Source organism: Streptomyces zaehneri, assembly GCF_032248645.1.
GTDB classification, from domain to species: Bacteria; Actinomycetota; Actinomycetes; order Streptomycetales; family Streptomycetaceae; genus Streptomyces; species Streptomyces coriariae.
In genome coordinates, this window is record NZ_JASTTJ010000010.1 from 1 (window position 1) to 230,686 (window position 230,686).

General features: G+C 71.5%; 205 protein-coding genes, 7 tRNA genes and 4 pseudogenes (1 of these 216 cut by a window edge). 160 read left to right on the forward strand and 56 right to left on the reverse strand.

Features of this window, described 5'->3' with window-relative positions:
- From QQM72_RS18075 to QQM72_RS18085, 3 genes are all read left to right on the forward strand, one after another.
- On the forward strand, positions 1-1,319 hold a 1,319-nt coding region (locus tag QQM72_RS18075; RefSeq protein WP_314221915.1), incomplete at its 5' end, for a vitamin B12 dependent-methionine synthase activation domain-containing protein.
- A gap of 112 nt (positions 1,320-1,431) precedes the next feature.
- Complete coding sequence (locus QQM72_RS18080; RefSeq protein ID WP_314221916.1) at positions 1,432-2,130, forward strand: HAD family hydrolase; 699 nt, start codon at positions 1,432-1,434, stop codon at positions 2,128-2,130.
- Between the two features lie 478 nt (positions 2,131-2,608).
- Positions 2,609-4,216 carry an ABC transporter substrate-binding protein gene (locus tag QQM72_RS18085; protein WP_314221917.1) on the forward strand — a complete coding sequence of 536 codons (1,608 nt, stop codon included), beginning with the start codon at positions 2,609-2,611 and terminating at the stop codon, positions 4,214-4,216.
- Between the two features lie 193 nt (positions 4,217-4,409).
- Here QQM72_RS18085 and QQM72_RS18090 read toward each other — a convergent pair whose 3' ends face one another.
- A complete protein-coding gene (locus tag QQM72_RS18090) occupies positions 4,410-5,081 on the reverse strand; it encodes a response regulator (protein WP_020128315.1) in 672 nt (223 codons plus the stop codon).
- Between the two features lie 14 nt (positions 5,082-5,095).
- On the reverse strand, positions 5,096-6,127 hold the full coding sequence (locus tag QQM72_RS18095; RefSeq protein ID WP_399077663.1) for a PD-(D/E)XK nuclease family protein: 1,032 nt from the start codon (positions 6,125-6,127) through the stop codon (positions 5,096-5,098).
- A gap of 190 nt (positions 6,128-6,317) precedes the next feature.
- Between QQM72_RS18095 and QQM72_RS18100 the strand changes: the two genes are divergently transcribed.
- The 3 genes from QQM72_RS18100 (at position 6,318) to QQM72_RS18110 (ending at position 9,909) form a co-directional block, all read left to right on the forward strand.
- Entirely contained in the window at positions 6,318-8,180 is a 1,863-nt protein-coding gene (locus QQM72_RS18100) for a site-2 protease family protein (protein ID WP_449657433.1), read from the forward strand.
- Positions 8,181-8,232: 52 nt separating this feature from the next.
- Positions 8,233-9,135: a tRNA (adenine-N1)-methyltransferase gene (locus QQM72_RS18105; protein ID WP_046261810.1), complete on the forward strand. Its 903-nt coding sequence runs from the start codon at positions 8,233-8,235 to the stop codon at positions 9,133-9,135.
- A 195-nt stretch (positions 9,136-9,330) separates the two neighbouring features.
- Complete coding sequence (locus tag QQM72_RS18110; RefSeq protein WP_314221919.1) at positions 9,331-9,909, forward strand: hypothetical protein; 579 nt, start codon at positions 9,331-9,333, stop codon at positions 9,907-9,909.
- Positions 9,910-9,965: 56 nt separating this feature from the next.
- On the opposite strand, the gene QQM72_RS18115 is transcribed toward QQM72_RS18110, so the two are convergent.
- Positions 9,966-10,271 (reverse strand): ferredoxin, encoded by a 306-nt coding sequence (locus QQM72_RS18115; protein ID WP_020128320.1) that lies wholly within the window; start codon positions 10,269-10,271, stop codon positions 9,966-9,968.
- Positions 10,272-10,514: 243 nt separating this feature from the next.
- On the opposite strand from QQM72_RS18115, the gene arc reads away from it, so the two are divergent.
- From arc to prcA, 6 genes are all read left to right on the forward strand, one after another.
- Positions 10,515-12,281, forward strand: coding sequence for a proteasome ATPase (gene arc, locus QQM72_RS18120; protein WP_020665692.1), 1,767 nt, complete (start codon positions 10,515-10,517; stop codon positions 12,279-12,281).
- Positions 12,282-12,514: 233 nt separating this feature from the next.
- Entirely contained in the window at positions 12,515-14,026 is a 1,512-nt protein-coding gene (gene dop, locus QQM72_RS18125) for a depupylase/deamidase Dop (RefSeq protein ID WP_399077667.1), read from the forward strand.
- Positions 14,027-14,214: 188 nt separating this feature from the next.
- Positions 14,215-14,433, forward strand: coding sequence for a ubiquitin-like protein Pup (locus QQM72_RS18130; protein WP_020128324.1), 219 nt, complete (start codon positions 14,215-14,217; stop codon positions 14,431-14,433).
- A gap of 47 nt (positions 14,434-14,480) precedes the next feature.
- Positions 14,481-15,059: an endonuclease VII domain-containing protein gene (locus tag QQM72_RS18135; RefSeq protein ID WP_314222124.1), complete on the forward strand. Its 579-nt coding sequence runs from the start codon at positions 14,481-14,483 to the stop codon at positions 15,057-15,059.
- Positions 15,011-15,856, forward strand: coding sequence for a proteasome subunit beta (gene prcB / locus QQM72_RS18140; protein WP_314221920.1), 846 nt, complete (start codon positions 15,011-15,013; stop codon positions 15,854-15,856). Before QQM72_RS18135 ends, prcB begins: the two co-directional genes overlap by 49 nt.
- 62 nt (positions 15,857-15,918) lie before the next feature.
- Positions 15,919-16,656, forward strand: a complete 738-nt coding sequence (gene prcA / locus QQM72_RS18145; protein ID WP_054239395.1) for a proteasome subunit alpha — start codon at positions 15,919-15,921, stop codon at positions 16,654-16,656.
- A gap of 62 nt (positions 16,657-16,718) precedes the next feature.
- On the opposite strand, the gene QQM72_RS18150 is transcribed toward prcA, so the two are convergent.
- Positions 16,719-17,735: a LacI family DNA-binding transcriptional regulator gene (locus tag QQM72_RS18150; protein WP_314221921.1), complete on the reverse strand. Its 1,017-nt coding sequence runs from the start codon at positions 17,733-17,735 to the stop codon at positions 16,719-16,721.
- Between the two features lie 120 nt (positions 17,736-17,855).
- Between QQM72_RS18150 and QQM72_RS18155 the strand changes: the two genes are divergently transcribed.
- From QQM72_RS18155 to QQM72_RS18210, 12 genes are all read left to right on the forward strand, one after another.
- Complete coding sequence (locus QQM72_RS18155) at positions 17,856-19,115, forward strand: MFS transporter (RefSeq protein WP_314221922.1); 1,260 nt, start codon at positions 17,856-17,858, stop codon at positions 19,113-19,115.
- A 9-nt stretch (positions 19,116-19,124) separates the two neighbouring features.
- The gene (gene pafA / locus QQM72_RS18160; RefSeq protein ID WP_057607036.1) at positions 19,125-20,486 is read left to right on the forward strand and encodes a Pup--protein ligase; all 1,362 of its coding nucleotides are present in this window, start codon (positions 19,125-19,127) and stop codon (positions 20,484-20,486) included.
- Between the two features lie 136 nt (positions 20,487-20,622).
- Positions 20,623-21,618: an FKBP-type peptidyl-prolyl cis-trans isomerase gene (locus QQM72_RS18165; protein WP_314221923.1), complete on the forward strand. Its 996-nt coding sequence runs from the start codon at positions 20,623-20,625 to the stop codon at positions 21,616-21,618.
- Positions 21,619-21,680: 62 nt separating this feature from the next.
- Entirely contained in the window at positions 21,681-22,052 is a 372-nt protein-coding gene (locus QQM72_RS18170) for an FKBP-type peptidyl-prolyl cis-trans isomerase (RefSeq protein WP_020128331.1), read from the forward strand.
- 130 nt (positions 22,053-22,182) lie between these two features.
- On the forward strand, positions 22,183-23,160 hold the full coding sequence (locus tag QQM72_RS18175; protein WP_314221924.1) for a helix-turn-helix transcriptional regulator: 978 nt from the start codon (positions 22,183-22,185) through the stop codon (positions 23,158-23,160).
- An 18-nt stretch (positions 23,161-23,178) separates the two neighbouring features.
- Positions 23,179-24,258, forward strand: a complete 1,080-nt coding sequence (locus tag QQM72_RS18180; protein WP_314221925.1) for a helix-turn-helix transcriptional regulator — start codon at positions 23,179-23,181, stop codon at positions 24,256-24,258.
- Positions 24,255-24,545 carry a hypothetical protein gene (locus QQM72_RS18185; RefSeq protein ID WP_314221926.1) on the forward strand — a complete coding sequence of 97 codons (291 nt, stop codon included), beginning with the start codon at positions 24,255-24,257 and terminating at the stop codon, positions 24,543-24,545. The genes QQM72_RS18180 and QQM72_RS18185 overlap by 4 nt, the downstream gene beginning before the upstream one ends.
- A gap of 20 nt (positions 24,546-24,565) precedes the next feature.
- Positions 24,566-24,760, forward strand: coding sequence for a hypothetical protein (locus QQM72_RS18190; protein WP_314221927.1), 195 nt, complete (start codon positions 24,566-24,568; stop codon positions 24,758-24,760).
- Between the two features lie 283 nt (positions 24,761-25,043).
- A complete protein-coding gene (tatA, locus tag QQM72_RS18195) occupies positions 25,044-25,331 on the forward strand; it encodes a Sec-independent protein translocase subunit TatA (RefSeq protein WP_314221928.1) in 288 nt (95 codons plus the stop codon).
- A gap of 47 nt (positions 25,332-25,378) precedes the next feature.
- On the forward strand, positions 25,379-26,338 hold the full coding sequence (gene tatC / locus QQM72_RS18200) for a twin-arginine translocase subunit TatC (protein WP_314221929.1): 960 nt from the start codon (positions 25,379-25,381) through the stop codon (positions 26,336-26,338).
- A gap of 31 nt (positions 26,339-26,369) precedes the next feature.
- A complete protein-coding gene (locus QQM72_RS18205; protein WP_314221930.1) occupies positions 26,370-27,260 on the forward strand; it encodes a diacylglycerol kinase in 891 nt (296 codons plus the stop codon).
- Between the two features lie 63 nt (positions 27,261-27,323).
- A complete protein-coding gene (locus tag QQM72_RS18210) occupies positions 27,324-30,182 on the forward strand; it encodes a DEAD/DEAH box helicase (RefSeq protein ID WP_314221931.1) in 2,859 nt (952 codons plus the stop codon).
- 93 nt (positions 30,183-30,275) lie between these two features.
- On the opposite strand, the gene atzF is transcribed toward QQM72_RS18210, so the two are convergent.
- Genes atzF through QQM72_RS18230 form a run of 4 tightly spaced genes read right to left on the reverse strand, consistent with a single transcriptional unit; the run spans position 30,276 to position 36,914 of the window.
- Positions 30,276-31,937 carry an allophanate hydrolase gene (gene atzF / locus QQM72_RS18215; RefSeq protein WP_314221932.1) on the reverse strand — a complete coding sequence of 554 codons (1,662 nt, stop codon included), beginning with the start codon at positions 31,935-31,937 and terminating at the stop codon, positions 30,276-30,278.
- Between the two features lie 35 nt (positions 31,938-31,972).
- Complete coding sequence (locus tag QQM72_RS18220) at positions 31,973-35,485, reverse strand: 5-oxoprolinase/urea amidolyase family protein (RefSeq protein WP_314221933.1); 3,513 nt, start codon at positions 35,483-35,485, stop codon at positions 31,973-31,975.
- Positions 35,482-36,090: an urea amidolyase associated protein UAAP2 gene (locus tag QQM72_RS18225; protein WP_314221934.1), complete on the reverse strand. Its 609-nt coding sequence runs from the start codon at positions 36,088-36,090 to the stop codon at positions 35,482-35,484. The genes QQM72_RS18220 and QQM72_RS18225 overlap by 4 nt, the downstream gene beginning before the upstream one ends.
- Positions 36,087-36,914 carry an urea amidolyase associated protein UAAP1 gene (locus QQM72_RS18230; protein WP_314221935.1) on the reverse strand — a complete coding sequence of 276 codons (828 nt, stop codon included), beginning with the start codon at positions 36,912-36,914 and terminating at the stop codon, positions 36,087-36,089. Before QQM72_RS18230 ends, QQM72_RS18225 begins: the two co-directional genes overlap by 4 nt.
- Positions 36,915-37,084: 170 nt before the next feature.
- On the opposite strand from QQM72_RS18230, the gene QQM72_RS18235 reads away from it, so the two are divergent.
- The 6 genes from QQM72_RS18235 (at position 37,085) to QQM72_RS18260 (ending at position 42,637) form a co-directional block, all read left to right on the forward strand.
- The gene (locus QQM72_RS18235) at positions 37,085-37,711 is read left to right on the forward strand and encodes a TetR/AcrR family transcriptional regulator (RefSeq protein ID WP_314221936.1); all 627 of its coding nucleotides are present in this window, start codon (positions 37,085-37,087) and stop codon (positions 37,709-37,711) included.
- Positions 37,712-37,990: 279 nt separating this feature from the next.
- Positions 37,991-39,619: a sensor histidine kinase gene (locus tag QQM72_RS18240; protein ID WP_314221937.1), complete on the forward strand. Its 1,629-nt coding sequence runs from the start codon at positions 37,991-37,993 to the stop codon at positions 39,617-39,619.
- Complete coding sequence (locus tag QQM72_RS18245) at positions 39,616-40,023, forward strand: roadblock/LC7 domain-containing protein (RefSeq protein ID WP_314221938.1); 408 nt, start codon at positions 39,616-39,618, stop codon at positions 40,021-40,023. The genes QQM72_RS18240 and QQM72_RS18245 overlap by 4 nt, the downstream gene beginning before the upstream one ends.
- Complete coding sequence (locus tag QQM72_RS18250; RefSeq protein ID WP_314221939.1) at positions 40,020-40,457, forward strand: DUF742 domain-containing protein; 438 nt, start codon at positions 40,020-40,022, stop codon at positions 40,455-40,457. Before QQM72_RS18245 ends, QQM72_RS18250 begins: the two co-directional genes overlap by 4 nt.
- Positions 40,438-41,058 carry a GTP-binding protein gene (locus QQM72_RS18255; RefSeq protein WP_314221940.1) on the forward strand — a complete coding sequence of 207 codons (621 nt, stop codon included), beginning with the start codon at positions 40,438-40,440 and terminating at the stop codon, positions 41,056-41,058. The genes QQM72_RS18250 and QQM72_RS18255 overlap by 20 nt, the downstream gene beginning before the upstream one ends.
- A 58-nt stretch (positions 41,059-41,116) precedes the next feature.
- Positions 41,117-42,637, forward strand: a complete 1,521-nt coding sequence (locus tag QQM72_RS18260; RefSeq protein WP_314221941.1) for a cytochrome P450 — start codon at positions 41,117-41,119, stop codon at positions 42,635-42,637.
- Here the strand turns inward: QQM72_RS18260 and QQM72_RS18265 are convergent.
- Positions 42,631-43,602: an RluA family pseudouridine synthase gene (locus QQM72_RS18265; RefSeq protein ID WP_314221942.1), complete on the reverse strand. Its 972-nt coding sequence runs from the start codon at positions 43,600-43,602 to the stop codon at positions 42,631-42,633. The two genes, QQM72_RS18260 and QQM72_RS18265, sit on opposite strands and share 7 nt — an antisense overlap.
- Positions 43,603-43,917: 315 nt before the next feature.
- Complete coding sequence (locus QQM72_RS18270; protein ID WP_314221943.1) at positions 43,918-45,474, reverse strand: amino acid permease; 1,557 nt, start codon at positions 45,472-45,474, stop codon at positions 43,918-43,920.
- 162 nt (positions 45,475-45,636) lie between these two features.
- Between QQM72_RS18270 and QQM72_RS18275 the strand changes: the two are divergent.
- Positions 45,637-45,795 (forward strand): annotated as a pseudogene (locus QQM72_RS18275) (ABC transporter permease); the annotation flags it as partial.
- A gap of 74 nt (positions 45,796-45,869) precedes the next feature.
- Here QQM72_RS18275 and QQM72_RS18280 read toward each other — a convergent pair.
- Positions 45,870-46,715: a siderophore-interacting protein gene (locus QQM72_RS18280; protein WP_314221944.1), complete on the reverse strand. Its 846-nt coding sequence runs from the start codon at positions 46,713-46,715 to the stop codon at positions 45,870-45,872.
- Between the two features lie 161 nt (positions 46,716-46,876).
- On the reverse strand, positions 46,877-47,815 hold the full coding sequence (locus QQM72_RS18285) for a 5'-3' exonuclease (RefSeq protein WP_314222125.1): 939 nt from the start codon (positions 47,813-47,815) through the stop codon (positions 46,877-46,879).
- 207 nt (positions 47,816-48,022) lie between these two features.
- Here QQM72_RS18285 and QQM72_RS18290 point away from each other — a divergent pair, with 207 nt between their 5' ends.
- The 4 genes and pseudogenes from QQM72_RS18290 to QQM72_RS18305 all read left to right on the forward strand — a co-directional run bounded on the left by QQM72_RS18290 (position 48,023) and on the right by QQM72_RS18305 (position 52,700).
- The gene (locus tag QQM72_RS18290; protein WP_314221945.1) at positions 48,023-49,108 is read left to right on the forward strand and encodes a quaternary amine ABC transporter ATP-binding protein; all 1,086 of its coding nucleotides are present in this window, start codon (positions 48,023-48,025) and stop codon (positions 49,106-49,108) included.
- Positions 49,101-50,915, forward strand: coding sequence for an ABC transporter permease/substrate binding protein (locus QQM72_RS18295; protein WP_314221946.1), 1,815 nt, complete (start codon positions 49,101-49,103; stop codon positions 50,913-50,915). The genes QQM72_RS18290 and QQM72_RS18295 overlap by 8 nt, the downstream gene beginning before the upstream one ends.
- A gap of 474 nt (positions 50,916-51,389) precedes the next feature.
- Positions 51,390-51,980 carry a helix-turn-helix domain-containing protein gene (locus QQM72_RS18300; protein ID WP_020128360.1) on the forward strand — a complete coding sequence of 197 codons (591 nt, stop codon included), beginning with the start codon at positions 51,390-51,392 and terminating at the stop codon, positions 51,978-51,980.
- Positions 51,980-52,700, forward strand: a pseudogene (locus tag QQM72_RS18305) (helical backbone metal receptor). Before QQM72_RS18300 ends, QQM72_RS18305 begins: the two are co-directional and overlap by 1 nt.
- On the opposite strand, the gene QQM72_RS18310 reads toward QQM72_RS18305, so the two are convergent.
- Positions 52,612-53,778, reverse strand: coding sequence for a TDT family transporter (locus tag QQM72_RS18310; protein ID WP_314221947.1), 1,167 nt, complete (start codon positions 53,776-53,778; stop codon positions 52,612-52,614). The pseudogene QQM72_RS18305 and the gene QQM72_RS18310 overlap by 89 nt on opposite strands.
- Positions 53,779-53,848: 70 nt before the next feature.
- Here QQM72_RS18310 and QQM72_RS18315 point away from each other — a divergent pair, with 70 nt between their 5' ends.
- The gene (locus tag QQM72_RS18315) at positions 53,849-54,778 is read left to right on the forward strand and encodes a LysR family transcriptional regulator (protein WP_314221948.1); all 930 of its coding nucleotides are present in this window, start codon (positions 53,849-53,851) and stop codon (positions 54,776-54,778) included.
- Between the two features lie 306 nt (positions 54,779-55,084).
- On the opposite strand, the gene QQM72_RS18320 is transcribed toward QQM72_RS18315, so the two are convergent.
- Complete coding sequence (locus tag QQM72_RS18320) at positions 55,085-55,792, reverse strand: gamma-glutamyl-gamma-aminobutyrate hydrolase family protein (RefSeq protein ID WP_314221949.1); 708 nt, start codon at positions 55,790-55,792, stop codon at positions 55,085-55,087.
- 64 nt (positions 55,793-55,856) lie between these two features.
- Positions 55,857-56,591 carry a FadR/GntR family transcriptional regulator gene (locus QQM72_RS18325; protein WP_314221950.1) on the reverse strand — a complete coding sequence of 245 codons (735 nt, stop codon included), beginning with the start codon at positions 56,589-56,591 and terminating at the stop codon, positions 55,857-55,859.
- Positions 56,592-56,696: 105 nt separating this feature from the next.
- On the opposite strand from QQM72_RS18325, the gene QQM72_RS18330 reads away from it, so the two are divergent.
- From QQM72_RS18330 to QQM72_RS18340, 3 genes are all read left to right on the forward strand, one after another.
- The gene (locus tag QQM72_RS18330) at positions 56,697-58,061 is read left to right on the forward strand and encodes a glutamine synthetase family protein (protein WP_314221951.1); all 1,365 of its coding nucleotides are present in this window, start codon (positions 56,697-56,699) and stop codon (positions 58,059-58,061) included.
- A 143-nt stretch (positions 58,062-58,204) separates the two neighbouring features.
- Positions 58,205-59,560, forward strand: coding sequence for an aldehyde dehydrogenase family protein (locus QQM72_RS18335; RefSeq protein WP_314222126.1), 1,356 nt, complete (start codon positions 58,205-58,207; stop codon positions 59,558-59,560).
- Positions 59,557-60,348 (forward strand): 3-oxoacyl-ACP reductase, encoded by a 792-nt coding sequence (locus tag QQM72_RS18340; RefSeq protein ID WP_314221952.1) that lies wholly within the window; start codon positions 59,557-59,559, stop codon positions 60,346-60,348. Before QQM72_RS18335 ends, QQM72_RS18340 begins: the two co-directional genes overlap by 4 nt.
- Positions 60,349-60,369: 21 nt before the next feature.
- Here QQM72_RS18340 and QQM72_RS18345 read toward each other — a convergent pair whose 3' ends face one another.
- Positions 60,370-61,572, reverse strand: coding sequence for an amino acid deaminase/aldolase (locus QQM72_RS18345; RefSeq protein ID WP_314221953.1), 1,203 nt, complete (start codon positions 61,570-61,572; stop codon positions 60,370-60,372).
- A gap of 280 nt (positions 61,573-61,852) precedes the next feature.
- On the opposite strand from QQM72_RS18345, the gene QQM72_RS18350 reads away from it, so the two are divergent.
- Both QQM72_RS18350 and mycP read left to right on the forward strand, forming a co-directional pair.
- Entirely contained in the window at positions 61,853-64,036 is a 2,184-nt protein-coding gene (locus QQM72_RS18350; protein WP_314221954.1) for a hypothetical protein, read from the forward strand.
- Positions 64,033-65,241 carry a type VII secretion-associated serine protease mycosin gene (gene mycP, locus QQM72_RS18355; RefSeq protein ID WP_314221955.1) on the forward strand — a complete coding sequence of 403 codons (1,209 nt, stop codon included), beginning with the start codon at positions 64,033-64,035 and terminating at the stop codon, positions 65,239-65,241. The genes QQM72_RS18350 and mycP overlap by 4 nt, the downstream gene beginning before the upstream one ends.
- Positions 65,242-65,254: 13 nt before the next feature.
- Here mycP and QQM72_RS18360 read toward each other — a convergent pair whose 3' ends face one another.
- Positions 65,255-66,256 carry a serine hydrolase gene (locus QQM72_RS18360; RefSeq protein ID WP_314221956.1) on the reverse strand — a complete coding sequence of 334 codons (1,002 nt, stop codon included), beginning with the start codon at positions 66,254-66,256 and terminating at the stop codon, positions 65,255-65,257.
- 151 nt (positions 66,257-66,407) lie between these two features.
- Between QQM72_RS18360 and QQM72_RS18365 the strand changes: the two genes are divergently transcribed.
- Positions 66,408-67,139, forward strand: coding sequence for an SseB family protein (locus tag QQM72_RS18365; protein ID WP_314221957.1), 732 nt, complete (start codon positions 66,408-66,410; stop codon positions 67,137-67,139).
- 45 nt (positions 67,140-67,184) lie between these two features.
- Here the strand turns inward: QQM72_RS18365 and QQM72_RS18370 are convergent, their stop codons facing one another.
- A complete protein-coding gene (locus tag QQM72_RS18370) occupies positions 67,185-67,562 on the reverse strand; it encodes a DUF1844 domain-containing protein (protein WP_314221958.1) in 378 nt (125 codons plus the stop codon).
- Between the two features lie 394 nt (positions 67,563-67,956).
- Here QQM72_RS18370 and infC point away from each other — a divergent pair, with 394 nt between their 5' ends.
- The 9 genes from infC to QQM72_RS18415 all read left to right on the forward strand — a co-directional run bounded on the left by infC (position 67,957) and on the right by QQM72_RS18415 (position 78,143).
- Positions 67,957-68,655: a translation initiation factor IF-3 gene (gene infC / locus QQM72_RS18375; protein ID WP_314222127.1), complete on the forward strand. Its 699-nt coding sequence runs from the start codon at positions 67,957-67,959 to the stop codon at positions 68,653-68,655.
- A 107-nt stretch (positions 68,656-68,762) separates the two neighbouring features.
- Positions 68,763-68,957, forward strand: a complete 195-nt coding sequence (gene rpmI / locus QQM72_RS18380; RefSeq protein ID WP_006607578.1) for a 50S ribosomal protein L35 — start codon at positions 68,763-68,765, stop codon at positions 68,955-68,957.
- A gap of 97 nt (positions 68,958-69,054) precedes the next feature.
- Entirely contained in the window at positions 69,055-69,438 is a 384-nt protein-coding gene (rplT, locus tag QQM72_RS18385) for a 50S ribosomal protein L20 (protein WP_020132316.1), read from the forward strand.
- A 181-nt stretch (positions 69,439-69,619) separates the two neighbouring features.
- Positions 69,620-70,480: a TrmH family RNA methyltransferase gene (locus QQM72_RS18390; RefSeq protein WP_314221959.1), complete on the forward strand. Its 861-nt coding sequence runs from the start codon at positions 69,620-69,622 to the stop codon at positions 70,478-70,480.
- 53 nt (positions 70,481-70,533) lie between these two features.
- Positions 70,534-71,673, forward strand: coding sequence for a sensor histidine kinase (locus tag QQM72_RS18395; RefSeq protein ID WP_314221960.1), 1,140 nt, complete (start codon positions 70,534-70,536; stop codon positions 71,671-71,673).
- A 151-nt stretch (positions 71,674-71,824) separates the two neighbouring features.
- The gene (gene pheS, locus QQM72_RS18400) at positions 71,825-72,946 is read left to right on the forward strand and encodes a phenylalanine--tRNA ligase subunit alpha (RefSeq protein ID WP_314221961.1); all 1,122 of its coding nucleotides are present in this window, start codon (positions 71,825-71,827) and stop codon (positions 72,944-72,946) included.
- Positions 72,946-75,468: a phenylalanine--tRNA ligase subunit beta gene (gene pheT / locus QQM72_RS18405; RefSeq protein ID WP_314221962.1), complete on the forward strand. Its 2,523-nt coding sequence runs from the start codon at positions 72,946-72,948 to the stop codon at positions 75,466-75,468. The genes pheS and pheT overlap by 1 nt, the downstream gene beginning before the upstream one ends.
- A 632-nt stretch (positions 75,469-76,100) precedes the next feature.
- Entirely contained in the window at positions 76,101-77,441 is a 1,341-nt protein-coding gene (locus QQM72_RS18410) for a transcriptional regulator (RefSeq protein WP_314221963.1), read from the forward strand.
- Between the two features lie 165 nt (positions 77,442-77,606).
- Positions 77,607-78,143, forward strand: coding sequence for an NUDIX hydrolase (locus tag QQM72_RS18415; protein WP_314221964.1), 537 nt, complete (start codon positions 77,607-77,609; stop codon positions 78,141-78,143).
- 93 nt (positions 78,144-78,236) lie between these two features.
- On the opposite strand, the gene QQM72_RS18420 is transcribed toward QQM72_RS18415, so the two are convergent.
- Both QQM72_RS18420 and QQM72_RS18425 read right to left on the reverse strand, forming a co-directional pair.
- A complete protein-coding gene (locus QQM72_RS18420; RefSeq protein ID WP_314221965.1) occupies positions 78,237-78,494 on the reverse strand; it encodes a hypothetical protein in 258 nt (85 codons plus the stop codon).
- A 182-nt stretch (positions 78,495-78,676) separates the two neighbouring features.
- Positions 78,677-79,549 carry a 3-hydroxybutyryl-CoA dehydrogenase gene (locus QQM72_RS18425; RefSeq protein WP_267020825.1) on the reverse strand — a complete coding sequence of 291 codons (873 nt, stop codon included), beginning with the start codon at positions 79,547-79,549 and terminating at the stop codon, positions 78,677-78,679.
- Positions 79,550-79,731: 182 nt separating this feature from the next.
- Here QQM72_RS18425 and QQM72_RS18430 point away from each other — a divergent pair, with 182 nt between their 5' ends.
- Positions 79,732-80,952, forward strand: a complete 1,221-nt coding sequence (locus QQM72_RS18430; RefSeq protein ID WP_314221966.1) for a glycoside hydrolase family 10 protein — start codon at positions 79,732-79,734, stop codon at positions 80,950-80,952.
- A 1-nt stretch (position 80,953) separates the two neighbouring features.
- Here the strand turns inward: QQM72_RS18430 and QQM72_RS18435 are convergent, their stop codons facing one another.
- Together QQM72_RS18435 and QQM72_RS18440 are read right to left on the reverse strand one after the other, a co-directional pair.
- Complete coding sequence (locus QQM72_RS18435; RefSeq protein ID WP_020132326.1) at positions 80,954-81,154, reverse strand: DUF1918 domain-containing protein; 201 nt, start codon at positions 81,152-81,154, stop codon at positions 80,954-80,956.
- Between the two features lie 43 nt (positions 81,155-81,197).
- Entirely contained in the window at positions 81,198-82,208 is a 1,011-nt protein-coding gene (locus QQM72_RS18440; RefSeq protein WP_314221967.1) for a DMT family transporter, read from the reverse strand.
- Here QQM72_RS18440 and QQM72_RS18445 point away from each other — a divergent pair.
- The 3 genes from QQM72_RS18445 (at position 82,207) to QQM72_RS18455 (ending at position 85,003) form a co-directional block, all read left to right on the forward strand.
- Positions 82,207-83,664 carry an aminotransferase-like domain-containing protein gene (locus QQM72_RS18445; protein WP_314221968.1) on the forward strand — a complete coding sequence of 486 codons (1,458 nt, stop codon included), beginning with the start codon at positions 82,207-82,209 and terminating at the stop codon, positions 83,662-83,664. The two genes, QQM72_RS18440 and QQM72_RS18445, sit on opposite strands and share 2 nt — an antisense overlap.
- 36 nt (positions 83,665-83,700) lie before the next feature.
- On the forward strand, positions 83,701-84,153 hold the full coding sequence (locus QQM72_RS18450; RefSeq protein ID WP_314222128.1) for a GNAT family N-acetyltransferase: 453 nt from the start codon (positions 83,701-83,703) through the stop codon (positions 84,151-84,153).
- Between the two features lie 256 nt (positions 84,154-84,409).
- Positions 84,410-85,003, forward strand: a complete 594-nt coding sequence (locus tag QQM72_RS18455; protein WP_142269435.1) for a histidine phosphatase family protein — start codon at positions 84,410-84,412, stop codon at positions 85,001-85,003.
- On the opposite strand, the gene QQM72_RS18460 is transcribed toward QQM72_RS18455, so the two are convergent.
- Positions 84,985-85,428 (reverse strand): DUF6314 family protein, encoded by a 444-nt coding sequence (locus QQM72_RS18460; protein ID WP_314221969.1) that lies wholly within the window; start codon positions 85,426-85,428, stop codon positions 84,985-84,987. The genes QQM72_RS18455 and QQM72_RS18460 overlap by 19 nt on opposite strands.
- A gap of 136 nt (positions 85,429-85,564) precedes the next feature.
- Between QQM72_RS18460 and QQM72_RS18465 the strand changes: the two genes are divergently transcribed.
- Positions 85,565-88,054 carry an alpha-L-arabinofuranosidase C-terminal domain-containing protein gene (locus QQM72_RS18465; protein WP_314221970.1) on the forward strand — a complete coding sequence of 830 codons (2,490 nt, stop codon included), beginning with the start codon at positions 85,565-85,567 and terminating at the stop codon, positions 88,052-88,054.
- A 57-nt stretch (positions 88,055-88,111) separates the two neighbouring features.
- On the opposite strand, the gene QQM72_RS18470 is transcribed toward QQM72_RS18465, so the two are convergent.
- A complete protein-coding gene (locus QQM72_RS18470; protein WP_314222129.1) occupies positions 88,112-88,786 on the reverse strand; it encodes a hypothetical protein in 675 nt (224 codons plus the stop codon).
- 126 nt (positions 88,787-88,912) lie between these two features.
- On the opposite strand from QQM72_RS18470, the gene argC reads away from it, so the two are divergent.
- From argC to QQM72_RS18495, 5 genes are read left to right on the forward strand one after another with little or no spacing between them, the layout of a single operon-like run.
- Positions 88,913-89,941 carry an N-acetyl-gamma-glutamyl-phosphate reductase gene (gene argC, locus QQM72_RS18475; RefSeq protein ID WP_314221971.1) on the forward strand — a complete coding sequence of 343 codons (1,029 nt, stop codon included), beginning with the start codon at positions 88,913-88,915 and terminating at the stop codon, positions 89,939-89,941.
- Positions 89,938-91,089, forward strand: a complete 1,152-nt coding sequence (gene argJ, locus QQM72_RS18480; protein ID WP_314221972.1) for a bifunctional glutamate N-acetyltransferase/amino-acid acetyltransferase ArgJ — start codon at positions 89,938-89,940, stop codon at positions 91,087-91,089. The genes argC and argJ overlap by 4 nt, the downstream gene beginning before the upstream one ends.
- On the forward strand, positions 91,086-92,045 hold the full coding sequence (gene argB / locus QQM72_RS18485) for an acetylglutamate kinase (RefSeq protein ID WP_314221973.1): 960 nt from the start codon (positions 91,086-91,088) through the stop codon (positions 92,043-92,045). Before argJ ends, argB begins: the two co-directional genes overlap by 4 nt.
- Complete coding sequence (locus tag QQM72_RS18490) at positions 92,042-93,229, forward strand: acetylornithine transaminase (RefSeq protein ID WP_314221974.1); 1,188 nt, start codon at positions 92,042-92,044, stop codon at positions 93,227-93,229. The genes argB and QQM72_RS18490 overlap by 4 nt, the downstream gene beginning before the upstream one ends.
- Positions 93,230-93,259: 30 nt before the next feature.
- The gene (locus QQM72_RS18495) at positions 93,260-93,805 is read left to right on the forward strand and encodes an arginine repressor (protein WP_314221975.1); all 546 of its coding nucleotides are present in this window, start codon (positions 93,260-93,262) and stop codon (positions 93,803-93,805) included.
- A gap of 426 nt (positions 93,806-94,231) precedes the next feature.
- Here QQM72_RS18495 and QQM72_RS18500 read toward each other — a convergent pair whose 3' ends face one another.
- The 6 genes from QQM72_RS18500 to QQM72_RS18525 form a co-directional block, all read right to left on the reverse strand.
- Positions 94,232-95,032, reverse strand: coding sequence for an FAD:protein FMN transferase (locus QQM72_RS18500; RefSeq protein WP_314221976.1), 801 nt, complete (start codon positions 95,030-95,032; stop codon positions 94,232-94,234).
- Positions 95,025-96,110, reverse strand: a complete 1,086-nt coding sequence (locus QQM72_RS18505; protein WP_314221977.1) for an FMN-binding protein — start codon at positions 96,108-96,110, stop codon at positions 95,025-95,027. Before QQM72_RS18505 ends, QQM72_RS18500 begins: the two co-directional genes overlap by 8 nt.
- A gap of 56 nt (positions 96,111-96,166) precedes the next feature.
- Positions 96,167-97,549 (reverse strand): ferredoxin reductase family protein, encoded by a 1,383-nt coding sequence (locus tag QQM72_RS18510; RefSeq protein ID WP_314221978.1) that lies wholly within the window; start codon positions 97,547-97,549, stop codon positions 96,167-96,169.
- Positions 97,550-97,665: 116 nt separating this feature from the next.
- Positions 97,666-98,373: a L,D-transpeptidase family protein gene (locus tag QQM72_RS18515; protein ID WP_314221979.1), complete on the reverse strand. Its 708-nt coding sequence runs from the start codon at positions 98,371-98,373 to the stop codon at positions 97,666-97,668.
- Between the two features lie 108 nt (positions 98,374-98,481).
- Positions 98,482-99,063, reverse strand: coding sequence for a pyridoxamine 5'-phosphate oxidase family protein (locus QQM72_RS18520; protein WP_314221980.1), 582 nt, complete (start codon positions 99,061-99,063; stop codon positions 98,482-98,484).
- Positions 99,064-99,187: 124 nt separating this feature from the next.
- Positions 99,188-100,069 carry a hypothetical protein gene (locus QQM72_RS18525; RefSeq protein WP_314221981.1) on the reverse strand — a complete coding sequence of 294 codons (882 nt, stop codon included), beginning with the start codon at positions 100,067-100,069 and terminating at the stop codon, positions 99,188-99,190.
- A 211-nt stretch (positions 100,070-100,280) separates the two neighbouring features.
- Between QQM72_RS18525 and argH the strand changes: the two genes are divergently transcribed.
- The 4 genes and pseudogenes from argH (at position 100,281) to QQM72_RS18545 (ending at position 105,152) form a co-directional block, all read left to right on the forward strand.
- Positions 100,281-101,714 (forward strand): argininosuccinate lyase, encoded by a 1,434-nt coding sequence (argH, locus tag QQM72_RS18530; RefSeq protein ID WP_314221982.1) that lies wholly within the window; start codon positions 100,281-100,283, stop codon positions 101,712-101,714.
- Positions 101,715-101,879: 165 nt separating this feature from the next.
- A complete protein-coding gene (locus QQM72_RS18535; RefSeq protein ID WP_314221983.1) occupies positions 101,880-102,851 on the forward strand; it encodes an aldo/keto reductase in 972 nt (323 codons plus the stop codon).
- Positions 102,852-102,975: 124 nt separating this feature from the next.
- A pseudogene (locus QQM72_RS18540) lies at positions 102,976-103,512 on the forward strand (TetR/AcrR family transcriptional regulator); the annotation flags it as partial.
- A gap of 116 nt (positions 103,513-103,628) precedes the next feature.
- The gene (locus QQM72_RS18545; protein WP_314221984.1) at positions 103,629-105,152 is read left to right on the forward strand and encodes an MFS transporter; all 1,524 of its coding nucleotides are present in this window, start codon (positions 103,629-103,631) and stop codon (positions 105,150-105,152) included.
- Between the two features lie 252 nt (positions 105,153-105,404).
- On the opposite strand, the gene QQM72_RS18550 is transcribed toward QQM72_RS18545, so the two are convergent.
- Entirely contained in the window at positions 105,405-106,076 is a 672-nt protein-coding gene (locus QQM72_RS18550; RefSeq protein WP_054239454.1) for a lysophospholipid acyltransferase family protein, read from the reverse strand.
- A 311-nt stretch (positions 106,077-106,387) separates the two neighbouring features.
- On the opposite strand from QQM72_RS18550, the gene QQM72_RS18555 reads away from it, so the two are divergent.
- From QQM72_RS18555 to QQM72_RS18565, 3 genes are all read left to right on the forward strand, one after another.
- Positions 106,388-107,569 (forward strand): glycerophosphodiester phosphodiesterase, encoded by a 1,182-nt coding sequence (locus QQM72_RS18555; protein WP_314221985.1) that lies wholly within the window; start codon positions 106,388-106,390, stop codon positions 107,567-107,569.
- 67 nt (positions 107,570-107,636) lie between these two features.
- Positions 107,637-108,143, forward strand: a complete 507-nt coding sequence (locus QQM72_RS18560; protein WP_314221986.1) for an RNA polymerase sigma factor — start codon at positions 107,637-107,639, stop codon at positions 108,141-108,143.
- Positions 108,144-108,188: 45 nt separating this feature from the next.
- Positions 108,189-108,686, forward strand: coding sequence for a GNAT family N-acetyltransferase (locus QQM72_RS18565; RefSeq protein ID WP_314221987.1), 498 nt, complete (start codon positions 108,189-108,191; stop codon positions 108,684-108,686).
- On the opposite strand, the gene QQM72_RS18570 is transcribed toward QQM72_RS18565, so the two are convergent.
- On the reverse strand, positions 108,676-109,101 hold the full coding sequence (locus QQM72_RS18570) for a hypothetical protein (RefSeq protein ID WP_314221988.1): 426 nt from the start codon (positions 109,099-109,101) through the stop codon (positions 108,676-108,678). The genes QQM72_RS18565 and QQM72_RS18570 overlap by 11 nt on opposite strands.
- 1 nt (position 109,102) lies before the next feature.
- Complete coding sequence (locus tag QQM72_RS18575) at positions 109,103-109,462, reverse strand: hypothetical protein (protein ID WP_314221989.1); 360 nt, start codon at positions 109,460-109,462, stop codon at positions 109,103-109,105.
- A 617-nt stretch (positions 109,463-110,079) separates the two neighbouring features.
- Between QQM72_RS18575 and QQM72_RS18580 the strand changes: the two genes are divergently transcribed.
- The 8 genes from QQM72_RS18580 to QQM72_RS18615 all read left to right on the forward strand — a co-directional run bounded on the left by QQM72_RS18580 (position 110,080) and on the right by QQM72_RS18615 (position 121,979).
- On the forward strand, positions 110,080-111,141 hold the full coding sequence (locus QQM72_RS18580) for a methionine ABC transporter ATP-binding protein (protein WP_314221990.1): 1,062 nt from the start codon (positions 110,080-110,082) through the stop codon (positions 111,139-111,141).
- Positions 111,138-111,872 carry a methionine ABC transporter permease gene (locus QQM72_RS18585; protein WP_314221991.1) on the forward strand — a complete coding sequence of 245 codons (735 nt, stop codon included), beginning with the start codon at positions 111,138-111,140 and terminating at the stop codon, positions 111,870-111,872. The genes QQM72_RS18580 and QQM72_RS18585 overlap by 4 nt, the downstream gene beginning before the upstream one ends.
- 76 nt (positions 111,873-111,948) lie before the next feature.
- Positions 111,949-112,776, forward strand: coding sequence for a MetQ/NlpA family ABC transporter substrate-binding protein (locus QQM72_RS18590; protein WP_314221992.1), 828 nt, complete (start codon positions 111,949-111,951; stop codon positions 112,774-112,776).
- Positions 112,777-112,945: 169 nt separating this feature from the next.
- A complete protein-coding gene (locus QQM72_RS18595) occupies positions 112,946-113,584 on the forward strand; it encodes a GNAT family N-acetyltransferase (protein ID WP_314221993.1) in 639 nt (212 codons plus the stop codon).
- Positions 113,585-113,680: 96 nt separating this feature from the next.
- Complete coding sequence (cbiE, locus tag QQM72_RS18600; protein WP_314221994.1) at positions 113,681-114,904, forward strand: precorrin-6y C5,15-methyltransferase (decarboxylating) subunit CbiE; 1,224 nt, start codon at positions 113,681-113,683, stop codon at positions 114,902-114,904.
- 470 nt (positions 114,905-115,374) lie between these two features.
- A complete protein-coding gene (cobT, locus tag QQM72_RS18605) occupies positions 115,375-119,658 on the forward strand; it encodes a nicotinate-nucleotide--dimethylbenzimidazole phosphoribosyltransferase (protein ID WP_314221995.1) in 4,284 nt (1,427 codons plus the stop codon).
- Positions 119,659-119,806: 148 nt separating this feature from the next.
- Positions 119,807-121,039, forward strand: a complete 1,233-nt coding sequence (cobA, locus tag QQM72_RS18610) for a uroporphyrinogen-III C-methyltransferase (RefSeq protein WP_314221996.1) — start codon at positions 119,807-119,809, stop codon at positions 121,037-121,039.
- A 64-nt stretch (positions 121,040-121,103) separates the two neighbouring features.
- Complete coding sequence (locus QQM72_RS18615) at positions 121,104-121,979, forward strand: TrmH family RNA methyltransferase (protein WP_314221997.1); 876 nt, start codon at positions 121,104-121,106, stop codon at positions 121,977-121,979.
- A gap of 72 nt (positions 121,980-122,051) precedes the next feature.
- Here QQM72_RS18615 and QQM72_RS18620 read toward each other — a convergent pair whose 3' ends face one another.
- Positions 122,052-122,393 (reverse strand): hypothetical protein, encoded by a 342-nt coding sequence (locus tag QQM72_RS18620; protein ID WP_314221998.1) that lies wholly within the window; start codon positions 122,391-122,393, stop codon positions 122,052-122,054.
- A 371-nt stretch (positions 122,394-122,764) separates the two neighbouring features.
- Here QQM72_RS18620 and QQM72_RS18625 point away from each other — a divergent pair, with 371 nt between their 5' ends.
- The 3 genes from QQM72_RS18625 to QQM72_RS18635 all read left to right on the forward strand — a co-directional run bounded on the left by QQM72_RS18625 (position 122,765) and on the right by QQM72_RS18635 (position 124,608).
- The gene (locus QQM72_RS18625; protein WP_314221999.1) at positions 122,765-123,205 is read left to right on the forward strand and encodes an ATP-binding protein; all 441 of its coding nucleotides are present in this window, start codon (positions 122,765-122,767) and stop codon (positions 123,203-123,205) included.
- Between the two features lie 87 nt (positions 123,206-123,292).
- The gene (gene sigK / locus QQM72_RS18630) at positions 123,293-123,859 is read left to right on the forward strand and encodes an ECF RNA polymerase sigma factor SigK (protein WP_314222000.1); all 567 of its coding nucleotides are present in this window, start codon (positions 123,293-123,295) and stop codon (positions 123,857-123,859) included.
- Positions 123,856-124,608, forward strand: coding sequence for an anti-sigma factor (locus QQM72_RS18635; RefSeq protein ID WP_314222001.1), 753 nt, complete (start codon positions 123,856-123,858; stop codon positions 124,606-124,608). The genes sigK and QQM72_RS18635 overlap by 4 nt, the downstream gene beginning before the upstream one ends.
- A 46-nt stretch (positions 124,609-124,654) precedes the next feature.
- Here QQM72_RS18635 and QQM72_RS18640 read toward each other — a convergent pair whose 3' ends face one another.
- Positions 124,655-126,016 carry a serine/threonine-protein kinase gene (locus QQM72_RS18640; RefSeq protein ID WP_314222131.1) on the reverse strand — a complete coding sequence of 454 codons (1,362 nt, stop codon included), beginning with the start codon at positions 126,014-126,016 and terminating at the stop codon, positions 124,655-124,657.
- 613 nt (positions 126,017-126,629) lie between these two features.
- On the opposite strand from QQM72_RS18640, the gene QQM72_RS18645 reads away from it, so the two are divergent.
- The 3 genes from QQM72_RS18645 to QQM72_RS18655 all read left to right on the forward strand — a co-directional run bounded on the left by QQM72_RS18645 (position 126,630) and on the right by QQM72_RS18655 (position 128,423).
- Positions 126,630-126,824, forward strand: coding sequence for a hypothetical protein (locus tag QQM72_RS18645; protein WP_054239472.1), 195 nt, complete (start codon positions 126,630-126,632; stop codon positions 126,822-126,824).
- A 282-nt stretch (positions 126,825-127,106) separates the two neighbouring features.
- Entirely contained in the window at positions 127,107-128,042 is a 936-nt protein-coding gene (locus QQM72_RS18650; RefSeq protein WP_314222002.1) for a phosphotransferase family protein, read from the forward strand.
- An 81-nt stretch (positions 128,043-128,123) separates the two neighbouring features.
- Complete coding sequence (locus tag QQM72_RS18655; protein ID WP_037735185.1) at positions 128,124-128,423, forward strand: TFIIB-type zinc ribbon-containing protein; 300 nt, start codon at positions 128,124-128,126, stop codon at positions 128,421-128,423.
- 56 nt (positions 128,424-128,479) lie between these two features.
- Here QQM72_RS18655 and QQM72_RS18660 read toward each other — a convergent pair.
- From QQM72_RS18660 to QQM72_RS18680, 5 genes are all read right to left on the reverse strand, one after another.
- Positions 128,480-128,551: transfer RNA gene (locus tag QQM72_RS18660), tRNA-Val, on the reverse strand.
- Positions 128,552-128,585: 34 nt separating this feature from the next.
- Positions 128,586-128,657, reverse strand: a tRNA-Val gene (locus tag QQM72_RS18665).
- A gap of 26 nt (positions 128,658-128,683) precedes the next feature.
- Positions 128,684-128,755 (reverse strand) — tRNA-Val (locus QQM72_RS18670).
- Position 128,756: 1 nt separating this feature from the next.
- A tRNA-Cys gene (locus tag QQM72_RS18675) sits at positions 128,757-128,830 on the reverse strand.
- A 38-nt stretch (positions 128,831-128,868) separates the two neighbouring features.
- Positions 128,869-128,941: transfer RNA gene (locus tag QQM72_RS18680), tRNA-Gly, on the reverse strand.
- Between the two features lie 189 nt (positions 128,942-129,130).
- Between QQM72_RS18680 and QQM72_RS18685 the strand changes: the two genes are divergently transcribed.
- The 3 genes from QQM72_RS18685 (at position 129,131) to QQM72_RS18695 (ending at position 131,919) form a co-directional block, all read left to right on the forward strand.
- Positions 129,131-130,183 carry a chorismate-binding protein gene (locus QQM72_RS18685; RefSeq protein ID WP_314222003.1) on the forward strand — a complete coding sequence of 351 codons (1,053 nt, stop codon included), beginning with the start codon at positions 129,131-129,133 and terminating at the stop codon, positions 130,181-130,183.
- Complete coding sequence (locus QQM72_RS18690; protein WP_314222004.1) at positions 130,180-131,001, forward strand: aminotransferase class IV; 822 nt, start codon at positions 130,180-130,182, stop codon at positions 130,999-131,001. The genes QQM72_RS18685 and QQM72_RS18690 overlap by 4 nt, the downstream gene beginning before the upstream one ends.
- A gap of 93 nt (positions 131,002-131,094) precedes the next feature.
- Positions 131,095-131,919, forward strand: coding sequence for a GNAT family N-acetyltransferase (locus QQM72_RS18695; RefSeq protein WP_314222005.1), 825 nt, complete (start codon positions 131,095-131,097; stop codon positions 131,917-131,919).
- Between the two features lie 22 nt (positions 131,920-131,941).
- Here QQM72_RS18695 and QQM72_RS18700 read toward each other — a convergent pair whose 3' ends face one another.
- Positions 131,942-132,490 (reverse strand): DsbA family protein, encoded by a 549-nt coding sequence (locus QQM72_RS18700; protein WP_314222006.1) that lies wholly within the window; start codon positions 132,488-132,490, stop codon positions 131,942-131,944.
- Positions 132,491-132,770: 280 nt separating this feature from the next.
- On the opposite strand from QQM72_RS18700, the gene QQM72_RS18705 reads away from it, so the two are divergent.
- Together QQM72_RS18705 and QQM72_RS18710 are read left to right on the forward strand one after the other, a co-directional pair.
- On the forward strand, positions 132,771-133,217 hold the full coding sequence (locus QQM72_RS18705) for a hypothetical protein (RefSeq protein ID WP_314222007.1): 447 nt from the start codon (positions 132,771-132,773) through the stop codon (positions 133,215-133,217).
- A 181-nt stretch (positions 133,218-133,398) separates the two neighbouring features.
- Positions 133,399-133,551, forward strand: a complete 153-nt coding sequence (locus tag QQM72_RS18710) for a hypothetical protein (RefSeq protein WP_020128804.1) — start codon at positions 133,399-133,401, stop codon at positions 133,549-133,551.
- 200 nt (positions 133,552-133,751) lie between these two features.
- On the opposite strand, the gene QQM72_RS18715 is transcribed toward QQM72_RS18710, so the two are convergent.
- Together QQM72_RS18715 and QQM72_RS18720 are read right to left on the reverse strand one after the other, a co-directional pair.
- Positions 133,752-134,312 carry a CGNR zinc finger domain-containing protein gene (locus QQM72_RS18715; protein ID WP_267020867.1) on the reverse strand — a complete coding sequence of 187 codons (561 nt, stop codon included), beginning with the start codon at positions 134,310-134,312 and terminating at the stop codon, positions 133,752-133,754.
- Positions 134,313-134,586: 274 nt separating this feature from the next.
- Positions 134,587-135,000 carry an SsgA family sporulation/cell division regulator gene (locus QQM72_RS18720; RefSeq protein WP_004002642.1) on the reverse strand — a complete coding sequence of 138 codons (414 nt, stop codon included), beginning with the start codon at positions 134,998-135,000 and terminating at the stop codon, positions 134,587-134,589.
- Positions 135,001-135,191: 191 nt separating this feature from the next.
- Between QQM72_RS18720 and QQM72_RS18725 the strand changes: the two genes are divergently transcribed.
- From QQM72_RS18725 to QQM72_RS18755, 7 genes are all read left to right on the forward strand, one after another.
- Complete coding sequence (locus QQM72_RS18725; RefSeq protein ID WP_314222008.1) at positions 135,192-135,653, forward strand: TIGR02611 family protein; 462 nt, start codon at positions 135,192-135,194, stop codon at positions 135,651-135,653.
- Positions 135,654-135,731: 78 nt separating this feature from the next.
- Positions 135,732-135,803, forward strand: a tRNA-Val gene (locus QQM72_RS18730).
- A 988-nt stretch (positions 135,804-136,791) separates the two neighbouring features.
- Positions 136,792-138,081: an ABC transporter substrate-binding protein gene (locus QQM72_RS18735; protein ID WP_314222009.1), complete on the forward strand. Its 1,290-nt coding sequence runs from the start codon at positions 136,792-136,794 to the stop codon at positions 138,079-138,081.
- Between the two features lie 14 nt (positions 138,082-138,095).
- Positions 138,096-139,052, forward strand: a complete 957-nt coding sequence (locus QQM72_RS18740; protein WP_314222010.1) for a carbohydrate ABC transporter permease — start codon at positions 138,096-138,098, stop codon at positions 139,050-139,052.
- Complete coding sequence (locus QQM72_RS18745; RefSeq protein ID WP_314222011.1) at positions 139,049-139,924, forward strand: carbohydrate ABC transporter permease; 876 nt, start codon at positions 139,049-139,051, stop codon at positions 139,922-139,924. The genes QQM72_RS18740 and QQM72_RS18745 overlap by 4 nt, the downstream gene beginning before the upstream one ends.
- Before the next feature lie 10 nt (positions 139,925-139,934).
- Positions 139,935-140,534 carry a hypothetical protein gene (locus QQM72_RS18750; RefSeq protein ID WP_314222012.1) on the forward strand — a complete coding sequence of 200 codons (600 nt, stop codon included), beginning with the start codon at positions 139,935-139,937 and terminating at the stop codon, positions 140,532-140,534.
- Between the two features lie 102 nt (positions 140,535-140,636).
- A complete protein-coding gene (locus QQM72_RS18755) occupies positions 140,637-143,372 on the forward strand; it encodes an exo-rhamnogalacturonan lyase family protein (RefSeq protein WP_314222013.1) in 2,736 nt (911 codons plus the stop codon).
- 7 nt (positions 143,373-143,379) lie between these two features.
- Here QQM72_RS18755 and QQM72_RS18760 read toward each other — a convergent pair whose 3' ends face one another.
- The gene (locus QQM72_RS18760; RefSeq protein ID WP_314222014.1) at positions 143,380-145,815 is read right to left on the reverse strand and encodes an SCO7613 C-terminal domain-containing membrane protein; all 2,436 of its coding nucleotides are present in this window, start codon (positions 145,813-145,815) and stop codon (positions 143,380-143,382) included.
- Between the two features lie 66 nt (positions 145,816-145,881).
- Between QQM72_RS18760 and QQM72_RS18765 the strand changes: the two genes are divergently transcribed.
- Positions 145,882-146,328: an SRPBCC family protein gene (locus QQM72_RS18765; protein ID WP_314222015.1), complete on the forward strand. Its 447-nt coding sequence runs from the start codon at positions 145,882-145,884 to the stop codon at positions 146,326-146,328.
- Between the two features lie 39 nt (positions 146,329-146,367).
- Positions 146,368-146,439, forward strand: a tRNA-Val gene (locus tag QQM72_RS18770).
- Positions 146,440-146,495: 56 nt separating this feature from the next.
- On the opposite strand, the gene QQM72_RS18775 is transcribed toward QQM72_RS18770, so the two are convergent.
- Complete coding sequence (locus tag QQM72_RS18775; protein WP_314222016.1) at positions 146,496-147,221, reverse strand: 3'-5' exonuclease; 726 nt, start codon at positions 147,219-147,221, stop codon at positions 146,496-146,498.
- Positions 147,222-147,389: 168 nt separating this feature from the next.
- Here QQM72_RS18775 and QQM72_RS18780 point away from each other — a divergent pair, with 168 nt between their 5' ends.
- The 3 genes from QQM72_RS18780 (at position 147,390) to thrS (ending at position 151,255) form a co-directional block, all read left to right on the forward strand.
- The gene (locus QQM72_RS18780) at positions 147,390-147,956 is read left to right on the forward strand and encodes a DUF4365 domain-containing protein (RefSeq protein ID WP_057606934.1); all 567 of its coding nucleotides are present in this window, start codon (positions 147,390-147,392) and stop codon (positions 147,954-147,956) included.
- Positions 147,953-149,188: a hypothetical protein gene (locus tag QQM72_RS18785; protein ID WP_314222017.1), complete on the forward strand. Its 1,236-nt coding sequence runs from the start codon at positions 147,953-147,955 to the stop codon at positions 149,186-149,188. Before QQM72_RS18780 ends, QQM72_RS18785 begins: the two co-directional genes overlap by 4 nt.
- A 90-nt stretch (positions 149,189-149,278) precedes the next feature.
- Positions 149,279-151,255: a threonine--tRNA ligase gene (thrS, locus tag QQM72_RS18790; RefSeq protein WP_314222018.1), complete on the forward strand. Its 1,977-nt coding sequence runs from the start codon at positions 149,279-149,281 to the stop codon at positions 151,253-151,255.
- 27 nt (positions 151,256-151,282) lie between these two features.
- Here the strand turns inward: thrS and QQM72_RS18795 are convergent, their stop codons facing one another.
- Positions 151,283-151,945: a potassium channel family protein gene (locus QQM72_RS18795; RefSeq protein ID WP_314222019.1), complete on the reverse strand. Its 663-nt coding sequence runs from the start codon at positions 151,943-151,945 to the stop codon at positions 151,283-151,285.
- Positions 151,946-152,012: 67 nt separating this feature from the next.
- On the opposite strand from QQM72_RS18795, the gene QQM72_RS18800 reads away from it, so the two are divergent.
- Positions 152,013-152,576, forward strand: coding sequence for an HIT family protein (locus QQM72_RS18800; protein ID WP_078615651.1), 564 nt, complete (start codon positions 152,013-152,015; stop codon positions 152,574-152,576).
- A 174-nt stretch (positions 152,577-152,750) separates the two neighbouring features.
- On the opposite strand, the gene QQM72_RS18805 is transcribed toward QQM72_RS18800, so the two are convergent.
- Together QQM72_RS18805 and QQM72_RS18810 are read right to left on the reverse strand one after the other, a co-directional pair.
- Positions 152,751-154,412, reverse strand: a complete 1,662-nt coding sequence (locus QQM72_RS18805; protein ID WP_314222020.1) for a hypothetical protein — start codon at positions 154,410-154,412, stop codon at positions 152,751-152,753.
- A 199-nt stretch (positions 154,413-154,611) separates the two neighbouring features.
- Positions 154,612-156,807, reverse strand: coding sequence for an elongation factor G-like protein EF-G2 (locus tag QQM72_RS18810; RefSeq protein WP_314222021.1), 2,196 nt, complete (start codon positions 156,805-156,807; stop codon positions 154,612-154,614).
- A 219-nt stretch (positions 156,808-157,026) separates the two neighbouring features.
- Here QQM72_RS18810 and pgsA point away from each other — a divergent pair, with 219 nt between their 5' ends.
- The 15 genes from pgsA to QQM72_RS18885 all read left to right on the forward strand — a co-directional run bounded on the left by pgsA (position 157,027) and on the right by QQM72_RS18885 (position 172,426).
- Positions 157,027-157,788, forward strand: coding sequence for a phosphatidylinositol phosphate synthase (pgsA, locus tag QQM72_RS18815; protein ID WP_314222132.1), 762 nt, complete (start codon positions 157,027-157,029; stop codon positions 157,786-157,788).
- The gene (locus QQM72_RS18820) at positions 157,785-158,702 is read left to right on the forward strand and encodes a phosphatidylinositol mannoside acyltransferase (protein WP_314222022.1); all 918 of its coding nucleotides are present in this window, start codon (positions 157,785-157,787) and stop codon (positions 158,700-158,702) included. Before pgsA ends, QQM72_RS18820 begins: the two co-directional genes overlap by 4 nt.
- Complete coding sequence (locus QQM72_RS18825) at positions 158,699-159,868, forward strand: glycosyltransferase family 4 protein (protein WP_314222023.1); 1,170 nt, start codon at positions 158,699-158,701, stop codon at positions 159,866-159,868. The genes QQM72_RS18820 and QQM72_RS18825 overlap by 4 nt, the downstream gene beginning before the upstream one ends.
- A 34-nt stretch (positions 159,869-159,902) precedes the next feature.
- The gene (locus QQM72_RS18830) at positions 159,903-160,454 is read left to right on the forward strand and encodes a LemA family protein (RefSeq protein ID WP_314222024.1); all 552 of its coding nucleotides are present in this window, start codon (positions 159,903-159,905) and stop codon (positions 160,452-160,454) included.
- A gap of 265 nt (positions 160,455-160,719) precedes the next feature.
- Positions 160,720-161,631, forward strand: a complete 912-nt coding sequence (gene pdxS / locus QQM72_RS18835; RefSeq protein WP_171396135.1) for a pyridoxal 5'-phosphate synthase lyase subunit PdxS — start codon at positions 160,720-160,722, stop codon at positions 161,629-161,631.
- An 8-nt stretch (positions 161,632-161,639) separates the two neighbouring features.
- Positions 161,640-162,251, forward strand: coding sequence for a pyridoxal 5'-phosphate synthase glutaminase subunit PdxT (gene pdxT, locus QQM72_RS18840; RefSeq protein ID WP_314222026.1), 612 nt, complete (start codon positions 161,640-161,642; stop codon positions 162,249-162,251).
- Between the two features lie 74 nt (positions 162,252-162,325).
- Positions 162,326-163,078, forward strand: coding sequence for a YebC/PmpR family DNA-binding transcriptional regulator (locus tag QQM72_RS18845; protein ID WP_028806682.1), 753 nt, complete (start codon positions 162,326-162,328; stop codon positions 163,076-163,078).
- A gap of 159 nt (positions 163,079-163,237) precedes the next feature.
- A complete protein-coding gene (gene ruvC, locus QQM72_RS18850; RefSeq protein WP_314222027.1) occupies positions 163,238-163,786 on the forward strand; it encodes a crossover junction endodeoxyribonuclease RuvC in 549 nt (182 codons plus the stop codon).
- Entirely contained in the window at positions 163,783-164,388 is a 606-nt protein-coding gene (gene ruvA / locus QQM72_RS18855) for a Holliday junction branch migration protein RuvA (RefSeq protein WP_314222028.1), read from the forward strand. Before ruvC ends, ruvA begins: the two co-directional genes overlap by 4 nt.
- 9 nt (positions 164,389-164,397) lie before the next feature.
- Positions 164,398-165,456, forward strand: coding sequence for a Holliday junction branch migration DNA helicase RuvB (gene ruvB / locus QQM72_RS18860; RefSeq protein WP_314222029.1), 1,059 nt, complete (start codon positions 164,398-164,400; stop codon positions 165,454-165,456).
- 175 nt (positions 165,457-165,631) lie between these two features.
- Positions 165,632-166,147, forward strand: coding sequence for a preprotein translocase subunit YajC (yajC, locus tag QQM72_RS18865; RefSeq protein ID WP_314222030.1), 516 nt, complete (start codon positions 165,632-165,634; stop codon positions 166,145-166,147).
- Between the two features lie 134 nt (positions 166,148-166,281).
- A complete protein-coding gene (secD, locus tag QQM72_RS18870; protein ID WP_314222031.1) occupies positions 166,282-168,060 on the forward strand; it encodes a protein translocase subunit SecD in 1,779 nt (592 codons plus the stop codon).
- A gap of 3 nt (positions 168,061-168,063) precedes the next feature.
- Positions 168,064-169,176: a protein translocase subunit SecF gene (gene secF / locus QQM72_RS18875; protein ID WP_314222032.1), complete on the forward strand. Its 1,113-nt coding sequence runs from the start codon at positions 168,064-168,066 to the stop codon at positions 169,174-169,176.
- Positions 169,173-169,721, forward strand: a complete 549-nt coding sequence (locus tag QQM72_RS18880) for an adenine phosphoribosyltransferase (protein WP_314222033.1) — start codon at positions 169,173-169,175, stop codon at positions 169,719-169,721. Before secF ends, QQM72_RS18880 begins: the two co-directional genes overlap by 4 nt.
- A gap of 182 nt (positions 169,722-169,903) precedes the next feature.
- Complete coding sequence (locus QQM72_RS18885; RefSeq protein WP_020128837.1) at positions 169,904-172,426, forward strand: RelA/SpoT family protein; 2,523 nt, start codon at positions 169,904-169,906, stop codon at positions 172,424-172,426.
- 80 nt (positions 172,427-172,506) lie between these two features.
- Here QQM72_RS18885 and QQM72_RS18890 read toward each other — a convergent pair whose 3' ends face one another.
- On the reverse strand, positions 172,507-173,736 hold the full coding sequence (locus QQM72_RS18890; protein WP_020128838.1) for a DUF349 domain-containing protein: 1,230 nt from the start codon (positions 173,734-173,736) through the stop codon (positions 172,507-172,509).
- Positions 173,737-173,893: 157 nt separating this feature from the next.
- Complete coding sequence (locus tag QQM72_RS18895; protein ID WP_314222034.1) at positions 173,894-174,709, reverse strand: peptidylprolyl isomerase; 816 nt, start codon at positions 174,707-174,709, stop codon at positions 173,894-173,896.
- 180 nt (positions 174,710-174,889) lie between these two features.
- On the opposite strand from QQM72_RS18895, the gene QQM72_RS18900 reads away from it, so the two are divergent.
- The 18 genes from QQM72_RS18900 (at position 174,890) to nusB (ending at position 193,284) form a co-directional block, all read left to right on the forward strand.
- Positions 174,890-175,606, forward strand: coding sequence for an MBL fold metallo-hydrolase (locus QQM72_RS18900; RefSeq protein WP_314222035.1), 717 nt, complete (start codon positions 174,890-174,892; stop codon positions 175,604-175,606).
- 13 nt (positions 175,607-175,619) lie between these two features.
- Positions 175,620-176,882 carry a histidine--tRNA ligase gene (hisS, locus tag QQM72_RS18905; protein ID WP_314222036.1) on the forward strand — a complete coding sequence of 421 codons (1,263 nt, stop codon included), beginning with the start codon at positions 175,620-175,622 and terminating at the stop codon, positions 176,880-176,882.
- A 279-nt stretch (positions 176,883-177,161) separates the two neighbouring features.
- Positions 177,162-177,821, forward strand: coding sequence for a vitamin K epoxide reductase family protein (locus QQM72_RS18910; RefSeq protein ID WP_314222037.1), 660 nt, complete (start codon positions 177,162-177,164; stop codon positions 177,819-177,821).
- A gap of 81 nt (positions 177,822-177,902) precedes the next feature.
- Complete coding sequence (locus QQM72_RS18915) at positions 177,903-179,258, forward strand: replication-associated recombination protein A (RefSeq protein ID WP_314222038.1); 1,356 nt, start codon at positions 177,903-177,905, stop codon at positions 179,256-179,258.
- Between the two features lie 302 nt (positions 179,259-179,560).
- Positions 179,561-180,175, forward strand: coding sequence for a 30S ribosomal protein S4 (rpsD, locus tag QQM72_RS18920; protein WP_020128844.1), 615 nt, complete (start codon positions 179,561-179,563; stop codon positions 180,173-180,175).
- 183 nt (positions 180,176-180,358) lie between these two features.
- Positions 180,359-180,799, forward strand: coding sequence for a DUF948 domain-containing protein (locus QQM72_RS18925; RefSeq protein WP_028806686.1), 441 nt, complete (start codon positions 180,359-180,361; stop codon positions 180,797-180,799).
- Positions 180,800-180,807: 8 nt separating this feature from the next.
- A complete protein-coding gene (locus tag QQM72_RS18930; RefSeq protein ID WP_020128846.1) occupies positions 180,808-181,164 on the forward strand; it encodes a hypothetical protein in 357 nt (118 codons plus the stop codon).
- Positions 181,164-183,836: an alanine--tRNA ligase gene (gene alaS / locus QQM72_RS18935; RefSeq protein ID WP_314222039.1), complete on the forward strand. Its 2,673-nt coding sequence runs from the start codon at positions 181,164-181,166 to the stop codon at positions 183,834-183,836. The genes QQM72_RS18930 and alaS overlap by 1 nt, the downstream gene beginning before the upstream one ends.
- An 8-nt stretch (positions 183,837-183,844) precedes the next feature.
- Positions 183,845-184,309 carry a Holliday junction resolvase RuvX gene (gene ruvX / locus QQM72_RS18940; RefSeq protein ID WP_314222133.1) on the forward strand — a complete coding sequence of 155 codons (465 nt, stop codon included), beginning with the start codon at positions 183,845-183,847 and terminating at the stop codon, positions 184,307-184,309.
- 123 nt (positions 184,310-184,432) lie between these two features.
- The gene (gene mltG, locus QQM72_RS18945; RefSeq protein ID WP_314222040.1) at positions 184,433-186,211 is read left to right on the forward strand and encodes an endolytic transglycosylase MltG; all 1,779 of its coding nucleotides are present in this window, start codon (positions 184,433-184,435) and stop codon (positions 186,209-186,211) included.
- Complete coding sequence (locus QQM72_RS18950; RefSeq protein ID WP_314222041.1) at positions 186,192-187,049, forward strand: shikimate dehydrogenase; 858 nt, start codon at positions 186,192-186,194, stop codon at positions 187,047-187,049. The genes mltG and QQM72_RS18950 overlap by 20 nt, the downstream gene beginning before the upstream one ends.
- Before the next feature lie 175 nt (positions 187,050-187,224).
- Positions 187,225-188,409 (forward strand): chorismate synthase, encoded by a 1,185-nt coding sequence (gene aroC, locus QQM72_RS18955; protein WP_314222042.1) that lies wholly within the window; start codon positions 187,225-187,227, stop codon positions 188,407-188,409.
- Positions 188,406-188,921: a shikimate kinase gene (locus QQM72_RS18960; RefSeq protein ID WP_314222043.1), complete on the forward strand. Its 516-nt coding sequence runs from the start codon at positions 188,406-188,408 to the stop codon at positions 188,919-188,921. Before aroC ends, QQM72_RS18960 begins: the two co-directional genes overlap by 4 nt.
- Positions 188,918-190,027 (forward strand): 3-dehydroquinate synthase, encoded by a 1,110-nt coding sequence (gene aroB, locus QQM72_RS18965; RefSeq protein WP_314222044.1) that lies wholly within the window; start codon positions 188,918-188,920, stop codon positions 190,025-190,027. Before QQM72_RS18960 ends, aroB begins: the two co-directional genes overlap by 4 nt.
- Positions 190,028-190,215: 188 nt before the next feature.
- On the forward strand, positions 190,216-191,037 hold the full coding sequence (locus QQM72_RS18970) for a Pro-rich N-terminal domain-containing protein (RefSeq protein ID WP_314222045.1): 822 nt from the start codon (positions 190,216-190,218) through the stop codon (positions 191,035-191,037).
- Between the two features lie 91 nt (positions 191,038-191,128).
- Positions 191,129-192,235 (forward strand): aminopeptidase P family protein, encoded by a 1,107-nt coding sequence (locus QQM72_RS18975; protein ID WP_314222046.1) that lies wholly within the window; start codon positions 191,129-191,131, stop codon positions 192,233-192,235.
- A gap of 51 nt (positions 192,236-192,286) precedes the next feature.
- The gene (gene efp, locus QQM72_RS18980; protein WP_020128856.1) at positions 192,287-192,853 is read left to right on the forward strand and encodes an elongation factor P; all 567 of its coding nucleotides are present in this window, start codon (positions 192,287-192,289) and stop codon (positions 192,851-192,853) included.
- A gap of 2 nt (positions 192,854-192,855) precedes the next feature.
- Positions 192,856-193,284, forward strand: coding sequence for a transcription antitermination factor NusB (gene nusB / locus QQM72_RS18985; RefSeq protein ID WP_020128857.1), 429 nt, complete (start codon positions 192,856-192,858; stop codon positions 193,282-193,284).
- 234 nt (positions 193,285-193,518) lie between these two features.
- Here the strand turns inward: nusB and bldD are convergent, their stop codons facing one another.
- Positions 193,519-194,019: a transcriptional regulator BldD gene (gene bldD, locus QQM72_RS18990; protein ID WP_020128858.1), complete on the reverse strand. Its 501-nt coding sequence runs from the start codon at positions 194,017-194,019 to the stop codon at positions 193,519-193,521.
- A 240-nt stretch (positions 194,020-194,259) separates the two neighbouring features.
- Between bldD and pyrR the strand changes: the two genes are divergently transcribed.
- From pyrR to QQM72_RS19060, 14 genes are all read left to right on the forward strand, one after another.
- Entirely contained in the window at positions 194,260-194,844 is a 585-nt protein-coding gene (pyrR, locus tag QQM72_RS18995) for a bifunctional pyr operon transcriptional regulator/uracil phosphoribosyltransferase PyrR (RefSeq protein WP_314222047.1), read from the forward strand.
- Positions 194,845-194,940: 96 nt separating this feature from the next.
- Entirely contained in the window at positions 194,941-195,921 is a 981-nt protein-coding gene (locus QQM72_RS19000) for an aspartate carbamoyltransferase catalytic subunit (RefSeq protein ID WP_020128860.1), read from the forward strand.
- Positions 195,922-195,926: 5 nt separating this feature from the next.
- Positions 195,927-197,213 (forward strand): dihydroorotase, encoded by a 1,287-nt coding sequence (locus QQM72_RS19005; protein WP_314222048.1) that lies wholly within the window; start codon positions 195,927-195,929, stop codon positions 197,211-197,213.
- Positions 197,210-197,791 carry a PH-like domain-containing protein gene (locus QQM72_RS19010; RefSeq protein ID WP_314222049.1) on the forward strand — a complete coding sequence of 194 codons (582 nt, stop codon included), beginning with the start codon at positions 197,210-197,212 and terminating at the stop codon, positions 197,789-197,791. Before QQM72_RS19005 ends, QQM72_RS19010 begins: the two co-directional genes overlap by 4 nt.
- Complete coding sequence (carA, locus tag QQM72_RS19015) at positions 197,788-198,930, forward strand: glutamine-hydrolyzing carbamoyl-phosphate synthase small subunit (RefSeq protein WP_314222050.1); 1,143 nt, start codon at positions 197,788-197,790, stop codon at positions 198,928-198,930. The genes QQM72_RS19010 and carA overlap by 4 nt, the downstream gene beginning before the upstream one ends.
- A complete protein-coding gene (carB, locus tag QQM72_RS19020) occupies positions 198,923-202,231 on the forward strand; it encodes a carbamoyl-phosphate synthase large subunit (RefSeq protein ID WP_314222051.1) in 3,309 nt (1,102 codons plus the stop codon). Before carA ends, carB begins: the two co-directional genes overlap by 8 nt.
- A 78-nt stretch (positions 202,232-202,309) precedes the next feature.
- Complete coding sequence (locus QQM72_RS19025) at positions 202,310-203,416, forward strand: quinone-dependent dihydroorotate dehydrogenase (protein WP_314222052.1); 1,107 nt, start codon at positions 202,310-202,312, stop codon at positions 203,414-203,416.
- Positions 203,413-204,255: an orotidine-5'-phosphate decarboxylase gene (gene pyrF, locus QQM72_RS19030; RefSeq protein WP_314222053.1), complete on the forward strand. Its 843-nt coding sequence runs from the start codon at positions 203,413-203,415 to the stop codon at positions 204,253-204,255. The genes QQM72_RS19025 and pyrF overlap by 4 nt, the downstream gene beginning before the upstream one ends.
- 279 nt (positions 204,256-204,534) lie before the next feature.
- Complete coding sequence (locus QQM72_RS19035; RefSeq protein WP_003977346.1) at positions 204,535-204,858, forward strand: integration host factor; 324 nt, start codon at positions 204,535-204,537, stop codon at positions 204,856-204,858.
- 60 nt (positions 204,859-204,918) lie between these two features.
- The gene (gmk, locus tag QQM72_RS19040) at positions 204,919-205,512 is read left to right on the forward strand and encodes a guanylate kinase (RefSeq protein ID WP_314222054.1); all 594 of its coding nucleotides are present in this window, start codon (positions 204,919-204,921) and stop codon (positions 205,510-205,512) included.
- Between the two features lie 52 nt (positions 205,513-205,564).
- Positions 205,565-205,837 (forward strand): DNA-directed RNA polymerase subunit omega, encoded by a 273-nt coding sequence (gene rpoZ / locus QQM72_RS19045; protein WP_003988945.1) that lies wholly within the window; start codon positions 205,565-205,567, stop codon positions 205,835-205,837.
- 122 nt (positions 205,838-205,959) lie between these two features.
- Entirely contained in the window at positions 205,960-207,162 is a 1,203-nt protein-coding gene (gene coaBC / locus QQM72_RS19050) for a bifunctional phosphopantothenoylcysteine decarboxylase/phosphopantothenate--cysteine ligase CoaBC (RefSeq protein ID WP_314222055.1), read from the forward strand.
- 240 nt (positions 207,163-207,402) lie between these two features.
- Positions 207,403-208,611 (forward strand): methionine adenosyltransferase, encoded by a 1,209-nt coding sequence (metK, locus tag QQM72_RS19055; RefSeq protein ID WP_020128869.1) that lies wholly within the window; start codon positions 207,403-207,405, stop codon positions 208,609-208,611.
- A 223-nt stretch (positions 208,612-208,834) separates the two neighbouring features.
- Positions 208,835-210,994 (forward strand): primosomal protein N', encoded by a 2,160-nt coding sequence (locus QQM72_RS19060; RefSeq protein WP_314222056.1) that lies wholly within the window; start codon positions 208,835-208,837, stop codon positions 210,992-210,994.
- Positions 210,995-211,157: 163 nt separating this feature from the next.
- Here QQM72_RS19060 and QQM72_RS19065 read toward each other — a convergent pair whose 3' ends face one another.
- Positions 211,158-211,775 carry a hypothetical protein gene (locus tag QQM72_RS19065; protein ID WP_314222057.1) on the reverse strand — a complete coding sequence of 206 codons (618 nt, stop codon included), beginning with the start codon at positions 211,773-211,775 and terminating at the stop codon, positions 211,158-211,160.
- A 223-nt stretch (positions 211,776-211,998) separates the two neighbouring features.
- Between QQM72_RS19065 and fmt the strand changes: the two genes are divergently transcribed.
- On the forward strand, positions 211,999-212,931 hold the full coding sequence (fmt, locus tag QQM72_RS19070) for a methionyl-tRNA formyltransferase (protein WP_314222058.1): 933 nt from the start codon (positions 211,999-212,001) through the stop codon (positions 212,929-212,931).
- Positions 212,932-213,088: 157 nt separating this feature from the next.
- Positions 213,089-214,516, forward strand: a complete 1,428-nt coding sequence (locus tag QQM72_RS19075) for an RsmB/NOP family class I SAM-dependent RNA methyltransferase (RefSeq protein ID WP_314222059.1) — start codon at positions 213,089-213,091, stop codon at positions 214,514-214,516.
- Between the two features lie 86 nt (positions 214,517-214,602).
- Here QQM72_RS19075 and argG read toward each other — a convergent pair whose 3' ends face one another.
- Entirely contained in the window at positions 214,603-216,057 is a 1,455-nt protein-coding gene (gene argG / locus QQM72_RS19080) for an argininosuccinate synthase (RefSeq protein WP_314222060.1), read from the reverse strand.
- A gap of 42 nt (positions 216,058-216,099) precedes the next feature.
- Positions 216,100-218,244 (reverse strand): MMPL family transporter, encoded by a 2,145-nt coding sequence (locus QQM72_RS19085; RefSeq protein ID WP_314222061.1) that lies wholly within the window; start codon positions 218,242-218,244, stop codon positions 216,100-216,102.
- A 161-nt stretch (positions 218,245-218,405) separates the two neighbouring features.
- Between QQM72_RS19085 and rpe the strand changes: the two genes are divergently transcribed.
- From rpe to QQM72_RS19120, 7 genes are all read left to right on the forward strand, one after another.
- Positions 218,406-219,092, forward strand: coding sequence for a ribulose-phosphate 3-epimerase (gene rpe, locus QQM72_RS19090; RefSeq protein ID WP_314222062.1), 687 nt, complete (start codon positions 218,406-218,408; stop codon positions 219,090-219,092).
- A 90-nt stretch (positions 219,093-219,182) separates the two neighbouring features.
- The gene (locus QQM72_RS19095; protein ID WP_028806692.1) at positions 219,183-220,226 is read left to right on the forward strand and encodes a sugar-binding transcriptional regulator; all 1,044 of its coding nucleotides are present in this window, start codon (positions 219,183-219,185) and stop codon (positions 220,224-220,226) included.
- A gap of 85 nt (positions 220,227-220,311) precedes the next feature.
- Positions 220,312-220,731 carry a ribonuclease domain-containing protein gene (locus QQM72_RS19100; protein ID WP_314222063.1) on the forward strand — a complete coding sequence of 140 codons (420 nt, stop codon included), beginning with the start codon at positions 220,312-220,314 and terminating at the stop codon, positions 220,729-220,731.
- Positions 220,728-221,033: a barstar family protein gene (locus tag QQM72_RS19105; protein WP_314222064.1), complete on the forward strand. Its 306-nt coding sequence runs from the start codon at positions 220,728-220,730 to the stop codon at positions 221,031-221,033. The genes QQM72_RS19100 and QQM72_RS19105 overlap by 4 nt, the downstream gene beginning before the upstream one ends.
- A gap of 132 nt (positions 221,034-221,165) precedes the next feature.
- Positions 221,166-222,605 carry a GuaB1 family IMP dehydrogenase-related protein gene (locus QQM72_RS19110; RefSeq protein ID WP_314222065.1) on the forward strand — a complete coding sequence of 480 codons (1,440 nt, stop codon included), beginning with the start codon at positions 221,166-221,168 and terminating at the stop codon, positions 222,603-222,605.
- Between the two features lie 348 nt (positions 222,606-222,953).
- A complete protein-coding gene (locus QQM72_RS19115) occupies positions 222,954-224,429 on the forward strand; it encodes an amino acid permease (RefSeq protein ID WP_314222066.1) in 1,476 nt (491 codons plus the stop codon).
- Positions 224,430-224,439: 10 nt separating this feature from the next.
- Positions 224,440-224,892: an Lrp/AsnC family transcriptional regulator gene (locus QQM72_RS19120; RefSeq protein WP_020128883.1), complete on the forward strand. Its 453-nt coding sequence runs from the start codon at positions 224,440-224,442 to the stop codon at positions 224,890-224,892.
- A 24-nt stretch (positions 224,893-224,916) separates the two neighbouring features.
- Here the strand turns inward: QQM72_RS19120 and QQM72_RS19125 are convergent.
- Positions 224,917-225,117: pseudogene (locus QQM72_RS19125) on the reverse strand (UTRA domain-containing protein); the annotation flags it as partial.
- A gap of 5 nt (positions 225,118-225,122) precedes the next feature.
- Between QQM72_RS19125 and QQM72_RS19130 the strand changes: the two are divergent.
- From QQM72_RS19130 to QQM72_RS19150, 4 genes are all read left to right on the forward strand, one after another.
- Positions 225,123-226,067, forward strand: a complete 945-nt coding sequence (locus QQM72_RS19130) for an ATP-binding cassette domain-containing protein (RefSeq protein WP_399077773.1) — start codon at positions 225,123-225,125, stop codon at positions 226,065-226,067.
- Positions 226,068-226,168: 101 nt separating this feature from the next.
- Positions 226,169-227,272 carry an MFS transporter gene (locus tag QQM72_RS19140; RefSeq protein ID WP_314222067.1) on the forward strand — a complete coding sequence of 368 codons (1,104 nt, stop codon included), beginning with the start codon at positions 226,169-226,171 and terminating at the stop codon, positions 227,270-227,272.
- A gap of 201 nt (positions 227,273-227,473) precedes the next feature.
- Positions 227,474-228,262, forward strand: coding sequence for a carbon-nitrogen hydrolase family protein (locus tag QQM72_RS19145; RefSeq protein ID WP_314222068.1), 789 nt, complete (start codon positions 227,474-227,476; stop codon positions 228,260-228,262).
- A 73-nt stretch (positions 228,263-228,335) separates the two neighbouring features.
- Positions 228,336-230,048 (forward strand): flavin monoamine oxidase family protein, encoded by a 1,713-nt coding sequence (locus QQM72_RS19150; RefSeq protein WP_314222069.1) that lies wholly within the window; start codon positions 228,336-228,338, stop codon positions 230,046-230,048.
- Positions 230,049-230,097: 49 nt separating this feature from the next.
- Here the strand turns inward: QQM72_RS19150 and QQM72_RS19155 are convergent, their stop codons facing one another.
- A protein-coding gene (locus tag QQM72_RS19155; RefSeq protein WP_314222070.1) for a DUF5995 family protein crosses the window boundary here: on the reverse strand, positions 230,098-230,686 show its 3' portion. It continues 140 nt past the right edge of the window; only the last 589 of its 729 coding nucleotides appear in the window; the start codon falls outside the window, past its right edge; the stop codon is at positions 230,098-230,100.

The following is a 230,686-nucleotide window of genomic DNA, read 5'->3' on the forward strand; positions in this document are numbered from 1 at the left end:
GCAAGGGCACCATCGTGCTGGCCACGGTGCGCGGCGACGTCCACGACATCGGCAAGAACCTCGTCGACATCATCCTGTCCAACAACGGCTACAACGTCGTCAACCTCGGTATCAAGCAGCCGGTCTCCGCGATCCTGGAGGCCGCCGAGGAGCACCGGGCCGACGTCATCGGCATGTCGGGTCTGCTGGTCAAGTCCACGGTGATCATGAAGGAGAACCTGGAGGAGCTGAACCAGCGCAAGATGGCCGCCGACTACCCGGTCATCCTCGGCGGCGCGGCCCTGACCAGGGCCTACGTCGAACAGGACCTGCACGAGATCTACCAGGGCGAGGTCCGCTACGCCCGCGACGCCTTCGAGGGCCTGCGCCTGATGGACGCCCTCATCGGCGTGAAGCGGGGTGTGCCCGGAGCGCAGCTGCCGGAGCTGAAGCAGCGCCGGGTCCGCCCGAGCGCCGCCGCCGTCGAGACCGAGGAACGCCCGGAGGAGGGTCACGTCCGCTCCGACGTCGCCACCGACAACCCCGTCCCGAAGCCGCCGTTCGAGGGCACCCGCGTCATCAAGGGCATCCAGCTCAAGGAGTACGCCTCCTGGCTCGACGAGGGCGCCCTGTTCAAGGGCCAGTGGGGCCTGAAGCAGGCCCGTACCGGCGACGGACCGAGCTACGAGGAGCTCGTCGAGACCGAGGGCCGGCCCCGGCTGCGCGGCCTGCTGGACCGCCTGCAGACCGACAACCTCCTCGAGGCGGCCGTCGTCTACGGCTACTTCCCCTGTGTGTCCAAGGACGACGACCTGATCGTGCTGGACGAACAGGGCAACGAACGCACCCGCTTCACCTTCCCGCGCCAGCGCCGCGGCCGCCGTCTGTGCCTGGCCGACTTCTTCCGTCCGGAGGAGTCGGGGGAGACGGACGTCGTCGGCTTCCAGGTCGTCACCGTCGGCTCCCGCATCGGCGAGGAGACCGCGAGGCTGTTCGAGTCGAACTCCTACCGCGACTACCTCGAACTGCACGGCCTGTCCGTACAGCTGGCCGAAGCCCTCGCCGAGTACTGGCACGCACGCGTGCGCTCCGAACTCGGCTTCGCCGGCGAGGACCCGGCGGACGTCGAGGACATGTTCGCCCTGAAGTACCGCGGCGCCCGCTTCTCCCTCGGTTACGGCGCCTGCCCCGACCTGGAGGACCGCGCCAAGATCGCCGAGCTGCTCCAGCCCGAGCGGATCGGCGTCCATCTGTCGGAGGAGTTCCAGCTCCACCCCGAACAGTCCACGGACGCCATCGTCATCCACCACCCCGAGGCGAAGTACTTCAACGCACGGTGACACGAGCGTGCCACTGAGCACACTGATCGGATAAGTCGTACACTGGTCGGTCCACCGAAGGCCGGTTCCCCCAGCGGGAACCGGCCTGCTCGTCCCTCAAGGAGGTATGTGGATGACCAGTACGGTTCCCGCGCCAGTAACCCGTACGGCCGAGGGCTCCGCCCTGCAGGCCGTGCTGCTCGACATGGACGGCACCCTGGTGGACACCGAGGGCTTCTGGTGGGACGTCGAGGTCGAGATCTTCGCCGGCCTGGGCCACACCCTCGACGACTCCTGGCGCCATGTCGTGGTCGGCGGCCCGATGAGCCGCAGTGCCGGGTTCCTGATCGAGGCGACCGGGGCCGACATCGACCTCGGCGCGCTCACCGTCCTGCTCAACGAGGGGTTCGAGGAGCGCATCACCCGCGCCCTGCCCATGATGCCGGGCGCCGCCCGGCTCCTTGCCGAGCTGGCCGAGCACGAGGTGCCCACGGCCCTCGTCTCCGCCTCCCACCGGCGCATCATCGACCGCGTCCTCACCTCGCTCGGCGCCGACAACTTCCGCCTGAGCGTGGCCGGCGACGAGGTCCCGCGGACCAAGCCGTACCCCGACCCCTACCTGTTCGCGGCCGCCGGACTGGCCGTGGACCCCACCAGATGCGCCGTCATCGAGGACACCGCGACCGGGGTCGCCTCGGCCGAGGCGGCGGGCTGCCACGTGGTCGCGGTGCCCTCCGTGGCGCCGATCGCGCCGTCCCGCAGGCGCACCGTCGTCCCCTCGCTGGAACAGGTCGACCTGGCATTTCTGCGGGACCTGATGCCGCTCCGATGATCGGCACCGCGATCATCGGAGATCGGCCGATGACGGAAATGCGATAGACGTTCACCCAGCGTGCACCGCCGATAACGAGGAATTCGGCGGGTGTGCGCGCGGTGGAATTCCGATCTTCGGCAACGCTTCGGCGGCGGCCGAATTCCACCCCGTCCGAACCCCGTACGGCGTGTGACGTTCCCCACCCGTCCGGGGGTCGACAGTTGACTCTCCGTGTGCATTACGCCCTGTCGGGGAGGGCTCGGGCGCGCCCTTGTGTCCCGATTGGTGAGCGGCTGTACGAATCATTCCACTGATCATTGTTCAGTGCGTCCGCAGCCGGTTTCACAGCGTGATGGAGTTTCAACTCCGGTGGCCGCGAACCGTCGTGCTGGTGCGGACTAATCTCATCGCGAGAACCTCGCCCTAACCCCGTGATCCGCCGCGCCACCCCTGCATGCCGGGTACACGGACTCGACAGCTCTGGAGAAACTCGAGCATGAACCGCAAGACTTTGGTGCTGCCGGCCGTGGTAAGTCTGCTCGCGCCCGTACTCGCCGCCTGCGGCGGGTCCGACAGCGGAAGCGGCAGTGGGGACGCCATCGTCATGGGCACCACCGACCGGTTCACCGTCACCAAGGACGCCCCGGCGCCGCTCGACCCGGCGTACTCCTACGACGTCGGCACCTGGAACATCCTGCGCCAGACCGTGCAGACCCTGATGATCCAGCCCAAGGGCGAGGGCGAACCCGTCCCGGAGGCGGCGCAGAGCTGCGGCTTCACCGACACCGGCAACGAGCGCTACGCCTGCAAGCTGCGCAGCGGCCTCAAGTTCGCGAACGGCGACGCGGTCACCGCGGACGACGTCAAGTTCTCCATCGAGCGCGCCCGCACCATCAAGGCCGACTCCGGCGTGTTCGCCCTGCTGTCGACGATCGACACCATCGAGACGCAGGGTGACAACGAAGTCATCTTCCACCTCAAGACCGCAGACGCCACCTTCCCCTTCAAGTTGTCGACTCCGGTCGCCGGCATCGTCAACCCCGACGACTACGAGAAGGACAAGCTGCGCGACGGCTTCTCGATCGACGGGTCCGGCCCCTACACCCTCAAGGCCGAGACCGACGGCGACGAGATGAAGAAGGCCGTGTTCACCAAGAACCCCAACTACAAGGGGACGCTGAGTGTGAACAACGACCAGGTCGACATGGTCTCCTACGAGGACGCCGACGCCATGGGCACCGCCCTCGAAAAGGGCGACATCGACCTGATGACCCGCACCATGTCGCCGGAACAGATCCAGAAGCTCTCCGAGGCCTCCGCGACCGGGGACATCAGCCTCGTCGAACTGAACGGCCTCGAGATCCGCTACCTGGCCTTCGACACCACCGACCCGGCGGTCAAGTCCAAGGCCGTGCGCCAGGCGATGGCCCAGGTCATCAACCGCAGCGCGCTCGTCTCCGAGGTGTACGGCTCCCAGGCCGAGCCCCTCTACTCGCTGGTCCCGGCCACGCTCACCGCCCACTCCAACTCGTTCTTCAACACCTACGGCGACCCGAGCGTCGCCAAGGCCAAGGCCATGTTGGAAGACTCGGACATCACCACCCCGGTGAAGCTGACGCTGAACTACACGACCGACCACTACGGCCCGGCCACCAAGCAGGAGTTCGAGGTGCTCCAGAAGCAGCTCAACGACAGCGGCCTGTTCGACGTCAGCATCAAGGGCACCGCCTGGGACGCGTTCGTCCCGGCGGAGCGCAAGGGCGAGTACGCGGTCTACGGCATGGGCTGGTTCCCCGACTTCCCCGACGCCGACAACTTCGTCGCCCCGTTCCTCGACAAGGACAACTTCCTCAAGTCCCCGTACTCCAACGCGGACATCATCGACAAACTGATCCCGGCCTCCCGCCGCGAGGCCGACCGCCTCAGCGCCGCCAAGAACCTGACCGAGATCCAGGACATCGTCGCCAGGGACGTCCCGGTCCTGCCGCTGTGGCAGGGCAAGCAGTACGTCGCCGCGAACAACGACGTCACCGGCACGGCCTACGTGCTGAACTCCTCCGCGACCCTTCAGCTGTGGGAGCTCGGCCACGGTGTGAGCAACTGACCACCCCCTCCGGGGCCCGGGACGTCTACGGCCCGCAGAACCGCCTGGACGCCTCCACGGTGTTCCGCCTCCGGGAACTCGGCAAGAGCTGACGACCCGACAGATACAAGCAGGAAGGCGCCCCCCGGCCGGGGGGCGCCTTCCTGTTCGTCCGGGTCGTTCAGTTGTCTCCGGTCTTCCCGTTCTTCCGGTGCTACTGCGCGCCGGGACGCACCAGACCGCTCTCGTACGCGTACACCGCGGCCTGCACCCGGTCGCGCAAGCCCAGTTTGTTCAGCACGTGACCCACGTGCGTCTTCACGGTGGTCTCGCTGACGAAGAGGTCGGCGGCGATCTCGGCGTTCGACAGCCCGCGCGCCACCAGCTTCAGCACCTCCACCTCCCGGTCGGTGAGCGTGTGCAGCGTGTCCGGCACCGGCTCGTCCCCGGAGGGCAGATGCGTGGCGTACTTGTCGAGCAGCCGACGCGTGATGCTCGGCGCCAGCATGGCCTCGCCCGAGGCCACCACCCGGATCGCCTGCACCAGTTCGTTGGCGGGCGCGTCCTTCAGCAGGAACCCGCTCGCCCCGGCCCGCAGCGCCTCCACCACGTACTCGTCGAGGTCGAAGGTGGTCAGCACCAGCACCTTCGCCGGCCCGTCCCGCCCCGGCCCGGTGATCTGCCGGGTCGCCTCCACCCCGTCCATCCGCGGCATGCGGATGTCCATCAGCACCACATCGGGCTGCAACGCCCGCACCTGGTCGAGAGCCTGGAGGCCGTCTCCGGCCTCGCCGACGACCGCGAGATCCTGCTCGGCCTCCAGGATCATCCGGAAGCCGGTACGCAGCAGCGGCTGGTCATCGACCAGTAGGACGCGGATGGCCACCTATGTCTCCTTCTTTAGCCCGGCCCCATTCTGCCCTGCGCCCCGCCCTCGGACTCCGCCGCCCTCACCGGCAGCGTCACGGGAAGCGGATACGGCGGGGGAGTGCCGCCGAACTCCGGGCAGTGCGCCTGGTGGTCGCACCAGCCGCACAGCTTGGTCGGCCGCGGCCGCCACTCACCCGTCTGTGTCGCCAGCCGGATGGCTTCCCACAGCGCGAGCAACTTGCGCTCCACCCGCTCCAGATCGGCCAGGACCGGGTCGTACGTCAGCACGTCACCACTGCCCAGGTACACGAGTTGAAGCCGCCGGGGGACGACGTTCTTCAGCCGCCACACGACCAGGGCGTAGAACTTCATCTGGAACAGCGCGCCCTCGGCGTACTCCGGCCGGGGCGCCTTGCCGGTCTTGTAGTCGACGATCCGCACCTCGCCGGTGGGCGCGACATCGACCCGGTCGATGATCCCGCGCAGCCGCAGCCCCGAGTCCAGCTCCGCCTCGACGAACAGCTCCCGCTCGGCGGGCTCCAGCCGCGTCGGATCCTCCAGCGTGAACCAGCGCTCGACCAGCCGCTCCGCCTCCACCAGCCAGCCGGCCAGCCGCTCGCCCTCCGGATCGTCGGCGAAGAGCTCCACGACCTCCGGCCGGGTCTCCCGCAGCCGGTCCCACTGGCCCGGGATCAGCGACTTGGCCCGCGGCGCGGTCCGCTCGGCCGCCGGCGCGTCGAACAACCGCTCGAGGACCGCGTGCACCAGGGTGCCCTTCGTGGCCGCCGGGCTGGGCTTCTCCGGCAGCCGGTCGATCACCCGGAACCGGTACAGCAGCGGACACTGCATGAAGTCACCGGCCCGCGAGGGCGAGAGCGAGGCAGGCGCTATGGCGGCGACGGCCGTCGCCACCGCCTCCGGCACGACCGTCTCCTGGCGGACCGCCTCCTGGACGATCGCTCCGGGGACGACCGCCTCCGGGTCGCTCCCCTCCGTGTGCGCCGGACCCTCCACGACACCGCCGTCGCCCACCCGGGCGACGCCCTCGCTGCTGCTCTCCATGACCCCAGACCTTACGGCCCAGCACTGACAGTCACCCAGCCCGCGCACCCGGCTCGTCCCCGAAGACCGGCGACGACCGGGGAAACGCGGGGGGTGCCGGGGCGGAACACGTCACGACCGCCGCATACCATCGGTCCGAGACCCTCCCGCCCGGTACGAGCGGGAGACGCTTCGACGAGGGGACACCGTGGTGGAAAGCGGCGGGACCGGGCGGCCGCGGCCGGACAGCGAACAGTCGGCCGAGCACCCCGCGACACCTGCGTCCCCGGCCACCGACCTCGCGCGGACCCCTGACCCCGGCACCCCCGAGGCGGAACCCGCGCCGACCACGTCCGAGGCACCGGAGCCGAGCGAAACCACGCCCGCCGAAGCCGCAGCCGACGGCCGGGACGCCCCCCAGGGGCGACCGGCACCCGGCGACGACCCCCGCACGGCCGGTGCGAACGGGGACAGCAAGACCGAGACCAAGACCGAGATCGGGACCGGAACCGGAACCGGGGCCGGAACCGGGGGCGGAGCCGGGACTGGGACCGCGACCGGAACTGAGTCAGGGACCGAGGCCGGAACTGGAGCCGACTCAGGGGCCGAGACCGGAGCCGAGACCGGAGCCGAGACTGAGACCAGGGCCGAGATCGGAACCGAGACTGGGGCCAGGACCGAGGCCAGGCCCGAGACCGGGGCCGGGACCGAGACCGGGGCCGGGACCGAGACCGGGGCCGGGACCGAGACCGGGGCCGGGACCGAGACCGGGGCCGGGACCGGGGCCGGGACCGAGACCGGGGCCGGGACCGAGGCCGGGGCCAGGACCGAGGCCGGGCAGCCGGCGCCTCTCGCCCCCGCCCCCGCCCCCGCCCCCGTTCCGATCCTCACCAAAGGCCCGCCGCCGCAGCGTCCCCCGGAGCAGCCGCGCGGCGGCCTCCTCATGGGCCGCCCCTTCGGCGTCCCCGTCTACGTAGCGCCCAGCTGGTTCCTCGTCGCCGCCCTCATCACCTGGGTCTTCGGCAATCAGCTCGACCGCGTACTGCCCGAACTGGGCGCCCTCCGCTACCTCGTCTCCCTCTTCTTCGCGGTCGCCTTCTACGCCTCCGTGCTCATCCACGAACTCGCCCACACCGTCGCGGCCCTCCGCTTCAAGCTCCCGGTCCGCCGCATCCAGCTCCAGTTCTTCGGCGGCGTCTCCGAGATCGAGAAGGAGGCCGAGACCCCAGGCCGGGAGTTCTGGCTCGCGTTCGTCGGCCCGCTGCTCTCCCTGGTCCTCGCCGGCGTCTTCTACCTCGCCATGCAGCCCGTGGAGCCCGGCACCGTCCCGGGTGTGCTGCTGGCCGGGCTGATGATCTCCAACCTCATCGTGGCGATCTTCAATCTGCTGCCCGGCCTTCCGCTCGACGGCGGCCGCATGCTCCGCGCCGTCGTCTGGAAGCTCACCGGCAAGCCCATGAACGGCACCATCGCCGCCGCCTGGGTCGGCCGCGCCCTCGCCGTCTCCGTCCTCATCGGCCTTCCCCTGCTCACCCAGTCCGGCGCTCTCGGCTCGAGTGCCGAGGACAGCGTCGGCATGGACACCGTCACGGACGCCCTCCTCGCGGCCATCCTCGCCGCGATCATCTGGACCGGCGCCGGGAACAGCCTGCGCATGGCCCGCCTGCGCGAACACCTCCCCGAGCTGCGCGCCCGCACCCTCACCCGGCGGGCCGTCCCCGTCGAGACCCACACCCCCCTCTCCGAAGCCCTGCGCCGCGCCAACGACGCCGGCGCCCGCGCCCTCGTCGTCGTCGACGCCCACGGCGAACCCCTCTCCCTCGTCCGGGAGGCCGCCATCGTCGGGGTGCCCGAACACCGCCGCCCCTGGGTCGCCGTCAGCGGCCTCGCCCAGGACCTCACCGACGGCATGCGCGTCTCCGCCGAGCTGGCCGGCGAGGACCTCCTCGACGTCCTGCGCGCGACCCCCGCCACCGAGTACCTCGTGGTCGAGGAGACCGGCGAGATCTTCGGCGTCCTGTCCGCCGCCGACGTCGAGCGAGCCTTCGTCAAGGCCATGGCCAGACCGTCCTAGCCGGGCCGTCCCCGTGGTCGGCGGCCCCGGCAAACCCCGGTAGGCTGTTCACATGTCCGAACCGACCGGTGCCGCCCGCAGGCGCGGGCCCTTCAAGGTCGGGGACCAGGTTCAGCTGACCGACCCCAAGGGCCGCCACTACACGTTCACGCTCGAGGCCGGGAAGAACTTCCACACCCACAAGGGTTCCTTCCCGCACGACGAACTGATCGGTGCTCCCGAGGGCAGCGTTGTCCGCACCACCGGGAACGTCGCCTACCTCGCGCTGCGCCCCCTGCTCCCCGACTACGTCCTGTCCATGCCCCGTGGGGCAGCTGTCGTCTATCCGAAGGACGCGGGGCAGATCCTCGCCTTCGCCGACATCTTCCCCGGGGCCCGCGTCGTCGAAGCCGGAGTCGGCTCCGGCTCGCTCAGCAGCTTCCTGCTGCGCGCCATCGGTGACCAGGGCATGCTGCACAGCTACGAGCGCCGCGAGGACTTCGCCGAGATCGCCCAGCAGAACGTGGAGCGCTACTTCGGCGGCCCGCACCCCGCCTGGCAGCTCACCGTCGGCGACCTCCAGGACAACCTGTCCGACACCGACGTCGACCGCGTCATCCTCGACATGCTCGCCCCCTGGGAGTGCCTGGAGGCCGTCTCCAAGGCGCTCGTGCCCGGCGGCATCCTGTGCTGCTACGTGGCCACCACCACCCAGCTCGCCCGCACCGTCGAGTCCATCCGCGAGATCGGCTCCTTCAACGAGCCGACCTCCTGGGAGTCGATGATCCGCAACTGGCACGTGGAGGGCCTGGCGGTCCGCCCGGACCACCGGATGATCGGCCACACCGGCTTCCTGCTCACCGCCCGTCGCCTCGCCGACGGCGTCGAGCCGCCGATGCGCCGCCGCCGCCCGGCCAAGGGCGCCTACGGCGAGGACTACACCGGCCCCAATGCCGACGGAGGCAGCGGCCGCTGACGCCGCCCCAGCACAGCGTTCAACGACAGGGCGCCGTTCCCGCACCCGTCGACGGGGCTCGGCACCGAGGGGCGACGCGGCCGATGTCCACGTCCGACATCCCGCACCCCGCCGTTCCCTCACCCTGTGACGTGTGGCACGATGCTGGCCATTCCCCCAGCCCCACCGGCACAGCCACCACAGGAGACACTGCCAGTGCAGCAATCCGCCCTCCCGGAACTGGCACACACCCACACCAGGCCGATCCACTGGGTCGCGACCGCCGCCGCACTCGCCGGCGTCGTCGCCCTCTCCTCACTTCTGCAGCCCAAACCCGCGACCGCCGCCCAGGCCGCCGGCCCGGAGGCCGGGCCCGCCCCGGTCGCCACCGCGCCCCCCGCCACCACCGGCGTCGACTTCCCCCTCGAATGCGGCCCCGTGCAGGCCCTCGTGGTCAAGAAGGCCAGCGGCGACCTCGACGGCGACGGCGTCCCGGAGACGGTCGCCGTGGTGCACTGCGACGCCCCCATGGGAACCCCGCCCGACGGCGTCTACGTCCTCACCCAGGGCGCGGACAGCACGCACGCGCGCGTGGTGGCGACCCTTGTCGACCCGAAGGCCCGCAACACCGTCACGAGCCTCTCCGTCACCGACGGAGCCGTCCTCGCCACACTGCTCGGCTACTCCACGGCCGACGTACCCAGTTGCTGCCCCGACGTGAAGGACAGCGCCAAGTGGCAGTGGAAGGACGACAGGTTCATCCGCTCGACACCCGCGGGCGCCCACAGCGTCTGATCCCGGCCATCACCCTGTGAGAAATCAGACAGGCGTCACCATGTGCGTCCGGCACGTCACTCCGCGTCCGGACCGTAGATCTCCACGCTGTCCGAAACGCGTCGCACATGAATGCAGTCGCCCGGACACTCCCGCGCCGAGTCCACCACGTCCGTCAACAGCGGCAACGGCACCGGGGTCGTGGCCCCCTTGGCCTGGAGCAGCTCGTCGTCGGCGCCCTTGACATAGGCCAGGCCGTCGATGTCCAGCTCGAACACCTCGGGTGCGTACTGGGCGCAGATCCCGTCGCCGGTACAGAGATCCTGGTCGATCCAGACCTCCAGCTCTTCGCTGCCGACACCGGTCTCCTGCTGCACGCCCATATCTCCTGCCGTTTACTGTCGAGCCGCAAGGGAACCATGCAGGCTCTGACGGGTGTTGAACACTTCGACCCTACCCTCGGCGGCTTCCGGACCGTGTTCGGTGGGTATTCCCCTGGCGTGAGGGAGAGCGCAAGGGTGAAGATCGGACACACCCCGACAGTCTTTGTGATCTAGGGGTTTCAATCGACACCCACCCAGGTAGGGTCTGGAAGCGTCCAGCTCCCCTTGGAGGAGGTGAGGACCGTGGCAGCCCACGACGACGACATGAACCGCGGCATCCGCCCGGGACGAGGGTCCGACGACCCGTCCGGGCAGATTGCCTACCTTGAGCAGGAGATCGCCGTCCTGCGACGCAAGCTCGCCGACTCTCCGCGGCACACGAGGATTCTCGAAGAGCGGATCGTCGAGCTACAGACAAACCTGGCCGGCGTGTCCGCCCAGAACGAGCGACTCGCGAACACACTCCGTGAGGCCCGCGACCAGATCGTGGCCCTCAAGGAGGAAGTCGACCGGCTCGCCCAGCCGCCGGCCGGCTTCGGCGTCTTCCTCACGGCGAACGAGGACGGCACGGCCGACATCTTCACCGGGGGCCGCAAACTCCGGGTGAACGTCAGCCCCAGCGTCGAGCTCGAAGAGCTACGGCGCGGCCAGGAAGTGATGCTCAACGAAGCGCTCAACGTGGTCGAGGCCATGGAGTACGAGAGCGTCGGCGACATCGTCACCCTCAAGGAGATCCTCGAGGACGGCGTACGCGCCCTCGTGCAGGGGCACACCGACGAGGAACGAGTGGTCCGGCTCGCCGAGCCGCTCCTCGACGTCGTCATCCGCCCCGGCGACGCCCTCCTGCTCGAACCCCGCTCCGGCTACGTCTACGAGGTCGTTCCCAAGAGCGAGGTCGAGGAACTCGTCCTCGAAGAGGTTCCCGACATCGGCTACGAGCAGATCGGCGGCCTCGGCGGACAGATCGAGATGATCCGTGACGCCGTAGAGCTCCCGTACCTCTACCCCGACCTCTTCAAGGAGCACGAGCTGCGCCCGCCCAAGGGCGTCCTGCTCTACGGACCTCCCGGATGCGGTAAGACGCTCATCGCCAAGGCCGTCGCCAACTCGCTGGCCAAGAAGGTCGCCGAGGTCACCGGTCAGGCCACCGGCAAGAGCTTCTTCCTCAACATCAAGGGTCCCGAGCTCCTCAACAAGTACGTCGGTGAGACCGAGCGGCAGATCCGCCTCGTCTTCCAGCGTGCGAGGGAGAAGGCCTCCGAGGGCACCCCCGTCATCGTCTTCTTCGACGAGATGGAGTCCCTCTTCCGCACCCGCGGCTCCGGCGTCAGCTCGGACGTGGAGAACACCATCGTTCCGCAGCTCCTCGCGGAGATCGACGGTGTCGAGGGCCTGCAGAACGTGGTCGTCATCGGTGCCTCCAACCGTGAGGACATGATCGACCCCGCGATCCTGCGCCCGGGCCGCCTCGACGTGAAGATCAAGATCGAGCGTCCGGACGCCGAAGCGGCGAAGGACATCTTCCAGAAGTACCTCACCGAACGCCTTCCCCTGCACGCCGAGGACGTCGGCGAACACGGCGGCGACAGGACCACCACCGTCCAGAGCATGATCCAGACGGCCGTGGAACACATGTACGCCGAATCCGAGGAAAACCGCTTCCTGGAAGTCACCTACGCCAACGGCGACAAGGAAGTCCTCTACTTCAAGGACTTCAACTCCGGCGCGATGATCGAGAACATCGTCGGCCGCGCCAAGAAAATGGCCATCAAGGACTTCCTCGACCACAACCAGAAGGGCCTCCGGGTCTCCCACCTCCTCCAGGCGTGCGTGGACGAGTTCAAGGAGAACGAGGACCTGCCGAACACCACCAACCCCGACGACTGGGCCCGGATCTCCGGGAAGAAGGGCGAACGGATCGTTTACATCCGTACCCTGATCACCGGAAAGCAGGGCGCGGACACCGGACGCTCCATCGACACGGTGGCGAACACCGGACAGTACCTGTAAGAACAGGGCGGCTGCGGGTGCCCACCACGGGTACCCGCAGCCGACTGCTTTCCGGGCCACGGCTGGAGCAAGGCAATGACGCAAATGATCTCCCCCCCAGCGCGGAGGCGTTCTAGGCTCTTCCGTACCGCCGGGTCGCGCAGTGCGGGGACGGGCACCGCACACGCGCCGGAGCACCACCGGTATCTGAGCGGCGCCCACGACCGAGGGTGCCGCCGGGCAAGGAGGGCCGCATGACCGTACGGCGAGTAATGGGCATCGAGACGGAGTACGGCATCTCCGTCCCCGGCCACCCCAACGCCAATGCCATGCTCACCTCGTCCCAGATCGTCAACGCCTACGCGGCGGCGATGCACAGGGCCCGCCGGGCCCGCTGGGACTTCGAGGAGGAGAACCCGCTGCGGGACGCGCGTGGTTTCGACCTCGCCCGCGAGGTCGCCGACTCCAGCCAGCTCACCGACGAGGACATCGGCCTCGCCAACGTCATCCTCACCAACGGCGCACGCCTCTACGTCGACCACGCGCACCCCGAGTACAGCGCGCCCGAGGTCACCAATCCCCGCGACGCCGTCCTCTGGGACAAGGCCGGCGAGCGGATCATGGCCGAGGCCGCCGAGCGCGCCGCCGCACTGCCCGGCGCGCAGCCCATCCACCTCTACAAGAACAACACCGACAACAAGGGCGCCTCCTACGGCACGCACGAGAACTACCTGATGAAGCGGGAGACCGCCTTCTCGGACATCGTGCGCCACCTGACGCCCTTCTTCGTCTCGCGCCAGGTGGTCACCGGCGCAGGCCGCGTGGGAATCGGCCAGGACGGCCACGAGCACGGCTTCCAGCTCAGTCAGCGCGCCGACTACTTCGAGGTCGAGGTCGGCCTGGAGACGACGCTGAAGCGCCCGATCATCAACACGCGCGACGAGCCGCACGCCGACGCGGAGAAGTACCGCCGCCTCCATGTGATCATCGGCGACGCCAACCTCTCCGAGATCTCGACCTATCTGAAGCTGGGCACGACGGCCCTGGTCCTGTCGATGATCGAGGACGGCTTCATCGCGGTGGACCTGGCGGTCGACCAGCCGGTCCGGACCCTCCACCAGGTCTCCCACGACCCGACCCTGAAGCGACTGGTCACCCTGCGCAGCGGCCGCACGCTCACCGCGGTCCAGTTGCAGATGGAGTATTTCGAGCTCTCGCGCAAGTACGTGGAGGAGCGGTACGGCTCGGACGCCGACGACCAGACGAAGGACGTCCTCGCGCGCTGGGAGGACACCCTGAACCGCCTGGAGAACGACCCGATGAGCCTCGCCGGCGAACTGGACTGGGTCGCCAAGCGGGAGCTCATGGAGGGCTACCGGCGCCGTGACAGCCTCGACTGGGACGCCGCCCGCCTCCACCTCGTCGACCTCCAGTACGCCGACGTACGGGCCGACAAGGGCCTCTACAACCGTCTCGCGGCCCGTGGCCGCATGAAGCGCCTGCTGGACGAGTCCGAGGTCGAGCGGGCGATCACCAAGCCCCCGGAGGACACCCGCGCGTACTTCCGCGGCCGCTGCCTGGAGCAGTACGCCGACGACGTCGCCGCCGCCTCGTGGGACTCGGTGATCTTCGATCTGCCGGGTCGGGATTCGCTCCAGCGCGTCCCAACCCTCGAACCTCTTCGCGGAACGCGAAATCACGTCAAGGCGCTCCTGGACCGCTGCCGCACGGCAGAAGACCTGGTCAAGGTGCTCTCGGGCGGCTGAACGACCACCCGGACGCAACCTCCCCGACGGGGTGGAAACCCTTCCGTCAGGGAATCATCGAGGTGGCCCCCGTACGTTGTGGCAACTGCGGGGCCGATGTCGGACCCGGCTTGTAGGGTCTGATCATCACCGATCGGCAGGAATGCCGACCTGTCGACCATGTCGGGCGAAAGAGCGGGGTGAGGGTTATGGCGACCAAGGACACCGGCGGCGGCCAGCAGAAGGCGACGCGCTCCACGGAGGAGGTCGAGGAGCAGGCGCCCGAGGCGCAGGCTTCGGAGGACCTCAAGGAGCGCCAGGAGAAGCTGAGCGACGACGTGGACTCGGTTCTGGACGAGATCGACGATGTCCTCGAGGAGAACGCCGAGGACTTCGTTCGAAGCTTCGTTCAGAAGGGTGGCGAGTAGCCTTTGAATTGAAGGCTACGGGGGATCTGAACTTGGCAAGCGGAGAGATGGTGAAGAGCTGCTCGCGGTGCAGGGAGTCGAAGCCACGGGCAGCCTTCGCCAGTAACAGGGCGGCAAAGGACGGGTTGCAGGCCTACTGCCGGGAATGCTGGGCGGCATATCACCAGGCTCGCCAACTCGCGAAGGGCCGGAACGTGCGGCCGCGGGTGGAGACGCCCGAGGGACACAAGTTCTGCCGCAGCTGTGAGGAGATCAAGCCGCACAGCCAGTGGCACCGCAACTCAACAGCGTCCGACGGCCTTGCGACCTGCTGCAAGGCATGCAAAGCAGCCAAGGGGCGCCGTGGACACCTGAAGCGGCAGTACGGCATGACGGAAGCCGAACGCGACGCCATGGTGGCCGCACAGCGGGGTCTCTGCGTGATCTGCCTGAAAGCTCCTGCCGCGCATGTGGATCACTGCCACGAGACGGGTAGGGTCCGTGGCGTACTGTGCTTCAACTGCAATTCGGCCATCGGCAAGTTGGGAGACGATCCCGACGCTGTTCGTCGGGCAGCCGCTTACCTGGAAGGAACTCCATGGAAGCCAACACTCGTAGCACCGGGCGTCTACCGGCTGCCTTCCTGACGCCCGGGTCCTCGTCCTTCATGGACTTTCTCTCCGACCACCAGCCGGAGCTGCTGCCCGGCAAGCGGCAGCTGCCCCCGACGCAGGGTGTGATCGAGGCGCCGCACGGCACGACGATCGTCGCCGTGACGTTCCCCGGTGGTGTCGTGCTCGCCGGTGACCGTCGCGCCACGATGGGCAACGTCATCGCGCAGCGGGACATCGAGAAGGTCTTCCCGGCTGATGAGTACTCGGCCGTCGGAATCGCCGGTACCGCCGGTCTGGCCGTCGAGATGGTGAAGCTGTTCCAGCTGGAGCTGGAGCACTTCGAGAAGGTCGAAGGAGCGCAGCTCTCGCTCGAGGGCAAGGCGAACCGCCTGTCGACCATGATCCGTTCCAATCTGGGCATGGCCATGCAGGGTCTGGCGGTCGTGCCCCTCTTCGCCGGGTTCGACGTGGACCGGGACCGCGGCCGGATCTTCTCCTACGACGTCACGGGCGGCCGCTCCGAGGAGCACCACTACGCCGCCACCGGCTCCGGCTCGATCTTCGCGCGCGGGGCCATGAAGAAGCTCTTCCACGACAGCCTGACCGAGGAAGAGGCCACGACCCTCGTGGTCCAGGCCCTCTACGACGCGGCGGACGACGACTCGGCGACCGGTGGTCCCGATGTCGCGCGCCGGATCTACCCCATCGTCACCGTGATCACCGAGGACGGCTTCCGCAGGCTCACCGACGAGGAGTCGTCGGAGATCGCCCGCTCGATCCTGGCGCGTCGCCTGGAGCAGCCGGACGGCCCGCGCGCCGCCCTGCTGTAGCGGCGGCCCCGTACCCAGCCCAGGTGATCCCAGTGACTTCGACAGAAAGGGACGGATAACCGGTGTCGACGCCGTTCTATGTCTCACCCCAGCAGGCGATGGCCGACCGCGCCGAGTACGCCCGCAAGGGCATCGCGCGCGGCCGCAGCCTCGTTGTGATCCAGTACGCCGACGGCATCGTGTTCGTCGGTGAGAATCCGTCCCGCGCGCTGCACAAGTTCAGCGAGATCTACGACCGGATCGGCTTCGCGGCCGCCGGCAAGTACAACGAGTACGAGAACCTGCGGATCGGTGGTGTCCGGTACGCCGATCTGCGTGGCTACACCTATGACCGTGACGACGTGACCGCCCGCGGTCTGGCCAACGTGTACGCCCAGACGCTGGGCACGATCTTCTCCTCGGCGGGCGAGAAGCCCTACGAGGTGGAGCTGGTGGTGGCCGAGGTCGGCGCCACGCCGGACGGGGACCAGATCTACCGACTGCCGCACGACGGCTCGATCGTGGACGAGCACGGTTCGGTGGCGGTCGGGGGCAATGCCGAGCAGATCAGCAGTTACCTGGATCAGCGTCACCGGGACGGCATGAATCTGTCCGAGGCGCTGAAGCTGGCCGTGCAGGCCCTGTCGCGCGACACCAACGGCACGGAGCGGGAGATTCCCGCCGAGCGTCTGGAGGTGGCCGTGCTGGACCGCACACGGCCGCAGTCGCGCAAGTTCAAGCGGATCGTGGGCCGTCAGCTGGGCCGGCTGCTGGAGACGGACGGCGCGACCACGGAGGCGGAGAGCTCCGAGGAGGAGTGACACCGTCCGCGATTCGTCCCTCGTGCGCCCCGGTCGATGATTCGGCCGGGGCGCAGGGCGTCTCAGGAGGCGTTCGGTGGCGCCGTGGAGGCCCGTACGACCAGTTCGACGGGGATGTCCCCGCCGTTCGGCGTGCGGCCCTCCAGGACGGCAAGGAGGGCTTGCATGCCGCGTTCGCCGAACAGTTCGGCGTCCAGTCTTACGGTCGTCAGCTCGGGGTCGAGGGCGGTGGCCAGGGCGAGGTCGTCCAGGCCGGTGACGGACACGTCGTCGGGGACGCGCAGGCCGAGACGCCGTAGGGCCTTGTAGACGCCGGCCGCGAGTTTGTCGTCGTCGCAGACGACGGCGGTGGGGCGGGGCCCCGGGGCGCTCAGCGCCGCCTCCGCGGCGGCCAGGGCGCCGTCGATGGAGATCGGGGCGGGGGCGGTGCGCAGCGAGGTCCGCGCCGCCGCGCCGACCCGGGCGGCGAGCTCACGCGCGCGTACCTCGAAGGTCCAGGACGGGATGTCGGCCGCGAGGTGCAGGAAGTGGCGGTGGCCGAGGCCCAGCAGATGGTCGGCGACCTGGCGGACGCCGTCGGCGATGTCGAGGTTGACGGTGGCGGCGCCGAGGCTTCCGCGGGGGTCGCTGTCCAGCATCACCAGGGGCAGCTGGTCGCCGCGGATGGCGGTGAGCGCGTCGGCGGCCATCGAGGAGGCGAGGACGCCGTCGAGGGCGGCCTGGGCGGAGGCGAAGGGGTCGCGGGCGGGGCCGACGCCCTCGGGGGAGGGGTAGAGGACCACTCCGAAGCCGTGCTCGGCCGCGACGCGCGCCGCCCCGGTGTAGACGCCGGCGAAGAACTCCGTCGTGAGCGCGGGGACGACGAGCAGGACCGTGCGGGTGCGGCCGAGGCGCAGGTTGCGGGCGGCGAGGTTGGGCCGGTAGCCGAGCTCGCGGGCCGCCTCCCGTACGCGTTCCGCGGTGGTCTCGGAGACGCGGCCGCGCCACTTGTCGCCGAGTACGAGGGAGACGGCGGCCTGGGAGACTCCCGCGGCCTGGGCGACGTCACGGCTCGTCGGGCGCGTGCTACCTCGTGCCACCGTGGGCCTGCTCCTTCGTCTGGACTGGCGAACAGCGCACATGGTACGTATGACAAGAGACGTTATACGTAAAACTTCGGGGTGGTCCACCGCCTCGGGCGAGCCGACGGAGGCGGGACATTGGCCGCGGGATACCTGGAGATCCTCAGGGCGAAGCACGCTGCCCGGCTGCTGACCGGCACGCTCGTCGGCCGGCTGCCCAACGCCACGGCCGCCATCGCGATCGTGCTGTTCGTGCGCGCCGCGGGCGGCACCTACAGCCTCGCGGGCGCGCTGGCGGCCGTGTACGGCGTGGCCAACGCCGTCGGGCAGCCGCTGCTGGGAAGACTGGTCGACAGGCACGGGCAGCCGCGGGTCCAGCTGCCCGCGGCGCTCGTCTCCGCCCTGGCCATGGCGGTCTTCGCCTTCGTCGGTGCGGACCCGCTGCCGCTCGCGTACCTGTCGGTGGCGGCCGCCGGTCTCTTCACGCCGCCCCTGGAGGGCGGTCTGCGGGCGCTCTGGCCGGCGGTGCTGCGCCGTGAGGACCAGGTGCACACGGCGTACGCGATGGACGCGGTGGCGCAGGAGGTGATGTTCACCGTCGGCCCGCTGCTGGTGACCCTGTGCGTGTCGGTGTGGTCGGCGCAGGGTGCCCTGCTGGTGCTGAACGCGGTCGGCGTGCTGGGCGCGCTGTCGGTGGTCGTGTCGCCGCCCTCGCGGGCGTGGCGGTCGGCCCCGCGCGAGGCGCACTGGCTGGGCGCGCTGCGGTCGCCCGGTCTGCTGGCGCTCCTCGGCGCGTTCCTGTTCATCGGTGTCGCGCTCGGTTCCATCACGGTGGCGTCCGTGCCGTACGCGGACGACCACGGTGGTGACGCGGTGTACGGCTGGCTGATGGCGGCGCTGGGACTCGGCGCGCTGCTCGGTGGTGTGGTGTACGGGGCGCGTCGGTGGGCGGGGCCGCCGGAGCGGCGACTGCGTTGGCTGGTGGCGCTTCTGGCGGTGTGTTACCTGCCGCTGACGCTGATGCCGGGTGCGGTGGCGATGGTGGCGCTGACGGCGCTCGCGGGCGTGTTCCTGGCGCCTGCCATCGCGTGCGCGTTCGTCATCGTGGACCGGCACGCGCCGCGCGGCACGGTGACGGAGGCGTTCTCCTGGCTGGTGACGACGTTCACGGTCGGCGCGTCGGTGGGAACGGGCCTGGCGGGTCCGGTCGTGGAGGCGGGCGGCGCGCTGTGGGGGTTCACGGTGCCGGCTGTCGCGGGCGCCGTATCGCTGGTGGTTTTGCTGGCCACGGGGCGGGTACTTGCAGTTCCCGCCGGGAGTGGGGTGGTTGCGGCTTCATCGGAAAATGATCCAAACCGTGCTGCCGAACCCCGTTTCAGTTCAGGGGATCGGGCGTAATGTTCACTCATGGACCGCCGCATTTTCGGGCTGGAGAACGAGTACGGCGTCACATGTACGTTCAGGGGACAGCGCCGGCTGTCTCCCGACGAGGTGGCGCGGTACCTCTTCCGCCGTGTCGTGTCATGGGGCCGAAGCAGCAATGTCTTTCTGCGAAACGGCGCCCGCCTCTATCTCGACGTGGGATCGCATCCGGAATACGCGACACCGGAATGTGACAACGTGACCGAGCTGGTCACCCACGACAAGGCCGGCGAGCGCATTCTCGAAGGACTCCTGGTGGACGCGGAACGACGCCTGCACGAGGAAGGAATCGCGGGCGACGTCTACCTCTTCAAGAACAACACGGACTCGGCGGGCAACTCTTATGGTTGCCACGAGAACTACCTGGTGGCCCGGCACGGGGAGTTCTCCCGGCTCGCGGACATCCTGATCCCGTTCCTGGTGACCCGCCAGCTGCTGTGCGGTGCGGGCAAGGTGCTTCAGACGCCCCGTGGGGCGGTCTACTGCGTCAGTCAGCGGGCCGAGCACATCTGGGAGGGCGTCTCCTCCGCGACGACCCGCTCGCGGCCCATCATCAACACGCGCGACGAGCCGCACGCGGACGCCGAGCGTTACCGCCGTCTGCATGTCATCGTCGGCGACTCCAACATGTCCGAGACGACCATGCTGCTGAAGGTCGGCGCGACCGACCTGGTGCTGCGCATGATCGAGGCGGGCACGGTGATGCGGGATCTGACGCTGGAGAACCCGATCCGGGCGATCCGCGAGGTCAGCCACGACATCACCGGCCGGCGCAAGGTGCGGCTGGCCAGCGGCCGGGAGGCCTCCGCGCTGGAGGTTCAGCGGGAGTACTACGAGAAGGCCGTGGACTTCGTCGAGCGCCGGGGTGTGCGTACCGGCACCGTGGACCAGGTCCTGGAGCTGTGGGGCCGCACGCTGGACGCGATCGAGGCGGAGGACCTCGACCGGATCGGCACCGAGATCGACTGGGTGATGAAGTACAAGCTCATCGAGCGGTACCGGGCCAAGCACAACATGACCATGTCGCATCCGCGGGTGGCGCAGATAGACCTCGCTTATCACGACATTCACCGTCGTCGTGGTCTGTACTACCTGTTGGAGCGAAAAGGCCAAGCCGCGCGGATCTGCAACGACTTGAAGATCTTCGAGGGCAAGTCGGTGCCGCCGCAGACCACCAGGGCCCGGTTGCGCGGCGACTTCATCCGTCGCGCACAGGAACAGCGCCGGGACTTCACGGTGGACTGGGTGCATCTGAAGCTCAACGACCAGGCGCAGCGCACCGTGTTGTGCAAGGACCCGTTCCGGTCGGTGGACGACCGGGTGGAGAAGCTGATCGCCGGAATGTGAGTGACGCGTTCCGCACCGCGGTGCGGAACGCGACACGGGCGCCGTACGTTCCCGTACGGCGCCCTTCGCATGTCCACAAACGTCGCTAAGGTAGCGCGCACGCCATCAGAAGATCGACCGATTACGAGGCTTCATCGTGCGCCGACGCTCACTCATCCTTGCCGCCGTACCCGCGGGACTGGTCACTCTCGCCGCGTGCGGCGACGACAAGTCCGACTCGAGCAAGGCGAGCGACAGCGCGTCGTCCTCCGCCGGGGCCACGCCTCCACCGAAGATCGTCGACGGCCCGCTGCCGGCCATCACGGCGGGCGTGAAGTTCGACGAGAAGCCGACCGTCGCCAAGGGCAGCGGTGAGCCCTCGGACCAGCTGGCGGTGAAGACGGTGATCGCGGGCAGCGGCAAGACCGTCGCGGAGAACGACTACATCCAGGCCAACTGTCTCGGTCAGATCTGGGACAGCGCGAAGGTCCTCCTCAACACGTACGACACCAAGAAGCCGCTGTTCACCCAGCTCGCGCAGGGCGGCACCATCGACGGCTGGCGCTATGCGCTGACGGGCAAGAAGACCGGCAGCCGGGTGCTCTTCTCGGTGCCGCCGACCTGGGCCTTCGGCAAGGACGGCGACGCGGACACGGGCATCAAGGGGACCGACACGCTGGTGTTCGTCTTCGACATCCAGGACACGTTCAACGCGAAGAGCTCGGCCAAGGGCAAGGACGTGCCGCAGGACGACGCCGCCGTGCCGAAGGTGGGGACGAACACCGACGGCAAGGCGCCCTCGGTCGAGATCCCCAAGTCGGACCCGCCGACCAAGCTGGTGTCGAACTACGTGATCGAGGGAGACGGCCCGAAGCTCGCGGCGGACGACACCGTGCTGGTGCAGTACAAGGGCGTCGTCTGGGACACGGGCAAGGAGTTCGACTCCTCGTACAGCCGCAGTTCGCTGACCTCGTTCTCGCTCCAGCAGGTGGTCAAGGGCTGGGCACAGGGACTGACCGGCAAGAAGGTGGGCAGTCGGGTCGTCATCGTCGTTCCGCCCTCGCTGGGTTACGGCGACAGCCCGCCGAGCGGCAGCGGCATCGAGAAGGACTCCACGATGGTCTTCTCGGTGGACATCATCGCCAAGGTGTGAGGCGGGCGAAGGTGTAAGACTGTCCGTGTTGCCTTTCCGTGAGACATGCAGGAGCCAGTGACGTGAGCATTGACAAGCCCGAGATCGACTTCCCCGGCGGCGAGCCCCCGGCGGACCTCGAGATCAAGGACATCTGGGAGGGTGACGGCGAGGTCGCGCAGGCCGGCCACAACGTCAGCGTCCACTACGTCGGTGTCGCCTTCAGCACCGGTGAGGAGTTCGACGCCAGCTGGAACCGCGGGACGCCGTTCCGCTTCCCGCTCGGTGGCGGACGCGTCATCAAGGGCTGGGACCAGGGCGTGCAGGGCATGAAGGTCGGCGGCCGTCGCCAGCTGACCATCCCGGCCCACCTCGCCTACGGCAACCAGAGCCCCACCCCCGCGATCAAGCCCGGCGAGACGCTGATCTTCGTCGTGGACCTGCTCGGGGTCTGACCGTCGTACGACCAGTGTTGATCACCTGGGGTCCATGCCCGGCCGGGCATGGACCCTCGGCTTTTGTCCGGGCGCCGCGGGGCGGTACGGTCGACGATCGTAAGCACCATAGGGGAGGCGAAGGGCGTCGATGGCCATTGCCAAGGCCGAGCGGCTGATGAACCTGGCGCTGTGTCTGCTCGGGACGCGCCGGCCGCTCAGCAAGCGTGAGCTGCGCGATTCCATCGAGGCGTATGTCGAGACCTTCCGGTCGGGCAACGGCGGGGCGGGGTCGGACGACTCGTTCAACCGGATGTTCGAGCGGGACAAGGACGATCTTCGCGAGCTCGGCCTGGTCATCGAGACCGTGGAGAGCCTGGACGGCGAGATCGGCTACCTGGCCCGCCGCGACAGCAACCGGCTGCCGCCCATCACCCTGGACGCCGAGGAGGCCGCGGCGCTGGGCCTGGCCGCCAAGGTGTGGCAGCAGGCGCGGCTGGCCGGTGCCGCGAGCGGCGCCCTGCAGAAGCTGCGCGCGGCGGGGCTCCCCGAGGACGTCGACCCGTACGAGGCACACGGCGCCCTGGAGCCCCGGATCCCCGTGCACGAGGCCGCGTTCGAGCCGCTGATGCTGGCCTGCCGCGACCGTCGGCCCGTCATGTTCGACTACCGCAAGGCCACCGCCGCGCACCCGGAGCCCCGGCACGTCGAACCGTGGGCGCTGGAGTGCTGGCGCGGCCACTGGTACCTGGCCGGATTCGACCGCGACCGGGGCGCCGAGCGGGTCTTCCGGCTGTCGCGGATCACCGGCAGGGTGCGCTCGCGCGGGGCGAGCTTCACCGTGCCGGTCCCCGATGTCGTCACCGTCCGTGAGACCGTCGCGAGCTGGGCGGGCGAGACCGCCGACCGCAGCGCGCTGATCCGGCTGCGCACGGACGCCGGGTACCCCTTGCGGGCGAAGGCCACCGCGGTGCGGGAACTCGGCGACGGCTGGGACGAGTTGGAGATTCCGTACGGGCACGGGCTGGACGCCTGGCTGGTGGAGTTCGGGCCGGACGTGGTGGTCCTCGACCCCGCCGAGCTGCGCGCGGACGTCGTGGACCGGCTACGCGCCGTGGCCAAGGGCTGAGGGGGAGCGAGCAACACAGTGGCAGGCAAACCGGTCAGGCCGACGAACGCCATCGACCAGACGCGGCGGATGCTTTCCCTGGTGACGTATCTCAGGGAGCGCCCCGGCGCGCGGATCGAGGACGTGGCGCGCGCGTTCGGGATCACCGAGGACGAACTGGTCTCGGACCTCGACGTGCTGCCGATGTGCGGCACCAGCTTCCGCGGCGGCGATCTCCTCGACATCGACACCGACGGTGAGCGCATCTGGTGGCACAACCCGGCCGCGCTCGGCGCGGAGGCCGCCGAACCGCTGCGGCTGGCCGCCGACGAGGCGACCGCGCTGCTGGTGGCGGCCCGGGCGGTGTCCACGCTGCCCGGCCTGCGCGAGGGCGACCGGCAGGCGCTGCTGCGGGCGACCGCCAAGGTGGAGGCCGCGGCCGGGGAGGCGGCGGGCGCGAGCGCGCGGCTGTCGGTGACGTTCGAGTCCGAGGGCGGGGTCTTCGCGGACGTCGACCGGGCGATCTCCGAGCGGCGCCGGCTGTGGATCCGTTACTACTCGCCCGCGCGAGACCAGGTCACCGAGCGCGAGATCGACCCCATCCGGCTGGTCAGCGTCGGGCACACCTACGTGGAGGCCTGGTGCCGCCGCTCCGAGGCGCGCCGCACCTTCCGGCTGGACCGGGTCGCCGAGATCAAGATCCTCGACGAGCCGTCCGCACCGCCCGAGATCGAGCTCCGGGACCTGTCGGAGGGGCTCGTGCAGCCGGCCGCCGAGGACCCGGAGGTCGTCGTCGAGGTCGGCCCGGGGGGCCGCTGGGTCGCCGAGTACTACCCGCACGACAGCGCCGATGAGCTTCCCGACGGCGGACTGCGTATTACCCTGCGCACGCCCGAACCCGCCTCGCTCAGGCGGCTGGCGCTGCGGCTCGGCCGGGACGGCCGGATCGTGTCGCCGCCGGAGCTCGCCGACAGCGCCCGCCGGGCCGCCCGTGAGGCGCTGGCGGCGTACGACGGGATCGAGGCGCCGGGCGCGGCCGAGGGGCCGCACGCGGTGCACGGTGAGCAGCCGGGACAGCCCGGCGGGAGTCGGTCCGAGGGGCGGGAGCAGGGGCTTTGAGCGAGTCGACGGCGGCCGGTGTGCGGGGCGTCTCGGTGGCCTCTGCGTTCGCCGGCATGCGGAGTGCGGGTCCGGTGCGCTTCCGGGCCGGGTGCCCCGACTGCCGGGGTGCCTTCGAGCTGGCGGCGAGTGCCCTGCTGCTGGCGATCGGCGCGTCGAGCCGGACCACCTTCTACTCGTTCACCTGCCCCGACTGCGGTGCCGCCGTGCGCAAGCCGGCCGGCGAGCGGATCGTCGAACTGCTCACCGGCGGCGGGGTCAGGACCCTGCGGCTGCACACCCTCTAGGACGGTCTAGGCTCGGCTCCATGTTCTGGCCGATGTTCGCGGTTGCCATGGGTTTCGCCGGTCTCGCCGTCCTCGCGGTGTTCGCCGTACGGGTCTTCTCGGAGGCGCGGCTGCTGGGACGGCAGGTCACGGAGTCCGCGCGCCGGATCGACCGGGCGGCCCAGGATCTGGAACGGGCGGCCGCGAGCGCGGCCCGCGCTGTGGACACGCTGTGACGGCCGCTGTGGCGACCCTCGGGCAGTGCTGTGGGCGTCCTGTGAGTCCTGCGGCCAATGCGTTTTGGGCCACTTCGCCCTCCCGCCCCGGTAGGCGGGACAGGTACGCTGCTGGTCGCGGCTCGGAGAACGAGGCCCGGACCGCGGACCGGGAGTACGCACAGGGATTGCCTCACGTTTACCCCTGAGCGTTACGATCGCTGTCAACACGACCGTTCGGACAGGTGTCCGACCGGTCGGACGGCAACCCACCCCCGCAGCCTCGGTGAGAAGGTAAAGACTTATGTTCGGAAGGCTCGGCGCCCCCGAGATCATTCTCATCCTCGTCGTCGTCATCCTGCTGTTCGGCGCCAAGAAGCTTCCCGACATGGCGCGCTCGCTCGGCAAGTCCGCTCGCATTCTCAAGAGCGAGGCGAAGGCGATGAAGGAAGACGGCGGCAGCACGACCACCGCGGCCGGCCCGCCCAACGACGGCGAGCAGCCCCCGGCTCAGCGCACCATCCAGGCCTCTCCCGGCGACGTGACCAGCTCCCGTCCGGTCACCGAGCCGACGGACACGACCAAGCGCTGACGCAGGGCCGGTGACCTCCGGCCCGCCGCACGAGATGGGAACGTGGGTTGCTGAAGCCTGCCCGCAAACAGGAGAAGGACCCCGAGGGGCGGATGCCCCTCGCGGATCATCTTCGTGAGCTCCGCAACCGGCTCGCGAAGGCGATGCTGGCCATCGTCGTCGTGACGGTCGTAGCCGCCTTCTTCTACAACGACATCATCAACTTCCTCACCAAGCCGATCCTCGACTCGGTCGGCTGCGGGAAGACTTTCGAAGAGATCGCGGGCCAGCTCAAGTCGGGCGATGCCACCAACAAGTGCGCGAGCATCACGATCAACGGTCTCCTCGCGCCCTTCACGCTCGCCCTTCAGGTCTCCCTGATGGCCGGGATCGTCTTCGCCTCGCCGGTCTGGCTCTACCAGCTGTGGGCCTTCATCGCCCCCGGCCTGCACAACCACGAGCGCAAGTACGCCTACGCCTTCGTCGGCATGGGCGCCCCGCTCTTCATCGGCGGCGGCTACTTCGCCTACCGGGTGCTGCCGACCACCGCGAAGGTGCTGATCGACTTCACCCCGGGCGGCGTGAGCAACCTGCTGCCGCTGGACGACCTGCTTCAGCTCGTCACGCGCATGGTGGTCGTCTTCGGCCTCTCCTTCGAGCTGCCGCTGCTGCTGGTCTTCCTCAACCTCACCGGCATGGTCACCGGCAAGCGCATGCTCGGCTGGTGGCGGGCGATGATCATCGGCATCACGGTGTTCGCCGCCGTCGCCACGCCCAGCACCGACCCCATCTCGATGCTGGCGCTCGCCGGACCGATCTGGATCCTGTACTTCGGCGCCACCGCCTTCTCCCTGTTGAACGACCGGCGCAGGCGCCGCCGCGACGCCCTCGGGCCCGCCGACGACGAGGCCTCCGAGCTGGACCTGCGTCCCGAGGCCATCGGCGAGGTCGAGTCGGTGACCGCGAGCCGCGCGCTGCCGGAGCAGTCGACCACGGAGCGGGTGAACGGTTATGACGACGTGACCTGACGGGTGCCGGAGAGCTCCTAAGGTCATCCCCGTGACCAGCGAGATCACCCTCTTCGTCAATCCCGCGGCGGGCCGCGGCCGGGGCGCTCACGCAGCGCGGCCGGCCGCTTCCGCGTTGCGGGCGGCCGGCTACACGGTGCGCACGGTCCTCGGCGTGGACGCCGGGGACGCCCTCGTACGCGCGCGTGCCGCGGTCGCCGACGGCACCGGCGCCCTGATCGCCGTCGGCGGCGACGGGCTGGCCCACCTCGCGCTCCAGGCCGTCGCCGGCACCCGCACCCCGCTCGGCCTGGTCGCCGCCGGTACCGGCAACGACTTCGCCCGCGCCCTCGGCCTGCCCGTCCGCGATCCGGCGGCCGCGGCCCGGCTGGTGGCCGACGCCCTCAAAGGCGCCCGGATCCGCGACATCGACCTCGGCCGGGTCGGCGACCGCTGGTTCGGCACCGTCCTCGCCTCCGGCTTCGACTCCCGGGTCAACGACCGGGGCAACCGCATGCGATGGCCCGTCGGGCGCGCCAGGTACGACCTCGCGATGCTGGTGGAACTGGCCGCGTTCCGCCCGTTCCCGTACCGGATCACCCTCGACGACGGAGCCGTCCGGGAGGTCGAGGCCACCCTCGTCGCCGTCGGCAACGGATCCTCCTACGGCGGCGGCATGCGGATCTGCCCCGGCGCCGACCTCACCGACGGCCTGTTCGACGTCACGGTCGTCGGGGACTGCCGCCGGACGACGCTGCTGCGGGTGTTCCCGAAGGTGTACCGGGGGACGCACGTCGACCATCCGAAGGTCACCGTGCTCCGGGCGGCGAAGGTCGAGATCGCCGCGGCGGGCGTCTCGGGCTACGCGGACGGGGAGCGGCTCGGGGAGCTGCCGCTCACCGCGCGGTGCGTGCCGGGCGCGGTGCGGCTCATCGGCCCCTGAAACGGGCCGCCCGTGCGCCCGTGAGCTGGGCGTACCGAGGTTTGGCAAGACCGGATCCGGATAATGATCGTCCTGTTGTCAGTGCGGCCCGGTACGCTCGAAAGCACGATGACAGAGGATCTCTCACCGGCCGAGCGGTACGCGGCAGCACGCAAGCGCGCTGTCGAGCAGGCCACTTCGCTCGCGTCCTTCCGCGAGATGTACGACTTCGGTCTCGACCCCTTCCAGATCGAGGCCTGCCGGGCACTCGAGGCGGGCAAGGGCGTCCTGGTGGCCGCCCCCACCGGCTCGGGCAAGACGATCGTGGGCGAGTTCGCCGTCCACCTCGCCCTCCAGCAGGGCAAGAAGTGCTTCTACACGACGCCCATCAAGGCGCTGTCGAACCAGAAGTACTCCGACCTGTGCCGGCGCTACGGCAGCGAGAAGGTGGGCCTGCTCACCGGCGACAACAGCGTCAACTCCGAGGCCCCGGTGGTCGTGATGACCACCGAGGTGCTGCGGAACATGCTGTACGCCGGCTCGCAGACCCTCCTCGGCCTCGGGTACGTGGTGATGGACGAGGTGCACTACCTCTCCGACCGCTTCCGGGGCGCCGTGTGGGAAGAGGTGATCATCCACCTCCCCGAGTCGGTCACGCTGGTCTCGCTGTCGGCGACCGTGTCCAACGCCGAGGAGTTCGGCGACTGGCTGGACACCGTGCGCGGCGACACCGAGGTGATCGTCTCCGAGCACCGGCCCGTGCCGCTGTTCCAGCACGTGCTCGCCGGGCGGCGGATGTACGACCTGTTCGAGGAGGGCGAGGGCCAGCGCAGAGCCGTCAACCCCGACCTCACCCGGCTGGCCCGCATGGAGGCGAGCCGGCCCTCGTACCAGGACCGCAGGCGTGGCCGGAACATGCGCGAGGCCGACCGTGAGCGGGAGCGCAGGCAGCGGTCGCGGGTGTGGACACCGGCACGGCCGGAGGTCATCGAGCGGCTCGACGCCGCCGGGCTGCTGCCCGCCATCACCTTCATCTTCAGCCGTGCCGCCTGCGAGGCCGCCGTCCAGCAGTGCCTGCATGCCGGGCTGCGGCTGAACGACGAGGAGGCGCGCGGCGAGGTCCGCGCCCTGGTCGAGGAGCGCACGGCCGCCATTCCCCACGAGGACCTGCACGTCCTCGGCTACTACGAGTGGCTGGAGGGGCTGGAGCGCGGCATCGCCGCCCACCACGCGGGCATGCTGCCGACCTTCAAGGAGGTCGTCGAGGAGCTGTTCGTGCGTGGCCTGGTCAAGGCCGTCTTCGCGACCGAGACGCTCGCCCTCGGCATCAACATGCCCGCCCGCTCGGTGGTGCTGGAGAAGCTCGTCAAGTGGAACGGCGAGCAGCACGCCGACATCACTCCCGGCGAGTACACGCAGCTCACCGGCCGCGCGGGCCGACGGGGCATCGACGTCGAGGGGCACGCCGTCGTGCTCTGGCAGCGCGCGATGAGCCCCGAGCACCTCGCCGGGCTCGCGGGCACCCGCACGTACCCGCTGCGCTCCAGCTTCAAGCCGTCGTACAACATGGCGGTCAACCTGGTGGAGCAGTTCGGGCGGCACCGCTCGCGCGAGCTGCTGGAGACCTCGTTCGCGCAGTTCCAGGCGGACCGGTCGGTGGTCGGCATCTCCCGGCAGGTGCAGCGCAACGAGGAGGGGCTGGAGGGCTACAAGGCCTCCATGACCTGCCACCTGGGCGATTTCGACGAGTACGCGCGACTGCGCCGCGACCTCAAGGACCGTGAGACCGAACTGGCCAAGCAGGGCGCGAGCCAGCGGCGCGTCGAGGCCGCCGTGGCGCTGGAGAAGCTCAAGCCGGGGGATGTCATCCACGTGCCCACCGGCAAGTACGCCGGACTGGCGCTGGTGCTCGACCCGGGCCTGCCCGCCGGCCGGGCCAACGGCCATCGCGGCTTCGAGCAGCACGACGGGCCGCGTCCGCTGGTCCTCACCTCCGAGCGCCAGGTCAAGCGGCTGGCCTCGATGGACTTCCCGGTGCCGGTCGAGGCGCTGGACCGGATGCGGATCCCGAAGTCGTTCAACCCGCGCTCGCCGCAGTCCCGTCGCGATCTCGCCTCCGCGCTGCGCACCAAGGCCGGGCACATCCCGCCGGAGCGGGCCCGCAAGCAGCGCTCGCAGGCCGCCGACGACCGGGAGATCGCCCGGCTGCGCACCGAGATCCGCGCGCACCCCTGCCACGGTTGCTCCGACCGTGAGGACCACGCCCGCTGGGCCGAGCGCTACCACCGGCTGCTGCGGGACACCTCGCAGCTGGAGCGTCGTATCGAGGGACGCACCAACACGATCGCCCGCACGTTCGACCGGATCGTGGCGCTCCTGACCGAGCTCGACTACCTGCGGGGCAACGAGGTCACCGAGCACGGCAAGCGGCTCGCCCGGCTCTACGGCGAGCTCGATCTGCTCGCGAGCGAATGCCTGCGCGCGGGCGTGTGGGAGGGACTGGCCCCCGCCGAACTGGCCGCCTGTGTCTCGGCGTTGGTCTACGAATCGCGGGCCGGGGACGACGCCATGGCGCCGAAGCTGCCCTCGGGCAAGGCGAAGGCCGCGCTCGGCGAGATGGTGCGCATCTGGGGCCGGCTGGACGCCCTGGAGGAGGACTTCCGGATCAGCCAGACCGAAGGCGTGGGGCAGCGCGAGCCCGATCTCGGCTTCGCCTGGTCGGCCTATATGTGGGCCTCCGGGAAGGGCCTCGACGAGGTGCTGCGCGAGGCGGAGATGCCCGCCGGTGACTTCGTGCGCTGGTGCAAGCAGGTCATCGACGTGCTGGGGCAGATCGCGGCGGCGGCGCCCGCCTCCGCCGGGGGCTCGACGGTGGCGAAGAACGCCCGCAAGGCGGTCGACGAGCTGCTGCGGGGGGTTGTCGCCTACTCGTCGGTGGGGTGATGCCGCCCGGCGGGCGCGGATGACGCGTGGTCGGTCGTGGCCGCGCGGCGGGGCCGCATGGCGTTGCGGCCCGGCGCTTCTCACCGGCCCGCCTCAGCTCCGGTCGAGATACGCCCGCCAGCCGCCGTGTGCCGTGATGTCCGTCGCGTCGCCGAGGGCGCCCGGTTCGCACAGGAAGCCGGGGACCAGGGTGCCGTCGGCGAGTTCGACGCTGCCCAGGGTCATCGGGCGGGGGAGCGCGGCGAGCAGGTTGCCGAGACCCTCCGCCGGGAGACGCCAGATCTCCACCTCGATCGCGGCGCCGCCCTCGCCCTCGCCCACGTGCACGAGACCCGGTTTGGGCGGGGCCGTGCGCAGGGCGTGCAGGCGGTAGACGGGGGACGTCGTGGTCGTACGGTCCAGCACCGCGCCCAGGGACAGCAACTGGAGGTTGAGGGGCTGGCCGGTCAGATGGGCGCCCGCCACCGCCACGTGCGCCTCGGGGCGCAGCAGGTCCGCGATCCGGGCCAGCCGGTCGTCCGTGAAGGCCGGGCCGACCAGCATCACGCCGAAGGGCAGGCCGTTCACCTCGCCGCCCGGCACGGCCGCCGCCGCCAGGTCGAAGAGGTTGGTGGAGTTGGTGAAGCGGCCCAGGCGGGCGTTGGCGCCCAGCGGGTCGGCGGCGACCTCGGCGAGGGTGGGATGGCCGGGGGCGGTGGGCAGCAACAGGGCGTCGGAGTCGGCCAGTTCGGCCAGGGCACGGGTGCGCAGGGCCGTCAGGTGCTCGGTGTCCGTGTAGAGCCGGTGGGCCGGGATGTCCCGGGCCCTGGTGATGATGCCCGCGACCGTCGGGTCCAGACCCTCACCGCCCTCCGCGGTCAGCTTGTCGACGAACGCACCCACGGCGGTGTAGCGCTCGGCGACGAACGCGCCCTCGTAGAGCATCGCGGCGGCCTCGGTGAACGGGGTGAGGTCGATGCTGCGGATCTCGGCCCCGGCCGCCCCGAGCCGCCGTACCGCCGACTCGTAGGCCGCCGCCCAGCCCTGGTCCAGCTCGCCCAGCTGGTCGAGGGGCGGGACCGCGATCCGCCAGGGCCCGGGGGCGCGGGCGGGGAGCGAGGGGAGGGCGCGGCCGGCCGGCGACGCCATGTGGGCCAGGGCCCGTTCCGCCTCGGGGAGCGTGCGGGCGAAGACCGTCACACAGTCGATCGAGGCGCAGGCCGGGACGACGCCCTCGGTGGGGACCAGTCCGCGGGTGGGCTTGAGGCCGACGATGCCGTTGAAGGCGGCCGGGACCCGCCCCGAACCCGCCGTGTCCGTTCCCAGGGCGAGGTCGGCGATGCCGAGGGCCACCGCGACGGCCGAACCGGAGCTGGAGCCGCCGCTCACCCGCGACGGGTCGACGGCGCCCCGCACCGCGCCGTGCGGGGAGCGGGTGCCGACCAGGCCGGTCGCGAACTGGTCCAGGTTGGTGGTGCCCAGCACCAGCGCGCCGGCCGCGCGGAGCCGGGCGACGACCGGGGCGTCGGCGGCGGGCCGGTAGGCGTAGGCCGGGCAGCCGGCGGTGGTGGGCAGTCCCGCCACGTCGATGTTTCCCTTGACGGCGAGCAGCCGGCCGGCGAGCGGGAGACGCTCACCGTGCGCCAGCCGTTCGTCGAGCGTGCGGGCCTCCGCCTCGACGTCCGCCCGCGGCCGCAGGTCGATCCAGATCTCCGGGCGGTCCGTGGCCTCGATGCGGGCGTAGGCGGCGCGGACGCGGGACACAGTCGTGGACATGCGTGCTCCTTGCATGGTGTCGGCCGTTCGGCCGGTCAGCTCGCGGCCGGGGCCAGGACGAGCAGTGCCGTCCCCGCCTCGACCTGGTCGCCGGGGCGGGCCAGGACCTGTGCCACCACGCCGTCGACCGGCGCGTGCACCCTGGACTCCATCTTCATCGCCTCCAGGGCGAGCAGCGGCTGCCCCGCCGTCACCTCGTCGCCCGGCGACACGTTCAGCTGCCAGACGGAGGCGGCGAACTCGGCCTCGACCAGGTGGCCGCCCGGTGGTACCGCCACCTCGGCCGGGGGAGCGGCCGGCGCCTCGGCGGCCGCGGCCCGCGCGAACTCGCCGGCCGCCTCCCAGGCGTCCCGCTCGGCCGTGAACGCGCTCTGCTGGCGGGACCTGAACTCCGCTATGGGGCCGGCGTTCTCGGTGAGGAAGGCCTGGTACTCGGCGAGCGAGAAGGTGCCCTCCTCGACGCGTGGCACGAAGCGACCCGAGATGATGTCGGCCCGCAGTTCGAGGAGTTCGTCCGCGTCGACCGGATACCAGCGGATCCGGTCGAAGAAGCGCAGCAGCCAGGGCGAGCCCGGATCGAACGCGCCGCGCTGCTGCCAGGGCGACCACACCTGGGTCGTGCGGCCGACGAACTGGTAGCCGCCGGGCCCCTCCATGCCGTAGACGCAGAGGTACGCGCCGCCGATGCCCACCGAGTTCTCGGCCGTCCAGGTGCGCGCGGGGTTGTACTTCGTCGTGACCAGACGGTGGCGCGGGTCGAGCGGGGTGGCTACCGGGGCGCCGAGGTAGACGTCTCCGAGGCCCAGGACCAGGTACTCCGCGGCGAACACCGTGTCGTAGACGTCGGCCACCGCGTCCAGGCCGTTGACCCGGCGGATGAACTCGATGTTCCAGGGGCACCAGGGGGCGTCGTCGCGGACGCCCGCCATGTAGCGGGCGATGGCCTCGCGGGTCGCGGGGTCGTCCCAGGACAGCGGGAGGTGCACGGTGCGGGAGGGGACGACCAGTTCGTCCGAGGGGGGCAGGGCGGCCGTCATCTTCCGCACCACCGACAGGAGTTCACGCTGGGGGAGGCGGCCGGGGTCCGTGCGGATCTGCAGGGAGCGGATGCCCGGGGTGAGATCGGCGACGCCGGCCAGGTCCGCCGCGGCCACCGCCTCCATCAGCGCGTGGACCCGCATGCGCAGCGCCAGGTCCAGCTGGAGCGGTCCGAACTCGACCAGCAGGTTGTCGTCGCCGCTGCGCCGGTAGGTCACGTCGCCGTCCCGGGCCAGCACGCCCCCGTCGACGATCGCGGGGCGCGGCGCGCCGTCCCCGGTGACCGGCGCGAAGCGGACCGTGTCGCCCGGGCGCAGCTGGCCCAGCTTCCAGCGCTCGGAGCTGAGCACCGTCGCCGGGCACACGAACCCGCCGAGCGACGGGCCGTCCGGACCGAGCAGGACCGGCATGTCGCCGGTGTAGTCGACGGCGCCCACGGAGTAGGGGGTGTCGTGGATGTTGGACGGGTGCAGACCCGCCTCGCCGCCGTCGGTGCGTGCCCAGCGCGGCTTGGGCCCGACCAGGCGCACACCGGTGCGGGCCGAGTTGAAGTGGACCTTCCAGTCGGCGGCGTAGAAGTCGCGGATGTCGTCCTCGGTGAAGAACTCCGGTGCCGCGTGCGGGCCTTCGACGGCGCCGAGGTGCCAGACCGGGGCGAACTCCGGGCGGTCCGGGACGGGCACGGCGGTGCCCTCGACGACCGTCCCGCCGTGCAGGACGTCACCCGTGCGCAGCGTCCGCCCGCCGTGGCCGCCGAACCGGCCCAGCGTGAACGTGCTCGCGCTGCCCAGGAAGGCGGGGACGTCCAGGCCGCCCGCGAACAGGACGTAGGTCCGCAGTCCGTGCTCGACGGGCGCGCCGATCTCCAGCAGGGCCCCGGCCGGTACGGTCACCGGTTCCCATCGCGCCACCGCCGTGCCGTCCACGGTGACCGGGGCCGGCGCGCCCGTCACGCACACCGTGGTGGCGTGGGTGAAGCGCAGGGCGGGGCCCTGGAGGGTGCACTCCAGGCCCGGGGCGCCCTCGGGGTTGCCGAGCGCCCGGTTGCCGAGGCGGAACGAGCGGTCGTCCATCGGGCCGGACGGCGGGACGCCGACCTGCCAGTGGCCGGTGCGGCCGGGCCAGTCCTGCACGGTGGTGAGGGTGCCGCCGGAGACGACCTCGACGCGGGGGGTCGGGTCGGTGACGGTGGCGAGGGTCGCAGTCGAGTGGGCCGCCGTCACGAACCGGGAGTCCGCCAGCGCCGCCCGGACCAGCCCGAGGTTCGTCTCGATGCCGTCGACGCGGGTCCGGGCCAGCGCCTCGTCCAGGCGTCGCAGTGCGTGCTCCCGGTCCGGGCCGTACGCGATCACCTTCGCGAGCATCGGGTCGTACGACGTCGTCACCTCGGTGCCCGTCTCCACCCAGCCGTCGACGCGCACGCCCTGCGGGAACTCGACCCGGGTCAGCAGGCCGGCGCTGGGCCGGTGGTTGTGGCTGGGGTCCTCCGCGTAGAGGCGTGCCTCGACGGCGTGGCCGCGGGGCGGGCCCGGGTCGCGCACGACGTCCCGCTCGCCGCGTGCCAGGCGCAGCATCCAGGCGACCAGGTCGACGCCGTGGATCTCCTCGGTGACGGGATGTTCCACCTGGAGGCGGGTGTTGACCTCCAGGAAGTACGCCTCCTCGCGGGCCGCGTCGTAGACGAACTCGACGGTGCCCGCGGACCGGTAGCCGACCGAAGCGCACAAGTCACGTGCGTTCGAAGCGAGTTGCTCTCGGACGCGCGGGGGAAGGCCGGGCGCCGGGGCCTCTTCCACGACCTTCTGGTTGCGGCGCTGGAGGGAGCAGTCCCGGTCGCCGAGGACGACGACCTTTCCCGCGCCGTCGCCGAAGACCTGCACCTCGACGTGGCGGGCGTGCTCCACGAGCCGTTCCAGGAAGACGCCGGCCGAGGAGAAGGACGCGGCGGCGACACGCTGGACGCGCTCCCAGGCGTCGGTCAGTTCGGCGGCCGAGCGACAGGCCGACATGCCGATCCCGCCGCCACCGCCGGTGGCCTTGAGCATGACCGGGTAGCCGACGAGCCGGGCCTGCTCCAGCGCCTCGGGCAGGTCCGCCAGCAGTCCGGTGCCGGGGGCGAGCGGCACTCCGGCCGCCTGAGCCGCGGCCCGCGCGGTGTGCTTGGCGCCGAACAGCTCCAGCTGCTCCGGCGTCGGTCCCACGAACTCGATCCCGGCGTCGGCGCAGCGGCGGGCGAAGGCCGCGTCCTCGGAGAGGAAGCCGTAGCCCGGGTGGATCGCGCCCGCGCCGGTGTCCTTGGCCGCGGCCAGGACCAGGTCGGCGTCGAGGTACGACTCCTTCGCGGGGGCCGGGCCGAGCCGTACGGCCTGGTCGGCGAGCCGGACGTGGGCGGCCGAGCGGTCGGCGTCGGAGTACACCGCCACCGTCCGCAGGCCGAGTTCGCGGGCCGTGCGGATGACGCGGACGGCGATCTCGCCCCGGTTGGCGACCAGCAGCGTGTCGAAGGTCATGCGGTGGCCGCCTCGTCGATGGTCATCCGCACCGCCGTCGGCTCGAAGCCGTTGCAGGGGTTGTTGGTCTGGGGGCAGTTGGAGACCAGTACGAGGACGTCCCGTTCGGCGCGCAGCGTGAGCGAGAGGCCCGGCGCGGAGAGACCGTCGACGATGCCGAGGGTGCCGTCCTTCTCGACGGGCACGTTCATGTACCAGTTGATGTTGGAGACCAGGTCCCGCTTGCCGAGGCCGTGCCGGGCGCCCTCGGCGAGGAAGTTGTCCACACACGCGTGCTGCGCGTACGTGTGGTGGCCGTAGCGCAGGGTGTTGGACTCCTTGGAGCAGGCGCCGCCGACGGTGTCGTGGCGGCCCACGCCGTCGGCCGTCACCGTCATCAGCGGAGTGTGCTCGTTGGACATCAGCACACTGCCCGTGGTGAGGAAGATGCCGCCCTGGGCGTGGATCGTGTCGGGCGCGCTGTAGCGCACGGAGGTGTCGTGGGCGTCGTACACGAGGAAGTCGACGGCCTGGTTGCCGTGCAGGTCGGTGATGGTCAGCGTCTCGCCCTCGCGGACGACCGACGACCAGGAGGCGCGGGCCGCCACCACTGTCTGCGTGCTCATGCGAGCCCCCTCGCGGTCAGGAATTCGGCGGTGTTGAGGAAGGCGCGGCGGCCTTCGGGAGTGGCGTCCCACAGCGGGTCGCCGGGGCGGGTGGCCGCCGCCCGCCAGGCGAGGACCTCCAGCGGGGTGCTGACGTACCTCGGCCGGGGGTCGGCCGGGTGCGGCACGTTGGCGATCAGGACCGTCACGTCCTGCTCGACGCGCAGGGTGACGCTGCCTCCCGGACCCGCCGAGCCGGTGAAGTCGAGCGTGCCGTCGTCGTGGACCCGCACCCCCTGGAAGAAGGAGAGCGAGGGCGGCAGGTCGCGGGGCTCCAGGCCGTTCTTCGCGGCGGCCAGCTTGAACAGCTCCCGGCCGGCCGGGGAGGCGGACTGCGGGCTGCCGTCGCCGTAGCGCTCGGTGTTGCGTACGAGGGTGGAGGTGCCGCACAGGGCGTCGTGCCGGCCGGCGGTGTCGGCGACGACCGAGGCGAGGACGCGGCCCTGGTCGGACAGGAGCAGCACGCCCTCGCCGAGGTAGGCGTTCCACTGGACCTTGACCGTGTCGGCGACGTTGAGCCGCTCCCAGGGCCGGCCGTCCACGTGGAGGAGCAGATGGGCGCAGGCGTCGCCGTGCGGGTCGGTCAGGCGCAGCTCGGTGCCGCGCGCGAGGACCCGGTGGGTGTAGTTGCCGCCCGCGACCGTCTCGGCCCACACCAGGTGGCCCGCCTCGCAGGGCGGGTCCTGCCAGTCCCGGGCCGGGACGACCGGCATGGCCTCGGCGCGGGCGCCCTCCTGCGCCCGGGCGTGGGCGCGTGCTCCGTATGTGGTCGCTGTCGCCGCCATTGCGGACCTCCGCAGCTCGGTTCCGTCGCTGTCGCGGTATTTCTGTCGCCCGACAGAAATTAGGCGCGGGGCGGGTCGCCGCCGTTGCCCTCCGGTTGCGGGGCGGTTACCGACTCCTCACCGGGCCGTCCGAAGATCGCCGTCCGGCACCGTGTGCGAGGATCGAAGGCATGGGGACGAGCAGCGGACGTCGAGTGGGCCGCCCGCGGGCCGCGCAGCGCCCGGACAGCGGGCTCACGCCGCGCGCCGAACTGCTCGTGGCCGCCGCGGAGTTGTTCACCACGCGCGGCTACGCCGCCACCACCACCCGGGCCGTCGCCGAACGCGCGGGAATGCGCCAGGCCTCCATGTACCACTACGTCTCCGGCAAGGAGGAACTGCTCTCCGCGCTGCTGGAGTCGACGGTCACCCCCTCCTTGACCTACGCCCGTGAGCTGCTCACGGACGACGGCCGGACGGCCGAGGGCCGGCTGTGGGAGCTGTGCCGGACCGACGTCGAGCTGCTGTGCGGCGGCTCGCACAACCTCGGCGGTCTCTACCTGCTGCCGGAGGTGCGCACCGAGCGGTTCGCCGGCTTCCATGCCGTGCGGGCCGAACTCAAGGACGCCTACCGCCAGTTGATCGCCGCCACGGCGGCGGGCGGCGCGCTCGCGAAGAGCGCGCTGGATCTCCGCACCGACCTGGTCTTCGGTCTCATCGAGGGTGTCATCCTCGTGCACCGCTCGGATCCCGACCGCTCGGTCTCGGAGTTCGCCCGCGCCACCGCCGACGCGGCGCTGCGTATCGCGGGGAACTGAACACCGCCCGTGCCTCTCGCGGGTGCTCGTCTCATCCGTCCCGGTGAACCGTTCCGCACGCCCGTACGAAGTCACGCACGGTGTTCGAACGAATTCCGTGCGTGTAAATGGACTGAGGTTACTCCACGTGCGGAAGTGGTTTCAGGCGGTTGTGGAATATGACACGGCGATGATCCGGTCGGACTAAGCTCGCCCGCGGCGCACCGAGTTGAGGCGTATTCGTGCGCTTGTTCCCAAACTTCCCGAAGATGCCGACAGATCCCTACAGAGGGTGCCCACATGGTGAGTGTTCAGTCCCCACCCGGTCGCCGAGAACTTCCCTACGCGCGCGTGCTGTTGCTGCCGGCGATACTGATGGCCGCGGCGACCGGAGCCGCCGTCGCCCTGGTGGCGACGCAGGCCCGGCTCGCCGTGGGCGTCTGCGGAGCGGTCGCCACCGTCCTGGTGATCGCGGCGGGAGCCGAGACGGTGCGCCGTGGGCGGTGCCTGCGGGAGCTGCGCGCGGAGCGGGACCAGAGCGTCGCGTACCTGGAACGGCGCGTGGCCGGCCACGCGGAGGAGAACCGCCGCCTCGCCACGGAGTTCGTGCCCAACGCGGTGGAGTGGTTGCGGGCCGGAAATTCCCCCAGGGAGGTGATGCGCGACTTCAGCGCGGGTGATCCCGACTTCCGAGCCCTCGACGACGCGCAGCGCGCCGTGATCAGGAAGATCCTCGACATCGTCGACCACGAGGAGTCCCTGCGCGACTCGGCCCAGCGCTCCTTCGTCAGCATCGCCCGCCGGGTGCAGGCCATCGTCCACCAGCAGTCCGCGGAACTGCGGGAGATGGAGGAGGACCACGGCCGTAACCCCGAGGTCTTCGACGATCTGCTGCGCATCGACCACGGCACCTCGCTGATCGGCCGCCTCGCCGACTCCATCGGCGTGCTCGGCGGCGGCCGGCCCGGCCGCAACTGGCCCCAGCCGGTCCCGCTGTACAGCGTGCTGCGCGGCGCCATGTCCCGGATCCTGGATTACCGCCGCATCCAGCTGGACTCCATCGCCAAGGTGAACATCCGCGGCCTGTCCGTGGAGCCGCTCATCCACGCGCTCGCGGAACTCCTCGACAACGCCACCCGCTACTCGCCCCCGACCAGCAAGGTGCACGTCAACGCCGTCGAGGTGCAGACCGGCATCGCCATCGAGATCGAGGACGCCGGTGTCAGCCTCAGCGAAGAGGCCCGCGCCAAGGCCGAACGCATGCTGGAGCAGGCCAAGGCGGGCGTCGACATCCAGGACGTGGGCGGGACCCCGCGCCTGGGCCTCGCGGTCGTCGGCCGTCTGTGCACGTCGTTCAACCTCGAGGTCTCGCTGCGCACCTCGGCCTACGGCGGCGTCCGTGCCGTCCTCATCGTGCCGAGCGAGATGCAGACCTCCGACCCCGCCCCCGGCTTCGCGCACGGCATCGGAGCCACCGCGGTACCGCAGATCGACCTGAGCCAGATCGGCGAGGGCCCCAAGCGTCCGCCCAAGAAGCGCCGCCCCACCAACGCGCGTATCCCGGCCGGAGTCTCCCTGACCGACGACGAGGTGCCCGAGGTCACCGAGTGGACCGACCAGGGGCTGCCGCAGCGCCGCAGCAAGACCACGATCCCGATCACCCAGCGCTACGCCGAGGCGTACGCCGCCCAGGAGGCCGAGCGCCTCGGCCAGCCCGACCCGTTCGCACAGCGCCGGCCGGAGCCCGAGCCGGAGCCCCAGAAGAAGCGGGAGCCCGGCCTGGCCTTCGAGGCCTTCTGGGAGGGCCTGGTCAAGGCGGCCCCGCCCGGCGTGCACCCCACCGACTTCACCCGCAATCCCACCGCATACCTGCACCTGATCGAAGACAAGGCCAAGCCCGAGGCCGACGATGAAGGGGACCTCACGTGATCCAGCAGCGCCAAAACTTCGACTGGCTGCTCAAGGAGCTCTACGACGGGGTTCCGGGCATCGAGATGATCGTGGTCCTGTCGGCCGACGGACTGCGCATCGCCCGCTACGCCGGTGACCCCGACGCCGCCGACCGGGTCGCCGCCGCCTGCGCGGGCCTCCAGAGCCTGGCCGCCGCGGTCGGCCAGGAGATCCACTCGAGCACCGGCGAGATGGACATGGTCGTCATCGATCTGAGCGGCGGCTACTTCTACATGATGTCGGCCGGCGCCAACGCCTACCTCGCCGTCCTCGCCGACGTGCGCTGCGAAGCCAGTCGGATGAGCGGCATGATGCGCGACCTCGTGGTCCGCATCGGCGCCCATCTGACCAGTCCGCCCCGGCGCAACGGGCACGGCGTATGACTCCTCCGCAACGCCGCCGGCGACAACCCCTGCCACCGCCGCCACCGCTGCCCCCGCCCCCGCCCCTGCGGAACGACCCGAAGGACTCGAAGGAGGGGACGGAGGGAGAGGGCAAGAACCCCGAGCGGCTCTACATCATCACGGGCGCGGACGGTGAGCGCGCACCCGTCGACCTCGTCACGTTGGTCGTGGCGCGTGCCGAACCGCCCTCGTCGGCCACCCCGGAGCAGACGGCGGTGCTGCGGATGTGCGCCGCCCCGCTGTCCGTGGCCGAGATCTCGGCCTATCTCGGCCTGCCGTTCAGCGTGGTGACGGTGCTGCTCACCGAGATGCTGGCGGCCGAACTCGTACAGGCGCGCGCCCCCATCGTCCGGCAGCAGCTCCCCGACCGTTCCCTTCTCGAAGCGGTGATGCATGGACTTCAACGGCTCTGACACGATCCCCGGCCCACGGGTCGAGGACCATCTGCCGCACACCACCACGGCCGCGGCGAAGATCGTCATCGTGGGCGGCTTCGGCGTCGGCAAGACCACCATGGTCGGCTCCGTCAGCGAGATCAGGCCGCTGACCACCGAGGAGACCATGACCCAGGCGGGCATCGGGGTCGACGACAACTACGGCTCCGAGACCAAGACCGCCACCACCGTCGCCATGGACTTCGGCCGGATCCGCATCACCGAGCAGGTCGTGCTCTACCTCTTCGGCACGCCCGGCCAGGAACGCTTCTGGTTCCTGTGGAACGGACTGTTCGAGGGCGCGCTCGGCGCGGTCGTCCTGGTCGACACCCGCCGTCTCGAGGTCAGCTTCGAGGTCATGGGCCGGCTCGAGGAGGGCGGCGTGCCCTTCGTCGTCGCCGTCAACACCTTCCCCGACGGGCCCCGTTACCCCATCGACGACCTGCGCGCGGCCCTCGACCTGCCGCCCGAGATCCCGATCGTGGAGTGCGACGTGCGCCGCCGCGCCTCCAGCCGCGACGTCCTGATGACCCTCATGCGCTTCCTGCACTCCCTGGCCCTGACCCGCAGCCTCACCTGACCCGTACGGCACCACTTCCCCCACCACCGGATTCAGCACAGTTTCGGAGCGACCCCCTGTGACTCCCGAACACCCCACCCCGACCGGCCCGCGCGACCTCGCCCTGGACCCGCCGCCCGGCTGCCCCGCGCACGTCCGGGGACCCGGCGGACTGGCCCGCCTCTACGGCCCCGGCGCGGAGGACCTCAACGAGCTGTACGAGCGGCTGCGCGAGGAACACGGCCCCGTGGCGCCGGTCCTGCTCCACGACGACCTGCCCATGTGGATGGTCCTCGGGCACGCCGAGAACCTGCGCCTGGTGCGCACCCCCTCGCAGTTCACCAAGGACAGCCGCATCTGGTCGCAGATGCTGGACGGCAGGGTCAGGCCCGACCACCCGCTCATGCCGCACATGGCCTGGCAGCCCATCTGCGCCCACGCCGAGGGCGACGAGCACAAGCGGCTGCGGGGCGCGGTCACCGCCGCCATGGCCACCATCGACGACCGCAGCGTGCGCCGCTACATCAACCGCTCCAGCCAGCGCCTGGTCAACCGCTTCTGCGAGGAGGGCCGGGCCGACCTGGTCGGCGACTTCGCCGAGCACCTGCCGATGGCCGTGATGTGCCATGTCCTCGGCATGCCCGACGAGTACAACGACAAGATGGTGCACGCCGCCCGTGACGCGCTCAAGGGCACCGAGACCGCGGTCGCCAGCCACGAGTACGTCGTGCAGGCGCTCGCCCGGCTCACCACCCGCCGCCGTGCCGACCCCGAGGACGACTTCACCAGCCACCTCGTCACCCACCCGGCAGGACTCACCGACGACGAGGTCCGTGAGCATCTGCGCCTGGTGCTCTTCGCGGCCTACGAGGCCACCGTCAACCTGCTCTCCAACGCGCTGCGCATGGTCCTCACCGACCCGCGCTTCCTCGCCCAGCTCAACGGCGGCCAGATGACGGTGGCGGAGGCGGTCGAGCAGTCCCTGTGGGACGAGCCCCCCTTCAGCACCATCTTCGGCTACTTCGCCAAGCAGGACACGGAGTTGGGCGGTCAGCGGATCCGCCGGGGCGACGGTCTCTTCTTCGCGCCCGCGCCCGGCAACGTGGACCCCCGGGTGCGCCCCGACCTGTCGGCCCACATGCAGGGCAACCGCTCCCATCTCGCCTTCGGCAGCGGTCCGCACGAGTGCCCCGGCCAGGACATCGGCCGGGCCATCGCCGACGTCGGCGTCGACGCCCTGCTGATGCGGCTGCCGGACGTGCAACTCGACTGCGAAGAGGACGAGTTGCGGTGGACGATGTCGATCGCCTCGCGGCACCTGGTGGAGCTGCCGGTCCGGTTCGAGCCGAAGGACCAGCAGGACGTCAAGCACAAGCCGAGCCACGCCCCGATCCCGCCGCAGCGCCTCACACGGCCGGTGATCACGGCGCCGCGGCCCGCGCCGACGCCCGCCCCCGAACCGCCGGCCGCACCGGCGCCCGCGCCGCGTTCGGTGACGCAGTCCGCGCCGCAGTCCGCGCCGCCCGTCCCTCAGGCGGCGGGGCCGGTCCGCGGGCCCAGCGCGTGGCGGCGCTTCCTGTCCTGGTGGCGTGGCTACTGAGCGGCGCCCGCCGACGCGGCGGCGGCCCAGCCGTCCGGCGACGTCCAGGCCTCGAGCACCCGGCCGCTGCGCAGCCGGTGCTCCGTCCCCGTGACCGGATCGGTGAACTCCAGCTCCCGCGCGAGCAGTTGCAGCGGGCGCCGGAAGTCGCCGGCCGGCACGGGGGCGGCCACCTCGGGGTAGAGCGGATCGCCGAGGATGGGCACGCCGAGGGAGTTCATGTGGACGCGCAGCTGATGGGTCTGCCCGGTGGCGGGCAGCAGCCGGTACCGGCCGAGTCCCCGCGCACCGTGCTCGACGAGCTCGACGCGGCTCACGGCGTTCGGCTCGCCCGCCACCTCGTAGGCGGCCAGGATCCCGCGCTCCTTGACGATCCGGCTGCGCACGGTCCGGGGCAGGGTGAGCTCCGGGGCGTACGGCGCGACGGCCTCGTACACCTTGCGCACCAGGCGGTCGCGGAACAGCGACTGGTAGGCCCCGCGCTCCTCGGGGCGCACGGTGAACAGCACGAGTCCGGCGGTGAGCCGGTCGAGCCGGTGCGCGGCGCCGAGCGCGGGGATGTCCAGCTCCCGCCGCAGCCGGGCCAGCGCGCTTTCGGTGACATGGCTGCCGCGCGGGGTGGTGGCCAGGAAGTGCGGCTTGTCGACGACGACGATGTGCTCGTCGCGGTGCACGATCTCCAGCGGGAACGGCACGGGCACCTCGGGCGGCAGCTCGCGGTGGTACCAGACGAACATCCCCGGTACGTAGGCCGCGCCCGGCGCCACCGGCCGCCCGTCGGCGCCGACGACGAGCCCGGCCTCCAGCATCGCGTCCACGACCCCGGCGCGCGCCGCGCCCAGCCGCTCCACCAGGTGCTCCCGCACGGTGGCCCAGGTGCCCTCGCCGGGCAGCCGCACCCGCACCGGGTCGATCCCGTCGCGCTGCGGCAACGGGGAGGGCGGGGGCGGCGTACGGCGTCTCATCGGGTCAAGCCTACGGGCCGGACCCGATGCGCCTGTCGGCCTGTCGGCCTGGTGGGTGGGTCCGGCGGCCAGACCGGCGCGCATGCCCGTCCGAGCCGTACTCAGGAGCGCGTGGCCCGCGTGGGGTCGGTGGTCGGCTCTTCCTGCGGCGGGCCTGCCGGTCCGGCGGCGCCTGTCCGGTGGTCGGGCCGACGCGCGCATGGCTGCCCACGCGCGCGTCTGCCCGGCGTGTTCGTCTGCTCTGTGCGTCTGTGCGTCTGTGCGTCTGTGCGTCTGTGCGTCTGCCGGACGTCAGGCGCGCCGTGGCCGTCGGGGCTACGCGGCCGCCGTCTCCGGTGCTGCGGTGGCCGGGGCCGGTGATCGCCCGCGGTAGGTCCGGAAGGCCATGCCGGCCGCGAGTGTCGCGCCGAGGAACAGCACGGTGAACCACTGGAAGTACCAGTGGCCGCCCGCCGGGTCGTACACCGCCGCGCGCGGCCAGGCCAGGTTGACCGTCATCAGCAGGCCGTAGAGGAGCGCGATGGCGTTCACCGGGACGCCCCAGCGGCCCAGGGAGAACAGGCGGGCGCCCGTCTCGTCCGTGCCGGCCGAGGAGAACTGTCCGCGCAGCCGGCGCACCAGCAGCGGGCCGGTGGCCATCGCGTACGCCAGGTACAGCATCACGATGCAGGTCGTGCCGATGGCCAGGAAGGCGTCCGGTGAGGCGAAGTCGAGCAGCAGCAGGGCCGCCGCGAGGACGCCGACCACCAGCGCCGGGGCGCTCGGCATGCCGGTACGGGGGTTCACGCGCGCGAGGCGGCCGGAGAACGGGAGCTGTCCGTCGCGGGCCATGGAGAACAGCATCCGGCAGGCCGCCGTCTGGATGGCGAGCGTCGCCACCGCGATCGCGACCACCACGTCCGCCAGCAGCACCTTGCCGACCCCGTCGCCGAGGCTGCTGGTGAGGACGTAGCTGAGGCCGTCGACCCCGAGCCGTCCGTCGGTGAGGCTGGGGGCGGCGAGCAGCCCGCCCAGCACGATCAGCCCGCCCAGCAGGCCGGCCGCGCCGAGCGCGGTGAGGATCGTGCGGGGCGCGGTGCGCCGAGGATGGTGTGTCTCCTCGCTCATCTCGCCCGCGCTGTCGAAGCCGATCATCACGTACGCGGCCGTGAACGAACCGACGAGCAGCGCCCCGAACAGGCCGTTCTGCGCTGCCCCTTCGGTGTGGAAGGTGATGCTCGGAGTGCGTTCGGAGTGGGTGAGCAGCAGCACGACGATGAGTACCGCGCCGACGATCTCGGCGGTCACGCCGACCCGGTTGATCAGGGACATCACGCGGTTGTCGACGACGTTCACGAGCGTGGTGAGAGCCAGCAGGAGCACGCCGAGCAGCGCCGCGTTGGCCGCGCCGTCGGGGGAGGTGGGCGCCGGGTCGGTGCCGATCAGCTGGAAGCCCGACCAGATCGCGGGCAGGACCATCTGGAGCGCCAGCGCGGCCGCTGCGACCACGACGATCTGCCCGATCACCATGATCCAGCCGGCGAACCAGCCGAACGACGGCGTCGACAGCCGCGAGGACCACTGGTAGATCGCGCCCGAGATCGGGTAGCGCGCCGCCAGCTCCGCGAAGCACGCCGCGACCAGCAACTGACCGACCAGGACGACCGGCCAGGCCCAGAAGAAGACCGGGCCGCCGAAGGCGTACCCGAAGGCGAAGAACTGGAAGACGGTCGTCAGCACGGAGATGAAGGAGAACCCGGCGGCGAACGAGGCGTACCGGCCCAGGCTGCGGTGCAGCTCCTGGGCGTAGCCGAACTCGGCGAGGGAGCCGTCGCCCGCGTCGGGGGAGTGCGGCGGGTCGGGGCGTACGTCGGAAGGGGCTGTTGTCGTCACGGCGGAACCTGCCTTGGGCCCAGAGGGAACGTAATTCCTGTCGCGCGACAGAAATTAGGGACGCGCTGTTTCGTGCGCGTCACGCCGCCGTGTCCGGGGCGGGCCCAAGTCCTCACGCCCTCGCACACTCACCCGATCGCGTTACGTCGCGTCTATTGCCCCTGGCTGCGCAGGGTCTGGGCGATGGTCGCCGGCCGTTCGGTTTTGTCCGCCGATCCCGACGGGGGCGCGGTGTTCCCGCGCGGCGGGGCGCTTCTCGCGCTCGCGACTGCGGCCGTGTGGCTCTCGATCGGGACGTTCCGCTCGTACCGGCGGTCGGTGTGGTCGGAGGAAGGTGCGGCCCCACGGGGTCGCAGGGGCGGCCCGCGCCGCGATCGCGGGCCGCTTCCGTCAGGTCACGCGGCCGGTGCCGCGCCCTCCTGCTCCGCCTCCACGCGAGCGTTCCAGTCCCGCTTCGAGGCCTGCCAGCCGTCCTCGTTGTGGCCGAGGCGCCAGTAGCCGGAGATCGACAGGTCCTCGCGCGGGATCTGGAGCTCGACGCGCAGGACTTTGCGCAGCTCCTTCACGCAGGCGGCCTCGCCGTGCACGAACGCGTGCAGGCGGCCCTCCGGGAACTCCAGCGCCCGTACGGCCTCGACGAGCCGCTCGCCGACCGGCCGGTCGCCGCGGTGCAGCCAGACGATCTCCACGTCGGAGTCGACCTTCTGCTCCTCCTCGGGGCCCGACACCTCGACGAAGGCGTGGGCGACGCTGCCGGCGGGCAGCGACTCCAGGGCGGTGGCGATGGCCGGCAGTGCGCTCTCGTCGCCGGCCAGCAGATGCCAGTCGGCGGTGGTGTCGGGCGCGTAGGCGCCACCGGGGCCCATGAAGCGGACGGTCTCGCCCGGCTGGACGCGCGCCGCCCACGGCCCGGCCAGGCCCTCGTCGCCGTGGACCACGAAGTCCAGGGTCAGTTCGCGGAGTTCGGCGTCCCAGTTGCGCACGGTGTACGTGCGGGTCACCGGCCACTGCTCACGGGGGAACTCGGCGCGGATGCGTTCCAGGTCGAAAGGCTCGGGGTAGGTCACGCCCTCGGGACCGAAGAGCAGTTTGACGTAGTGGTCGGTGCAGGTGCCCGCGGTGAATTCGGCCAGGCCCTCGCCGCCGAGGACGACGCGCTGCATATGGGGGGTGAGCCGTTCGGTGCGGACGACCTGCGCGGAGTGGGGCTTCCGCGGCTTCCGTGCCGGACGTTCTGCCATGACGGCCTCCCATGTGGGTATGGTTAGGTATGCCTAAGTTAGCATCTCTCCCCCCGGTGATGCCCTCCCCGGTCGAGAGGTCGGCTCCTCTCGTCCGGATCTCCCGCAGAGGATGACTCCCGGCTCTGCCCGATCGTCAGTCCTCGACGCGAGAGCAATGGTTACGCGGGCGGGGTGCCCAGGGTCGTCTGCAGTCGCTGGAGCGACCCGCCGAGTCCCCAGCGCTGTGCCAGTGCCTCCAGTGTCGCTCCGTCCCGCGGTGCGCGCGGCAACGTGGTGTCCACGTCCGGCAGGGGCACGTCGTCGGCGACCTTGACCACCTTCGGCGCGACGGCGAGATACGGCCGGGCCTCGTCCAGCCGCAGCCGCTGTGACGGCGTCAGCTTGGCCTTGCGGTCGTCGACCGCCGCCACGATCCCGGCCAGGTCGCCGAACTCGGCCAGCAGCTTGGCCGCGGTCTTCTCCCCGATGCCCGGCACGCCCGGCAGGCCGTCGCTCGGGTCGCCGCGCAGCAGGGCCAGGTCCGCGTAGCCGCTCCCGTCGACGCCGTACTTCCCGCGCAGCCACGCCTCGTCCGTGAGCTGGAGCGTGCCGACGCCCTTCAGCGGATACAGCACGCGTACCCCGCGGGCGTCGTCCACCAGCTGGTAGAGGTCGCGGTCGCCGGTGACGATGTCGACCGGGCCCTTGGCGCGGCCGGTGAACGTGCCGATCACGTCGTCCGCCTCGTAGCCGGCGACGCCCACCCGTGCGATGCCGAGCGCGTCCAGGACCGCCTCGATGATCGGCACCTGCGGCGAGAGGGTGTCCGGCACCTCCTCCTCGTCCGGCCCCGTCTCGCGCTCCTCGGCGACACGGTGCGCCTTGTAGGAGGGGATGAGGTCGACCCGCCACCGGGGGCGCCAGTCGGCGTCCATGCAGGCGACCAGCTCGTCCGGCCGGTGGTCCTTCACCAGCCGGTCGATGAAGTCCAGCAGTCCGCGCACGGCGTTCACCGGCGTGCCGTCCGGTGCCTTCACGGAGTCCGGGACGCCGAAGTAGGCGCGGAAGTACAGCGAGGCGGTGTCGAGGAGCATCAGTCGTCCGGTCACGCCTCGCATCATGCCGCACGCGTGCCCCGGTAACCGGTGCGTATTCACTCCCGTGGCAGGAGTGAACCTCTTGTGAAACCTGCTGTGAACTGAACCACTCGTACGTTTGCCCCCATCGGACCAGGGCAGGGGCGGCCTCGGAGCAATGCCCGGTTGCGCTTTCAACTGTTTGCTGTTGCCGAGTGCTCCGATTCCTGTCCCCGACGAGAGGTACGCGTGTCCTCCAGGCTTGAGGCCGAGCATCTGCACAAGGTGTTCGGCAGACGACCGCAGCAGGCAGTCGAGCGGCTCCGGGAGGGAGCCGACCGGGAGGAGCTGCGTGCCGACGGCACGACGGCCGCCGTCATCGACGCCTCCTTCACGGTGGAACCGGGCGAGATCTTCGTCGTCATGGGTCTGTCCGGTTCGGGCAAGTCCACCCTGCTGCGGATGCTCAACGGGCTGCTGGAGCCGACCGCCGGGCGCGTTCTCTTCGACGGCCAGGACCTCACCGCCCTCGCCGACCGCCCGCTGCGCGAGGTCCGGGCGAAGAAGATCAGCATGGTCTTCCAGCACTTCGCGCTCTTCCCGCACCGCAGCGTCCTCGACAACGCCGCCTACGGCCTCGCCGTCCAGGGCGTCCCCCGCCGCGAACGCGAGGAGCGGGCCGCCGAGGCACTGCGGCTCTGCGGTCTGGCCGGCTGGGAGAAGTCCTGGCCGGACGAGCTGTCCGGCGGCATGCAGCAGCGCGTCGGCCTGGCCCGCGCCCTCGCCACCGACGCCGACCTGCTCCTGATGGACGAGTCCTTCAGCGCGCTGGACCCGCTGATCCGCCGCGACATGCAGGACCAGCTCCTCACGCTCCAGCAGACGCTGAAGAAGACCATCGTCTTCATCACCCACGACCTCAACGAGGCCATGCGCCTGGGCGACCGGATCGCCGTCATGCGCGACGGCCGCATCGTGCAGACGGGCACGGCCGAGGACATCCTGATCCGCCCCGCGAACGACTACGTCGCCTCCTTCATCCAGGACGTGGACCGCTCGCGCGTGCTGACCGCCTCCGCCGTCATGGACACCGCCGTGCGCGGCGACGAGGCTGACTGCGGCTGCGAGACCGCCACCCCCGACACCCCGTTCACCGCGCTGTGCGCGCTCAGCGCCCGTCTGAGCCATCCGGTCGCCGTCCTCGACGGGAAACGCACACTCGTCGGCGTCGTGTCGGGACAGCGCCTCGTCCGTTTCCTCGGCGACGAACAGGGCCCGGCGACGGCCTGCGACAGTCCGCGCGACGGCGGGAAGAAGGTGATGGCCCGTGCCTAGGCTGCACCTCGGCGACTGGGTCGACTCCGGCGTCGACTGGCTCGTCACCCACATGTCCTGGCTCTTCGACGCGATCAAGGCGCTCGTCGAAGGCATGTACGACGGCCTCGACGCCGTCCTCACCGCCCCCGAACCGCTCCTCCTCGCGGGCATCCTCGCGGTGCTCGCCTGGTGGCTGCGCGGCCTCGTCGCGGGCGTCCTGGCCTTCGCCGGGTTCGCCCTCATCGACTCGCTCGCCCTGTGGGACGAGGCGATGTCGACGCTCTCCCTGGTGCTCGTGGCCACGGTGATCGCCCTGGTGATCTCCCTCCCGCTGGGCATCTGGGCCGCCCGCTCCAAGGCCGTCAGCGCCACCCTGCGCCCCGTCCTGGACCTGCTCCAGACGATGCCGTCGATGGTCCTGCTGATCCCGGCCATCCTGTTCTTCGGCATGGGCGTCCCCGCGGGCGTCATCGCCACCCTGATCTTCGCGCTCGCCCCGGGCGTCCGGATGACCGAGCTCGGCATCCGCCAGGTCGACTCCGAACTCGTCGAGGCCGCCGAGGCGTTCGGCACGACGCCCCGCGACACCCTGCTGCGCGTGCAGCTGCCGCTCGCCCTGCCGACGATCATGGCGGGCGTCAACCAGGTCATCATGCTGGGCCTGTCGATGGTCGTCATCGCCGGCATGGTCGGCACCGGCGGCCTCGGCGGCGCCGTCAACGAGGCCATCGGCCGGCTCGACATCGGCCTCGGCTTCGAGGCGGGCCTCGGCATCGTGGTCCTCGCCATCTACCTGGACCGGATGACCGGCGCCCTCGGCACGCGCATCTCCCCGCTCGGCCGCCGCGCCGCCGCCAAGGCCCGGGGCACGGTGTGGACGTACCGTCCGCGCCCGGCCGTGGCCGTGGTCGGCGTGGTCGTGCTCGCCCTGGTCGCCGGCGGCATGAACGTCTTCGGCCCCTCCTCCGGTACCGCCGAGGCCTCCGCCTCGGACATCGGCAAGGGCAAGGAGGTCAAGATCGGCTACATCCCGTGGGACGAGGGCATCGCCTCCACCTACCTCTGGAAGGAACTCCTGGAGGAACGCGGCTTCGACGTCACCACCACCCAGTACGCCGCGGGCCCCCTCTACACCGGCGTCGCCACGGGGCAGATCGACTTCCAGACCGACGCCTGGCTGCCCACCACCCACGACGAGTACTGGAAGAAGTACGGCGAACAGCTCGACGATCTGGGCTCCTGGTACGGCCCCACCTCCCTCGAGCTCGCCGTCCCCTCGTACGTGAAGGACGTCGGCTCCCTGGCGGACCTGAAGAGCCACGCCGCCGAGTTCGACGGCAAGATCACCGGCATCGAGCCCAGCGCCGGGATGATGGGCCTGCTCAAGGACAAGGTCCTCGGGCAGTACGGCCTCGACGGCGCCTACACCGTCGTCGACGGCTCCACCCCGGCGATGCTCGCCGAGCTCAAGCGCGCGTACGCCGCCAAGAAGCCGATCGTCGTCACGCTGTGGTCGCCGCACTGGGCGTACAGCGACTACGACCTGAAGAAGCTCCAGGACCCCCGGGGCGCCTGGGGCAAGGGAGACGGCGTGCACACCGTCGCCCGCAAGGGCTTCGCCGCCGACAACCCCGAGGTCGGCAAGTGGCTGAAGAACTTCCGCATGACCGAGGCCCAGCTCACCGGTCTGGAGGCGCGGATCCAGAAGGCCGGCAAGGGCAAGGAGCAGGACGCGGTCCGGACCTGGCTGAAGGAGAATCCAGGTCTGGTCGAGAAGTGGGTACCGGTCGCCGATTCGGGGCAGGAAAGCCGGGCGGCCCGGTGACCTGACAGCACCGCGACCGCCCGACGAGGGGCGGGCACCGACGTACGGCCTCCGGGCCCGCGCCGGGGCCCGCCCCTCGTGTCGTTCCCGTGCGTTCCCCGTCTCTCACGCTCCCGCTCCAGCCCGCCACGGCGCCGGTCCGGCCCCGTCCGCCCGCCGCCCCGCCACAGCAAGAATCCGGCCAAGTACGGAGAGCTACGCCCATGCCCGAGCCGGGGCGTGCGGCGACGCCGGGAAGGCGGGAACATGCGCGGCCGTTCGCGCATTGAACCGGACAACCGGTGAGCGGGTCCGCGCCCGGCGTGTCCGGGGTGCGATCGGCTGGCGCGAACTGTGAGGTCCGGTGTTACGCCGGGTGTCCTCGATGTGACGGGCGCATGAAACGGTTTGCCGAACATGCGTAGGGTGCAGACAACTCCTCAGAGGGCGTAGAGGACGTCATGGCAGCGACGAGCTAAGGAGGGAGCCGGAGCGATGGGCGACCACAAAGAACAGCCACTGCGAGTGGGCGCGGCCGTGCGGCGCCGACGCCGTTCCCTGGAGCTCACCCTCGCCGTCGTGGCCGAGCGCAGCGGCCTGTCGGTCCCGTTCCTCAGCCAGATCGAGAACGAGCGCGCGCGGCCCAGCACCAGCTCCCTGGAGAAGGTCGCCGACGCCCTGCGCACCACGGCCGTCGAGCTGCTCGCCGCCGCCGACCCCGCGTGCAGCGTGGACGTCGTGCGCGCCGAGGTGACCGAGCCGGGTCCGGGACCCGAGCCGGAGCCGCGCTCCCGCTCCCTGGTGCGCGGCCACCACCAGATGCACGCCTCGGAGTTCACCGGCGACCATGACGCGGGCCGTGAGTTCCAGTACCGCAACGACCAGTTGATGTACGTGGCCGACGGCGCCGTGGAGATCGAGGCGGAGGGCCGCGCCTACCGTCTCGGCCGCGGCGACACCCTGTACCTCACCGGCGGGGTACGGCACCGCTGGCGGGCGACCGTGCCGGACACCCGGGTGGTCGTCGTCGCCGTGGCCGAGCACATCGAGGCGGTACGCGACCGGGACCGGGGCCGGAAGCGGTAGTGCGGATCGTCTCGCTGGTGCCGTCGCTCACGGAGGCGGTGGCCTGCTCCGTGCCCGGCGCCCTGGCCGGCGCCACCGACTGGTGCACTCACCCGGCCGGCCTCGACGTCGTCCGGATCGGCGGAACCAAGAACCCCCGCGGTCGACCGGATCGTCGCCCTCGCCCCCGACCTGGTGATCGCCAACGAGGAGGAGAACCGGGAACCGGACCTGGCCGACCTGCGCGCGGCCGGCCTCGAGGTCCTGGTGACCCGGATCCGCGACCTCCCGCAGGCCTTCGGTGAGCTGGCTCGGGTGCTCCGGGCGTGCGCCTTGCCCTCGCGACCGAAGTGGCTCGACGAGGCGGAGGAGGCATGGGCGGCGCCGCTGCCGCCCACCCGCCGCCGGACGGCCGTCGTACCGATCTGGCGCCGCCCGTGGATGGTGCTGGGCCGCGACACCTTCGCCGGGGACGTGCTGGCCCGTCTGGGCGTCGACCAGCTCTACGCCGGGCACGCCGAACGCTATCCGCGGATCCCGGTCGAGGAGCTGCTCGCCGCCGCACCGGACCTGGTCGTGCTGCCCGACGAGCCCTACCGCTTCACCGCCGACGACGGCCCGGAGGCCTTCCCCGGTCTGCCCTGCGCGCTGCTCAGCGGACGGCACCTGACGTGGTACGGCCCGTCGCTCGCCGAGGCGCCGAAGGTGCTGGGCGAGGCGCTGCGAGCAGCTCACCGCTGAGCAGCCCGCGGACGGTGTGCGTGGCGGCGACGGCCCACGCCGCGACGAGGACGACGTACAGCCCGCAGGCGAGCACGTCGTAGGCGACCAGCCCGGTGTGCCGGGCCAGCGCCGCCGCTCCGGTCACACAGGTGCCGACCGGGAAGGTGAACGCCCACCAGGTCATCGCGAAACCCATCCCGTGCCGGCGGGCCCGCACCACATGCGCGGTGGCCAGACACAGCCAGAGCAGCGCGAACCCCATGACGGGCACCCCGTACAGCACGGCGAGCACGGCGAAACCGCGGCTGTCCGGGCCGGACAGGACCCCCACAGCGGCCTCCGCGAACTTTCCGACGGCGGTGGTGGACTGCCCGAGCGGGCCCAGGACGAGGAACAGGGTCGGGGTGAGGACGAGGGGCAGCGGCCCGCCGGTCAGCAGCCGCGCGAACACGACCGGCAGCATGACGAGCGTGGCGAGCAGACTCAGTCCGAACAGCGCGAAGCACGCGAGGAGCAGCGTCTGCCGCGGCTGCCCGGCCGGCAGGTACGGCACCAGCAGCGGCCCGAGCGCGGCGGACACCATGGGCGCGACGAGCGGCAGCAGCCACACGGGGGTGGCCTGGGACGCCCGCACCCGGTGGCGTACGGCCATCAGGTACGGGACGGCGACGGCGGCCGTGAGGGCGACGGCCGTCCCTACGGTGAACAGCACGGCGTCGAGGGCGACCGCGGCCCGGACGCCGATCCAGTCCCGGCCGACGGTGAGGGCGCCGCCCCCGACGGCGAGCAGCGCCATCGCCAGGCAGCCGTAGAACGGAGCCGTCGCCGGATCCAGCAGATGGGCGCGGGCCTGGTCGCGGTGATGGCGCCAGTGCAGGGCGCGGGCGCCGAGCAGCGTCAGCAGCAGAACGAGCGCGAGGACCCAGCAGGCGGTGAGGAGCGGCCGCAGCCCCGGCGGGCGGACGGGGAGCGCGGGTCCCGCCGTGGCGAGGATCGCGGTCCCCATGACCGTGGCGTACCAGTTCGGTCCGAGGTGACGGACGGCGCCGGCGGGCACACGAGGGACGGCGTACAGGGGCTGGGCGGCGGTGACCATGCCTCCACGGTCGCCCGGCCGCCCTCCCGCGACCAGGGAGTACGCCTCTATGGGGACATAAGCTGGGCTTATGGGGAGTGTCGAGGAACAGCCCGCGGACGGCGCGACGGGTTCGATCGCGCACCGCGTCCCGGATCTGGGCGCGCTGGAGCTGCTGCTGGCGGTGGCACGGCTGGGCAGCCTGGGCGCGGCCGCGCGGGAGCTCGGCATCACCCAGCCGGCCGCGAGCAGCCGGATCCGTTCCATGGAACGCCAGCTGGGCGTGGCCCTGGTGGACCGCTCGCCGCGCGGCTCCCGGCTCACGGACACCGGCGCGCTGGTGACGGACTGGGCGGGGCGGGTCGTCGAGGCGGCGCGGGCGTTCGACGCCGGGGCGCAGGCGCTGCGGGTCCGCCGTGACTCGCGGCTGCGGGTGGCGGCGAGCATGACGATCGCCGAGTACCTGTTGCCCGGCTGGCTGCTCGCGCTGCGCGCCGGGCGGCCGGACACGGCGGTGTCGCTGCTCGCGGGCAACTCGGCGGCCGTCGCCGAGCGGCTGCTCGCCGGGGAGGCGGACCTCGGCTTCGTGGAGGGCCTCACGGTGCCGCCCGGCCTGGACTCGGCCGTGATAGCCCACGACCATCTGATCGTCGTGGTCGCGCCCGCCCACCCGTGGGCCCGCAGGCGGCGGCCGCTGCCCGCGACCGAACTGGCCTCGACGCCGCTGATCCTGCGCGAGAAGGGCTCGGGGACCCGGCAGGTGCTCGACACGGCGCTGGGTGGTCTGGCCCGGCCGCTGATCGAGCTCTCCTCGACGACCGCGGTCAAGGCGGCGGCGGTCAGTGGGGCGGGGCCGGCGGTGCTGAGCGAACTGGCGGTCGGGGAGGAGCTGGGGCTGCGGCGGCTGGTGAAGGTGCCGGTGGAAGGGGTCGCGCTGGCGCGCGATCTGCGGGCGGTGTGGCCCACGGGGCACCGGCCCGCGGGGCCGGCGCGGGAGCTGTTGTCGCTGACGCGGGGGTAGCTCCTCCCGCCCCCGCCTCCGCCCCCGCCGCTCCTTCCCGCCCCCGCCGCTCCTTCCCGTCCCCGGGAGCGGTGCCCCGGCCCCCCTGCGGCCTGGACGGCCTCGTACTCAAGCGCCGGACGGGCTGGGCGGATGCGCCGCCGTCACCGGGCCGCACCCTGGGGGCTGCGCCGCTCCGCCCCCTTCGGCCTTGAACGGGCCTCAAGCGCCGGACGGGCTGGGTGGGTGCGCCGCCGTCTCCGGGCCGCACCCTGGGGGCTGCGCCCCGCCGACCCGCCTTCGGCCCCGAAAGGGCCTTCCTCGTCCTCACATGCCGGACGGGCTGGGTTGCGCCGCCGTCACCAAGGCGTGCATGACGCGTACGTCCTCGTCCATCTCCGGGTGCCACTGGACGCCCATTACCCAGTTCGCGGACGGTAGTTCGACGGCCTCCACGGTGCCGTCCGTCGCGTACGCCGACGGGATCAGGCCCGTGCCGAGACGGTCCACGGCCTGGTGGTGATAGGCCGGTACGGAGGTCTCCTCCTCGACGGCCGCCGCGTACCGCGTGCCGGGGACCGGCTTGACCGGGTGACGGCCGAAGGCGCCGACGACCTCGGCGTGTCCTTCGATGTGCTGGGTCAGGGTGCCGCCGAGCGCGACGTTCAGCAGCTGCATGCCCCGGCAGATGCCCAGCAGTGGGAGGTCCGCCGCCAGCGCCGCCTCGATCAGGGCCAGCTCCCAGGCGTCCCGCTCCCGCGCCGGCGGCCCGGTGCGGGGGTCCGGCTCGGCGCCGTAGCGGACCGGTTCGACGTCGGGGCCGCCCGCGATCACCAGGCCGTCGAGGCGGGCCACGGTCGCCGCCGCGTGCTCGGGAGCGTCCGGCGGGAGCATCGCGGCCAGCCCGCCGGCCCGCTGTACCAGCCGCGGGTACCCGACGGGCAGCAGCGCGGCGTCCAGCGCCCACACGCCCCAGCGCGCCGCGGACTCCAGATACGTGCTGACGCCGATCAGCGGCCGTGAGCCCTCCGTCATGTGCCCTCCCACTCCCGCAATGGATTGCCGCAGGATCGCCGTAATGGATCGTAGCCATACCATTTCACGTCAGGAAGCCCCTGAGCAGGGCGGCCGTCCCCGCGCAGTGCTCCCGCATCATCTCCCGCGCCCCGTCCGCGTCCCCGTCCAGCACCGCCTCCACCAGCGCGAGGTGCTGCCGCTGCGAGTGCTCCAGGTTGCGGACCAGGAGCGGGATGCAGTCGAGCAGGTCGTTCACCGTGGCCCGGACCGCCGCGTACCGCCCGGTCAGCGAGGGTGAGCCGCACAGCTCGGCCAGGGTGAGGTGGAGCATCGTGTCCAGGCGGCGGTAGTCGGCCAGCGGCGCGTCCGCCGTGCGGGCCAGCGCCTCGCGCAGGCGCTCCGCCTGCTCGTCCGTCAGCCCGTGCGTCGCGCACAGACCCGCCGCGCCCACCTCGAGCACCTCACGGAAGCGCAGCACGTCCTCGATGTCGACCTCCGCGATCCGCCGCCGCAGCTCGTCCTCGCCGCCGGCGTCCGTACGCGGCAGCACGAACGTTCCGCCGTAGCGGCCCCGGCGGGACTCGACCAGGCCCTGGTCCTGGAGGACCTTCAGCACCTCGCGCAGCGTCACCCGGCTGATCCCGAGCCGCTCCGCCAGGTCCCGCTCGGCCGGCAGCCGTTCGCCGCCCGGCACCAGGCCCAGTCGCACCACCTGGAGAATCTGCTCCAGCGCCTCCTCGAAGCCGTTCCCGGCCCGTACCGGCCGCAGTACCGGCGTCAACCGGTCGTCCGGTCCGCCGTCAGCGTCCACCGACATCTGGCCGCGCCCCCTTCCCAAGCAATGGTTCTCCGCAATACCTTATGGCTCCCGGCCCGCCCGAAGAAGACGGGGGAGCCGGGGAAGCCGAAGGAGGCCCTTCCCGTGGCAGACCGCACACCCCCGCTCGGCGTCGAGGAGCTGCACGCCCACGTCGCGAGCGGTGAGATCGACACTGTCGTCCTGGCCTTCCCCGACATGCAAGGGCGTCTCCAGGGCAAGCGGTTCGCCGCCCGGTTCTTCCTCGACGAGGTACTCCAGCACGGCACCGAGGGCTGCAACTACCTCCTCGCCGTCGACACGGACATGAACACCGTCGACGGGTACGCCATGTCCTCCTGGGAGAGCGGCTACGGCGACTTCGCCATGCGCCCCGACCTGTCCACCCTGCGCCGCGTGCCGTGGAACGCCGGCACCGCCCTGCTCATCGCCGACCTGGCCTGGAACGACGGCTCGCCCGTGGTCGCCGCGCCGCGCCAGATCCTGCGCCGCCAGCTGGAGCGCCTCGCCGGGCACGGTCTCACCGCCCAGGTCGGCACCGAGCTGGAGTTCATCGTCTTCAAGGACAGCTACGAGGCCGCCTGGGACGCGAACTACCGCGGACTCACCCCGGTCAACCAGTACAACGTCGACTACTCGGTGCTCGGCACCGGCCGGGTCGAGCCACTGCTGCGCCGCATCCGCAACGAGATGGCCGGCGCCGGACTCACCGTCGAGTCCGCCAAGGGCGAGTGCAACCCCGGCCAGCACGAGATCGCCTTCCGCTACGACGAGGCCCTGGTCACCTGCGACCAGCACGCGATCTACAAGACCGGCGCCAAGGAGATCGCCGCCCAGGAGGGCGTCTCGCTGACCTTCATGGCCAAGTTCAACGAGCGCGAGGGCAACTCCTGCCACATCCACCTCTCGCTCACCGACGCCGACGGCACCAACGTCATGGCCGGCGACGGGGAAGGGGGGATGTCCGACGTCATGCGGCACTTCCTCGCCGGACAGCTCGCCGCCCTGCGCGACTTCTCCCTCCTCTACGCCCCGAACATCAACTCCTACAAGCGGTTCCAGCCGGGCTCCTTCGCCCCGACCGCCGTCGCCTGGGGATACGACAACCGCACCTGCTCCCTCCGCGTCGTCGGCCACGGCCGCTCGATGCGCTTCGAGAACCGGCTGCCCGGCGGCGACGTCAACCCGCATCTCGCGGTCGCGGGTCTGGTCGCGGCGGGCCTGTACGGCATCGAACAGAAGCTGGAACTGCCCGAGGCCTGTCCCGGCAACGCCTACACCGCCGAGTACGCACACGTCCCGACCACCCTGCGCGAAGCCGCCGAGATCTGGGCGGACAGCCCGATCGCGCTGGCCGCGTTCGGCGAGGAGGTCGTCGCGCACTACCGCAACATGGCACGCGTCGAGCTGGAGGCCTTCGACGCTGCGGTCACCGACTGGGAGCTGCGCCGCTCCTTCGAACGCCTCTGACGCACCCGCCCGTGCACCCGCCCGCGAAAGGCCCTTCCTTGCCCGGTCCTTCCCTGCCTGGTCCTTCCCTGCCTGGTCCCTCCCCGTCCGGTCCCTCGCCGTCCGGTCCTTCTTCGTCCGATGCGCGGTCGCTTCCGCACGAGCTGATCGTCCTCAACCCGGCCACCGAGGAGATCGTCGCCACCGTGCCGGCCGCGGACGCGGCCGACGTGGACCGCGCGGTCGCCCGCGCCGGCGCCGCCCAGAAGGCCTGGGCCGCCGCCGCCCCGGCCGACCGGGCCCGGTTGCTGCGCCGCTTCGCCGACGTCGTCGACGCGCACGTCGAGGAACTGGCGCTGCTCGAGGTCCGCGAGGCCGGCCACCTGCTCGGGAACGCCCGCTGGGAGGCCGGCAACGCCCGCGACCTGCTCCTGTACGCGGCCGGCGGCGTCGAGCGGCTCCTGGGCCGCCAGATCCCCGTACCCGGCGGCTGGAACATCACCTTCCAGGAGCCGCTCGGCGTGGTCGGGGTGATCGCCCCCTGGAACTTCCCGATGCCCATCGCCGCCTGGGGCTCCTTCCCGGCCCTCGCGGCAGGCAACGCCGTCGTCCTCAAGCCCGCCGAGACCACCCCGCTCACCGCCCTGCGCCTGGCCGAACTGGCCCTGGAGGCAGGCCTGCCGGAGCACCTCTTCCAGGTGCTGCCCGGCCACGGAGCCGTCGCCGGGCGCGCGCTCGTCGACCACCCGGGCGTGGCGAAGATCGTGTTCACCGGCTCCACCCGCACCGGCCGCGAGGTCATGGAACGCTGCGCCCGGCAGGTCAAGCCGGTCACCCTGGAACTCGGCGGCAAGAGCCCCAACATCGTCTTCGCGGACGCCGACCTGAAGGCCGCGGTCGACCCGTTCTCCTTCCTCGACAACTCCGGCCAGGACTGCTGCGCCCGCACCCGCGTCCTCGTGCAGGAATCGGTCTACGACGAGGTGGCCGACCACCTGGCGCGGGAACTGGCCGCCGTGACGGTCGGCGACCCGGCCGACGAGAAGACCCGGATGGGCCCGCTGATCTCCCGGCAACAGGTGGACCGCGTACGGTCGTTCGTCCCCGAGGACGCCGAGGCGCTGCGCGGCACCGCGCCCGACGGCCCCGGCTTCTGGTTCGCGCCGACCGTCCTCACCGGCGTCGCACCCGACTCGCCCGCCGCCCGCGAGGAGATCTTCGGCCCCGTCGCCGTACTGCTCCCCTTCACGGACGAGGCGGACGCGATCCGGCTCGCCGACGACACCCCCTACGGCCTCTCCGGCTCCATCTGGACCCGGGACGTCGGCCGGGCGCTGCGCGTCTCCCAGGCGGTCCGGGCCGGCAACCTGTCCGTCAACTCCCACTCCAGCGTCCGCTACTGGACGCCGTTCGGCGGCTGCAAGCAGTCCGGCGTGGGCCGTGAACTGGGTCCGGACGCCCTGACCGCCTTCACCGAAACCAAGAACGTCTTCATCAGCACGGAGGGCCCCGCACAGTGACCGCATCGCCTGACGAGATCATCTGCCGCCGTCTGGTCGGCCGCACCGCAGTCATCACCGGAGCCGGCAGCGGCATCGGCCTCGCCACCGCGCGCCGGCTCGCCTCCGAGGGCGCGCACGTCGTCTGCGGCGATGTCGACGAGGCCCGCGGCAAGGCCGCCGCCGAGGAGGTCGGCGGGACCTTCGTGAAGGTCGACGTCACCGACCCCGAGCAGGTCGAGGCGCTGTTCAAGACCGCCTACGACACCTACGGCAGCGTCGACATCGCCTTCAACAACGCCGGCATCTCCCCGCCCGACGACGACTCCATCCTGGAGACCGGCCTCGAAGCCTGGAAGCGCGTCCAGGAGGTCAACCTGACCTCCGTCTACCTGTGCTGCAAGGCCGCGATCCCCTACATGCGGCGCCAGGGCCGGGGCTCCATCATCAACACGGCGTCCTTCGTGGCCCGGATGGGCGCCGCCACCTCGCAGATCTCGTACACGGCGTCCAAGGGCGGTGTCCTCGCCATGTCCCGTGAGCTGGGCGTCCAGTTCGCCCGGGAGGGCATCCGCGTGAACGCCCTCTGCCCGGGGCCGGTCAACACCCCGCTGCTCCAGGAGCTGTTCGCCACGGACCCGGAGCGGGCCGCCCGCCGGCTGGTCCACATCCCCGTCGGCCGGTTCGCCGAGGCCGAGGAGATCGCCGCCGCCGTCGCCTTCCTGGCCAGCGACGACTCCTCGTTCGTCAACGCCTCCGACTTCCTGGTGGACGGCGGGATCTCCGGGGCCTACGTGACCCCGCTCTAGGACGCCCCAACGACCGGCCGCCTACAGGAAGGTCCGCCCCTCACCCCGGTAGGTCGGCACGGTCGCCGTCACCGCGTCCCCCTCGACGAGGTGCAGCACGTCGAACCGCTCGCACAGCTCACCGGCCTTCGCGTGCCGGAACCACACCTTGTCGCCGATCAGCAGATCGTCGGCGGGCGAGCCGAGCAGTGGCGTCTGCACCTCGCCCGGCCCCTCCTGGGGGTCGTACCGCAGCCCTTCCGGCAGGTACGGCACGGGCAGCCGGTCGGGGCCCGCGGCACCGGACGCGGGATACCCGCCGCCGAGGACGGTGACGATCCCCACCCCCGGCCGCCGGACGACGGGCTGGGCGAACAGGGCCGCCGGACGGCCGCTGAAGGACGTGTAGTTGTCGAACAGACGCGGCACGTACAGCCCCGACCCGGCCGCGATCTCGGTGACCGCGTCCTCGGCGGCGGTGTGCTGCACACTGCCGGTGCCGCCGCCGTTGACGTACTCCAGATCCGGTACGACGGCCCGCACCGCGCGCACCACCGCGGCGCGACGCTCGGCGAGCTCGCGCCGGGCGGTGGCCTGCATCAGCCGGATGGCCCGGGACCGGAAGGGCCGCCCGGCGACGGCGTCGCCGACCCCGGCGATGTGCCCCTCGTAGGCCATGATCCCCACGACCTTGAAACCGGGCCGCCGGGCGACCGCCCTGGCCACGTCGGCGACCTGGGCGGGGGAGTGCAGCGGCGAGCGCAGGGCGCCGACCCGGACCCGGCCGCCGAGGAACTTCAGCGCGGTGTCCAACTCCAGGCAGACCCGGATGACTTCGCGCCCTTCACCGCGCGCGCCGTCGATGAGGTCGAGCTGGGAGACGTCGTCGACCATGACGGTGACGGCGGCGGCGAGCTTGGGGTCGGCGGCCAGTTCGGCGAAGGCGGTGCGGTCGGCCGACGGGTAGGCGAGGAGGATGTCGTCGAACCCGGACCGGGCCAGCCACAGGGACTCGGCGAGGGTGAACGACATGATGCCGGCGAAGCCGTCCTTGGCCAGGACGCGTTCCAGCAGCGTCCGGCAGCGTACGGACTTGCTGGCGACACGGATCGGCTTGCCGCCGGCCCGGCGGACCAGGTCCTCGGCGTTGGCGTCGAAGGCGTCCAGGTCCACGAGGGCGAGAGGTGCGTCGAGATGGGCGGTGGCCCGGTCGTAACGGGCCCGGTCGGCGGCGCGCGCAGTCATGAACGAAGCCTGCCAGACAGGATTACCGCAGGGTAGGGGGACGTTCCGGGCAGAAGCCCCGGGCGTCGCGGACTGGTTCCCGTTCGCCCGGCGACAAGCCGTAGAGTGACGCGCACGCAGGAGGACGGCTCCGGCCGGGCAACCGCGTCGGGATGCCGGTCCGCCCGTGCGGGTATGCGTGCCCAGGGCGGACCACCGCGTCCGCGCCGGGCCGCCCGGGCACGAGACCGACCGCCCGCGTACCGATACGACGGCCCGGGGACGAGGAAACGGGGGGTGCATGAGCACGGAAGCACGCCGCGCCTCGGTCCCCCCGCGCCCGGACGTGCCGCCCCACCCCGGTGTCCCGCCCCGGCCCGCCACCCCGCCCCGCCCGGCCCAGCCCCCGACTGCCCCGACGGACCGGGCGAGCACCGGCCAGGCCCTCGCCGAGCCGCCGCCACGCGACCCGGCGCGCCGGGCGGCCCCCGCCGCCGAGCCGCAGGAGCCCGCCGCGCCGCCCAGGACGCCGACGGGCGGACCGCGGCAGCAGGCTGAGCGGGAGTCCGCCCACGGCGCGACTCCCGGCTCGGCCGGACCGAAGGCGCCCGCCCAGGGCGAGCCCACATCCGGGGACGCCTTCGCTTCCTCGGGGGACGACTTCCCCTCTGCCGGGGACGGCTTCTCTTCCTCGGGGGACGACTTCCCCTCTGCCGGGCGCGGCTTTCTTTCCGCCGGCGACGACTTTCCTTCGGCGGGCCCGCAGTCCTCCCCTTCCCGCACCGCCCCCCGCTTCGCCGACCTGCGGGCCCAGCACACGGACGCCATGACCCCGCCCCCGCCGCCCGCGTCGGCCCGTTTTCCGGACATCCCGCCGCAGCCCGCCCGCCCCGTCCCCGCCTCACGACGTGACGACGCCGGGACGCCCCCGCGAGCCGAAGAACGCCCGGCGGCTCCTCATGTCCCCCGTCCGGCCCCGCCCCACGACTTCCGCCGCGCCCCCCGGCCCACCAGGCCGGCCGCCCGCCCCGCTCCCTCGCAGGACTCGCGCCCCGCAGGTCCGGGCGGCGCCGCCCCTCGCGCCGGTACGGCTGCTCCCCGTCCCGCCGACGGGGAGGCCACCCGCCCGGCCGGCCCCGACGGCTCCCCTCCCACCGGCGCAGCCGGCGCCCGCCCCTCCGGTGACGGACCCCCGCGTTCCGCCGGCCGCTCCGAAGGCGCCCTGCCCGACGGCACTGCCGCTCCCGCGGGCACTCGTCCCGCCGACTCGAACGGCTCCCGCCCCGCGGGCCCGCCGCCGCCCTCCCGTCCCGCCGGCTCGTCCGCGACCGCGGACGGGTCCGCGTCCGACGGCGCCTGGTCGCCGTTGCCCCGGAGTTGGGTGCCCGTGCCCGGGCTGAGTCGGCGGGAGGCGGAGGCGGAGGGCGCCGGGGGCGGTCTGCGCGGTGACTCCCAGGCGGGCCCGGCGGTGACGGACGACGGGCCGGCGTGGAGCCCCGGGGTGGCCGTGCGGCAGCCCGGGTTCGCCGTGCCGCCCGTTCCGGCCGCGCCCCCCGCGCCCCCCGCGCCAAGGGCTCCGCAGCGGACCGACGGCGGCCCGGGTGAGGCGAGCGGCCCCGATCCGTCCCTGTCCTGGAGCGCTCCGATGGCACCGGGCGGACCCCTCGGTGCCACCCGGCCGGTGGTGACCTTCGCGCGCCCCGAGGGGTACCGGGACATGTCCGGGATCTTCGGCCGGCGGGGACGCGTCGCCGCGGCCGCGGTCTGTGTCGTCCTCGGCATGGGGCTCATCGGCGGTGCGGTCACCGGCAGTTGGCTGGTCGGGGACTCGGCGGACGCCGCCGAGCGCAGTACCTACACCACCGCCGGCGGACTGTGGCACAACGTGCCGGTCGATCAGCTGTTCCCGCCCACGGTCGACGGTCAGGGCGCCGGTCCCGGCGGCGCCGACCGCACCTGGACGCGGATCGCCGTCGCCCCGGACGGCGACTGCGCCGACGCCTTCGACCCGCTGCTGCTCAAGACCCTCGCCCCGGTCGGCTGCCAGCGGCTCCTGCGGGCCACCTACACCGACGCCACCCAGAGCTATGTGACCACCGTCGGCCTGCTGTTCACCACGGCCGACGCGGCCGCCATGCGTGCGCTCGACACCCGCTTCACCAAGGAGAAGCTGGCGGAGCGGGCCGATCTGATGCCCCGGCCGTACGCCGTGAAGGGCACCGTCGCCGCCGCCTTCGGCGACAAGCAGCGCGCGGCGTGGACGGTCTCCGTCCTGACCGACGCGCCCGTCGTCGTCTACGCGGTCTCCGGCTGGGCGGACGGCCGCGTGGTCGACACCCCTCAGTCCGCCCCGGCGGCCACCGCGGCGGGCGCCACCACGGCCCCCGCGCAGGCGGGCCTCGGCAACGAGGCCCAGGGCCTCGCCGACCGCGTGGAGCGCGGCCTGCGCAAGACCGCCGTCACGCCCTCGGAGCAGCCCTCATGAGCACCCGTACGAGCCGTACGACCCGCAGGGCCGGGCTCCTGTGCTGTCTCCTCGCCGCCACCGTCGCCCTCGTGCCGCCCTCCACCGCCTACGCCGACGGCATCCGTGCCAAGCAGTGGGCCCTGGAGGCCCTGCACACCCAGGAGGCCTGGCAGACCACCAAGGGCGCGGGCATCACCGTCGCCGTCCTGGACACCGGCGTCGAGGCCGACCACCCCGACCTCACCGGCAACGTGCTCACCGGCAAGGACATGGTCGGCTTCGGAGCCGGTCCCGGTGACCGCGCGTGGGCCCGCCACGGCACCGCGATGGCCGGCATCATCTCAGGTCACGGCCATGGCGGCGGCAACGCCGACGGCGTGCTGGGCATCGCCCCGGAGGCGAAGATCCTGCCCGTCCGCGTGATCCTCGAGGACGGCGACCCGCAGCGCACCAAGGCCCGCAACACCCGCGGCAACGCCCTCGCCGAGGGCATCCGCTGGGCCGCCGACCAGGGCGCCGACGTCATCAACCTCTCCCTCGGCGACGACTCCGCCTCCGCCCACCCCGAGCCCGCCGAGGACGAGGCCGTCCAGTACGCGCTGAAGAAGGGCTCGGTCGTCGTCGCCTCGGCCGGCAACGGCGGCGAGAAGGGCGACCACATCTCCTACCCGGCCGCCTACCCCGGCGTCATCGCCGCGACCGCCGTCGACCGCTACGGCACCCGCGCCTCCTTCTCCACCCGCCGCTGGTACGCCACGGTCAGCGCGCCCGGCGTCGACGTCGTCATCGCCGACCCGGACCACAAGTACTACGAGGGCTGGGGGACCAGCGCTGCTTCCGCCTTCGTCTCGGGGGCCGTGGCGCTCATCAAGGGCGCCCGGCCCGGGCTCACCCCGGCCCAGATCAAGAAGCTCCTGGAGGACACCGCCCGCAACGCCCCCACCGGAGGGCGCGACGACTCCCGCGGCTACGGGTTCATCGACCCGGCCGCCGCGATCACGGCCGCAGCCGACCTCAAGCCGGAGGGTCTGCAGTCGGCGGCCTACGGCGAGCAGTACTTCGGCTCCGGCCCGGACAAGCCGAAGGCGGACGACGACCCGGCCGACTGGGCGGGCCTGCTCGCGGGCGGTGCCGGGGGAGTGCTGCTGGTGGCGGCTGTCTTCCTGTGGCGCGGCCGCCGCGAGCGCGACCGGCCCGGGGCCTACGGGACGCTCCAGCCGTGACGGGACCCGCCGGCTAGTCGGCGGCGGAGGGCGAGGCCGTGGCGGCGGCCTGCGTCGAGGCGCCACCGTCCCGCAGCGCCGACACCGCCGTCCGCGCCACCTGCTCGACCAGTGAGATCCCGGCCGCCTGCGTCGCGTTGCCGTTCGACAGCACGGCCACCAGGCAGTCGTGGCCGTCGACGGTCACCCGGCCGATGCTGTTGATGTCCCACAGCCCGGTCGTGCTGCGCGCCAGCCAGCCGTTCTTCAGCGCCCACGAGGACCCGTCGGCCGCCGCCGAGACTCCCCAGCGCTGGTCGGCGGCTATCTGCCCCATCAGGCCCCGGAGATACGTCCGCGACGCCTCGCTCAGCTCCGAGTCGTCCCCGAAGACCTGCTGGAGCAGGGTGAGCTGATCGGCGGCCGTGGTCTGCGTGAGCCCCCACAGCATGTCGTCGCCGCCCGCGGTGTCCGTCAGCCCGAACCGTTCGTTCGCGGCGTCGAGCCCCTGTGCCTTGCCGATGATCCGCCACAGCGCCGACGCCGAGTCGTTGTCACTGTTCTCGATCATCGCGGTGGCGTACGTCTTCTCGGCCGCGGTGAGACGCCGGTCCGCGTCCTGTGCCTGGAGCAGCAGCGTCGCCAGGATGTCCACCTTGACGATGCTCGCCGTGTCGAAGGCGCTCTCGCCGTACGTGGCGTCGTCACCGGAGTCGAGGTCGAGCACGGCCACGGACACGGACGCGTCGCCCGGCACGGTCACCGACCTCATCGCGGACGCGAGCAGCGCGTCGTGGTCCACCTCGGGCGCCGCCACCGTCTCCACCGACACCTTTCCGCTCCCCGGACCGGACGCCGACGGCGTCGCGGAGGACGACGATACGACCGCGGTACCCGAGTGCGCCTGTGCCTTCACATAAACGGTCCCGCCCGCCGTAACCCCGAGGACGGCGACCGCGGCGAGCGCGGTGCACAGCAGCGGGCGGCGCCGGGAGGGCCGAGCGCGGCGGCTGCGACGTGCTCTGGAGGACTCCATGACCGTCGATGCTCGGGGCGGCGACTGTGCGCACCGTTAGACGGAGGTTAGAGGCACGTCAGGGATGTCTGAGAATCCGGTGAAAGGCGTCACCACCGTGTTTCGGGCCCCGCACAAGCGCAGCATCATCCCCCCGATAGGGTCGACGACCGTGGCGAACAAGAACATTCCCGACTCCGGCTTCTCCGACGACGACGGCTCCGCCGATCCCCGGCTGAGCGCGGCGCTCGCCGCCTGGGCCGAGGACCGCACCGCCGTGGGCCCGGTCCTGGCGGCGCTCAGGGGCGCCCGGCTCCTGGTGCCCGTGGTGGCCGTGCTGGGCGAGGTGGAGGAGGACGAGAAGGGACTGCGCCGGGAGAAGACCAGCGACATGGCCGTGCCCACGCTGAAGGCGGGCGGTCGCACCGCGCTGCCCGCGTTCACGTCCACGGACTCGCTCGCCCGCTGGGACCCGCAGGCCCGCCCGGTCGCCGTACCGCTGCACCAGGCGCTCCAGGCGGCCGCCCACGAGAAGGCGGACACGGTCGTCCTCGACCTGGCCGGACCGGTGGCCTTCGAACTGACCGGGCCGGCGCTGCTGGCGCTCGCCGAGGGCCGTACGTCGGCCGACCCGCTCGCCGATCCGGCGGTGCGGGCGGCGGTCCGGGCCGCGGTCGCCGCCGAACCGGAGGTCCTCAGCGCCCACCTCGGGCCGGGGCAGGCGGACGGCACCCTGGCCCTCGTCCTCGACCCGGCCGCCGTCCCCGCCGAGGCGGCCCGTGCGGTGGCCGGGCGGCTCGCCGCCGACGAAACACTGAGGGCCCGCCTGGTGCGCGGCCTCGACCTGGCACTGCTGCCGGCCGGGACGACGCCTCCGGGCGAGCCCCTCTACGTGAAGAGCTGAACCGGCGGCTGCGCCGGCCCAGCGGAAGAAGCGGAAGAAGCGGCCTCAGCCGTAGATCGGGCCCGTGTACTTCTCGCCCGGTCCCTGGCCCGGCTCGTCCGGGACGAGGGACGCCTCGCGGAACGCCAGCTGGAGCGACTTCAGACCGTCGCGCAGGGGCGCCGCGTGGAAGGAGCTGATCTCGGTCGCGCTTCCGTCCAGCAGGCCGGCGAGGGCGTGGATCAGCTTGCGGGCCTCGTCGAGGTCCTTGTACTTGTCGCCCTCCTCGGTGAGCCCCAGCTTCACGGCGGCGGCGCTCATCAGGTTGACGGCGACCGTCACGATCACCTCGACGGCGGGGACCTCGGCGATGTCGCGGGTCATCTCGTCGAAGTCGGGGGCGCCGGGGGTCTCGGCGGAGCCGGCGGGGGAGGAGTCACTCATGCCCCACACGATAGGCGCAGGCCGGCCCGGTCTCCGTACCGAGGCTCGATTGGCCGTTCCTGGCGCAGACTGCTAATCTCGTGTAAAGACCGGTCGGACACGCGTGCCCCTCAGCAGGCGGGCCCGGCCCACAAGTGGAGGCTCCGAACTCCCACCCGACTGTCCTCGCGGACGGCGGGTCACCCCGGTCAGGCGGCCACCATCGTTCCGTACGGACGATGGAGTCGCCCGGTAGTGCGCCCCGCGTTCACGCGGCGGTGCTCCGGTAGTGCTTGGAGCCCCGCATGTGATCGTTCGGGGCATTTTTTGTGCTTCGGCGTGGTTACAGGACTAACAACCAAGACGTTACGCGGCCGTTCGCCAGACTGCCGCGTGGTGCTATCTAGGAGGATCCATCAGCGCCGAGCCCCGCATCAACGACCGGATTCGCGTTCCAGAGGTGCGACTTGTCGGTCCCAGTGGCGAGCAGGTGGGCATCGTCCCCCTGGCCAAGGCACTGGAGCTTGCCCAGGAGTACGACCTGGACCTGGTCGAGGTCGCGGCGACAGCCCGCCCCCCGGTCTGCAAGCTCATGGACTACGGGAAGTTCAAGTACGAGTCGGCCATGAAGGCCCGTGAGGCGCGCAAGAACCAGGCGCACACGGTCATCAAGGAGATGAAGCTCCGGCCGAAGATCGACCCGCACGACTATGACACCAAGAAGGGTCACGTCGTTCGGTTCCTCAAGCAGGGCGACAAGGTCAAGATCACGATCATGTTCCGCGGTCGTGAGCAGTCCCGGCCCGAGCTGGGCTACCGACTGCTCCAGCGTCTCGCGGAGGACGTCCAGGACCTCGGGTTCATCGAGTCGAACCCGAAGCAGGACGGCCGAAACATGATCATGGTTCTCGGTCCGCACAAGAAGAAGACCGAGGCGATGGCCGAGGCCCGTCAGGCGCAGGAGGCCCGCAAGGCCGAGGCGAAGGCCAACCCGGGTCGTTCGCAGAACGCCGCGGATGCCGACGCCGTCAACGCCGAGGGCGACGTCGACACCGACGTCGTGAACGCCGAGGCTGACGCCGAGGCCCCTGCCGAGGCTTCCGCCGAGGCGTGATCCGCGGGACGCGAGTCCCAAGGACGTAACCGATACAAGAGACGTTCCACCGTGCCCGGTTTCACGACCGGGCACCGGAACGCCACCGACGAGGAGATAACGGCGCTATGCCGAAGAACAAGACGCACAGCGGTGCCAGCAAGCGCTTCAAGATCACCGGCTCCGGCAAGGTGCTCCGTGAGCGCGCCGGCAAGCGCCACCTGCTCGAGCACAAGTCGTCCCGCGTGACGCGTCGCCTCACCGGCAACGCCGAGATGGCCCCGGGCGACGCCGCGAAGATCAAGAAGCTTCTCGGCAAGTGACGTCGGGCGCGTGATCCGCGCCTGATCTCAGACCGGGACTAAATCGATTCCGGGTCGTGTGAGTCCAACCACGGCCCCGCTACAAGGAGTTAAACAAGTGGCACGCGTCAAGCGGGCAGTCAACGCCCACAAGAAGCGCCGGGCGATCCTCGAGGCGGCCTCCGGCTACCGCGGTCAGCGTTCGCGCCTGTACCGCAAGGCCAAGGAGCAGGTCACCCACTCGCTGGTCTACAACTACAACGACCGCAAGAAGCGCAAGGGCGACTTCCGGCGGCTGTGGATCCAGCGCATCAACGCGGCTGCCCGCGCCAACGGCATCACGTACAACCGCTTCATCCAGGGTCTGAACGCCGCGAACATCGAGGTCGACCGCAAGATCCTCGCCGAGCTGGCCGTGAACGACGCCACCGCGTTCGCCGCGCTGGTCGAGGTCGCGCAGAAGGCCCTCCCGGCGGACGTGAACGCGCCCAAGGCCGCGTGACGCCGCGCCGGCGTTGAGCCGACGTGACGGAAGGACCCGCAGGCTTGACGCCTGCGGGTCCTTTGCGTCTGCCCGTTCCGGCCGTCGTCCGGGTGCGGGCCGTCGGCGGCCGGTCGCGCAGTTCCCCGCGCCCCCAGGGGGTCGCCATCCCCCACGAGTGAAAAACGAAGGTGAGCTCCACATGCCCTCCGCCACCCCCGAGCCGATCTCTCCCCGCTCCCCCCGGGTCTCCGCCGCCCGGCGGCTCGCCAGGCGGAACTTCCGGGGCAAGGAACGGCTGTTTCTCGCGGAGGGACCGCAGGCCGTGCGGGAGGCGGCCGCGCACCGGGCCGGCGGCGACGCGACCCTCGTGGAGCTGTTCGCCACCGTCGAGGCCGCGGAACGGTACGCCGACATCATCGGCGAGGCCCGCGCCGTCGGCGCCCGGGTGCACCTCGCCGACGAACAGGTCATCGAGGACATCTCCACCACCGTCACCCCGCAGGGGCTCGTCGGCATCTGCCGGTTCCTGGACACGCCCTTCGAGGAGATCCTCGCCGCCCGGCCGAAGCTGGTCGCCGTACTGGCCCATGTGCGCGACCCCGGCAACGCCGGCACCGTCCTGCGGTGCGCGGACGCCGCGGGCGCCGACGCCGTCGTCCTGACCGACGCCTCCGTCGACCTCTACAACCCCAAGGCCGTCCGCGCCTCCGTGGGCTCCCTCTTCCACCTTCCCGTGGCGGTCGGGGTCCCCGTCGAACAGGCCGTGGCCGGGCTGAAGGAGGCCGGGGTGCGGATCCTCGCCGCCGACGGCGCCGGGGACGACGACCTCGACGACGAGCTGGACAAGCGGACGATGGGCGGGCCCACGGCGTGGGTGTTCGGGAACGAGGCCTGGGGGCTCCCGGAGGAGACCCGGGACCTCGCGGACGCCGTCGTGCGGGTTCCGATCCACGGGAAGGCCGAGAGCCTGAACCTCGCGACCGCCGCCGCCGTATGTCTCTATGCATCGGCCCGTGCACAGCGCGCCTCCGGAGGGTGCCGCTCCGTCACCGAGAGCTAGTAGGGTGACCAGCTCGGGGGCCCCTCAGTCGTCTGAGAGGTGGGGTACGGGCAATGAGCGTCGGCATGAGCGGTACACGGGATGCGCAGGCCGTTCCCGACGCCTGCGCACCCCGGCCGGGCGGTGACCCCACCGGTCTCGGCATCGACCCCGACGACCTGCCCGACGGGCTCGTGGTCGCCGACGAACACGGGCACGTCGTCTGTTTCAACGCCGCCGCCCAGCGCATCACCGCCGTCCCCGCCGAGGACGCCCTCGGCGCGCGGCTGGAGACCGCGCTGCCGCTGGAGGACCTCGAAGGCCGCCGCTGGTGGCAGCTGACCGACCCCTACGGCGGCCTCGCCATCCGGGTCGGACAGCCCGAGCGCAACCTGCTGCTGCCGGGGGGACGCGAGGTGCTCGTCACGGTGCGGTACGTCCGCGGCGAACCCACCGGACCGGTCCACCGGGTCGTCGTGTCGATCCGCGACACCGAGGCCCGCCGCCGCACCGAACGCAGCCACGCCGAGCTGATCGCCACCGTCGCCCACGAGCTGCGCTCCCCCCTCACCTCGGTCAAGGGCTTCACCGCCACCCTGCTCGCCAAGTGGTCGAGGTTCACCGACGACCAGAAACGGCTGATGCTGGAGACCGTCGACGCCGACGCGGACCGGGTCACCCGCCTCATCGCCGAGCTGCTCGACATCTCGCGCATCGACTCGGGACGGCTGGAGGTGCGCCGTCAGCCCGTCGACATGGGCGCGGCCGTGGGCCGGCACATCCAGGCCTACGTCGCCGCCGGACAGCCCGCCGACCGGTTCCTGCTGCGCATCGAGCAGCCGTTGCCCGCCCTGTGGGCCGACCCCGACAAGGTCGACCAGGTGCTCAGCAACCTCATCGAAAATGCGGTGCGCCACGGCGAGGGAACCGTCACGATCGATGTCACGCCCGCCGCGTCCCCCCGTGAGGGAGAGGACTCCGGCACGTCGGTCACCGTGAGCGACGAGGGCGCAGGCATCCCGGAGGAGTCCATGAACCGCGTCTTCACCCGCTTCTGGCGGGGCAGCAAGCGCGGCGGCACGGGCCTTGGGCTGTACATCGTCAAGGGCATCGTCGAAGCCCACGGCGGCGTCATCACGGTCGGCCGCGCTCCCGGCGGCGGCGCCGAGTTCCGATTTACGTTGCCCGTGAGCACCCCGGCGTATCTCACCTGAGAACCGGCCGGGCAGCCCGCGGGCGCATCCGTATACCTCCACCCCGTTAGACTCGGCCTTTGGCACCTTTGTGTCCCATGGACGGCCCTCTGACCTCTGCGTGAGTCGGTGACGGGGACCTTCAGCCAGCCAACCGGAAGCACGGGAAGAGATGTCGGCACCGAATAAGTCGTACGACCCAGTAGAGGTCGAGGCCTTGAAACCGGAAGAGATCGAGCGCATGCGGGACGGGGCGCTCGCCGCCTTCGCCGCCGCGGACTCCCTCGACGCGCTCCAGGAGGCCAAGGTCGCGCACACCGGCGGCACCTCCCCGCTGGCCCTGGCCAACCGCGAGATCGGCGCCCTGCCGCCGCACGCCAAGGCGGCCGCCGGCAAGCTCGTCGGCCAGGCCCGGGGCGCCGTGAACAAGGCCCTCGCCGTCCGCCAGGAGGAGCTCGAGGCCGAGCGTGACCAGCGCGTGCTGGTCGAGGAGGCGGTGGACGTCACACTGCCGTACGACCGCGAGCAGGCCGGCGCCCGCCACCCGCTCACCACGCTGTCGGAGCGCATCGAGGACGTCTTCGTGGCCATGGGCTACGAGGTCGCCGAGGGCCCGCAGGTCGAGGCCGAGTGGTTCAACTTCGACGCGCTCAACATCGGCCCGGACCACCCGGCCCGCGGCGAGGCCGACACGTTCTTCGTGCAGGGCCCGCAGGGCGGCACCGAGTCCGGTGTCGTGCTGCGCACCCACACCTCGCCGGTCCAGATCCGCTCGCTGCTCGGCCGTGAGCTGCCGGTGTACGTGATCTGCCCCGGCCGCGTGTACCGCACCGACGAGCTGGACGCGACGCACACCCCGGTCTTCCACCAGGTCGAGCTGCTGGCCGTGGACGAGGGCCTGACCATGGCCGACCTCAAGGGCACCCTGGACCACATGGTCCAGTCGCTGTTCGGCGAGGGCATGAAGACCCGGCTGCGGCCGAACTTCTTCCCCTTCACCGAGCCGTCCGCCGAGATGGACATGGTGTGCTACGTCTGCCGCGGCGAGTCCGTCGGCAACCCCGACCGCCCCTGCCGCACCTGTTCCAGCGAGGGCTGGATCGAGCTCGGCGGCTGCGGCATGGTCAACCCCAAGGTGCTGGCCGCCTGCGGCGTCGACCCCGAGAAGTACAGCGGGTTCGCCTTCGGGTTCGGCATCGAGCGGATGCTGATGTTCCGCCACAACGTCGAAGACATGCGAGACATGGTCGAGGGTGACGTCCGGTTCACCCGGCCGTTCGGGATGGAGATCTGATGCGGGTCCCGCTTTCCTGGCTGCGGGAGTACGTCGACCTGCCGGCCACCGAGACCGGCCGTGACGTGCAGGCCAAGCTCGTGTCGGCGGGCCTCGAGGTGGAGACCGTCGAGCCGCTCGGCGCCGACCTCAAGGGCCCCCTCGTCGTGGGCCAGGTGCTCACCGTCGAGGAGCTCGAGGGCTTCAAGAAGCCGATCCGCTTCTGCACCGTCGACGTCGGCACCGCCAACGGCACGGGTGAGCCCCAGGAGATCGTCTGCGGCGCCCGCAACTTCGCCGTCGGCGACAAGGTCGTCGTGGTCCTCCCGGGCGCCGTCCTGCCCGGCAACTTCGCGATCGCCGCGCGCAAGACGTACGGCAAGACCTCCCACGGCATGATCTGCTCCGGCGACGAGCTGGGCATGGGCGACGACGGCAGCCACGGCATCATCGTGCTGCCGCCGGAGACCGAGGTCGGCAAGGACGCCATCGAGCTGCTCGAGCTGGTCGACGAGGTCCTGGACATCGCCGTCACCGCCAACCGCGGCGACTGCCTGTCCATCCGCGGTGTCGCCCGAGAGGTCGCCATCGCCTACGGTCTGCCGCTGCGCGACCCGGCGCTGATCGACGTACCGGCGCCGAACGCCTTCGGCTACCCGGTGCAGGTCTCCGAGCCGATGGGCTGCGACCGCTTCACGGCCCGCACCGTCACCGGTCTGAGCCCCGAGGCGCGCTCCCCGATCTGGCTGACACGCCGGCTCCAGAAGGTCGGCATGCGCCCGATCTCGCTCGCCGTCGACATCACCAACTACGTGATGATGGAGATCGGCCAGCCGCTGCACGCCTACGACCGTTCGCTGGTCCAGGGCACCATCGGCGTGCGCCGGGCAGGGGAGGGCGAGCGGATCGTCACCCTCGACGGGGCGACGCGCGAGCTGCACGCCGAGGACCTGGTGATCACCGACGACCGCGGTCCCATCGGCCTCGCCGGTGTCATGGGCGGCGCCAACACCGAGATCGCCGATCACGAGGCCGCCGAGAACGGGGGCGCCTCGACGACCGACGTGGTCATCGAGGCCGCCCACTTCAACGCGGTGTCGATCGCGCGTACGGCCCGCCGGCACAAACTGTCCTCCGAGGCGTCCAGGCGCTTCGAGCGCGGTGTCGACCCGCAGGCCGCGGCGGCCGCCGCACAGCGCACGGTCGACCTCCTGGTCCTGCTCGCGGGCGGTACGGCCGACGCGGGCGTCACGGAGATCATCGCCCCCTCCGGCCCGCACACGATCAGCGTCCCGGCGAACCACCCGGACAAGGTCGCGGGCGTGGAGTACGGCCGGGAGACCGTCGTCCGCCGTCTCCAGGAGATCGGCTGCGACGTGTACGGGCAGGACGAGCTGATCGTCACCGTCCCGTCCTGGCGGCCCGACCTCGCCGAGGTCAACGACCTGGCGGAGGAGGTCATCCGGCTGGAGGGCTACGAGAACCTGCCCTCCACGCTGCCCAAGCCGCCCTCGGGGCGTGGTCTTACCCACCGCCAGCGCCTGCACCGCCGCGTCGGCCGCGCCCTGGCCGGCTCCGGCTACGTCGAGGCGCCGAACTACCCGTTCATCGGCGAGCAGGTCTTCGACCAGCTCGGCCTGGACGCCGACGACCCGGCCCGCCGTGTCGTCCGGCTGACGAACCCGCTCAACGACGAGGAGCCCGCGCTCCGTACGTCGCTGCTGCCGGGCCTGCTGGCCGCTCTGCGCCGCAACGACGGCCGGGGCTCGCACGACCTGGCGCTCTTCGAGACCGGGCTGGTGTTCCTCCCGCAGGAGGAGCAGCGCGTCGCCGGGCACCTGCCCGTCGACCGCCGCCCCACCGAGGAGGAGATCGCGTCCCTGGACGCCGTGCTGCCCGCGCAGCCGCGCCATGTCGCCGTCGTTCTCGCGGGCGCCCGCGAGCAGGCCGGCTGGTGGGGCAGGGGCCGCCCGGCGGACTGGGCCGACGCCGTCGAGGCGGCGCGTGCGGTCGCCCGTGAGGCGGGGGCCGAACTGGTCGTCCGCAGCGGCCAGTACGGGCCGTGGCACCCGGGCCGGTGCGCCGAGCTGCTGGTCGTCGTCGACGGTGCCGAGCGCGTCGTGGGCCACGCCGGTGAGCTGCACCCGCGGGTGCTGAAGGCGCTGGGGCTGCCCTCGCGCACCTCCGCGATGGAGCTGGACCTGGACGTGCTGGAGCAGGTCGGCGACGACACGCCCCAGGCGCCGAGCATCTCGGCGTTCCCGGTGGCCACGCAGGACGTCGCCCTCGTCGTCGACAGGTTCGTCCCGCACGCCGAGGTCGAGGCCGCGCTGCGCGAAGGCGCGGGTGAACTGCTGGAGGGGATCCGGCTGTTCGACGTGTACGAGAACGCGGAGCAGCTCGGTGAGGGGCGGAAGTCGCTCGCGTACGCGTTGCGCTTCCGTGCCGACGACCGGACGCTGACCGTCGACGAGGCGTCTGCCGCGAGGGATGCGGCGGTTGCCCTGGCGGGTGAGCGCACGGGAGCGGTGCTGCGCGGTTAGGCGCCGGGGGAGCTGCGGTTCCCGGCCGACCGCGATGCCGTCGTGGCTGGTCGCGCGGTTCCCCGCGCCCCCGGGGGCGCGGGGGCTTCGCCCCCTGCGCCCCGGCTGTCCCTCTCTTCGGTTTCCTCACTCCTTCGGGTGATATCTCCAGATGGTCCGGTTTTCCGGGCCGTGCTCTCGACAGAATCGGACCGGCCTTTCGAGGCCGGTCCGATCTGCGTTCGGGCACGGGCTACCCGCACTCGGTACCGTCCCGCGCGCGGTACTGACGGCACTTCTCCGGCACGCGGGGGCCGGACCGACCGACGGCATCGCCACTGGTGCTTCGGAGCGGGCGGCTTCCCGCACCCGCCTCAGGGGCGCGGGGAACCGCGCGACCAGCCACCACACACCCACAGCCGACAACGCACCGATGGTCCCCCGCCTCGCCCGACCCGCGGTGCGAATCGCCGGGCCGTCGCTTTACGAGGGGGAGCCGACGGCCCGGCGAACCTCTTGCGAGGCATTTCAGTCAACCGACCGGAAACGCTCCGCGACAGCGCGTGCACCCTGCGGATGCGCGTACTTCGTTCACACCCCGTGTGAGTACGGAGCCACTACTCTGACGGCACCGAGGCACCCTGGGGGCACCCATGCAGCCCAACACTCTGCTCGACGCGATCCTGGACGAGGCGGGCGTCTCGCACGCGGGCCTCGCCGCCCACGTCAACCAGGCCGGACGGGCCCGCGGACTGGCGCTGCGGTACGAGCACACGGCGGTGGCCCGCTGGCTGAAGGGCCAGCGGCCGCGGGGCCAGGTGCCCGACCTGATCTGCGAGGTGCTCGCGGGGCGGCTGCACCGGCCGGTCACCCTCGACGACATCGGCCTCGGCGTGCCGGGCGAACCGGCCGGCCCGCACGGCACCTCGCTGTCCGGCTTCGTCGAGCGGGCCACCGCCCTGTGGCGCTCCGACGAGCAGCAACGCCCGCATCTCCTGGGGGCGCCGGCGGTCACCGGCACGCCGGCCGTGATGCCGGTGTGGGAGTGGGAGAACCCGCCGGAGGACGTCGACGTCTCCAGGGGTGGCCGGCACCGTGTCACCTCGGCCGACATCGAGATGCTGCGGGCCGCCCGCGCCCACTACGAGCAGATGTACCGCAAGGCGGGCGGCATCGCGACCCGCAGCCGTGTCGTCGGCTTCCTCAACGCGGAGACGGCGCCCCTGCTGCGCGGCAGCTACACCGACGAGACGGGACGTCAACTGCACCGGGCCACAGGCGGGTTGGTCGCGGTCGCCGGGATCTGTGCGTACGACTCGGACGCGCACGGCCTGGCCCAGCGCTACTTCCACCAGGCGCTGCGGCTCGCAAAGGCCAGTGGGGACCGGGGACTCGGGGCGTACGTCATCGCCCTCCTCGTCAACCAGTCGCTGTTCATGCGGGAGTACCGGCAGGCCGTCGCCTTCGCGGAGGCCGCGCTGCGGGCGGCCGGCCGGCACATCACACCCGCCCTCGCCTCCGACCTGTACGCGATGCAGGCCAAGGCGTACGCCCACCTCGGCGACGGCACGAGCGCCCTGTCGTGCATCCGGCGTGCCGAGACCGCCGCCGATCACATCCGGCGCGGACACGAGCCCGACGAGACCGGCTATGTCCAACCGGGCCTGGTCAACGTCCAGGTGGCGGAGGCGCTGCTCAGCCTCGGCGACCTCGCCGCCGCCGCCGAGCACGCCGCGGCCGCCGTCGACACCCCGGCGCACGACCGGGGACGGGTGCACCGGCTCGCGATGCTCAGCACGATCGAACTGCGCCAGGGCAACGCCGACAAGGCGGTGGTCACCGCGGTGCAGATGGCCGAACAGGCCCGGGGCATGGAGTCGCAGCGCCTGCGCGACAGACTCCGGGCGGTGCGCGAACATCTGGTGCGCAGCGACTGCGCGGGCACGGCCGAGGCCGCCGAACTCATCGACGGGGCACTGCGCGTACCGCTGTAGGCGGGGCCCGGCGGGGTATCCGACACCGGCACACCGACACCGACACCGACATCGACACCGGCACACCGACACGACGCCTACACGACACCCACACCGGCGGCTACGCCGACGCTGCACAGTCCCTGCTGCGATATTGCCACTCACTCGACGGAAGGTGGCAGAACCGTGCAGTGGACGAAACAGAACGAACGAACTGTGTATGAAAACCGCTGGTTCAGCGTCAACCTGGCAGATGTGGAGCTGCCCGACGGCCGGCACCTCGACCACTTCCTCATACGGCTGAGGCCGGTCGCGGTCGCGACGGTCGTGAACCGGGCCAACGAGGTCCTCCTGTTGTGGCGCCACCGCTTCATCACCGACAGCTGGGGCTGGGAGCTCGCGGCGGGAGTCGTCGAGGACGGCGAGGACATCGTCCGCGCGGCCGCCAGGGAACTCGAGGAGGAGACCGGCTGGCGGCCGGGGCCGCTGCGCCACCTGATGAGCGTGGAGCCGTCCAACGGCCTCACCGACGCCGTCCATCACATCTACTGGTCGGAGCACGGTGAGTACGTGGGACACCCGGTGGACGACTTCGAGTCGGACCGCCGGGAATGGGTTCCCCTCAAGGTGGTTCCCGACCTGGTCGCCCGGGGGGAGGTCCCGGCCGCCAACATGGTGGCCGCGTTGATGCTGCTGCACCACCTCAGGCTCGCCGAGGGCTAACCGCGGATCGGCCGCGGATCGGCTGTGGACCGCCGTGGACCGCCGTGGACCGGTCGTGGACCGCCGTGGACCGGTCGTGGACGGGCCGAGGTTTCAGTGGGTCAGCGCCTGCCAGACCGTCGCGACCAGTGCCCCCAGGGCCGTGAGCGCCGCGAGCGAGGGCAGCGGCCAGCGTGCGTGTTCCAGCGAGATCATGCGGGTGTTCAGCTCGTCCAGTTCCTTGGCGGTCTGCTCGGTGCGGTGGGACAGCAGGGCCAGTCCGCCCTCGACGCGGGCGTAGGCCACATCGAGCCGGCGACGTAACTCTGCGAGTTCTCCATGAACCACGGGATGTTCGGGGTCGGCGGTCACGTGGCCGCTCCTTTCCGTAGTCGTCTCCATCCCTTGCATGCGCATGATGAGTGAACTCGCCTGGTGGGCCGACGGGGAGAGTGTGCGCCGGGCATATGCGGACCCGTGGCGCACACGGCGTGTGAATGCCGCGGGCCCGGCACTGCGAGGAGTGCCGGGCCCGCGGGAATCACGGTGGGTGATCAGTAGGCGTAGAAGCCCGAGCCGGTCTTGCGGCCCAGCCGGCCCGCGTCGACCATGCGCTGGAGCAGCGGGGGAGCGGCGTACAGCGGCTCCTTGTACTCGTCGTACATGCTCTGCGCCACCGAGGCGACGGTGTCCAGGCCGATCAGGTCGGACAGCTTCAGCGGACCCATCGGGTGGGCGCAGCCCATCTCCATGCCGTTGTCGATGTCCTCGCGGCTGGCGATGCCCGTCTCGAACATCCTGATCGCGGAGAGCAGGTAGGGGATCAGCAGCGCGTTGACGACGAAGCCGGACCGGTCCTGGGCGCGGATCGCGTGCTTGCCCAGCAACTTCTCGGCGAACAGCTGGGCCCGGCTGAGCGTGCCCTCGGAGGTGGTCAGCGCCGGGATCAGCTCGACGAGCTGCTGCACCGGGGCCGGGTTGAAGAAGTGGATGCCGACGACGTGGTCGGGCCGCGAGGTGGCGACCGCCAGTTTCACCAGCGGGATCGAGGAGGTGTTGGAGGCGAGGATCGCGTCCGGACGGGTCACGACCTGGTCGAGCACCTGGAAGATCTCGGTCTTGACCTGCTCGTTCTCGACCACGGCCTCGATGACCAGGTCACGGTCGGCGAACTCGCCGAGATCGGTGGTGAAGCTGAGGCGGGCGAGTGTGGCGTCCCGCTCCTCCTCGGAGATCTTGCCGCGCTCGGCGGCCTTGGCCAGGGAGTTCAACAGCCGGGTACGGCCGATCTCCAGGGCTTCGCCGGTCGTCTCCGCGACCTTGACGTCGAGGCCGGCGCGGGCGCAGACCTCTGCGATGCCCGCTCCCATCTGGCCGCAGCCCACCACTCCGACCCGTGAGAGATCTCCCGCTGGGGTGCCCGTCACATCAGTCCCTTTCGCCGCGCTGACTCAGATGGCCGGGGCAGGTCTGCCGGATCTCGGCCGCCCTGCTCCGATCGTGCACGTTACTAGCAAGTATCGATGATCGATCGCCGGGGTGGAGGCATGCTGGACCGCGAAACGATCCGTGACCGAGCGGATCCGCAGAGTGTGTGGGGATGTGTGCGATGGGTCGACTGACCCGGCGGGCGTTCGCGCTGGCAGCGTTGTCGGCGTTCACCACGACGGGCGCGGCGGCCGCTCCCGCGAGGGGACGGCGGGCGGCGACCGAGATGCGGGGGATGTGGCTGGCGACCGTCAGCAACCGGGACTGGCCGTCCCGCCCCGGCCTGAGCGCCGCCGCCCAGCGCGCCGAACTGATCGCCATGCTGGACCTGGCGGTGAAACGGCGGCTCAACACGGTGATCTTCCAGGTGCGGCCCACGGCGGACGCGCTGTGGCCCTCCCCGTACGAACCGTGGTCCCAGGTGCTCACCGGCACCCAGGGCAGGTCACCGGGCTGGGACCCGCTCGGCACGGCCGTCACGGAGGCGCATGCGCGGGGCCTGCAGCTGCACGCCTGGTTCAACCCCTACCGGGTCGCCACCCATGACGACCCCTCGAAGCTCGTCGCCTCCCACCCCGCGCGCCGGCACCCGCGGTGGGTGGTCTCGTTCGGCGGGAAGCTCTACTACAACCCGGGCCTGCCCGAGGTCCGCGCCTTCGTCCAGGACGCGATCCTCGACGCCGTGAAGAAGTACCCCCTGGACGCCGTGCACTTCGACGACTACTTCTATCCGTACCCGGTGGCCGGCCAGACCTTCGACGACGGGGCCGCGTACGACACCTACGGCGGAGCCTTCCCCAGCCGGGCGGCCTGGCGGCGCGACAACGTCGACAAGCTGGTGCTGGAGACGGCCACCCGGATCAAGGCGGCACGGCCCGGCACCCAGTTCGGGATCAGCCCCTTCGGGGTGTGGCGCAACGCCTCCACCGACTCACGCGGTTCGGACACCCGGGCGCTCCAGTCGTACGACGACATCCACGCGGACACCCGCAAGTGGGTGCGGGAGGGCTGGATCGACTACATCGTCCCGCAGCTCTACTGGAACATCGGGCTCTCGGTGGCCGACTACGCCAAGCTCGTGCCCTGGTGGGCGGAGGTGGCGAAGGGCAGCCGTACCCGGCTCTATCTCGGGGAGGCCCTGTACCGGGCGGGCGACCCGGCACAGCCCGCGGCGTGGCAGGACCCGGCCGAGCTGTCGGACCATCTCGAACTGGCCGCCGCCCACCCACAGGTGCGCGGGCATGTCTTCTTCGCCGCCAAGGACGTGCGGACCGACCGGATCGGGGCGATGGCGCGGGTGGTCGCCGACCACTACCGGCAGCCGGCGGAGCCCCCGCGCTGATCTACCGCTGTTCCTCGGCCGTCCTGTGACGGATCTCGGTGTCGGGGCCGGGCGAGCACACGCCCACATGCCCGTCCGTGAAGCGGACGCGGTACGGGGGATTTCCTCCCTGGCCCATGACTTCGACGATCTCGCCGACCTTGTCGTGCTGGCCGACCACCCTGCCGTGCTGGACGAACTGGTCGCCCTTGGTTGCGCGCATCTGCGGGGCCTCCTCACCGGGTGCGACGGTACGTCTGCCGTGGCTAACCGCGCGCCCGCTGCGTCACGGCGATGCACACGAGCACGGCGGCGGCCGTCAGCGGAGCGGCGGGCGTGAGGTGCTCGCCCAGCAGCAGCACCGACCACACCAGTGTGAGCAGGGGCTGCGCCAACTGCAACTGGCTGGCCTTCGGAATGCCGATGAGCGCCATGCCCCGGTACCAGACGACCAGGCCGAGGAACTGCGAGCCCGCCGCGACCCACAGCAGCCCGGCCACGCTGTGCGCGGTCAGGTGGACGGGCTCATGGGCAAGGGCGAGCGCGGCGCCGACCACCGTGAGCGGCAGGCAGAGCACCAGCGCCCAGCCGATGACCTGCCAGCCCGGCATGACCCGGGCCAGCCGGCCGCCCTCGGTGTAGCCGGCCGCGCAGACCAGCAGCGCCCCGAACAGATACAGATCGGCGGTGGTCAGGGCCCCGCCGCTCTGCTGCACGGTGAACGCCACCACCGCGGCGGCGCCGGCCAGCGCGGCCGCCCAGAAGGTGCGGGAGGGCCGGGTCCCCATGCGCAGGGCGGACAGCAGCGCGGTCGTCAGCGGCAGCAGGCCGACCACGACGGCGGCGTGCGCGGTGGTGGACGTCCGCAGCGCGAGCGTGGTGAGCAGCGGGAAGCCGACGACGACCCCGGCGGCCACGACGGCGAGTCCCGCCCAGTGCCGCCGGGCGGGCAGCGGAACGCGCAGCGCCAGCAGGCACCCGCCCGCGATCAGCGCGGCCAGGACACTGCGCACGGCGACCAGGGACCAGGGGCCGAACCCCTCCAGGCCCCAGGCGGTCGCGGGGAACGTCAGGGAGAAGGCGACGACACCGAGGGCGGCCAGGAGAGTACCGGCGCCGCTCGCCTGCGGGGCGCCGACGGGGGCTCCCGCGGGAGTGCCGGCGGGGGCGTCGGCCCGGGAGCCGGCGGGGGTGTCGGCCCGGCTGCCGGTCGAGGTGCCGGCCCGGGTGCTGACCGCTATCGCGGGCCGGTCAGTAGCGCTACTCTGTGTCTTCATGCAAGAGCGTAGCAGTGTGGGTGAGCTGGCGGATCAGCTGCGGCGGGAGTTCGACCGCTACTCTCCCGGTGGAAAGCTCCCGTCGAGCCGGGCCCTGGTCGAACGGTTCAGGGTGAGCCCGGTGACCGTGTCGCGGGCGTTGGCGCAGCTGGCCGCCGAGGGGCTGGTGGTCACCCGGCCCGGTGCGGGCGCCTTCCGGGCCAGGCCGACGCGGGCGGGAGCCGCCCCCGCGGGGGACACCTCCTGGCAGGAGGTCGCGCTGAGCGCGGACGGCGCCGCGGACCTCGTCCCGCGCTCGGTGGACGCCTCCGGCGTCACCGTGTCGCTGGCCGCCCCGCCGCCCGGCGTGATCGAGTTCAACGGCGGCTATCTGCACCCCTCGCTCCAGCCGGAGCGGGCGATGGCCGCGGCCCTGGCCCGGGCCGGGCGGCGGCCGGGCGCCTGGGGCCGGCCGCCCATGGAGGGCCTGCCCGAACTGCGCGAATGGTTCGCCCGGACCATCGGCGGCTCCATCACCGCGGCCGAGGTGCTGGTCAGCGCCGGAGGCCAGACATCGCTCACCACCGCCCTGCGGGCCCTCGCCCCGCCAGGGGCCCCGGTGCTCGTCGAGTCGCCCACCTACCCGGGCATGCTCGCGATCGCCAGGACGGCGGGACTGCGCCCCGTGCCGGTCCCGGTCGACCCGGACGGGGTCAGGCCCGAGCTGCTCGCCGACGCGTTCCGGGCGACCGGCGCCCGGGTGTTCGTCTGCCAGCCGCTGTTCCAGAACCCGACCGGCGCCGTCCTGGCCCCGGACCGGCGCGCGCAGGTGCTGCGCATCGCGCGGGAGGCCGGCGCGTTCGTCGTCGAGGACGACTTCGTGCGGCGGCTCGCGCACGAGGACGCCGGGCAGCTGCCGCGCCCGCTCGCCGCCGACGACCCCGACGGCGTCGTCGTGCACGTCGGCTCGCTGACCAAGGCGACCTCGCCGAGCTTCCGGGTCAGCGCGCTGGCCGCCCGCGGCCCGGTCCTGGAACGCCTGCGCGCCATTCAGGTCGTCGACACCTTCTTCGTGCCCCGCCCGCTCCAGGAGGCGGCCCTCGAACTCGTCGGCTCGCCCGCATGGCCACGCCATCTGCGGACTGTCGCCACCGAGTTGCGGGTCAGGCGGGACACGATGACCGCCGCGCTGCGGCTGCGGCTGCCCGAACTGGCCCTGCCGCACATCCCGTCCGGTGGCTACCACCTGTGGCTGCGGCTGCCCGAAGGCACCCGGGGAGAGAGCGCGTTCACGGCCGCCGCCCTGCGCGCGGGGGTCGCTCTCACTCCGGGCCGCCCCTACTTCAGCGCCGAACCCCCGGCCGCCCATGTGCGGTTGAGCTTCGCGGCCGTCGCCGGGACGGAGGAGATCGCGGAGGGGGTACGGCGGCTGCGGGCGGCGTGCGACGAGGTGTTCCCGGGAAAGCGTTCGACATGATGAACGGCGTCCTGTGAGGATCCCGCCATGAATGCCATGAACGCCGTTCCGCCCCTCGCCGAGGGCTACGAGATCTCCGCCGACTCCGCCCGCGTCGACGTCGTGCGTGTGCACCGCTGGCTGTCCACGGACGCGTACTGGGCGCTCGGGCGCGAGTGGGAGAGGCAGGAGCGGGCGATCGCCGGTTCGCTGAACTTCGGCGTCTACGACACCGCGTCCGGGGAGCAGGTCGCCTACGCGCGGGTCGTGACCGACCTCGCGGAGTTCGCGTGGCTGTGCGACGTGTACGTGGACCCTGCGGCGCGTGGCAAGGGTCTCGGGACGGCTCTCGTCGCCGCCGTCCGTGACCACCTGCGGGCGCACGGGCTGCGCCGCATCCTGCTCGCCACGCACGACGCGCACGGGGTCTACCGGCAGGTCGGCTTCGAGGCGCTGGAGAAGCCGGACCACTGGATGGCACTGATCTTCGCGAAGCCCGGGTCGGCGTGAGCGGGGGAGAGCGTGAGCGGGTGGCGTGAGCCGGGCGAGGAGCCCGGGTCGGCGTGAGCGGGGCGGTACGGGCGGGTGGCGTGAGCGCGGCGGTAGGGGCGGCTGGCGTCGATGGGGCGGTACGGGCGGGGCGGTTTTGAGCCGGGAGCTGTTTTCTGGTGACTTGTCCGGCAGGTCCTGACTCGTCGGTAAGTTTTCTTCCGGACGTCGGCCGATGCCTCTTGACCTGCGCAGTTACGCGGCTCACCATCACCGCATGCCACTTCGGGTCACGTTCGTCGCCGCCGCTCGCAGCTCCTCGCTGCTCGCGGAACGCTTCGAGGACGACCGGCCGCTGGACCAGGACGGCTGGGCCGAGGTGTTGCAGGTAGCGGACGCTCTGCTGCCGCTGGCGGCCGCCGAGCTGCGCTACTGCTCACCGACCCCGCGCAGCCGGGCCACCGGGGACGCGCTCGGCTACGCCCCGCTGGTGCAGCTCGCTCTGCGGGACTGCGACATGGGCCGCTGGCGCGGTTTCACGCTGGGTGAGGCGATGGCCCGCGAGCCGGAGGCCGTGGACGCCTGGCTCGCCGATCCGCTCGCCACCCCGCACGGCGGGGAGTCGCTGTTCGCGTTCATCACCAGGGTCGCCGGCTGGCTCGACACCCGGCCGGTGGGTGACGGCGGCCGGATCGTCGCCGTGGCCGAGCCGAGCGTGATCCGCGCGGCCCTGGTGTACGCCCTGAAGGCGCCGCCCGCGACGTACTGGAACATCGATGTGCGTCCGCTGTCGACGACCACCGTGACAGGCCGGGCCGGTCGCTGGAACCTCCGCCTCGAAGGGGCCTCGGCTCAGCCCACGCGCGCGTAGTCGGTGGTGAGCACCAGGTCCTTGGCGGGGCCCGCCACGCGCCAGACCGTCCGCCAGTGGTCCGCGTCCAGGACGGTGAACTCGCCCCGGTAGAGGTCGGCGGAGCAGGGGTGGTCGGCGATGTGCCGCCCGGTCGTCAGGTCCAGGTCGTGGAAGGGGCGGCCGTCGGCGAACCGTACGTCCGCCGTGCCGGGCGTCGGCCCCGGCAGGAAGCGCAGGGTGCGTTCGGCGGGCCGAGGGACCCCGAGCCAGACGAACGTACCGGACTCCCGGTGCAGCAGCCCGCCCTCGTCCAGTGCGCCGAACACAGTGACCCCGTCGAAGCGGCCCTCGGCGCCGCTCGCCCGGTCCCGTACCGACCGGGTGACCCGCCAGCCTCCTCGGAGGTAGGCCAGGGTGTCCGGCACTGGCCGGAACTCGTCCATGCGTTCCTCGCTTCCGACACTTTCGCTGCTGCACGGCCCATTGACGCGTCCTGGCCCCCTCCCTATCTTGCCGTTCGAAGTGCTGATCACTGTCTGATATTTCGAACAACTCGCCTTACCGAGCCGCGGAGTATTCATGCCACGCAGCACCACCCGCACCCGCTGGAGACTGGGCCTCACCGCCACCGTCCTCCTGACGGCCACCGCCCTCGTCCCCGTTCCGGCGCACGCCGAGGCCGTGACCGACTACGCCATCACCGTCGACCCCACCGCCAAGGGCGCGAAGATCGACGACACGATGTACGGCGTCTTCTTCGAGGACATCAACCGGGCGGCCGACGGCGGCCTGTACGCCGAACTCGTGCAGAACCGCTCCTTCGAGTACTCCACCGTCGACAACCGGTCGTACACCCCGCTGACCTCCTGGACGGTCGACGGCGCCGCTCAGGTCCTGGACGACGCCGGCCGGCTCAACGACCGCAACCGCAACTACCTCTCCCTGGGCGCCGGTTCCTCCGTGACCAACGCCGGCTACAACACCGGTGTCCGGGTCGAGCAGGGCAAGAAGTACGACTTCTCGGTGTGGGCCCGCGCCGAGAGCGGCAGCACGCTCACCGTGAGCCTCCAGGACGCCGACGGCGCGCTGGCCACCGCCCGCAAGGTCGCCGTGCGCGGCGGCGGCTGGGCCCGGTACCGGGCGACCTTCACCGCCACCCGGACCAGCAGTGACGGCCGCCTGTCGGTCGCCTCCTCGGCCTCGGCCGCTCTCGACATGGTGTCCCTGTTCCCCCGTGACACCTACCGCAGCGAGCCAGGCGGCCTGCGCAAGGACCTCGCCGAGAAGATCGCCGCCCTCGACCCGGGCTTCGTGCGCTTCCCCGGCGGCTGTCTGGTCAACACCGGCTCCATGCAGGACTACAGCGAGGCCTCCGGCTGGCAGCGCGCCCGCTCCTACCAGTGGAAGGACACCGTCGGACCCGTCGAGGAGCGCGCTACCAACTCCAACTTCTGGGGCTACAACCAGAGTTACGGCCTCGGCTACTACGAGTACTTCCGCTTCGCCGAGGACATCGGCGCGATGCCGCTGCCCGTAGTGCCGGCCCTGGTGACCGGCTGCGGCCAGGACCGGGCCGTCGTCGACGACGCGCTTTTGAAGCGCCACATCCAGGACACCCTGGACCTCATCGAGTTCGCCAACGGCCCGGTCACGTCCACCTGGGGCAAGAAGCGGGCCGGGATGGGCCACCCCGAGCCCTTCCACCTCACCCACCTCGAGGTCGGCAACGAGGAGAACCTGCCCGCCGAGTTCTTCGCCCGCTTCGAGCAGTTCCGCGCCGCCATCGCGGCGAAGTACCCCGACATCACCGTCATCTCCAACTCCGGCCCCGACGACGCGGGTTCGACCTTCGACACGGCCTGGCAGCTCAACCGGGACGCCGGCGTCGCGATGGTCGACGAGCACTACTACAACAGCCCGCAGTGGTTCCTGCAGAACAACGACCGCTACGACGCCTACGACCGCGGCGGCCCCAAGGTCTTCCTCGGCGAGTACGCCTCCTGGGGCAACGCCTTCAAGAACGGGCTGGCCGAGGCGGCCTTCATGACCGGCCTCGAACGCAACGCGGACGTCGTCAAGCTCGCCTCCTACGCGCCGCTGTTCGCGAACGAGGACTATGTGCAGTGGAGCCCGGACATGGTGTGGTTCAACAACCACGCCTCCTGGAACTCGGCCAACTACGAGGTCCAGAAGCTGTTCATGACGAACGTCGGCGACCGGGTGGTGCCGTCGACGGCCACCGGGACCCCGTCGCTCCAGGGCCCGATCACCGGCGCCGTCGGTCTGTCGACCTGGGCCACCGGTGCGGCCTACGACGACGTGCGGGTGACCGACGCGGACGGCGACGCGCTGCTGAGCGACGACTTCTCCGGCGACGCCTCGAAGTGGACGCACACGGGCGGCGGCAGCTGGTCGCTCCAGGACGGGCAGTACGTGCAGACCGACACCGCCGCCGAGAACACCATGGTCTCGGCCGGTGACGCCGGCTGGCACGACTACGACCTGCATGTGAAGGCCACCAAGAAGTCCGGCAAGGAGGGCTTCCTGGTCGCCTTCGGCGTCAAGGACACCGGCAACTACTACTGGTGGAACCTCGGCGGCTGGAACAACACCCAGTCCGCCGTCGAGCAGGCCGTGGACGGCGGCAAGTCGACGCTGGTCTCCAAGGCCGGGTCCGTCGAGACGGGCCGCGCCTACGACATCGACGTCAAGGTGCGGGGCCGCCAGGTCACCCTCTACCTCGACGGCCAGGAGTGGGGCAGCTTCACCGACGACAAGCCTGCCGAGCCGTTCCGCCAGGTCGCCACCCTGGACAAGAAGACCGGCGATCTGATCGTCAAGGTCGTCAACGCCCAGTCCACGGACGCCCGTACGGCGATCGACCTCGGCGGCGCCAAGGTGGCGTCCAAGGCGAAGGTGACCACGCTGGCCGCCGCGCCGGACGCGGTCAACACGGAGGCCGCGACCGCGGTCGCACCGGTGACCTCCACCTTCACCGGGGTGGCGGGCGAGTTCACCTACACCTTCCCGGCGAACTCGATCACCTTCCTGCGGATCAGGCAGCGGTAGCGGATCCCGGCGGGCGCGGGCGACGCGGGCCCGCACCCGCCGGGCCTCCCGTGCCCCTCAGGCATCCTTGCGACGCCTGAACCAGCCGCGCCTCGGGGGCGGCAGGTGGGGCGGCGACTGCGGGGCGCCCGGCCCGTCGAACGGCGGCAGGGCCTTGAAGCGGTCGTCGAAGGTGATCGTGGGCGTGATCCGGTGCAGGGTGGCGCGCACGAGGGTGAGCGGATGGTCGGGAAACCCGGCGTCCCACTGTTCGTGGTCGCCGACGTGGTACGGCAGACCGCCCGGCTGTCCGTCCGGCTGGCCGTCCGCGTAGGGGTGGGGCCGGAAGTACTCGGCCGGACCGACCTGCGCCATGATCATGGCCTCCCGCATCCCGGTCGTGGCGCCCTCGGCGGCCTGCACCTTCACGACCGTGCTGGACCCCGCCCTCGGCACGGTCCAGGAGCCGAGGAACGCCTGCCCGGGCCGGCTGCCCAGCGGCATCTTGACCAGCTGGCGCACCGCCGGGACGCCGTCCACGGAGCCGGGCGCCGCCTCGATCAGCCCGCCGCCGGCCCCGGCCACGAGCTGCGCGAGCCCCGCCCCGAGCCGTTGCGGCTCGTGCAGCGCGGCGGGCAGATCCGGGATCAGCGGGAAGAAGTGGACCGAAAGGACGAGCCCCGCCGAGTCGGTCCACACCCCCGGCTCACGCTCGGTGAAGCCGGTCAGGTCCAGGCTGGTTATCGGTGTCATGGCGATCATCGGGCCGAGGTTACGCAGCCCCAGGGCCCGGGCAAAGATCGTTCCGGGCCCCGCCTCCGCATGGATTGCATAAACGTGCATCGAAACGTATAGTCATGCCATCCAGGAGGAGGAGTCATGGTGGTACGTGCGGCGGTGGCCGGAGCGAGCGGGTACGCGGGCGGAGAGCTGCTGCGCCTGCTCCTCACGCACCCCGAGGTCGAGATCGGCGCCCTGACCGGCAATTCCAACGCGGGCCAGCGGCTGGGCGCGCTCCAGCCGCACCTGCTGCCGCTGGCCGACCGCGTCCTCCAGGAGACCACCCCCGAGGTCCTCGCCGGACACGATGTCGTCTTCCTCGCCCTGCCGCACGGCCAGTCCGCCGCCGTCGCCGAGCAGCTCGGCCCGGAGGTGCTCGTCGTCGACATGGGCGCCGACTTCCGGCTGACGGACGCCGGCGACTGGGAGCGGTTCTACGGTTCCGCGCACGCCGGGACCTGGCCCTACGGCCTCCCCGAACTGCCCGGCGGCCGCGCGGCGCTCACGGGGTCCAGGCGCATCGCGGTCCCGGGCTGCTATCCCACGGCCGTCTCGCTCGCCCTCTTCCCGGCGTACGCGGCGGGCCTCGCCGAGCTGGAGGCCGTGATCGTCGCCGCCTCCGGCACCTCGGGCGCCGGCAAGTCGCCCAAGACGCACCTGCTGGGCTCCGAGGTCATGGGCTCCGTCTCCCCGTACGGCGTCGGCGGCGTCCACCGGCACACACCCGAGATGATCCAGAACCTCAGCGCGGCGGCGGGGGAGCCGGTCTCCGTCTCCTTCACCCCCACCCTCGTGCCGATGTCCCGCGGCATCCTCGCCACGTGCAGCGCCAAGGCGAAGCCCGGCGTCACCGCCGACTCCGTCCGCGCCGCCTACGAGAAGGCCTTCGCCGACGAGCCCTTCGTGTACCTGCTTCCCGAGGGGCAGTGGCCCGCCACGGCGTCCGTCCACGGTTCCAACGCCGTTCAGGTGCAGGTCGCGTACGACCCCGCCGTGGGCCGGATCATCGCCATCAGCGCCATCGACAACCTGACCAAGGGCACCGCGGGCGGCGCCCTCCAGAGCATGAACATCGCCCTCGGGCTCGACGAGACCACCGGGCTTTCCACGATCGGAGTCGCACCGTGAGCGTCACGGCAGCCAAGGGATTCACGGCGGCGGGCATCGCCGCCGGGATCAAGCAGAACGGCAACCCGGACCTGGCCCTCGTGGTCAACAACGGGCCCCGCCGCGCGGCCGCCGGCGTCTTCACCTCCAACCGTGTGAAGGCCGCGCCGGTCCTGTGGTCCGAGCAGGTCCTCAAGAGCGGTCAGGTGTCCGCCGTGATCCTCAACTCCGGCGGCGCCAACGCCTGTACGGGGCCGAAGGGCTTCCAGGACACGCACGCGACCGCCGAGAAGGTCGCCGAGGCGCTGGGTCTGGGCGCGGGTGAGGTCGCCGTCGCCTCCACCGGACTCATCGGCGTCCTGCTCCCGATGGACAAGCTGCTGCCGGGGGTCGAGACCGCCGTCGGTCAGCTCTCCGAACACGGCGGCGAGAAGGCCGCCATCGCCATCAAGACCACCGACACCGTCCACAAGACGTCCGTCGTCACGAAGGACGGCTGGACCGTCGGCGGCATGGCCAAGGGCGCGGGCATGCTCGCCCCCGGCCTCGCCACCATGCTCGTCGTCCTCACCACCGACGCCGACCTCGACGGCGCGACCCTGGACAAGGCGCTGCGCGCCGCCACCAAGGTCACCTTCGACCGCGTCGACTCCGACGGCTGTATGTCGACCAACGACACCGTGCTGCTGCTCGCCTCCGGTGCCTCCGAAGTCGCCCCGGGGTACGAGGACTTCGCCGCCGCCGTACGCACCGTCTGCGACGACCTCGGCCAGCAGCTGATCCGGGACGCCGAGGGCGCCAGCAAGGACATCAAGGTCGAGGTCGTGAACGCGGCGAGCGAGGACGACGCCGTCGAGGTGGGCCGCTCCATCGCCCGCAACAACCTCCTCAAGTGCGCGATCCACGGCGAGGACCCCAACTGGGGCCGGGTGCTCTCCGCGATCGGCACGACCGGGGCCGTCTTCGAGGCCGACCGGCTCAACGTCGCCATCAACGGCGTCTGGGTCTGCAAGAACGGCGGCGTCGGAGAGGACCGCGAGAAGGTGGACATGCGCTACCGCGAGGTGCACATCGTCGCCGACCTCGCCGCCGGCTCCGAGACGGCCACCATCTGGACCAACGACCTCACCGCCGACTACGTCCACGAGAACAGCGCGTATTCGTCATGAGCACCACTCGTAAGCACACCGCCCTGCCCAAGGCCCAGATCCTCATCGAGGCGCTGCCCTGGCTGACCCGGCACAACGGCAGGACGGTCGTCATCAAGTTCGGCGGCAACGCCATGATCGACGAGGACCTGAAGGCCGCCTTCGCCCAGGACGTGGTCTTCCTGCGGCACGCCGGGCTGCATGTCGTCGTCGTGCACGGCGGCGGCCCGCAGATCAGCGCCGCCCTCGACAAGCACGGCATCGTCAGCGAGTTCAAGGCCGGCCTGCGGGTCACCACCGAGGACGCCATGGACGTCGTACGGATGGTGCTCGCCGGACAGGTCCAGCGCGAGCTGGTCGGGCTGCTGAACCAACACGGGCCGCTCGCCGTCGGGTTGACCGGCGAGGACGCCCACACCATCACCGCCACCAAGCACCAGCCCGAGATCGACGGCGAGTTGGTCGACATCGGGCGGGTCGGCGAGATCACCGCGATCGACACGGGCGCCATCGAGGCGCTGCTCGCCGACGGCCGCATCCCGGTCGTCTCGTCGATCGCCCGCTCCCAGGACGACGGACATGTCTACAACGTCAATGCTGATACGGCGGCTGCGGCACTCGCTGCGGCACTTGGCGCCGAAACCCTCATGGTCCTCACGGACGTCGAGGGCCTCTACGAGGACTGGCCGAACAGCGACGAGGTGATCAGCCGCCTCACCGCCTCCCAACTGGAGAAGCTGCTGCCGGAGTTGAGCTCCGGGATGGTCCCGAAGATGGAGGGCTGTCTGCACGCCGTGCGAGGCGGCGTGAACACCGCCCGCGTCATCGACGGGCGGGTCCAGCACTCGATCCTGCTGGAGATCTTCACCGACGAGGGCATCGGCACGATGGTCGTGCCCGACGACGAGCCGCACGCAGAGCCGCAGCCGCACGCAGAGCCGGCCGCGCAGCCGGACGCACAGGGGGAGCCGTCATGAGCAACGAGGAACTGACCGCGCGGTGGAAGAGCGCGCTCATGAACAACTACGGCACCCCGCTGCTGCCCCTCGTGCGCGGCGCGGGCAGCCGGGTCTGGGACGCCGACGGCAAGGAGTACCTCGACTTCGTCGGCGGCATCGCGGTGAACGCGCTCGGTCACGCCCACCCGGCCGTCGTCGAGGCCGTGAGCCGGCAGATCGGCTCCCTCGGCCACATCTCCAACTTCTTCCTGTCCGAGCCGACCGTCACGCTCGCCGAACGGCTGCTCCAGCACTTCGGCCGGGACGGCAGGGTCTTCTTCTGCAACTCGGGCGCCGAGGCCAACGAGGCCGCCTTCAAGATCGGCCGGCTGACCGGGCGGACCCACGTCGTCGCCACCGAGGGCGCCTTCCACGGCCGGACCATGGGCGCGCTCGCGCTCACCGGCCAGCCCGGCAAGCGGGACCCGTTCCTGCCGCTGCCCGGCGAGGTCACCCATGTGCCGTTCGGCGACGCGCAGGCGCTGGCCGCCGCGGTCACCGAGGAGACGGCGCTCGTCGTCCTCGAGCCGATCCAGGGCGAACTGGGTGTCGTGGTGCCGCCCGCCGGCTACCTCAAGGCCGCTCGCGCGATCACCGCGGCGACCGGCGCGCTGCTGGTCCTCGACGAGGTGCAGACCGGCGTCGGCCGGACCGGGCACTGGTTCGAGTACCAGGCCCACGAGGGCGTCCTCCCGGATGTCGTGACGCTGGCCAAGGGCCTCGGCGGCGGACTGCCACTGGGCGCGACGATCGCCTTCGGGCGGGCCGCCGAGCTGCTGCAGCCCGGCCACCACGGCACCACCTTCGGCGGCAACCCCGTCGCCTGCGCCGCCGGACTCGCCGTTCTCGACACCATCGAGAACGAGGGGTTGCTGGAGAACGTCAAGCGGCAGAGCGAGAAGTTGCGGACCGGAATCGAGGGTGCGGGCCACTCGTTGATCGATTATGTCCGGGGAGCGGGCCTGCTCCTGGGTATCGTGCTCACCGAGCCCCGTGCGCCCCAGGTGCGGGCGGCGGCTCAGGAGGCCGGATTCCTGGTGAACGTGCCCGCCCCCGACGTCGTCCGGCTGATGCCGCCGCTGAACCTCGGCGACGACGAGGTGGAGGCGTTCCTCGGGGCGCTGCCAGGAATCCTCGGCGCAGCCGCGGCGAGCGGAGAGTGACGATCCGGAGAACCGGAGAATGAGACGACGATGAGTCAGGCGCAGGAACATGAGCAGCCGGGCGTGGGCGGGTCCGCCGTGCCGCAGACCCGCACCGCGCGTCACCGCCGGATCGTGGACATCCTCAACCGGCAACCGGTGCGGTCGCAGAGCCAGTTGGCGAAGCTGCTGGCCGACGACGGGCTGAGCGTCACCCAGGCGACGCTGTCGCGGGACCTGGACGAGCTCAACGCGGTGAAGATCCGCAACAACGACGGCGACCTGATCTACGCGGTGCCCAGCGAGGGCGGTTTCCGGACCCCCCGGGCGCCGCTGGGGGAGTCGGCGAAGGAAGAGCGGATGCGGCGGCTGTCGCAGGAGCTGCTGATCTCCGCGGAGGCGTCCGCCAACCTCGTGGTGCTGCGCACTCCGCCGGGCGCGGCCCAGTTCCTCGCCTCGGCGATCGACCAGGCCGAGCTGCAGGACATCCTGGGGACGATCGCGGGCGACGACACGCTGCTGCTGATCAGCAGGGAGCCGACAGGCGGACAGGCCCTGGCGGACCATCTGCTGCGACTTGCCCAGAACGGCCACTGAACGGGCACTGAACAGCCACTGGGCTGTCGTTGAGGGGTTCTTGGGGTTTTGGTCGCCGCCTGTGCGTGAGCGGGGGCTGGTCGCGTCGCCGCCACGAGGAGGAGCCGCACATCGACACGGCCCCGGGTTTCTGGGGAAGCGCAGGCGCCGCTGCTCGGGCGCCCTCTTGCCGCGCCGACCGTGTCGCCCACGGTCACTCGTGCCGCCTGCCGCGGCTCGTGCCGCCGACGGTGACCCGTGCCACCCGCGGTCACCATGTGCCGTCCGCGCTCGCCGGTGCCGCCCGCACCCACCCATGTCGCTCGTGCTCGCCCGTGCCCACCGGTGCAGCTCGTGCGCGTGCGCGTCCCCCGTGCCGCCGATGGCCTACCAGGCTGGCGGCGGCACGTCAGCGCGGGGTTGCGCCACCCGCCCTGGCCGGCCGGCTCAGCCGAGCCGGCCGGCCAGGCCCCCCGTGCAGCGCACCTCGTCGCCCGCCGTGATCAGCAGCGCCTCCACGTCCGGCAGGGACTCCAGCCAGCCGAGCGCCTCCCGCGAGCCCATCGCGAACGCGGCCGTCGCCCAGCAGTCCGCCCAGGTCAACCGCGGTGTCACCACCGTCACGGCGACCAGGTCGGTCACCGCGGAGCGGCCCGTTCGCGGATCCACGATATGGGCGCCCCGCTCCGCCGTACCGGAGGTCGCGACGGCCAGTTCGTCCGCTCCCGCCGCCGAGACCACCGCGGCGAGACCACCCGGGCGCAGCGGGTCGGACACCCCGACCCGCCACGGCCGCTCGGGCCCGGGGACGCCGAGCAACTGCACGTCCCCGCCGCCGTTGACACTCACCCCGCTCACACCCGCCGCCGCGACCAGCCGGGCCGCGCGCTCGGCGGCCCAGCCCTTCACGATGCCGGTCGGGTCGAGCCGGCCCTGGTAGCGCATGCTGAACCAGCCGTCGCTCACCCGTTCCGCCTCGGCGCCCAGCTCCAGCACCTCGGCCACTTCCGGATCGCACTCCTCGACGGTCAGCTCACCGCGTACCAGCCGGGACACCTGGCTGTCCTCGAGGTAGGTGCTGAACACCTCGTTCACCCGGTGCAGCGAGGCGATCGCCTCGTCCAGCGCAGCCCGCACCGCCTCGGGCTCCCCGCCGCGGACGTCGAAGGAGAAGACGGTTCCCATGACCTCTTCAGCGTGACGCAGCACGGCGGGGGCCGGCGCCGACTCGGCCACGGTGTCAGCCACCGGCCTGGTCCAGCGCCGACTGCAATGACTTCTTGTAGCCCTCGCTGGTGAAGGTCGCGCCGGAGACGGTGTCGATGTCGGCGCTGCCGGCCGCGACCGCCGCCGCGTTGAGCTTCGGGACGGCCAGCGCGGTCTTCTGGTCGCTGGTGCCGCCCTTGGGGGCCTGGACGGCCTCGGCCTTGGTGATCTTCCCGCCGGCGACCGTGATCCGGACCTGGACGGCGCCGTACTGCGTCTGCGCGACGCTGCCGGTGACGGTCTTGGCCTGCGCGGCCCCCGAAGAGGCCCCCGCGTCGCCGGACCCGGACGACGAACCCGCCTTCGCCTTCGCCTTGTCCAGCGCCGACTGGAGGGACTTCTTGTAGCCCTCGCTCGTGTAGGTCGCGCTGGAGACGGTGTCGATGTCGGCGCTGCCGGCCGCGACCGCCGCCGCGTTGAGCTTCGGGACGGCGAGCTCGGTCTTCTGGTCGCTGGTGCCGCCCTTGGGGGCCTGGACGGCCTCGGCCTTGGTGATCTTCCCGCCGGCGACCGTGATCCGGACCTGGACGGCGCCGTACTGCGTCTGGGCCGCGTCCCCGGTGAAGGTGCCGGACGCCTGCGCGCTGCCGGAGCCCTGGGAAGCCCCGGAGCCGGCGCTCGCGTTCGCCTTGTCGATCGCCGACTGGAGGGACTTCTTGTAGCCCTCGCTGGTGTACGTGGCGCCCGACACCGTGTCGATGTCCGGGCTCTGCTTGGCGACCACATCGGCGTTGAGCTTGGGAACGGCGAGCTCGGTCTTCTGGTCGCTGGTGCCGCCCTTGGGGGCCTGGACGGCCTCGGCCTTGGTGATCTTGTTGTTGACGACGGTGATCCGGACCTGCACAGCCCCGTACTGCGTCTGCGCCGCGTCACCGGTCATCGTCCCCGACACGACCGCCCCGGACCCGCCCTGCGCCGCTTCCTGGGCCGCGGCGCCCGCGCCCGCCGCCTGGGCGGCGCCCGGGTCGGACGACGGCTTCAGCGACAGCAGCAGCACGATCCCGGACACGGTGGCGGCGGTGGCGAGTACGACGCGCCGAAGAGGGTGGCTCTTCCTCATCGCTTCCTGAGCTCCTGATTCCCGTTGGTGGCGAGGTTCCCGTGCGTACGGGTCGCTCACATCTCGAACGACTCGTGGTGGATGCGGCGGGCGGGAACCCCGGCGCCGCGCAGTGCCTCGTACACCCCTTGGGCGAAGCCGTTGGGTCCGCACATGAAGACGTCGTGGCTGTCGATGTCGGGGATCTTCCGCTGGAGGGACTCCGCCGAGATGTCGGGGCGTTCCCCGTCGGGGCTGTTGACGGCGTACATCAGCCGCGCCCCGCGCTCGTCGGCGATCTTCGCCAGCTCGTCCCACAGCGCCAGGTCCTGAGTGCTGTTGGCCCGGTAGAGAAGGGTGATGTCACCGGCCGCTCCCGGCAGCGTCTCGAACAGCGCCCGCATCGGCGTGATGCCGACCCCGCCGGCCACCAGCAGCACCTTGCCGCGGCTGCGCCGGGACGCCGTCATCGCACCGTACGGACCCTCGGCCCACACCTTCGTGCCGGGCCGCAGCTCTCTCAGCGCCGCACTGTGGTCGCCGATCGCCTTGACGGTGATGCGCAGGAGGTCCGGGCGGGGGGCCGCCGACAGCGAGTACGGGTGGGAGCTGAACCGCATCCCCGGCGCCATGAACCGCCACCGGAAGAACTGCCCGGCCTCCGCGCCCATCCGGTGCAGTTTGCGCCCGCCGATCAGCACCGACACGATGCCCGGCGTCTCCTCGATGACCGCCTCGACGCGCATCCGGTGCCGCAGGTTCAGCCGGACCGGGACGATGACGCGGTACCAGACGACCAGCGCGGTGACCGAGCCGTACAGCGCGTACCAGACGGTCTTCGCGGTCGGCTCGATCGCGAAGTCGTTCCCGGTGGTGATCTGGTGCCAGAACGTCAGGAACACGGCCGCGTAGGTCATCAGATGGATGTGGTACCAGGTGTCGTACGGCATCCGGCGGCGCACGGGTCCGATCGACACCAGCCCGATGAGCAGGAACAGACCGGTGCCGATCGCCGCCTTGCCCATGTCCGGCAGCTGGTTGATGGAGTCGATCGTCTGCTGGACGATGTCCCCCAGCGTCTTCCCGGCCTGGAGCGCGTACCCCCACATGATCAGGAACACGTGCGCGAAGACCAGGCAGAGCGTGTACCGGCCGCTCATCGCGTGCCAGCGGGCGACCCGGTCCGAGCCCACCCGCCGCTCCAGCGCGGGCACCCGTGCCATCTGAAGCACCACGAGCGCCATGAGGTACCCGGCGAGCAGCCCGGTGATCCGTCCCGCGTTGAGGATCCTGCTGTTGTCGTCCGCGATGTTCGGCGTGTTGGCCCACCACAGCCACAGCACACCCGCCGCGCCCGCCCATACGGCGAGCAGCAACGGGACGGCCGGGGAGCGGCGCGGGCGGATGCGGCGCATCGTCTGGCGGCGGGCGGCACGGCCGCCGGCGATCGTCGTCGTCACTGTTCCTCCGTGGATACGGACCCTTGGCCCTCAGATACGGGCCACGGCGGCGGAGTGTTCAGCGATCCACGGAGACCGTCACCGGACCCGACGACCGGGGATCGTCGCGAGCCCGCTCAGTACCGGGTGACCGCCGTCCGCCCGTCCGTCGTGCCGATCGCGATGTGCGGTCGCTCCTCCGGTCGGGCCCATGCCAGCAGCCGCCGCATCGCCCCCGTGGGCACCGACACGCAACCGGCCGTCGCCCCGCGCCCGTTGACGTGCAGGAAGATTCCCGCCCCGCGGCCGCGCACCGGTCTGCCGTAGTTGAAACCGATGACCAGCGCGTACGCGTACTGCGTGCGGTAGGTGACCAGGTGCTCGGACTCGGCCGCGCGGCAGTCCGCGGGGCGCGGCTCGGTCCACCGGTTGTAGGCGCCGGACCTGTCGTCCTGGCACCACCAGGAGTCCTGGCGCACCGGGCGGTAGGCGTACGACGTCCCGGGCGGCGCAGGCCGGATGCCGAAGGCGTAGGGGAGGCCGTACAGGCCCGTCGGCGTCGTGTTCGTGCCCTGCCGACGCGAGACGCCCTCGACCAGGCCCTTCGCCCCGAACCGGGCCGGCGTGGACCCGGCCGGCGCCCACCGGCCGTTCCGCAGGTCCCACCAGGTGAGCGTGCCAGAGGTGGCATCGGCCCGCGGGGCCACGGCGGTGATCAGCTGGGCGCCGCCGCCCGTGTCCGCCATTCGCGCGGGCAGCGGCGGGTCGGCCCCGGTGCCCGGAGCGGCGCCGGGCAGACCGAGGGACGCGCAGGCGAGGGCGGTGGCGACGACACGAGGGCGCATGATCAGACGCTAAGGGAGGGTGGCGTCACCGGCAGGCCGGGTGGGCCGACCGTGCGGGGTGCCGGCCCACCAGCGCCGGCCGCTCAGGTCACCGGTACGGGGTGCACGTCACATCGGACTCAGGGGCAACGGCAGTCCGGGCAGTCCGTCCATGCTCGTGGCGATGTACTCCTTCTTCGCGAAGTACGCGCTGAGCGACTCGTCGTCCTCCCGCGCGAACCGCTTGGCGTGCAGTTCGCGGTCCTCGTCGTACGTCATGAAGGGCACCGCGTACCCGCAGGTGTCCCGCACGAGTTCGGCGTGCACGACGATGATCGCGCGCAGCCCGTGCGGGGTGGGGTCCAGGTCCGGGAAGCGGGCGAGGAGCTCCGGGAACCGGGGGTCGTCGCGGAAGACGGGTTCGCCGCGGCCGTGCACCCGCACGATGTTCGGCGGCCCCTGGAAGGCGCACCACATCAGCGTGATCCGGCCGTTCTCCCGCAGGTGCGCGATGGTCTCCGCGTTGGAGCCGGCGAAGTCGAGATAGGCCACGGTGAGTTCGTCCAGAACGGCGAACGAGCCCTTGAGGCCCTTGGGGGAGAGGTTCACCGTGCCGTCGCCGGACAGCGGGGCGGTCGCGGTGAAGAAGAGGGGCTGCTCCTCGATGAAGGTACGGAGCCTGCCGTCGATGCGCTCGTAGGTCTTTCCCATGTCTAACAATTATCCGGGAAAGCCTTTCGCGCGTCTAAGGAAACAGTGAAATGTGTGGGGTGTGAACACGCCACAGCGGCCGCCCCGGCCGGCGCTTCTCGGGGCGGCCACCGTGCCTGTCACGTCACTTGTTCAACGTGCAGGCGGCCAGGGCGTCGAGGCCCTGCGGCTTGGTGCCCTTGCGGCCGATCGAGATGGCGATGCGGTCGATCGTGGAGACCCGCTTGTCCGCCAGCGGGCCGAGGATCGCGTTCTGCACGAAGTTGGCGCCACCCTGGCCGACCGTGTTCTGGAGGCGGGTGTTGGCCTCGTCGATCTGCGTCTGGAGCAGGGCCAGGTTGCGGTCGACCTCGGCCTGCGCGGAGGCGGGGATCGCGGGAAGCTGCGAGGCGACGTCGGGGCAGGTGATGGTGCCCACGCCGGCCGCGTCGGCGCCGGTGTCCTCGCCCGTCTCCGCCGCGCCGCCGTCCGCTCCTTCGGCGGCGGTCTCCTCCGCGCCGGGGGTGGCCTCGGCCTCGTCGCCCGCGGCGGCGTCCTCGCCGGTGTCCGCGACGCCGCCCGCGTCGAGGGCGCACGGCGCGAGCGCGTCGAGGCCCTGCGGCTTGGTGCCCTGGCGGCCGATCGAGATGGCGATGCGGTCGATCGTGGAGACCCGCTTGCCCTCCAGCGGGCCGAGGATCGCGTTCTGCACGAAGTTCGCCCCGCCCTGGCCCACGGTGTCGACCAGTCGCTTGTTGGCCTCCGCGATCTGCGTCTGGAGCAGGGCCAGGTTGCGGTCGACCTCGGCCTGCGCGGAGGCGGGGATCGCGGGAAGCTGGGAGGCCACGTCCGGGCACGAGATGGTGCCGGGGCTGGCGAGCGTCTTGGCGTTGGTCGAGCCGCCGCTCTTGGACGACTCCCCGGCGAGGGCGGAGTTGACGACGACCGCGCCGGACAGTGCCAGAGCGACGGCCGCGCCGATGACCACTACGCGACGCTTGTTGTACTTCGGAAGAGCCCTGGACATGCGGATGCCTCACTTGGGTCAGGAGTGGGTGTACAAACGCGGCGCCGGCGTTCAGTCGTGAGTACGGGTAAGCGGTTGCTGTTGTTCAAACTCCTTTCAAAAACTTCTCGGGATCCGGAACCGGGCGGCTCCCCGGAGCTGAATTGACGAATCATGCAGAGCACTGCATACTCATGCATGACGTTGAGTGCAGTGGTGAGGAGCAACGCAAGTGAGCAGCAACAGCGGTGACGTAAGGCTCTGGGGCGGCCGTTTCGCCGACGGTCCCGCCGAGGCACTGGCGAAGCTGTCCGCCTCCGTCCACTTCGACTGGCGCCTCGCGCCCTACGACATCGCCGGTTCGCGTGCCCACGCGCGCGTGCTGCACAAGGCGGGGCTGCTCACCGAGGACGAGCTGACCCGGATGGTCGAGGGCCTCGACCGGCTCGAGGCGGACGTCGCCGACGGTTCCTTCGTGGGCACCATCGCCGACGAGGACGTGCACACCGCCCTGGAGCGCGGCCTCCTGGAACGCCTCGGCGCCGACCTGGGCGGCAAGCTGCGCGCGGGCCGCTCCCGCAACGACCAGGTCGCCACGCTCTTCCGGATGTACCTGCGCGACCACGCCCGGATCCTCGGCGGCCTGATCGCCGAACTCCAGGACGCCCTGATCGGCCTGGCACAGGCCCACCCGGACGTGGCGATGCCCGGCCGCACCCACCTCCAGCACGCCCAGCCGGTGCTCTTCGCCCACCATGTCCTCGCCCATGTGCAGTCGCTGTCCCGGGACGCGGAACGACTGCGTCAGTGGGACGAACGCACCGCCGTGTCGCCGTACGGCTCCGGCGCCCTGGCGGGTTCCTCCCTCGGCCTGGACCCGGAGGCGGTGGCGGAGGACCTCGGCTTCGAGCGCGGCAGCGTCGGCAACTCCATCGACGGCACGGCGTCCCGCGACTTCGTCGCCGAGTTCGCCTTCATCACCGCGATGATCGGCGTGAACCTCTCCCGGATCTCCGAGGAGATCATCATCTGGAACACGAAGGAGTTCTCCTTCGTGACGCTGCACGACGCGTTCTCCACGGGCTCGTCGATCATGCCGCAGAAGAAGAACCCCGACATCGCGGAGCTGGCGCGCGGCAAGTCGGGCCGCCTGATCGGCAACCTGACCGGTCTCATGGCGACCCTCAAGGCCCTCCCGCTCGCCTACAACCGTGACCTCCAGGAGGACAAGGAGCCGGTCTTCGACTCCTGCGACCAGCTCGAGGTCCTTCTCCCCGCCTTCACCGGCATGGTCGCCACCCTCACCGTCCACCGCGAGCGCATGGAGGAGCTGGCCCCGGCCGGGTTCTCGCTCGCCACCGACATCGCCGAGTGGCTGGTCAAGCAGGGCGTGCCGTTCCGGGTCGCGCACGAGGTCGCCGGCAGTTGCGTCAAGGTCGCCGAGGCGGACGGCAAGGAGCTCGACGGCCTCACCGACGAGCAGTTCGCGAAGATCTCCGCCCACCTCACCCCCGAGGTGCGCTCCGTCCTCAACGTCCCCGGCGCCCTCGCCTCCCGCGACGCCCGCGGCGGTACGGCGCCCAGCGCGGTGGCGATCCAGCTGGCAGAGCTGAAGGCGGACGTGGCGGCCCAGCACGAGTGGGCAACGGCCAAGGGCAAGCGCTGAGGACAGCGCCCTGAGGGGCGCGGGGAACCGCGTGACGAGCCACGCGCGACCCGCGCCCGCCGACGAGCCGCACCTCCCGAGCTCCGCGGCGCCCCGCACTCACCGAAGGTCACGACGGACTACGTTGGTCGCAAGCCGTACCGCAGCCGACCAACGGAGCCCGCGATGCCCTTCGCCCGACTGGCCACAGCGACGACCCCCACCTGCCACCTCGGGCTGGGCCTCGCCGCAGTCGGCCGTCCCGGTTACATCAACCTCGGCCGGGACACCGACCTCGGAGCGGACCGCAGCGTCGAATCGCTGCGCGCCCGCACCCACGAACTCCTCGACGCCGCCTACGCCCAGGGCGTCCGCTACTTCGACGCGGCCCGCTCGTACGGCCGTTCCGAGGAGTTCCTCGCCGACTGGCTGAAGGCCAGGCCCGGCGTGGACGACATCGTGGTGGGCAGCAAGTGGGGCTACACCTACACCGCCGACTGGACCACGGACGCGGAGCGGCACGAGGTCAAGGACCACGGGCTCCCGACGTACGAACGGCAGCGCGCCGAGACGGCGGAACTGCTCGGCGACCGGCTCGACCTCTACCAGATCCACTCGGTGACCCCGGACAGTCCGGCCCTCACCGACAAGGAACTCCACGCGAAGCTGGCCGAGTCCGCCGCGCGGGGTCTCACCGTCGGGTTCTCCACCAGCGGCCCCGACCAGGCCGGCGCCATCCGCGCCGCCCTCGCCGTGACGGTCGACGGCGAGCCCCTCTTCCGTACCGTCCAGTCGACGTACAACGCGCTGGAGACCTCGGCCGGCCCCGCCCTCGCCGAGGCCCATGACGCCGGCCTGACGGTGATCGTGAAGGAGGGCATGGCCAACGGGCGCCTTGCCCAGCCCCATGCGCCGGACGCCCTGAAGGCCGTGGCGGCACAGACGTCGCTCGGCTGCGACGCGGTCGCCCTCGCGCTGATCCTGCGGCAGCCCTGGGCCGGCGTCGTCCTCTCCGGCGCGGCGACCGCCACCCAGCTCGCCTCCAACCTGCACGCGGCGGTCGTGGACCTCGACGACGATCAGGTGGACCGGCTGGCCGGGCTGGCGGAGGAGCCGCGGGCGTACTGGGAGCGGCGCGGCAGCCTGCCCTGGCACTGAGGCGCGGCAGCCTGCCCTGGCACTGAGGCATCCGGACCGACTGACAACAGCGATGAGTACCCCCGGGTGACTCGCACGCGCCCAGAATGAGACAGTGATGTCTCATCTGGGTTAGTCTTGTCTCATGGCTGTCGATCGTGATCAAGTGCTGCGCGGAGCCGCGGCCCTGCTGACCCGCAAATCCACGGCGACGATGGACGAGGTGGCCAAGGCGGCCGGGATCAGCCGGGCCACACTGCACCGTCACTTCGCCGGCCGCGACGCGCTGGTACGGGCCCTGGAGGCCCTCGGCATCGCGGAGTGCGAGACCGCTCTGGACGCGGCGCGGCTGGACGAGGGCCCCGCGCCCGAGGCCGTACGCCGGCTCGTCCGGGAGGTCGAACCGGCCGCCGGCCTGCTCGCCTTCCTCTACACCGAGAACCAGCTCTTCGAGGGCGAGGAACTGAACCAGGGCTGGACCCGGATAGACGACCGGATCTCGGACCTGTTCCGGCGTGGACAACTGAGCGGCGAGTTCCGCATCGACCTCACGCCCGCCTGGCTCACCGAGGCACTGTTCGGCCTGCTGGCCTCCGGCGCCTGGATGGTGCAGAGCGGCAAGGGCGCCCCCAAGGACTTCCAGCACATGATCGTCGAGCTGCTGCTCGGCGGCGCACTCAGGCCGCCCTCGGCACAGAGCCCGCAAACCCGCAGTCCGGACACCCCTGGCCCGGAAACCCACAGCCCCGCTTCACAGAACCCCGCACCACAGAGTTCGGCATCACAGATAGAGGAATCATGACCAGCACCCTGCGGCCGGCGACCACGACCGGGGCGGTGAAGCGTCCGGACCGTTGGCTCGCGCTCTCCGTCCTCGTGCTCGCCGTGCTGCTGGTGGCCGTCGACGCGACCGTCCTCGGTCTCGCGACCCCGTACATCAGCGAGGACCTCGAGCCCTCCGGCACCCAGCTCCTGTGGATCGGCGACGTCTACTCGTTCGTCATCGCCGGTCTGCTCGTCTCGATGGGCAGCCTCGGCGACCGCATCGGCCGTAAGCGGATCCTGCTCATGGGCGCCACCGCGTTCGGCCTGATATCGGTCCTCAACGCCTACGCGACGACCCCGGAGACGATGATCGCGGCCCGGGCACTGCTGGGAGTGGCCGGTGCGACCCTGATGCCCGCCACCCTCGCCCTGATCCGCAACCTCTTCCACGACCCGCGCGAACGCAGCCTCGCGGTCGGCATCTGGGGCGCGACCGCCTCCGCGGGTACCGCGGTCGGCCCCATCGTGGGCGGCTTCCTCCTCGAACACTTCTGGTGGGGCTCGGTCTTCCTCATCAACCTGCCCGTGATGGTCGTTCTGGTCGTCGTCGGCATCAGGACGCTTCCCGAGTCCCGGACCGCGAACCCCGGCCCGTGGGACCTGCCCAGCGTGCTGCTGTCCCTGGTCGGCATGATCGGCATCGTCTACGCCGTCAAGGAGGCCGCCACGCACGGCTTCACCGGGATCTCGCTCGGCACGGGCCTGCTGGGCGCGGCCGCGCTGTACGGCTTCGTCCGCCGCCAGCTGACCCTGCCGGCCCCCCTGCTGGACATGCGTCTGTTCCGCAACCGCGGCTTCAGCGGCGCGGTCCTGGCCGACCTGCTGACCATCCTGGGCCTGTCCGGCCTGGTGTTCTTCCTCTCCCAGTACCTCCAGCTCGTCCAGGGCAGGCGCCCGTTCGAGGCCGGTCTGGCCGAACTGCCCGCCGCCGTCGGCGCGGTGGTGGCCGGCCTGCTCGCGGGCCGGGCGGCCCGCCGTCTCTCGGTACGGGCCGTGGTCTTCGGCGGCCTCGCGGCGATCGGCCTCGCGCTGGCGGCCCTGACGACGATCGGCCGGTCCACCGGCTACCCCGTGCTGGGCGCGGCCCTGCTGCTGGTCGGCGTGGGAGCGGGTTTCTCCTTCACGGTGACCGCCGACGTCATCCTGGGCTCCGTGCCCAAGGACCAGGCGGGAGCGGCGTCCGCGGTGTCCGAGACGGCGTACGAACTCGGCGCGGCCCTCGGCATCGCCGTGCTCGGCTCGATCGTGACGGGCGTGTACAGGGGCTTCGCGGGCCCGGCGGGCACGCCGGAAGCGGCGCACGAATCACTGGGCGGCGCGGTGGAGGCGGCGGGGCACATGTCGCCTGCCGCGGCCGAGGAGATGCTGTCGTCGGCCCGAGAGGCGTTCGTCGACGGCCTGGCCGTGGCGACCGGAGCGGGCGCGGCGGTCCTGCTGGCAACGGCGGTGGCGGCGTGGTTCCTGCTCAGGGGCCAGCACCTGGAGGACGCCGGGTAGCGGTCCAGAGCCAGGCGCGCGGGGAACGGATCCCACAGGTCACCGGAGAAGCCACGCAACCTCCGGAGTACTGGGAGCGGATCCCCACGCGTCACCGCGCAAGCCCCGCAGTCTCAAGGACGCGGCGGGCGGATCCCGCGCCTCACCGGGCAGGTCCCCCAACCCCAGGGGCGCGGGGAACCGCGCGACAAGCCACAGCGCACCCGCACCGGAAAGCGGCCCCCGGCCCCCGCTCCCGCCCCGCCGGAGGCGTTACGCGGCCTTCGCCTTGGTGGCGTACATGTCCACGTACTCCTGCCCCGACAGCCGCATGACCTCGGTCATCACCGAGTCCGTCACGGCCCGCAGAACGTACCGGTCCCGGTCCATCCCGTCGTACCGGGAGAACTCCATCGCCTCGCCGAACCGGACGGTGACCCGCCCCGGCCGGGGCATCCCCGCCCCGCCCGGCTGCAACTTGTCCGTGCCGATCATCGCGAACGGAACGACCGGCGCCCCGGTCATCAGCGTCAGGCGGGCGATACCGGTCCGCCCCCGGTAGAGCCGGCCGTCGGGCGACCGGGTGCCCTCGGGGTAGATGCCGAAGACCTTTCCCTCCTCCAGCACCCGCCGCCCGGTCATCAGCGCCGCCACGCCGCCGCGGCCGCCGTCGCGGTCCACCGGGATCATGCCGACCCCGGTGAAGAACCAGGCCATGAGCCGGCCCTTGAGGCTCTTGCCGGTGACGTACTCGTCCTTGCCGATGAAGAAGACCTGCCGGTCGCACACGAGCGGAAGGATCATCGAGTCGATGAACGTGAGGTGGTTGCCTGCCAGGATGACGGGGCCGTCGCCAGGAATGTGCTCCGCGCCCTCGACCCGGGGGCGGAACATCAGGCGCATGACCGGTCCGAGTACTGCCTTGATGAGCACGAAGCGGGACAACGAGCCCTCCGATGTCAAGGGAAAACGGTATGAGTCTGTGCAGGTGAGGACGATACTCGCGGCGCAGGGGGTGACGCACATCGGGTCACCCAGGTCTTACGCACTGTTGACGTACGTTTACCTGGACGGCGGCATCGTCGCCTCCTTGTCATCTGCCCGGAATGCGGTGAACTACCGCGCGGAACCGGCCGGACGGCCGTACGGCACATGCCATCCCCCGTCACCCGCGTGTTAGGACCGAGGTCTCCCGACGGTCATGTCCACGCCCCTACGATCGGGCCGCACGGACGAGCCGACGGCAGGAGGCCCTCATGGGCACGCAGGGCAAGCAGGAGTCGAACCAGCAGGCGGGCGCGGGCGGCACCGGACGGCGGGCGCTGCTCGGCGCCGCCGTGCTCGGTGCCACCGGAACGGTCCTCGGCCTGTCGGGCCCGGCGAGAGCCGCCGGCTCGTCCCGCTCCGGCCAGGGCCTGAAGAGCCTGCCCGTGCCGACGATCATCGGCCACCGCGGCGCCAGCGGCTACCGGCCGGAGCACACCTTCGGCTCGTACCAGCTGGCCCTCGACCTGGGCGCCGACATCGTCGAGGCGGGCGACCTCGTCCCCACCAGGGACGGCCACCTGGTGTGCCGTCACGAACCGGAGATCGGCGGGACCACGGACGTCGCCGAGCATCCGGAGTTCGCCGGCCGCAAGACCACGAAGGTCCTGGACGGCGTCTCCACGACCGGCTGGTTCACCGAGGACTTCACCCTCGCCGAGCTGAAGACCCTGCGCGCCGTCGAGCGCATCCCGGCCAACCGCCCGCACAACACGCTCTACGACGGCCGCTGGGAGATCCCCACCTTCGAGGAAGTCCTGAAGTGGCAGGACGAGCAGACCCGCAAGCGCGGCAGGCAGGTCTGGATCTACCCCGAGACCAAGCACCCCACCTACTTCCGCAAGCTGGGCCTGGGGCTGGAGGAGCGGGTCGCCAAGCTGCTGCACAAGTACGGCAAGGACCGCAAGAACTCGCCGGTCATCGTGCAGTCCTTCGAGCCGAGCAGCATCCAGCGCCTGAACAAGCTGGTCGACAACCCCCTGGTGGTGCTGCTGTCCGGCGCGACTTCGCGCCCCTGGGACTTCGTCGAGGCGGGCGACCCGCGCACGGTCGCCGATCTGATCACCCGGGCGGGCCTCCGGGAGATCGCGGGCTACGCCCAGGGCATCGGACCGACCCTCGACCTGGTGATCCCGAAGGACGCCGCCGGCAACCTCACCACCCCGACCACTCTGGTGAAGGACGCCCACGCGGTCGGCCTGGTCCTGCACCCGTACACCATGCGCAACGAGAACCCCTTCCTGCCCACCGGCTTCCGCAAGGGCACGGACGCGGATGCCTACGGTGACTCCTTCGGCGCGTTCCGTACCTACTTCGCCACCGGCATCGACGGTGTCTTCACGGACAACCCGGACACCGGGCTGCTGGCCCGCGCGGACTTCGTCAACGGCTGAGTCCTCGTTGGAGTGACAGTCGGCCGCCCGGGCAACCGGCTGCCCGGGCGGCCGCATCGTGTGGCATATGACGCACGACCTGCTCACCACCCTGCGCCCGCTGCTCACCGCGGAGGCCTCCGCCGAGGCCCATGCCACCGGGACCGAACCCGGCGACCTGGAACAGGCGGTCTGGCTCCGCCTGCTGGAGCGCCTCGCCACCGACGGCCCGCCACCCGACCCCCACGGCTGGCTGCGCGGGGCCGTCCGCGCCGAGGTCCGCCGCACCCGCCGTACGACCCGCCGCGAGCAGCCGTACGACAGCGACCCCGCCGACGACCTCGACCGCGGGCCCGAGCAGCTCGCCCTCGCCGCCGCCCGGCACCGCGCCCTGCGCGAGGCGGTGCACCGGTTGCCCGGCCGCTGCTCCCGCCTCCTCCAGGCACTGCTGTCGCCCCGGGACCTCACCTACCGCGAGATCGCGGGGGAGTTGGGTATCTCACAGGGCAGTCTCGGACCGGAACGTTCCAGATGTCTGGGATGTCTGCGGCGTTTGCTGGCGCCGGAGGTTGCGGCCCGCGAAGCGCGGGGATAGGAGTGAAGGACCACAGGCGATCAGGTGAGCGGGAGGCGTGCGCACATGGGCATGAGCGTGACCATCTCGGAGGCGTCCGAGCAGGATGCCGAGCAGATCTTCAGATTGCAGTACCTGTGCTTCCAGAGTGAAGCCGCGCTGTATGCCAACTACCGCATCGCCCCGCTCGTCCAGAGCCTCGACTCGGTCCGGCAGGAACTCGCCGCCGACTGCGTCTTCGTGGCCCGCCTGGGCGACGAGGTGGTCGGCTCCGTACGGGGCACCCTCACCGAGGACGGCGCCGCCGCCATCGGCAAGCTCTGCGTCCACCCGCGCCTCCAGGGCCACGGCATCGGCGCGCGGCTGCTCCGCGCGGCCGAGGCGGCGCTGGCCGAGGAGCGCGGCGCCAAGAAGTTCCGCCTCTTCACCGGCCACCGCAGCGAGGGCAACCTCCGCCTCTACCGCCGGGTCGGCTACGAGACGGTCGGCACCTCGCAGGGCACGGACGGCGTCATGATGATCGTCCTGGAGAAGCAGGCCGGGGAGTACGCGGCTACGGCGTAGGCCGCACGGCGGTACGGGACTTCCGCAGCCAGTACAGGGCGGACAGCGGCAGCAGCACGGGGATGAACACGTACCCCATCCCGTACTTCGACCACACGGTCGAGTCCGGGAAGGCCGACGGATCGACCAGGGTCCAGGTGCCGACGATCAGCACCCCCGCCAGCTCGGCGGCGCAGCACACCTGCGCCGCCCTGCGGGCGGTCTCGCCGCCCCGCACCAGCGAGTACGTGATGAATCCGTACACCACGCCCGCCAGGGCCGAGAGCGCGTAGGCCAGCGGCGCCCGGTCGAACTCGGTCGCGATCTGGTACGCCGACCGCGACACCGCCCCGACCACCATCACGCCGTAGAACCACACCAGCACGATCCCGGGCCCGCTGATGAGCCGCTCCGGCTTGTCGTCCACCGACGTCATCTCAGCCTCCCCAGATGTCGTAGAGCCGCACCTCGAGCACGGCGAGCACCACCGCGCCCGCGGCGGCGGTCACCGAACCCCAGCGGGTGCGCTCGGACAGCGACATGAGCCCCGCCGCCGGAACGCACGCGAACGCCCCGAGCAGGTACGCCACGAAGATCGTCGTACCCTGCTCCGGCTTCTCGCCCCGCGCCAGCTGGACGATCCCGATCACCAGCTGGATCACGGCCAGCAGGGAGACCACGGCCATCCCGATGAGATGCCAGTCCTTCGTCGGCTGGTCACGGTAGGCGGCCCAGCCGCACCAGGCGGCGAGCAGCAACGCGGCGACGCCGGTCACCAGCGTCAGGGCATCAAGCATGCTGTGACCTTATTACGGCGTGTCAGGCGCCCCGCGATCGGCCCCGTGCCCCGGCGTCGGGTCCGGACGGCCGTCCCCGAAGTCCACCTGCCCCGCCGTCCGGAGGTCGTGGCGTTGGCCACAGCTCACCGGTGCCACGGGCTCGACACCGGCCACCTGACGAAGGGCCGGTCCGCCTTGTCGGCGCTGGTCAAGGGCGAGCGGGCGGGGGTGTGCGGGCGTGGCCGGGGCGGACCGGTGCACCGTCCACGGCTGTCCGGCATGTGGACGGCGGGGTCTCGGTCAGGACCGTACGTCTGCTTTACTGATGCTCATGACCACGACGAGCAGCCGCACCCTTGCGACCGAGGCGACCATGACGCCCGGTGCTCGTTGTATGTGTCGAATGTGCGCCTTCTAGAGGGCCCCCGCACCATCCCCCGAGCTCGCGCCCCGAAGCGAGACGCCGTGGCATGTCCGTGCGCCGCAAGTCCGCCGTGCATGACGTAGCCGCGCCCCGCGCACATGTTTCTCCCCGGTTCCCCGCCACAGCGAGAGCCGTGTCGCGTCCCTGACAGCCTGCACCCGTGCGCCCGGGCACACCCACGCCCGCGCACTCGACAGTGACGGAATTCCACGTGATCACCACCACGGGCCTCACGAAGGTCTACCGCTCGCGCGGCCGTGAGGTCACCGCCCTCGACGGCGTCGACCTCCACGTCCGCGAAGGCGAGGTGTACGGCGTCATCGGCCAGTCCGGCGCCGGCAAGTCCTCGCTCATCCGCTGCATCAACCTCCTGGAGCGTCCCACCGCCGGCACGGTCACCGTCGCCGGGCAGGACCTCACCGCGCTCGCCGGGCGCGGACCCCGGGCCGGCAAGGAGCTGCGGCAGGCGCGCAGCCGGATCGGCATGGTCTTCCAGCACTTCAACCTGCTGTCCTCGCGGACCGTGCAGGACAACGTCGAACTGCCCCTGGAGATCCTCGGCGTCTCGGGACAGGAACGTTCCCGCAAGGCGCTGGAGCTGCTCGACCTGGTCGGTCTCGCCGACAAGGCGAAGTCCTTCCCGGCCCAGCTCTCCGGCGGCCAGAAGCAGCGCGTCGGCATCGCCCGCGCCCTCGCCGGCGACCCCAAGGTGCTGCTCTCCGACGAGGCCACCAGCGCGCTCGACCCGGAGACCACCCGCTCCATCCTCCAGCTGCTGCGCGACCTGAACCGGCAGCTCGGCCTGACCGTGCTGCTCATCACGCACGAGATGGACGTGGTGAAGTCGATCTGCGACTCCGCCGCGCTGATGGAGAACGGCCGTGTCGTCGAGTCCGGCACGGTCGGCGAGCTGCTCGCGACCCCCGGCTCCGAGCTGGCCGGCGCGCTCTTCCCGGTCGGCGGCGACGCCACCGGCGAGGACCGCACCGTCGTCGACGTCACCTTCCACGGCGAGGCTGCCACCCGGCCCGTCATCTCCCAGCTGTCGCGCACCTACAACATCGACATCTCGATCCTCGGCGCCGCCATCGACACCGTCGGCGGGCTCCAGGTCGGCCGTATGCGCATCGAACTGCCCGGCCGCTACGAGGACAACGTGGTGCCGATCGGCTTCCTGCGCGAACAGGGCCTCCAGATCGACATCGTCGACCAAGCGGCCCACACGGCCGGCACGGCCCAGGAGTCCGTGCTGCTGAAGGAAGGTGCCAAGTGACCTGGTCCGAGATGCAGCCCCTGCTGTCCCAGGCGTGTTGGGACACCCTCTACATGGTCGGCTGGTCCACGCTCATCGCCGTCGTCGGCGGCCTCCCGCTCGGCGTCCTGCTGGTCCTCACCGACCGGGGCGGCCTGTTGCAGAACCTGGCGGCCAACAAGGTGATCGGGCAGGTCGTGAACATCGCCCGCTCGCTGCCGTTCATCATCCTGATGGTCGCGCTGATGAACTTCACCCGCACGATCACCGGGACGACCATCGGCCGCGAGGCCGCGATCGTGCCGCTCGCCATCGGCGCCATCCCGTTCTTCGCGCGCCTGGTCGAGACGGCCGTCCGCGAAGTGGACGGCGGACTCGTCGAGGCCGTGCAGGCGATGGGCGGCAGCAGCTGGACGATCGTGCGCAAGGTCCTCGTGCCGGAGTCCCTGCCCTCGCTCATCGCGAGCACCACGACCACGATCGTCGCCCTGATCGGCTACTCCGCCATGGCCGGCACGGTCGGCGCCGGCGGCCTCGGCGACATCGCCATCCGCTACGGCTACCAGCGTTTCGAGACCGAGCTGATGTGGATCACGGTGGCGATCCTCGCCGTCGTCATCTCGCTCATCCAGTTCGCCGGCGACTACGCGGCCCGCTCCCTGCACCGCCGCGGCGGCTCGGGCCCCGCGCCGAGGCTCCGGCTCCTGAAGGCCAAGGAGCCGGCCGCCGCGGACATCGGCAAGGTCGCCTGAGCCCGTCCAGGGCCGCCCCCACAGATCCCCCGCACACCCCACGCGGGTCGCTACACCCTCAGGAAAGGCACTTTTCGTGCGTAACACCGCCAAGTTCACCACCGCAGCCCTCGCCGTCGGCGCCCTCACCCTGGGGCTCACCGCCTGCGGCTCGGACAAGGACGCCGCCTCCGACACCAGCGGCCCGCTGACCGTCGCCGCGAGCCCGACCCCGCACGCCGAGATCCTGAACTTCGTCAAGGACAACCTGGCGAAGAAGGCGGGACTCGACCTGGAGGTCAAGGAGTTCACCGACTACGTCACGCCCAACACGGCGACGGAGGACGGCTCGGTCGACGCCAACTACTTCCAGAACCAGCCGTACCTCGACGACTTCAACAAGAAGAACGGCACCCACATCGTGCCCGTCGTCACGGTCCACCTGGAGCCGCTCGGCCTCTACTCCCACAAGGCCAAGAGCGCCGACGCCCTGAAGAGCGGCGCGACGGTCGCGGTTCCCAACGACAGCGTCAACGAGGCCCGCGCCCTGAAGCTGCTCGCCGCGAACAAGCTCATCACCCTCAAGGCCGGTGTGGGCAACGACGCGACCCCCGCCGACATCACCGAGAACCCCAGGAAGCTCAAGTTCAAGGAGCTGGAGGCGGCCCAGACCCCACGCTCCCTGGACGACGTGGACGCCGCCGTCATCAACGGCAACTACGCCATCGAGGCCGACCTGAAGCCCGCCTCGGACGCCCTCGTCCTGGAGTCCGCCACGGACAACCCGTACGGCAACTTCCTCGCCGTCAAGGACGGCAACGAGGACGACCCGCGGGTGAAGAAGCTCGCCAAGCTCCTCACCTCCGCAGAGGTCAAGAAGTTCATCGAGGACAAGTACGCCGGCTCCGTCATCGCCTCGTTCTGATCACCTCGACCGGCCGGGGTACCGGCACTTGCGCCCGGGGTCCGCACCGTCACCTGGTGCGGACCCCGTGCTGGGGTTCCGGGCTCACATGCTGCATGCTGGGCAGTTCAGCGGACCCTGACGGGTCGGCAGGTCACACCCCGAGGTTTCGAAGGTTACGGAGCGGCGCATGACGAGCACCTTCCCCACCATCTCCATCAGCACGGAGCGGTTGGTGCTGCGTCCCCTCGACGAGGACGACGTGCCGGCCCTGGCCGACATGATGAACGACGAGCAGGTCGCGGCCTGGACGGCCGTGCCCCAGCCCTACGACGAGGCGGCCGCCCGCCGCTGGATCACCGAGTACGCGCCCACCGAACGCACCGAGGGCCGCGGCCTCGACCTCGCCGTCACCGAGTTCCTCACCCAGCGCCTGGTCGGCGTCATCCAGCTCGCCAAGACCAACTGGCACGTCCGCTCCACCGAGCTGTCGTACATCATCGCGCCGTGGGCGCGCGGCGAGGGCTACGCCTCCGAGGCGGCGCTGGCCACCGCCCAGTGGCTGGTCCGCGACCAGAAGCTCGAGCGCATCGAGCTGCGCACGGCCGCCGACAACACCGCCTCCCAGCAGGTCGCGCAGAAGATCGGCTGTATCAGCGAGGGCGTGCTGCGCGGCGCCTGCATAGCGCGCGCCCGGGCCGAGGACGGCAGGTGGAACGAGGTGCGCACCGACTACATCGTGTGGAGCCTCCTCCCGGAGGACCTGGAGGGCCCCGGGGAGCACTTCGCGGAGAGCGGCGGTTTCACGTCGTACACCGACTGGAACTGACCTTCGCGCCGGTGCCGGCGCCATTGCCGTGACCCACCGACCAGGTACCCTCACGGAGCCCGCTACCTGCGTGAACCCCGGGGGAGACTGACGACGATGGCCGACCGCGTCACGGTGATCGGATGGGACGGTTCGCCGCTGACCGCCGCGGCCCGCTCCGCCCTCGGCGCCGCCACGCTGGTGGCCGGCGCCCCCCACCACCTGACGCTGCCCGAGGTGCCGCCCGCGGCGGAGCGCGTCCGGCTCGGCAGCGTCTCCCTCGCCGCCCGCCGCATCGCGGGCCATCGCGGCACCGCGGTCGTCCTCGCCGACGGCGACCCGGGCTTCTTCGGCGTCGTACGGACCCTGCGCGCACCCGAGTTCGGCCTGGAGGTCGAGGTGGTCCCGGCCGTCTCCGCCGTCGCCGCCGCCTTCGCCCGGGCCGGCATGCCCTGGGACGACGCCCACGTGGTCGTCGCCCACCGGCGCACCCTGCGCCGCGCCGTGAACGTCTGCCGCGCCCACACCAAGGTCGCCGTCCTCACCTCGCCGGGCGCCGGCCCCGCCGAACTCGGCCTGCTCATGGAGGGCGTGCACCGCACGTTCGTCGTCTGCGAGGAACTCGGCACCACCCGCGAACAGGTCAGTGTCGTCACCTCCGACAAGGCTGCCGACCACACCTGGCGCGACCCCAACGTCGTCATCGTCATCGGCGGCCCCACCGGGCCGGTCGTCTCCGGGGACAGCGGCTGGATCGCCGGCCGCGACCCGGGCGCCGGCCCGCGCGGCTGGGCCCTGCCCGCCGAGGCGTACGGCGGCGGACTCGGCGAGGGCGAGGCCGAGCTGCTGCGCGCCGCCCAACTCGCCCGGCTCGGCCCGCGCGTCGGCGATCTCGTCTGGGACATCGGCTGCGGCAGCGGCGCCTTCGCGACCGAGGCGGCGCGGGCGGGCGCCGCCGTCCTCGCGGTCGACCGGGACCTCGAGGCGTGCGCCCGCACCGACAGCTCCGCGCGCCGCCACGGCGTCCAGCTCCAGATCGTCCACGGCACCGCCCCGCACGTCCTGGAGAACCTGCCGGAACCGGACGTCGTACGGGTCGGCGGCGGGGGAGCGGCCGTGGTCTCCGCCGTCGCCGACCGCCGCCCGCAGCGCATCGTCACCCACGCCGGGACCCGCGACGCCGCCGAACTGGTGGGCCGCGACCTGACCGAGCACGGCTACCGCGTCGAGTGCTCGCTCGTCCAGTCCGTCGAACTCGACACGCGGGCCTGGACGGAACGGGAGCGGAGCGTCGCGTTCCTCCTCACCGGAGAAATCGTCCGGCGCGCGTCGCCCCGCTGAGGCCCGCGGACCGGAGGGGCGCGCGTGAGGGGCAAGTGAGGAACGCGTGAGGGACCCGTGTCGGACGGGCGCCGGGCAGGGCCTTCCCGACCGCCGATCGTGACCCGGTGCGCCCTCCCCGTGATCCTGTTGTCGTACCGCGCGCGGTAGGCTGGCCGATCGTCGTACCGCTTCCGGTCGCCCGGCACTTCGTCGGTCAATGTCCGGAAAACGCATCCCTTTTGGGGTGGGTGTGGTACGGCAGAACCGGAGGACGCGCAACGTGGCGCAGTCCACAGCGGGGCGTCGCGGATCACGCTGTCGCGACGCGACTACGGCCGGGACAATGCCACTGAATGGCTTTGTCGCTTTTTCCGGCGGGTCGTTCGTGCCGCTGGGCACGGACGCTCGTTCTTCACTACGGGGCGGGTCGGTGCGCCGCTCCGGGTGAGCTGGTCGTAGAAGCACTAACCGATGGGCGAGGGGTACGCATGACCGACACCGGCCAGGTCCCGGGCGAGGGGCTGCCGGAGAGTGCAGGCATGGTGGAACAGCCGGGCGCCCCCGCGCACGGTGCGTACACCTACCTCTCCGAGACCACCGCCGAGGACGAAGACCTGTTGCTGCTGCCGGGTGCCCAGAGCGCGTGGGGCAACGAGGTGGCGCCGCCCGCGCCGGAGCCGGTCGTCGAGACGGTGCACGAGCCGGGCCCGCACGAGACGGCAGGCCGCGACACCGGTTCGGTCGACCTCAGCGCCGTCCGCCTCCCCGGCCCGTCGGCCCCCCAGGCGGCCCCGCGCCGCCCCCTGCATCTCGGCCCGCCGATCCCCGACGCCTCCGCGAGCCCGGTCCGCTCCCTCGCCGACCGCGGCCCCGCGGGCGCACCGGTACGGCAGACCGGCCCGTCCGCGCCCGGCGCCGAGTACCTCGACACCCCGCACCTGCGCGAGATGCCGCCGCAGGGCGCCTCTCCCTGGGGCGCCGCGCAGCCGCCGGTCGAGCACGGGGCCACGGCTGCGGAAACGGTTGTTCCGGCAGCCGTCGCGGCAGGGCAGCAGCGCGAGCCGGTCGGCGTGGCCCAGGCCGTCGTCGCCCGGGTGGCGACCGAGGCGATCGCCGCGACCGCCCCCCAGGAGGCCCAGGAGGCCCAGGAGACCGAAGCCGTCGGCGGCGAGGCCCCCGGGTCGGCGCGGGCCGCCGCGGGCTACGGGCTCGTCGACCCCGGTGAGCTGCTCGGAGCCGCGATGATGGCCGAGGCGGAGCAGGCACCCGCCGTCGCGGTCACGGAGGCCGGGCAGGACACGGCCGGCGTACCCCTCTCGGGAGGCGACGGGACCGCGCACGGCACGCCCGTTTCGGCCGTCGACGCGCCGGTGGACGCGGTGCAGGCGCCGCATGCCGCCCAGGGCCCCCAGGTCCCCGAGCCCGCGTACGCGGAGCAGCCGGTCGTCGCCGCCGAGGGCATCCCGTCGGCCGGACCTGCAGCGGCCCAGGCAGCCGAGGTGGCGCACCCGGCCGAGGTGGCGCACCCGGCCGAGACGGCGGAGCCCGCGGAGGCTTCCGACGCGAACTCCGACGCGAACTCCGTTGCGGAGGCCGTCGGTCAGGCGGCCGACGCCGGGCAGGCGAGCCCGGTCGAGGCGCGGCAGCAGCCGGAGTCCCAGCAGCCTGTGGAGCCCGTGGAGCCCGTGGAGCCTCACGCGGGCATCGGTGACACACCGGCCCAGGCCCACGAGGCGCCCGCGGTGGAGGCGGTTCCGGACGCCGAGTCCGTTCCCGCACCCGGCATCGCTGCCGAAGTCCCCGTGCCGGACGCCGTCGTGGTCACCGAGCCCACCCCTGCTGAGCCCGCGCCCGCAGTCGTCCCGGCCCCCGAGCCCGTGGTGACCGTGCTCCCCGACCTGCCCGAACCTGCGGCACCGGCCCAGGAGTTGCCCGGCCCCGTGGCCGAGGCCCCCGCGCCCGAGGCGAGCTCCGTGCCGGAGGTCCCCGCGCCCGCCGCCGCTCCCGAGTCCGTCCTCCTCGTCGACGCCTTCGTGGCGTCGGCCGAGGTCGCCGCCGCGGCAGCCCTCGCCGAGTCGGCCGCCCCGCAGGCCGAGCCCGCTCAGGAGCAGTCCGTCGAGCCGCTCCAGGACGTCGGGCCGGCACCGCTTGCCGACCCCGAGCCGCAGCCGGAATCCGACCAGCAGCCGGAGGTGGAGACTCCGCACGGGACCCTCGCCCCGGCCGCCCACATCGCGGCCCCCGCGTCTCACACTCCGCAAGCGCCTGTTCCCGCAGCGGCGACCCAGCCCGAGCCCGAGGTCGCACTCGAAGCCGAAGCCGAGGCCGCACCGGAAGCCGCACCCGAACCCGCGCTCGACGCGGAAGCCCCGGTCGGCCTGCCGGAGCCCGCCCCCGCGGCAGCCCTCGCGGAACCGGAGCCCGAACCGGAGCCGGAGTCGGCGCTGGAACCGCAGCCGGAACCGCCGACGGCGGAGCCGCCCGTCGAGGCGCCCCCCGCGCAGGTCGCCCCGGAGCCCGTGGCGGCCGAGGTCCCCGTGGCCGTGGAAGCCCTGGCCACCCCGCAGCCGGCCCGGCAGGAGCACGAGCACGCGCACCCGCAGCTCGTCCAGGAGCCGGCGACCGCCCTCGCGTCGCCCGCCGCTCCCCTGGTAGCCCGGCAGGAGCAGCCCGGCCGGCCGGACGGGTCGGCGTCGCCTGACCAGCCCCTGGGCCGGTTCGTGCCGGTCGACGGCGTGGTGCCCAGCACCCCGCACCTCGCCCCGACCCCGCCGCACCCCCTGGTGCTCCCCACCCAGGAGCAGGCCGCCCACGCGGTGGCGGAACCGGGGCAGACCGCCGAAACGGAGGCCGCCCCGCCCACCGTCACGGTCCCCGCCCCCCGCGGCGCCGACCCCGCTCCCGCCCCGGCGACCCCGGACACGGAGCCCGAGACCGGCATCGACCCCGATGTCGCACAGAGCCCGGAGGACCTGGCAACCAGGGCCGCCGACCAGGAGGAGAGCCCGGCCCCAGTGGAAGAAGTTCGAGAGTCCACCGGCCCCGCCGCGCCCGCGTACGACGACGCCGAGCGCGAGGCCGTCCTGAAGGTCATGCGTGAGCGCCGGGACATCCGCAACGGATTCCGCCCCGACCCGATCCCGCACGAGGTGCTGCTGCGCGTCCTGGAGGCGGCCCACACCGCGCCCTCCGTGGGTCACTCGCAGCCCTGGGACTTCGTCGTCATCCGCTCCGCGGACACCCGGCAGGCGATGCACGAACTGGCGACCCGGCAGCGTGACGCGTACGCGAAGTCGCTGCCGAAGGGCCGGGCGAAGCAGTTCAAGGAACTGAAGATCGAGGCCATCCTCGACACCCCGGTGAACATCGTCGTCACCGCCGACCCGACCCGAGGCGGCCGCCACACCCTCGGCCGGCACACCCAGCCGCAGATGGCGCCGTACTCCTCCGCTCTCGCGGTCGAGAACCTCTGGCTCGCCGCCCGCGCCGAAGGCCTCGGCGTCGGCTGGGTCAGCTTCTTCGACGAGCGCGAGATGGTCCGCGCGCTGGGCCTGCCCGAGCACCTCGAGGTGGTCGCCTACCTGTGCGTCGGCTACGTCGACGAGTTCCCGGACGAACCCGAGCTGATGCAGGCCGGCTGGGCCAAGCGCCGTCCGCTGTCCTGGGTCGTCCACGAGGAGACGTACGGCCGTCGCGCGCTGCCCGGCGAGGACCCGCACGACCTGCTCGCCGAGACCGTCGCCAGTGTCCGACCGCTGGACGCCAAGGCGCTCGGCGAGGCCTGGGAGCGGCAGAAGCGGATGACGAAGCCGCCGGGCTCGCTCGGCATGCTGGAGATCATCTCCGCGCAGCTGTCCGGCCTGTCCCGGCAGTGCCCGCCGCCGATCCCGGAGCCCGCGGCCGTCGCGATCTTCGCCGGCGACCACGGGGTGCACGCGCAGGGGGTCACCCCCTGGCCGCAGGAGGTGACGGCGCAGATGGTCGCCAACTTCCTCGGCGGGGGAGCGGTCTGCAACGCCTTCGCCACCCAGGTGGGCGCCGAGGTATGCGTGGTGGACGTGGGCGTCGCCGCCGAGCTGCCCGCGACCCCCGGTCTCCTGCCCCGCAAGATCCGCGCGGGCACGTCCGACATGACCACCGGCCCCGCGATGACCCGCGAGGAGGCCAAGCAGGCCATCGAGGTCGGCATCGAGACCGCCCGCGACCTGGTCGCGGCCGGCAACAAGGCGCTGCTCACGGGCGAGATGGGAATCGCGAACACCACCGCGTCCGCGGCCCTCATCTCGGTCTTCACGGGCGCCGACCCGGCCGAGGTCACCGGCCGCGGCACCGGTATCAACGACGAGACCCTCGCCCGCAAGACCGAGGTCGTGCGCCGCGCACTGGAGGTCCACCAGCCGGACCCGGCGGACCCCATCGGCGTCCTGGCCGCGATCGGCGGCTTCGAGCACGCGGCGATGGTCGGCCTCCTCCTCGGCGGCGCCTCCCTGCGCACGCCCGTGATCCTGGACGGCGTCAGCGCCGGCGCCGCGGCCCTGGTGGCCCGCGCCATCGCCCCCGAGGTCCTCGCGGCCTGCATCGCGGGCCACCGCAGCGCCGAACCCGGTCATGTGGCCGCCCTGAACAAGCTGGGCCTGCGTCCGCTGGTCGACCTCGACCTCCGCCTCGGCGAGGGAACGGGCGCCCTGCTCGCCCTGCCGCTGGTGCAGAGCACCGCCCGGGCGATGCACGAGGTGGCGACGTTCGATTCGGCGGGTGTCACCGAGAAGTAGGGCCCGCTCAGGGGCCGGCGGGCACGCGCTTGTGCTGCCCCCGGCCCCGCCGCATGCTGAAGCCACCTCTAAAATGCGCACGTCAGGGCCGCTCCAGAGCCGCAGCGCCCACCCTCTGCTCTCTGCCCGTACGAGGAGCCGCACCCTCATGGCCGAACACCCCGCCTACCCCGTAGGCCTCCGTCTCGCCGGCCGCAGGGTCGTCGTCCTCGGCGGCGGCCAGGTCGCCCAGCGCCGGCTCCCCGCGCTGATCGCGGCAGGCGCCGACATCCACCTGGTGTCCCCCGGCGCGACGCCCTCGGTGGAAGCGATGGCGGACACGGGCGAGATCACCTGGTCGAAGCGCCCGTACGCCGACGGTGACCTCGCCGACGCCTGGTACGCCCTCATCGCCACGAGCGACCCCGAGGCGAACGGCCGGGCCTCCGCCGAAGCCGAGGCGCACCGCGTCTGGTGCGTCCGCTCCGACGACGCCGACGCCGCGACCGCCTGGACCCCGGCGACCGGCCACAGCGAGGGGGTCACGGTCGCCGTGCTCACCACCGACGCCCGCGGCCGCGACCCGCGCCGCACCGCCGCCATCCGGGACGCGGTCGTCGAGGGGCTGCGCGACGGCACCCTCGTCGCCCCCCACCACCGCACCCGGACCCCCGGTGTCGCGCTGGTCGGCGGCGGTCCCGGCGACCCGGACCTGATCACGGTCCGCGGGCGTCGCCTCCTCGCCGAGGCGGACGTCGTCATCGCGGACCGGCTCGGCCCGCGCGACCTGCTCGCCGAACTCCCGCCGCACGTCGAGGTGATCGACGCGGCCAAGATCCCCTACGGCCGGTTCATGGCCCAGGAGGCCATCAACAACGCGCTGATCGAGCACGCCAAGCAGGGCAAGTCGGTCGTCCGCCTCAAGGGCGGCGATCCGTACGTCTTCGGCCGTGGCATGGAGGAGCTCCAGGCCCTCGCGGAGGCCGGGATCGCCTGCACGGTCGTGCCGGGCATCTCCAGCTCGATCTCGGTGCCCGGCGCGGCCGGCATCCCGGTCACCCACCGGGGCGTCGCCCATGAGTTCACGGTGGTCAGCGGGCATGTCGCTCCCGACGACGAGCGGTCCCTGGTCGACTGGCCCTCCCTCGCGAAGCTCACCGGCACCCTGGTGATCCTCATGGGCGTCGACAAGATCGGGAAGATCGCCGAGACGCTGGTCGAGCACGGCAAGTCGCCCGACACCCCGGTCGCCCTCGTCCAGGAGGGCACGACGGCCGCCCAGCGCCGGGTGGACGCGACGCTCGCGACGGTCGCCGAGGCCGTCCGTACGCAGGAGGTCAGGCCTCCGGCGGTGATCGTCGTCGGCGCGGTCGTCGGCGTCGGCTCGCGGAGCTCCGAGTAACCGCGGGTAACACAACCGTTCCGAGCCGTTGGCACCGCACCCAGGACAAGGCAGTATCACCTCTGTGGCCGATCTCATCACCGTTGAGGACCCCGACGACCCGCGCCTGCGCGACTACACCGGCCTGACCGACGTCGAGCTGCGCCGCAAGCGCGAGCCCGCCGAGGGCCTGTTCATCGCCGAGGGCGAGAAGGTCATCCGCCGGGCCAAGGACGCCGGGTACGAGATGCGCTCCATGCTGCTCTCCGCCAAGTGGGTCGACGTCATGCGCGACGTGATCGACGAGCTCCCGGCACCGGTCTACGCCGTCAGCCCGGAGCTCGCCGAACGGGTCACCGGCTATCACGTCCATCGCGGCGCGCTGGCCTCCATGCAGCGCAAGCCGCTGCCGGACGCCGCCGAACTCCTCCAGGCCGCCCGCCGGACCCCCGTCCCGGGGCAGGGCGGCGACCACCCCGTGGAACCACCGGACGACGCGGGTCAGCGCGTCGCCGTCTTCGAGGGATTCGTCGATCACGCGAACCTCGGGGCCGCCTTCCGCAGTGCCGCCGCGCTGGGCATCAAGGCGATCCTGCTCTCACCGGACTGCGCCGACCCCCTCTACCGGCGGGCGATCAAGGTGTCGATGGGCGCCGTCTTCTCGGTTCCCTACGCCCGGTTCGACGCCTGGCCGGCCGGGCTCGACGTCGTGCGCGACGCGGGGTACGACATCCTCGCCATGACCCCGGACGAGAAGGCCACCCCCCTCGACGAGCTGAACCCGGCACGCTTCGAGAAGAGCGCCATCATGCTGGGCTCGGAGGGGCACGGACTCTCCACGTACGCTCTGCGGGCGGCGGACGAATGGGTGCGCATCCCCATGTCCGCCGGGATCGACTCCCTCAACGTGGCGGCCGCCTCCGCCGTCGCGTTCTACGCGACCCGGCCGAGGACGTCCTGAGGGCAGGGCCCGAACGCGGAACGAGGGCCGGACGGCGTGATGCCTGCGGCCCTCGCCCGCGCACGGCCGCGGTCAGCGGTGGTGGCACTCCCAGTGCCCCTTGACCCACTGGTGGTCCCAGTGGCCGGGAACATAGACCCACTTGTAGGTGTGGTGGTTCTCCCAGTGGCCGTGGTTCCAGGTCTTGTGATCGACCCGCTTCTTCTCCCAGTGCCCCTTCACCCACTTCTTCTCCCAGTGGCCCTTCACCCAGTGGCACTTACCGTCGTGGTCGGTGGTCACCACGGTCGGGGCGGAAGCGGGAGCGGGAGCCGCGGTCGCCGCACCGGACATGCCGAGCACGGCCCCTCCGGCCAGTAGGCCCGTCGCGGCGGCCCCGGCCACCAGGCGGCGGGCTCGCAGGAAAGCGGTCATCGGACACATCTCCCTTGAACGTCGAGCGAAGAGCACATGCGGCGAGGCCGCGCCACTCCCGTCCACCGGTCGCGCCGATGGCGTGGGGTGCATCCGGGAGGAACGCCGTTCCCCGTACCGCTGTGCCGGACGCGGGGGATTCGGACCCGGAAGCGGGGCAGATGACGACAAAGCCGAAAAATGTCCGGACGGCACAAGGCCGCGGCAGCGTCGACGCCGAGGACATCCCCCGGAACGCGCGGACCCCGCTCGTCCGGGCGGGTGAGAACCTGAGGCTTTCGTGTACAACACGGCGGCATCCGCGTGCTGTGCGGCTACGAATCCCCTGCGAACACATGCCGTCCCCGACGAGTCGTTCCAGGGGAGCCCTCATGTCCACCACCACGTCACTGCCGACGGCGCCGCCGACGACGGCGCGTTGTGCCGTCGCCCTGCCGCACTCCCGGCGGGCCCCGTCCCTCGCCCGTCAGGTCAGTGAGAGCTGGCTGAAGGCGACCGACCCGGTCGATCGCGTGCCGGACGCGGTTCTCGTCGTCTCCGAACTCGTGACCAACGCCGTCCGGCATACCGGCGGTCCCTGCATCCTGACGCTGACGATGCGCGACGGCCGACTGGACATCGCCGTCGCCGACCACAGCGAGGACCTTCCCGAACTCCACCGCCGTTCGGCCGGCGACGAACGGGGTGGCTTCGGGATGGGGGTCATCCGCGGGCTGGGTGGACAGATCAGGCTGGTCCCCGCCCTCGGCGGCAAGACCGTGCACGTCCTGCTCGACCTTCGTTCCGCGCGCGACCCGTCCACGGAGCGGTGAGGAGCCTCCCGGTGCAGGCCCCTTCCCTCCGCACACGCCGCGGGCGGGCCGTCCGAACCCAGCACGAGGCACGAGGGGAGCAGGGCTTTGCCGCACAGCTTCGATCCGGACGCCCGAGTGGAGGACCTGCTGGCCCGGGTGGCGGGTGGCGACCATGACGCGTTCACCGGCGTCTACGACGCGCTGTCCGGCAGTGTCATGGGACTGGCCTGCCGGATCCTGCGGGACGTCGCGCAGGCCGAGGAGGTGACCCAGGAGGTCATGATCGAGGTCTGGCGCACCGCGGACCGCTACAGCCCCGAGCGCGGAACGGCGAAAGCCTGGGTCCTCACCGTGGCCCACCGCCGGGCGGTGGACCGGGTGCGCTCCGCCCAGGCGGGCTCGGCCCGCGAACACCGCACGGTCACCCTCGACCCGCAGCGCCCTTTCGACGAGGTGGCCGAGATCGTCCAGGACCACGACGAGCAGCGCAGGCTCCACCGCTGTCTCACCACGCTGGCCCGCCAGGAGCGCGTGCCGCTGATGCTCGCCTACTACCAGGGCCTGACCTACCTCGAGGTCGCCGACGCACTCTCCACCCCCGAAGGAACGGTGAAGTCCCGAATGCGCGCGGGGCTCCGGCGACTGCGCGCCTGTCTGGAGGCCGACGCATGACACCTGAGGAGGATCGCCACCTGGCCGTCGGCGCGTATGTCCTGTACGCCCTGCCGCCCGCCGAGGAGTCCGCGTTCGAGAACCATCTCGCCGGTTGCGAACAGTGCCACCGGGAGGCCGCCGATCTCCTTCGGACCACCGCCCGGCTCGGCGCCTCGGTGCAGAACGTCCCGGTCACGGCGCAGGCACGTGCCCGCACCCTTCAGGCCGTCGCCCACACCCGTCAGGACCGGGTCCCGCAACGCTCGCGGGCCCCCGCCCAACGGGTGTTGCGCTTCGCGCTCGCCGTGAGCATCGCGGCGGCCGCCGTGCTCGGCGGCATCGCCGTCCGGCAGCATGTCGAGGCGGACGACGTGCGTACCCGGGCGGCCCTGGCCGACCAGCAGGCCCGCACCGCGGGCGCCGCGATCACGGAGGTCCTCACCGCACCCGACGCCACCGTCCACACGGGAAGCCTGACCGGCGGGACCGCCGCCGCCGTCGTGGTCTCTCTCGACCAGGCACGGGCGGTCTTCGCCGCATACGGTCTTCCCGCCCTGACCGGGGGCAAGGTCTACGAGCTCTGGTACGCGGCCGAGGCGGGCGACGTCCGCTCGGCGGGCCTGGTGACCGGCCGCACGCCGAACGGCTCCCACGTCCTGAAGGGATCGCCCGCCGACGCCGTCGCCGTGGGGATCACCGTCGAACCGGCCGGCGGCTCACCGCAGCCCACCACGGAGCCCCTGGGCATCATCCCCATCACCGCCTGACGCGGTCCCGGCCACTCTCCCGGCAGCCCGAGGGTTCAGCCCCGGGTCAGTCCCCGAGCGGGTCGCCCGGCTGCGGACGGAGGTGCTGCTGCTCCTGCCGTACGACGCCGCCGTCGCCGCCGAGCCCGCGCGCCGGACCCTCGCAGCCCTGGACGACGGCGATGCCGAGCGCGACCAGCAGGGTCACCACGACGAAGACGAACAGCCGCTGGCGCAGCAGCCGCGGATTGGCGGGCCGCCGCCCGGTTCCCGTGGTCCTCGGCCCCGGGCGCCGGGCCCCGCCACGGGACGCGGGCCGGTTGCCGCTGCCGGGGCGGGTGTTGCGCGGGGGAGCCGGCCGGGCCCCCGACCGCGACGACGAGGCACCGCCGCCCCGTGCGGCACTGCCGCCGCGAGCCGGTGCTCCGCCCCGCGAAGGAACCGGACCGCGCGCGGGCGGCGCCCCGTTCCGCGGCGGCGGAGTACCGGGCCCGGCCTGCTGGCGCAGCGTGCGCTCCGGGTGACCGGTGTCGGAGAGCCGCCCGGTCGGACGATCCGCCTCGGCCGACCGAGGCACCGCAGGACGCGCGTCCGCCAGCCCCTGGGCCTCCCGGGTCGCGATCTCCTTGAGGCGCAGGGAGAGATCGAGGGTGCTGGGCCGCTCCTCCGGGTCCTTCGCCAGACAGGCGCGCACCAGCGGGGCCAGCGCGTCCGGCACCCCGTGCAGATGCGGCTCCTCGTGCACGACGCGGTACAGCATCACCTCGGAACTGCCGTGCCCGAAGGGCGAATCGGCCGTCGAGGCGTAGGCGAGCGTGGCGCCGAGCGAGAACACGTCGGTGGCCGGGGTGACCAGCGCCCCGCGTACCTGCTCGGGCGCGAGGAACCCGGGGGAGCCGACCGCCGTACCGACATGGGTCAGCGTGGAGGCGCCCGTCGCCCAGGCGATGCCGAAGTCGATGATCCGCGGGCCCTTGGGGGAGAGCAGGATGTTGGAGGGCTTCAGGTCCCGGTGCACGACCCCGGCCTCGTGGACGGCGACGAGCCCCTCCGACAGTGCCGCTCCGATCGAGGCCAGTTCGGCGGCCCCGAGCGGACCCTCGTCGTTGACCTTGTCGTGGAGGGAGGGCCCGGGCACGTACTGAGTGGCGAACCACGGCCGCTCGGCGTCCAGATCCGCCGCGACCAGCCGTGCCGTACAGCCGCCCCGGATCCGGCGAGCGGCCGAGACCTCGCGCGCGAACCGCGACCGGAACTCCTGGTCCTCCGCCAGATCGGGCCGGATCACCTTCAGCGCGACCCGCTGGCCCTTCTTGTCGGAACCCAGGTAGACGACGCCCATCCCACCCGCGCCGAGCCGTCGGTGAAGCCTGAACGAGCCGACGACGCGCGGGTCCTCGCGCCTCAGGCGCATCATCGCCATGTTCATCCCCGCTGCCCGGTCCGTGTGACGTGGCACAGCTTACGTTTCCACGGCCGTTCGCGCGCAGAGGCCGCGCCCTCTCGTACCGATCGATTGTCAGTGCCCGGTGGGGAATGTGAAGGGTGATCAGAGACCCTGCGAACAGGCGCACTTTGGCGGTCGGTCGGCCCCAACCGCCGCTCCCGGAAAGTGGATTGATCCCCTGGCAGGCGACCGTGCGCGGACCGGCGCCGACGGCGGCGACCGGAACCGGACCCGGGGGGTGACGGCCCGCCGGGCGGCCCTGGGAGGGGCGACGGCGGTACCGCGGAGGGTGACGGAGTGAGCGAAGTCACGGCCCCGGGTCCCCCCTCGAGCCCTGAGGCGGTGCGGGGGTCCGCACCTTCCCGGAGAGCCCCTCCGGGAAGACCCTGAGACGTAGGACCATCTCTCCACCCAGGGGAGTACTCCGCAGGTCATGGCTCATCCTCCGGGAGGCCCGGCAATCGGTACGAGGGCATGACGCCCGCCGGCCGCCCCGCGCCTAGATTTGAGGTCAAGCGGCGGGTGCAGCACTCGTCCCCCGAGGTCAGACACCCGCCGCTTGCCAACGACAACTGATCAGGTCAGGAGAGGGACCATGGCTCTTACGGCACCGCGGACGATGATCCGCGCACAGGGACGCGGTACGCGCCCTCGTCGCACGGGCCGCCGCCACCCCCTGGTGGCGACGCTGATGGCCCTTCCCCTGGCGGTCCTGCTCCTCGTCGTCTTCGACGGCTGGGAGACAGTGGCCACACAGGCGTCGTCCGTGGGAGTGATGCTGGGGCGCTGAGCGGCGACCCCAGGCCCGGAAGAGCGGTTCGGGCGGGGACATCCACCCATGAAACCCCGTGGGGACGGGGGTGCGGCGGACGGCAAAAAATGCAGGCGCAGCTGGGGAGCTGCGCCTGCATTGCTTTTCCCGGCGGCCCACTACGCCTTCTCCGGCGCCGGCGTCTCCTCTCCCGGCCGATCGCGTCCGGGATGCTCCGCGACTCCGATGGCTCCGCGACTTCGGTGACCCCGGCTGCGTACCCTCGCGGGAGGACCCGCACGCCGCCGCCCAGGGAGCCCCGTGACCGCGCACCCCCTGCTCACCGAGCTCTCCCGCCGTGCCGGAGCCAAGGCGCACGAGACCACACCGGCCTGTCCCTGTGGCGCGGCCACCCTCGCCGACCGCCCCGACGCCACCGTCGTCCGGCATGCCGACACCGTCGCGAAGGCGCACGCCCCCGGCACCGACCCGGCCGGACTGACCCCGCGCCTCGCCCTCGCCGCCAGTCTCCCCGACGTCCTCCTCGCGCCGCTCGCACCGGCTCCGGTCGCGCTCCACGGCCGTCTGGTGACCTTCTGGCCCTACGGCACCCCGGTGGACCCGGACGATCCCGACCTGGCCCCCTGGGAGGCCGCGGGCACCCTGCTCGCCCGGCTGCACCGCACCCCCGCTCCGGCCGCGCTTCCGGAGATGCGCGGTCCCGTCAAGGCCGCCCACGCCGTGGCCCGCCTCCGCGCGGCCGGACCGCACCCCGCCGTCGCCCCCGTCCTGGGCGCCTGGCACGCGCTGCCCGCCTGGGCCCGCGCCGAAGCCCCCATGCCCGACACCGGCTCCCTCTGCCACGGCGACCTCCACCTCGGCCAGCTCGTCCGCCACCCGGCACCCGACGGGCCCTGGCGCCTGATCGACGTCGACGATCTCGGCGTCGGCGTTCCGGCCTGGGATCTCGCCCGCCCCGCCGCCTGGTACGCCTGCGGTCTCCTCCCGCCCGAGGAGTGGACCCGCTTCCTCGCCGCCTACCGCGCCCGGGGCGGGCCCGCGGTCCCGGTGGACGGCGACCCCTGGTCCGCCCTCGACGTCCCGGCGCGCGCACTCACCGTGCAGACCGCGGCACGTTCTGTCACGAAGTCGCTGGCGCAGGGGCGGGCGCTGGACGAGGTCGAGCAGTGCCTGGTCGACGCCTGTGCCCGAATGGGTTCCGTCCCCCCGCAGTTGACGGCCGACCGGGCGAAGTAGGGTGCAACCGACCGCAGCCGGACAGTGTCTGTCCTGGCGGTACGCGAAACAGCACCGACCGGCGAGGAGTTGAGCCGAACCATGCAGTGCCCGAAGTGTCACGCTCAGATGCACACGTACAACCGCAACGGCGTCCAGATCGAACAGTGCAGCAACTGCCGCGGGATCTTCCTCGACTACGGCGAGCTCGAGGCGCTGACCCGCCTGGAGTCCCAGTGGTCCCAGCCGGGCCCGCCCCCGCCGGCCGCCCCGCAGGCGTACCCGCAGGCCGCCCCGGCCGCGCCTGCCTGGGGTGCCCCGCAGGGCGGCGCCCACTACGGCGGCCACCACGGCGGGCATCACCGCCAGAAGGGCTTCGGCCGGATGCTGTTCTCCAGCTGAACCGGAACCCGCAAGAAACCCCCGACCGCGAAGGCGGCCGGGGGCTTCTTGATGTGTGGACGATACTGGGATTGAACCAGTGACCTCTTCCGTGTCAGGGAAGCGCTCTCCCGCTGAGCTAATCGTCCTCGGGACCACGACCCGAGGGGCGTGTGCGGTGCGTGCGCGATACTGGGATTGAACCAGTGACCTCTTCCGTGTCAGGGAAGCGCTCTCCCGCTGAGCTAATCGCGCGGGTTCGGATCTTCGAACAGATCCAGTGGACGATACTGGGATTGAACCAGTGACCTCTTCCGTGTCAGGGAAGCGCTCTCCCGCTGAGCTAATCGTCCTTGGAGGTGGAGACGGGATTTGAACCCGTGTAGACGGCTTTGCAGGCCGTTGCCTCGCCTCTCGGCCACTCCACCAGGAGTGTAGGGGACCGGGAAGACCCCTTGTTCCTTCGAGCGGACGACGAGGCTCGAACTCGCGACCTCAACCTTGGCAAGGTTGCGCTCTACCAACTGAGCTACGTCCGCTTGTCGTTTCGGTCGGCTCTCGCGTCCCGGCGACGTGTTGAACTCTAGCGGATTCCCGGGCCAGTACAAAAACGCGTTTGTGCAGCGTGCTGCGCTGTGTCTGCTCGCCGACCTGGTCAGGGCCCCCGGCCGGGACATGCGGGACATGCCCGGACCACCTCTCGAGCGACCCGCCATACACTCGACCACGTGCTCGACCTCCCTCCTCTCGCCCGTTTCGGCACCCGAGTCGCCACCGGCCTCCTCGATGTGACCAGCGATCCGGCCGCCCTCGAAGCCGCCGGATTCTGGGCCGTCTGCGCCGACTTCGAGGGCCGTCCGGTCTGTGCGCGCTTCGCCGACGTGCGCGAGGAGCCGGTGCCCGCTCCCGTGCAGGGGGCGTGGCGAGGGCCCTCGGCCGGTGACTGGACGTCGTCCCTCGACCGCGCCGCGTACACGGCGGGTGTGCGCCGCATCCGGGAGCACATCGCCGCCGGCCAGGTGTACCAGGCCAACCTCTGCCGGGTCCTGACCGCGCCGGTCGCGCCCGACGCCGACGTGGACGCGCTGACCGCCCTGCTGGCCCGGGGCAACCCGGCGCCCTACGCAGGAACGATTCGTCTCCCGGCGCACGGCATAGAGACGGCCACCGCGTCGCCCGAACTCTTCCTGCGCCGTGCCGGCCGGGTCGTCGAGTCCGGGCCGATCAAGGGCACCGGACGCACCGAGGCGGACCTCCTGGAGAAGGACTACGCCGAGAACGTGATGATCGTGGACCTCGTCCGCAACGACCTCGGTCAGGTCTGCGCCACCGGCAGCGTGACCGTCCCCGACCTGTGCGCCGTGGAGAAGCACCCGGGTCTGGTCCACCTGGTGTCCACGGTCCGCGGCGAGTTGCGCGACGGCGCCGGCTGGCCGGAGCTGCTCGACTCCGCCTTCCCGCCCGGCTCGGTCACCGGCGCCCCCAAGTCCAGCGCCCTGCGGATCATCGACGCGCTGGAGACGGCGCCGCGCGGCCCGTACTGCGGCGGCATCGGCTGGGTCGACGCCGACCGGGGGACCGGCGAGCTGGCGGTCGGCATCCGCACCTTCTGGATCGACCGGGCTCCCGGGGGCGCGACGGTGCTGCGCTTCGGCACCGGTGCGGGCATCACCTGGGGCTCGGACCCGGAGGCCGAGTGGGAGGAGACCGAGCTGAAGGCCTCCCGACTGCTCGCGGTAGCGTCGGGAACGTACGAGGCCGAAGGAGAGGGACTGACGTGAAGATCTGGCTCGACGGCGGGCTGCTGGACACCGAGTCCGCCCGCGTCTCCGTCTTCGACCACGGACTGACCGTGGGCGACGGAATTTTCGAGACGGTGAAGGCGGTGGACGGCGTCACGTTCGCGCTGACCCGCCATCTCGACCGGCTGACCCGCTCCGCGCGCGGTCTCGGTCTGCCGGACCCCGACCACGACGAGGTCCGCCGCGCCTGCGCCGCCGTCCTCGAGGCCAACCCGATGCCGCTCGGCCGGCTGCGCATCACCTACACCGGCGGCCACGGCCCGCTCGGCTCCGACCGCGGCGAACACGGCCCCACCCTCGTCGTCGCCCTGGGGGAGACCACCCGGCGCGCCGATTCCACGGCCGTCGTCACGGTCCCCTGGACGCGCAACGAACGCGGCGCGCTCACCGGACTGAAGACGACCTCGTACGCCGAGAACGTCGTCGCCCTGGCCCGCGCCCACCGGCACGGCGCCACCGAGGCGCTGTTCGCCAACACGGTCGGGCAGCTCTGCGAGGGCACCGGGTCCAACGTGTTCGTCGTCCTGGACGGAGAGATCCACACCCCGCCGCTCGCCTCCGGCTGCCTCGCGGGAATCACGCGGGAGCTGACCGCCGAGTGGACCGGCGCCAAGGAGACCGACCTGCCGCTGGACGTGCTGGAGCGCGCCGAGGAGGTCTTCCTCACCTCCACGCTGCGGGACGTCCAGGCCGTGCACCGCGTCGACGACCGCGAACTGCCGGGCGCGCCGGGGCCGGTGACCGCCAAGGCGATGCGGATCTTCGCCGAGCGCGCCGCCGACGACCTCGACCCGTAGGGCGCGTACCGAACCCCCGACGTCCCGCACCGGAACCACAAGGCCCGGGAAAACAGGCTGACGTTGCTCGCCGGGGCGGGTAGAAAGCCCCTGATGACCACGACCCTGCGGCCGACCGAGCCGCTTCAGCACGCCGCCGACGGGGCACTGTCACGCCACTACCAGGTGTGCGTGAACAGCCGTCCCGTCGGAGCGGTCCGCCTCTCGACGTCCCCCGTGTTCGGCCCCCGCGTCGCCCGGATCGACGACCTGCGCATCGAGGAACCTGACCGCGGGCGCGGGCGCGGCACGGTGGCCGCGCTGGCCGCCGAGGAGGTGGCCAGGGGATGGGGCTGCAGGCGGATCGAGGTCAGGGTGCCCGCCGACGCGGGGACCGCGCTGCGGTTGGCGGTGGCGCTCGGCTACGTCCACCGCAACCGCGGCATGGAGAAGGTCCTGGGCGCCACCGCTCCCCGGCTGCCCGAGGGCACCCGGGGCAGGTCCATGGCGGAGGCCGAGTACCTGCCCTGGTACGAGCACGGCGTCGCGTCCTACGCCCAGGACTGGGCGGATCGCGGGGTGCCCGAGGACGAGGCGTCGGCCAGGTCGCGGCGGGACTACGAAGTACTGCTGCCGCAGGGCATGGCGACGGAGAACATGCTGTTCAGCGTTCTGGAGCAGGAGGGCACCCGGGTCGGCACGCTCTGGGTGGCGTTCGTCCGTGACAAGGCGTTCGTGTACGACGTCGAGACCGACGAGGCCTTCCGCGGCCGGGGCCACGGACGTTCCCTGATGCTGCTGGCCGAGGCCCAGGCGATCGCGGCGGACCAGCGCGTTCTCGCTCTCAACGTCTTCGCCGGCAACACCCCGGCCGAGCGGCTCTACGAGTCGCTCGGCTATCTGCCCGTGGGTTACTCGATGTGCAAGGACCTGCTCTGAACCGGGGCGCGCGGAGCCCGGCTCAGGACTGTTCGGCGAGCAGCCGGTCGGCGATCTCCTCGATGCGCTCGCGCAGCCCGTCCTGGCTCTTGCCGCCGTCGAGACGTTCGCCGCCGATGACGTAGGTCGGGGTGCCGGTGATGCCGATCGCCTTGCCCTCGGCCTGGTCGGCGTCCACGATCAGGATGTGCCGTCCGTCGATCAGGGCGGTGTCGAACTCCTCGGCGTCTAGCCCGAGTTCACCGGCGACCTCGACCAGGAAGGGTTCTCCCCCGCGGTCCAGCTCCTCGACCCGGGCCAGCACGGCCTCGACGTAGGGCCATCCCCGCCCCTGCTCCAGGGCCTCCTCCGCGGCCTGCGCGGCGGCGAAGGCGTGCTTGTGCTTCTCCAGCGGGAAGTGCCGAAGCCGCAGCTCCAGCCGGTCGCCGTACCGCTCGCGCAGGGCACGCAGGTCGTCGAGGGCGCCGCGGCAGTCCGGGCACTGTAGCTCGCACCAGACGTCGAGGACGACGGCGGGACGGGCGGCCGCCGGGCCTGGGGCGGCGGCGGAGGTCGGGGACGAGTCGTTCATGACGCCAGTCTTCCAGTCACCGCCCGGCCGCCCCAATCCGGACCACCCGTCGCCCGGACACGGCGCTCCCGCCCGGACCGAGGGACGCGCCGGTCCGGAGGGACGCGCCGGTCCGGCACCTGCGGAGGAGCCGACCCGGAGATGTCCCTGATGTCCGGCCGGAGCATGGCCCGAGGGCGGTACGCAGGTGCAGGATGGAAGGGACGAGGCGCGGGCCGCCGGCCGCGGCGCCGAGTCGATGTGAATCCCCGCCCGAGTGAGCCCACGCCTGGAGGACCGGATGATTGCCGAGACCGTCTGTTCCGTCGCCGCCGTGGCCGGTCTCGGCATCGCGGTGGTCACCGCCTATCGCAAGCGCTTCCTGGCGGCCGCCCGCATCGCCGCCTACGCCCTGGTGCCGCTGGGCCTCGTGATGACCGGCGTCGTCGAATGGGCCGCAGACACCGCCTTCAGCCCGACGGCTTGGGCGGGCTTCGCCGTGCTCGGCGGGGCCTGGGCCCTGTTCGCCACCACCCGCACCGTGGAGCGCCGTCGCGGCGGCACCCGCAAGGAGCGCAGAGCGGCGGCCCGCTCCGCGCGGGCCGAGGCGGTGGCTCCCGCCGCCTCCGCGCCCTCCCTGGGCCAGGCCTCCCGCCCGGCGTCCCGTCCCGCGGCCGCACCCCGCTCGACCGGCGGCGCCGACGACTTCAGCGACATCGAGGCCATCCTGAAGAAGCACGGCATATGAGCCGGGGCCGATGAACCCCTGGCCACAGGGTGGCCCGGGTGTTTGAAACGACACAGTCGGCCTGCCCGTGCGCGGAAGTGATCACGGCACGACAGCGACGTCACGGAATACGGCGCACTCCCGCTCATTCCGGGCGCGTGATCGCGCGAGGGGCGTCACCTGCGTCATCATCGCCCGCGAGATGCTGGACACGACACAGAGCGACGCCGCGCCGCCGCAGGACGAGCCGCGCGGGTGCCTCTTCGCCCTTTCCCAGCCACCGCTGATGATCTTTCTTGCGGTGATCGGGTGTCTGCTGCTCATGGCTTCGCTGCATGATCTGCTGCTGCTCTGAGCCGTACCCGCGGTCCCCGGCGTCACCCGCCGGGGCCGCGTCGGCATCGAACGACGTCGAGGAACGCCCGAGGGACTTCCAGGGACTTCCAGGGACGGTTTGGGGCACCTACGGGACGTCGAGGGACGGCTTGGGGCATCCACCGGCGCCAACGGACGTCGAGGAACCGCGAGAGGGACCCCGCCCGGTGAGGCGGGCCTTCAGCCCGCCGCCTCCTTGCGACGCGCCCGGTAGGCGGCCACGTGCAGGCGGTTGCCGCAGGTGCGGCTGTCGCAGTACCGGCGGGAGCGATTGCGGGAGAGGTCGACGAAGGCGCGCCGGCAGTCCGGGGCCTCACAGCGGCGGAGCCGCTCCTGCTCCCCGGCCACCACGAAGAACGCCAGGGCCATACCGCAGTCGGCCGCCAGATGGTCGGCGACGGAGGCGCCGGGTGCGAAGTAGTGCACATGCCAGTCGTAGCCGTCGTGATCCGTGAGGCGTGGTGTGGTGCCCGCGGCGGCGACCAGCTCGTTGATCAGTCCGGCGGCGGTCCGCGGGTCCGAAGCCGCGAAGATCCCGGCGAACCGCCCACGGATCTTGCGCACCGCGGACAGGTCGAACTCGGACAGCACGCCGACGTCACTGATCTCGTGCTTTCGTACGAAGTCCGCGAGGGCGGCGACATCCGGCAGCGCGTCCGGAGTCGTGTCGTCCTCCGGTGCGGTGTTCACCAGTTCCACCACGGCATCGAGCGCACACCGGGTGTCGTGGGTGATCAGCACATTTCGCTCCCTGGCCTAGGGTCGGGCGAGCGCCCGCCGATGCTGGCCGATGGTAGCCGTACCGGGCCGCCGAGCAACGGTCACTCGGTGACCGGATCCCGGACGTCCGGCGTCGGGAGGCCGGGGGAGCCGCGCCCGGACGTGGCGCGCGCACGCCGACGCCGCCCCACGGGGGACCCGTGGCACGGCGTCGGCGCAATGCCCTATTCGGTTGTCCTGGCCCGAGCCGTCTCCCCGAGTGGACGGCGCCGGGCAGCTCGGTGTGAGCCTCGCCCTAGCTCTCCGCCAGGATGTGCGAGAGCTCCTGATCGAGATCGAAGTGCCGGTGTTCCGTGCCAGGAGGCACGGCGGCGTCCGTCCGCTTCAGGAAGGACTCCAGAGCCCGCGCAGGGGCTTCGAGCAGGGCTTCGCCCTCTGGAGAGCTCAGGGCGATGCATACGACGCCCTGACCGTGACTGCGCGACGGCCAGACACGGACGTCGCCGGTGCCCGTGGGCCGGTGCAGGCCCTCGGCGAGCAGGTCGCGGGCGAACACCCACTCGACGGTCTCCTCGGCACCGGTGTGGAAGGTGGCGTGCACGGCGTAGGGGTCGGCCGTGTCGTACCGCAGGCCTGCGGGGACAGGCAGGGAGGACTCGCTCGACACAACGAGGCGCAGGTGCAGCTCGCAGCTGACCGTGGTGTTCATAAGCGCCAGGGCCTTTCGCTCAGTGTGCGCTCGGGGATTCGCACGTCGGCGAAATCGACATGCCACCTACGGTGCCGTTGTAAACCCCTCTGAGTGTTTTGCGTGCCTTTACGTAACTCTTCCGGCCGACAGCGCGTTCGCCCGGTACCACCATTCCGGTGACCGGATTCTCTCGGGTAAGGTCGGGCTGTATGAACACGGGGAGTGACGAGTCGGGCGAGGCGGTCGTGGCGGTGGACAGGGCGAAGCCTGGCGATGCGGCGGAGGAGCAGCAGGGCCAGGCGCTCGGCTCCAGGGCGCCCGAATTCGTCAAGGCGCGCCGCATGCTGCACCTGAGCTGGCAGGTCGGGGTCTTCGTGATCGGCCTCGCCGTGGTGGGCGCCGGCATCGTCATGCTGCCGCTGCCCGGTCCCGGCTGGGTGGTGATCTTCGGCGGCATGGCGATCTGGGCGACCGAGTTCGTCTGGGCACAGCTGGTGCTCCGCTGGACCAAGCGCAAGGTCACCGAGGCGGCCCAGCGCGCGCTCGACCCGAAGGTCCGCCGCCGCAACATCACCCTGACCGCGATCGGCCTCGTGATCATCGCCGTCCTGACGGGTGTCTACCTGTGGAAGTTCGGCTTCGAGATGCCCTGGAAGATCAAGGACCAGTGATCCGCCGCGGAGGCGCGGGGGAGGGTCGGCCCTGGTCACAGGCACCCGCTGACATGGGGTAATGTTCTTCCTGCGTCCGGGCGATTAGCTCAGTGGGAGAGCGCTTCGTTCACACCGAAGAGGTCACTGGTTCGAACCCAGTATCGCCCACCCGGAACATCGGCCCGCCTGCGAGGACGCAGGCGGGCCGATGTCGTTCGCGGCGGCAACCGGCGCCTCACCCGCGCCCACGGAGCTCCCTCCGGCCGTCAAGCCCGCACCGTCGCCTCTCTGGCCCTTCGGCCGGGTGCCCCTTCTCCGCCTGTTCGAGCCGGCCGCTCCGCCTCTCGGCCCCTCAGGGCCACGCCGCGTCGCCTCTCCGACCCCGAGCCCGGTGGCGCCCCCTCCAGGCCCCTCCCGGCCCTTCGGGCAGGGCAGCGCGCCTCTCCGGAGGCGGCCCCTGCAATGCCGCCTTCCCGCTTCCTCGGGTCAGGCTGCGCCCCCTCCGCCCCGTCGAGCCCCGGCCGCACCTCCGTCTCCCTCTCCGTCCCGTCGAGCCCCGGCCGCACCTCCGTCTCCCTCTCCGTCCCGTCGAGCCCCGGCCGCACCGCCGCCTCGGTCGCCCAGCGGCGACGAGCCCACGCCCCCAGCCCCCGCCCCCCGCGCCATCCCTCGCCTCGTCCGTCCCGTCCCGCCCCGCTTCCTGCGCCATCCCTCTCGACGGCGGCGACCCGTTGGCCCGCGAACAAGGCGACGGCTCATCGGCGGCCGGGTCGAGTCCTTCCGGCCGAGGTGGACGACGCGGGGAGGCGAGCCGGGTGCCGGGCAGCCTGCCCGTCGACGCCCCGCTCCCTCGTCCCGCCAGGCTCCCGCTCCTCGGGCGACGCCCATTCCCGCAGGCGGATTTCAGCCCCTCGGCGTGATCTTCCGACGACCGGTCGGCGGTTCGGTGATGCGAACAGACCTCTCTCACCTGCGAGTTCGCCCGGTCGGGGAGGCCGCACCAGTCGTGCGGACGCGGTTCGCCGAAGAGGTCGCGTGCAAGAAATTCCTGTCCGAATCATTGACGCTCTCTCAACCCCCTCGTACCTTGTGCCAGCAAGCGCTTTCTTGAAACGATTCATGCAAGCGGCAACGACGCTGCGGGGAGGGCCCGACTGTGGGAACCAGCAGGAATGTTGAGAGGCGAACGATCCTGAAGGCCGCGGGGGCGACGGCGGCCACACTGGGCCTGGCCGCGACCACGGGGTGCGGGGGAGGCGACGGCGCGTCGGCGGACGGGACTGTCACGATCCGTTACGGCTGGTGGGGTGGCGAGCCGCGCACCATCGCCATCAAGAAGTCGATCGCGCTCTTCGAGAAGAAGTACCCGAAGATCAAGATCAAGCCCGAATTCACCGACTACGAGGCGTTCTGGGAGAAGTTCCAGACCCAGGCCTCCGGCGGGAATCCGCCGGACGTTTTCCAGAATTCCGTCACCTTCCTGCGCAAGTACGACAAGCGCGGAGTTCTGATGGATCTCAAGTCGCAGGCGGACGCGGGGAACCTGAGCCTGGAGAACTTCCGCAACGGCGTACTGGCGAACGGTCAGGTGGACGGCAAGCAGATCGGTATTCCGGTCGGCGCCAACACCATGTCGCTCGTCATCGACCTCAAGGCCTTCAAGAACGCGGGCGTCGAGGCGAAGTTCGGGTGGACCTGGGACGAGTACTTCGCCGCGCTGCAGAAGATCCAGGACAAGCTGAAGATCGCCGGTGACACCGGCTACTTCAGCATCATGTACCTCTACGACCTGTACCTGCGCCAGAACGGCAAGGCCTTCTTCACCGACAGCGATCTCGGCTTCACCGAGGACGATGTGACGCAGTGGTGGGCGGACGGCTACAAGCGCGTGAAGTCCGGGCTGGTGGCCGACCCGAAGAAGATCGAGCAGGTCAAGCCGAAGTCCGGTCTCTCGGCGGGCCTCGCGGCGTCCGAGTTCACATGGGACAACTTCTCCATCCGCTACCAGGGCGAGGGCGAGTCGGACTACGGGCTCGCGCCGATCCCCACCACGGACGGCAAGGACACCGGCCAGTACCTCGGTTCGCTGATGCTGAGCGCCTTCTCCGGGACCAAGCACCCTAAGGAAGTGGCCCAGTTCATCGACTTCATGGTCCACGACCCCGAGGTCGGCAAGATCATGGGCTACGACCGCGGCATCCTCTCCACCACGGAGCAGTACGACGCCTTCAAGCCGACCGACCCCAACAACAAGGGCGTCGCGGCCTACGAGGACGAGGTCGCCAAGGCCGGCGTTCTCGGGAAGATCACTCCGCACCCGTCCGGTGCGGACGTCATCGAGGCGGCCTTCCTGCGGATCGGCGGTGAGGTCGCCCAGGGCAAGACCAAGCCGGCCGACGCCGCGAAGGCGCTGTTCAGCGAGGCCAAGGCCGCGTTCGCGGGCTGAGGGGACGTACCACCATGACGCTCGTCAAGGAAGCGCCCGCGCGCCCGGCGCAGGAGCGGTCCGCCGCTCCTGCCGCCGGGCGGCGCGGGCGGCGCCGCGAGAACCTCGCCGGCTATCTCTTCATGTCGCCGTGGATCGCGGGTTTCCTGCTGCTCACGGCGGGGCCGATGATCGCGTCGCTCTACTACGCGTTCACCAGCTACAACCTGTTCACGCCGCCCCGGTGGGTGGGGCTCGACAACTTCACGACGATGTTCCAGGACCCGCGCTGGCAGAAGTCGGTCGAGGTCACCCTGAAGTACGTCGTCGTGGCCACACCGCTGAAGCTGCTCCTCGCGCTCGGAGTGGCGCTGCTGCTCGCGCAGAAGCGGCGGGGACAGGCCCTGTACCGGGCCGCCTTCTACATGCCGTCGCTGATCGGCGCCAGCGTCTCCGTCGGCTTCGTGTGGCGGGCGCTGTTCTCCGACGACGCCGTCGTGGACCGTACGCAGAAGATCTTCGGGATCGACGTCGGCGGCTGGATCGGCAATCCGGACTATGTCCTGTACTCCCTGGTGGCGCTGAGCATCTGGCAGTTCGGCGCGCCGATGGTCATCTTCCTGGCGGGGCTCAAGCAGGTGCCGCAGGAGCTGTACGAGGCCGCCGAGATGGACGGGGCCGGCCCCTTCCGGCGGTTCTGGAACATCACGCTGCCGATGATTTCCCCAGTGCTCTTCTTCAACGTGCTGCTGGAGTCCATCCACGCGTTCCAGGTGTTCGGCTCGGCGTACGTCGTGTCCGACACCCGGTGCGGACCGGCCGACGCCACCCTCGTCTACACCTGTTACCTGTATCAGAAGGGCTTCAAGGAGGCCCAGATGGGCTTCGCCTCCGCGATGGCCTGGACGCTGGTGATCGCGGTGGCGCTCGTCACGGCGGTCCTGTTCTGGTCGCAGAAGAAGTGGGTGCACTACGAGGAGGCCGCCAAGTGACCAGTGCCACCAGCCCCGCCGTGCGTCCCGCGCACGAGCGGCGGCGCATCGGATCCCTCGCCTGGCACGTGGGCGCGGTCCTCGTCCTCGCGGTCGTTCTCTACCCGGTGGTCTGGGTGCTCGGCGCCTCGTTCAAGCCGAGCAAGGACATCATCGCCAGCCTCGACCTGCTGCCCGCCGAGCCGGTCTGGGCGAACTTCTCCGGGCTCGCCGACGGCATCTCCGGCATCTCCATCACCAGCTTCTTCACCAACTCGCTGATGTACGCGGGCCTGGCCGTGGTCGGTGTGGTGCTCTCCAGCTCGCTGACGGCGTACGCCTTCGCCAAGATCCGGTTCGCCGGGCGGAACCTGCTGTTCACCCTGATGATCGGCACCCTGCTGCTGCCCTACCACGTGCTGCTCATCCCGCAGTACGTGCTGTTCCGCAACCTCGGCTACATCGACACGCTCGTGCCGCTGGTCGCGGGCAAGTTCCTGGCCACGGAGGCGTTCTTCGTCTTCCTGATGGTGCAGTTCATGCGCGGGCTGCCGCGCGAGCTGGACGAGGCCGCCAAGCTCGACGGCTGCGGACACCTGAGGACCTACTGGTCCATCGTGCTGCCGCTGAGCCGTCCGGCCATCATCACCAGCGCCATCTTCACCTTCATCAACGCGTGGAACGACTTCATGGGGCCGTTGATCTATCTCAACACCCCTTCCAAGTACACCGTCTCGCTCGGCCTGATGATGTTCCGCGACCAGGAAGGCATCTCCAACTACGGCAGCATGATCGCGATGTCGCTGGTGGCGCTGGTGCCGGTCATCGCCTTCTTCATGGCCTTCCAGCGCTATCTCATCGACGGTATGGCGACCTCCGGACTGAAGGGCTGAGGCGGTCACCATGGCGCAAGCGCGCGTGAAGGCCCGCTCCCGGCGCAGGGAGTCCGTGTTCGGCGAGCGCTTCGCGGTGTTCGCCGAGTGTCTGCTCACCGGAGTGTGGATCGCCGTGGCCTGTCTCGGGGTCGTCACCTACCCCGCGGCCTTCGCCGCCGGCGCGCGGCATCTGCGGCGTCGTACGTCCCATGAGGTCGGTGGCGGACGGGAGTTCGTCGCCGACTTCCGGGCGGCCGTGCGCGGCGGGTGGGTCGTCGGGCTCGCCGGGTGGGCGGTGGCCGCCGCGGTCTGGGTGGACGTCCTGGCCGCGCGCGCCGGGATTCCCGGTGGGCCGCTGGTCGGGGCCGTCGGCCTCCTCGCCCTGCTCGGGCTCGCCGTGGCCCTGCTGCGGGCGGCGGCCGTCTGGGCCCCGGGCCGCGCCTGGCGGGCGCTGCTCGCGCAGGCCGGGCGGCGGACCGTGCTCGATCCCGCCGGTTCCTTCCTGGTCGTCTGCGGGCTGGCCGTCGTCGTCCTGTCCGCCTGGCTCGTCGCGCCGTTGGCGGTCCCCGTCCTCGGGGCCGTCGCGGCGGCCGCCGTCGCCGTCGAGGAGCGCTACCGGCACCGCTGACGGCCGTGTCCTCGCACCAGGCCGGCGCCCCGGGCGCCGCGCCTCTCTCTGTCATGCCCCTGACCACCCCTGCACCCGCACGGAAAGGAAAGGCTGCATCCCATGTCTCCCATCCCCCGTAGGTCCCTCCTCAAGGCGGCCGCCGTCGCCGGAGCCGCCGCCCAGTTCAGCTGGGCCCTGGGCGCCAAGGACGCGCAGGCCGAGCCGAGAGCCGCCGCGGCCGACGCCGATCCCGTGACCCTGGACTGGCTGGAGGACGGCGGCCTCGGCGCCGCCCCCGGCTCCACGCTCGGCGTGCCCTGGCCCATGGGCACCTACCAGGAGGACCAGACCTTCGCGCTGACGGACGCCGACGGCAAGGACGTCCCCGTACAGTCCTGGCCGCTCGCCTACTGGCCGGACGGATCCCTGAAGTGGACGGCGCACGCCGTCGGTTCGGGCTCCGGCAAGCTCACCCTCGCCGCCGGCGCCCCGGCCGCGCCCGCCAGGAAGGTCACCGTCGACAAGAGCGGCGGCACCATCGACGTGTCGACGGGCGTCATCACCGCGAAGATCGGCACGTCGGGCGCCACCCTCATCAAGTCCGTCACCCGTGGCTCCACCGAGATCGCCAAGAACGGCCGACTGGTCCTGATCCGGCAGCCCGAGATCGAGGACGAGGACCAGGGCACCGTCAAGACCGAACGCTTCGAGGGCGCCATCGACGGCGTCACCGTCGAGCAGAGCGGCCCGGTGCGCGCGGTCGTCCGCATCGACGGCAAGCACCGCAAGGGCAGCCGCAGTTGGCTCCCGTTCTCCATCCGCCTGTACTTCTACGCGGGCGCCGACTCCTTCCGCATGGTGCACACCATCACCTACGACGGCAAGCAGGAGCCCGGCAAGGCCTCCGGCGACTTCATCCGGGGGCTGGGCGTCCGCTTCACCGTCCCGATGCGTGACGAGTCCTACGACCGCCACATCCGCATCGGCGGCGAGGGCACCGGTCTGCTGCGCGAGGCCGTCAAGGGCATCACGGGTCTGCGCCGTGACCCCGGCGCGGCGGTGCAGGCGGCCCAGTACGCCGGCCAGAAGCTCCCCGACCCCGCCACCTGGGACCAGCGGGTCACCACCCGCCTCCAGTACATCCCCGAGTGGGGCGACTACACCCTCTCGCAGCTGTCGGCGGACGGCTTCGCGCTGCGCAAGCGCACCAAGAAGGGCTACGGCTGGATCGGCGCCGGCGGCGGCAAGCGGGCCTCCGGCTTCGGATACGTCGGCGGGGCGAGCGGCGGCTTCTCCTTCGGGCTCAGGGACTTCTGGGAGAAGCACCCCGCCCAGCTCGACATCCGTGACGCGCACACCGACGAGGCCGAGGTCACCCTCTGGCTCTGGTCGCCCGAGGCGCAGCCCATGGACCTGCGCTTCTATCACGACGGCATGGGCCAGGACACCTTCCCCGAGCAGCTCGAGGGCCTCAACATCACCTACGAGGACTACGAGCCCGGCTTCGGCACCCCCTACGGCATCGCCCGTACCTCCGAACTCCTCTTCTGGGCCAACGAGTCGACGCCCGCCCCGGAGAAGCTCGCCGAACAGGTCGAGGCGGTCCGGGTGCTGCCCCAGCTCGCCGCCCCGCCCAGGCAGCTCATCAAGGCCAAGGTGTTCGGCCCGGGCCTGTACGCCGAGCCGGACCGCTCCACTCCTGCCAAGGCGAAGATCGAGGACCATCTCGACTTCCTCTTCACCTACTACAAGAACCAGGTGGAGCAGCGCCGTTGGTACGGCTTCTGGGACTACGGCGACATCATGCACACCTATGACACCGTCAGGCACCAGTGGCGGTACGACATCGGCGGCTACGCCTGGGACAACTCCGAGCTGTCACCGGACCTCTGGCTCTGGTTCGCCTACCTGCGCTCCGGCCGCGCGGACATCTTCCGCTTCGCCGAGGCGATGACCCGGCACACCGGCGAGGTGGACGTCTACCACCTCGGCCAGTGGGCTGGCCTGGGCACCCGGCACGGCGTGCAGCACTACGCCGACAGCGCCAAGCAGCAGCGCATCGCCAACACCACCTACCGCCGCTACTACTACTTCCTCACCGCGGACGAACGCGTCGGCGACCTCATGCACGCCAACGTCGACTCCGACGAGACGTTCCTCGCCCTGGACCCGCTGCGCAAGATCCGCACCGAGCCGTACACCCCCGACCGGCACGCCCTGTCGATCGGCTTCGGCACCGACTGGAGCGGCCTGGTGTCGGCGTGGCTGACCGAGTGGGAACGCAAGGGCCCGAAGTGGGAGAAGGCGAAGGCCCGCGTCCTGTCCACCATGGAGACCATCGGCGCCCAGCCCAACGGCTTCGTGCAGGGCAGCGGCCTGTACGACCTCGACACCGGCAGGTTCGCGGTGGCCACGGCCCCGGTCGTCGGCGTCTCGCACCTGTCCGCCGTCTTCGGCCTCAACGAACTGTGCGCCGAACTCATCCACCTGGTCGACATCCCGAAGTTCAAGGAGGCGTACCTCGACTACTGCCGCTACTTCAACGCCACCAAGGCGGAACAGGCGGCGCGCTACGGCAGCAACTTCGGCACCCTGCTGCTCTTCCAGGGCCACTCGCGCCTCGACGCCTACGCCGCCGTCCAGACCGGGGACGAGGTGCTGGCCAAGCGGGCCTGGACGAAGTTCTACAGCTCCGACGGCTACTCGGAGTCCTCGCCGTGGAAGACGGAGCCGCTGAACGGCCCCGCCACCCTGGTCGCGGGTGGCGAGGCCGCCTGGGTGTCCACCAACGACACCGCCCTCTACGGCCTCGCCGCCATCGAGAACCTGGCGCTGCTCGGCGACAAGATGCCCTGACGGACGGCTAGTTCATCCGCCCCAGGACCTCCCGCACCCGCCGGACATCGCGCAGCCGCCGCTCGTACGTCGCACCGAGTGCGAGCAGCAGCAGCCCGGCGAGGGCGGGAGGCACCCAGCGGGGGAGCGCGTCGGTCACCTGGATCAGGTACGGGGCGAGTTCGTGCAGCGTGACCAGGGCGAGCACCGAGCCGCCCAGTACGAGCGGGGCCCGCAGCCGGTAACGGGCGCCCAGCAGGGTGAGCAGCAGTCCGGCCGCGCCCAGCAGCAGCGGGCGCGTCCACTCGACGTCGTTCCAGGCCGTGGCGAGGCTCGGCAGGAGCGTCACGGTGAGACCGGGACCGTACGCCGTCCACGACGACGCGGCCGGGTCGCGGCGTCGGCGCAGGACTCCGACGAGCAGCGCCGGGACCGTGACCGGCAGCGTGTACGCCTCCGGGAGCCCCACCCGCCAGGCCGCCAGCCGGACCCACGCGGCCAGCACGAAGAGGGCGACGGCCGCGTAGCCGACGTCACGGCGGTCCGGACGTACGGCCGTGCCGGCCACGATCACCCCGCACAGCGACAGCACCAGGGCCAGCAGGGGCGGGTCGGCCACCGCGAGACCGATGGCGACGAGCCCGGCGACGGCCCCCGTCACCTCGACCGTCACCGTCGTCACGGAGTCGTCCAGCCGCGCAGCGAGCAGGGCCGCCGCCACCGGGACGACGAGCACCAGCAGCGCGACGATCTCCGGCCGCCAGCCGGCGGACGCGCCCACGGCGCAGGCCAGGGCGGTGGCCCAGCCCAGGGCGGCGGCCGCGGACGCCGGCGTCTGCCGACCGCGCCACGCGGCCACCGCGAACACCACGGTCAGCGACGCGAGAACGCCGAGGGTCGCCGGCTCGGTGGCGAGCGACAGGAAGGCGAGACCGAGCGAGGTGAGCAGGGCGAGCCCGGTGGCCGTCCGCGCGGCCGCTCCCTGAAGCGCCGGCCCTTGAAGCACCGGCGTCAGGAGCGCCGGCACGGTGAGCCCCTGGACCAACAGGCCGACCAGGTAGGGAAGTTCCAGCGCCGTGGGCGTGACGAGCACCGCGGCCCAGGTGAGCGTCAGCGCGGCGGTCAGGGCCTGCGGGCGCCACTCCTCGCCGCGGACCGTCGTGACCAGGACCGCGGCGACCGCGAGGAGGACCAGCGGCACCGTGACGGCGTACGGCGGCCAGAAGGCGTCGACCGTCACCGCGGCACGGGCGTCGGCCGGGGCCCCGGCCCAGACGTGCCGCAGCCACGCCACCGGTCCCAGCAGCGTGACGCCCACCGCGGGCACCGTCCACAGCACCGCACCGGCCTGGACGACACCGGACGCCAGGACGACACCCCGGCGCATCGCCGCCGGGCCCCGCGCGCCGGCCAACAGCGCGATCCCGCAGGCCAGACAGGCCGGCACCACCCAGTCGCCGGGGACCGACACCCGCAGGACACCGCCCAGGCCGGCCACCGCACACAGGGCGCCGGTCGTGGCCATACCCGTCGCGAGCCCCGTCTGCGGCGCGAACCGGGCCACCCCCAGGGCGATCACTGCCGCCAGGAGGAGGAGCGCCGCCGCACGGGCGGCGGCGCTCGGACCGGCCGCTCCCAGGGCGAGCAGACCGGCCGCCAGGACACCCGAGCCGCCCGTGCCGAACGCGCACACCAGGGCGACGACCCGCACCGGCCGCTCGGACACCCGGAGCGCCACCACCGCGTCGAACGCCGTCGTCAGCAGCACCGCGGCCGTGACCGTGCGCGGGCCGCCGCCGAGCGCGATCGTCCAAAGGAACAGGGGGAGTTGGGCCACCGCCAGAGCGGCGGGGCGCGGCAGGCTCAGCGTGGCCGAGCCCGGCAGCGCGGCGAGCGCCGTGCCGTACGCCGCCCACAGCGCCGCCAGCGCCGTCGAAGCCGCCGCCGCGTACGTCGTACCGTCCGCCGCCGTGAACACGACCTCGTGCAGGGCGTAGGCGTCCAGCACGGTCAGCGCGAGGCCGAGGCCGGCCACCGACTCGGCGGTCGAACGCAGCCCCCGCCGCAGCAGTGCCAGGGGCGCGCCGAGCACCGCCAGTGTGACCGCGCCCAGCACCAGGGAGCGGCCGGCGATCCCCAGATGCCCCCAGCTGACCAGCGTGAACACCATCGCCGCGATGGTGAGCAGGATCCCGCCGAGCAGGAGGAGGACGTTCTGCACCCCCGGGGCGGTGGCCTCGGGGCGGGCGGAAGGGCCGGGCTGCGCCGGCGGGCCCGGCCACACCGGCGGGGCCGGCTGTACCGCCTGCTGAAGCATCGTGATCAGCCAGGCGCGGCGGGCCAGCAACTGGGCCCGGCGGGCGTCCAGTTGCCGGAGCTCGCTGTCGAGGAAGCGCAGCTCCTCGGCCGGGGGCGGAAAATACGTCATGTCCCGCAGTGTGGTTCGCGTCACGCCCGACGGCATGAGCGCACGTACTCAGAACGTACTCAATTGCCGTCGGCCCGGCCCCCGTGCGGGCACACTCGGCCTATGTACTGGACCCGTTACCGCTTCCGCAGCCTGTGGGCCCTGCCCGCGCCGCCCGCCCGCGTGTACGACGCGCTGGAGCGGGCCGAGGACTACCCGCGCTGGTGGCGCCAGGTGCGCGAGGTGAACCAGGTCGACGCCTCGACCGGCGTGATCCGCGTCCGCTCGCTCCTCCCGTACGACCTGACCTTCACCGCGCGCGAGGTGCGGCGCGACGCGGCGGCCGGAGTCCTGGAGATCGCGATGACGGGCGACCTCGACGGCTGGGCGCGCTGGACGGTGACCGCCGACGGCTCCGGCACCCTCGCCCGCTACGAGCAGGTGGTCCAGGTCAACAAGCCGCTGCTGCGGCGGTTCGCCGTCCCCGGCCGGCCGGTGTTCCGCCTCAACCACCGGCTGATGATGCGGGCCGGACGGCGCGGCCTGGCCGCGTACCTCGAAGCGGTTTGAAGGAAGCCCGCGAAGACCTGTATTGTTCGGTGCGTTCCCGGGCGATTAGCTCAGTGGGAGAGCGCTTCGTTCACACCGAAGAGGTCACTGGTTCGAACCCAGTATCGCCCACCGGGAAAGGCCGGTCCGCATCACGCGGACCGGCTTTTTTGTGTCGGCGCCCCGGCTCAGGCCGCCGCCGGCAGCTCCGGGCGCAGCGGCCAGGAGGTGTCCACCGTCTCGGGTGTGCCGCTGCGCGCGAACCACGCCTGGAGCCCGCGCGCCTGCGCCGCGTGCCAGGTCGTCTGGAGCGCGTGCAGCTCGGCGGGGGACAGGCGGTCCAGCCGGGCCGCGAACCGTCGGCCCAGCGCCCGGACGACCTCCAGCGCGGCCAGCGCGTCCGCCGCCGCGTCGTGCGCGTCGGCCAGCGTGACGCCGTAGTGCGCGCACAGGTCGGTGAGTGTGCGCCGGCCCTTGCGGTAGCGGTCCAGGTGCTTGTCGAGGACCCGTGGGTCCAGCACCCGCAGCGGCGTCGCGTCCACCCAGTGGCCCAGCGCGGAGGCGCGGTGCCGGCGCAGCTCGCGGTCGAGCAGTGTCAGGTCGAACGGCGCGTTCATCACCACCAGCGGACGTCCCGCGGCCGCCTGTTCGGCGAGCAGCCCGGCTATCTCGAACATCACCGGCGACGGCCAGCGGCCGTTGCGCTGGAGGTGGTCGTCCGTCAGTCCGTGCACTTCCGTCGCCCCGGCCGGCACCGGCACGCCCGGGTTCACCAGCCAGCGGCTCACCCTCGGCCGGGCCCCCGGCGCATCCTGGACGACGAGGGCGGCCGACACGATCCGGTCGGTCTCCACGTCGACGCCCGTCGTCTCCGTGTCAAAGGCGGCCAGAGGCCCCTCGTACCAGTACGTCATACCCACACAACCCCTCGTTCACCCACGGCAGCTGACGCCCCGTCTTCTGCCTGTTTGGTGATACCCGGGCTGTTTGCGACGTACGCCGGAAGGACACAACACGAGTACGGGTCCTCGCAGTTCAGCGACCCGTCACGGGGACTGGCTCTGCGTGGAAGGCTGTTGGTCATGGCGATAGCGCAGCCCGAGCGGGGCGGGCTGCTGCCCGAACGTGAAGGGCTTCATCGCGGCACGCTCGCCACCACCGCCTGTATGGAGACACTCCAGGTGGGCTATCTGCACGCCGTCGCGGCGGCGGCGGGGTGCTCGCTGTCCCAGCCGTTCCCGGACAACGGAATCGACTGGCACGTCAGTCACAGCGCACCCGGGCACACCGTCGACGACGAGGTCACCATCAAGGTGCAGCTCAAGGCGACCTACCAGATCCGGCCCAACCCGCCCGGCCGCTTCTTCTCCTTCACGCTCGACAACGACCATCTGCGCAAACTCGCCCGCACCCCGGTGTCGGTGCACAAGATCCTCGTCGTGATGCTCGTCCCGCGGTCCCAGGACCAGTGGCTGCGCGCCGGCCACGACTGCCTCGAACTGCGGCACTGCTGCTACTGGGTCAATCTCGCCGGCCACCCGATCACCGGCCGGACCCGGACCACCGTGCGGATACCGACCACACGCATCTTCGACGACCGGGCGCTGTGCGAGATCATGACGCGGGCCGGGACGGGAGGCAGACCATGACCCACCGCCCCCTCGACGAGCCACTACGAGCCGTACGGCCGCACCCCGAGGCCCACTGGGACCAGGCCCCCGAGCCCGGCGAGGTCGACCCGGCAGTCCTCGGCGCCCTGCTGCGCAGGCACGGCTGGCAGCGGCGCGGCGGTGCCGCGGGCCGCTACGGCCGCTGGACCCCGCCAGGACCGGGCGGCGGCGGGACCAGCCTGCTCGTGCCCGAGAGCCGGGCCTTCCCCGACAGCGACGACCTGCTCGGCGAGGCGCTGCTCGCGCTGGCCCGCAGCGGCATGCCCTCCGCGCGCGAGGTGCTCGTCGGGCTCGCCGTCCCGAGCGACGAGATCCGCTGGTGGCGGGACACACCGGCCGGGCCCGCCGGGGCCGCGGCCTGGCCCGTCGAGGAACAGCTGCGCGCCGCCGCCCGCCAGATGCTGCTGGCCGGCGCGCTCGCCACACGCGCGCGTGCCGGTTACCACGGTGCCCGGCACCGCCGCGCGGCCTTCGCGATGCTGGAGAGCGTCCTCGTCGGCTCCGCGGCCGGTGGACGCCTTCTGACGGCCTTCGTGCCCGTCGCGGGCGCCCGCCCCCTGGCCGTCCGCCTCCACCAGGCCCTGTACGCGATCCGCGAGGCCATCGACTACCAGCGGGCCACCGGGGGCATGGACGCCTTCGACGGCGCCGTGGAGGCCGGCGCCAGCCGCGAGCTCACCGAGGCGCTGATCACCCTCGTGCGCGGCACCGAGGGCGCCCGGATCGCCGTCGAGTGGGCGCCGACCGCCGGGGTCCCCGAGGCGTGCGCCGCGGGCGGTGAACCGGTCGAGTTCTCGCCCGGCGACCTGTCGGTACTGCGCGAGGCGGGCGCCCGCTATCTCCGCGCGGAGCCCTCCGTGCCGGTGCGGATCACCGGCGCGGTCGTCCGCATGCGCAGGTCGGGGCCGCGCGGCGAGGGCAGCGTACGGCTGCGGGTGCTGGCCGGCGCCGACATCCCGCACGTCCGGCTCACCCTCGACGAGGAGGACTACCGCATCGCCGGGCAGGCCCACCTGGTCGGACTGCCGGTGCGGGTGCAGGGCCGGCTGGAGAGCAGGGGCGGCTTCCGCAGGGTCACGGGCGCCTGCGGGGTGGTACCCGTGCAGGTCGACGAGGCCGAGCGGGACCGGCTGATGAAAGCGATGCGGGGCGGCGCGGGAGCCGCGGACTACTTCGAGGAAGCCTGCGAAGAGGAACAGCCGGGGGACTGATTTCGCGGTCGGCGGGTGCGGGTCGGTACCATCGCCTCTTGCGCGCGCCCAGGGTATGGCGCCGCACCCACCTTCAGTCAGGAGATACCGGTGTCGGACGTCCGTGTGATCATCCAACGCGATTCCGAGCGGGAAGAGCGCATGGTGACGACGGGCACCACGGCCGCCGACCTCTTCGCCGGCGAGCGCTCGATCATCGCCGCGCGCGTGGCCGGCGAGCTCAGGGACCTGTCGTACGTGCTCGTCGACGGCGAGGAGGTCGAGGCCGTCGAGATCTCCTCCACCGACGGTCTGAACATCCTGCGCCACTCCACCGCGCACGTCATGGCCCAGGCCGTGCAGGAGCTCTTCCCCGAGGCCAAGCTGGGCATCGGCCCGCCGGTCAAGGACGGCTTCTACTACGACTTCGACGTCGAGAAGCCGTTCACGCCCGAGGATCTCAAGGCCATCGAGAAGAAGATGCAGGAGATCCAGAAGCGGGGGCAGCGGTTCGCCCGCCGCGTGGTGACCGACGAGGCCGCCCGCGAGGAGCTCGCCGACGAGCCCTACAAGCTCGAGCTCATCGGCATCAAGGGCTCGGCCTCCACCGACGACGGCGCGGACGTCGAGGTCGGCGCCGGCGAGCTGACGATCTACGACAACCTGGACGCCAAGACCGGTGACCTGTGCTGGAAGGACCTCTGCCGCGGTCCCCACCTGCCCACCACCCGCAACATCCCGGCGTTCAAGCTGATGCGCAACGCGGCCGCCTACTGGCGCGGCAGCGAGAAGAACCCCATGCTCCAGCGCATCTACGGCACCGCCTGGCCCTCCAAGGAGGAGCTGAAGGCCCACCTCGACTTCCTCGCCGAGGCCGAGAAGCGCGACCACCGCAAGCTGGGCAGCGAGCTGGACCTCTTCTCGATCCCGGAGCAGATCGGTTCCGGCCTCGCCGTCTTCCATCCCAAGGGCGGCATCATCCGCCGGGTCATGGAGGACTACTCGCGCCGCCGCCACGAGGAGGAGGGCTACGAGTTCGTCTACACCCCGCACGCGACGAAGGGGAAGCTCTTCGAGACCTCGGGCCACCTGGACTGGTACGCCGACGGCATGTACCCGCCCATGCAGCTCGACGAGGGCGTGGACTACTACCTCAAGCCCATGAACTGCCCGATGCACAACCTGATCTTCGACGCGCGTGGCCGCTCCTACCGTGAGCTGCCGCTGCGCCTCTTCGAGTTCGGGACCGTGTACCGGTACGAGAAGTCGGGCGTGGTGCACGGCCTGACCCGCGCGCGCGGCTTCACCCAGGACGACGCGCACATCTACTGCACCCGCGAGCAGATGGCGGAGGAGCTCGACAAGACGCTCACCTTCGTCCTCGGCCTGCTGCGCGACTACGGCCTGACCGACTTCTACCTGGAGCTGTCCACCAAGGACCCGGAGAAGTTCGTCGGCTCCGACGAGGTCTGGGAGGAGGCGACCGAGACGCTGCGCCAGGTCGCCGAGAAGCAGGGCCTCCCGCTCGTGCCCGACCCGGGTGGCGCCGCCTTCTACGGCCCCAAGATCTCCGTCCAGACGAAGGACGCCATCGGCCGCACCTGGCAGATGTCGACCGTCCAGCTCGACTTCAACCTGCCGGAGCGCTTCGACCTCGAGTACACCGGCCCCGACGGCTCGAAGCAGCGCCCGGTGATGATCCACCGCGCCCTCTTCGGCTCGATCGAGCGGTTCTTCGCGGTGCTCCTGGAGCACTACGCGGGCGCCTTCCCGGCGTGGCTGGCCCCCGTCCAGGCCATCGGCATCCCGATCGGCGACGGTCACGTGGAGTACCTGGAGAAGTTCGCCGCGGCCGCGAAGAAGCGGGGCCTGCGGGTGGAGGTGGACTCCTCATCCGACCGGATGCAGAAGAAGATCCGCAACGCCCAGAAGCAGAAGGTGCCCTTCATGGTCATCGCGGGCGACGAGGACATGTCGGGCGGCTCGGTCTCCTTCCGCTACCGCGACGGCTCGCAGGAGAACGGCATCCCGTTCGACGAGGCCATCGCGAAGATCGCGAAGGTCGTCGAGGAGCGGGCGCAGGTCTGACCCTGTCGTGCGCGGGCCCCGGGGAGTTCACGTCCCCGGGGGCCCCACGTCGTCCCCGGCCCGTGCGAACCGCTGCATCAGGTACGACGAGAACGACCCGGTCACCGCACCCAGCAGGGCAAGGCCGCAGCCCATCAGGACCACCGCGACCAGCCGTCCCATCGAAGTCACGGGGACGACGTCGCCGTAGCCCACGGTCGCCAGGGTGGAGACCGCCCACCACAGTGCGTCGCCGAACGTACGGATCGACGCGCCCGGGGCGTTGTGCTCGTAGTGGTACACGGCAAGGGAGGCGGACAGACCGAGCAGTGTGGAGGACATTCCCGCGTACAGCATCACCCGTGCCTGGAGAGCCAGCCGGGGTGCCTGTTCGCGGCGGTCCTGCATGGCGTCGTAGACCCGCACGATGCGCACCGGCCGCAGCAGGGGCAGCACGACGACCAGCGAGTCCAGCCAGTGCCGGTGGACGAAGCCCGGGCCCTCGCCGCTCAGCCGCCAGCGCACCGCATAGTCCACGATGAACAGCGCCCAGGACCCGTACAGAACCGCCAGGCTCAGGTCGAGCACCGGCCCGGGCAGCCCCTCTCCCAGAATCCGTACGCCGTAGGAGACGAGGAAGAGCAGGGAGGCCACCGCGAGCGGGGTCCCCGCCCGCCGCTCCCAGCGTGCCGTCCGGTTGTCGTGGTCCACCGGCCAAGCTTGGCCGAGGCCCACTCGCCCGCAGCCCCGCCGACACGCCGCGAATGGGCGAAGCAATATGCTGCCTTGCATGACGAGTGAGCCGGAACAGCAGATCGGAGTGGGCACGCAGGACGCGTTCCAGCGTCTGTGGACGCCCCACCGGATGGCCTACATCCAGGGTGAGAACAAGCCGACCGGTCCGGGTGCCGACGACGGCTGTCCCTTCTGCTCGATCCCGGCCAAGTCCGACGAGGACGGGCTGGTCGTCCGACGCGGTGAGCATGTGTACGCGGTGCTGAACCTGTACCCCTACAACGGCGGCCACCTGATGACCGTCCCCTACCGGCATGTGGCCGACTACACCGACCTGACGGTGCCGGAGACCGCCGAGCTCGCCGAGCTGACGAAGCAGGCGATGACGGCCCTGCGCCTCGCGTCCGGCGCGCACGGCTTCAACATCGGCATGAACCAGGGAACCGTCGCGGGCGCCGGCATCGCCGCCCACCTGCACCAGCACATCGTGCCCCGCTGGGGCGGCGACACGAACTTCATGCCGGTGGTGGGCCACACGCGCGTCCTCCCGCAGCTCCTGGCGGACACGAGGAAAATGCTGGCGGAGGCCTGGCCGACACCGGCGTAGATCCTCGGCGGAGGCTTCCGGGCCGGCGGGGGACCGCGCAGCCGGCCCGGGAATTCCAGCCCGTCCGGCGTTCGAGGACGAGGCCGTCCAGGCCGAAAGCGGGGGGCTGGGGGCGCAGTCCCCAGAGACCGGTACCTCAAGACCCCCGCACGATTGCGGCCAACCGCGGGAGGCCTACGCGTCGTAGCTGTCGGCCTTACGCGGTGACACGTCCTGGACCGCACCGCTGAGGGCCGACGAGCGCGAGCTGAACTTGTCGATGTCCACGTCGTGTTCCTTGAGCACCTTGATCGCGGCCGTGTGCACCACGCGCAGCACCGGCGTGGCCGCGCGCAGCGCGTCGTCGGCCATGAAGCGGTGCCGCCAGGGCTGGTCGGCCCAGGCGTGCCGCAGACCGAAGGGCTCGGGCAGACCGATCGAACCGCCGAGCCACTTCAGCAGCGGCGGGTACCAGCTGATCGTCGCCCGCGCGGCCAGCCGGACCACCTCGTCGGCGGTGACCAGCGGGAGCTTGACCGTGCGTGTCTCCCAGAAGCGGACGCTCTTGGCGACCTCCTTGGTGGGGGCCTCGGACTTCGTGGTGAACAGGCCGTTCACGGGGCCCAGGGCGTGGCCGGTGACCTCGATGCGCAGCGTCTCGTGCAGCACGGTCACCGTGATCAGCATGGTGATGATCAACTGGCCGTCCCAGAGGGGCCACTGGACGCCCAGGTAGTGCCGGTCGCCGCCGCCGAACTGCTGGTTGTTGCAGATGTCCTCTATGGCCCTCGGCTTGACCTGGTACGCCTCGACGTCGGTGCCCTCCGGCCGGGCGACCGCCTTGGCGTTCTCGCCGACCGGGGTGACGATCCAGTGCCGGACCGAGGGCGGCGGGAAGCCGCCGGTCTTCAGGCTCTGTCGGGGCAGCAGCTTCAGCTGGTCGTGGATGGCCCGCACGACCGTCCAGCTGCGGAACTCGTGGACGCCCTTCACGGGGTCGAGCGGTGTCAGCTCCTCGGCGAGGTGCCAGGCGCCCCAGCGCGTGCCCATGCCGAGTATGCCCTTGGGGCCGGCGTAGAAGACGGAGTTGGACTGCTGTTCGGCGCTGAGCCGGGCCAGGGACTGGCGCAACTGCTCGGCCGCCGTCTGGTTCGGGCTGGTCGGCACGGCCTCGGGGACCTTGGCGCCGACGCTGCTGCCGGCCAGCAGGCCGTCCCAGCGCTGGCGCAGATCCGTCGCGGTGCCCTCGCAGATCCGCTTGGCCAGGAACCAGCCGGCCACGGGCGCCACGACGCACCCGCGCGCGTACCAGCCCACGAGGCCGCCGAACGGCATCTTGACCAGGAAGAGCACGGCGAGGGCGCCCACGGCGACGAGCAGGCCGGTGCCGATGCCGGAGACCCGCTTGTTGTCCAGCTTCCCCATGGTCGCCCGCAGTTGGAAGACCAGCAGCCACACCAGCAGACCGGGCAGGAAGAGCACACCGCACAGCAGCATCACGCCGGTCAGCTTCTGGTCGCGCTCGCGCCGGATGCGGTTGGCCGCGAGGCAGTGCTCGACGACGGCCTGCGGCTCACTGCCGAAGGACTGGATGAGCGGCTTGCGGCCGACCCCCAGCATGCGGTCGATCACCGCCTGGGAGAACGCCTCGCCGAGGTTGGGCCGGAAGATCTTGGCCCAGCTGCGGCCGGGATTGACCGCCGTCTGGTGCCACTCGTTGTCGGCCTTCTTGATGTCCTCGACCGGGTTGTCCCGGTAGGCCGCCGAGGCCAGGGCGAAGGTCGGTGTCTGCCCGCCGTCGCCCGTCTGCGGCACCTGTGGTCCGAAGATGTCCGCGTAACCGCTGTCAACGGTCATTCCCGCCCCCTGATCGCCGCCGCTCCCGCTTCTGCGGCTTTCCCGACTTCCGTACTTCGCACACCTGTTGATCAGGTCATCAGCGTATCCGCAGGCGGCGACATCCGTCGGCGGACGGCCGAAGCCGCCCGCCGAATCGGAGGGAAACGTTCCACTGCGGTGCCCCACCGGCCACTTGAGGGCCGGCGGGCATCAACCGTCAGCCGCTCTGGGCCTGTTGGCGGACCTTCTCGGCGACCTGTGCCGGCATCGGTTCGTGCCGGGCGTACGCGCGCTGGAAACGCGCCGTGCCGTGGGAGAGGGAGCGCAGGTCGACCGCGTACCGGCCGATCTCGATCTCGGGCACCTCGGCCCTGACGAGGGTGCGCCCGCCGCCGGTCTGCTCGGTGCCCAGCACCCGCCCGCGCCGCCCCGACAGATCGCTCATCACGGCGCCCACGTACGCGTCGCCGACCAGGACGGTCACCTCGGCCACCGGCTCCAGCAGATGGATCCGCGCCTCCGCCGCCGCCTCCCGCAGCGCCAGCGCGCCGGCCGTCTGGAACGCGGCGTCGGAGGAGTCCACCGAGTGCGCCTTGCCGTCGAGCAGGGTGATCCGGATGTCGACCAGCGGATGCCCGGCCTCCACCCCCTTGGCCGCCTGTGCCCGTACGCCCTTCTCGACGGACGGGATGAACTGCCGGGGCACCGCGCCGCCGACCACCTTGTCCACGAACTCGATGCCCGTGCCGCCCGGCAGCGGTTCCACCTCGATCTCGCAGATGGCGTACTGGCCGTGTCCGCCGGACTGCTTGACGTGCCGTCCGCGCCCGCCGGACTTCGCCGCGAACGTCTCCCGGAGGGGGACCTTGTGCGGGACGACGTCGACCTGGACCCCGTAGCGGGAACGCAGCCGTTCCAGGGCCACGTCCGCGTGCGCCTCGCCCAGGCACCACAGGACCACCTGGTGGGTGTGCTGGTTCTGTTCCAGGCGCATCGTCGGGTCCTCGGCGACCAGTCGGCCCAGGCCCTGCGAGAGCTTGTCCTCGTCGGCCTTGCTGTGCGCCTGGATGGCGAGCGGCAGCAGCGGGTCGGGCATCTGCCAGGGCTCCATGAGGAGCGGGTCGCCCTTGGCGGACAGGGTGTCGCCGGTCTCCGCGCGGCCGAGTTTCGCCACACACGCGAGGTCGCCCGCGATGCAGTGCGTCAGGTTCCGCTGCTGTTTGCCGAACGGCGCGGACAGGGCGCCGATGCGTTCGTCCACGTCGTGATCCTCGTGGCCGCGGTCGGCGAGGCCGTGCCCCGAGACATGGACGGTCTCGTCGGGGTGCAGGGTGCCGGAGAAGACCCGGACCAGCGAGACACGGCCCACGTAGGGGTCGGACGAGGTCTTCACGACCTCCGCGACCAGGGGTCCGTCCGGATCGCACGAGGTCAGCTCGCGCGGCTCGCCGTCGACCGTCGTCACGCGGGGCGCCGGGCGCTCCAGGGGCGTCGGGAAGCCCCTGGTGACCAGTTCCAGCAGCTCCACCGTGCCGAGGCCCTGCCGGGCGCCCTCGGCGGCGGGGGCGGCCGCCAGCACGGGGAAGAACGTGCCGCGCGCGACGGCCCGCTCCAGGTCCTCGATCAGCGTCTTGACGTCGATCTGCTCGCCGCCGAGATAGCGGTCCATGAGGGTCTCGTCCTCGCTCTCGGCGATGATCCCCTCGATCAGCCGGTTGCGGGCCGTCTCGATGTCCGGCAGCTGGTCCTCGCCCGGCTCGGACTCCTTGCGTTCGCCGGTGGAGTAGTCGAACAGCTTCCGGGACAGCAGCCCGGTCAGTCCGGTCACGGGCGCGTGCCCGTCGGGCCCCTCGGGCCCGTGCAGCGGCAGGTACAGCGGGAGGACCGCGTCCGGGTCGTCCCCGCCGAAGGCCTCGGCGCAGATGCGCGTCATCTCCTCGAAGTCCGCGCGGGCGGCCTCCAGGTGGGTGACGACGATCGCGCGGGGCATGCCGACGGCCGCGCACTCCTCCCACACCATCCGGGTCGAGCCGTCCACGCCGTCCGACGCCGAGACGACGAAGAGGGCCGCGTCCGCGGCGCGCAGACCGGCCCTGAGTTCTCCGACGAAGTCGGCGTATCCGGGGGTGTCGAGGACGTTGACCTTGATGCCGTCCCATTCCACGGGCACCAGGGAGAGCTGTACCGAGCGCTGCTGCCGGTGCTCGATCTCGTCGTAGTCGGAGACGGTGCCGCCGTCCTCCACGCGGCCCGCCCGGTTCACCGCTCCCGCCGTCAGCGCGAGAGCCTCCACCAATGTCGTCTTGCCCGATCCGCAGTGGCCGACCAGCACCACATTCCGTACGGACGCGGGGTGGTCGGCCGCTGTAGCCCTGCCGGCGGCTCCGGGATGTGCGTTCGCCTTGTCGCCCATTTTCCTTGCCTCCCGAACACGGTGAGGTCACTGGGGGCGCGGGCACGGCGGCCCCGCGTGCGATGGCGGCTCCGGCGACGCCCGCGGTCCTTCGAGCTTTCCACTCCCGCCACGGCGCGTCCATACGGCGGACGCGACGCGGCCGTGACCCGGATGCCGTCAGGCCGGGACACGGGGGTCCGGGTGCCCGACCGTCGCACACACGCGCGCGTGGCTACGATGGGCCAGCCGGCGGCCAGCAGGGGCCGCACGGCGACACCGACCCTCGGGAAGGCCATGCTGAACAAGTACGCGCGTGCATTCTTCACGCGTGTCCTCACACCGTTCGCCGCGTTTCTCATCCGCCGGGGTGTGAGCCCCGACACGGTCACGCTCCTCGGCACGGCCGGCGTGATCGCGGGCGCGCTGGTCTTCTACCCCAGGGGAGAGTTCTTCTGGGGCACGATCGTGATCACGCTCTTCGTCTTCTCCGACCTGGTCGACGGCAACATGGCCCGCCAGCTCGGCCGGACCAGCCGCTGGGGCGCCTTCCTGGACTCCACGCTGGACCGGGTCGCCGACGGCGCGATCTTCGGCGGCTTCGCGCTCTGGTACGCGGGCAACGGCGACGACAACGTCCTGTGCGCCGTCTCGATCTTCTGCCTGACCAGCGGCCAGGTGGTGTCGTACACGAAGGCCCGGGGCGAGTCGATCGGCCTGCCGGTCGCCGTCAACGGGCTCGTGGAGCGCGCCGAGCGCCTGGTGATCTCCCTGGTCGCGGCCGGCCTGGCGGGTCTGCACACGTTCGGCGTGCCCGGCATCCAGGTGCTGCTGCCGATCGCGCTGTGGATCGTCGCCGTCGGCAGCCTCGTCACCCTGATCCAGCGGGTCGTCACGGTCCGGCGCGAGTCGGCCGAGGCGGAGGCCGCCGCGGCCCAGGAGGCCCAGGACACCCCGGAGTCCCAGGGACACGAGGCGCAGGGGAGCGAGGCCGCGAAGTGAGCGCCCAGGAGCGCCTGGCCGACGCGCTGTACGGCCTCGGCTGGAGCACCGTCAAGAAGCTTCCCGAGCCCGTCGCCGTACGCCTCGGCCGCACCGTCGCCGACCTCGCCTGGAAGCGGCGCGGCAAGGGAGTGCGACGGCTGGAGAGCAACTACGCGCGCGTGGTGCCCGACGCGAGCCCCGAGCGCCTGGCCGAGCTCTCACGCGCCGGGATGCGCTCCTATCTGCGGTACTGGATGGAGTCCTTCCGGCTGCCGGCCTGGAGCGCCGAGCGGGTCCGCAACGGATTCGTCCCCAAGGACGTGCACCATCTGACCGACGGGATCGCCTCCGGCCGGGGCGTCATCCTGGCCCTGCCGCACATGGCCAACTGGGACCTGGCCGGCGCCTGGGTCACCACCGAGCTGCGGACGCCCTTCACCACGGTCGCCGAGCGTCTCAAGCCGGAGACGCTGTACGACCGGTTCGTCGCCTACCGCGAGGGCCTCGGCATGGAGGTGCTGCCGCACAGCGGCGGCAGCGCCTTCGGCACCCTGGCGAGGCGCCTGCGCGACGGCGGTCTGGTCTGCCTGGTCGCCGAGCGCGACCTGTCCGCCTCCGGGGTCGAGGTGGACTTCTTCGGGGACACCGCCACGATGCCGGCCGGACCCGCCCTGCTCGCCCAGCAGACCGGCGCTCTGCTGCTCCCCGTCACCCTCTGGTACGACGACACCCCCGTCATGCGGGGCCGGGTGCATCCCCCGGTCGAGGTACCCGAGTCAGGTACGCGGGCCGAGAAGACGTCCGTCATGACACAGTCGCTGGCAGACGCCTTCGCCACCGGCATCGCCGACCACCCGGAGGACTGGCACATGTTGCAGCGGTTGTGGCTCGCGGATCTGGAACCCCGCCCGTCGGACGGGGACCCCGCGTGAGAATCGGCATCGTCTGCCCGTACTCCTGGGATGTGCCGGGCGGCGTCCAGTTCCACATCCGCGATCTCGCCGAGTACTTCATCCGGCTCGGCCACGAGGTGTCCGTCCTGGCCCCGGCCGACGACGACACCCCGCTGCCGCCGTACGTCGTCTCGGCCGGCCGCGCGGTCCCCGTGCCGTACAACGGCTCGGTGGCGCGCCTCAACTTCGGTTTCCTGTCCGCCGCGCGCGTGCGGCGCTGGCTGCACGACGGCGCGTTCGACGTCGTCCACATCCACGAGCCGACCTCGCCGTCGCTCGGCCTGCTGACCTGCTGGGCGGCCTCGGGCCCGATCGTGGCCACCTTCCACACGTCCAACCCGCGCTCGCGCGCCATGATCGCCGCCTACTCCATCCTCCAGGCCGCCCTGGAGAAGATCAGCGCGCGGATCGCGGTGAGCGAGTACGCCCGGCGCACGCTGGTGGAGCACCTCGGCGGGGACGCGGTCGTCATCCCCAACGGCGTCGACGTCGACTTCTTCGCCAGGGCCGAGCCCAACCCCGAGTGGCAGGGCGACACGATCGGCTTCGTCGGGCGCATCGACGAGCCCCGCAAGGGCCTGCCCGTGCTGATGCGCGCCCTGCCGAAGATCTTCGCCGAGCGCCCGGACGCCCGGCTGCTGGTCGCCGGCCGCGGCGACGAGAAGGAGGCGGTGGAGAGCCTGCCCAAGGAGCTGCACGCGCGTGTGGAGTTCCTCGGCATGATCAGCGACGAGGACAAGGCGCGCTTCCTGCGCAGCGTCGACCTGTACGTCGCCCCCAACACCGGCGGTGAGAGCTTCGGCATCATCCTCGTCGAGGCCATGTCGGCCGGGGCTCCGGTGCTCGCCTCCGACCTGGACGCCTTCGCCCAGGTCCTCGACCAGGGCGCGGCCGGCGAGCTGTTCGCCAACGAGGACGCGGACGCCCTGGCCGAGGCGGCGGTACGGCTCCTGGGCGACCCGGAGCGCAGAGGCGAGCTGCGGGAGCGGGGCAGCGCGCACGTACGGCGCTTCGACTGGTCGACCGTCGGCGCGGACATCCTGTCGGTGTACGAGACGGTGACGGCCGGCGCGGCGGCGGTGGCGGCAGATGACGACCGTGGATCGCCGGGTCTGCGGGCCCGGCTCGGGCTGGCGCGGGACTGACCCCGCCCCGCCGACGTGAAGGTCACGGGTAGCCTTGCCGCCCGTGACCGCAACCCTGATCTGGACCCTGGTCGTCCTCGTCGCGATCGGCCTGTACCTGAGCTGGACGGCGGGACGGCTGGACCGGCTGCACGCCCGCATCGACGCCGCCCGCGCGGCGCTGGACGCACAGCTGCTGCGCCGGGCGTCCGTGGCCCAGGAACTGGCCACCTCCAAGGTGCTCGACCCTGCCGCCTCGATCGTCCTGTACGAGGCCGCGCACGCGGCGCGGCAGGCCGAGGAGGAGCAGCGGGAGGTCGCCGAGAGCGACCTCAGCCAGGCCCTGCGGGCCGTCTTCGCGGACGCGCGGCAGCTGGACGTCGTACGCGAGGCGCCCGGAGGAGACGCGGCGGCCCGCGAGCTCACCGAGGCCGTCCGCCGGGTCCCCATGGCCCGGCGCTTCCACAACGACGCCGTGGGCGCGGTCCGCAGACTGCGCGAGCACCGCAAGGTCCGCTGGTTCCGGCTGGCCGGCCACGCCCCGTTCCCGATGGCTTTCGAGATGGACGACGAACCGCCGCCCGCCCTCGCTGACCGCGCGGCCTGAGCCGAGGACGGAGGGCGGGCGCCGGTCCTGCCGCCGGACGGGCCCGGGGTGCCGGTCCGGGGTGCCGGTCCGGGAGAACTGCGACCAGGGAGAGCGGCGCGACCCGCGCGATCGGCCGGCGAGGCCGGTCGGTGGGGCCGGTGCGGGCCACATGATCCACCAAAAGGATCCACGGGCTTTCCATTGGCCCTTGCTGTGGACTGGTCCACTCGCGTTTCCTCGTTGCTGCCGAAGCCCCCCATTTTCCGACGAGTGAGGTCACCCCGTGTCCAGCACGATCTCCGAAAACCAGACCCCCGAGACCGGCACCGCGCGCGTGAAGCGCGGTATGGCCGAGCAGCTCAAGGGCGGCGTGATCATGGACGTGGTCAACGCCGAGCAGGCGAAGATCGCCGAGGACGCCGGCGCCGTGGCCGTCATGGCGCTGGAGCGGGTTCCTGCCGACATCCGCAAGGACGGCGGCGTGGCCCGGATGTCGGACCCCAACATGATCGAGGAGATCATCGAGGCGGTCTCCATCCCGGTGATGGCCAAGTCCCGTATCGGCCACTTCGTCGAGGCCCAGGTCCTCCAGTCGCTCGGCGTCGACTACATCGACGAGTCCGAGGTCCTCACTCCGGCCGACGAGGTCAACCACTCCGACAAGTGGGCGTTCACCACCCCCTTCGTCTGTGGCGCCACCAACCTGGGCGAGGCCCTGCGCCGCATCGCCGAGGGCGCCGCGATGATCCGTTCCAAGGGCGAGGCCGGCACCGGCAACGTCGTCGAGGCCGTCCGTCACCTGCGCCAGATCAAGAACGAGATCGCCCGGCTGCGCGGCTTCGACAACAACGAGCTGTACGCCGCCGCCAAGGACCTGCGCGCCCCGTACGAGCTGGTCAAGGAGGTCGCCGAGCTCGGCAAGCTCCCCGTGGTGCTGTTCTCCGCCGGTGGTGTCGCGACCCCGGCCGACGCCGCGCTGATGCGCCAGCTCGGCGCCGAGGGCGTCTTCGTCGGCTCCGGCATCTTCAAGTCCGGCGACCCGGCCAAGCGCGCCGCCGCCATCGTGAAGGCCACCACCTTCTACGACGACCCGAAGATCATCGCGGACGCGTCCCGCAACCTGGGCGAGGCCATGGTCGGCATCAACTGCGACACCCTGCCCGAGGCCGAGCGCTACGCCAACCGCGGCTGGTAGTCGCTGTCATGAGTCACGAAGCCCCCGTCATAGGTGTCCTGGCACTCCAGGGCGACGTCCGGGAGCACCTCATCGCCCTGGCCGCGGCCGACGCCGTGGCCAGGCCGGTGCGGCGCCCCGAGGAACTCGCCGAGGTCGACGGTCTCGTCATCCCCGGCGGTGAGTCGACCACCATCTCCAAGCTGGCCGTCCTCTTCGGCGTGATGGAGCCCCTTCGCGCGCGTGTGCGGGACGGAATGCCCGTCTACGGAACCTGCGCGGGCATGATCCTGCTCGCCGACAAGATCCTCGACCCGCGCTCGGGCCAGGAGACCGTCGGTGGCATCGACATGATCGTGCGCCGCAACGCGTTCGGGCGGCAGAACGAGTCCTTCGAGGCCGCCCTCGACGTGCACGGGATCGCGGGCGAGCCGGTGGAGGGCGTGTTCATCCGCGCCCCCTGGGTCGAGTCCGTCGGTGCCGAGGCCGAGGTGCTGGCCGAGCACGAGGGCCACATCGTGGCCGTCCGCCAGGGCAACGCGCTCGCCACGTCGTTCCACCCGGAACTGACCGGCGACCACCGTGTGCACGCCCTGTTCGTCGACATGGTGCGCGCGAACCGGGTGACGGACTCCTTGTAGGATCTGGGGGGTCCCCAGATCCCCGAGGTCTGCGGGAGTTCGGATCAGGCGGGTTACGCGAAGGAGACAGGCAGATGTCCGGCCACTCTAAATGGGCTACGACGAAGCACAAGAAGGCCGTGATCGACGCCAAGCGCGGCAAGCTCTTCGCGAAGATGATCAAGAACATCGAAGTCGCGGCCCGTACCGGTGGCGCGGACGTGTCCGGCAACCCGACGCTGTTCGACGCCATCCAGAAGGCCAAGAAGAGCTCGGTACCGAACAAGAACATCGACTCCGCGGTGAAGCGCGGCGCCGGTCTCGAGGCCGGCGGCGCCGACTACGAGACGATCATGTACGAGGGCTACGGGCCGAACGGCGTCGCGGTGCTCATCGAGTGCCTCACCGACAACCGCAACCGCGCCGCCTCCGACGTCCGCGTCGCCATGACCCGCAACGGCGGATCCATGGCCGACCCGGGCTCGGTGTCGTACCTCTTCAACCGCAAGGGCGTCGTCATCGTCCCCAAGGGTGAGCTGGCCGAGGACGACGTCCTCGGTGCCGTGCTCGACGCGGGCGCCGAAGAGGTCAACGACCTTGGTGAGACCTTCGAGGTCCTCTCCGAGGCCACAGACCTGGTCGCGGTGCGCACCGCGCTCCAGGAGGCCGGCATCGACTACGACTCCGCCGAGGCCAACTTCGTCCCGACCATGCAGGTCGAGCTCGACGAGGACGGCGCGCGGAAGATCTTCAAGCTGATCGACGCGCTCGAGGACAGCGACGACGTACAGAACGTCTTCGCCAACTTCGACGTCAGCGACGAGGTCATGGAGAAGGTCGACGCGTAGCCCCGCCGCGAGCTGAGCGGATCCGTCGGGCCGGTGGGGACACGTCCCACCGGCCCGACGTCGTTGTCGGTGGCAGCGGATAGCCTGGCGAACGTCAGAGATCACCGGCCACGTTCGATGGACCGCTGCGGCGGTCCGGCCGCGAAGAGGGGAAGGCCCGTGCGGGTATTGGGGGTGGACCCCGGACTGACGCGATGCGGCGTCGGTGTCGTCGAGGGGGTCGCGGGCCGGCCGCTCACCATGCTCGGCGTGGGTGTCGTACGCACGCCCGCGGACGCCGAGTTGGGGCAGCGCCTCGTCGGCATCGAACAGGGAATGGAGCGGTGGCTCGACGAGTACCGCCCCGAATTCGTCGCCGTGGAGCGCGTGTTCAGCCAGCACAACGTCCGCACGGTCATGGGCACCGCCCAGGCCAGCGCCGTCGCGATGCTGTGCGCCGCCCGCCGCGGCATCCCCGTCGCCCTGCACACCCCGAGCGAGGTCAAGGCCGCCGTCACCGGCAGCGGACGCGCGGACAAGGCCCAGATCGGCGCGATGGTCACGCGCCTGCTGCGGCTCGACGCGCCGCCCAAGCCCGCCGACGCCGCCGACGCCCTCGCGCTCGCCATCTGCCACATCTGGCGCGGCCCCGCGCAGAACCGGCTCCAGCGGGCCGTCGCCCTGCACACGGCCTCAGCACAGACGACACCGAAAGGCCGTACGACATGATCGCCTTCGTCAGCGGCACCGTCGCCGCCCTCGCTCCCGACACCGCCGTGGTCGAGGTGGGTGGCGTGGGCATGGCCATCCAGTGCTCGCCGAACACGCTGTCCACGCTCCGGCTCGGCCGGCCGGCCAAGCTCGCCACCTCCCTCGTCGTACGGGAGGACTCGCTGACCCTGTACGGCTTCGTGGACGACGACGAGCGCCAGGTCTTCGAGCTGCTCCAGACGGCGAGCGGGGTCGGCCCCCGGCTGGCCCAGGCCATGCTGGCGGTGCATGCGCCGGACGCCCTGCGCCGCGCGGTGGCCACCGGTGACGAGAAGGCCCTCATCGCGGTGCCGGGCATCGGCAAGAAGGGCGCCCAGAAGCTGCTGCTGGAACTGAAGGACCGCCTGGGTGAGCCGATCGGCGCCCCCGTGGTCGGCGCACCGGTCACCAGCGGCTGGCGCGACCAGCTGCACGCCGCCCTGATCGGCCTCGGCTACGCGAGCCGCGAGGCCGACGAGGCGGTCGCCGCCGTGACCCCGCAGGCCGAGGCCGCGGCCGGCGCGCCCCAGGTGGGCCACCTCCTCAAGGCCGCCCTTCAGACCCTGAACCGCGCCCGCTAGGAGACGTCAGTGAACTGGGACGACACGACCGAAGAGACCGCCCCGGAGCGGTTGGTCGGCTCTGTCGCCGACCGTGAGGACCAGGCGGTCGAGGCCGCGCTGCGCCCCAAGGACCTGGGCGAGTTCATCGGCCAGGAGAAGGTCCGCGAACAGCTCGACCTCGTCCTGCGCGCCGCACGCGCGCGTGGCGCCACCGCCGACCATGTGCTGCTCTCCGGCGCTCCGGGTCTCGGCAAGACCACCCTCTCGATGATCATCGCCGCCGAGATGGACGCTCCGATCCGCATCACCAGCGGCCCCGCCATCCAGCACGCGGGCGACCTCGCGGCGATCCTCTCCTCCCTCCAGGAGGGCGAGGTCCTCTTCCTCGACGAGATCCACCGCATGTCGCGGCCCGCCGAGGAGATGCTCTACATGGCGATGGAGGACTTCCGCGTCGACGTCATCGTCGGCAAGGGCCCAGGCGCCACCGCCATCCCGCTCGAGCTGCCCCCGTTCACGCTGGTCGGCGCCACCACGCGCGCGGGCCTGCTGCCGCCCCCGCTGCGCGACCGCTTCGGTTTCACGGCGCACATGGAGTTCTACGAGCCCGCCGAACTCCAGCGCGTCATCCACCGCTCCGCGGACCTGCTCGACGTGGAGATCGACACCGCAGGGGCCGCCGAGATCGCCGGCCGCTCCCGCGGAACCCCCCGGATCGCCAACCGCCTGCTGCGCCGCGTACGCGACTACGCGCAGGTCAAGGCCGACGGGATGATCACCCGCGCGATCGCGGAGGCCGCCCTGAAGGTCTACGAGGTGGACGGCCGCGGCCTGGACCGTCTCGACCGCGGGGTCCTGGAGGCCCTGCTGAAGCTGTTCGGCGGCGGCCCGGTCGGTCTGTCCACGCTCGCCGTGGCGGTGGGGGAGGAGCGTGAGACCGTGGAGGAGGTGGCCGAGCCCTTCCTGGTGAGGGAGGGACTGCTCGCCCGTACCCCGCGAGGGCGGGTGGCGACCCCGGCCGCGTGGGCGCACCTCGGCCTCACCCCGGCTCAGGGAAATGGACAACAGGACCTGTTCGGGGCGTGAGGCGCAGGACTGCGGCGGAGGTGTTGGCCGGGTCAGGAACCCAGGTGCCATGCTGAGCGTTGTTCCATGCGCGCGGACTCGCTTAGACTCCGCCGATGCCGCCGTTGTCGGCAGCACACAACCCCCATCCAACAGGCCGCTCCACCATCGCGGTCGTCCGAAGGAAGTCCGTCCCGTGAGTCCTGTGACCCTCCTCCCGTTCATCGTGCTCATCGGGGCCATGTTCCTGATGACCCGGTCGGCCAAGAAGAAGCAGCAAGCGGCCGCCAGCATGCGAAACGACATGCAGCCCGGAAGTGGTGTCCGCACCATCGGGGGCATGTACGCGACGGTGAAGGAGGTCAACGAGGACACGGTCCTCCTCGACGCCGGTCCGGGCGTCGACCTGCTCTTCGCGAAGAACTCCATCGGTGCCGTCCTGACCGACGACGAGTACAACCGCATCGTCCACGGCATCGAGCACGACCTGAAGTCCGACTCCGACGTCGTCCCGGACGACGCCTCCTCCCTCACCGGGTCCGCCGAGACCGACGACTCCGTCGACGAAGCTGCCGCCTCCGACGACAAGGCCGTCGACTTCGGCAAGAAGGACGCGACCGACGAGGTGCAGGAGAAGACCGCCGACGCCGAGCAGGCCGAGGCCGCCGGAGAGCCGAAGAAGACCGACGGCGACTCCGACGCGAAGAAGTAGCCGTGTCCCCGGCGCGCACGGGTCCCACCCGTCCGCGCCGGGGTCCGCGCATCTCGCCAGGGGATCCCGACACCATGTCATGGCCGCCGCCGCGCTGACCCGGCGCGAGGTGGCCCGAGAGGGAGTACGAGAAGGTGGCAGCACCTAAGAAGGGCCGGAGCGCGAGTGCCCAGAGCAAGCCAGGGCGCTCGCTGGTCCTGATCCTGATCGCCATCGTGGGGCTCACCGCAGGCATGTTCGCCTCCGGTCACACCACCCCGCGTCTCGGCATCGACCTTGCCGGCGGCACCAGCATCACGCTGAAGGCGAAGTCGGACCAGGGATCCGCGATCAACAAGGCCAACATGGACACCGCGGTCGAGATCATGAACCGCCGTGTCAACGGGCTGGGCGTCTCCGAGGCGGAGGTGCAGACCCAGGGCAGCGACAACATCATCGTGAACATCCCCAAGGGCACCAACTCGGAGAAGGCCCGGGAGCAGGTCGGCACCACCGCCAAGCTGTACTTCCGTCCGGTCCTGGCCCAGGAGGCCACCGGCTCCGCCGCCGCCTCGCCGAGCGCGTCCCCGAGCGGCTCCTCCAGCGCCTCTCCGAGCCCCTCGGCGAGCGCCTCCGGCACCGGTGAGAAGGCGACCTCCTCGTCCTCCCCGTCGGCCTCCGCCACCTCGCAGGGCCGCGCCGTCACCGACGGGCTGAAGGCCGACTCCACCCCGTCGGCCTCCGCGAGCGCCAAGGCGAGCACCTCCGCCAGCCCGTCGGCCTCCGCGAGCAGCGGTGCCGCCGTCACCGCGGACGACGCCGCGCTGCAGGCCAAGTACGCCGCCCTGGACTGCTCCAAGGAGTCGGTCCGGGCCAAGGCCGGCGAGGGCGTCAAGCCCGAGGACACGACCGTGGCCTGCGGTGAGATCGACAAGGTCTGGTACAAGTACCTGCTCGGCCCGGCCGCCGTGGACGGCACCGAGGTCGACAAGGCCAAGGCCGTCTACGACACGCAGACCGCCGCCGGCTGGCAGGTCACCATGGACTTCAACAAGTCCGGCGCCAAGAAGTTCGCCACGATCACCGGCCAGCTCGCGCAGAACACCCAGCCGCAGAACGAGTTCGGCATCGTGCTCGACGGCAACGTCGTCTCCAGCCCCTACGTGAGCTCCTCCATCACCGGCGGCCAGGCCCAGATCTCGGGCAGCTTCACGCAGGAGGAGGCCCAGGGCCTCGCCAACATGCTGTCCTACGGTGCGCTCCCGCTCTCCTTCCAGGAGCAGAGCGTGACCACGGTGACGGCGGCGCTCGGCGGTGACCAGCTGCACGCCGGTCTGCTGGCCGGCGCCATCGGCCTCCTGCTCGTCGTGATCTACCTGGTGGCCTACTACCGTGGCCTGGCGCTCATCGCGCTCGCCTCGCTGCTGGTCTCCGCGGCTCTCACCTACGTGCTCATGGCGCTGCTCGGCCCGGCCATCGGCTTCGCGCTGAACCTGCCCGCCGTCTGTGGCGCCATCGTCGCCATCGGCATCACGGCGGACTCGTTCATCGTGTACTTCGAACGCGTCCGCGACGAGATCCGCGAGGGCCGTACCCTGCGCCCCGCCGTCGAGCGGGCCTGGCCGCGTGCCCGGCGCACCATCCTGGTCTCCGACTTCGTGTCGTTCCTCGCCGCCGCGGTGCTCTTCATCGTCACGGTCGGCAAGGTCCAGGGCTTCGCGTTCACACTGGGCCTGACCACCGTCCTGGACGTGGTCGTGGTCTTCTTCTTCACCAAGCCGCTGATGACGCTCATCGCTCGGCGGAAGTTCTTCGCGAGCGGCCACAAGTGGTCCGGCCTCGACCCGAAGAGCCTGGGTGCCCAGCCGCCGCTGCGCCGCACCCGCCGTCCCGGCGGTCCCGCCGCCGGCCCCGTCGAGACGAAGGAGGCCTGAGCGATGTCGAAACTCGGTAACCTCGGCGCCCGGCTGCACCGTGGCGAGATCAGCTACGACTTCATCGGCCACCGCAAGCTCTGGTACGGCATCTCGATCCTGATCACCATCACGGCCATCGTCGGCCTGGCGGTGCGCGGCCTGAACATGGGCATCGACTTCCAGGGCGGCGCCGTCTTCACCACCGAGAAGACCAGCGTCTCCGTCTCCCAGGCCGAGGAGTACGCGAAGTCGGCATCGGGCCATGACGCGGTCGTGCAGAAGCTCGGCAACGGCACGATGCGCATCCAGATCGCCGGCATGGACATCAAGCAGTCCACCGCGATCAAGAACGACCTGGCCAAGGACTTCAAGGCCGACCCGGAGACGATCACCGCCGAACTGGTCGGTCCCAGCTGGGGCGACCAGATCGCCAGCAAGGCCTGGCAGGGCCTCGCGATCTTCATGGTGCTGGTCGTGATCTACCTGGCCATCGCCTTCGAGTGGCGCATGGCCATCGCGGCCCTCGTCGCCCTGATCCACGACATCACCATCACGGTCGGCATCTACGCCCTCGTCGGCTTCGAGGTGACGCCCGGCACGGTGATCGGTCTGCTGACGATCCTCGGCTACTCGCTGTACGACACGGTCGTCGTCTTCGACTCCCTCAAGGAACAGACGAAGGACCTCACCAAGCAGACCCGCTTCACCTACAGCGAGATCGCCAACCGCTCGATCAACGGCACCCTGGTCCGTTCCATCAACACCACGGTCGTCGCGCTGCTGCCGGTGGCGGGACTGCTGTTCATCGGCGGCGGCTTCCTCGGCGCGGGCACGCTCAACGACATCTCGCTGTCGCTGTTCGTCGGCCTCGCGGCCGGCGCGTACTCCTCGATCTTCATCGCCACGCCGCTCGTCGCCGACCTCAAGGAGCGCGAGCCGCAGATCAAGGCGCTGAAGAAGCGTGTCCTGGCCAAGCGCGCCCAGGCGTCGGCCGAGGAGGCGCCCGCACAGCACCGCGGCGACGACACCTACGGCCACGAGCCGGAGGACGCCGAAGCCGCGGTCGTCGGGCCGCGCAACCAGCCCGCTTCCCGGGGCCGGGGCCGTGGCCGTCCGTCGGGGAAGCGCCGATGACGGAGCTCACCGACATCACGGCGCTGCTGCACAGCCGCATCCGTGACGTGGCCGACTACCCGGAGCCGGGGGTGATGTTCAAGGACATCACCCCGCTCCTGGCGGACCCGGTGGCGTTCACGGCGCTCACCGAGGCGTTCGCCGGGATCGCCGAGCGCACCGGTGCCACCAAGGTCGTCGGGCTGGAGGCCCGGGGCTTCATCCTGGGCGCCCCGGTCGCCGTCCGGGCGGGCCTCGGCTTCATCCCCGTCCGCAAGGCCGGCAAGCTCCCCGGAGCCACCCTCGGCCAGGCCTACGACCTGGAGTACGGCTCGGCCGAGATCGAGGTGCACGCCGAGGACCTGTCCGCCGACGACCGGGTGCTGATCGTCGACGACGTCCTCGCCACCGGCGGCACCGCCGAGGCGTCGATCCAGCTCATCCACCGGGCGGGCGCCCAGGTCGCGGGCGTCGCCGTCCTGATGGAGCTGGGCTTCCTCGACGGCCGTCCCCGCCTGGAGGCGGCCCTCGGCGGAGCGCCTCTGGAGGCGTTGCTCACCATCTGAGCGCGGTCCCAGAATCCGTCTTACGCCAAGTGGGCGGGCCCGGAGGAATCCGGAGCCCGCCCCTTGTGTTTCTCCGGTAGACGGCCCTCACATCGGCCTGAAGGCGATCCTGGAGCTCAGGATCGCTACGATGGGTGCTCCGGAGCCTGACCGGGGACCCGGATCGCGCACGAGGAGTCCTCTTGCCAGACGAGGCCCAGCACCTGACCGCCGCCAAGCCCGAGTCCGCCTCGGGCCCCGCGGCCACGCCCGCGTCGCAGGCGAAGGACGACGGCCGTGGGGCGGTCGAGCACGACCGGTCCGCGCCGGTCGACAAGCCGGCCGAGCAGCCCCGGCCCAAGCCGGACCGGCCCGACGGCTCCTCGGTGGTGCCCGCCGGCCGGCCTGCCGCCGCGCAGCCTTCGGCCCGTTCCGGCTCCTCCAACCGCGTCCGCGCGCGCCTCGCCCGGCTCGGCGTCCAGCGCCAGAACCCGTACAACCCGGTCCTGGAACCGCTGCTGCGCATAGTGCGCAGCAACGACCCCAAGATCGAGACGGCGACGCTGCGCCAGATCGAGAAGTCCTACCAGGTCGCCGAGCGCTGGCACCGAGGTCAGAAGCGCAAGAGCGGCGACCCGTACATCACGCACCCGCTCGCGGTGACCACGATCCTCGCCGAGCTGGGCATGGATCCGGCCACGCTCATGGCGGGCCTGCTGCACGACACCGTCGAGGACACCGAGTACGGCCTGGAGGACCTGCGCCGCGACTTCGGCGACCAGGTCGCCCTGCTCGTCGACGGCGTCACCAAGCTGGACAAGGTCAAGTTCGGCGAGGCCGCGCAGGCCGAGACCGTGCGCAAGATGGTCGTCGCCATGGCCAAGGACCCGCGCGTCCTGGTCATCAAGCTCGCCGACCGGCTGCACAACATGCGCACCATGCGATACCTCAAGCGCGAGAAGCAGGAGAAGAAGGCGCGCGAGACCCTCGAGATCTACGCGCCGCTCGCCCACCGTCTCGGCATGAACACCATCAAGTGGGAACTGGAGGACCTCGCCTTCGCGATCCTCTATCCCAAGATGTACGACGAGATCGTACGACTGGTGGCCGAGCGGGCGCCGAAGCGTGACGAGTATCTGGCCATAGTGACCGACGAGGTCCAGGCCGACCTGCGCGCCGCGCGGATCAAGGCGACCGTGACCGGCCGCCCGAAGCACTACTACAGCGTGTACCAGAAGATGATCGTCCGCGGCCGTGACTTCGCGGAGATCTACGATCTGGTGGGCATCCGCGTCCTCGTGGACACGGTCAGGGACTGCTACGCGGCCCTCGGCACGGTGCACGCGCGATGGAACCCGGTCCCGGGCCGGTTCAAGGACTACATCGCGATGCCCAAGTTCAACATGTACCAGTCGCTGCACACGACGGTCATCGGCCCCAACGGCAAGCCGGTCGAACTCCAGATCCGCACCTTCGACATGCACCGCCGCGCCGAGTACGGCATCGCAGCGCACTGGAAGTACAAGCAGGAGGCCGTCGCCGGCGCCTCCAAGGTGCGCTCGGACCAGCCGAGGACCACCGGCAAGGACGACCACCTCAACGACATGGCGTGGCTGCGCCAGCTCCTCGACTGGCAGAAGGAGACCGAGGACCCCGGCGAGTTCCTGGAGTCCCTGCGCTTCGACCTGTCGCGCAACGAGGTCTTCGTCTTCACGCCGAAGGGCGACGTGATAGCGCTGCCGGCCGGCGCCACGCCCGTGGACTTCTCGTACGCGGTGCACACCGAGGTGGGCCACCGCACCATAGGAGCCCGCGTCAACGGACGCCTCGTCCCGCTGGAGTCGACCCTGGACAACGGCGACCTGGTGGAGGTCTTCACCTCCAAGGCGGCCGGGGCCGGGCCGTCCCGGGACTGGCTGAACTTCGTGAAGTCGCCGCGTGCCCGCAACAAGATCCGGGCCTGGTTCTCCAAGGAGCGCCGCGACGAGGCCATCGAGCAGGGCAAGGACGCCATCGCGCGCGCGATGCGCAAGCAGAACCTGCCGATCCAGCGGATCCTCACCGGTGACTCGCTGGTCACGCTGGCGCACGAGATGCGCTACCCGGACATCTCCTCGCTGTACGCGGCGATCGGCGAGGGCCATGTGGCCGCGCAGAACGTCGTGCAGAAACTGGTGCAGGCCCTCGGCGGCGAGGAGGCGGCCACCGAGGAGATCGACGAGACGGTCCCGTCCCGCAGCCGTGGCCGCAAGCGGCGCAGCAACCAGGACCCCGGTGTGGTCGTCAAGGGCGTCGACGACGTCTGGGTCAAGCTGGCCCGCTGCTGTACGCCCGTACCCGGCGACCCGATCATCGGCTTCGTCACGCGCGGTAGTGGCGTATCGGTTCACCGCAGCGACTGCGTCAACGTGGAGTCACTCTCCCGCGAGCCGGAGCGCATCCTCGAGGTCGAGTGGGCGCCCACCCAGTCCTCGGTCTTCCTGGTCGCCATCCAGGTCGAGGCCCTGGACCGGTCCCGGCTCCTCTCGGACGTCACGCGGGTGCTGTCCGACCAGCACGTCAACATCCTGTCCGCCGCGGTCCAGACCTCCCGCGACCGGGTGGCCACCTCCCGCTTCACCTTCGAGATGGGCGACCCCAAGCACCTGGGGCATGTCCTGAAGGCCGTACGCGGCGTGGAGGGCGTCTACGACGTGTACCGGGTGACATCGGCGCGCAGGCCGTAGCCGAGCACACGAGAGGCCCCCGTACGCGATGTACGGGGGCCTCTTCGCCGCATGTGACCGGGACGGGCCGGGAGCCGGGATCAGCCGCCGAACTCCTGGAGACCCTTCAGGGCCTGGTCCAGCAGCGCCTGACGGCCTTCCAGCTCACGCTCCAGCTTGTCGGCCCGCGCGGAGTTGCCCTGGGCGCGAGCCTGGTCGATCTGCGTCCGCAGCTTGTCCACGGCGGCCTGGAGCTGACCGGTCAGACCGGCGGCACGCGCGCGTGCCTCCGGGTTCGTCCGGCGCCACTCGGCCTCCTCGGACTCCTGCATCGCCCGCTCCACGGCGTGCATCCGGCCCTCGACCTTCGGCCGGGCGTCGCGCGGCACATGGCCGATGGCCTCCCAGCGCTCGTTGATCGAGCGGAAGGCGGCACGCGCCGCCTTCAGGTCACCGATCGGCAGGAGCTTCTCGGCCTCCTCGGCCAGCTCCTCCTTGAGCTTCAGGTTCTCCGTCTGCTCCGCGTCCCGCTCGGCGAACACCGAGCTGCGGGCGGCGAAGAAGACGTCCTGGGCGCCGCGGAAGCGGTTCCAGAGGTCGTCCTCGTGCTCGCGCTGGGCGCGGCCCGCCGCCTTCCACTCCGCCATCAGCTCGCGGTAGCGGGCCGCCGTCGGACCCCAGTCCGACGAACCGGACAGTGCCTCGGCCTCGGAGACCAGCCGCTCCTTGGTCCGGCGGGCCTCCTCGCGCTGCGCGTCCAGCTGCGCGAAGTGCGCCTTGCGGCGCTTGGAGAACGCCGAGCGCGCGTGCGAGAAGCGGTGCCACAGCTCGTCGTCCGACTTGCGGTCGAGACGCGGCAGCCCCTTCCAGGTGTCCACCAGCGACCGCAGCCGCTCGCCGGCGGCGCGCCACTGGTCGGACTGCGCCAGCTGCTCCGCCTCGGTGACCAGGTCCTCCTTGGCCTTGCGGGCCTCGTCGGACTGCTTGGCCCGCTGCTGCTTGCGCTCCTCGCGCCGCGACTCGACGGTCGCCACCAGCTTGTCCAGCCGGTCCCGCAGTGCCTGGAGATCACCGACCGCGTGGTGCGCGTCGACCTGTTCGCGGATGTGGTCGATCGCGACCTGGGCGTCCTTGGTCGACAGATCGGTGGTCTTCACCCGCTTCTCGAGGAGGCCGATCTCGACAACCAGGCCCTCGTACTTGCGCTCGAAATAGGCCAGCGCCTCCTCGGGGGAGCCTGCCTGCCAGGAACCGACCACCTGCTCGCCGTCGGCCGTACGCACGTACACGGTCCCCGTCTCGTCGACGCGGCCCCACGGGTCGCTGCTCACAGCGCCTCCTCCACATGATGCCTCCGAGGGGCTTCAGCGCCCCTGGGCATCGTCCACAGTTTCGTCACGGCCAACATAGGCGACCGGCGGGCCGCCTGTCCGCATCCAGCGCGACCGAAATTGCGCAGTTGACCGCCCGTTAGTCGTCGGATCGCCGTCAGGATTTCGTGACCGTCGCCTTGTTGATCACGACCGTCGCGTTCGGGGCTCCGTCACCCGCGCCCGTGTTCTCACCGGCGGCGGCGATCTTCGTCAGCACCTTCATGCCGTCGGCCGACACCGTACCGAACGGCGTGTAGCTCGGCGGCAGCTGACTGTCCTGGTAGACGAGGAAGAACTGGCTGCCGCCGGTGTGCGCCTGACCCGTGTTGGCCATCGCGATCGTGCCCGCCGGGTAGGTGTTGTTCTTGAGGCTGGCGTCCTTCAGGTTCTCGTCCGGGATGGTGTAGCCGGGACCGCCGCTGCCGCTGCCCGTCGGGTCACCGCACTGCAGCACGTAGATGCCGTTGGTGGTGAGACGGTGGCACTTGGTGTGGTCGAAGTAGCCCTTGCCGGCGAGGAAGCTGAACGAGTTCACCGTGTGCGGCGCGGCCTTCGTCTTGAGCGCTATGCCGATGTCCCCGCACGTCGTCGCGAGGGTCATCGTGTACTTCGCCGACTTGTCGATCGTGACCGCCGGCTCCTTCTTCCAGGTCTGCGTCTTGACCGAGCCCGCGGCCGCCTTCTCGCACGGGTCCTTGACGGCGCTGGGCGTCGCGGACGGAGTCGTCTGCGAGCTGGCGTTCGCCTTGTCGTCGTCCTTCATGACGCCGGTCGCGTACAGCGCGACGCTGCCGATGATGATCACGCCGAGCACCGACGCGATCACCGAGTTGCGCGCACGCGCCTTGCGTCGCGCGGAGGTGCGCCGCTGCTGCTGCCGCAAGAACTTCTCCCGGGCGAGCTGACGCTTCCGCTGTTCCTGGGTGACCACCGGGTTCTCTCCTCGTGCGTCTCGTACGTCGACTGGGACGCGTGCGTCTTGTGAGCCGACCGCCTGCGTGTGCCCCGTACCGTATATGGGTTCGCTGAGGAATCGGCAGCGCCGGTAGGCTCTGACCACTGGCGCAGCCGCCCAGAAGCCCACGCGTATCGACACAAACGAAGGACGATCGTGCTCATTGCCGGGTTCCCCGCCGGGGCCTGGGGGACGAACTGTTATCTCGTCGCCCCCGCCGCCGGTGAGGAGTGCGTGATCATCGACCCGGGCCACCAGGCGGCCCCGGGAGTCGAGGAAGCGATCAGGAAGCATCGGCTCAAGCCCGTTGCCGTCGTCCTCACCCACGGCCACATCGACCACGTGGCCTCGGTCGTCCCGGTGTGCGGAGCGCACGACGTACCGGCCTGGATCCACCCCGAGGACCGCTACATGATGAGCGACCCCGAGAAGGCGCTCGGCCGGTCCATCGGGATGCCGCTGATGGGCGAGCTGACCGTGGGGGAGCCGGACGACGTCCGTGCGCTGACCGACGGCGTGGGACTGGACCTGGCCGGTCTGGAGTTCTCCGTCGCCCATGCGCCGGGCCATACCAAGGGGTCGGTGACCTTCCGGATGCCCGAGACGGCCGACGTCCCGTCGGTCTTCTTCTCCGGGGATCTGCTGTTCGCCGGCTCCATCGGACGCACCGACCTGCCCGGCGGCGACATGGCCGAGATGCTCGACTCGCTGGCCCGCGTGTGCCTGCCGCTCGAGGACTCGACCGTGGTGCTGTCCGGCCACGGCCCCCAGACGACCATCGGCCAGGAGCGCGCCACCAACCCGCATCTGCGGCAGGTGGCGGCCGGCGGCCAGGGAGCGGGTACGCACGCCCCTCCCCGACGAGGAATGTGACGAGAGACCTTCCGTGAGCACCTTTCAGGCCCCCAAGGGCACGTACGACCTGATTCCGCCGCGTTCCGCGAAGTTCCTCGCGGTGCGCGAGGCGATCGCCGCCCCGCTGCGCAACTCCGGCTACGGCTACGTCGAGACGCCCGGCTTCGAGGACGTCAACCTGTTCGCGCGCGGTGTGGGTGAGTCCACCGACATCGTCAGCAAGGAGATGTACGCCTTCGAGACCAAGGGCGGCGACCGGCTGGCGCTGCGCCCGGAGGGCACGGCGTCCGTGCTGCGCGCCGCCCTGGAGGCGAACCTGCACAAGCAGGGCAACCTGCCGGTCAAGCTCTGGTACTCGGGCTCGTACTACCGGTACGAGAAGCCGCAGGCGGGCCGGTACCGGCACTTCTCCCAGGTCGGTGCCGAGGCGATCGGCGCGGAGGACCCGGCGCTGGACGCCGAGCTGATCATCCTGGCCGACCAGGCGTACCGGTCCCTGGGTCTGCGCGACTTCCGCATCCTCCTGAACAGCCTCGGCGACAAGGAGTGCCGCCCGGTGTACCGGGAGGCGCTCCAGACCTTCCTGCGGGGCCTGGACCTCGACGAGGACACGCTGCGCCGCGCGGAGATCAACCCGCTGCGGGTCCTGGACGACAAGCGCGAGACGGTCCAGAAGCAGCTCGGGGGCGCGCCGCTGCTGCGCGACTACCTCTGCGACGCGTGCAAGGCGTACCACGAGGAGGTCCGTGAGCTGATCACGGCGGCGGGCGTGGTCTTCGAGGACGACCCCAAGCTGGTCCGCGGCCTCGACTACTACACCCGCACGACCTTCGAGTTCGTCCACGACGGACTGGGCTCCCAGTCCGCGGTGGGCGGGGGCGGCCGCTACGACGGTCTCTCCGAGATGATCGGCGGTCCCGCGCTGCCGTCGGTGGGCTGGGCGCTGGGCGTCGACCGTACGGTGCTGGCGCTGGAGGCGGAGGGCGTGGAGCTGGAGCTGCCCGCCGCGACCTCCGTGTTCGCCGTCCCGCTCGGCGAGGAGGCCCGCCGGGTCCTCTTCGCGAAGGTCACCGAACTGCGCAAGCTCGGTGTCGCGGCGGACTTCTCCTACGGCTCCAGGGGGCTCAAGGGCGCCATGAAGAGCGCCAACCGCAGCGGGGCCCGCTACACGATCGTGGCCGGCGAACGCGATCTCGCCGAGGGTGTCGTCCAGCTCAAGGACATGGAGTCCGGCGAGCAGACGGCGATCGGCGTCAACGAGATCGTGGCGGAACTGGAGTCGAAGCTGGGCTAGCGGGCGCGAAAGCCCGAGGAAGGCGCCGGGTCGGGCGACCCGGCGCCTTCGTCATGCGCCGGAACGTCAACCTGGGGCCGCCCGTTCGTCCTTCGGAGGGCGCGGACGTCCGGGCGCCACGCACGCGTGCCGGTGTGCGCCTGGCCTTGGCCGGAACCGAACGCCGCGGGAGGGCCGTACGTACTTCCTTATGCGCAGCGAACGGTGCGCACCCCGTCCGGTGCGGCACAATGGCCCCTGCCCGAAGATGGTCCAACTCTCAAGTGACGGATCGGCGTGATGAGCAAGACGACAGTCAAAGACGTCTCCACGGAGTCCGAGCCCGAGCGCGTCACCGCGAACGAGCCACGGACCGTGGGCGGCAGCCGTGCGTTCGCGATCCTGCTGCTGATCACCGGTGCCGCCGGTCTGCTGGCCGCCTGGGTCATCACGCTCGACAAGTTCAAGATCCTCGAGGCCAAGGTCGCCGGCGAGACCTTCACGCCCAGTTGCAGCATCAGCCCGATCATCAGCTGCGGCAGCGTCATGGAGAGCAAGCAGGCCTCCGTCTTCGGCTTCCCGAACCCGATGCTCGGTCTCGTCGCCTACGGCATCGTGATCTGTGTCGGCATGAGCCTGCTGACCCGGGTCGCGTTCCCGCGCTGGTACTGGCTGACCTTCAACTTCGGCACCCTCTTCGGCGTGGGCTTCTGCACCTGGCTCCAGTACCAGTCCCTGTACGAGATCAACGCCCTGTGCCTGTGGTGCTCGCTGGCCTGGGTCGCGACGATCACCATGTTCTGGTACGTCACCTCGTTCAACGTGCGCAACGGCCTGCTGCCCGCTCCGGGCTGGCTGAAGCGCTTCCTCGCCGAGTTCACCTGGGTCCTGCCGGTCACCCACGTCGGCATCATCGCCATGCTGATCCTGACCCGCTGGGGCGCGGACCTCTGGGCCTGAGCCCGGCACGGCTCAGGCGTCGGCGCAGGCCGCACCAGGCGCCGGACAGGACTGTCGGACCTCTGACGTAGGCTCCGATGTGTGGAGCCCGACCTGTTCACCGCCGCAGCCGAAGACCGCCAGGAGAAGGACCCCGCCGGGAGCCCGCTGGCGGTCCGGATGCGTCCGCGCACCCTCGACGAGGTGGTGGGCCAGCAGCACCTGCTGAAGCCGGGCTCACCCCTGCGCCGCCTGGTCGGCGATGGCGCCACGGGCCCGGCCGGGCCCTCCTCGGTGATCCTCTGGGGACCGCCCGGCACCGGGAAGACGACGCTGGCGTACGTCGTCTCCAAGGCCACCAACAAGCGGTTCGTCGAGTTGTCGGCCATCACCGCGGGCGTCAAGGAGGTCCGCGCCGTCATCGACGGCGCCCGCCGCGCCATCGGCGGCTACGGCAAGGAGACCGTCCTCTTCCTCGACGAGATCCACCGCTTCAGCAAGGCCCAGCAGGACTCCCTCCTGCCGGCCGTCGAGAACCGCTGGGTGACGCTGATCGCGGCGACCACCGAGAACCCGTACTTCTCGGTGATCTCGCCCCTTCTCTCCCGCTCCCTCCTGCTGACCCTCGAACCCCTCACCGACGACGACCTCCGCGACCTCGTCCGGCGCGCCCTGACCGACGAGCGCGGCCTCAAGGGCGCCCTCGGCCTCCCCGAGGACACCGAGGCGCATCTGCTGCGCATCGCAGGCGGCGACGCCCGTCGCGCGCTCACCGCCCTGGAGGCCGCCGCCGGGGCCGCCCTGGACCAGGACGAGAGCGGGATCAGCCTGCAGACCCTGGAGCAGACCGTCGACCGCGCGGCGGTGAAGTACGACCGAGACGGCGACCAGCACTACGACGTCGCCAGCGCCCTCATCAAGTCCATCCGGGGTTCGGACGTCGACGCGGCCCTGCACTACCTGGCCCGCATGATCGAGGCCGGCGAGGACCCCCGCTTCATCGCCCGCCGTCTGATGATCTCCGCCAGCGAGGACATCGGCCTCGCCGATCCGGGCGCGCTGCCTCTCGCGGTCGCCGCCGCCCAGGCCGTCGCCATGATCGGCTTCCCCGAGGCCGCCCTCACGCTCAGCCACACCACCATCGCCCTCGCCCTGGCACCCAAGTCCAACGCCGCGACGACCGCGATCGGCGCCGCCCTCGAAGACGTCCGCAAGGGACTGGCCGGCCCGGTGCCGCCGCATCTGCGCGACGGGCACTACAAGGGCGCCGCCAAGCTGGGGCACGCGCAGGGGTACGTGTATCCGCACGACCTGCCCGAGGGCATCGCCGCCCAGCAGTACGCCCCGGACGCCATCAAGGACCGTGAGTACTACGAGCCCACCCGGCACGGCGCCGAGGCCCGCTACGCCGACGCCGTCGAGTGGACCCGGCAGCACCTCGGTCGCAACGGGTCCTGAGCACCCTGTAGACTCGCCCGAAGTGCCGCGTCCCGTGCAGTCAGAACAGGACAGTCGGCCGGAGCACCGGTCCTCGGACCTCGCTCCAGGAGCGTCGCGCACCGTCGAACGGTGTCGCGGGCAGCCCATCACCACCCGGAGTTCCGGGACCGGTCGGTGGGCAACTCGCGTGCTGCATGTATGTGCCCAGACCAGGGGAGCGGCTGCCCGACGGGTTCCACGCGGACCCGACGGGTTTCCCCGGCTGCGGATGCGACCTCCCTTAACCCTGACGAGCCGGAAATTCTGGAAAGAGAGAGATCGTGGCGAACCAGCCCCGTCCCAAGGTCAAGAAGTCGCGTGCCCTCGGCATCGCGCTGACCCCGAAGGCCGTCAAGTACTTCGAGGCCCGCCCCTACCCGCCGGGTGAGCACGGCCGTGGCCGCAAGCAGAACTCGGACTACAAGGTCCGTCTGCTCGAGAAGCAGCGTCTGCGCGCGCAGTACGACGTGTCCGAGCGCCAGCTCGTCCGCGCCTACGAGCGTGCCTCCAAGGTCCAGGGCAAGACCGGTGAGGCCCTGATCATCGAGCTCGAGCGCCGTCTCGACGCGCTGGTCCTGCGTTCGGGCATCGCCCGCACGATCTACCAGGCCCGCCAGATGGTCGTCCACGGCCACATCGAGGTCAACGGCCAGAAGGTCGACAAGCCGTCCTTCCGCGTCAAGCCGGACGACGTCGTCATGGTGCGCGAGCGCAGCCGTGAGAAGACGCTGTTCTCGATCTCCCGCGAGGGTGGCTTCGCCCCCGACGGCGAGACCCCGCGCTACCTCCAGGTGAACCTCCGCGCCCTGGCCTTCCGCCTGGACCGTGAGCCGAACCGCAAGGAGATCCCGGTGATCTGCGACGAGCAGCTCGTCGTCGAGTACTACGCCCGCTGATCCGCTTCCGGATCGGTCTGCGGCGGTCGTAGGACTTCTGCGCCAAGGCCCGTCGTCTCCCTGCCCTTCGGGGCAGGTGGGACGGCGGGCTTTCGCACGCCTAATCCGGTACGGAACGCCGGCGTCGGCGCGATAGGCTCGCCTTCAGAGATAGGTGTTCGTCAGACAGGGAGCGGGTGCGCAGTGTCCGGTGGAGAGGTGGCCGGCATCCTGGTGGCCGTGTTCTGGGCGATCCTGGTCTCCTTCCTCGCCGTCGCGCTGGCGAGGCTGGCCCAGACGCTCAGGGCGACCACCAGACTCGTCGCCGACGTGACCGAGCAGGCCGTGCCGCTGCTGGCCGACGCCTCCGCGGCGGTGCGTTCCGCGCAGACCCAGATCGACCGGGTCGACGCGATCGCCACCGACGTCCAGGAAGTCACGTCGAACGCCTCGGCGCTGTCCACCACGGTCGCCTCCACCTTCGGCGGCCCCCTGGTGAAGGTCGCCGCCTTCGGCTACGGCGTCCGCCGGGCCCTCGGCGGCCGCAAGGACGACGTGCCCGCCGGGGAACCCCGGCGGACCGTGATCGTGGGCCGAACGGTCTCCCGGCGGGAGAAGCGCAAGCCCCGTGGAAAGAGGGACTGAGACCAGCGATGTTCCGCCGTACCTTCTGGTTCACCACGGGCGTCGCCGCCGGTGTCTGGGCCACCACCAAGGTCAATCGCAAGCTGAAGCAGCTGACCCCCGAGAGCCTCGCCGCGACCGCGGCCAACAAGGCGCTCGAGACGGGAGCGCGCCTCAAGGACCGCGCGGTGGGCTTCGCGCTCGACGTCCGCGACAACATGGCCCAGCGGGAGGCCGAGCTGGGCGAGGCGCTGGGGATCCACGACGACCCCGAACTCCCCGCGCCCCGGCGGTACAACGCCATCGAGAGCAACCGCAGCACCCCCAAGTACCCCGAGCACATCGAGAACACGACGTACTCGCACAACCGGAATGAGGACCACTGATGGAGTCGGCCGAGATCCGCCGCCGCTGGCTGAGCTTCTACGAGGAGCGCGGGCACACCGTCGTCCCTTCGGCGTCGCTCATCGCGGACGACCCGACTCTGCTCCTGGTCCCCGCCGGCATGGTCCCCTTCAAGCCGTACTTCCTCGGCGACGTCAAGCCGCCGTGGTCGCGCGCCACCAGCGTGCAGAAGTGCGTGCGCACGCCCGACATCGAAGAGGTCGGCAAGACCACCCGCCACGGCACCTTCTTCCAGATGTGCGGCAACTTCTCCTTCGGCGACTACTTCAAGGAAGGCGCCATCAAGTACGCCTGGGAGCTGCTCACCACGCCCCAGGACAAGGGCGGTTACGGCCTGGAGCCGGAGAAGCTCTGGATCACGGTCTACAAGGACGACGACGAGGCCGAGCGCATCTGGCACGACGTCGTCGGCGTGCCCAAGGAGCGCATCCAGCGCCTCGGCATGAAGGACAACTACTGGTCGATGGGCGTCCCCGGACCCTGCGGCCCCTGTTCCGAGATCAACTACGACCGCGGCCCCGAGTTCGGCGTCGAGGGCGGCCCCGCCGTCAACGACGAGCGGTACGTGGAGATCTGGAACCTCGTCTTCATGCAGTACGAGCGTGGCGAGGGCATCGGCAAGGACAACTTCGAGATCCTGGGCGACCTGCCGAGCAAGAACATCGACACGGGCCTCGGCCTGGAACGCCTCGCCATGATTCTGCAGGGCGTGCAGAACATGTACGAGATCGACACCTCGATGGCCGTCATCAAGAAGGCCACCGAACTGACCGGAGTCGAGTACGGCGAGGCCCACGGGTCGGACGTCTCGCTGCGCGTGGTCACCGACCACATGCGCACCTCCGTGATGCTCATCGGCGACGGCGTCACCCCCGGCAACGAGGGCCGCGGTTACGTGCTGCGCCGCATCATGCGCCGCGCCATCCGCAACATGCGCCTCCTCGGCGCCACCGGCCCGGTCGTCAAGGACCTCATCGACACCGTCATCGAGATGATGGGCCGGCAGTACCCGGAGCTGGTCACCGACCGCGAGCGCATCGAGAAGGTCGCCCTCGCCGAGGAGAACGCCTTCCTCAAGACGCTCAAGGCCGGCACCAACATCCTCGACACCGCCGTCACCGAGACCAAGCAGTCCGGTGGCTCGGTGCTGGCCGGCGACAAGGCCTTCCTGCTCCACGACACCTGGGGCTTCCCGATCGACCTCACCCTGGAGATGGCCGCCGAGCAGGGGCTGTCCGTGGACGAGGACGGCTTCCGCCGCCTGATGAAGGAGCAGCGGGAACGCGCCAAGGCCGACGCCCAGGCCAAGAAGACCGGGCACGCCGGCGTGGGCGCCTACCGCGAGATCGCCGACCGGGCCGGTGCGACCGACTTCATCGGCTACTCCGACACCGAGGGCGAGTCCACGATCGTCGGCATCCTCGTCGACGGCGCCTCCTCGCCGGCCGCCACCGAGGGCGACGAGGTCGAGATCGTCCTCGACCGCACCCCGTTCTACGCCGAGGGCGGCGGCCAGATCGGCGACACCGGCCGTATCAAGGTGGACACCGGCGCCGTCATCGAGATCCGCGACACCCAGAAGCCGGTTCCCGGCGTGTACGTCCACAAGGGCGTCGTCCAGGTCGGCGAGGTCACCCTCGGCGCCAAGGCCCACGCCTCGATCGACCAGCGCCGCCGCACGGCCATCGCCCGCGCCCACTCGGCCACCCACCTCACGCACCAGGCGCTGCGCGACGCTCTCGGCCCGACGGCCGCCCAGGCCGGTTCCGAGAACCAGCCCGGCCGCTTCCGCTTCGACTTCGGCTCCCCGGCCGCCGTCCCGACGGCCGTGATGACCGACGTCGAGCAGAAGATCAACGAGATCCTCGCCCGCGACCTGGACGTCCGTGCCGATGTCATGGGCATCGACGAGGCCAAGAAGCAGGGCGCCATCGCCGAGTTCGGCGAGAAGTACGGCGAGCGGGTCCGGGTCGTGACCATCGGCGACTTCTCCAAGGAGCTGTGCGGTGGCACCCATGTGCACAACACCTCCCAGCTGGGCCTGGTGAAGCTGCTCGGCGAGTCGTCGATCGGCTCGGGTGTCCGCCGCATCGAGGCCCTCGTCGGCGTCGACGCCTACAACTTCCTGGCCCGTGAGCACACGGTCGTCGCCCAGCTCCAGGAGCTGATCAAGGGCCGTCCGGAGGAGCTCCCGGAGAAGGTCTCCGCCATGCTCGGCAAGCTGAAGGACGCCGAGAAGGAGATCGAGAAGTTCCGCGCGGAGAAGGTGCTGCAGGCCGCCGCCGGTCTCGCGGAGTCCGCCAAGGACGTCCGCGGTGTCGCCCTCGTCACCGGTCAGGTCCCGGACGGCACGACCCCCGACGACCTGCGCAGGCTCGTCCTCGACGTGCGAGCCCGCATCCAGGGCGGCCGGGCCGCCGTGGTCGCCCTGTTCACGGTCAACAACGGCAAGCCGCTGACGGTCATCGCCACCAACGAGGCCGCCCGCGAGTGCGGTCTCAAGGCCGGCGACCTGGTCCGCACGGCCGCCAAGACCCTCGGTGGCGGTGGCGGCGGCAAGCCTGACGTCGCCCAGGGCGGCGGCCAGAACCCGGCCGCCGTCGGCGACGCCGTCGACGCCGTCGAGCGGCTCGTGGCGGAAACGGCCAAGTGAGCGAGCCGATGAGGAAGGGCCGTCGACTCGCGATCGACGTCGGGGACGCCCGGATCGGGGTCGCCTCGTGCGACCCCGACGGGATCCTCGCCACTCCGGTGGAGACGGTCCCCGGCCGGGATGTCCCCGCGGCCTACCGCCGACTCGGACAACTGGTCGAGGAGTACGAGCCGATCGAGGTCGTCGTGGGTCTGCCTCGCTCCCTCAAGGGGGGCGAGGGCCCGGCCGCGGTGAAGGTCCGCGGCTTCGCCCAGGAGCTGGCGAACAAAATCGCGCCCGTATCCGTACGTCTGGTGGACGAGAGGATGACCACCGTGACGGCCAGTCAGGGACTGCGTGCCTCGGGTGTGAAGGCGAAGAAGGGCCGCTCGGTGATCGACCAGGCAGCCGCTGTGATCATCCTTCAGCAGGCCCTGGAATCCGAACGGGTGTCAGGTAAAGCGCCGGGCGAGGGCGTCGAAGTGGTCATCTGATCGCGATACGGTAACGTTCCGCGCGATGTGGCGGTGTTCGAACAGCTGCCGCACAGAGAGAGACGGAACGGTGACGGGCCGGAAAAAGCCGCGTGATCGCCGCCTCGCGGCTCTAGGGGATCGATGACTGAGTATGGCCGGGGCTCTGGCTCCGAACCGTGGCATCCGGAGGACCCGTTGTACGGGGACGGCGGATGGGAAGGGCAGGAGGCCCCCACGGGCCATCAGCCTGCCTACGGCGGCCAGCCACAGCACCACCACTACCCGCAGCAGCCGCAGCAGCAGGAGTACGGCGACTGGGGCCAGGGCCAGGCGCAGCAGTACGGCCAGCAGCACTACGACCAGCAGCAGTACGGCCAGCAGCAGTACGACCCGCAGTACCAGGGCTACGACCAGCAGCAGTACGGCGCTCAGGATCAGCAGTACGCCCACCAGAACCAGCAGGCCTACCCCGAGGGCTACCAGGAGGGCGGCTGGGACGGCACGGGCACCCATGCCCACGTCCCCTTCGCCGCCGATCCCGGCGACCCCTACGGTCAGCAGGCCGCGGCCTACGGCGCCGAACAGCCCGACTTCTACGGCACTCCTGAGGCGTACCCGCCGCCGGAGCCGCCCGCCCGGCGCCGCGCCGAGCCCGAACCGGAGCCGGAGCCGGAAGCCGACGCCGAGCAGAAGCCGGACTGGGACCCCGGGCCCGATCAGGGTGAGCACGCCTTCTTCGCGGGCGGCGGGGCCGAGGACGACGAGGACGACGACGAGCCGGAGGGCCGCGGCGACCGGCGGGGCCGGGGCGGCAAGGGCACGAAGAGCAAGAAGAGCAAGAAGAGCCGCAGCGGCTGTGCCTGTCTGGTCGTGGTTCTGGTGTTCGGCGGTGGTGTCGCGGGCGTCGGATACTTCGGCTACGACTACTACAAGAATCGTTACGCCGCGGCTCCGGACTACACGGGCGACGGCACCAAGGAGACCGTGAGCATCGAGGTGCCCAAGGGCTCCGGCGGCGCCGTCATCGGCAGACTGCTCAAGGAGGCAGGCGTCGTCAAGAGCGTGGACGCGTTCGTCTCCGCGGTCACGCGCAACCCCGAGGCGGGCGGCATCCAGGCGGGCGCGTACATCCTGAAGAAGCAGATGTCCGCGAAGAGCGCCGTGGAGATGATGCTCGACCCGGCCAGCCAGGCCAATGTGATGGTCACCCCGGGCCAGCGGAACGTGGCCGTCTACAAGAACATCGACACGAAACTCGGACTTGCCTCCGGTACCACCAGGAAACTGGCCGAGAGCAAGTACAAGACGCTCGGTCTGCCCGACTGGGCGAACGACAACGAGGACATCAAGGACCCGCTGGAGGGCTTCCTCTTCCCGGGGACGTACGGCGCCGCCAAGGGCATGAAGCCCGAGGCGGTCCTGAAGTCGATGGTCGCGCACGCCAACGAGGTGTACGGCGAGTACGACCTCGAGGCCAAGGCCAAGACGCTCAAGCTGGAAAGCCCGTTGCAGGTCATCACGGTCGCCAGCCTCGTCCAGGCGGAGGGCAAGACTCACGACGACTACCGCAAGATGGCGGAGGTCGTCTACAACCGGCTCAAGCCGACGAACGACCAGACCAACCAGTTGCTCCAGTTCGACTCGACCTTCAACTACCTGAAGGGCGAGAGCGAGATCAACATCAGCGAGTCCGAGATCAACAGCAACAAGGACCCGTACAACACCTACACCAACAAGGGCCTGACGCCGGGACCGATCGGCAATCCCGGTGAGGACGCGCTGAAGGCCACGATGAATCCGACCACCGACGGCTGGATCTACTTCGTGGCGACCGACGGTGAGAACAACACCGAATTCGCCAAGACCTACGCGGATTTCCAGAAACTCAAGGACAAGTTCGATGCCAGCACGGGCAACTGACGCCCGCCGGGCCGCGGTACTCGGCAGCCCCATCGTCCACTCCCTCTCCCCGGTGCTGCACCGCGCCGCGTACGAGGCACTGGAACTCACCGGCTGGACGTACGACCGTTTCGACGTCGACGAGGAGGCCCTGCCTTCCTTCGTCGCCGGGCTCGGCGCCGAATGGGCCGGTCTCTCGCTGACCATGCCGCTGAAGCGCGCGGTCATCCCGCTGCTCGACGAGATCAGTGAGACGGCCGCCTCCGTCGAGGCGGTCAACACCCTCGTGTTCACCGACGACGGCCGTCGGCTCGGCGACAACACGGACATCCCCGGCATGGTCGCCGCCCTGCGCGAGCGTGGTGTCGAACAGGTCGACTCGGCCGCGATCCTCGGCGCCGGCGCCACCGCGTCCTCCGCCCTGGCCGCCCTCACCAGGGTCTGCACCGGCGAGATCGTCGCCTACGTCCGCAGCGCGGCGCGCGCCGCCGAGATGCGTCAGTGGGGCGAGCGGCTCGACGTCGAGGTCCGGATCGCCGACTGGGCGGACGCCGCCGACGCGCTGCGCTTCCCGCTGGTCGTCGCGACCACCCCGGCCGGGGCCACGGACGCCCTCGCCGCCTCGGTGCCCGAGCGCCCCGCCACCCTGTTCGACGTGCTCTACGACCCGTGGCCGACAGAGCTGGCCGCCCGCTGGTCCATGTTCGGCGGCGCCGTCGTCAGCGGCCTCGACCTGCTGGTGCACCAGGCGGTCCTCCAGGTGGAGCAGATGACCGGCCGTGTCCCGGCGCCGGTGGACGCCATGCGCAAGGCGGGCGAGCACGCCCTCGCCTTCCGCCGGGACTCGCACCGCCCGTGATCCCGTCCCCGGATGTTCCCCCGTCCGCAGGCTGGACCCTCGACCGGTTCCAGAGCCGGGACGTGGGAGGATCGGAGGTGGCGGGCCAGGGCCGCGCACCCGGTCACGCCACCGACGTACGCGAAGGACGCGCGTGCGCAGAGCGCTAGCAGAGCGCGAGCACTGAGGAGCATCGTTGAGCAGGCTGCGTTGGCTGACCGCGGGGGAGTCCCACGGACCCGCACTTGTCGCGACGCTGGAGGGCCTTCCCGCCGGCGTGCCGATCACCACGGAGATGGTCGCCGACCACCTCGCGCGGCGACGGCTCGGCTATGGGCGTGGTGCGCGCATGAAGTTCGAGCGCGACGAGGTCACCTTCCTCGGCGGTGTCCGGCACGGCCTGACCATGGGCTCCCCGGTCGCCGTCATGGTCGGCAACACGGAGTGGCCGAAGTGGGAGCAGGTCATGTCGGCCGACCCGGTCGACCCGGAGATCCTCGCGGGCCTCGCCCGCAACGCCCCGCTCACCCGCCCGCGCCCCGGCCACGCCGACCTCGCCGGGATGCAGAAGTACGGCTTCGACGAGGCCCGGCCGATCCTGGAGCGCGCCTCCGCGCGTGAGACGGCCGCCCGGGTCGCGCTGGGCGCGGTGGCCCGGTCGTACCTGAAGGAGACGGCCGGCATCGAGATCGTCAGCCACGTCGTCGAGCTGGCCGCCGCGAAGGCGCCCTACGGCGTCCTGCCGACCCCCGCGGACGTCGAGAAGCTGGACGCGGACCCGGTCCGCTGCCTCGACGCGGACGCCTCGAAGGCGATGGTCGCGGAGATCGACCAGGCCCACAAGGACGGCGACACCCTCGGCGGCGTCGTCGAGGTGCTGGCGTACGACGTACCCGTCGGCCTGGGCTCGCACGTGCACTGGGACCGCCGGCTCGACGCCCGCCTCGCCGCCGCCCTGATGGGCATCCAGGCGATCAAGGGCGTCGAGGTCGGCGACGGCTTCGACCTCGCGCGCGTGCCGGGTTCGAAGGCGCACGACGAGATCATCACCACGCCCGGGGGCATCAGGCGCGCGAGCGGCCGTTCCGGCGGTACCGAGGGCGGACTCACCACCGGCGAGCTGCTGCGCGTGCGCGCGGCGATGAAGCCGATCGCGACCGTGCCGCGGGCCCTGAAGACGGTGGACGTCGCCACCGGCGAGGCCACCCAGGCGCACCACCAGCGCTCCGACGTGTGCGCGGTCCCGGCCGCGGGGATCGTGGCCGAGGCGATGGTCGCCCTGGTGCTGGCGGACGCGGTGGCGGAGAAGTTCGGCGGCGACAGCGTCACCGAGACCCGTCGCAACGTGCGTTCGTACCTCGACAGCCTGCACATCCGATGAGCGGGCCACTGGTCGTCCTCGTCGGCCCGATGGGCGTGGGCAAGTCCACCGTCGGGCAGCTGCTGGCCGAGCGGCTCGGCGTCGGCTACCGGGACACCGACGACGACATCGTCGCCGAGGCGGGCCGCAGCATCGCGGAGATCTTCGTCGACGAGGGCGAGGAGGCCTTCCGCGCGATCGAGAAGCGGGCCGTACGGCGCGCGCTCGCCGAGCACGACGGCGTACTGGCGCTCGGCGGCGGCTCGATCCTGGACGCGGACACCCGGACGCTGCTGGCCGGGCAGCGCGTGGTCTACCTGGCCATGGACGTCGAGGAGGCCGTCAAGCGCACCGGCCTGAACACGGCGCGCCCGCTGCTCGCGGTCAATCCGCGCAAGCAGTGGCGCGAGCTGATGGAGGCCCGTCGCCCGCTCTACGAGGGTGTCGCCACCGCGGTCGTGACCACGGACGGCCGTACGCCCGAAGAGGTCAGCCAAGTGGCCTTGGACGCTTTGGAGTTGAAGGAAGCATGAACAGCGGTTCCGTAACGCGGATCCGGGTCGGCGGCAGCGCGGGCTCGGAGCCGTACGAGGTCCTGGTCGGCCGTCAGCTCCTGGGCGAGCTCGGCGGGCTGATCGGCGAGCGAAGCGAGATGGGGAGCGTCAAGCGGGTCGCGGTGATCCACCCCGAGGCGCTCGCCGACACCGGCGACGCGCTCCGCGCCGACCTGGCCGGGCAGGGCTACGAGGCCGTCGCCATCCAGGTGCCCAACGCGGAGGAGGCCAAGACCGCCGAGGTCGCCGCCTACTGCTGGAAGGCGCTCGGCCAGTCCGGGTTCACCCGCACCGACGTCGTCGTGGGCGTCGGCGGGGGCTCCACCACCGACCTGGCCGGGTTCGTCGCCGCGACCTGGCTGCGCGGGGTGCGCTGGATCGCCGTCCCGACGACCGTGCTGGCCATGGTCGACGCGGCCGTCGGCGGCAAGACCGGCATCAACACCGCCGAGGGCAAGAACCTCGTCGGCGCCTTCCACCCGCCGGCCGGTGTGCTGTGCGACCTGGCCGCGCTGGACTCCCTGCCCGTCAACGACTACGTCTCCGGGCTCGCCGAGATCATCAAGGCCGGCTTCATCGCCGACCCGGCGATCCTCGACCTGATCGAGTCCGACCCCGAGGCCGCCCGCACCCCGGCGGGCCCGCACACCGCCGAGCTCATCGAGCGCTCCATCCGGGTCAAGGCGGACGTGGTGTCGTCCGACCTGAAGGAGTCGGGCCTGCGGGAGATCCTCAACTACGGTCACACACTGGCGCACGCCATCGAGAAGAACGAGCGCTACCAGTGGCGGCACGGCGCGGCCGTGTCCGTGGGCATGCACTTCGCCGCCGAACTGGGCCGCCTGGCGGGCAGGCTGGACGACGCGACGGCCGACCGCCACCGCACGGTCCTGCAATCGGTGGGGCTGCCGCTGCACTACCGCTACGACCAGTGGCCCAAGCTGCTCGAGAACATGAAGGTCGACAAGAAGTCCCGCGGCGACCTGCTGCGCTTCATCGTCCTGGACGGCCTCGCCAAGCCGAACGTCCTCGAGGGTCCCGACCCGGCCGTCCTGCTGGCCGCGTACGGGGAGGTCGGCGAGTAGGAGCGCGGGACGGCGAGTAGGTCCGCCCGCTTCCCTTCCGCCCGATTCGCTTTCCACACCGGGCACTTCGGACCGCCCCCGGCCGTTCACCAAAGGACGGCCGGGGGCGGTACCGTTCAGTAGCGAACAGGGGGTCCGCACCCCTCACGACCAGCGCCCATTGCCTGTACGAGACGGAGTGGCACCGGATGCAGCACGCAGTGGGTTCTCCGCTGCCGCCGCCCCACCAGCCGGGCGGCGCCCCCCAGCAGCAGCCGGGGTACCTCGGCGCCCCCTCGGGCCCGGTACCGCCCGCGCCCCAGCCGCCGGTGCCGCCCGTGCCGCCTCCGCCCGCCCCGCAGCACGCCCCGGTCCCGCAGGGCACCGACACCACCGGGCATGTCCCGCTGCCGCCCGGCGGCCCCGTCCCCATGCCCAGCGCGCCGCCCGCCCCCATCGTCCCCGACCCGACGGCCACGACACTGGCGGTGCTGCTGATCGGCCCGGCGGGCGCCGGGAAGACGAGCGTGGCCAAGTTCTGGGCCGACCACCGCCGGGTGCCCACGGCCCACGTCAGCCTCGACGACGTACGCGAATGGGTCCGCTCGGGCTTCGCGGACCCGCAGTCGGGGTGGAACGACCATTCCGAGGCCCAGTACCGCCTGGCCCGCCGCACCTGCGGCTTCGCCGCGCGCAACTTCCTGGCCAACGGCATCTCGTGCATCCTGGACGACGCGATCTTCCCCGACCGCCCGGCCGTGGGCCTGGGTGGCTGGAAACGGCATGTGGGCCCGGGCCTGCTGCCCGTCGTCCTCCTGCCAGGTCTGGAGGTCGTCCTGGAGCGCAACGCCGAACGCGCCGGCAACCGCCGCCTCACCGACGAGGAGGTGGCGCGTATCCACGGCCGCATGGCCGGCTGGTACGGCTCCGGCCTCCCCATCATCGACAACTCCCAACTGGACGTCCCGACGACGGCGAGGGTCCTGGACGACGTGCTGGCCAGGGCGATCGCGAGCCCCCCGAAGTGGTAGAGCGCTCCCGAGCGCTCCGGTCCGACCCGGACCGTTCCCCCGAACGCCCTCCCAACCGGCACAATCCGGCCACTCCTCCTACGCTCGTGTCATGTCAGAGGTCTACGCGTCCCGCCGCAACCGGCTGAGAGAACGCTGCAACGCGAGCGGCAGCGCCACCGCGCTGATCTCCCGCCCCGCCAACGTGAGATACCTCGCGGGTGCGGCCCCGCGCGGCGCCGTGCTGCTGCTGGGCAGACGTGAGGATCTTCTCGTCTGCGTGGACCCGCCCGAGGACCGCCCGAGCGAGGGCCGGCCGGACGAGGCCCTGCGTGTCCACTGCCTCCGCCGCCGCGGCGGCGATCCGGCGGTCGCCGCCGCCGGTCTCCTCGTGGCGGAGGGCGGCGACTGCCTCGCGGTGGAGGAGCACCACCTCACGGTGGCCCGCCACCGCGAACTGCGCTCCGTCGCGCCCGGGCTGCGCCTCGCCGACCTGGGCGCCGCGGTCGAACAGCTGCGGGTGGTGAAGGACGAGGAGGAGATCTCCTGTCTGCGGATCGGCGCCGAGATCGCCGACCAGGCCCTGGGGGAGCTGCTGGAGTCCATCCTGGTGGGCCGTACGGAACGGCACCTGGCCCTCGAACTGGAGCGGCGCCTCGTCGATCACGGTGCCGACGGCCCCGCCTTCGCCACCTCGGTCGCCACCGGCCCGAACTCCGGCCGGCGCGGCCACCGGCCCACCGACCGGCGGGTCGAGGAGGGCGACTTCCTTTCCGTCTGCCTGGGGGCCAGCTATCGCGGCTACCGCTGCGAGATCGGCCGTACCTTCGTGATCGGCACGTCCCCCGCAGACTGGCAGATCGAGCTGTACGACCTCGTCTTCGCTGCCCAGCGGGCCGGCCGAGAGGCTCTGGCACCCGGCGCCGCCTTCCGTGACGTGGACCGCGCGGCCCGCCATATCCTGGACTCCGCAGGGCACTCCGAGGGCCTTGCGGCACTCACCGGGCACGGTGTCGGACTCGAAATCGAAGAGGACCCGCAGTTGTCTCCCGCGGCCATGGGTAAACTGGACGCTTGCGTGCCGGTCACCGTCGAACCGGGGGTCCACCTCCCGGGCCGGGGCGGTGTCCGGATCGATGACACGCTCGTCGTGCGCCCCGAGGCGGACGGCGGACCCGAGCTACTCACCATCACGACCAAGGAGCTGCTCGCCCTCTAGGCAGGTGCGTGCACCGGGGTCGTCCACGTCAGTCCAGGAGATTCCGCAACCGTGGCTTCCACGAACGACCTCAAGAACGGCCTGGTGCTCAAGCTCGAAGGCGGCCAGCTCTGGTCCGTCGTCGAGTTCCAGCACGTCAAGCCCGGCAAGGGCCCGGCCTTCGTGCGCACCAAGCTGAAGAACGTGCTTTCCGGCAAGGTCGTCGACAAGACGTTCAACGCCGGCGTCAAGGTCGAGACGGCCACTGTCGACAAGCGCGACATGCAGTTCTCGTACATGGACGGCGAGTACTTCGTCTTCATGGACATGGAGACCTACGACCAGCTGATGGTCGACCGCAAGGCTGTCGGCGACGCCGCCAACTTCCTGATCGAGGGCTTCACGGCCACCGTGGCGCAGCACGAGGGCGAGGTGCTCTTCGTAGAGCTGCCGGCCGCCGTCGAGCTCGTCGTCCAGGAGACCGAGCCGGGCCTCCAGGGCGACCGCTCCACCGGTGGCACCAAGCCCGCCACCCTGGAGACCGGTCACCAGATCAACGTCCCGCTCTTCATCACCACCGGTGAGAAGATCAAGGTCGACACCCGCACCAGCGACTACCTCGGCCGGGTGAACAGCTAACCGTGGCTGCCCGCAACACGGCCCGCAAGCGCGCCTTCCAGATCCTCTTCGAGGGCGACCAGCGCGGAGTCGACGTCCTGACAGTCCTCGCGGACTGGATCCGGCTCTCCCGGGCCGACACCCGGCAGCCGCCGGTGAGCGAGTACACGATGCAGCTGGTCGAGGGCTACGCCGGGTACGCGCGTCGCATCGACGAGCTGATCTCGCAGTACTCGGTCGGCTGGACGCTGGACCGGATGCCGGTCGTCGACCGCAACATCCTGCGTCTCGGCGCCTACGAGCTGATCTGGGCCGACGAGACCCCGGACGCGGTCGTCCTCGACGAGATGGTGCAGCTGGCGAAGGAGTTCTCGACGGACGAGTCGCCGTCGTTCGTCAACGGCCTGCTCGGCCGGTTCAAGGAGCTCAAGCCGTCTCTGCGTCGCGAATAGCGAACAGGTCCGCAGGGAGAGCCGGGGAACGAGGGCCACAGGAGGCCTGCGAGCCCCCTGTGGCTCGTCGTGCGGTTACCCGCGCCCCTCGGGGCGCGAACACGCCGGAGGGCCCACAGCGCACGCTGTGGGCCCTCCGGCATGTGCCGACAAAAAGCCGGGGTGGCCGGAAGCCTCAGGTTCCGGCCACCCCGGCGGCACGTTTCTGCTGAGCTCTGGCGGGCCGCTGGGGCCTCAGCCTTCCTCGTGGGAGACGGCGCGACGCGCGTCCGCGTCCAGGACGCCCCAGCTGATCAGCTGCTCGGTCAGGACCGAGGGGGACTGGTCGTAGATGACGGCGAGCGTGCGCAGGTCGTCCTGGCGGATCGACAGCACCTTGCCGTTGTAGTCACCGCGCTGCGACTGGATGGTGGCCGCGTACCGCTGAAGGGGGCCCGCCTTCTCGACCGGCACGTGGGCCAGTCGCTCCAGGTCCAGGACCAGCTTCGGCGGCGGCTCGGCGGCGCCGCCCGGAGTGGTGCCCGGCAGCAGTTCCTGCACGGGAACGCCGTAGAAGTCCGCCAGCTCGGCAAGGCGCTGCACGGTCACGGCGCGGTCGCCGCGCTCGTACGAACCGACCACGACCGCCTTCCACCGTCCCTGGGACTTCTCCTCGACACCGTGGAGGGAAAGGCCCTGCTGGGTGCGGATCGCCCGGAGCTTGGCCCCGAGCTGTTTGGCGTATTCGCTGGACATATAGCTCCCCGGCACTGGGTCGACGCGGCACGAGCCGCGTGCTGGTAACTCACTGTGAGGTTACGCAGCGTGATTCTTCTGAGTCAAGCCGAATGGTCCACACCGACGCTTCCGTGGTATCGGTGGCCGATTACGCCAAGGGGGTGATCGGGGCGGTGTCCCGGCCTGCTACCGTGGATGGCGCAAATCCGACGTCCTTTAAGGTCCGTCCCGTGAGGCGGAGAAGGAGGTCCGTTTCATATGGACAAGCAGGACATTCAGCAGGACTCCCGGCAAGCCGATGCGCGGCCCGTTCTCGAGGGCCCCGACATCGCGCGGGTGCTGACCCGTATCGCCCACGAGATCGTCGAACGCGCCAAGGGCGCCGACGACGTGGTGCTGCTCGGCATCCCGACCCGCGGAGTCTTCCTCGCCCAGCGGCTCGCCGCCAAGCTCGAGCAGATCACCGACCGCAGGATTCCGGTCGGCTCCCTCGACATCACCATGTACCGCGACGACCTGCGCATGCATCCGCCGCGTGCGCTGGCCCGCACCGAGATCCCCGGTGACGGCCTGGACGGGAAGCTGGTCGTCCTCGTCGACGACGTGCTCTTCTCCGGCCGCACCATCCGCGCCGCCCTCGACGCCCTGAACGACCTCGGGCGCCCGCGCGCGGTCCAGCTCGCGGTCCTCGTCGACCGCGGCCACCGGGAACTGCCCATCCGCGCCGACTACGTCGGCAAGAACCTCCCCACGTCGTTGCGGGAGTCGGTCAAGGTCCAGCTCGCCGAGGAGGACGGTCGCGACACCGTGCTGCTCGGTGTGAAGCCGGACGCCCAGCAGTAGCACGCGCGCGTGCGGCCCTCGGTGCCGTGCGTCTCACAGCCGTGCCCTGCACGTCCGTGATCCCCCTTGTCTGAACTGCCTTACGGAGCCTGACAGATGCAGCGTCATCTCATCTCGGCCGCCGACCTCACCCGCGACGACGCCGTCCTGATCCTCGACACCGCCGAGGAGATGGCCCGGGTCGCCGACCGGCCCATCAAGAAACTGCCGACCCTGCGCGGCCGCACGATCGTCAACCTCTTCTTCGAGGACTCCACGCGCACGCGTATCTCCTTCGAGGCCGCCGAGAAGCGCCTCTCCGCGGACGTCATCAACTTCTCCGCCAAGGGGTCGTCGGTGTCGAAGGGCGAGTCCCTCAAGGACACCGCGCAGACGCTGGAGGCCATGGGCGTCGACGCCGTCGTCATCCGGCACGGCGCCTCCGGGGCGCCCTACCGCCTGGCCACCTCCGGCTGGATCGACGCGGTCGTCGTCAACGCCGGCGACGGCACCCACCAGCACCCCACCCAGGCCCTCCTGGACGCCTTCACCATGCGCCGCCGACTGGTCGGCCGGGACGCCGGGATCGGCCAGGACCTCGCGGGCAAGCGCATCACGATCGTCGGCGACGTGCTGCACAGCCGGGTCGCCCGCTCCAACGTCGACCTGCTGCACACGCTCGGCGCCGAGGTGACCCTGGTCGCCCCGCCCACCCTGGTGCCGGTCGGCATCGAGACCTGGCCGTGCGAGGTGTCGTACGACCTCGACAGCACGCTGCCCAAGTCCGACGCGGTGATGATGCTGCGGGTGCAGCGCGAGCGGATGAACGCCGCGTTCTTCCCGACCGAGCGCGAGTACTCGCGCCGCTACGGCCTCGACGGCGACCGGATGGCGCGGATGCCCGAGCACGCCATCGTGATGCACCCCGGCCCGATGGTCCGCGGCATGGAGATCACCGCCGAGGTCGCCGACTCCGAGCGCTGCACCGTCGTCGAACAGGTCGCCAACGGCGTGTCCATCCGGATGGCCGTCCTCTACCTGCTCCTGGGCGGCAACGAGCCCGCCGTCAGCCACGCCCGCACCACCGAGGAGAAGTAACAACCATGAGCAAGATCCTGATCCGTGGTGCGAAGGTGCTCGGCGGTGAGCCGCAGGACGTCCTGATCGACGGCGCGGTCATCGAGGCCGTCGGCGCGGGGCTGTCCGCCGAGGGCGCCGAGGTCGTCGAGGCCGCAGGCAAGGTGCTGCTGCCGGGCCTGGTCGACCTGCACACCCACCTGCGCGAGCCGGGCCGCGAGGACTCCGAGACGGTGCTGACCGGCACCCGCGCCGCCGCCTCCGGCGGCTACACCGCCGTGTTCGCCATGGCCAACACCTTCCCCGTGGCCGACACCGCCGGTGTGGTCGAGCAGGTCTACCGGCTCGGCCAGGAGCACGGCTACTGCGACGTGCAGCCGATCGGCGCGGTCACGGTCGGTCTGGAGGGCCGCAAGCTCGCCGAGCTGGGCGCCATGCACGAGTCGGCGGCCGGCGTCACCGTCTTCTCCGACGACGGCAAGTGCGTCGACGACGCGGTGATCATGCGCCGCGCCCTGGAGTACGTGAAGGCCTTCGGCGGGATCGTCGCCCAGCACGCGCAGGAGCCGCGGCTGACCGAGGGCGCCCAGATGAACGAGGGCGTCGTCTCCGCCGAGCTGGGGCTCGGGGGCTGGCCGGCGGTGGCCGAGGAGTCGATCATCGCCCGGGACGTCCTGCTCGCCGAGCACGTCGGCTCCCGGGTCCACATCTGCCACCTCTCCACCGCCGGGTCGGTCGAGATCGTCCGCTGGGCCAAGTCCCGCGGCATCGACGTGACCGCCGAGGTCACCCCGCACCACCTGCTGCTCACCGACGAGCTGGTGCGCAGCTACAACCCGGTCTACAAGGTGAACCCGCCGCTGCGCACCGAGCGGGACGTGCTCGCCCTGCGCGAGGCGCTCGCCGACGGCACCATCGACATCGTCGCCACCGACCACGCCCCGCACCCGCACGAGGACAAGGACTGCGAGTGGGCCGCGGCCGCCATGGGCATGGTCGGCCTGGAGACCGCGCTGTCGGTGGTCCAGGAGACGATGGTGGAGACGGGCCTGCTGGACTGGGCCGGGGTCGCGAGCCGGATGTCGTTCAAGCCCGCCCTGATCGGTCAGGCCAAGGGCCACGGGCGTCCCGTCTCGGCAGGTGAGCCCGCCAACCTCACCCTCGTCGACACGGAATACCGTGGGTCGGTGGACCCCGCGGGCTTCGCCTCGCGCAGCCGGAACACCCCGTACGAGGGGCGTGAGCTGCCGGGCCGTGTCACGCACACGTGGCTCCGGGGCAAGGCCACGCTCGTCGACGGGAAGCTCACGTGACATCTGCTGCACTACTGCTCGCGGCCGAAAAGGAATCGGCCGAAGTGACCGACTGGGCCGCGCGCATCGGCTGGGTGGCCGGCCTCGGCCTCTTCGTCGCACTCGTCTACTGGCTGATGCGCGAGGGCTGGAAGTGGCGCGGCACGCTCCAGGGCGACCTGCCCGAGCTCCCCACCGCGCCGGACGACCCCGGCCCGGTGAGACTGGGCATGAGCGGCCGCTACCACGGCTCCACCACCGCCGGGCAGTGGCTCGACCGCATCGTGGCGCACGGCCTGGGCACCCGCAGCCGGGTCGAGCTCACCCTGACGGCCGCGGGACTGGACGTCGTACGCCCCGGCGCGACCGACTTCTTCGTCCCGGTGGCGGCACTGCGTGAGGCCCGGCTCGACAAGGGCATCGCCGGCAAGGTCCTCACCGAGGGCGGACTGCTGGTGGTGACCTGGGCACACGGCGACAAGCTGCTCGACTCCGGCTTCCGCTCGGACCACGCGGCCGAGCACGGCGAGTGGGTCGACGCCATCAACTCCATGATCGACAAGACGGAAAACCCGACGGAAACGGAAGGCGCACGATGACGACCTCCACCAGGGGAACCACCAAGGTTCCCGCCGTACTCGTCCTGGAGGACGGCCGGATCTTCCGCGGCCGTGCCTACGGGGCCGTGGGGGAGACCTTCGGCGAAGCGGTGTTCTCCACCGGCATGACCGGCTACCAGGAGACCCTGACCGACCCGTCGTACGACCGCCAGATCGTCGTCGCGACCGCCCCGCAGATCGGCAACACCGGCTGGAACGACGAGGACGACGAGTCGGACCGCATCTGGGTCTCCGGCTACGTCGTGCGCGACCCCGCGCGGGTGCCGTCCAACTGGCGTGCCAGGCGCTCCCTGGACGACGAGCTCGTCGCGCAGAACGTCGTCGGCATCTCCGGCATCGACACCCGCGCACTCACCCGCCACCTGCGCGAGAGCGGTTCGATGCGCGCCGGCATCTTCTCCGGTGAGTCGGTCGGCACGCAGACCGAGCTCCTCGCGCGCGTGCAGGCCCAGCCGCAGATGAAGGGCGCGAGCCTCTACGAGGAGGTCACCACCAAGGAGGCCTACGTCGTCCCGGCGGTCGGCGAGAAGCGGTTCACCGTCGCCGCCATCGACCTCGGCATCAAGGGCATGACCCCGCACCGCATGGCCGAGCGCGGCATCGAGGTGCACGTGCTCCCGGCGACGGCCTCGGCGGCGGACGTGTACGCCGTCGACCCCGACGGCGTGTTCTTCTCCAACGGCCCGGGCGACCCGGCCACCGCCGAAGGCCCGGTCGCGCTGATGACCGAGGTGCTGCGGCGCAGGACGCCGCTCTTCGGCATCTGCTTCGGCAACCAGATCCTCGGCCGCGCCCTCGGCTTCGGCACCTACAAGCTGAAGTACGGCCACCGCGGCATCAACCAGCCGGTCCAGGACCGTACGACCGGCAAGGTCGAGGTCACCGCGCACAACCACGGGTTCGCCGTGGACGCGCCGCTCGACCGGGTCAGCGAGACGAAGTTCGGCCGCGCCGAGGTCTCGCACGTCTGCCTCAACGACGACGTCGTGGAGGGGCTCCAGCTGCTCGACCAGCCGGCCTTCTCCGTCCAGTACCACCCCGAAGCGGCAGCGGGCCCCCACGACGCCGCCTACCTGTTCGACCGCTTCGTTTCCCTGATGGAGGGCCAGCGTGCCTAAGCGCACCGATATCCAGTCCGTCCTGGTCATCGGCTCCGGCCCGATCGTCATCGGCCAGGCCGCCGAGTTCGACTACTCCGGCACCCAGGCGTGCCGCATCCTGCGCGCCGAGGGCCTGCGGGTCATCCTGGTCAACTCCAACCCGGCGACGATCATGACCGACCCGGAGATCGCCGACGCCACCTACGTCGAGCCGATCACCCCGGAGTTCGTCGAGAAGATCATCGCCAAGGAGCGCCCCGACGTCCTGCTGCCCACCCTGGGCGGCCAGACGGCTCTCAACACCGCGATCTCCATGCACGAGCAGGGTGTGCTGGAGAAGTACGGCGTCGAGCTGATCGGCGCCAACGTCGAGGCGATCAACAAGGGCGAGGACCGCGACCTCTTCAAGGGGGTCGTCGAGGCCGTCCGCGAGAAGATCGGGCACGGCGAGTCCGCCCGGTCCGTGATCTGCCACTCCATGGACGACGTGATCGCGGGCGTCGAGACGCTCGGCGGCTACCCCGTCGTCGTCCGGCCCTCCTTCACCATGGGCGGCGCCGGTTCCGGCTTCGCCCACGACGAGGAGGAGCTGCGCCGCATCGCCGGCCAGGGCCTGACGCTGTCGCCGACCACCGAGGTGCTCCTGGAGGAGTCCATCCTTGGCTGGAAGGAGTACGAGCTGGAGCTGATGCGCGACAAGAACGACAACGTCGTGGTCGTCTGCTCCATCGAGAACTTCGACCCCATGGGCGTGCACACCGGTGACTCGATCACCGTCGCGCCCGCGATGACCCTGACCGACCGTGAGTACCAGCGGCTGCGCGACATCGGCATCGCGATCATCCGCGAGGTCGGCGTCGACACCGGCGGCTGCAACATCCAGTTCGCGGTGAACCCCGAGGACGGCCGGATCATCGTCATCGAGATGAACCCACGCGTGTCGCGGTCCTCGGCCCTCGCCTCCAAGGCCACCGGCTTCCCGATCGCCAAGATCGCGGCCAAGCTCGCCGTCGGCTACACCCTCGACGAGATCCCGAACGACATCACGCAGGAGACCCCGGCCTCCTTCGAGCCGACGCTCGACTACGTGGTCGTGAAGGCCCCGCGCTTCGCCTTCGAGAAGTTCCCGAGCGCCGACTCCACGCTGACCACGACCATGAAGTCGGTCGGCGAGGCCATGGCCATCGGCCGCAACTTCACCGAGGCCTTCCAGAAGGCGCTGCGTTCGCTGGAGAAGAAGGGCAGCCAGTTCACGTTCGTCGGCGAGCCCGGTGACAAGGACGAGCTGCTGCGCGAGGCCGTGCGGCCCACCGACGGCCGTATCAACACCGTCATGCGGGCCATCCGCGCGGGCGCCACCCCCGAGGAGGTCTTCGAGTTCACGAAGATCGACCCGTGGTTCGTCGACCAGCTCTTCCTCATCAAGGAGACCGCCGACGAGCTGGCCGCCGCCGAGCGCCTCGACGTCGAGCTGCTCGCCGAGGCCAAGCGGCACGGCTTCTCCGACCAGCAGATCGCCGAGATCCGCGGGCTGCGCGAGGACGTCGTCCGCGAGGTCCGGCACACGCTGGGCATCCGGCCGGTCTACAAGACGGTCGACACCTGCGCCGCCGAGTTCGCCGCGAAGACGCCGTACTTCTACTCCTCCTACGACGAGGAGAGTGAGGTCGCGCCCCGCGAGAAGCCCGCGGTGATCATCCTGGGCTCCGGCCCGAACCGCATCGGCCAGGGCATCGAGTTCGACTACTCCTGCGTCCACGCCTCCTTCGCGCTCAGCGACGCGGGCTACGAGACCGTGATGGTCAACTGCAACCCGGAGACCGTCTCCACGGACTACGACACCTCCGACCGCCTGTACTTCGAGCCGCTGACGCTGGAGGACGTGCTGGAGATCGTGCACGCGGAGTCGCTGGCAGGACCGATCGCCGGTGTGATCGTCCAGCTCGGCGGCCAGACCCCGCTGGGCCTGGCGCAGGCGCTGAAGGACAACGGCGTGCCGATCGTCGGCACCTCGCCCGAGGCCATCCACGCGGCCGAGGACCGGGGCGCCTTCGGGCGGGTGCTCGCCGAGGCCGGCCTGCCGGCCCCGAAGCACGGCACGGCCACCACCTTCGCCGAGGCCAAGGCCATCGCGGACGAGATCGGCTACCCGGTCCTGGTGCGGCCCTCGTACGTGCTCGGCGGCCGCGGCATGGAGATCGTCTACGACGAGACCCGGCTGTCCTCCTACATCGCCGAGTCGACCGAGATCAGCCCCACCCGGCCGGTGCTCGTCGACCGCTTCCTCGACGACGCCATCGAGATCGACGTCGACGCGCTCTACGACGGCGAGGAGCTGTACCTCGGCGGCGTCATGGAGCACATCGAGGAGGCCGGCATCCACTCCGGCGACTCGGCGTGCGCCCTGCCCCCGATCACCCTGGGCGGCTTCGACATCAAGCGCCTGCGGGCCTCCACCGAGGCGATCGCCAAGGGCGTCGGTGTGCGCGGTCTGATCAACATCCAGTTCGCGATGGCGGGTGACATCCTCTACGTCCTGGAGGCTAACCCGCGCGCGTCCCGCACCGTCCCCTTCACCTCGAAGGCGACCGCGGTGCCGCTGGCGAAGGCCGCCGCCCGGATCTCGCTGGGCGCGACCGTCGCAGAGCTGCGTGCCGAGGGCCTGCTCCCGGCGACCGGCGACGGCGGTGAGCTGCCGCTGGACGCGCCGATCTCCGTCAAGGAGGCCGTGATGCCGTGGAGCCGCTTCCGGGACACCTCAGGGCGCGGTGTCGACACCGTCCTCGGCCCGGAGATGCGCTCCACCGGCGAGGTCATGGGCATCGACTCCGTCTTCGGCACGGCGTACGCCAAGTCGCAGGCGGGCGCCTACGGCCCGCTGCCCACCAAGGGCCGCGCGTTCATCTCGGTCGCCAACCGCGACAAGCGCTCGATGATCTTCCCGGCCCGTGAGCTGGTCGCCCACGGCTTCGAACTGCTCGCCACCTCCGGCACGGCCGAGGTGCTCAGGCGCAACGGCCTCACCGCGAAGGTCGTGCGCAAGCAGTCCGAGGGCACCGGCCCGAACGGCGAGAAGACCATCGTCCAGCTCATCCACGACGGCGAGGTCGACCTCATCGTCAACACCCCGTACGGCACCGGTGGCCGCCTCGACGGCTACGAGATCCGTACGGCGGCCGTGGCGCGGTCCGTGCCGTGCCTGACGACGGTCCAGGCGCTCGCCGCGGCCGTCCAGGGCATCGACGCCCTCAACCACGGGGACGTGGGCGTGCGCTCACTCCAGGAACACGCGGCACACCTGACCGCGGCCCGCGACTAGCAACCCCCAGGGGGACACCGGAAACGGTGTCCCCCTCTTCATGACACCTCTTCGCGAGGCTCCTTGGAGGACATGATCATGTACAGGCAATTCTTCCGGCTGGTCTTCCAGCGGATGGACCCCGAGCGCGCCCACCACCTGGCCTTCCGCTGGATCCGGCTCGCCGTGCGGATCCCGGTGCTGCGCACGTTCGTCGCGGCCGCCCTGGCCCCGCGGTACGAGGAACTGCGCACCGAGGCCTTCGGGCTGCGCATGCACGGCCCCTTCGGACTCGCCGCCGGCTTCGACAAGAACGCCGTCGCGATCGACGGGATGTCGATGCTGGGCTTCGACCACGTCGAGATCGGCACGGTCACCGGTGAGCCGCAGCCCGGCAACCCCGCCCAGCGGCTGTTCCGGCTCGTGAAGGACCGGGGGCTCATCAACCGCATGGGCTTCAACAACGAGGGCTCGCTGGCCGTCGCCGCGCGCCTGGCCTCCCGTACGCCCGTCTTCAAGCCCGTGGTGGGCGTCAACATCGGCAAGACCAAGGTCGTACCGGAGGAGGAGGCCGTCGGCGACTACGTGAAGTCGACCGAGCGGCTCGCGCCGTACGCCGACTACCTGGTCGTCAACGTGTCCTCGCCGAACACCCCGGGGCTGCGCAACCTCCAGGCCACCGAGGCGCTCCGGCCGCTGCTGAGCGCCGTCCGTGAGGCCGCCGACCGGGTGGTGACCTCGCGGCGGGTCCCGCTGCTGGTCAAGATCGCCCCGGACCTGGCCGACGAGGACGTCGACGCGGTCGCCGACCTGGCCGTGGAACTCGGCCTGGACGGGATCATCGCCACCAACACCACCATCGCGCGCGAGGGCCTCGGGCTGATCTCCGACCCCTCGCTGGTGAAGGAGACCGGAGGACTGTCCGGGGCGCCCCTCAAGGCACGCTCCCTGGAGGTGCTGCGCCGCCTCTACGCGCGCGTGGGCGACCGCGTCACCCTGGTGGGCGTCGGCGGCGTGGAGGACGCCGAGGACGCCTGGCAGCGCATCCTGGCCGGTGCCACGCTGGTCCAGGGGTACAGCGCCTTCATCTACGAGGGGCCCTTCTGGGGCCGTGCGATCCACAAGGGCCTGGCCGCCCGCCTGCGGACGAGCCCCTACGCCACCCTCGCCGACGCGGTCGGCGCCGACGTGAGGAAGACGGCATGACCCTGGAGCCCTTCGGCGCGCGGCTGCGCCGGGCCATGGACGAGCGTGGCCCGCTCTGCGTCGGCATCGACCCGCACGCCTCCCTGCTCGCCGACTGGGGCCTGAACGACGATGTCGCCGGCCTGGAGCGGTTCAGCCGCACGGTCGTCGAGGCGACGGCCGACCGGGTCGCCCTGCTGAAGCCGCAGAGCGCCTTCTTCGAGCGGTTCGGCTCACGCGGCATCGCCGTCCTGGAGAAGACGGTGCAGGAGGCCCGGGCGGCCGGTGCCCTGGTCGTGATGGACGCCAAGCGCGGTGACATCGGCTCGACCATGGCCGCGTACGCCGAGTCCTTCCTGCACAAGGACGCCCCGCTGTTCTCCGACGCCCTCACCGTGTCGCCGTACCTCGGTTACGGATCGCTCTCCCCGGCGGTGGCGACGGCGCGCGAGAGCGGCGCCGGGCTGTTCGTGCTGGCGCTGACCTCGAACCCGGAGGGCGGCGAGGTCCAGCACGCGGTGCGGGCCGACGGACGGGACGTGGGCGCGACGATGCTGGCGCACCTGGCCGCGGAGAACGCGGGGGAGGAGCCGCTGGGCTCCTTCGGGGCGGTCGTCGGCGCCACCCTGGGCGACCTCTCGACGTACGACCTCGACATCAACGGTCCCCTCCTCGCCCCCGGCGTCGGCGCTCAGGGGGCGACCCCGGCCGACCTTCCACGGGTCTTCGGGTCCGCGGTGCGCAATGTCGTACCCAACGTGAGCCGGGGTGTGTTGCGTCACGGTCCCGACCTCGTCGCTCTGCGTGACGCGGTGGATCGATTCGCGCGAGAGGTCAGGGCGGCCGTGGACGCCGCCTGACGGGTGTCGGCCGCCCGACCGGGGGCTCGGTCGGGCGGCTCGGGGGCGACTTGAGTCTGGATACATCCTCAAATCCGGGGCGCTATGTCTTGAATGTCCGGCCTGGCGGAGGCTGACCAGGACTTTTCCTTGGTTCTCGCTGACTCTGGCGGAGTTGGCCGCTAGTCTCCGACGGAGAGTGAACGGGCAGCGCGTGTTGCTCGTAACTCACCAGGTGTGGGGCGACTAGGTTCCTCACCGGTCCGTATCCGACAGTTCGACATCCGAGGTGACGTAGGCGTGGCTCTTCCGCCCCTTACCCCCGAACAGCGCGCAGCCGCGCTCGAAAAGGCCGCCGCGGCTCGCCGGGAGCGGGCCGAGGTCAAGAATCGACTCAAGCACTCCGGCGCCTCGCTTCACGAGGTCATCAAGCAGGGTCAGGAAAACGACGTCATCGGCAAGATGAAGGTCTCCGCCCTTCTGGAGTCGCTCCCGGGCGTGGGCAAGGTCCGCGCCAAGCAGATCATGGAGCGACTCGGCATCTCCGAGAGCCGCCGCGTACGCGGCCTCGGTTCCAACCAGATCGCGTCCCTGGAGCGTGAGTTCGGCAGCACCGGCTCCTGATTCCCGGGTGCCACGGGGAGGGAGTCCCGGGCACTCCGGGATTGCTGGAATAATCGCTGCATGGCAGTAAAACTCCGGGGGACGACCCCCGAAACCCCGGACGCACGTCCGCGGCTGACCGTGCTCTCCGGCCCCTCCGGGGTCGGCAAGAGCACGGTCGTCGCTCATATGCGCAAGGAACACCCCGAGGCCTGGCTCTCGGTGTCGGCGACGACCCGCAGGCCGCGGCCCGGTGAGAAGCACGGAGTCCACTACTTCTTCGTCACCGACGAGGAGATGGACAAGCTGATCGCCAACGGCGAGCTGCTGGAGTGGGCCGAGTTCGCGGGCAACCGCTACGGCACTCCGCGCGCCGCGGTGCTGGAGCGCCTGGAGTCGGGCGAGCCGGTCCTCCTGGAGATCGACCTCCAGGGTGCCCGGCAGGTCCGCGAGTCCATGCCCGAGGCCCGACTGGTGTTCCTGGCCCCTCCCTCCTGGGAGGAACTGGTGCGCAGGCTCACCGGGCGGGGCACCGAACCGCCCGAGGTGATCGAGCGCCGCCTGGCGGCGGCGAAGATCGAACTGGCGGCCGAGCCGGAGTTCGACGTGACCCTGGTCAACACCTCCGTCGAGGACGTCGCGCGTGAGCTGCTAGCCTTGGTCGATGTTGTGTGATTACGAACCTGTGATCACGACCGGTCTTTTCCCATCCATCGGAAGGTAGAGCGTGTCCTCTTCCATCTCCGCGCCCGAGGGCATCATCAACCCGCCGATCGACGAGCTCCTCGAGGCCACCGACTCGAAGTACAGCCTCGTGATCTACGCGGCCAAGCGGGCCCGCCAGATCAACGCGTACTACTCGCAGCTCGGCGAGGGCCTCCTCGAGTACGTCGGTCCGCTCGTGGACACCCACGTCCACGAGAAGCCGCTCTCGATCGCCCTCCGCGAGATCAACGCCGGTCTGCTGACGTCCGAGGCCGTCGAGGGCCCCGCTCAGTAGTATTTTCGGTTCACAGTGGGTTTTTCCACAGGCCCGGCAGCACGGCTGCCGGGCCTGTGGTGTCTCATGGACTCGTACGCCGGGAGTCGCGGCGTACGTTTTCCGAGGTCCGGGGAGAGACGGTGGACAAGCAGAAGGTCGTTCTGGGGGTCAGTGGGGGCATCGCCGCCTACAAGGCCTGCGAGCTGCTGCGCAGGCTGACCGAGTCGGGCCATGACGTGCGGGTGGTGCCCACCGCCTCGGCGCTGCACTTCGTCGGCGCCGCCACCTGGTCCGCCCTCTCCGGTCACCCCGTCTCCACGGAGGTCTGGGACGACGTCCACGAGGTCCCGCACGTCCGCATCGGCCAGCAGGCCGACCTGGTGGTCGTCGCCCCGGCCACCGCGGACATGCTCGCCAAGGCCGCCCACGGCCTCGCCGACGACCTCCTCACCAACACCCTCCTGACGGCCCGCTGTCCGGTCGTCTTCGCCCCCGCGATGCACACCGAGATGTGGGAACACCCCGCCACCCAGGAGAACGTGGCGACACTGCGCCGCCGGGGCGCCGTCGTCATCGAGCCGGCCGTCGGCCGGCTCACCGGCGTCGACACCGGCAAGGGGCGGCTGCCCGACCCGGCCGAGATCTTCGAGGTCTGCCGCCGGATCCTGGCCAGGGGAGTGCGCGAACCCGACCTCGCCGGCCGGCATGTCGTGGTCAGCGCCGGCGGCACCCGCGAGCCCCTCGACCCGGTCCGCTTCCTCGGCAACCGCTCCTCCGGCAAGCAGGGCTACGCCCTCGCCCGCACCGCCGCCGCCCGTGGCGCCCGCGTCACGCTGATCGCGGCGAACACCGGCCTGCCCGACCCGGCCGGGGTCGACGTCGTCCAGGTCGGCACGGCCGTGCAGCTGCGCGAGGCGGTACTGAAGGCGGCCGCGGACGCCGACGCGGTCGTCATGGCGGCCGCGGTGGCCGATTTCCGCCCGGAGACGTACGCGTCCGGAAAGATCAAGAAGCAGGACGGCCGGGAACCGGACCCCATCGTTCTCGTGCGTAATCCGGACATCCTCGCGGAGGTCTCCGCCGACCGGGCGCGCTCCAACCAGGTGGTTGTCGGCTTCGCGGCGGAGACCGACGACGTCCTGGCCAACGGCCGGTCGAAGCTCCGGCGCAAGGGCTGCGATCTGCTGGTGGTGAACGAGGTGGGGGAGCGCAAGACCTTCGGCTCCGAGGAGAACGAAGCGGTCGTGCTGGGCGCCGACGGCAGCGAAACCCCAGTGCCGTACGGGCCCAAGGAGGCCCTGGCCGAAACCGTGTGGGACCTGGTGACGCGGCGGCTGGGCTGACTGTTTGATGCGGTTCCCCGTCGTCTTCCCGCTCGGTCGATTCGGGTGTGGCGCCCCTGGCCAACGGTGCACGGCATTCGGCAGAATGCCCGTGCCGCAGGTCACAGCGCTCCCGAGAGGCGAGACGGGTGGCCCGGTGGAGGGGCACGACCGATAAACTGTTCTCGGACGACGCCGGGCGCAGCTCCTGTCGCGTCCGCCAATGATCAGCCAGCAGCCGCTGCAACCCCAGGGAGCGTTGTGTCCCGTCGCCTGTTCACCTCGGAGTCTGTGACCGAGGGTCACCCCGACAAGATCGCTGACCAGATCAGCGACACCATTCTCGATGCCCTGCTGCGCGAGGACCCGGCCTCCCGGGTCGCCGTCGAGACCCTGATCACGACCGGTCTGGTGCATGTGGCCGGCGAGGTCACCACCAAGGCCTACGCGCCGATCCCCCAGCTCGTGCGCGACAAGATCCTCGAGATCGGCTACGACTCCTCGAAGAAGGGCTTCGACGGCGCCTCCTGCGGTGTCTCGGTGTCCATCGGCGCGCAGTCCCCGGACATCGCCCAGGGTGTCGACACGGCGTACGAGAACCGCGTCGAGGGCGACGAGGACGAGCTGGACCGCCAGGGCGCCGGCGACCAGGGCCTGATGTTCGGCTACGCGTCGGACGAGACGCCGACCCTGATGCCGCTGCCGATCTTCCTGGCGCACCGGCTCTCGAAGCGCCTGTCGGACGTCCGCAAGAACGGGACCATCCCCTACCTGCGCCCCGACGGCAAGACCCAGGTCACCATCGAGTACGACGGCGACAAGGCCCTCCGTCTCGACACGGTCGTCGTCTCCTCGCAGCACGCGAGCGACATCGACCTGGACTCCCTGCTGGCCCCGGACATCCGCGAGTTCGTGGTGGAGCCGGAGCTGAAGGCGCTCCTGGACGAGGGCATCAAGCTCGACACGGAGAACTACCGCCTGCTGGTCAACCCGACCGGCCGCTTCGAGATCGGCGGCCCGATGGGCGACGCCGGCCTCACCGGCCGCAAGATCATCATCGACACCTACGGCGGGTTCGCCCGGCACGGTGGCGGCGCCTTCTCGGGCAAGGACCCGTCCAAGGTCGACCGCTCCGCGGCGTACGCGATGCGCTGGGTCGCGAAGAACGTGGTGGCCGCGGGTCTCGCCGCGCGCTGCGAGGTCCAGGTCGCCTACGCGATCGGCAAGGCCGAGCCGGTCGGTCTCTTCGTGGAGACCTTCGGCACCGCCAAGGTCGACGCCGAGAAGATCGAGAAGGCCATCGACGAGGTCTTCGACCTCCGCCCGGCCGCGATCATCCGCGACCTCGACCTGCTGCGTCCGATCTACGCCCAGACCGCCGCGTACGGCCACTTCGGCCGTGAGCTGCCCGACTTCACGTGGGAGCGCACGGACCGCGTGGACGCGCTGCGCAAGGCCGCGGGACTGTAGGTCCTCCCCGGCACGACGCGTGGGCCCGGCCTCCTCGGGGAGGCCGGGCCTCGGCGTTTGCGAGGGTCACCGCCGCGGGTAGCCGACGGCGGGCAGCTTCCGGGCAGCTTCCGGGCAACGTCCTGATCGGTCATGGGCCCCGTCCGACCTCCTGCGGCGCCGGAGGGGGAACAGGGCCTCTGCGGAAGGACCGTTGTCAGTGGCGTTTGGTAAGAATGCAAGCGTGAGCAGCGAGAACGGGCAGGGGGACGGCGGTGCGGCCGGGGAGGGCGCGCCGCCCGAGCAGCTCGCGCTGATCCGGGAGCGCGTGCGGCGGGCCAAGGCGCCCCGGGCCAAGCCCCGGACCTGGCGGGGGGCCGCGCTGGCCGAGGAGCTGCCGGTCGCGCGGGTGCTCGTCGACAAGGGTGTGCTGCATCTGGACCGGTACTTCGACTACGCGGTACCGGCCGAGCTGGACGCCGACGCCCAGCCGGGGGTGCGGGTACGGGTGCGGTTCGGGGCCGGGCGCGGTCGGGTGCGGGAAGGGCGGCGCGAGGGCGGGGGGCTCATCGACGGGTTCCTCGTCGAGCGGCTCGCCGCGTCGGACTACTCCGGGCCGCTCGCGGCGCTCGCCCAGGTGGTGTCGCCCGAGCCGGTGCTGAGCGAGGAGCTGCTGGGACTGGCGCGGGCCGTCGCCGACCGGTACGCGGGAAGCCTGGCCGACGTCCTCCAGCTGGCCGTGCCGCCACGTAACGCGCGCGCCGAGCAGCGCCCCTCCCCGGCGCCGCTGCCGCCGCCGACGCCGCCGGAGGCCGGGTCCTGGGGGCGGTACGAGCGCGGGGGCGCGTTCGTCGAGTCGCTGGCGTCCGGGGGCGCGCCCAGGGCGGTGTGGAACGCGCTGCCCGGCCCCGAGTGGAGCGAGGAGCTGGCACGGGCCGTCGCCGCGACGCTCGCCTCGGGGCGCGGGGCCCTGGTCGTCGTGCCCGACGGACGGGCCGCCGCACGGGTCGACGCCGCGTTGACGGCGTTGTTGGGGGAGGGACGGCACGCGCTGCTCACCGCGGACGCCGGGCCCGAGAAGCGGTATCGGGAGTGGCTCGCCGTGCGGCGGGGTTCCGTGCGGGCGGTCGTCGGGACGCGTGCCGCGATGTTCGCGCCGGTCCGGAACCTCGGTCTGGTCGCGCTCTGGGACGACGGTGACGACAGCCACAGCGAGCAGCACGCGCCGCAGCCCCATGCGCGCGAGGTGCTGCTGCTGCGGGCCGCGCAGGACAAGTGCGGTTTTCTGATGGGTGGTTGGAGCTGCACCGTGGAGGGCGCGCAGCTCGTCGAGAGCGGGTGGGCGCGGCCGTTGATCGCCGCACGGGAGCAGGTCCGGCACAGCGCTCCGCTGGTGCGCACCGTGGGCGACCAGGATCTCGCGCGGGACGAGGCCGCTCGGGCCGCCCGGCTGCCCACCCTCGCCTGGCAGGCGGCCCGGGAGGGGCTGCGGCACGGGCCGGTGCTCGTCCAGGTGCCCCGGCGGGGCTACGTGCCGCGGATGGCGTGTGCGCAGTGCCGGACCGCCGCCCGGTGCCGGCACTGCTCCGGGCCGTTGGAGGCGCGGGACGGGGGTGCGGTGTGGTGCGGGTGGTGCGGGCGTGAGGAGAGCGCCTGGCACTGTCCCGAGTGCGGTTCGTTCCGCTTGCGGGCACAGGTCGTGGGGGCCCGGCGGACCGCCGAGGAGCTGGGGCGGGCGTTTCCCGCCGTGCCGGTGCGGACGTCGGGCCGCGAGCAGGTGCTGGACACCGTGCCGGGGGCGCCCGCGCTCGTGGTGTCCACGCCCGGGGCCGAGCCGGTCGCCGAGGGAGGGTACGCGGCCGCCCTGCTGCTGGACGGCTGGGCCATGCTCGGGCGGCCCGACCTGAGGGCCGGGGAGGACGCGCTGCGCCGCTGGATCGCGGCCGCCGCGCTCGTACGGCCGTCGGGGGAGGGGGGAACCGTGGTCGTCGTCGCCGAGCCGACCCTGCGGCCCGTCCAGGCGCTGGTGCGATGGGATCCGGTGGGGCACGCGGTGCGGGAGCTCTCCGAGCGGGCCGAGCTGGGCTTTCCGCCGGTGTCGCGGATGGCTGCGGTGTCGGGGACGGCGCAGGCCCTGACCGCGTTCCTGGAGGCCGTCGAACTGCCGCCGGAGGCGGAGCTGCTGGGGCCGGTTCCGGTTCCGGTGCCGGCGGGCCCGGCGGGGCGGCCTCGGCGGCCGGGGGCGCCCCCCCCAGGGGAGGAGTGGGAGCGGGCGCTGCTCCGGGTGCCGCCCGGGAGGGGCGCCGCGCTGGCTGCCGCGCTGAAGACCGCGCAGGCGGCTCGGATGGCGCGGGGCGGCGAGGAGGCCGTGCGGGTGCGGATCGATCCCCCGGACATCGGCTGAGGGACGACGCGGAGTCGGCGCCGGGCGCGGTGGGGACGCGCGGTGGGAGTGCGGTGAGGGAGGGCCGGGCGTGCGACTGCCCTCTCGGGCGTGGGCCGAGAGGGCAGGGTGGGGAGGGTGAGGAGAAGACAGGGTGGAGGTGCTCGATGCGGGATGCGGTGCGTCAACCGTTCCGCGGGCCGGGGAAGGCGGTCGGCCTCGCCTCGTCGCGCAGGGCCGGGCTGCCGACGTCGCGCAGGGTGGGGGCTCCCGCCTCGCGCAGGGCCGGGGCCCCGGTGTCGCGCAGGGCCGGGCTGCCGGCCGTCGGCTGGGTCGGCATCGAGCGGGCGGCGGGCACCGTGGGAACCGTCGGGATGCCCGTGTTCACGGTGACCGTGCGGGCGACGGTGGGCTCGGCGGGTCGCTCGGCCTCGGCGGTGGCGGCCTGGGCCGCGGCCCGGCGGGCGCCGTAGCGGCGGTGTACGGCCTGCTTGGTGACCCCGAGGGCGGAGCCCACCGCGTCCCACGAGAAGCCGAGCGAACGGTCGAAGTCCACCGCCGCGGTGACCAGGGTCTCGACGCTGTCCCGCAGCTCCTGGGCGAGGCGGACCGTGGGGGCGGGGGCCCGCCCGTAGACGACGAAGCCCGTGGACGGGCCGGAGCGGCGGGGGCGGTAGACGTTGCCCAGCTGGGCGGTGAGGGTGCGCAGTGCGTCCACCTGCCGTCGGACGCGCTCGATGTCCCGCACCAGCAAGTGCAGGCTGGCCCGGGCCTGGGCGTCGTGGGTTGCATGGTCGGCCATGAACAAGCCTCTCGAACCGGCGTTGAAGAAGGTGTGGTCAACTCTTTCTTGACCAACGCGGGTTCGTGCCGCTGGTCACGGTGTGGGGGCGTATGGGCATATGCGTACGCCCCCCGTGGGGCGCGACTCGTGGGGCTTCCCGCCCGTCGGCGGCCTGCCCGGCCGGCGTCATAAACTTGTGCGTCGCCCGTCGTCCGTCCCGCCCGAGAGGCCCCGCCCACTCATGAAGCTCGTCTTCGCCGGTACCCCCGAGGTCGCCGTTCCCGCCCTGGACGCTCTGATCGCCTCCGGGCGGCACGAGGTGGCCGCCGTCGTCACGCGGCCCGACGCGCCGGCCGGACGGGGGCGCAGGCTGATCGCCTCTCCCGTCGCCCAGCGCGCCGAGGAGGCGGGTATCGAGGTGCTGAGGCCCGCCAAGCCGCGCGACCCGGAGTTCCTGGAGCGGCTGCGGGAGATCGCGCCCGACTGCTGTCCCGTCGTGGCCTACGGGGCCCTGCTGCCCAGGGTGGCGCTGGACATCCCGGCTCATGGCTGGGTCAACCTGCACTTCTCGCTGCTGCCGGCCTGGCGCGGGGCCGCTCCCGTGCAGCACGCCGTGATGGCGGGGGACGAGATCACCGGCGCCTCCACCTTCCTCATCGAGGAGGGACTCGACTCGGGGCCGGTCTACGGGACGGTCACCGAGGAGATCCGGCCCACCGACACCAGCGGTGACCTGCTCACCCGGCTGGCCTTCGCCGGCAGCGGGCTGCTCGCCGCGACCATGGACGGGATCGAGGACGGCACGCTGAAGGCCGTTCCGCAGCCGGGTGAGGGGATCACCCTCGCGCCGAAGATCACCGTCGAGGACGCCCAGGTCGACTGGGCCACCCCGGCGCTGCGGGTCGACCGAGTGGTGCGCGGCTGCACCCCCGCCCCCGGCGCCTGGACCACCTTCCGCGGGGAGCGGCTCAAGCTCATCCAGGTCCAGCCGGTTCCCGAGCGGACCGATCTCGCCCCGGGCACGCTTGTCGTCGGCAAGAACAGCGTGCACGTCGGCACCGGCTCGTACGCGGTCGAGCTGCTGTGGGTGCAGGCGCAGGGCAAGAAGCCGATGCGGGCCGCCGACTGGGCCCGGGGCGCCCGGATCGTGGACGGGGAGGCCGTCGGGGCGTAACGCTCCTGCACAGGCCCCGTCCGGTCCGTGAGCCCCGCCCCCGGTCCGCGGGCCCCGGTCGGCAAGTCCGCCCGGCGTACCACCGACGTACGCTGGACGCACCTTTCCGCCATTCCGCCTTTTCCTTCTTCTCTTCTGCAATCCGGAGCACCTTTTCGTGAGCGACCAGCCCCACCGTTCCCGCAAGCCGGGCAAGCCCTACCGCCGTCCTCAGAAGGACCCCGTCCGCATGCTCGCCTTCGAGGCGCTGCGGGCCGTGGACGAGCGGGACGCGTACGCCAACCTCGTGCTGCCGCCGCTGCTGCGCAAGGCGCGCGAGAAGGAGGGACCCGACAAGTTCGACGCACGGGACGCGGCCCTCGCCACCGAGCTGGTCTACGGGACGCTGCGCCGGCAGGGAACGTACGACGCCGTCATCTCCGCGTGTGTCGACCGGCCGCTGCGCGAGGTCGACCCGCCGGTCCTCGACGTGCTGAGTCTCGGCGTGCACCAGCTGCTCGGGACACGTATTCCGACCCATGCGGCCGTGTCCGCCTCCGTGGACCTCGCCCGGGTCGTGCTCGGCGACGGACGCGCCAAGTTCGTCAACGCCGTGCTGCGCAAGGTCGCGGCGCACGATCTCGACGAGTGGCTCGACAAGGTCGCGCCGCCCTACGACGACGATCCCGAGGACCACCTCGCGGTCGTGCACTCGCACCCGCGCTGGGTGGTCTCCGCGCTGTGGGACTCCCTCGGCGGCGGGCGGGCCGGCATCGAGGAACTGCTGGCGGCGGACAACGAGCGGCCCGAGGTCACGCTCGTGGCCCGGCCCGGGCGGGCCACCACCGAGGAGCTGCTCCGGGAGGAGGCCTCGGTCGCCGGGCGCTGGTCGCCGTACGCCGTGCGGCTCACCGAGGGCGGTGAGCCCGGGGCCATCGACGCCGTACGGGACGGGCGGGCGGGTGTGCAGGACGAGGGCAGCCAGCTGGTGGCGCTCGCGCTGGCCAACGTGCCGCTCGACGGGTCCGACGCGTTGTGGCTGGACGGGTGTGCCGGACCCGGTGGCAAGGCGGCGTTGCTCGCCGCCCTCGCCGCCGAGCGGGGGGCCGCGCTGCTCGCCTCCGAGAAGCAGCCGCACCGCGCCGGGCTCGTCGCCAAGGCGCTCGCCGGCAACCCCGGGCCCTACCAGGTCATCGCCGCCGACGGGACCCGGCCGCCGTGGCGGCCCGGTTCCTTCGACCGGGTGCTGATGGACGTGCCGTGCACCGGCCTCGGCGCCCTGCGGCGGCGGCCCGAGGCACGCTGGCGGCGCAGGCCGGAGGATCTCGACGGGTTCGGGCCGCTCCAGCGCGGGCTGCTGCGGACCGCGCTGGATTCCGTGCGGGTCGGGGGCGTCGTCGGGTACGCCACCTGTTCGCCGCACCTCGCCGAGACCCGGTCGGTCGTCTCCGACGTCCTCAAGCAGTACCCGGAGGCCGAGCTGATCGACGCGCGGCCGCTGCTGCCGGGCGTACCGGGGCTGGGTGACGGGCCCGACGTCCAGCTCTGGCCGCATCTGCACGGGACCGACGCCATGTACCTGGCGTTGATCAGGAAGACGGGCTGAGGCCCGCGCGCACGCAGACGCGAGAAGGCCGGCCCCACGTCCACGGCGTGGGGCCGGCCTTCTGCACGGGCGGGTGCCCCGGGGGGTCAGTCCGTGCCGAACTCCATCGCGGCGCGGTCCAGCAGCTGGTCGTCGTCGGACACCTCGCCGCGGGAGGCGATGGCCTCGGCGCCGCCCTCCGGCAGCTCCGTCATGGTGCCGATGAGACCGGTCGCGGCCGCCTGGTCGGCGCCGATGGCGGGGCTGCCGGTGCCGATCAGACCGAGCGTCGCGTACTGCTCCAGCTTGGCGCGCGAGTCGGCGATGTCGAGGTTGCGCATGGTGAGCTGGCCGATCCGGTCCACCGGGCCGAACGCGGAGTCCTCGGTGCGCTCCATGGACAGCTTGTCCGGGTGGTAGCTGAAGGCCGGGCCGACGGTGTTGAGGATCGAGTAGTCCTCACCGCGCCGCAGTCGCAGCGTCACCTCGCCGGTGACGGCCGCGCCGACCCAGCGCTGGAGCGACTCGCGCACCATCAGGGCCTGCGGGTCCAGCCAGCGGCCCTCGTACATCAGCCGGCCGAGGCGCCGTCCCTCGTTGTAGTACTGGGCGAGGGTGTCCTCGTTGTGGATCGCGTTGACCAGACGCTCGTAGGCGGCGTGCAGCAGGGCCATGCCGGGCGCCTCGTAGATGCCGCGGCTCTTGGCCTCGATGATGCGGTTCTCGATCTGGTCCGACATGCCCATGCCGTGGCGGCCGCCGATGGCGTTGGCCTCCATCACCAGATCGACGGGGGAGGCGAACTCCTTGCCGTCGATCGTCACGGGGCGGCCCTGGTCGAAGCCGATCGTCACGTCCTCGGTGGCGATCTCGACCGACGGGTCCCAGAACCGCACGCCCATGATGGGCTCGACGGTCTCGACGCCGGTGTCCAGGTGCTCCAGTGTCTTGGCCTCGTGGGTGGCGCCCCAGATGTTGGCGTCGGTGGAGTACGCCTTCTCCGTGCTGTCCCGGTAGGGCAGGTCGTGGGCGACGAGCCACTCCGACATTTCCTTGCGGCCGCCGAGCTCGGTCACGAAGTCCGCGTCCAGCCAGGGCTTGTAGATCCGCAGGTGAGGGTTGGCCAGCAGGCCGTAGCGGTAGAACCGCTCGATGTCGTTGCCCTTGAAGGTCGAGCCGTCGCCCCAGATCTGGACGTCGTCCTCGAGCATCGCCCGGACCAGGAGGGTGCCGGTGACGGCACGGCCGAGGGGCGTGGTGTTGAAGTAGGCGCGCCCGCCCGAGCGGATGTGGAACGCCCCGCAGGTGAGTGCGGCCAGGCCCTCCTCGACCAGTGCGGCGCGGCAGTCGACCAGGCGCGCGATCTCGGCGCCGTAGGTCTTCGCGCGGCCGGGCACCGAGGCGATGTCGGGCTCGTCGTACTGGCCGATGTCGGCGGTGTAGGTGCACGGGACGGCACCCTTGTCGCGCATCCACGCGACCGCGACCGAGGTGTCGAGCCCGCCGGAGAAGGCGATGCCGACGCGCTCGCCGGCGGGAAGGGAGGTGAGGACCTTGGACATAGGAAGATTATGCATGAACTCGCATGGTCATGCAAAGGGCTCTCAGGTCTCGGTGCTCTCGGCCGGCTGCGCGGGTTCCTTCGAGAGGGTCGGGCGGCTTTCCCGGGCCAGCCGGTGCGGCCACCAGATCTTCGGTCCGATGTCCAGGAACAGCGAGGTGACGAGCACCGACCGCACGATGAAGGTGTCCAGGAGGACGCCCAGGGCCACCGCGAAGCCGATCTCCGCGAAGGCGACCATGGGAAGGGTGGCGAGGGCCGCGAAGGTGCCGGCCAGGACCAGGCCCGCCGAGGTGATCACCGAGCCGGTGGCCGCCAGACCCGTCACCACGCCCTGCCGGGTGCCCTGGCGTGCGGCCTCCTCGCGGATCCGGGTGGTCAGGAAGATGTTGTAGTCGATGCCCAGGGCCACCAGGAACACGAAGACGAACAGCGGGAAGTCCGTCGACTCGCCCGCGTAGTCGAAGAGATGGCGGAACGCCAGCGCGCTGAGGCCGAGGGCCGCCGCGAAGGACAGGATCACCGTCCCGACCAGCAGCAGCGGGGCGATCACGGAGCGCAGCAGGGCGCCGAGGATGAGCAGGACCACGGCCAGGACCAGCGGGATGATCAGCAGGTTGTCGTGGGTGGTCGCCTTGTCCATGTCGAGCAGCGCCGCCGTACCGCCGCCCACCTGGGCGTCGGCGTCGGGTATCTCGTGCACGGCGTCCCGGACCCGTTCCACGGTCTGCTTGGCGGCCTCGCTGTCGGCCGGGTCGGTCATCGTCGCCTCGAACAGCACCTGGCCGTCGTGGACGGGTTTGGTGCCCGGCGGCAGGCCGAGGGACGTCGGCACCACGCCCTCCGTCCCCGCGACCGCGCGTTTGACCTGCCCGGCGCGGGCCTGGTCGGCGATGACGACGAGCGGGTCGCCGCTGCCCGCCGGGAAGTACTTCGCCGACACCTCCTGGCCCGTGATCGAGTCCGGTTTGCCGGTGAACGCGTCCGCGTTGCCGATGCCCTCGGCGCGCAGCTGGATCAGGCCGAGCGAGCAGACCGCCAGGACCAGCGCCGTCACGGCCCAGACCATGCGCGGGCGGCGGGCGATGCCACTGCCCGTGCGGGCCCAGACGCCGTGCGCGGTCGGGTCCGGGGAGCCGAAGTGCGGGATCGCCGGCCAGAAGATCCAGCGGCCGCAGATCACCAGCAGGGCGGGGAAGAGGGTCATCATCGCCAGCAGCGCGACCGCCACGCCGATGGCCGCGACCGGGCCCAGCCCGCGGGTGGAGTTCATCTCGGCGGCCAGCAGCATCAGCATGCTCAGGACGACCGTGGCGCCGGACGCCAGGACGGCGGGGCCCGCGCGGTGCAGCGCCAGGGCCATCGCCTCGTGCCGGTCCTCGTGCCGGCGCAGCTCCTCCCGGTAGCGGGCCACCAGCAGCAGGGCGTAGTCGGTGCCCGCGCCGAACACGAGCACCGTGAGGATGCCGGCGCTCTGACCGTTCACCGTCAGGCCCGCGTACTCGGCCAGGAAGTAGATCAGCGCCTGCGCGGTGAACAGGGCGGCGACCACGGCGAGCACCGGGACGACGAGGAGGGTGGGGCTGCGGTAGGTGATCAGGAGCATGACGACGACCACCCCCATCGCCGCCAGCAGCAGGGTCGAGTCGATGCCCTCGAAGGCCTCGGAGAAGTCCGCGGAGGTGCCGCCGGGTCCGGTGATGTGCACTGCCAGACCGGCGCCGCCGTCGCCGACGACGTCACGGATCGAGTCGACGGCCGGCCCGATGCGCTCCCAGCCCTGCTCGTCCATGGTGATCGGCACGTAGATCTGGGCGGCGCGCGGGTCGGCCGGGCGGTCGTAGACCGGGCCGCGGGTCTCGGCGCCGCGGATGCCGTGGTCGGTGAGCTGCCTGAGCTGCGCCGCGTCCTCGGTGATCTGCGCCCGGTCCTCGGCCGTCAGGCCCGCGTCGCGGGCGTAGACGACGACCGCCGGGATCTGCTCGGGCCTGAAGTCCTGCGAGATCTCCAGCACCTGGGTGGACTCCGCCGACCCCGGCAGCCAGGAGGCCGCGTCGTTGTCCTGGGCGTCGGTGAGCTTCTGGGCGAAGGGCGCCGTCAGGAACAGCAGCACCAGCCACAACGCCAGCACCAGCCACTTGGCGCGCCGCCCGCAGACCAGGTGCGCGACACCGCGATTCTCGGCCATGCCTACCCTCCGAGCCGTTCTGTCGCCGTCGTGTGCGGCCGCCTCCCGCAGAGGGCGCGGGGAGCCGCGCGATCAGTCGCAGCCGGTCCGCGGGCGACGAACCACGCTCCCCCCGAGGGACCGATGCCCGCAACCCCTGGAGGGCATGGCAGGCTTGGGTCATGGCCGTGCAGATCAACCCCAGCATCCTGTCCGCCGACTTCGCCCGCCTTGCGGACGACGCGGAGGCGGTCGCCGGAGCCGACTGGCTCCACGTCGACGTCATGGACAACCATTTCGTCCCGAACCTCACGCTCGGTGTGCCGGTCGTAGAGTCACTGGCCCGTGCGACGGACACCCCGCTGGACTGCCATCTGATGATCGAGGCCCCCGATCGCTGGGCCCCGCAGTACGTCGAGGCGGGTGCCTCGTCCGTCACCTTCCACGTCGAGGCCGCCGCCGCACCCGTGCGGCTCGCCCGCGAGATCCGGGCGAAGGGCGCCCGTGCCTCCATGGCACTCAGGCCTGCGACGCCCATCGAGCCGTACGAGGACCTGCTGCCCGAACTCGACATGCTCCTGATCATGACGGTCGAGCCGGGTTTCGGGGGCCAGGCCTTCCTCGACATCATGCTCCCCAAGATCCGCCGGACCCGCGAGTTGATCAGCAAGCACGGCCTCGACCTGTGGCTCCAGGTCGACGGCGGCGTCTCGGCCTCGACGATCGAGCGGTGCGCCGAGGCGGGCGCGGACGTGTTCGTGGCAGGCTCGGCCGTATACGGGGCGGACGACCCGGCGGAGGCGGTCCGTGGCCTGCGGGCTCAGGCGGAGGCGGCGACCGCCGGCGCCACCTGGGCATGCGGGCACTGAACCAACCACTTACCGACAGGTATGTGAACGGCTCCCAACAGAGCTGATCAACTGCGCCGGATCTGCGAGGATGAACGGCGTATCCAGAGTGTGAACAGCAGTGAGGAGAACGCCGTGTCGGGTATGTCGGCGGGCCGGTCAGCCATGCGGATGGGACCCGCTGAGCTGGTGCAGGCGGCGGCCATGGCCCGCCGCTTCTACCTTGAGGGGAAGTCCAAGATCCAGATCGCGGAGGAGTTCGGCGTCAGCCGCTTCAAAGTGGCCCGGGTCCTGGAGACCGCCCTCGAACGGGATCTCGTACGGATCGAGATCCGCGTGCCGGCCGAGCTGGACGCGGAGCGCTCGGACGCGCTCCGCGCCCGCTACGGCCTCAGGCACGCCGTCGTGGTCGAGTCCCCGGCCGAGGCCGAGGAGACCACGGACCCCGAGAACCTCGGGGAAGTGGCAGCGGACCTGCTCGGCGAACTGGTCGACGAGGGGGACGTACTGGGGCTGGCCTGGGGCCGGTCCACCATTCACATGGCGGCGGCGCTGGACCGGCTGCCGCCGTGCACGGTGGTGCAGCTGACGGGTGTCTACGACGCAGGGACCGCGGAGCGCGGCTCGGTCGAGGCCGTCCGCCGTGCCGCCCAGGTGTCCGGCGGCGACGCGCACCCCATCTACGCGCCGATGCTGCTGCCGGACGCGGCCACCGCGGCCGCGCTGCGCCACCAGACCGGGATCGCCCGCGCCTTCGAGTACTTCGACAAGGTCACGGTCGCCTGCGTCTCCATCGGCTCCTGGGAGCCGGGTATCTCGACGGTGCACGACATGCTCAGCGACGAGGAGCGGGCGCACTACGCCTCGCTCGGGGTCGCCGCCGAGATGTCCGCGCACCTCTTCGACGCCGAGGGGCGCCGGGTCGGGCGGGACCTGGGCGAGCGGTGCATCACGGTCAAGACCGACCAGTTGCGCCGGGTTCCCGAGGTCGTCGCGATCGCGGGCGGGCAGCGCAAGGCGGCCGCGATCGACGCGGTGCTCCGCTCCGGGCTCGTCACCAGCCTGGTGACGGACACGTCGGCGGCCGACTACCTGATGACGGCGGGGCCGACTCCGAAGCCCGCCCTGGGCCGGACGGACCCGGACGGGATCTGACCCGCCAGGAAAGCAGGCCATGACCGGAAGGCAGGCCGGGACCGGAAGCAGGCCATGAGGGGACGGCCGTGACAGCATCGAACGCATGCTGCTGCGGTTCGTCCCCCGCGTGCTTGTGTGCCTGCTCCTCCCGCTCGCCCTGCTCACCGGCTGTACGACGGGGCAGCCGGGCCCGCGGGACTCCACCCCTGCCGTCGCCACGGCCGCCGACCCGCCCTGGGCCGGCGGCCTGGCCGCGGTCCGGGAGTCCGAGCTGCCCGCCGAGGCCCGCCGGACGCTTCGGCTCATCGACGAAGGCGGCCCCTTCCCGTACGCCAGGGACGGCGCCGTCTTCGGGAACTTCGAGGGGCTGCTGCCCGCGCACAAGCGGGGTTACTACCACGAATACACCGTCGAGACGCCGGGCTCGCGCGACCGCGGGGCCCGACGCGTTGTCACCGGGCAGGGCGACGAGATCTACTACACCGATGATCACTACGACACGTTCCGGGCGGTGCTGAGATGACGCAGTTCGTGGTCACGCTGGATCTGGACGGGGTGACCGACAAGTCCGCCCTGATGGACCGCTGCGCCGACGCCCTCGGCCTGCCCGACTGGTTCGGACGCAACTGGGACGCCCTCGCCGACAGCCTCACCGACCTCCAGGCCCCGCCCGGGGACGGCGGGCTCCAGATCGTCGTACGGAACTGGCGCCCGTACGCCGAGGCGCGGCCGCAGGAGTGGGTGATCGCGCAGGACGTGTTCGCCCAGGCGGTCGACCAGGTGCCGGCGCTGTCCGTGCTGCTTGCCCTCGGAGGATCCTCCTAAGGCCCCCCTGAGCTGCTTGGACGTTCTGTCCGGGCATCGCATCGCGACCGTCGTGGGAGAATGAAGTACGTGCTTCTCCCCCTTGGCTGACCTGTCCGGGGGTCACCTCTGATCGACTGGGATGTGCGGCACGTGCGTTTCCTCAACGACATCCAGCCCGCGTACGACCTCACCTACGACGACGTCTTCATGGTGCCGAGCCGCAGCGCGGTCGGATCGCGTCAGGCTGTCGACCTGGCCGCCCCGGACGGCACGGGCACCACGATCCCGCTGGTCGTCGCCAACATGACCGCCGTGGCCGGCCGCCGGATGGCCGAGACCATGGCCCGTCGCGGCGGGCTGGTGGTGATCCCGCAGGACATTCCGATCGATGTCGTCACCGACGTCGTCACCTGGGTCAAGAGCCGCCACCTGGTGCTGGACACCCCCATCGTGCTCGCCCCGCACCAGACGGTCGCCGACGCCCTGGCCCTGCTGCCCAAGCGCGCGCACAACGCGGGGGTCGTCGTCGACGAGGAGTTCCGCCCGGTCGGTGTCGTCACCGACGCGGACCTGAGCGGGGTCGACCGCTTCACCCAGCTCGAGGTCGTCATGTCCCGGGACCTGCTGCTCCTGGACGCCGACATCGACCCGCGCGAGGCCTTCAACACCCTCGACGCGGCCAACCGGCGCTACGCCCCCGCCGTCGACCGGGAGGGCAAGCTCGCCGGCATCCTCACCCGCAAGGGCGCCCTGCGCGCCACCCTGTACACACCGGCCGTCGACGCGGCGGGCAAGCTGTGCGTCGCCGCGGCCGTCGGTATCAACGGCGATGTCGCGGGCAAGGCCAAGCAGCTGCTCGACGCGGGCGTGGACACGCTCGTCATCGACACCGCGCACGGTCACCAGGAGTCGATGATCAGCGCGATCCGGACCGTGCGCTCGCTCGACCCGAAGGTGCCGATCGTCGCCGGCAACATCGTCTCCGCCGAGGGCGTCAAGGACCTGGTCGACGCGGGCGCCGACATCATCAAGGTCGGGGTCGGACCGGGCGCCATGTGCACCACCCGCATGATGACCGGTGTGGGCCGGCCGCAGTTCTCGGCGGTCCTGGAGTGCGCGGCCGAGGCGAAGAAGTACGGCAAGCACGTGTGGGCCGACGGCGGTGTCCGGCACCCGCGCGACGTCGCCATGGCGCTGGCCGCCGGTGCGTCCAACGTGATGATCGGGTCGTGGTTCGCGGGCACCTACGAGTCCCCGGGCGACCTCCAGCAGGACGCGGGCGGCCGGCTGTACAAGGAGTCGTTCGGCATGGCGTCCGCGCGCGCCGTCGCCAACCGCACCTCCGACGAGTCGGCGTACGACCGTGCCCGCAAGGCGCTGTTCGAGGAGGGCATCTCCACCTCGCGGATGTTCCTCGACCCGGCCCGCCCGGGTGTCGAGGACCTGATCGACTCGGTCATCGCGGGCGTCCGCTCCTCCTGCACGTACGCGGGCGCGGGCTCCCTCGAGGAGTTCGCCGAGAAGGCCGTCGTCGGGATCCAGAGCGCGGCCGGTTACGCCGAGGGCAAGCCGCTGCACGCCAGCTGGTAGCTCCGCGTGCGGCTCCGCTGGTCGCGCGTGTGAGCGGGGCTGATCGTCGTCTTTCGGGCGCGGGTTCGCCGTGGCTGGTCGCGCCCACGCGGCGCAGCCGCATGTCGACACGGCCCCGCGCCCCTTCAGGGCGCTCAGCCCCCGTGCAATGAACAGGCATCCCCGTGCGATAGACGCAACGATCTTGCGTGTGTGCGCAAGGTTGCAGCATTACAAGCGCTACGGCCCTGCTCGTAGGGTCGTGCGCTGTACGTAGCGTGGCGGGGACCCCGCTCGGTGGGTTCCTGCTCGCGCAGGTGTGCCGCCGGTCCCCGTCACGCCGAGAGGCAGCGACGAAGGAGTCAGCGCGTGCTCGATCAAGGCGCACCCCCGCAACAACGCAGTCGGACCGCCCCCGCGTCCCCGGGGCCCGTCGCGCGTCTCATGCGGCGCAAGCCCGTGGAACACCTGGTCGCCGAGGGTGGCCAGGGCGAGGGAGGGTCCCTCAGGCGCTCCCTCGGGCTCTGGCAGCTCACGATGATCAGCATCGGCGCCACCCTCGGCACCGGCATCTTCGTCGTCCTCGGCGAGGCGGTGCCCAAGGCCGGCCCCGCCGTCACGCTCTCCTTCGTGATCGCCGGACTCACCGCGCTCTTCTCGGCTCTGTCCTATGCCGAACTGGCGGGCACCATCCCGGTCGCCGGCTCCTCGTACTCGTATGCGTACGCGACGATGGGCGAACTGATCGCCTGGATCTGCGGCTGGTGTCTGGTCCTGGAGTACGGCGTGTCGGTCGCCGCCGTGGCCGTCGGCTGGGGCGAGTACCTCAACGAGCTGCTCGACGGCACGATCGGCGTGACCATCCCGGACGCGCTGTCGGCGCCGCCCGGGGACGGCGGCATGTTCAACCTGCCGGCCCTCATCGTCGTCCTGCTCGCCATGGCCTTCCTGCTCGGCGGCGCCCGCGAGTCGGCGCGCGCCAACACCGTCATGGTGGCCGTGAAGATCGCCGCGCTGGTGCTGTTCTGCGCCATCGGCGTCCAGGGTTTCCGCTCCGGCAACTACGAGCACTTCATGCCGCTGGGCATGGCGGGCGTCAGCGCGGCCGGTGCGACGCTGTTCTTCTCGTACATCGGCTTCGACGCCGCCTCCACCGCCGGTGAGGAGGCGAAGAACGCGCAGCGCGACCTGCCCCGCGCGATCATGCTGTCGCTCGTCATCGTGACGGCGCTGTACGTCCTCGTCGCGGCCGTCGCCGTGGGCGCCAAGCCCTGGCAGCGGTTCGGCGACTCCGAGGCCGCGCTCGCGCAGATCATGCGCGAGGTGACCGGCCAGTCCTTCTGGGGCACCCTCCTCGCCTTCTGCGCGGTCATCGCCATCGCGAGCGTCGTCCTGACCGTGCTGTACGGCCAGACCCGCATCCTCTTCGCGATGTCCCGGGACGGCCTGGTCCCCAAGGTGTTCTCCCGTGTCCACCCGAAGACCGGCACGCCCCGCACGAACACGGTGATCGTGTCGCTGTTCTGCGGTGTGCTGGCCGCCGCGATCCCGTTGGGCCAGCTGGCGGACGCCACCAGCATCGGTACGCTGTTCGCGTTCGGTCTGGTCAACATCGCGGTCGTGGTGCTGCGCCGGACCCGTCCCGAGATGCCCCGGACCTTCCGGGTGCCGCTCTCGCCGGTCCTGCCGGCCCTGGGGCTCGCCTTCTGCGTCTGGATGATGGGCAGCCTTTCGGCCGTCACCTGGGTGGTCTTCGGGGTCTGGATGGCGGTCGGGCTCGTGTTCTACTTCCTCTACGGCCACCGCCGCTCCCGCCTCGCAGCACCCGCACCATCTGAGAAGTGATCAACCCACTGTGCTGAACGATCTCGACGAACGCATCGTGCACGCCCTCGCCGAGGACGCCCGCCGCTCCTTCGCGGACATCGGGCAACTGGTCGGCCTGTCCGCGCCCGCCGTGAAGCGGCGCGTGGACCGGCTGCGGGCCACCGGGGCGATCACCGGCTTCACCGTACGGGTCGACCCGGCGGCCCTCGGCTGGGAGACCGAGGGGTTCGTCGAGATCTACTGTCGGCGCAACACCTCCCCGGAGACCATCCAGCGGGGCCTGGAGCGCTACCAGGAGGTGGTGGCCGCGTCCACCGTCACCGGGGAGGCGGACGCCGTCGCCCAGGTCTTCGCCGCCGACATGCGCCACTTCGAGCGGGTCCTCGAGCGCATCGCGGGGGAGCCGTTCGTGGAACGGACGAAGTCCGTGCTGGTGCTGTCGCCGCTCCTGCGCCGCTTCTCCGCGGGCTCACCGACCTGAGAACCATCGCCGGCCCGCGTCGGCCTACCCGGCCGTCTTCCGGGCCAGCGCGTTGTTCCCGATCGAGTTGTGCACGCTGAAGCTGACCGCGTCCGAGCGGTAGCGGTCGTCCGACCACTCCACCGGGCGGCCCTCGCGGGTCGTGGTGACCCGGCGGACGCGCAGCAGGGGGCTCGTGCGGCGGATGGCGAGCAGTTCGGCGTCCTCTACAGCGCCGAGGGCCAGAACCTGTGGCTCAAGGGGTACGCCCGGCCGGCCCTGATGACCGCCAAGACGGCCTCGACCTCACCGTCCGGCCGGGTGAACTCCTCGCCCTGCTGGGCCCCTCCGGCTGCGGCAAGACCACCGCGCTGCGGATGCTCGCCGGGTTCGAACACCCCGACGCCGGCGAGGTGCTGGTCGACGGCGAGGACGTCACCCGGGTGCCGGCCCACCGTCGCGACGCCGGGATGGTGTTCCAGTCGTACAGCCTCTTCCCGCACCTCGACGCGCTCGGCAACGTGGCCTTCGGGCTGCGGATGCGCAAGGTGCGCACCGCCGAACGGCGTTCCCGGGCCGCCGAGTTGCTGGAGCTGGTGGGCCTCGCAGACAAGGGCGCACGGTTCCCGCACCAGCTCTCCGGCGGACAGCAGCAGCGCGTGGCCCCGGCCCGCGCCCTCGCCCTGCGCCCGCGCGTGCTGCTCCTCGACGAGCCGCTCTCCGCGCTCGACGCCAAGGTGCGGCTGACCCTGCGCGAGGAGATCCGGCTGCTCCAGCAGGAGCTCGGCATCACCACCCTGTTCGTCACCCACGACCAGGAGGAGGCCCTGTCGATGGTGGACCGGGTCGCCGTGATGCAGGCCGGCCGGCTCGAACAGTGCGCCGCCCCGGCCGAGTTGCACGGCCGATCCGGTACGGGAACCCGGGCACACCTGGTCCCCGGTCCACGCCGAGCACGCGGACGGCAGCGGCCGCCCGGAACCGCAGGACCGGATCGACTTCGTGCTCCACCGGGGCCTCAGGGTGCTCGACTCCCGGACCCATGTCACCGGCAGCCCCCGGCCGTGGCCGGACGTCGAGGACAACGACTGGCCCTCCGACCACGCCGCGGTGATCACCACCTTCGCGGTCACCACCTCCGGGATCACCGCCTCCGCGCCCACCGGAAATCCGGTGGGCGGCGGCGCGTGAGCTGACTACCATCGGTGGCATGACCTGGCGACATTGATCCCCGACCGGCTCCGACGTCCGTCGACTGACCGCCACGCTGTACGCGTACGCGTTCCTCGACGAGTTCGTGCTGCTCTACCCGGTGTACGCGCTGCTGTTCTCGGACAGCGGCCTGTCCGTCGGGCAGATCTCCTCACTGTTCGTCCTGTGGTCGCTGACCGGCGTCCTGCTGGAGGTGCCCTCGGGCGCCTGGGCGGACGCCGTCTCCCGACGGCTGCTGCTGTGGATCGGCCCGCTGCTGGGCGCGGCCGGCTTCGCCCTGTGGGTGCTGTTCCCGTCCTACTGGGCCTTCGCGGCCGGCTTCGTCCTGTGGGGTGCGCGCGGCGCGCTGGGCTCCGGCGCGCTGGAGGCACTGGTCTACGAGGAGCTGGACCGGGCCGGCGCCGCGGACCGGTACGCCCGGCTCATGGGCCGCGCGCACGCGGTGGGCCAGGTGGCCGTGATGACGGCGATGGGCCTGGCAGGGCCGGTCTTCGCGGTCGGCGGATACCCGGCCGTCGGTGCGGCCAGCGTGCTGGCGTGTCTGCTCTGCGCCGCGACGGCGACCCGCTTCGCCGAGCACCGGCGGCCGGTGGTCGACGGTGACAGCGGGGCCGCCACCTTGCGGGCCGGACTGGCCGACGCCCGTCGCGACCGCTCCGTACGCGGTGCCCTGCTGCTCGTCCCGGCCGTGACGGCGGTGTGGGGCGCCCTCGACGAGTACACGCCCCTGCTGGTCGGGGAGACGGGCGTACCGGAGGCGAACGTCCCCCACCTGCTGGTGCTGATCTGGGCCGGCGTCACCGTCGGAAGCCTGCTGGCCGGACCGGCCGAGCGCCTGGGCCGCACAGGATTCGCCGCGCTGCTCGCCCTGTGCGCGCTGGCCCTCGCCGCCGGAGGGATCAGCGGCACGCCGGCCGGCATCACCCTCGTCGCCCTCGCCTTCGGCGGCTTCCAGCTGGCGACCGTGCTGGCCGACGTCCGGCTCCAGCAGCGCATCGAGGGCACCGGCCGGGCCACCCTCACCTCGGTCGCGAGCCTCGCCACCGAGCTGGTGACCATCGCGGTGTACGGCGCGTACGGCGCCCTCGGCTCGACGTTCCCGCACGGCGTCGTCTTCGCCCTGTGCGCGGTGCCGTACCTGCTGACGGCGCTGACGATGTCGACGGTGGCCCGGCGGAGGAGCGGGTGAGGGGGCGAGTGAGGGCGGCGAGTAAGGGGGAGGTGGGTGAGGGAGGCGGGTGAGCGGACGCAACGAATCGCCGCTCGCCGGTCCGCGCACGCAACGTTGCGCGCACCGGCGCGCAACGGCTCCTTCTTGTCCGGCCCGGGTGGGCGCCCGTACCGTCTAGATGGCCCCCACAACCACCCTTTCGCCCGGTGAGGATCACGCATGCGCACCGCCCTGCTCCAGAGCTCCGGCCGCCCCGGCTCCGTCGTCGAGAACCTGAAGGTCCTCGACGAGGCCGCGGACCGGGCCGCCGCCGCGGGCGCCGGGCTGCTCGTCGCGCCGGAGATGTTCCTCACCGGCTACGCGATCGGCGACGACATCGCCCGCCTCGCCGAGCCCGCCGACGGGGACTCCGCGGACGCCGTCGCCGAGATCGCCGGCCGGCACGGCCTCGCGATCGCGTACGGCTACCCGGAGCGCGCCCCCGAGGCCGTGTACAACTCCGCGCAGCTGATCTCCGCCGACGGCGGCCGGCTCGCGAACTACCGCAAGACCCACCTCTTCGGCTGCTTCGAGCGCGACCACTTCCGGCCGGGCGGGCAGCCGGTCGTCCAGGCCGAACTGAACGGCCTCACCGTCGGCCTCATGATCTGCTACGACGTCGAGTTCCCGGAGAACGTCCGCGCCCACGCCCTGGCCGGCACCGACCTCCTCGTCGTGCCGACCGCGCAGATGCACCCCTTCCAGTTCGTCGCCGAGTCGGTGATCCCGGTGCGCGCCTTCGAGAACCAGATGTACGTGGCGTACGTCAACCGGGTCGGCCGGGAGGGCGAGTTCGAGTTCGTCGGCCTCTCCACGCTGGCCGGTCCCGACGGAGTCGCCCGCACCCGCGCCGGACGCGGTGAGGAGCTGGTGTTCGCCGACGCCGACCCGGTCGCCCTGGCCGCGTCCCGCGAGGCGAACCCGTACCTGAAGGACCGTCGCCCCGGCCTCTACGGGTCCCTGGTCTGACCCCGGCCCGCGCCCGCCCCGCACCTGTCACCGCCTGAGCCCCGAGTCACCACGCGCAAGGAGTCCGTACCCCATGACGTCCACCGTGCCCAACGCCGTCGAGCACGCAGACGAGCAGCAGCCGCCGATCACCATGTTCGGCCCGGACTTCCCCTACGCGTACGACGACTTCCTCGCCCACCCGGCGGGCCTGGGCCAGATCCCCGCGACCGAGCACGGCACCGAGGTCGCCGTCATCGGCGGCGGACTGTCCGGCATCGTCGCCGCGTACGAGCTGATGAAGATGGGCCTCAAGCCGGTCGTCTACGAGGCCGACCGGATCGGCGGCCGGCTGCGCACCGTCGGCTTCGACGGCTGCGACCCCTCCCTCACCGCCGAGATGGGCGCGATGCGCTTCCCGCCGTCCTCCACGGCGCTCCAGCACTACATCGACCTGGTGGGACTGGAGACCCGGCCCTTCCCCAACCCGCTCGCGGAGACGACCCCGTCGACGGTCGTCGACCTCAAGGGCGAGTCGCACTACGCCGAGACGGCCGAGGACCTGCCGCAGGTCTACCGCGATGTCGCGGCCGCCTGGAACAAGTGCCTCGAAGAGGGCGCCGACTTCTCCGACATGAACCAGGCCATGCGCGAGCGGGACGTGCCGCGCATCCGCGAGATCTGGGCGAAGCTCGTCGAGAAGCTCGACAACCAGACCTTCTACGGGTTCCTCTGCGACTCCGAGGCCTTCCGGTCCTTCCGCCACCGTGAGATCTTCGGCCAGGTCGGCTTCGGCACCGGCGGCTGGGACACGGACTTCCCGAACTCCATCCTGGAGATCCTGCGGGTCGTCTACACCGAGGCCGACGACCACCACCGCGGTATCGTCGGCGGCTCCCAGCAGCTGCCGCTGCGCCTCTGGGAGCGCGAGCCGGAGAAGATCGTCCACTGGGCGTACGGCACCTCGCTGGCGATCCTGCACGAGGGCGGCGAGCCCCGCCCGGCCGTGACCCGGCTGCACCGCACCGCCGGCAACCGGATCACCGTGACGGACGCGAACGGCGACATCCGCACCTACCGGGCGGCGGTCTTCACCGCGCAGTCCTGGATGCTGCTGTCGAAGATCGCCTGTGACGACTCGCTCTTCCCGATCGACCACTGGACGGCGATCGAGCGCACCCACTACATGGAGTCCAGCAAGCTGTTCGTGCCGGTGGACCGGCCGTTCTGGCTCGACAAGGCCGTCGACGACAGGGGGAACCCCACGGGCCGGGACGTCATGTCGATGACGCTCACCGACCGTATGACGCGCGGCACCTACCTCCTCGACGACGGCCCGGACAAGCCGGCCGTCATCTGCCTCTCGTACACCTGGTGCGACGACAGCCTGAAGTGGCTGCCGCTGTCGGCGAACGAGCGGATGGAGGTCATGCTGAAGTCGCTCGGCGAGATCTATCCGAACGTCGACATCAGGAAGCACATCATCGGCAACCCGGTGACGGTCTCCTGGGAGAACGAGCCCTACTTCATGGGCGCGTTCAAGGCCAACCTGCCCGGCCACTACCGCTACCAGCGGCGCCTGTTCACCCACTTCATGCAGGACCGGCTGCCCGAGGACAAGCGCGGCGTCTTCCTCGCCGGAGACGACATCTCCTGGACCGCGGGCTGGGCCGAGGGGGCCGTGCAGACCGCGCTGAACGCGGTCTGGGGCGTCATGCACCACTTCGGCGGGACGACCGACGCGACCAACCCGGGCCCGGGCGACGTGTACGACGAGATCGCGCCGGTGGAACTCCCGGAGGACTGAGGCCGCACGGCACGAGGCCGCACGGCGCGAGGTCCCACGGTGCGGGGCCTCACCACGCGAGGCCCGACAGCGGTGTGATCATCATGCGGCCCGCGAAGCCGACGGCCGTGTCGAGGCGTTCGGTGAACTCCTCGGCCACGTCGGGGAGCCGGCGCAGCGCCCACAGTGCCCGGGCCGCCGTCCAGGTGGCGTCCCGGGCGCGCTCCAGGCTCCAGGAGCCGAGCAGATGGGTGAGGGGGTCGGCGATCTGCAACAGGTCGGGGCCCGGCATCAGCTCTTCGCGGATGCGTTCCTCCAGCGAGCCGAGCAGCTCGCCCACGCAGTCGAACTCGTCCTCCAGCTCGGCCGGTTCGCAGCCGAGGCTACGACAGGCGTCCACCACGGCGAGCGCGAGATCGTGCCCGATGTGCGCGTTGATGCCCGCGAGCGCGAACTGCAGCGGGCGTACGCCGGGATGCCGGCGGAACTGGAGCAGCGGCCGCCAGCAGGCCGGTGGCCGCCGGTCGGCCGGCCCGGGATCGACCGCGTCCAGGTAGCGCCTCGCGAACCGGACGTCCAGCGTGGTGGCGGCCCGCGGGTCCGGGAACCGGCCGGTGTCGATGCGCCGGTCGACCTCCTGTGTCACCGAGAGGTAGACG

Bases quoted from the DNA above. Each gene is read 5' to 3' on its own strand.
- QQM72_RS18080 (WP_314221916.1), top strand. From the start codon at position 1,432: ATGACCAGTACGGTTCCCGCGCCAGTAACCCGTACGGCCGAGGGCTCC.
- QQM72_RS18085 (WP_314221917.1), top strand. From the start codon at position 2,609: ATGAACCGCAAGACTTTGGTGCTGCCGGCCGTGGTAAGTCTGCTCGCG.
- QQM72_RS18095 (WP_399077663.1), bottom strand. From the start codon at position 6,127: ATGGAGAGCAGCAGCGAGGGCGTCGCCCGGGTGGGCGACGGCGGTGTC.
- QQM72_RS18105 (WP_046261810.1), top strand. From the start codon at position 8,233: ATGTCCGAACCGACCGGTGCCGCCCGCAGGCGCGGGCCCTTCAAGGTC.
- QQM72_RS18115 (WP_020128320.1), bottom strand. From the start codon at position 10,271: ATGGGCGTGCAGCAGGAGACCGGTGTCGGCAGCGAAGAGCTGGAGGTC.
- dop (WP_399077667.1), top strand. From the start codon at position 12,515: ATGACCGTACGGCGAGTAATGGGCATCGAGACGGAGTACGGCATCTCC.
- QQM72_RS18130 (WP_020128324.1), top strand. From the start codon at position 14,215: ATGGCGACCAAGGACACCGGCGGCGGCCAGCAGAAGGCGACGCGCTCC.
- QQM72_RS18135 (WP_314222124.1), top strand. From the start codon at position 14,481: ATGGTGAAGAGCTGCTCGCGGTGCAGGGAGTCGAAGCCACGGGCAGCC.
- prcB (WP_314221920.1), top strand. From the start codon at position 15,011: ATGGAAGCCAACACTCGTAGCACCGGGCGTCTACCGGCTGCCTTCCTG.
- pafA (WP_057607036.1), top strand. From the start codon at position 19,125: ATGGACCGCCGCATTTTCGGGCTGGAGAACGAGTACGGCGTCACATGT.
- QQM72_RS18175 (WP_314221924.1), top strand. From the start codon at position 22,183: ATGGCCATTGCCAAGGCCGAGCGGCTGATGAACCTGGCGCTGTGTCTG.
- QQM72_RS18190 (WP_314221927.1), top strand. From the start codon at position 24,566: ATGTTCTGGCCGATGTTCGCGGTTGCCATGGGTTTCGCCGGTCTCGCC.
- tatA (WP_314221928.1), top strand. From the start codon at position 25,044: ATGTTCGGAAGGCTCGGCGCCCCCGAGATCATTCTCATCCTCGTCGTC.
- QQM72_RS18210 (WP_314221931.1), top strand. From the start codon at position 27,324: ATGATCGTCCTGTTGTCAGTGCGGCCCGGTACGCTCGAAAGCACGATG.
- atzF (WP_314221932.1), bottom strand. From the start codon at position 31,937: ATGTCCACGACTGTGTCCCGCGTCCGCGCCGCCTACGCCCGCATCGAG.
- QQM72_RS18220 (WP_314221933.1), bottom strand. From the start codon at position 35,485: ATGACCTTCGACACGCTGCTGGTCGCCAACCGGGGCGAGATCGCCGTC.
- QQM72_RS18225 (WP_314221934.1), bottom strand. From the start codon at position 36,090: ATGAGCACGCAGACAGTGGTGGCGGCCCGCGCCTCCTGGTCGTCGGTC.
- QQM72_RS18230 (WP_314221935.1), bottom strand. From the start codon at position 36,914: ATGGCGGCGACAGCGACCACATACGGAGCACGCGCCCACGCCCGGGCG.
- QQM72_RS18235 (WP_314221936.1), top strand. From the start codon at position 37,085: ATGGGGACGAGCAGCGGACGTCGAGTGGGCCGCCCGCGGGCCGCGCAG.
- QQM72_RS18240 (WP_314221937.1), top strand. From the start codon at position 37,991: ATGGTGAGTGTTCAGTCCCCACCCGGTCGCCGAGAACTTCCCTACGCG.
- QQM72_RS18250 (WP_314221939.1), top strand. From the start codon at position 40,020: ATGACTCCTCCGCAACGCCGCCGGCGACAACCCCTGCCACCGCCGCCA.
- QQM72_RS18255 (WP_314221940.1), top strand. From the start codon at position 40,438: ATGGACTTCAACGGCTCTGACACGATCCCCGGCCCACGGGTCGAGGAC.
- QQM72_RS18265 (WP_314221942.1), bottom strand. From the start codon at position 43,602: ATGAGACGCCGTACGCCGCCCCCGCCCTCCCCGTTGCCGCAGCGCGAC.
- QQM72_RS18280 (WP_314221944.1), bottom strand. From the start codon at position 46,715: ATGGCAGAACGTCCGGCACGGAAGCCGCGGAAGCCCCACTCCGCGCAG.
- QQM72_RS18285 (WP_314222125.1), bottom strand. From the start codon at position 47,815: ATGCGAGGCGTGACCGGACGACTGATGCTCCTCGACACCGCCTCGCTG.
- QQM72_RS18300 (WP_020128360.1), top strand. From the start codon at position 51,390: ATGGGCGACCACAAAGAACAGCCACTGCGAGTGGGCGCGGCCGTGCGG.
- QQM72_RS18310 (WP_314221947.1), bottom strand. From the start codon at position 53,778: ATGGTCACCGCCGCCCAGCCCCTGTACGCCGTCCCTCGTGTGCCCGCC.
- QQM72_RS18315 (WP_314221948.1), top strand. From the start codon at position 53,849: ATGGGGAGTGTCGAGGAACAGCCCGCGGACGGCGCGACGGGTTCGATC.
- QQM72_RS18320 (WP_314221949.1), bottom strand. From the start codon at position 55,792: ATGACGGAGGGCTCACGGCCGCTGATCGGCGTCAGCACGTATCTGGAG.
- QQM72_RS18325 (WP_314221950.1), bottom strand. From the start codon at position 56,591: ATGTCGGTGGACGCTGACGGCGGACCGGACGACCGGTTGACGCCGGTA.
- QQM72_RS18345 (WP_314221953.1), bottom strand. From the start codon at position 61,572: ATGACTGCGCGCGCCGCCGACCGGGCCCGTTACGACCGGGCCACCGCC.
- QQM72_RS18350 (WP_314221954.1), top strand. From the start codon at position 61,853: ATGAGCACGGAAGCACGCCGCGCCTCGGTCCCCCCGCGCCCGGACGTG.
- mycP (WP_314221955.1), top strand. From the start codon at position 64,033: ATGAGCACCCGTACGAGCCGTACGACCCGCAGGGCCGGGCTCCTGTGC.
- QQM72_RS18360 (WP_314221956.1), bottom strand. From the start codon at position 66,256: ATGGAGTCCTCCAGAGCACGTCGCAGCCGCCGCGCTCGGCCCTCCCGG.
- QQM72_RS18370 (WP_314221958.1), bottom strand. From the start codon at position 67,562: ATGAGTGACTCCTCCCCCGCCGGCTCCGCCGAGACCCCCGGCGCCCCC.
- rpmI (WP_006607578.1), top strand. From the start codon at position 68,763: ATGCCGAAGAACAAGACGCACAGCGGTGCCAGCAAGCGCTTCAAGATC.
- QQM72_RS18390 (WP_314221959.1), top strand. From the start codon at position 69,620: ATGCCCTCCGCCACCCCCGAGCCGATCTCTCCCCGCTCCCCCCGGGTC.
- QQM72_RS18395 (WP_314221960.1), top strand. From the start codon at position 70,534: ATGAGCGTCGGCATGAGCGGTACACGGGATGCGCAGGCCGTTCCCGAC.
- pheS (WP_314221961.1), top strand. From the start codon at position 71,825: ATGTCGGCACCGAATAAGTCGTACGACCCAGTAGAGGTCGAGGCCTTG.
- pheT (WP_314221962.1), top strand. From the start codon at position 72,946: ATGCGGGTCCCGCTTTCCTGGCTGCGGGAGTACGTCGACCTGCCGGCC.
- QQM72_RS18410 (WP_314221963.1), top strand. From the start codon at position 76,101: ATGCAGCCCAACACTCTGCTCGACGCGATCCTGGACGAGGCGGGCGTC.
- QQM72_RS18430 (WP_314221966.1), top strand. From the start codon at position 79,732: ATGGGTCGACTGACCCGGCGGGCGTTCGCGCTGGCAGCGTTGTCGGCG.
- QQM72_RS18435 (WP_020132326.1), bottom strand. From the start codon at position 81,154: ATGCGCGCAACCAAGGGCGACCAGTTCGTCCAGCACGGCAGGGTGGTC.
- QQM72_RS18445 (WP_314221968.1), top strand. From the start codon at position 82,207: ATGCAAGAGCGTAGCAGTGTGGGTGAGCTGGCGGATCAGCTGCGGCGG.
- QQM72_RS18440 (WP_314221967.1), bottom strand. From the start codon at position 82,208: ATGAAGACACAGAGTAGCGCTACTGACCGGCCCGCGATAGCGGTCAGC.
- QQM72_RS18450 (WP_314222128.1), top strand. From the start codon at position 83,701: ATGAACGCCGTTCCGCCCCTCGCCGAGGGCTACGAGATCTCCGCCGAC.
- QQM72_RS18455 (WP_142269435.1), top strand. From the start codon at position 84,410: ATGCCACTTCGGGTCACGTTCGTCGCCGCCGCTCGCAGCTCCTCGCTG.
- QQM72_RS18460 (WP_314221969.1), bottom strand. From the start codon at position 85,428: ATGGACGAGTTCCGGCCAGTGCCGGACACCCTGGCCTACCTCCGAGGA.
- QQM72_RS18465 (WP_314221970.1), top strand. From the start codon at position 85,565: ATGCCACGCAGCACCACCCGCACCCGCTGGAGACTGGGCCTCACCGCC.
- QQM72_RS18470 (WP_314222129.1), bottom strand. From the start codon at position 88,786: ATGACACCGATAACCAGCCTGGACCTGACCGGCTTCACCGAGCGTGAG.
- argC (WP_314221971.1), top strand. From the start codon at position 88,913: ATGGTGGTACGTGCGGCGGTGGCCGGAGCGAGCGGGTACGCGGGCGGA.
- argB (WP_314221973.1), top strand. From the start codon at position 91,086: ATGAGCACCACTCGTAAGCACACCGCCCTGCCCAAGGCCCAGATCCTC.
- QQM72_RS18490 (WP_314221974.1), top strand. From the start codon at position 92,042: ATGAGCAACGAGGAACTGACCGCGCGGTGGAAGAGCGCGCTCATGAAC.
- QQM72_RS18495 (WP_314221975.1), top strand. From the start codon at position 93,260: ATGAGTCAGGCGCAGGAACATGAGCAGCCGGGCGTGGGCGGGTCCGCC.
- QQM72_RS18505 (WP_314221977.1), bottom strand. From the start codon at position 96,110: ATGAGGAAGAGCCACCCTCTTCGGCGCGTCGTACTCGCCACCGCCGCC.
- QQM72_RS18515 (WP_314221979.1), bottom strand. From the start codon at position 98,373: ATGCGCCCTCGTGTCGTCGCCACCGCCCTCGCCTGCGCGTCCCTCGGT.
- QQM72_RS18520 (WP_314221980.1), bottom strand. From the start codon at position 99,063: ATGGGAAAGACCTACGAGCGCATCGACGGCAGGCTCCGTACCTTCATC.
- QQM72_RS18525 (WP_314221981.1), bottom strand. From the start codon at position 100,069: ATGTCCAGGGCTCTTCCGAAGTACAACAAGCGTCGCGTAGTGGTCATC.
- QQM72_RS18535 (WP_314221983.1), top strand. From the start codon at position 101,880: ATGCCCTTCGCCCGACTGGCCACAGCGACGACCCCCACCTGCCACCTC.
- QQM72_RS18545 (WP_314221984.1), top strand. From the start codon at position 103,629: ATGACCAGCACCCTGCGGCCGGCGACCACGACCGGGGCGGTGAAGCGT.
- QQM72_RS18555 (WP_314221985.1), top strand. From the start codon at position 106,388: ATGGGCACGCAGGGCAAGCAGGAGTCGAACCAGCAGGCGGGCGCGGGC.
- QQM72_RS18560 (WP_314221986.1), top strand. From the start codon at position 107,637: ATGACGCACGACCTGCTCACCACCCTGCGCCCGCTGCTCACCGCGGAG.
- QQM72_RS18565 (WP_314221987.1), top strand. From the start codon at position 108,189: ATGGGCATGAGCGTGACCATCTCGGAGGCGTCCGAGCAGGATGCCGAG.
- QQM72_RS18570 (WP_314221988.1), bottom strand. From the start codon at position 109,101: ATGACGTCGGTGGACGACAAGCCGGAGCGGCTCATCAGCGGGCCCGGG.
- QQM72_RS18575 (WP_314221989.1), bottom strand. From the start codon at position 109,462: ATGCTTGATGCCCTGACGCTGGTGACCGGCGTCGCCGCGTTGCTGCTC.
- QQM72_RS18595 (WP_314221993.1), top strand. From the start codon at position 112,946: ATGACGAGCACCTTCCCCACCATCTCCATCAGCACGGAGCGGTTGGTG.
- cbiE (WP_314221994.1), top strand. From the start codon at position 113,681: ATGGCCGACCGCGTCACGGTGATCGGATGGGACGGTTCGCCGCTGACC.
- cobT (WP_314221995.1), top strand. From the start codon at position 115,375: ATGACCGACACCGGCCAGGTCCCGGGCGAGGGGCTGCCGGAGAGTGCA.
- cobA (WP_314221996.1), top strand. From the start codon at position 119,807: ATGGCCGAACACCCCGCCTACCCCGTAGGCCTCCGTCTCGCCGGCCGC.
- QQM72_RS18620 (WP_314221998.1), bottom strand. From the start codon at position 122,393: ATGACCGCTTTCCTGCGAGCCCGCCGCCTGGTGGCCGGGGCCGCCGCG.
- QQM72_RS18625 (WP_314221999.1), top strand. From the start codon at position 122,765: ATGTCCACCACCACGTCACTGCCGACGGCGCCGCCGACGACGGCGCGT.
- QQM72_RS18635 (WP_314222001.1), top strand. From the start codon at position 123,856: ATGACACCTGAGGAGGATCGCCACCTGGCCGTCGGCGCGTATGTCCTG.
- QQM72_RS18640 (WP_314222131.1), bottom strand. From the start codon at position 126,016: ATGAACATGGCGATGATGCGCCTGAGGCGCGAGGACCCGCGCGTCGTC.
- QQM72_RS18645 (WP_054239472.1), top strand. From the start codon at position 126,630: ATGGCTCTTACGGCACCGCGGACGATGATCCGCGCACAGGGACGCGGT.
- QQM72_RS18655 (WP_037735185.1), top strand. From the start codon at position 128,124: ATGCAGTGCCCGAAGTGTCACGCTCAGATGCACACGTACAACCGCAAC.
- QQM72_RS18695 (WP_314222005.1), top strand. From the start codon at position 131,095: ATGACCACGACCCTGCGGCCGACCGAGCCGCTTCAGCACGCCGCCGAC.
- QQM72_RS18700 (WP_314222006.1), bottom strand. From the start codon at position 132,490: ATGAACGACTCGTCCCCGACCTCCGCCGCCGCCCCAGGCCCGGCGGCC.
- QQM72_RS18705 (WP_314222007.1), top strand. From the start codon at position 132,771: ATGATTGCCGAGACCGTCTGTTCCGTCGCCGCCGTGGCCGGTCTCGGC.
- QQM72_RS18710 (WP_020128804.1), top strand. From the start codon at position 133,399: ATGCTGGACACGACACAGAGCGACGCCGCGCCGCCGCAGGACGAGCCG.
- QQM72_RS18720 (WP_004002642.1), bottom strand. From the start codon at position 135,000: ATGAACACCACGGTCAGCTGCGAGCTGCACCTGCGCCTCGTTGTGTCG.
- QQM72_RS18725 (WP_314222008.1), top strand. From the start codon at position 135,192: ATGAACACGGGGAGTGACGAGTCGGGCGAGGCGGTCGTGGCGGTGGAC.
- QQM72_RS18740 (WP_314222010.1), top strand. From the start codon at position 138,096: ATGACGCTCGTCAAGGAAGCGCCCGCGCGCCCGGCGCAGGAGCGGTCC.
- QQM72_RS18750 (WP_314222012.1), top strand. From the start codon at position 139,935: ATGGCGCAAGCGCGCGTGAAGGCCCGCTCCCGGCGCAGGGAGTCCGTG.
- QQM72_RS18755 (WP_314222013.1), top strand. From the start codon at position 140,637: ATGTCTCCCATCCCCCGTAGGTCCCTCCTCAAGGCGGCCGCCGTCGCC.
- QQM72_RS18760 (WP_314222014.1), bottom strand. From the start codon at position 145,815: ATGCCGTCGGGCGTGACGCGAACCACACTGCGGGACATGACGTATTTT.
- QQM72_RS18765 (WP_314222015.1), top strand. From the start codon at position 145,882: ATGTACTGGACCCGTTACCGCTTCCGCAGCCTGTGGGCCCTGCCCGCG.
- QQM72_RS18775 (WP_314222016.1), bottom strand. From the start codon at position 147,221: ATGACGTACTGGTACGAGGGGCCTCTGGCCGCCTTTGACACGGAGACG.
- QQM72_RS18780 (WP_057606934.1), top strand. From the start codon at position 147,390: ATGGCGATAGCGCAGCCCGAGCGGGGCGGGCTGCTGCCCGAACGTGAA.
- QQM72_RS18785 (WP_314222017.1), top strand. From the start codon at position 147,953: ATGACCCACCGCCCCCTCGACGAGCCACTACGAGCCGTACGGCCGCAC.
- QQM72_RS18800 (WP_078615651.1), top strand. From the start codon at position 152,013: ATGCTGCCTTGCATGACGAGTGAGCCGGAACAGCAGATCGGAGTGGGC.
- QQM72_RS18805 (WP_314222020.1), bottom strand. From the start codon at position 154,412: ATGACCGTTGACAGCGGTTACGCGGACATCTTCGGACCACAGGTGCCG.
- QQM72_RS18810 (WP_314222021.1), bottom strand. From the start codon at position 156,807: ATGGGCGACAAGGCGAACGCACATCCCGGAGCCGCCGGCAGGGCTACA.
- pgsA (WP_314222132.1), top strand. From the start codon at position 157,027: ATGGGCCAGCCGGCGGCCAGCAGGGGCCGCACGGCGACACCGACCCTC.
- pdxT (WP_314222026.1), top strand. From the start codon at position 161,640: ATGAGTCACGAAGCCCCCGTCATAGGTGTCCTGGCACTCCAGGGCGAC.
- QQM72_RS18845 (WP_028806682.1), top strand. From the start codon at position 162,326: ATGTCCGGCCACTCTAAATGGGCTACGACGAAGCACAAGAAGGCCGTG.
- ruvA (WP_314222028.1), top strand. From the start codon at position 163,783: ATGATCGCCTTCGTCAGCGGCACCGTCGCCGCCCTCGCTCCCGACACC.
- secF (WP_314222032.1), top strand. From the start codon at position 168,064: ATGTCGAAACTCGGTAACCTCGGCGCCCGGCTGCACCGTGGCGAGATC.
- QQM72_RS18880 (WP_314222033.1), top strand. From the start codon at position 169,173: ATGACGGAGCTCACCGACATCACGGCGCTGCTGCACAGCCGCATCCGT.
- QQM72_RS18910 (WP_314222037.1), top strand. From the start codon at position 177,162: ATGAGCAAGACGACAGTCAAAGACGTCTCCACGGAGTCCGAGCCCGAG.
- QQM72_RS18930 (WP_020128846.1), top strand. From the start codon at position 180,808: ATGTTCCGCCGTACCTTCTGGTTCACCACGGGCGTCGCCGCCGGTGTC.
- alaS (WP_314222039.1), top strand. From the start codon at position 181,164: ATGGAGTCGGCCGAGATCCGCCGCCGCTGGCTGAGCTTCTACGAGGAG.
- ruvX (WP_314222133.1), top strand. From the start codon at position 183,845: ATGAGGAAGGGCCGTCGACTCGCGATCGACGTCGGGGACGCCCGGATC.
- mltG (WP_314222040.1), top strand. From the start codon at position 184,433: ATGACTGAGTATGGCCGGGGCTCTGGCTCCGAACCGTGGCATCCGGAG.
- QQM72_RS18950 (WP_314222041.1), top strand. From the start codon at position 186,192: ATGCCAGCACGGGCAACTGACGCCCGCCGGGCCGCGGTACTCGGCAGC.
- QQM72_RS18960 (WP_314222043.1), top strand. From the start codon at position 188,406: ATGAGCGGGCCACTGGTCGTCCTCGTCGGCCCGATGGGCGTGGGCAAG.
- aroB (WP_314222044.1), top strand. From the start codon at position 188,918: ATGAACAGCGGTTCCGTAACGCGGATCCGGGTCGGCGGCAGCGCGGGC.
- QQM72_RS18970 (WP_314222045.1), top strand. From the start codon at position 190,216: ATGCAGCACGCAGTGGGTTCTCCGCTGCCGCCGCCCCACCAGCCGGGC.
- QQM72_RS18975 (WP_314222046.1), top strand. From the start codon at position 191,129: ATGTCAGAGGTCTACGCGTCCCGCCGCAACCGGCTGAGAGAACGCTGC.
- bldD (WP_020128858.1), bottom strand. From the start codon at position 194,019: ATGTCCAGCGAATACGCCAAACAGCTCGGGGCCAAGCTCCGGGCGATC.
- pyrR (WP_314222047.1), top strand. From the start codon at position 194,260: ATGGACAAGCAGGACATTCAGCAGGACTCCCGGCAAGCCGATGCGCGG.
- QQM72_RS19000 (WP_020128860.1), top strand. From the start codon at position 194,941: ATGCAGCGTCATCTCATCTCGGCCGCCGACCTCACCCGCGACGACGCC.
- QQM72_RS19005 (WP_314222048.1), top strand. From the start codon at position 195,927: ATGAGCAAGATCCTGATCCGTGGTGCGAAGGTGCTCGGCGGTGAGCCG.
- carA (WP_314222050.1), top strand. From the start codon at position 197,788: ATGACGACCTCCACCAGGGGAACCACCAAGGTTCCCGCCGTACTCGTC.
- QQM72_RS19025 (WP_314222052.1), top strand. From the start codon at position 202,310: ATGTACAGGCAATTCTTCCGGCTGGTCTTCCAGCGGATGGACCCCGAG.
- pyrF (WP_314222053.1), top strand. From the start codon at position 203,413: ATGACCCTGGAGCCCTTCGGCGCGCGGCTGCGCCGGGCCATGGACGAG.
- gmk (WP_314222054.1), top strand. From the start codon at position 204,919: ATGGCAGTAAAACTCCGGGGGACGACCCCCGAAACCCCGGACGCACGT.
- QQM72_RS19065 (WP_314222057.1), bottom strand. From the start codon at position 211,775: ATGGCCGACCATGCAACCCACGACGCCCAGGCCCGGGCCAGCCTGCAC.
- fmt (WP_314222058.1), top strand. From the start codon at position 211,999: ATGAAGCTCGTCTTCGCCGGTACCCCCGAGGTCGCCGTTCCCGCCCTG.
- argG (WP_314222060.1), bottom strand. From the start codon at position 216,057: ATGTCCAAGGTCCTCACCTCCCTTCCCGCCGGCGAGCGCGTCGGCATC.
- QQM72_RS19085 (WP_314222061.1), bottom strand. From the start codon at position 218,244: ATGGCCGAGAATCGCGGTGTCGCGCACCTGGTCTGCGGGCGGCGCGCC.
- rpe (WP_314222062.1), top strand. From the start codon at position 218,406: ATGGCCGTGCAGATCAACCCCAGCATCCTGTCCGCCGACTTCGCCCGC.
- QQM72_RS19100 (WP_314222063.1), top strand. From the start codon at position 220,312: ATGCTGCTGCGGTTCGTCCCCCGCGTGCTTGTGTGCCTGCTCCTCCCG.
- QQM72_RS19105 (WP_314222064.1), top strand. From the start codon at position 220,728: ATGACGCAGTTCGTGGTCACGCTGGATCTGGACGGGGTGACCGACAAG.
- QQM72_RS19145 (WP_314222068.1), top strand. From the start codon at position 227,474: ATGCGCACCGCCCTGCTCCAGAGCTCCGGCCGCCCCGGCTCCGTCGTC.
- QQM72_RS19150 (WP_314222069.1), top strand. From the start codon at position 228,336: ATGACGTCCACCGTGCCCAACGCCGTCGAGCACGCAGACGAGCAGCAG.